This window comes from Sphingobacterium faecale, from assembly GCF_016746095.1.
GTDB classification, from domain to species: domain Bacteria; phylum Bacteroidota; class Bacteroidia; order Sphingobacteriales; family Sphingobacteriaceae; genus Sphingobacterium; species Sphingobacterium faecale.
The window spans coordinates 57,672-288,357 of sequence record NZ_JAERTY010000010.1 but is presented as its reverse complement, the minus strand read 5'-3'; the positions used below and the strand labels follow the sequence as shown (position 1 = coordinate 288,357).

The window sequence follows — 230,686 nt, the reverse complement described above, 5'->3', positions numbered from 1 at the left end:
TGTAAAGACGATTTGCCATCGGGTATAGACTCAAGTGATAAACTTACTGTGTTAAAGTCAATACAGATTGTTAATGCCGGAATAAATGGAAACATTACTTTGGATGGTGTGGTTGACGAGAAAAGCAAAAGTGTGTCGTTCCCCCGAATAGATCCTGAAACTGATTTTGATAATTTGCGTTTTGAAGCAGTAATGTCTGATGGGGCTAAGTTGGATAAAGATTCCTATCAGGTTCAATTTGAAGAAGGAAAGACGGAACGTGCTATCACAATAAAAGTAACTAATCAACCTCGATTTCGAGAATATTATGTGAATCTGAGATTAAAGCTGCCTGTATTTGGAGCAGATTTTTCTAAAGCAGTGGTTCATAGTTTTGCAGGGTACCCTGCTTTTGCCGGACAAATGACCAGAGGAAGCGGGTTTGATGGCGAATATGTTCTGGTTGTTCAAAGAACGGCGTCTCCACCTAGTACTCCCCATTTATTAAGAATGAGTGACTTAAAAAATAACATTACTAATAATAAAATATACTTGAATATGACAGGTGTGACCGGTGGCTTATATGATGTTAATTGTGGTGCCCAAGTTAATGGTCATACCTATATCGGTACGCTTTCAACATCGCAGACTAGTCCTATAAAAGTGTACCATTGGGCTGATCCGACACAAGCTCCGGAAGCAATTATCAATGTAACAGGTCAAAACATTCCTGGTGCTGGGGTAAGACACGGAGATAATATGTCAGTCAGTTTAGATGAGAACGGTAATGGCTTTATTCATTTTATCAGTAATGATAACCCGTCAAAAATTCTTGGCTTTAAGGTGAGTAATTATAAAAATGTGACAGAGTCTTTTGTCCTTAACAGTAATGTGAACTATGGGCAATGGTCTTCCTTTTTACGGGTTGAAAATACAGATAGTTATTTACTGACAGGTTATAAAAATCCTATTGCTGTTGTAAATGGTCAGGGAACTGTGTCTTATACGATGGGAAATCTTTCGATTCCGTTTGAAGGAACTGATGCAAGGGTCTTTACTTTTAATCAAAAACGTTATATGATTATGGCAACGGTACCAAGAACAGGAGCGGAGACAGGCAGGTTGTATGCCTATGATATAACAAAAGGTGATAATATGGTGGAGGCACTGACATACTTCGAGGCAGGTAGTAAAGCGTTTGCTTATGAATATGTGTTTGCAGGAGTGACTAATACGGCCCCTTCTACACAGACAGGCTGGTATATAGAAAAGGATCAAGCAGGTAATGACAAGAAATTGTATCTTTTCTGTGCCTCAACAGATATTGGGTTTTCTTTTATAGAGGTGCCTTTGGCTATCGCAGAGGATTAAGTCCCTAGTTTCAATCGGTGACTCATGGTTGCCGATTGACTTTAGCCTACACTGGGTACTTAAGTAAAACGATAATTGAGATGTTGATATTTTTAGGAAAATTTAAAGAAATCAAGGAATGAATAAGATATATAGTTTTTTTGTTTTATTAATAGCTACTTCTCTTTTCTTAGAAAGCTGTAAGAAAGGTGGTGGTGGAATTGATGAAGTCGGACCTGGGCCAGATGGAGGGCAGAAGGAATTGATTCTTCCTCAAAAGGAAATGCGTGGGGCTTGGATAGCAACAGTTTGGGCTTTAGATTGGCCACGTACTGCGGACTTTCAAGATGTAACATATGATGTGACAATTCAGAAAGAAAGCTATAAAGCTATGTTAGATATGTTAAAGTCCAAAGGTTTTAATACGGTGTTTGTTCAAGTTCGCGGAATGGGGGATGCTTTTTATAATTCCTCGTATGAGCCATGGAGTGCTAGCATTTCTGGTGTTAGAGGAAAAGATCCAGGGTATGATGCACTTCAGTTTATGATAGATGAAGCGCATTCTCGTGGACTCGAGTTCCATGCTTGGATCAATCCATATCGGATTTCAACTAGAGCATCTGCAGCAAGTGTATATCCAGCTCTACATTCTTCTGTAGATCCTTCTTGGGTAGTGGATCACGAAAAAATCAGGATATATAACCCTGCATTACCGGCTGTTCGTCAACGGTTAGCCGATATTGTCAAGGATATTGTTACTAAATATAATGTCGACGGGTTGCATATGGATGATTACTTTTATCCTGATCCAGCTTCTGCGGGAGTAATGAAAGCTGATGATACAGATTTTCAACAGTATAAAGGTAGTTTTACGGATATTAAGGCTTGGCGACGAGATAATGTTGATAAAGCCATACAGTTAATATTCAATACAATAAAAGATAATAAACCACAGGTTGTGTTCTCAATTTCTCCAGCAGCAAGTAAAGATTATAATTATAATACATTATATGCGGACTTGGGGAAATGGTGTAAAGAGGGTTGGGTGGACATATTAATTCCTCAGCTTTACCAAGAGATAGGCAACTCAGCTAATGATTATAAGCTTAATCTTGCTATATGGTCGCAGTATTCCTATAATGCTCGTTTAGTGATTGGGCATGCTTTATATAAATTTGGTGTTCAAGAAAGTCCTCAGGCTTTTCAATCCACACAGGAATTAGTTAATCAGTTTGAGTTAAGTAAAAAGAATGCCAAGGCCGTGGGAAGTGTGATGTATAGCGCACGGGATGTTTATTACAATAGAAAAGGCATTACAGATCAGTTGTCTCAGTTGTACAGTCATAAAGCAATAATTCCCTTTGCTGGAAGACAAGTGGCAGCGCCAAGTACTACACCGGCTAATGTGGTTCTATCAGGCAATGAGCTGAGTTGGGCTACTCAGTCTGGGAGCAATATACGTTATGCGATATATTATTTCGCAGATTTGGAAAAGGAAGGTACATTGATCGATGTAGTTACATCAAATAAAGTGAATGTTGCCGAAAATGGATATTATAGCGTCACTTCTTTAAATGTCGATCATTTGGAGAGCAAGCCATCAAGTCCAATACGGAAACAATAGGACTGTTTTTTTCTGTTAAAGATAGTGTGTGAGTGATTGTATGGGATGATATAAAATTGGGGAAGTTATAGCGTTATAACTTCCCTTTTTATCAATTAATAACCATAATTATGAATTGTTTTAAACTGGGAGTGTTTGTTGTTTGCTGGTTTACAGTGTTAGCGGCAATCGCTCAAACTCCGTTCAAATTTGCGCAAGTGACCGACACACATGTGGGTGGAGCTACTGGAGCTGACGACCTGAGGCGCACCGTAGCTGATTTGAACAATCAAAAAGGGATAGATTTTGTGATCTTATCCGGTGATGTGACTGAATTTGGCTCGGATGAGGAGTTGGCTCTCGCTAAACAGATACTGGATAGCCTTAGGCTCCCATTGTATGTAATCCCCGGTAACCATGATAGCAACTGGTCTGAAAGTGGTGCCAATTCTTTTCGTAAGGTGTTTGGTGGAGAAACTTTTTTCTTCGAGCATAAGGGTTATCAGTTTATGGGGACGACATCTGGGCCTAATATGCGGATGAGTCCGGGACAGATACCCCGTGAAAATCTGGTATGGGTGGATTCGGTTTTTAAAGCGAATCCAGATCGGAGTAAACCGTTGATCTCGATCAATCACTATCCCTTGGATTCCTCTTTGAATAACTGGTTTGAGCTGGTGGATCGCTTACAGCAACGCAATGTGCAATTGGCGCTTTGCGGACATGGCCATATCAATAAGCTTTACAGCTGGGATGATATCCCTGGAGTGATGGCGCGTTCCAATCTTCGTGCTAAGGATGAGGTCGGTGGGTATAATATTGTTACGGTTACGGGCGACTCTGTGTTCTTTCAGGTGCGTAAACCCGATGTCGTTACGGAAGATTATTGGTTGAAACTTCCTCTTCAGCGCGCGGATTTTAAAAGTAATTATCCAAGGCCGTCTTACACGGTAAATAAAACAACGAAAGCGAAGGTCATATGGGAATACCAGGATCATGGCGATATCGGAGCTGGTATCAGTTCGGATGGGCAACGGTTGTTTACCGCAAATACAGTAGGCGAAGTCTATGCGATTGATCTGAGTACGGGTAAGCGGATATGGTCTTTTAAAACTGATGGTAAGGTGTATAGTACACCTGAAGTTTATAAGGGTATTGTGGTTGTTGGCTCTTCTGATCGTCATGTTTATGGTATTGATGCTAAAACAGGTCATAATAAGTGGAAACTTGAAACGGGTAAGGCTGTTTTGGGAACGGCGGTTCTGGAAGGTGGCAATGCCTTTATCGGTGGCTCGGACGGTGTCTTCCGTTGTATACGTATAGCTGATGGTACCTTGCTGTGGACCTTTGATGAAGTAAAGGGCTATGTCTCTACGAAGCCGGCTATTGCTGATGGTAAGGTGATCTTTGGAAGCTGGCAGAATGGATTTTATGCGCTAGATGCAAAAACAGGAAGGAAGGTCTGGGAATGGAACAGTGGTGCTACCAACCGTATGTTTTCTGCGGCGGCTTGTTATCCTGTAGTAGCCAATAGCCGCGTATTTATTGTGGCACCAGACCGGTTTATGACGGCATTAGATCTAAAGACCGGAGAGCAGCTGTGGCGTGAGAAGAAAGGTAATCTAAAGGTGCGGGAATCGATGGGGCTCTCGCCGGATCGGAAGTTTGTCTATGCGAAGACTATGGATGGTGAGTTGATCGGTGTTTCTGTGAGCAAGGATAGTATGTCTGTGGATTGGAAATCTAAATTACAGCTACCCTATGAGTTGACGCCTACTGCAATATATAGCAGTAAGGACGTCATCTTTGTGCCAAGCCATTCCGGATTGTTATCTGCCGTAGAACCGAAAACCGGAGAGGTCTTATGGCAGTATAAGATTTCAAACGGCATGATCAATCCTCCATTGGTACTAAAAGATAAAATTGTAGCCAGTACGATGGATGGAAAAATTGTCATGTTAAAATATTAACAGTTGATTGTTGAAGGTATGAAGCAAGTGCTATTATTTCTCTTGATGCTGTTGACTGTATCTACTCTTTTCGCTCAAGAGCATAGCTGGATAAGAGTAAATCAGCTGGGGTACCCGCCTGAGGGCAAGAAGGTCGCTGTCTGGGTGACAAAAGCTGATATTGGCGATATCCGTACCTTTGAAGTTTTGAACGCAAAGGACGGTACATCGGTTTGGAAAGGGAAGTTTAAATCTGCCTTTGGGGCTTACGGCCCTTTCTCAAGAGGCTATCGCCTTGATTTTTCAAATCTGAAGACCGAAGGTGAGTATTACTTGAAATCGGATGATGGGACGGAATCTGCTCGCTTTAGAATAGCACAGGATGTGTATCAAGGGGCTGCGGATTTTGTGCTGCGTTATATGCGTCAACAGCGAACCTTGTTTAACCCCTATCTAAAAGACAGCTGTCATACCCACGACGGTTTTACGATGTATGCCTCTTCTGTCGGGATGCCGGATAGTACGTGGGTGGATGTCGCCGGAGGCTGGCACGATGCATCGGACTATTTGCAATATGCGACCACTTCGGCTAATGCTACTTATCATTTGTTGGCTGCATATCGGGATTTTCCAGAGGTGTTTGGCGATGAAAAGCAAGCTAATGGATTGGACGGTAAAAATGGGGTCGCAGATGTACTTGACGAAGCGAAATGGGGATTAGATTGGCTCGTTAAAATGCATCCTGAACCACATATCATGTTCAACCAGATCGCGGATGATAGGGATCATGTTTCATTAAGACTACCCGGGCAGGATTCGCTCTATGGAAGGGGGCACGAGCGCCCCGTTTATTTTATTGATGGTAAGCCACAGCAAAGGGGTAAGTTTTTGAATAATACTACTGGAACAAGTTCTACAGCGGCAAAGTTTGTAAGTGCTTTTGGACTTGGATACGATCTACTGAAAGAAAGCCATATGGATTATGCTTCGGTACTAAAAGCAAAGGCTAAGACAGCTTATAGCTATGCTAACCTTATACCCGGAGTAACACAGACTGTATCGGTGAAATCCCCATATATCTACGCTGAAGATAATTGGGTAGATGACATGGAGCTGGCTGAAGCCTGGATGTACAGATTGAACGGCAATACGGAGCATTTGCAAAATGGACTATATTACGCAAAGCAGGAAGCAGTCACCCCTTGGATGATCCGGGATACGGCCAATCATTATCAATATTATCCATTTATAAATCTAGGGCACTACGAATTGGCTAAGGTTGGTGATAAAAGAGTTAGAACGGAGCTGATTAAATATTATCGTCAAGGAATCGATGAGGTATGGAATAGGGCAAAACAAAATATGTTCTATAGAGGGGTGCCTTTTATCTGGTGTAGCAATAACTTGACGACGTCTTTTGCGATTCAGTGCCTATGGTACAGGGAGCTGACAGGAGACCGTAGGTATGAAGAGCTGGAGCAGGCCAATTTCGATTGGTTATTTGGGGTCAATCCTTGGGGAACGAGTATGGTGTATGGTTTGCCAGCCCACGGTGATACGCCGATGGATCCTCACTCGGCTTTCACTTATTTGCATCAGTTTCCTATTGATGGAGGCTTGGTCGACGGACCTGTGTATACCAATACCTATAAGAACCTGATCGGTATAAAACTGACAAAACCGGATTCTTATGCCGAATTCCAAAGTGATCTGGCCGTATACCATGATGATTTTGGAGATTACAGTACGAATGAACCAACGATGGATGGTACGGCTTCGTTGGTTTATCTCATGTCGGCAAAGGAGGCGTTTTCAAAAAAAGGAAGTAAGCAGCAGAAAGGTAGAATGGAGAAAGATTCGTTTGGAGCGGTAATAAGAGGGGATAGTACGCTGCGGCAGGTAAGTTTAGTTTTTACAGGGGATGAGTTTCGAGATGGAATGCCTGTTGTTGCCAAGGTGCTAGAGGAAAAGCAGATAAAAGGATCATTTTTTGTTACAGGGGAATTTCTGAAAGATAAGGAAACTGCGAAGCAGGTGCGGAATTTGATTGTCAAGGGCCATTATGTGGGGCCTCATTCGGATCGACATCTGTTATATATGCCTTGGGAAGATAGAGATAGATTATTAGTGACACAAGGCGAGTTCAAAAGGGATATTAAAAAAAATATAAGACGATTGGAGAGATTAGGAGCTAAAGATATTCGTAAGTTTATCCCTCCTTATGAATGGTACAATTCAACGATAGTGAATTGGGCTAATGCGCTTGGTTTAGAGGTTTATAATTATACGCCTGGAGTGAGAACTCCCACAGACTATACATTTCCAGAGATGGAGGATAGATACTGGTCTTCGGATAGAATTATCAAGCAATTGTTGGCATATGAACAGCGGAGTAATCTGAATGGCTATATCATTTTAGTGCATCTAGGTACAGATCCTAGAAGAGCAGATAAATTATATAATAGACTCGGAGAATTAATTGAGGAGATTCAATCAAAAAACTATAAATTCGTGACATTGGAAAAATTATAACTGCGTTTTTTTGCATGTTTTTCAAAAAAGTAGCATATTTACGAAATGTTACCAAGTGATACTATATTTTCGGAACCGATGATAAATACAACAGAGAAAGATTCTAATTACCAAGACCTGGACAAAATGTCGGTTCTTGAGTTGCTTAATAACATTAATAAAGAAGATAAAACGGTTCCGATGGCCGTTGAGAAAGCTATACCTCAGATCGAAGCGTTAGTGAAAGTTGCTGTCGACCGTATGAAAAATGGAGGACGTCTATTTTACATCGGAGCCGGAACAAGTGGTCGCTTAGGGATATTGGATGCTTCGGAGTGTCCGCCGACGTATGGTGTTCCATTTGATTGGGTAATCGGTCTTATCGCCGGAGGGGATATCGCTATACGTAAAGCGGTAGAATTTGCGGAGGACGATATGGAACAGGCATGGATAGATCTGGAAGAGTATGCTATCAATGCAAATGATGTGGTAATCGGTATCGCGGCATCGGGGACTACGCCGTATGTAATCGGAGGGTTGGAAAAAGCGAATGAAAATGGGATTGCTACAGGTTGTATCGTCTGTAATGGAAATTCACCGGTTGCCAAATGTGCGCAATACCCTGTGGAAGTAATTGTTGGACCTGAGTTTGTTACTGGATCGACACGGATGAAAGCTGGTACTGCACAAAAATTGGTGCTGAATATGGTGAGTACTTCGGTTATGATACAGCTGGGCAGAGTCAAAGGGAATAAGATGGTCGATATGCAGCTTTCTAACCACAAATTAGTGGCAAGAGGTGTGCGTATGGTGATGGCTGAAACTGGGGCTGGAGAAGAAATAGCAACGATGTTACTGGAAGAGTTTGGTAATGTACGTAAAGCAATCGAGGCCTTTAAAGTGAAACAGCAGATATAAATTTTTACCGTATGTCACCTATTATTTTATTATCTTTTTTAATTGTTTACTTCGGTGTGTTGTTGGCTGTAGCACATTTCACTTCGAAAGGATCTGCTGATAACTCTACTTTTTTTGTTGCGAACCGCAACTCGAAGTGGTATATGGTCGCTTTTGGAATGATCGGTACAGCATTGTCGGGAGTAACTTTTATCTCCGTGCCAGGTGCTGTAGGAGCTTCGAATTTTAGCTATTTTCAGTTTGTTCTGGGGAATGCGGTAGGTTTTGTCATCATTGCTTATGTATTGCTGCCGCTCTATTATAGAATGAATCTGACTTCGATTTACACCTATCTGGAGGAACGGTTTGGACACATGACCTACAAGACAGGTGCTGCTATTTTCTTGGTGTCAAGAACAATAGGGTCGGCTTTCCGTTTGTATTTGGTGGCTATCGTATTGCAGCATTTTATTTTCGATGCTTGGAATGTTCCTTTTGCTATAACCGTGGTTATCTGTTTGGTCCTTATTTGGTTATATACAAATAAAGGTGGATTGAAGACTATTATTGTCACGGATACACTTCAGACTACATTTTTGATAACTGCTGTTATTCTTTCTATCTATTTTATGGCCAAAGGGCTTGATTTTGGTATAGTGGATACGTTTGAGGCTGTTAAAGAGAGTTCTTATTCCAAGATATTCTTTTGGGAGGATTTCGTTGGTAGTAAAGCTAATTTTTGGAAACAGTTTCTAGGAGGAATATTTGTTACGATCGCTATGACGGGGCTTGATCAGGATTTGATGCAGAAAAACCTTTCTATGGGGACCATCAAGGAAGCACAAAAGAATATGATTACTTTTACAAGTGTATTTGTGGTTATCAACATCTTTTTTCTAGCGGTGGGAGCTTTGTTGTATATTTATGCGGAAAAGAATGGTATTGATATTTCCTCTCTCGCTACACGAGATTACCTGTACCCTGAAATTGCATTAAATCATCTCGCAATATTGCCAGCGATTATATTTATGATGGGATTGACTGCTGCTACGTTTGCGACAACAGACTCGGCATTGACGGCATTGACAACGTCGTATTGTGTTGATTTCTTAAACTTTAATAAGAAAGAAAATCCAAATGACCCTGCATTGGTGAGAAAAAGAAATTATGTGCATTTTGGTTTTTCGGTGCTCATGCTGTTGGTCATTCTGGTCTTTAAGCTAATAAACAATGATTCAGTTGTGAACGCGATATTTACTGCAGCAAGTTATACGTATGGACCTTTATTGGGTTTGTTTACATTTGGTATGCTGACCAAAAGGGCGGTAAATGATAGATTGGTGCCGTATATCTGTATTATTTCACCTGTACTATTGTTCTTGCTGAATACCTATGTTATTTCTGTGTATACACCGTATGTCATAGGCTTAGATCTGATCATCCATAACGGGTTGATTACATTTTTATTATTGTGGGTGACATCACCTGGCCAGGCGACAGAGAAAGCTTTGTCACATAAATAGCTTTCCATTTTTCGAGTTGGATAGACCTTCAAAAGGTGGCTGTTATAGGTCTTCTTTTGAAGGTCTTTTTGTAGGTGATAAAACCGGACGGCCTATAACCTATTTTTAACCTTAAATAACAAGGGAACTTCGATATAAGTTAAGTATCTTTATTCTATATTAACTGTTATTTTGTACGATATGTATCACTTGATTGACGACACTGTCTCTGCGATCCGCCGAAAAATTGGAGACTTTGATCCGGAGTTTGGAATTATATTGGGTACTGGGCTAGGTGGCTTAGTGGAAGAAATAGAGATTACTCATCAGATAATGTATGCCAATATTCCTAACTTTCCGATATCAACAGTAGAATTCCATACGGGTAAGCTCATATTTGGTACACTCAATGGGAGGAATGTGGTCGCTATGCAGGGAAGATTGCATTATTATGAAGGATATACTATGCAGGAGGTTACATTTCCAGTGCGGGTAATGAAAGCGCTAGGTATTCAAAAGCTGTTTGTGTCGAATGCCTCAGGATCCCTGAACCCTGACATTAGGAGAGGAGATATAGGGATTATTGAAGACCATATCAATCTTCTGCCGGACAATCCACTACGGGGCGGGAATGATGCTAGTTTTGGGCCTCGTTTTCCAGATATGAGCGCCCCTTACGACAAAAAGATGGTAGCACAGGGAGTACAGATTGGTGGCAAGTCAGGGGTGAGGGTACATAAGGTGGTATATGTTTCGACCATGGGACCAAATCTAGAAACAAAAGCCGAATACCGGTATATGCGTATCATCGGAGGGGATATCGTGGGGATGAGTACGGTGCCGGAGGTGATTGTCGCTAATCATATGAACTTGCCGGTATTTGCGATATCTGTGATAACCGATGAAGGATTTCATTCGGATTTAAAGCCGGTGTCGCTCCAGGATATTGTCCGGGTAGCTGCTGAAGCTGAACCGAAAATGACTTCTATTTTAAAAGAATTAATAGCCATGCAGTAAAATATAATTTATCCGTTATTTTTGCAGGAATATCTCCTCTATCAAAAAAGTAAGAAAGAGGAAAGATTGTTTAAGAAAAGATTCATGAATAGTAGTCTACGTATTTTTTTTATTGTCCTGATGTTTCTAGTCTGTGGTTTCAATGGGTTTACACAGCAGGAAGAGGGGTTTAGTAGTGCTTTGGATTCAGCACGTGCATTGGAAGACAATAAGAAGGACTCTGTCGTTTTTTCTGCAAAGTATGTGCGTTATGCAACGCTGGATATGCTGAAGTATGCGACATATACCAGACAAATAGATACGACACACCATAATTTTCAATATTTTAATAAGCAGAATCTTCCTTGGGATCCAAGTATTAATCTTGGTTCGTATGGCTTGGCTACGCGTGATCTTCTGTTTACACCGGATAAGCGAATTGGTTTTCAGCCGGGCTTTCATGGGCTAGAGCGGTATCTGATTACTTCGGATTCTGTGAATTATTATCGTGCGCGTGCGCGCTATTCGGAACTCTATGCTGTAGGTTTTTTTTTCGATGACCAAATCTTTAGAGCAAAGTTGGCACAAAATATTAATCCTCAATGGAACATAGGTGCTGAGTATCATGCAGCGAATACCGAAGGATATTATCTGAATCAAAATTATGCTGATCGCAAAGGCGCTGTCTTTTCTTGGTATGAATCGCCAACTAAGCGTTATAATATGATCACGAACTTTACATTCAATAAGTTGGACGCTACGGAAAATGGATCTGTAACGAATGATAGTTTGTTTCGGGATCCGAAAGTGGGAGCATTGTACAGTGTGCCGGTACGGCTTACAGGGCAGCAGAAAAATCGGCCTTATAATAAATGGAATGATTATGGGCTTTTTCTACGACAATCATACTTTATAGGAAGATTGGATACGTTACATAAAGGACAGCCTGAAATGGAAATACATCCGACAAACTCTATTGCGCATAACTCTTCATTTAGGCAGCGTAAGTACACTTTTTTTAAGAATGAAGCAGATAGGTCGGAAGCATTCCCTTTTGGGAACGCGGAGCTGGTAAGGGACACGACGAGTGTAACGACGATAAGCAATGAATTTACCTATTCATTTTATCTACGGAATAAATCGTTGTTGAAAAATGAAGCAAAGTTAAATCTTGGTTTTCAAAATGATCTAATCTGGTATAAGGATAGTCTCACAAATGACTTTTTTCAAAATAGTACCGTTAAAGGGGAATTGACTTACCAATTCAGCGATCGTATCAATGTGAGAGTCTCAGGAGACCAAATTGTAGTTGGGCGAAACTTCGGTGATTTTTTGTATGAGGCGAATGCTGATATTGCGATAGGGGGTAAGATCGGGAAGATTTCGCTAGGAGCTTATACACAGAATAAGTCACCGGAAATGGTATTTGATAGGATGAATTATACGTACCACCAATGGTCTAATAGTTTTGATAAGACGAAAACTCAGAATCTTTCTTTTATGTACAGTAACCAGACTTTGGGCTTTAGTGGTAAAGCTGAATATTTTCTTATCAATAAGTACTTATATTTTAAGGAGATCGATAATCCAGATAACGATGAACGTTTAGACCGCGTTATCGAGCCTACGCAGACTGGGGCACTAAATTTACTGAAAATTACCGCTGCTCAGAAGCTTACGTTTGGAAGTTTTACCTTTGATAATAAAGTGGTGTATCAGAAGTCTGATGCTATGGCTGTATTGATGACTCCAGAGTTGTATACTTGGCATAGTCTTTATTACAGTGGCTTTTGGTATAATGTTCTAGATTTCAGGATCGGTACCGATGTTAGGTTCAATACACCGTTTAGAAGTCCTTCTTATGCTATAAACGCAGGTCAGTTCTATCAAGATAACGTAGGTATTGAGTTTTCGACATATCCTATTGTTGATTTTTGGATTACGGCAAATATTCAACGTGTAAATCTGTTTGTGAGTAACAATTTTACAAATCAATATGTAGCACCAAAAGGTTATTACACGGTACGGAGATACCCCATGAACCCTGCTAATTTTAGGTTTGGTGTTTCTTGGAAGTTTTATGATTAAATTTATCTAATTGTATTATAGTATATTGTGTTTTAGTGGTTGAAAAATGTTTGTTAAATATTTTGAAAATAGAAATTTAGACCTATATTTGCACACGCAATCAACGAAAGGGATTGTGTAGTTCTTAAAAGAGAAATAATATAATGGAGAATTAGCTCAGCTGGTTCAGAGCACCTGCCTTACAAGCAGGGGGTCACTGGTTCGAACCCAGTATTCTCCACCAAAGCCTCGGAGGATTAGCTCAGCTGGTTCAGAGCACCTGCCTTACAAGCAGGGGGTCACTGGTTCGAACCCAGTATCCTCCACACAGAGCATCAAGTAATTGATGCTTTTTTTTTACCGGGAGTTTAGCTCAGTTGGTTTAGAGCACTACCTCGACAAGGTAGGGGTCACTGGTTCGAGCCCAGTAATTCCCACGATTTTTAAAGCATCAGTTTACTGATGCTTTTTTGCTATAGACCAATTTTGAGTTTTTATGTTTATCGTCTACATTCTTTATTCCGCAAAGCAGGTCATTCCACTCGTAATAACAAACACTCTACATTTCTACGGTAATAATTTATAATAAGGTTCGGGAAAGCTGTTGTTGGGCAACTTATAAGTAAACAGTTAATTTATACTCAGTCTAATTTAGGACTATTAGTTTGCTACATGAGGCTTTATTTTTTATTTATTTTATTCTTTATCTGTTCTTCGAGACTAACGGCTCAGATTTCTTTATCAGGAAAGGTCTATTCTCTTCAGGGAAAGGCTTTGGACCAAGTGAATGTACAATTATTGTCTTTGCCAGACTCGTCTATTTTTATGGAACGCAAGACTACAGAAGATGGCGCCTTCTCTTTTAACTTGAATAAGGCTGGAGACTACACACTACGTTATTCGCATATTGGTTATGAGACCTTATTGAGTAAGAATTATAGGTTGCTTTCGGGGGATAAGGCCACAGCTATTCCCGCTATGCTTATACATCAGTCTGTAGAACTAGAGGCTATTTCTGTAAGAGGAAAGGCTCCAGCTGTTCGGCAGTATATAGACAAGATGGTTGTTGATGTGGCGGAAAGTGTAGTCAGTGAAGGTAACAATGTGTTAGAGCTTCTTGAAAAGACTCCAGGTATTGTTTCTGATGGTAAAGGCAATTTTTCCATTCAGGGGAGGACTGGTGCGAAAGTGAAAATAGATGGAAGAGATATCTACCTTTCTGGCGCGCAGCTTGCCGCCCTATTACGCGGTATGCAGGCTTCTGATATTGCTAAATTGGAACTGATGGCGAATCCTTCATCAAAAGAGGATGCTTCTGGTACAGCTGGTTCAATTAATATTGTAACCAAGAGAAATCGCAGGTTAGGTTTTGGCGGTGATGTTTTTGCCCGTGCAGGACAGGCACGTAAGCCAGAGGGAAGTATGGGTGGTGGGTTTCACTTTAAAAACGATAGGCTTAATACCTTTGTCAATGCATCGGTAGGGAGAGAGGAGTCTAAGCAGCATAGCGTCACCGAGAATAGGTTTTATAGTAATGGTGAGTTGGCTCGAGTCCAAACCCAGAAAGAAGAAACGAGGCTAGACCCTGGTCGGTATCATAGTTTGCGTACCGGAGCTACCTTCGAAATTGATACGAATACTACCCTAGAAGCAAGCATTAATTGGATTAAGGGAACATTTATTTCAAACTCAGTTGTCGACACACGAACTGAGACCGTTGGTGTAACTACTGATGCACGAACTTCAAATACATTCGATGAGGGGTATAATAATCTTACGTTTAACGTTAATTACAATAAGAAATACGCTGGAGATGAACATTTCCTAAAGGTAAATCTGGATTATGCACCGCATACGAATAAATATGACAATATGTACCGTACGCAATTTTTAGATGGGACAGGAGCGGTAGAAAGAATATCGGCGAGGAAGAATGTTCAGGACTTAAGTAATACGACCTACACTGCCCGGATGGACTATAGTAAGCCTTATACTAATTCTAAGTTAGAATTGGGTTATAAGTTCACCCATTTTTTTATCGATAATAGTGTCCAGAATGATACCCTTGTCCACGATAAGTGGGCGCTGGATAATAATAGCTCAAATAATTTTCAATATACACAGCATGTACAGGCTGCTTATTTTATCTATTCCGGAAAAAGTGGCAAGTTTGAATATCAAGCGGGGCTGCGTGGTGAATATGCTTATATAGAGACTGTGCAGAAAACTTTAGGGAAGAAAAACCGGAATAATTATATGGATTTATTTCCTAACGCCTTTGCATTATATAATTTCAATTCCAATAATTTTCTACGGACCTCTTTTGGAAGTCGTATTGAACGACCAGGTGATCACGATGTAAATGTCTTTCGGGTCTATGAAAATGCTTTTTCCTATTATGAAGGAAATGCTGATTTAGAATCGGAACGGAGCTATACCGTCGAAGTTGGACATGGATTCAAAAACAAGTTGTTTACAACATTATCGAGCAGTTATGGCAAGAATGTGATCACATGGATTACTAGGGCCGCAAAGGATGAAAATGTCACATTCAGTACACCAGAGAATATAGGGCGTTTTATTAACTATAGTGCAAGTGTGATGTACAATAGTTCATTTGTCTCATGGTGGTCGGGAAGTCATTATGTTAATGTATTTCATAATGAGTATATAGGTGAGGTGGATGCTATCGACTTAGATTCGAAGGGCTCGAGTTGGTCTTTCAACTCAAAGCATACGCTGCAGTTGAAATGGGGGATAAGATCCGAAGTATTGGGCTACTATAACTCAGGGGTGACGACAGGAGTGCAGAGAAAGGAAGCTACATATGGAGTAGATTTTGGTGTCGAAAAGAAGCTACTAGGAGATCGGACCATGATAAAGTTAGCGGTTAATGGTCTCATCCGGAACGGGAATCCTCGATTAACAAGTAGGTATGACAATCTGGTATTGAGCCACTCGAGCTATCCAGATAATAGAAAGGTTTTGTTGTCCCTTAGCTATCGCTTTGGAGCGTAATATATAAGGATGAAAATTCGGTAGATTATGAGTAAAACAGAAAAAGCAGTGATCGCATTGTTGCAAGAGAAAGACATCTTTATGGATGTAGAGGAGATTTTTTTATTGCTGAATCCAGCAAGTAAATGTTATAGCTATGCAGCAGTATATCATAGCGTGCGGACCTTGAAAAAAAAGGGAGTAATTGTAAGTGAAGAGCGACCATCTGAGCGAAGAAGATATTTCAAGATCAGCAGGGGATGGGGCGATAACGAGATCGAATCGTAAATATTATTTATAATAAATCTAAATAAATGTATATTTGCGATGATTTGGAATCCCCTCATAGCAATACAAGTATATCAATCAATGCAGAGACATTTGAACTTCTTTTTCAGCAATACTGGAAAAGGTTGTATGTATTTGCATTAAAAACCATGGAAGATGAGGATGAAGCGAAAGAGATTGTTCAGGATGTTTTTAAATCGTTGTGGGAACGAAAAGAGACGCTAAACATAAAGGATGTTGAAAGGTACCTGTTAAGATCTGTTAAATTGAAGTCGTTGGAGCATATTAGGAATAAATGTACGCGGCAACGTCACCATGATGTGATACAGACTCAATCTCAGGTTATGTATGAAGATGAACAGCTGCAGGTTAAGGAATTGGCGTCTAAATTGAATACCATCGTTGAGGGCTTGCCTAAGCAATGCAAAAATGTGTTTAAAATGAGCAGAGAGCAAGGGTTAACGAATAAGGAAATAGCGCAGACGCTTCTTATTTCTGAACGTGCTGTAGAATATCATATCAGTAAAGCTTTGTTTGTATTGCGAACTAACCTTGTAGATCAGGATTGATAGCTCAATAGATAATTAACAGGATAGTTTTATATTTTGTATTTTTGCATATAAGGTAAAAATGGATATCAGTAAGTCTCTTTTAGAAAAACATGAACTTGGTCAGTGTAATGACGAAGAGCTTGCTACTGTCCAAGCTTGGTTAAATGCTGAGGATTGGGGGGATTTAGATCTAAAGAAGGATGTTGACGAAACTATAAAGGATGGAATGTGGGCAGATATTTCTTCAGCTGTCGCTACTCCATCAATAGTTCAGACGCTGATATCGCCCCCTCGTATATCTACTATAAAGAGATATTGGTGGACTGCAGCTGCAGCCTGCTTCATTATGATAATAGGAGGCTATCACTGTTTTTACCAGCCTAGGAAAGACTTTACTGTATTTCAGGCGGCCAATGCTGAACCAAGTGTGATTTCTTTTTCTAAAGATCATTTTGATGTTATGCTGAGCCCTAATAGTGAAGCCAATATTGACTTTGAGTCAGGAAATATCTCTTTGACAGGAAATATTATGCTAAGGCCTAAGCGTGATTTTGTTCTGCAGGATGGACGGAGTAATCGGTCTTTTAATTTTAAACAGGGAGAAGTTTATTTCGTTTCGGAGCGTGAGGAAGAAAAAAAGCTCATTATTTTGTCAAAACGAGAAATGATCTTTTTGCCACCGGTTATGCAACGTAGAATTAAGCAACAATTTCATATTTCCTAACTATTCATGAAGCTTTTTTTTACTTCTTTATATATCGGTTTGTTATCTGTTTTAGGATTGCTTTTTTCTTGTACATCTCCAGATACTTCAACAAGCTTTTTCCCTGAATATGCTTTATACCTTTTGAATGAAGATGGATCAAACACTTTCGTGCTGTTGGATAGCTTACAGCGTACGGGTGAAAGCGTCGAGATTGAAGTGCCTTCTAAAGAGTTTACACGAGAATATATACAAAAAAAGGGAGCCTTTTATCATTTTAAAGAGAAAAATGATTATTTCATCCGTTATCAGCTTGACAGCAATCATCAGATGATCGCTACTGATTCTATTTTATTCAAGGATGGGTATCTAGAAAATTACCTTTGGAAGAACGATACGGATACCCTGTTACTTTTTACAGTAGAGAAGAAAACTACAGCTCATGCTCGCATGTATGTGGTAGATACCAAGAATTTTACCCTCATACGGGAGGAGGCCCTGCCACTCCCCTCATCGGTAGCAGATTTTAACCTTTTGAGTATTGGGGTAGTTGACTTTGTCGATGATAAGCTATGGGTAGCCTATTGTTATTCGAAGTTTCTGACTGCAGACGATTACACTACATCAGATACGATGTATTATGCAACGCTTGATTTCTCTTCATTAGCTGTCTTGAATTTACAAAAGGATACCCGATCCTCTTATCCTGGTGGTGTGAATACGGTACAAAGCTACAGCGCCCGTGATGATCAGGGAGATTTTTATTTCATGAGTTGTCCCGGCGTAGCGTTAGGTAATAGCCTATCAAAACCAACTGCAATATTCCGTAGGAAAGCAGGCTCACAGCAGGTTGATACTTCTTATATGTTAGATGTTTCTAAGACTATTCTTAACCATGCATACGGTTTTTGGTATGTAGGTGGGCAAAAAGCAATCATAAGAAGTGAACAACATGAACTATATACTGACTTTTCAAACCACCACTCTGTCTTTCAGTTTGAGTATTATCTCGTAGATCTCGCTACGAAAAAGCTAGAGAAGATTAATATACCTTTGGACAAAGGCACCCGTAAGGAAAATGTTTTGGTCCAAGGTGATTATGTCTACTTTGGTATTGACAATGAAAGTAATAAACATGAAATATGGCGCTATACTCCTGCTCATGGAAAAACGGAGAATGTTTTTTCTGCTTCATCGACAGCAGATTACATACTTCGCCTCGATTTTCTCAAATAGAATACACTTTTTTTTATTTCTCAGCTTCGGTTTAAGGATACATAGGCTACATACCTATGTATAATTAATCTAAATAAAGAGATTTTGAAGTCAACATGTGTTTTTGTACTATTTACTTTTTTATTAGTAACAAGTTTAGATGCTCAAATTAATGGGCGTGTGTCGGGGTATATCAGGGACGTGTTTGGTAAACCTGTACAGGGAGCAAATGTCAGTTTGAAAAATCAATCTAAGGTATCTTTTTCCGAGATAGATGGTTTCTATAGATTAGAAGGTATACAAGGATCTACTGCTGAAGTAGTGGTTTCAGCAGTAGGCTTTATAAGTCGGACGCATACATTAGTATTACAGGCGGATCGAGAATCTAAGTTAGATATTGAACTACATGTAAGAAAAGGCGAGATAGAAGAGGTGCAGGTCCTGGGTCAATCCTCCAACCAGAGAAAGATTACGGAGATTAAGCAATCGGGTTTTGCCGTAAATGTCATCGATATGAATGAGCATAGCGGCAAGGTTGCTGATCTTAATCAAGTTTTAAAGCGTGCACCTGGGGTCACGATCCGGGAAAATGGCGGGCTTGGATCGTCGTTTGCCTTCAAAATAAATGGTCTTGACGCAAAAATATTTATTGACGGTATCCCTATGGAAAATTTTGGAAGTTCAATGACCTTAAATAACATTCCGGTTAATTTAGTGGATCGTGTCGAAGTTTATAAAGGTGTTGTACCTGCTTATCTGACAACAGATGTATTGGGAGGCGCTGTAAATATTATTACAAAACGGCGTAATCGTCAGTTCTTTGATTTTAGTTATGGTTATGGATCTTTTAATACACATCAAGCTTCTGTTATAGCGACGACAAGAGATGTGAAAACTGGTCTTATGATTAAAGGCGATGCATTTTTTAATCATTCGGATAATAACTATCTAATGTATAGCAACCCTAAATATGGTGTTGATCTGGAAGGAGGAATGAAAATCTTTACAGACGAAGAAACGGGAATGATACAACGGAAACTCGTTAAGACAGAGCGGGCCCGTCGATTTTACGATGCCTATACATCAGGGATGGCAAAAGTAGAAGGAGGCTTTGAAAATGTCAAGTGGGCAGATAGGTTATTTTTGGGTGTTACCTATGCCAAGAATAAAAATCAATTACAGCTTGGATCTGGTATCAATGATGTTTATGGCGGACGTTGGTCTGAAAATAATTATATTATGCCTACTCTCCAGTATCGAAAGTCAAGTCTGTTTACTCCTAATCTTTACGTTGATGCATTCGCAAGCTATTCGTATAGTCAAACCGACCTTAGGGATACAGCTCGATATACTTATTATTGGCAGGGTACACCTTATCTACCGAGTGATGGGCCAAGAGAGGAAAGCTATTCGCGTGTAAATAATAAAAGCTATATCGCAAAGACTGACTGGGTCTACCATCTAAACGATAGTAAAACTCAGATTGTGAGTTTGAACTATAATTTTTCTACCAACAGTCAGAAGAGTAAGGATATGCTTAACGAAATAGATCAACAACAGGTGGATTTGTTGAAGAGCGTAAACAAGCATATCGCAAACCTGACTTGGCAGGGACAGTGGCTTGATGAAAGACTAAGTTCCGTTTTGTTCCTAAAATACTATGGCCTAGATATCGTCAATACAGTAGATCAAAGAGTGTTTGATGATTCTGGTAATTATATCAGCGGAGACATTGTCAGACAGACAGGATACAAAGATTATCCGAGCTATGGACTTACTCTACGTTATCTTTTGAAAAAGGATGCAGGCATAAAAGCATCATACGAGAAAGCATATCGATTACCTTCGATTTCAAATATTTTTGGAGATGGAGTGGATTTGTTGCCAAACCAGTCCATTAAGCCGGAGCAGAGTAATAATTACAACCTGGGTGTGTTTTACAATACCTTTATTTATGATGTGCATTTTGTCAATGTCGATGTTACGGGTTTTTTGAGGAATGCTGACAATTACTTTATGCAGCAACCCGTGGGGAATAAGTTTCAGTATCAGAATATAAAGGGAGCAAAGCTTTACGGTGCTGAGATTGATGCCAAATATGGCTATAAGGATTTTCTTCGTATGAGCTTCAACGTTAGTTATGATAAAGCAATAGTTAGCAATCGATATACTGACGATACGGAACAGGTTGAATCATCGATATACAAACAGCAGCTTCCGAACAGACCTTGGGTTTATGGTAATCTAGATTTTTCATTGGGTAAGAATAATCTGTTTGCGAAAGGAACTAGAGCGGAGTTTACTTATACCAATCAATATACCCACTGGTTTTATTTGAGTTGGGCAAATATGGGTTCAGTAGGTACCAAGAATTATGTGCCAACACAATATGTACATTCGGCCATGTTAAGTTACTCTTGGGGGCACAATAAATATGGACTAACATTAGAAGCCCGAAATTTTACCAACGAGTTGGTTTATGATAATTTCAGGTTACAGAAACCTGGACGGGCATTTTACACCAAACTGCGTATGTCTATTTTGTAAGAATTTAAATAATCAAATTTTATACTATGTATTTTTTTAATAAATTAAAAGCCACCTTTTTGGTGTCGGTATTGGCCTTGGCTGTGGTTTCTTGTAAGGATGATCCAACTGTCGATAAGCCAGATGAGAATATTGTAAGCAATAAAAAATATGGTATTGGTGTAAGGGTCGAAGCAGCGGGCCAAAGCTATAACTATATATTGCCCGTTGAAAATCTTATGAAGGAGGGAGTCGTATCACCTGTAGGCTATGGTATAGATGTAACCGGAAAAATAGATCCGACATACGGTATACAAAATGGACATGATATCTATGTCTCAGAAGCTACCGCAATAAAAAAATATTCTATAGCCAGTGGAGATGTTAAGGAGTTAGATAATGTGGTGATAGATTATTCTCAGACATACTCTTCTTTTATGGCTAAGACAGCCTTTATGAATAATACACTAAATGTATTGAGTTATGCAAGTTATTATGATCCTACGACTGAAACGCGTAACAGAAGAGTGTTTATTATCGATACAGCCAAAATGATCTTAAAGGCTGATAATCCCGTACAGTTTCCGGTTCCTCTTATCAAAGATCCTAATAATCCGGAACAATACCTGGATAAGTCTTCTATCAGTGTGACACCTACTAGTTTTGGGATATCAAAAGGGAAACTATTTGTTGGCTATAAGAATAACAAGCAAACTGACATTGCTTATGTTTTAATTGCCGACTATCCAAGTCTCACCAACCAAAAAGTTGCTTCAGTTTCGGGGTACGGAACAGTAAGTGGCTCAAGGTACCAAACTAGGTCAAGTTTCTTTGATGAAGAGGGTAACTTCTATTTTACTACAATGGCGGATAGTAAATTTTATACGTTATTGCGTATCAAAGCCGGTACTACAGCAGTAGATCCTGATTACATTTTTGATTTGAGCAACTACCAGGTTTACGAAGAAGGATATGGTGGCACCAACCAAGATGATCAGCATACCTACATCAAAGAGGGTAAGGCTCTTATAGGAGGGTACGTGTTTGACATACGCAACAAAAAGTTGGTTAAGAATCTAAATGATTCTGGATATGGTAAGGTACAGACAACATCGGGCGATGGAATACACGTAGACGGTGCTAATATTTATGTATTTGTTAAGAGTGCTGATTCCAAATATTACGTTGTGAGATACAATTTAGATACAAATGAAGTCAAAAGAGGGTTAGAAATTGGCGGGGGAATTAATTATGCTATGGGGATAGTTCAGTATTAAAAGACAGAGAATACAGGCAGTATGGACGACAGTTTGTGCTGCCTGTTTTTTGTGTTACGTGTGAAAAATATTCTTAATAAAATGGCTTCTAGCAAAAAAAGCAATCTTTTTAGTTCTATTAATGCTTGGTTACACCTTTGGTTAGGGTTGATATCGGGGATTATCGTTTTTATCTTGTCGATTACGGGCTGTGTTCTGGTATTTGAACATGATATCAAGGATTTAGTGTTTAATTATATCTCGGTGGAGGCGCACGCAGCAGACTCACAATTGCCTCCGAGCCTAATTCATCAAAAGATAAAGGAGTCACATCCCAATGTCGAGGTATCAAGTCTCTGGTATTATGGAATAGATAAGTCGATAAAGGTGAGCCTTGACCATAGTGACACCTTACTGTATGTTAATCCCTATACGGGACAAGTCCTGGCAGAGGTAGATCATGAGGATATTTTTCATTTTATGGATGAGGGACACAGGCATTTGTGGATCGAAGGTAAACTAGGGAGACAAATTGTGGGTTGGGGAACTTTTGTGTTTTTCTTGGTTACGCTTTCTGGGGTGATTCTTTGGTGGCCTAAAAGATGGACAAAACGCGCCGTAAAACAGAGTTTTACGATTAATTGGAAGGCTAAGCTAAAGCGGATCAATTATGATCTGCATAATGTGCTTGGTTTTTATTCCTTGCTGTTAGCATTGTTGATGGCACTGACAGGCCTTATTATGGCTTTTCCATGGATGCGTAAATCGGTGATGTGGCTTAGTGGGGGTATGCCTCCAAGACCAAAGGTGGAAAAGGTGGAGCCTGCATTGACGGATCCGGTACTTCAGGATGCGCTCATGGTGGCTGACAAGATCTGGTATAAAGTACGTAAAGAAATAGCTTCGCTGAATAAAGAAGCTGTTATCATTCATATTCCGGAAGAAAATGAGAAAAGGATATATGCTTGTACAGACATGCATTCCGGAAGATGGAGAGATTTACGATTTGATAGAAATACAATTGAGTTGTTACCTAATTCGCAGAAACCTGTACGTGAAGCAGGTGCTGCAGAGTGGATATCCCGATCAAACTATGCATTGCATACCGGATTTATCGGTGGTATGACAACCAAGATTATGTATTTCTTGGCTAGTTTGATTTGTGCTTCATTACCGATGACAGGCTTTTACGTATGGTGGGGAAAGAAAAGGAAGAGTAAAAAGAAACGTAATACTCATAGCGCAAAAGTGACTATGGAGCCAATTTAATCCTGCTATAATTAAAATTTTCTTAACTATCTGAAAATGATAAGTTAATCTTCATTCTTTTTATTTGTATTAATCAACTATGAAGAGAGAAGTAGACTTGGTCGTTTTATCCGACCTCCATTTAGGAACGTATGGGTGTAGAGCCAAAGAGGTGCTACATTATTTGTATTCGATAAAGCCCTCCAAATTGATTCTGAATGGGGATATTATCGATATATGGCAATTTAAGAAAAGCTATTTTCCAGATCAGCACCTCCGCGTTATCAAGTATCTGTTTGATATGGCCTATCAGGGAACAGAACTGATCTACATTACCGGAAACCATGATGAGATGTTACGCAAGTTTTCCGACATCAGTTTTGGTAATATTAAATTGGTTGATAAGTTGGTTTTACATCTTGGAGATAAAAAGGCTTGGGTGTTTCATGGGGATGTTTTCGATGCATCAGTACAGCACTCGAAGTGGTTAGCCAAATTGGGTGGATGGGGGTATGATATGTTGATACGGGTCAATAATTTAGTTAATTGGGGATTGAATAGAATAGGAAGAGAAAAGTACTCCCTGTCTAAAAGGATAAAAAACTCGGTAAAGAAAGCTGTTAAGTTTATCGGTGATTTTGAACAGACAGCTTCTGAGTTAGCTATAGAGAGTCACTATGATTATGTGATCTGTGGGCATATCCACCAGCCCCAGATTCGGACAGTCGAAACAAAGAAAGGTAAATGTGTCTACATGAACTCTGGCGACTGGATAGAAAACTTATCTGCTCTGGAATATAATAATCAGGAGTGGACCATGTTCCATTATGAAGAACATAAGGATAAACTCGGTAAGTATCCCCTGCATGAATCCCCTCTATCGTATACTTTAGAGAGTATCCTAGACCGTATTAAGGTCGGACGATAATCGTTTAGAAACGAATGATTTCCTCAATTTGCTCTTGTACGAATTTATAGGTAGCGTCTTCTTGGAGGTTGCCTTCACTGTTTAATTCGCTCTGTATAGTCGGGATGTGGATTTTTAAGGGCATGACATGCATGCGCATATAGTTGCATACTCCTGTGAAGTGGTCTACTCCCCGTATGTTGCCGTATTTGCCTGTTGAAACACCTACGAGAGCAGCTTTTTTATGGTAGAAAGATACGGGGTAGGCACAGGCGTCGATAAATGTCTTGAGTACACCTGGGTAACTTCCGTTGTACTCAGGGATGACGAATACAAATTTTTCGGCTTTAGCAACCAATTCCTGAATAGGCGCAAAGCTGGAAGAACGCTTGCCGTATAAGTCCGTGAATAGGATGTCATGTGGTAGATCGGTCAATGATAGTACTTGCCATTCTTCTCCTTTTTTACACAATTCTTTTTTATAATATTCTGCGACTTTTAATGAGTTACTACCCAGTCGATTTGTTCCTGCTATAATTAAATTCATTGTTATGTTGCTACTTATAATAATCAATCCACGAGTTTGTCAAATCGTAAACCAATTTTTTGTATCTTAGCATCCTGAGTGATAGCATCAGGAAGTTCTCAAATTTAGTAATTTTAACATCATTTAAACATTTCCTTAGTAATGGAAATGTATTTTTGAGTGGAGAACATGCTAATAAACAAAAATTGTAAAAGGTTCGGTATCTCATGGGAAAAATAATTGCAATTGCAAATCAAAAGGGTGGCGTAGGAAAAACAACGACTTCTATCAACCTAGCAGCAAGTTTAGCCGTTTTGGAGTATAAGACGCTTCTGGTGGATGCTGATCCACAGGCGAATTCTACATCTGGAATTGGTTTCGATCCGCGTAATATCAAAGCGAGCGTTTACGAATGCTTGGTTAATGATTTGCCTCCACGGGAGGCAATCCAAGCGACAGAGACTCCTTTTTTGGATCTTTTACCCGCACATATTGACTTGGTGGGAGCTGAGATTGAAATGATCAACCTTAACGAACGCGAGTACAAAATGAAAAAAATGTTGGATGAAATCAAAGATGATTACGATTTCATCATCATCGATTGTTCTCCTTCGTTGGGGCTCATTACGATCAATGCGCTTACGGGGTCTGACTCTGTCATCATTCCAGTGCAGTGTGAGTACTTTGCATTGGAAGGACTAGGGAAACTATTGAATACTATAAAGATTGTTCAAAACAGACTAAATACCAATTTAGAAATTGAAGGGATTCTTTTGACGATGTATGATGTGCGCCTGCGTCTATCCAATCAAGTGGTAGAGGAGGTGCGCACACACTTTACGGAGCTTGTTTTCGAGACTATTATCCAACGGAATACACGTTTGAGTGAAGCCCCTAGTTTTGGTATATCTGTAATCATGCATGATGCGTCATGTAAAGGAGCGGTCAACTACTTGAACTTAGCTCGTGAGATTCTACAGAAGAATGGTTTGGTTGAACAGAATAAAGAAAAAGCGATCGTATAAAAATGGCAGCATTACAACGTAAAACAGGGCTAGGAAAAGGTTTAGGTGCTCTGTTGCAAGATGAAATGAGTGTTTCATCAGGGTCGTCACAAAAAGATAAGGGCGATTTAGGTGGGGCTGCGGCAGGGAGTATCAATTTTATTAAAGTTGAACATATTGCTGTAAACCCTTTCCAACCGCGTACAGATTTTGATGAGGAAGCACTACAGGAGCTTTCTGATTCTATTAAACTTCAGGGGTTGATCCAGCCTATCACTGTACGTCAGGTTAGCAAAAATCAATATCAGCTGATCAGTGGTGAGCGTCGGTTACGTGCCTCTAAACTCGCAGGTGTTACTGATATTCCGGCCTATGTACGTACAGCGAATGACCAACAGATGTTGGAGATGGCGCTTATCGAAAACATACAGCGGGAGAATCTGAATGCTATAGAGGTGGCATTGAGTTTTCAGCGTATGATCGAAGAGTGTAACCTTAAGCAGGAAGAGCTTGGAGACCGTGTTTCTAAAAACCGTTCGACAGTAACCAACTATCTTCGTTTGTTAAAATTGCCACCGGTAATTCAGGCGGGTATTCGAGATGGTCAAATTTCTATGGGGCATGCGCGTGCACTCATCAATGTTGGTGAGGTAGATAAACAATTATATGTATTCCAGGAAATCATAGATAAAGGGCTTTCGGTACGTATGGCGGAAATCCTTGTGCGTAATATACAAGAGCAGCTGAAACCTAAGAAAAATCAGAATGTAGGCAAGCAGTTGGATTTTCAATATCAGAAGATAGAGGATGATTTGGCCTCTCGCTTTTCTACCCGAGTACGCCTGAACTTAAAAAATGCACGTGGTAAGGGTGCTATCGAGATACCGTTTGATTCCGAAGATGATTTAAGTCGTATATTAGAACTTCTTGATTGGTAATGCCTAGACTTTTAGTCGTTATATTTTTCCTGTTGTTGGCATCAGGTACTTATGCCCAGATAGATTCATTGCAACAGCTTCGCGATTCAACAAAGTTGGATTTAGATACAGTTGCAGTTCAAGACTCTGTTAAAAAAGAAACCAGGAAGGAACGTAAAGAAAGAGAAAAGGCAGAGAAAGAACGAGCGAAGTATTATTATAAAGATATACTTAAAGACTCGGCACGTCTAGCTATAGAGCACGTCTCCCGTGTCGCTTGGCGGCGTTCGGCGATAGCGCCTGGATGGGGACAAATAACTAATGGAGGACGTTGGGTCTGGGTCAAATTGCCCATTATATACGGCGGTTTCATTACGGCCTATTTCGTTTTTGATTATTGGAACTATTATTATCAAATGTTTGCCAAAGAGGCAGCTTATCGTGTCGACAACTCTGGCGGTACCAGCAATGTTGATTTGGAGCGGATGAGTACCGAAGGGATTATTCGGCAAAAGGATAATTTTAGAAGGAACAGGGATATGACTGTTCTTGTTACAGCGGTGTGGTGGACTGCTAATGTTATTGAAGCTTATACCGATTCGATGTTGCGTAATCGTTATAATATAGGGGACGATCTAGGACTTAAGATAGCACCTACTTTTATGCCAGTGCAAACCATGGCTTACCAACCTAATTTTGCAAACTATTTTGCGCCAGGAGTGAAGTTGACATTTACATTTCGATAATTAATGTTAATTTGGCGATTATTTAAACCATAAGATATGAAGATTGTTTTACTCGGATATGGAAAAATGGGACAGCTGATTGAGAAATTTGCGCTCAAACGAGGACATGAGGTAGTTCTTATCGTCGATGCCCATAATAGAGAGAGTATTACTATAGATGATTTAGAGGGAGCCGATGTTGCTATTGATTTTAGTACACCAGATGCCGCTTTATCCAATATAAGTCTGTGTTTTGAATCTGACCTTCCTATCGTGGTAGGGACGACTGGTTGGTATGAACATATGCAGGAGGTCAGGGATACCTGTATCGAAGCGGAACAGTCGTTGTTATATGGTTCCAATTTCAGTATCGGTGTAAATATTTTTTTCCACATCAACAGACTTCTTGCTCAAGCAGTAGATCCCTATAAGCAGTATGATGTACAGGTCGAGGAGATACATCACGTTCATAAATTGGATGCGCCTAGTGGTACGGCTATAACCATCGCTGAAGGGATTATTGAAAATAGTTCGTCTAAATCGTCGTGGGTAAATGAAGTGGTAGGTGAAGAAAGTGATGTTATTAATAAACCTGATGAATTACTGATTGAAAGTCTTCGTATAGAGGAAGTTCCTGGAACCCATACCGTTTTATATAGTTCTGAGGTAGACCAGATCGAGTTCAAGCACACTGCACATAACAGAGATGGTTTCGCATTAGGGGCAGTTGTGGCAGCAGAGTGGCTCAACGGACGTAAAGGCTTTTTTCAAGTCACGGATATTTTTGATTTTAATAAATAACTAATAATACTGTAACATATAAATTGATCGGTCGACATATAAAAAGTCATGATAATAACTTTTGGCTTTGGTCGGGTTTTTAATTTCTGACTTTTAATTTTTACTATTATGTGGTATATCATTTTTGGGTTATTGGCTGTCATTTCGCTTTATGGATTGTGGCTATTGTTTAGAAAGGCCGGAAAACAAGGATGGGAGGCTATTGTGCCTTTTTATAGAGAATATGTGATGGCGCAGTTGGTCGGTAGACCAACGTGGTGGATCGTGTGGTTATTTGTACCCATCGTAAATATTTTCATTTTTTACGGATTTTATCTTGATTTGATTAAATCCTTTGGCAAACGCCGTTTTTGGGAAAACGCTGCTGCGGTTTTAGTGCCTTTCATAGTATTGCCTATGTGGGGAAAGGATGAGACGGTAAAATATCTTGGGCAACCCAATACCGAAGATTTTAAGAAGAAGTATCCTTATAAAAAAACAGTAGCACGCGAGTGGGCAGATGCTATTATATTTGCGACGGTAGCGGCCTCACTGATTCGAGGTTTTTTGATTGAGGCTTATATGATTCCGACCGGATCTATGGAACGTAGCCTTTTGGTAGGCGATTTTCTTTTTGTGAGTAAATTGAATTATGGCCCACGTATACCTAATACACCTTTGGCATTTCCTTTCGCACATCACACTATGCCATTGACAGGCGGCAAGGCATATTCTGAGTTAATTAAGATCCCTTATAAGAGATTGCCGGGTTTTGAGACTATCGAGCGTAATGATGTCGTAGTTTTTAATTATCCTATGGAAGCTGACGCACCTTATAATAGACCGGTAGATAAAAGGGAAAATTATATCAAACGTGCTGTAGGAGTACCGGGGGATGTCGTTGAGATGAAGGGTGGAAACTTAACGGTTAATGGAAAACCTGGTTTTGGCTCTGAGGATGTACAGTCAGCCTATATCGTATATACCGATGAGCGTGGATTGAACCCTGATATTTTAGTTGACAAGCGTTTTGAGTATATGGAACTCCCTGATGAAAGTGGTCGTATCGTCGCTTATTTATTGCATGTTACGAAGGAAGAGATTGAACAAGTAAAGGGATGGTCAACAGTAACGGAGGTGGTGCCCTATAATAATGATAGCCCTGCTTTTCCAAGAGATGCTCAGTATAATTGGAACTTCCACAATTTTGGCCCTCTCACAGTACCAAAGAAAGGAGATGTTGTTCAGTTAAATGATTTGACATTACCTTTGTATCAACGACTTATTACTATTTACGAGGGGAATACGTTGGAGAAGCGTGGCGATGGTATATATGTCAACGGTGCAAAAGCAGATACTTACACCATAAAAATGAACTATTACTGGATGATGGGGGATAATCGCGATAACTCGTTAGACTCCCGTGAATTTGGATTTGTGCCTGAAGATCACGTTGTAGGTAAAGCTTTGTTCACTTGGCTGAGCTGGGATAAAGACGGTACTTTCTTTAGTAAGATTCGCTGGAGCAGAATATTTAGAGGAATAAAATAGCTCTTGTATTAAAATATAAAACCGTAAAGATTCCTTTACGGTTTTTTTATTGGATTAAATAGTTGATTGATAGTTCTTTGTTTATGCTTTTAAAGCGGCTAAGTATCTTTTTATCGTCTCTTCTAATCCAAGATATAAAGCATCTGAAATTAAAGCGTGGCCTATGCTGACTTCTAGTAAGTCAGGAATATGTTGATTGAAATACGCAAGGTTATTTAAATCTAGATCATGACCTGCATTCAACCCTAAGCCTAGTTCTCTGGCCTTTACGGCAGCTTTATAATAAGGTGAAATCGCTTTTTCTTTGTCAAAGCCAAATTCAGAAGCATAGGACTCTGTATATAATTCGACTCGGTCGGTACCTGTTTCAGCTGCTCCTTCAATCATCTCTAGGACTGGATCAACAAAAATAGAGACACGTATTCCTTCGCCCTGGAAAAGACTGACCATTTTTTTGAGATAATCCTTGTGTGTAATCGTGTCCCAACCGTGATTTGAGGTCAATTGTCCCGTAGCATCGGGTACTAAAGTGACCTGTGTTGGTGTATTGGCCAGTACCAAATCTATAAACTTTTGTTCCTGACAATTTCCTTCAATATTGAATTCGGTCTGGATTTCCGCCTCGAGATCGTATACATCTTGATATCGGATATGACGTTCATCAGGACGGGGGTGTACCGTGATTCCTTCTGCTCCAAAACGTTCGCAGGCTAGAGCTGCAGCGAGTACATTGGGGGTATTGCCTCCCCGGGAATTACGCAGAGTGGCTATTTTATTTATATTTACAGATAGTTTTGTCATGTCTACAATATATGTTAAGCACAAAGATAATTAAAAATCGAAGTATTAAATTAACGTATTTATACTGGTCAGGATAAGGCCTTCTTTATTCCTTGGGTCCAAGGCTTTGGCGCATAAAAATCCCTCTTTCGAAACTTTAATTCCTAAAATTTTGGTGGGATCGAAGATATATCACTACAAAATCTATTTAGAGGTAAGAAATCCTGGTATTAATTTTTTAAATTGCATAACAAATGGATAGACTAAGTTTTGATCTTCTGGAAGGATTTCGCTTATTGGATGTCATTGACATCTTTTTGGTAGCTGTAATTGTATATTACATTTATAGTCTGATAAAAGGTACTATTGCTGTCAATATCCTATTGGGAGTTGGTTTATTCTATGGTATATATCTCGTCGTAAAGCAATTGGAAATGCGTCTCTTGACAGAGATATTCGGAGGCTTTATTTCTGTAGGTTCGATTGCGTTGATTGTTGTGTTTCAACAGGAGATAAGGCGTTTCTTGCTCCATATAGGAAAGAATATATCTATGCGTCGAAAGAAGTTCTTTTGGACATTTTTGGGTGCGAAGAAAACAGCGCAGCAGGATCACTCTGAGAAGATAAAACCTATAGTAGACGCGTGTCGGAGTATGTCACGGTCGCGTACGGGAGCGTTGTTGGTGTTTTCAAAGTATTTCGACGAGGAGTACTATCAGTCTAGTGGAGAGTATATTGACGCTCCTGTTTCGAAGCGGTTATTGGAGAGTATTTTTTTTAAAAATAGTCCCTTACATGACGGAGCCGTTGTTATTGTTGATTTTCGTGTGATGACGGCCAGCTCAGTTCTGCCATTGTCTGATAGCGAGGACCTTCCTCCTCAGTTTGGATTGAGACATCGTGCTGCTATCGGTGTTACGGAAGTCTCTGAAGCTATCGCTGTAATCGTTTCGGAAGAGACCGGCGAAATTTCTTTTGCCAAAGATGGAAATGTAAATATGAATCTTAGTCCTGAGGAACTAGAAGAATTGTTGAAGGAAGAGTTGTAGTGTTCTGTAGAATATCTTATTCTAAGAATATTTTTCTAACAGATATGTCTTTTGCTGATTTTTATTCTACAAAAACTTTGTTTTGCTGATTTATTAGAATCTATTTACTAAATTTACTGTAGTATAAACTTTAAATTTTGGTCATATGCATTTTGATGAAAATAAGCCGTTGGATATCGTATTGAATGATCTGTTTGATCATTATAGAGCTAATGTCTCCGATGTCAATAAAATCACCCAAGCATTACTTGATAAAGGCGTGATTGGATCTCAGGAAGACATTGTAAATGATCATATCGCTTTTCGTACGCTGGGTGTACCGCATTTAGGTATTAAGTCATTTGAGAAGATCTTTTTAGCATTTGGATATAAAAAGAGAGATTATTACCACTTTGAAGGCAAAAAATTAGATGCATATTGGTTCTCTCCGCCTCAAGAGGGGTATCCACGTATATTTGTTTCTGAATTGCGTGTTAAAGATTTAAGTGTCAAAGCACAGGAGGTGATACATAAATATACAGCACATATTACTGCAGATCCTGTGGACGATATTGATTTAGAGAATGGACAAGAAGTTGCAGATTTTCTTCAACGACCTTTGTGGGATTTACCGACTGCTGTAGATTATCAGCTATTATTGGACGAAAGTGAATACGCAGCATGGGTTATCTACAACAGATACTATTTAAACCATTACACGATCAGTATTCATGAGTTGAAAGACGGGTATAACAGCTTAGAAGAATTTAATTCGTTTCTAAGCAGTATAGGTGTCAAATTGAATAATTCAGGAGGAGTCATCAAGACCAGTGATGATGGCCTTTTGAGACAAAGCAGTACCGTTTCAGCGTTATACGAAGCTACATTTTCGGATGATAAAACTTTGGAAATTGCTGGTAGTTATGTTGAATTTGCAGAACGTAGTGTTTTACCCGAATTCAAGAATTTAGCAAAGGGTGACGTCCGTGGTATACATCGGAGGGATGGTTTTGAAACCAATAATGCGGATAAGATTTTTGAAAGTACATATACAACCCAGATCAAAGGTTCTTAAAAAAGTTTGCTTGTGGAAGACAGGTTGCAGCAATTAGCAAGTGTGATGGAGGGTGAACTGTACAGCGACCAGCTGATGCGTACACTCTATGCGACAGATGCTTCGGCATACCGAGAAATGCCGCTTGCAGTGGCATTGCCCCGAAATGAAGCAGATATCCAGAAGCTTATACAATTTGCGAGAGAAAATAAGACATCGCTTATCCCTAGGACAGCCGGTACTTCTCTCGCTGGCCAAGTCGTTGGTGGAGGAATAGTTGTAGATGTATCCAAGTATTTTACCGGTATTCTCGAAGTGAACGCTGTTGAGCAATGGGTCCGTGTACAGCCAGGTGTTATCCGTGATGAGTTAAATATCTTTTTAAAACCTTTGGGTTTATATTTTGGCCCAGAAACATCTACCGCCAATAGAGCGATGATCGGGGGGATGGTTGGAAATAATTCTTGCGGTTCAAATTCGCTGATCTATCGTAGTACCCGCGAACATACACTGGAAGTTCATGGATTTCTTTCAGATGGTACAAAGACTAGTTTTAAAGCTTTGTCTTTTGATGATTTTATTGCCAAATGTGATCTGGAATCTTTGGAAGGGGAGGTTTATCGACAGATCAGAAGTATTTTGGGAGAATATGGTAATCAAGAGGAGATACGTAGACAGTTTCCAAAATCAAGTATAGATAGACGGAATACGGGTTATGCTATTGATCTTTTACTCGAAAGCGATCCGTTTACAGCGGGAGGAGAAGAATTCAATTTTTGTAAACTGATATGCGGTTCCGAAGGGACACTGTTTTTCATGACAGAGATTAAATTGCATGTTGACCGATTACGGACAAAGCCTACAGGTCTATTGTGTATCCATTTTAACTCCCTGGACGATGCTCTACGAGCCAATTTAATAGCTTTGGAGCATAAGCCCCTAGTTAGTGAATTAATGGACCACTATATCCTAGAATGCACAGCTAGCAATCTGGAGCAACGGCACAATCGTTTTTTTGTCGAAGGTGCACCTGAGGCTATTTTAATCGTAGAGTACGAAGGTGATAATGAAGAAGATATCCGTAGCAAGGCAGGGCAGGTAGAAACGGCGATGCGTGCAGCTGGTCTAGGGTATTATTTTCCGGTTATCTTTGGAGCTGATAGAAAGCGTGTGTGGGACTTACGCAAAGCGGGATTAGGTTTGCTGAGCAATATGCCAGGGGATGAAAAACCTGTGGCGGTGATTGAAGATACTGCGGTAGCTGTCGAAGATCTTCCTGCTTATATTGCGGAGTTTAATATCGTCCTGGAAAAATATGGTTTATATTCTGTTCATTATGCGCATGCAGCTACTGGTGAATTACATTTACGCCCTATTCTGAATCTGAAGACGGAGGATGGGAACAGATTGTTTCGGGAGATCGCTTTTGAAATAGCAAAATTAGTAAAGAAATACAAAGGTTCGTTGAGTGGAGAGCATGGGGACGGACGTCTTCGCGGTGAATTTATCCCGTATATGATTGGAGATCGCAACTATCAATTGTTGAAAGATATAAAGCAGCAATGGGATCCTGCGTGTATTTTTAATCCGGGTAAGATTGTAGACTCTCCTGCGATGAATACTTTTTTGCGCTATGAACCGGGCGGGAAACGCAAAGCTATAAAAACAGTGTTCCGATATGCAGGGCAAGATATTTTGGGGCATGCCGAGCAATGTAATGGTTCCGGAGACTGTCGGAAGTCAGAGTTGTCCGGAGGTACGATGTGTCCCTCTTATATGGCAAGCCGTAATGAAAAGGATACTACACGTGCACGCGCTAACGTCTTAAGAGAGTTTTTGACCCACTCAACAAAGGATAATCCTTTTGATCATCCTGAGATAAAAGAAGTACTGGATCTGTGCCTGAGCTGCAAAGGTTGCAAGATTGAATGTCCGTCTAGTGTAGATATGGCCAAAATGAAAGCTGATTTTTTACAGCGATACTATGATACACATGGTGTACCACTACGTAGTCGGATGATAGGTAATGTGGATAAGCTAATGGGGTGGATGGCTTATGTGCCAAGTTTTTACAATTGGTCTGTACAGAGCCCTATTGTAGGAAAGCTGGCCAAGCGAATAATTGGTTTTGCCGATGATAGGAGTCTCCCGTTATTGGGTAAAATGCCACTACGGAAGTGGTTTGTGAGCAAGGATAAACCTCTCCGTAAGGATGGAAAGAAAAAAGGAACCGTATATTTTTTCTGCGATGAATTTACCAATTATAATGATTTAGAGATTGGTCAGAAATCTATTTTGCTCTTAGAAAAATTAGGATACGAAGTATTGATGGTTGACCATGGGCCTAGTGGAAGAGCTTTGCTTTCAAAAGGGCTTCTGCGGGATGCAAGGAAATTGGCCGATAAGAATGTCAAGGTATTTGCATCTCGATTGTCGGCAGATACGCCATTGCTCGCTGTAGAGCCTTCTGCTATATTAACTTTTAGAGATGAATATGTGGATTTGGTGTCTCCTGAATTAGAGGCGGATGCAAGACATATTGCTCCGCACGCTATGCTTATTGAAGAATTTCTGGTTAGAGAATATGAAAAAGGGAATATTTATCCCGAAATGTTTGATGGAATTGAGCGGCAGATTTTGCTCCATACGCACTGCCAGCAAAAAGCCTGGAAATTACAAGGGTATACGGAAAATGCACTGAAAATTATGAAAGGGGCTAAGGTGAAAGTGATACCATCCGGATGTTGTGGCATGGCGGGGTCTTTTGGCTATGAACGCGAGCACTATAAGCTATCGATGCAGGTCGGAGGGTTAGTTTTGTTTCCTGCAATTAATAGGAGGTCTGAAGAAGATATCGTGATTGCTCCGGGTACCAGCTGTCGACATCAGATTAAAGATGGGACAGGGGTAAAAGCGATGCACCCTATTGAGGTGCTCTATCAGGCCTTGGTATAATTTTTGGATACACCTTAAAAAAAACAACGTCATCTCGAATATATTAGAGATGACGTTGTTATAGATTGTACGTTCCAGCTAAGCAGATACTATTTAATTGCCTTTAGAGCTTCCGTGTTCATTTTGATATATTCCGGATTATTTAGTTTTGTAGCCATTTCGATTCCTTCTTTTGCCGCCTGTCTTGCGCCAGCCTTGTCTCCTGCTTTATCGAGGATTTTAGCTTTCCAATATTTTAAATGCGGAGCAGAGGTATTGCCTTCATCTCCTTTTTTGATCCATTCAACCGCTTTTTTAAGATCTAAGTCATTGTTAAGGTAATATTGTGCGGCGTGGAGGTAGGGTTTGTTTTCCCCAAGCATCGCTTGGTCGATGTTGGCAAGGATTTCTTTGGATTGATCTGTTGTTACCGTAAAACCTACCTTAGTTTTTTCCCATGCAAGTGTGATCTTTGTTGATTTAGTAGTTACATCCTCAAAAGAAATTGTAAATGTTTCTACATTATCTGTTAACGCGTGTGGCTTGACATTGAAGCGAAGCAGATCTTCGGCTTTATTATATTGATAAGCCCCCCATTGTTTTACGTTTTTACTTAATATAATGGTCCATTCATTTTTGTTGGGAATGGTAAATAAACCATAAGTTCCCGCTGGCACTTTGTTACCTTCAATGGATACCTCTTCGGCAAACGTTATACTCGGTATATTATTGGCTCCTGTACGCCATACTTCTCCGTAAGGGACAAGATTTCCGAAAATAGTACGGTTGTTTTTGTTGGGTCGTTGATAAGTCAATATGATATCCTTGATACCTAGGCCTTGTGTAATAGTTTGACTACTGCTTGTGGGAGGCAGTTTCACCTGTGCATTACTCATTTCCGTTCCTAGAAAAAGCAATGTAGCTGTTGCTATCGAAAGTATTATCTTGTTCATGTGTATATGTTTTTTGATGTAATTTACGAAAAAACTCTTAAATCAGTTTCTGATTATTTGACCATCTGTTCCTCCTGTGCGAGACGATGAGGTACCTCAAAGAGAAAGCCCCTACTATTTGTACAGTATACGGAATTTGATGGTATGATCGATCTGCTTTAACTTTTTTAGTAGCCCTTTATCATAGTTGGTGTCTATATCAGTGACAGCATAGCCAATATCTCCACGTGTCATTAAAAACTGTGCGAGTATGTTAATTTCGTTTTCAGCATAGACATTGTTAAGTTGTGCCATGATACCGGGTACGTTTTTGTGAATATGAAGCAGACGATGACCTTTTATTTTTTTTGGAAGTATCAAATTGGGAAAATTACGACTCTGATCGGTATCGCCATTGTTTATGAATTCGGCCATACGTCTGGGGATAAATTCGGCGTTATGTTTCTTGTTCTTTTTGTCGTCAAATACCACAATCCCTTTTTGACTACAGATAGATCTGCTCATATGTCCCTTGACGTCACCTAAATATCCTATTGTTTTAAGTTTTGCAGCGCGTTCTAATTGCTCATCAGAAACATCTACTCCAGGACCTAAAAGGAGCATGCCGACATCTTTTGTGTATTTTTCTTCGAAGGTCTCTTTCACACGGATAGAGAAACCGTCTCTTTTTAGGATGTGGCTGGATATTTCAGGTACGTCGCCTACAATGAGACATAAGATTCTGTTTTTCGGATAGGATATAGCACGAGGAAGATCATTGACATATAGAAATTCATCAAAACTAGGAGTGACATGATCGGCTCGATCCGTAACGCTCTGTCTAGATATGTTTTCTGTAAAAGCAAAGAATTTCTCTATCAATCCAGATTCTTTTAGCTGAAAATCAGAGTAACCATCTCCGATTCCGAAGAGGCGACCTTGTATATTCAGTTCTTTTAATAATTTTACTTTTCCGCCTTCGTCAGATAAGGGGTTGTTGGCATCATATCCCGTAATATTTCCTTCGTCATCGAAGAGGAAGGTATTAGCATAAATATTTTCTGTTTTTATCCCATAAGGCGATACTACGGGAGTAATAAACTCTTTGAATCCTCCGGAGACAATCCAAGCTGTATCGGAATTGCTTTTTAAAAATTCTCTGTTACGGTCAAATGATTTTGAAACCTTCTTTTTAAGATGGCTTATTAGTTTGTCTAGGTGACTTTTGTTTGCTTTCAATAGTGCTATCCTACCGGCTAAACTTTCGCGGAACGAAATTTTTCCCTCCATGGCTAGGTTGGTATAACGTTCGATTTCCTGATATACTTTTTCCTGCTCAGGATCACCTTCGAGTGATATGCGAGCGAGTTCGTCCAGTGCTTCAACCTGTGTGAAAGTGCTGTCAAAATCAATGATGTAATAATTTTTCATTGCAATAAAGCGGTTTTTAGTGATGAAATGTATAAGAGATTTAGAACAAGACCTCTTATACATTTCATCTCGGGTTTAGATTGTTGTTTGTGTGTTATGAATATGTGTTTGCTATTTCTTGGAGTGTTTGATGGATAGGTTTAAAGTGGTACCCTAGTTCACTGACGATTTTGGTATTAGAATAGGATAGCTTTGCAGCAGCTGCATAGGCTGATTCCTTTGTCAGAGAGGGACGTTTGCCTTTAATCTTAGCAATCAATTTAGCTATCCGCCATGCTAACTGTAGCATGAAAGGCTTTGCTGCAATGGTTGGTGCTTTTTTGCCTAATAGTGAAGCGATGTCGGATAGCAGTTGTTTGTTAGAGATGTTGTCACTGTTCAATACATATCGTTGTGCCGTAATATCATTTCTTTCCATTAATAGGATCATGATTTCAGCGACATCCTCTACATCGACAAGACCCACGGATCCTGGAGGATAGATTTTGATACCTTTCTGGACGATATCAAAGATGACAGCGGAACCTGATTTGGCAGAATTGACTCCCATAATGACAGAAGGGTTGACGATAACGGCCTCTAGTCCTTCCGTGATGCCGCGCCATACCTCGAGTTCACTTTTATATTTTGATAGGGAATAGTTAGACATATTGATATCGTACTCCCACTTGTCTATTTCGTCAACCGGCTTTCCCAGTTTGTTACTTCCTAATGCGGCTATGGAGCTGACGTGCAATAGACGGACACCATGTTCGAGAGAGAGGTTGACAATATGTTGTGTACCTTCTACATTGACGCGGAACATCTGCTCGGCATCTTCTTTTTGGTAGGAGATTTTTGCTGCACAATGATAGACCTGTGTCACACGATCGAAAACATCTGATAGTGCGAAATAATCTGTAATATCGGCATCAATCCATTCGATCAATGATGATGCTCTAAGGCTTTCCGGAATGGTTGAGTTGTTTCGCTTTAGTGCTATTACTGCATTTCCTTTTTCAACGAGGCGCTTGATCACCGCTGAGCCTAAAAAACCTGTTCCTCCTGTTACTAATATCACTTGTTAATTTATTGTTGAAAAACTTGATCCTCTCAAAGATAACCCATTGCTAATTCCTATGCAAATTATTGGTAAAGGAGTGAAGGAGTTTATGAAAGTTATAAAATGATGAAGACCCACAATATTTTCACTTTTTACTTTTTAATTTTTACTTTTGGTTTTATGTCGTTAGCAGATTTCTTTTCTCCATTGACTATCACTGATTTTTCAGCAAATGATGGTTATTTCAACTCTCAATTTGGACATGTTATCCAAGCCTATGTCGATGAGTTTCCGATTTTAGATAATCCTGAAAATAAACCCCATTTAGCTATAATAGGAGTCGAAGAGGATAGGGGAGCTGTGGGAAATAAAGGAGCAGCGAAGGCACCTAATGCCGTTAGAAAGCATCTGTATGGACTGTATCAAGGAGATTATAATGTGAATCTTGTTGATTTAGGCAATATTAAGCCAGGTAGCCGTATTGAGGATACTTATGCAGCACTTCGGCTGGTGGTTGAAGAATTAGTCAAGGCCGATATTTTACCAGTCATTATCGGAGGAGGGCAAGATCTGACCTATGCGCAATACAGAGGATATGAAGACTTGGAACAGCGGATCGAGGTGGTTATTATCGATGCTAAGTTTGATTTAGATCAGGCCAGCGCACAGGAAACTCCACTGAATTCACATACCTATCTAAATCATATCATCTTACATCAACCAGATTATCTGTTCAATTTGAACAATGTAGCCTATCAAACCTATTTGGTGAGTAAAGAGTCTATAAATATGTATGACAAGCTCTTTTTTAATGCACAGAGGGTTGGGATGATTGCCGGTAAATTAGATCAGGCAGAGCCGATTATCCGGGCTGCTGACCTCGTGAGTTTTGACATTGGAGCGATCCGGGCTTCCGAAGCTCCAGGTAATGCCAATGCTGTTCCAAATGGTCTTTTTGGAGATGAGGCATGTCAACTCGCAAGATATGCAGGCATGTCAGATAAATGTAGCTCCGTTGGTTTTTATGAGTTCAACCCTACTTTCGATCCTATGGAGCAAACAGCAATGTTAGTCTCGCAGATGATCTGGTGCTTTATCGATGGCTATTATAACCGAAAAAACGACGCCCCGTTAATTCCAAAGTCAGCTTATATTATCTACCGTACACAGTTAGAGAATGAAGATCATGAATTAGTCTTTGTGAAAAGTAAAAAATCAGATCGTTGGTGGATGCAGGTGCCTTATTTTGGAACCAAATCAATCAATGAAAGATATTATCTGGTGCCTTGCCGCTATGAGGATTATCAACTTGCTGTAACTGGGGAAATGCCTGATCTCTGGTGGCGGACTCATCAAAAGTTACAATAAATTATCAGAGGAATGGAGTATGTTTTATACCTCATTTTAATTGTCCTTATTGTGGCATGTGCCTACCTGATGTGGCGCAATGGGCGTTCAGTGTCTCAAACAACCTATCGTAATGCGTTGGCAGAGAGGCAACAGTTTGAGATTACGGCTTCAACGGCCAGTCATCATGTGTCTTTGTTGGATCAAGAATTGAAGGATGTAAAGACAATGTTGGATAAGGAGCGGTTAGAACGACAGGCTGTAGAGAGAACGTTGGAAGGGACTAATGCGTATCTACAGGCGCAACAGGAAAAGTATACCGAGCAAAAGGAAGAAATAGCGGAGATTAAAGCGAAGTTTAATGCCGATTTTCAGGTATTAGCTAACCGGATTCTAGAAGAGAAAACCCAGAAGTTTTCGGCTTATAATCAGGAACAGTTGGGCAAACTATTGGACCCCCTAAAAGAACGGATAAGGAGCTTTGAGGACCGTGTGGAGAAAACGTATAATCAAGAAGCTGCAGAACGCAACGTGCTGAAGGGTGTCGTAGAACAGTTGATGCAGCAGAGCTTGGAAATTAAAAATGAGGCAAGTAATCTTGCGCGGGCTTTGAAAGGAGATACGAAAAAGCAGGGAAATTGGGGAGAGGTGGTATTAGAACGTGTGTTAGAGCGTTCGGGACTCAACCGTGGTCAAGAGTACCGGATACAAGTCGCCCTTAGCGATGAACAAGGAAGACGTTTGCAGCCAGATGCAATTATTGATCTACCTGATGATAAACAGCTCGTGGTAGACGCTAAGGTATCTTTGGTTTCGTATGAGCGATTTGTAAACGCATTGTCGGATGAAGAGCGTGCTTTATGTCTGAAAACCCATGTCCAATCTATCGAGAATCATGTGCGCGAGCTTTCGATGAAAAACTACCACAGCCTTTATGGGATACATTCCCCCGATTTTGTATTGTTATTTATGCCTATAGAGTCCGCTTTGAGTGTTGCGGTGATGCATAAGCCAGAATTGTTTTCTGATGCTTGGGACAGACGGGTCGTGATTGTAAGTCCCTCTACGCTATTAGCGACTTTGCGTACGATTGCAGCGATCTGGAAACAAGAACGTCAGAATCGGAATGTATTAGAGATTGCCCGTGAGGCAGGCTTGCTGTATGATAAATTTGTAGGCTTTCTAAATGACATGGATCAGATACAGAGTCATTTGGATAAGGCCTCCGAAAAACATACGGAGGCCATGCGTAAGCTCTCTTCCGGAACGGGCAATATAGTCCGAAAGGTCGAAAACTTAAAAGTGTTAGGAGCTAAAGCGAATAAACAGATTGACGATCGTTTTTTGGATGAGAGATAGATTAGTATCCCATAGCTTTATCGTCTCCACGAGGGTCGGCTCCGGTTTGCAAACGGCCGTCGGGTAGCACAACGATGTTTTCTACACGTCCTATAGGCCCACGTTTATTGATCTTATATCCATCCTTTTCGAGGTTAGCCCTTGTTTTCGCATCGATTGCTTTCTCTTCAACATCGATTTGATCAGGTTTCCATTGATGGTGGAAACGTGCTGCATTAACGGATTCCTGTGCGCTCATGTCGAACTCCAGAACATTTAAAATGGTCTGTAATACGGAAGTAATTATCGTCGAGCCACCAGGGGTACCCACTACCATTTTTAGCTTCCCGTCTTTCTCGACGATAGTCGGTGTCATGGCAGATAGCATACGTTTGCCCGCTTCTATAGCATTGGCTTTTCCTCCCAGTAGACCGTACATATTCGGCGAGCCGGGTTTTACAGAAAAATCGTCCATCTCATTGTTCAGTAAGAAGCCTGCGCCACCCACCCATACACAAGAACCATACGACCCATTGATCGTCGTGGTCAGCGAAACAGCGTTGCCGTCTTTGTCTACGATGCTGAAATGTGTCGTTTCTTCGGATTCATAGCCTGCAAACTTGCTAGCTTTCACTTCTTCGCTATCTGTAGCTTTGGCCAGCGAAACTTTTGCCATACGGCTCTGATTAAACTCGGCATTCGTGAGTTCCGTAACGGGGACTTTGTAATAGTCCGGGTCTCCAAGGTGTGTTGCCCTATCAGCATATACCCTGCGTTCAGCTTCTACAATGGCACGTACTGTACTATCCGCTTGGAATCCCCATTGTCTTAAAGGATAGTTTTCGACCGATTGCAATAGTGCCAGTAGTGCTATTCCACCACTAGAAGGAGGGGGCATCGAAATAATCTTGTTACTCTTATAATAGCCAACGATTGGTGTACGCCATATGGCTTGATATTCTTCAAGATCTTGATGAGATATGATACCATTGCCCCGTTTCATCTCTGCTACAATATAGTCGGCAGTCTGACCTTTATAAAAACCATCTCGTCCGTGCTGAGCAATGCGTTCCATGGTTTCTGCAAGTTCATTTTGGACAAAGATGTCACCCTCTTTCCAAGCGATATCTTTGATAATCGCTGCTCCTTGTTTATTGTGTTGCTGGAATTTTTCTTTGTAGCTGTTAAATTCGCTAGCTTGCTGAGCGGTAATGGGGAAACCTTGTTTCGCAAGCTGGATTGCAGGAGCCAATAGATCTTTCCAAGGGAGACTTCCGTATTTTTTATGCGCTTCGTCCATCCCTGCTACAGCACCGGGCACTCCAGCTGCAAGTTGACCATATAAACTTAAGTCGGTAATCGGATTGTTGTCTTTATCCAGATACATATCGCGGGTTGCACCTAAAGGAGCTTTTTCCCGGAAATCTAAAGCAGCTACTTCGCCGTCTTTACTACGGTAGACCAAGAAGCCGCCACCACCGATATTTCCGGCATTAGGGTATACTACGGCCAAGGCAAATTGAACGGCAATAGCGGCGTCAGTAGCATTACCTCCTTTTTGTAAAATATCTACTCCGACGGTAGAGGCAAGGGGATGTGCGGTAACAACTGCCCCATTTTTAAAGGTTTGCGCGTCGTGGGAATGTTTTGATGTCGTACAACTTGCAGTGATGTAGCATACGACTGCAAATAACCAAAGGTGTTTCATCATAATGTGTTTATTTGTGTTTGTTTTTTTAATAACTTAGAATAGGTATACCTTTTTATATTATTTACTGAATAACATTGGCGTAAAAAAATAGTCGGTTCCCCGGTTTGAAATTAGTTTAGTGTTTCCAACTAAAGATAGTTATATTCACAGAAATTATCGAATTATGCGCTACTTTGTTTCTTTTCTCCTACTTTTAGTGAATTTCGTTCTTTCCGCACAAACGGTTAAGATATTGACATATAATATTCATCATGGAAATCCACCATCAAAACCAGGAGTAATAGATTTAGAAGCGATCGCTGATGTTATCAACAGTGTAGATGCAGATATTATAGGTATTCAAGAGGTGGATGTCAACATCTCCCGCTCAGAATATGTTGATCAGGCTAGGCGATTAGCTGAATTAACTCATACCAATTACTTTTTCTCCAAAGGTATCGATCTGGAGAAAGGGGAGTACGGTGTACTGATATTGACAAAGCATAAAATTCAGGAGAAACGCAGGTATGATTTGCCAATGCCTGTAAAGAGTGAAAATCGTTCTTTAGCGATTGTTGATGTTAAGTTAGCTAATGGACAGATCATTTCTCTGGCTAACACCCATTTGGATCTTAAGGAGGAGAACAGGTTGGCACAGACCACTTTTATAAATGAAGTGGCTGATCAGTTTAAACACCCTTTGATACTCGTAGGAGACCTTAATGCAGCCCCTGTTTCCGAAGCTATTCAACAGCTCGAACAGCGTTTTGTACGTAATAAAAGCGATAACAAACCTACTTTTCCCAATATAGGAGCAAAACAGGAAATCGATTATATCTTAATTTCCAATCCGACAAAATTTCAATGGAAAAGCTATAAGGTCATCGATGCTTCCTATCCATCGGATCACTTGCCTTTGTATGCAGAAATAGAGTTAATCTAGGGAGCTTTTCTATTTTAACTTTTCATTGTTTTTGTGGCGTTCAGCATCACGCATATTCTTTTTGTCCAGGTTCTTTTCGAGTGCTTTGGTTAGATCTATACCTGTCTGATTGGCCAGACATATCAATACAAAAAGTACATCAGCCATTTCATCCGCAAGATTTACTTCCTTGTCGGATTTTTTGAAGGATTGTTCTCCATATTGTCGAGCCATGATACGAGCGACTTCACCGACTTCTTCCATAAGCATAGCGGTATTGGTCAGTTCGTTAAAATAACGTACACCTGTCGTATTAATCCATTTGTCGACTATTTCCTGTGCTTCTTTAATTGTCATCTGTTTTCAATTGTTAAGTGTTAATGATCAATGGGTAATGTCATTAATAACTAATCATTAACCATTAGTAGTTGTCCTTGTCTTTGGTGTTCATGATGATGGTTACTGGTCCATCATTCCGGAGGTCGATCTTCATGTCTGCTCCAAATATGCCTAACTGTACTTCTTTATTTAATAGCTCAGAAAGGCGTTTGGCCATCTCTAGATACATGGGTTCTGCTTTACTGGGTTTCGCTGCGCGTATAAAGGAAGGTCGATTCCCTTTTTTTGTCTGTGCGAATAGTGTGAATTGCGAAATGAATAAGATATTGCCATTAATGTCCTGGATTGATTTATTCATTAATCCTTGTCCGTCACTGAAGATCCGAAGATTGGTCAGCTTTTGAGAAAGCCATTCGATATCCTGTTGTCCATCCTCTTCTTCTATACCAACCAAGACTAATAAGCCATTTTCTATCGATCCCGTTACTTGTCCTTCTACCGTGCAGGATGCTTCCGTTACCCTTTGTATTACTGCTCGCATTTTTCAAAGTCAAAAACCAAAAGTAAAAAGTAAAAGCCGGAAAGTCAAAAAGGAAGAAGGAACAAAACAAGAACCGAGCAGATTTATAGACTGCTCGGTTATCCCTCCTTGATTATTGGATTAATTTTTCAATAATATTTAACATCGCTTCCCCTCGGAGATTATCGACCATTATTTTTCCCTGAGGATCTATTAGTATAATTCTTGGTACGCCTTGTACATAGTAATCGTTTGCCGTTGGGCTATTCCACCCCTGTAGATCACTGATGCTAATCCACGGATACTGTTGCTGTCTTAAGTCTTTAATCCAGAGATCTTTTTTTGTATCCATAGCGATATTAATTACGGTTAGCTTGTCTTTGTGTTTTTGATAAGCCTGTAAGACAAACGGTTCTTCTTTTTTACACCAATAACACCAGGATGCGCCAAAGTCGAGAAGTACATACCGGCCTCGATAATCGGTTAGGTTGTGTGTGTGGCCAGCGGTGTCTACCAAAGAAAATTGAGGAGCCTCCTTGCCTGGTGCGATACGTAACCTTTTTTGGTAATCTGTCAGCATACTCTTGTAATAGGTACTGGAATGAAGTTCTGTTGAAAATTGTTCCAAAAATGCACCTTTATCTGCTAGAGGTATGTATTTGTAGAAGCCATAGAATACGGATAAACCAGGGATAGAATTAAAAAATGAGTTGATCTCATTCACATCAATCTTTACTTTCTCCCTAGCGAGCCTCGCTTGTTTTTCTGCAGTTTCTATTGTAGCGCCATCATTTTGTAGTATAGCTTGTTCTTTCTGACCTAAGGCATGAGTCCACTGCCGAAATGCTGCACCGGGTTTGGTGATCATTTGTGACAGTAACCTGTTCTCATCATCTTCTATATACCATTCTTTCTGTTTGAGATCAAGTTTTATATCTATTTTTGGGGTGTTTGGACTAATAAATACCGAATGACTAAGCGTTCCTATTTTGATATTGAGCACTTGCGCTTCGATAAGTTTCCCCTTTAATTCGAATGCTCCGTGTTGTACCACGGTAGAATCTATAAGCTCATATTTCCCGATTTCGTTATAACTGAGTATGACTATTTCCTTATCTCCGTTGGTCACAGTCCCTTTTATAGAGAATGAAAAATTTTGTTGAGCATTCGTAGCTAGACCACCAAAAATCAGAGATAATAGTACTATAATTTTATACATTATTTGGCTTTTATAAGTTCTTGTTCCAGTTTGATATGAAGGTTTTCGCCCTTTAAATCTTTAGCTAAGATAATTCCATTGGGATCGAGTAGCAGCGAAAAGGGAACACCTCTAACATTGTATTGCTTTACTACTGGAGACTGCCACCCTATTAAATCTCCCCAATGATGCCATGGTAAACCATCTAGTTCTATTGCTTTTTTCCACGCCGGGAGCTTATCGTCCAGTGATACCGCAATAACAGTAAACCCTTTGTCTTTGAATCGCTCGTAGGCTTTTACTACATTTGGATTTTCTTTTCTACATGGAGTACACCAGCTTGCCCAAAAGTCGAGTAGGACATATTGACCTCTATATTTGCTCAATTGTTGAGGGGTACCATTGATATCAGGTAAAACAAAATCTGGTGCTTCTGAACCTACCGCAATACCCTGATAAAAGCCCACCCGGTCCTGTAATGTTTGGAGGTATATGCTGTTAGCGCCTTTTGCAGCACTGATAAAACTTTCAATCTCTTTTAGGTCTCCTTCTTCACCATAATGAGTAGCATAGATAAATTGTGCTGCAGCATTGTCTGCATGTTGGAATAGCAATTTTTTGAATTCGTTGGTTTGTTTATTCCGAAATCGCTTTAATTCATCTAAAACGGGCTGACTCGCTTTTGGATCTCTGGCGTACGCTTCGTTAAAGATCTTTGTTTCTATTTCATCTGCACGCCTGTTTTTATCTTGTTCGGCAGTCAGAAGCTGATAAAGATCATTGCTTCTAGAGCCCGCAATTTGTCCTTTGGCTAAATTGGACTTAGGCTCTACAAGGATAAACTCTCCGGGTTCTAAGAAATAATGTCTACTAATTCCCTTTCCTAATCTAAAGAGTACGTATTCTGGACTTTCACAGGTGCCCTCTAGTCTGAAATTTCCATTTTGAACCATTGTAGAGTCGGTAACTATCTGCTTGCCATCTCTGAATCGGATCAGATATAACATATCATCAGTAGAACTTTGAAGGTTTCCTTTGAAAACAAAGGAATTGGCCTCTTGAGCATATGATTTGAAGCACAATACATTATTTGTTACTAAGAATATTATGCAGGCTATGAAGAGTTTGATGCCTCTTTTTTCTATTGTTAATACCATCTTTCTCTATACGTAATGTCTATTATTTTGGGGAAGTTGTCATATTGTTTTTTTAATATGAGGTCTCTATTGATCGTAGGCACCTCATATAATATTAATGAAGCCGATGCTTCTTGGCTTTTTGAGGGATCGTTTACTCCAACAATCAGTTGTAGTTCTAATTCCTTATAAATCGGTTTGTAGTACTTGCCTGACGAGGTAAATGCATTGAATTTTAATAAGGTTACTTCTTTGTTCCCATAGTCAGCCATTTTTTTAGCTGTGCGCAGATTCATGTCATATTCATAAAGCTTACCATCTTTTATAAAAAAGATATAGCCTAGAGTGGGGTGGACTGCAAAGTGAGATGCCCCCTGAATTTCCTCACTATGGATAATGTCAAAATAAGTTTGTGTGATGCTTGAATAGCCGATGTTAAATCGATAGAGGTAATATTTGCTATTGTTGTCTTTCATGATCGCAAAATTGTCAGCGTTATTGAATGCACTGTTACTCATATGCAAAAGTTCCTTATTTGTGCTATAGGAAAATAACGGACCATCTGGTATGGATAGACACTTTGCCGATTTATAAGGTAATTTTAGAAAACGTTTAGCATCTGTATCAAATACTATCGCGTCTACAGAATAGGTGTTCGTACCATATGCAACAAAAGGTGCCGCCTTAAACGTATTTCCTTGTTCGTCCCTATTTCTAGGCGCGGTAAATGCATCACCATCCAGCGGATCTTTAAAGTATAGGTTTCCCTGTTCAGTAATTAAAAATTCGCTAAAAAAGTCGACCGTAACTATTTTCAGCGGATTATTGTTGGGCGTATTGTCCAACATTTCGTATTTAAAATCTTTATCTGGGCTCCAGGTAAAGAATGCGGGGTTGACTCTATGGGTAGTCTGTCCACCAATGATTGCTATATTTTCCCAGGCCCCCATGCTGTTGCAGTATTTAACACTGCGTGGAGAGCTGATTTCTCCCATTTCAGTTTGTGCCAAGGCATTTGGTATTATAGTGTGTGTACTACCATTTCCCCCAAGAGAGACCATGCCTAATCGAGCAATATTGTTTAGTTCACTTAGTACCATCCATCCCTCGTAGGCAGCCGTGCTTACTTTTAATTCTATTTTTTCATCATAACTTACATTATTTATATTGTTGGTAACCTTGAAATAAAGGTCATAGGTTCCCGGTAGCAGATCTACATGGAATAGCAGATCTTTTTCGCTCCCTAGTATTTTTTTTCCAGAACCTATACCTGAGTTTCTCGGTAGGGATGCCCATTCGTAACTTAGGTTCTTACTGTCTATCTTGTCGGCCGAGAAAGATAATACAGGCGATATTTTTAAGGTATCTACCAAATATTCCGATTCGTAGTAGGACGGTACGTTTTCTATTTGGATATCATTTAAAACGGTGTATTGATAGTTGCCCTGATCCTTGCTGCAAGAGAAGGTCAAACCTAATATACCGGATACAACGAATAGTATTATATTTATTTTTTTCATCTCTTTTGTATTAAATAATATAGCGACCCATAACCATAAGTGAATCATCCTCATCTTTCACAGGAGTCTTTTTTCTGATCATATCATCTAGATATTCTTTTGTTATGGCACCTACGTAACGCATTTGTGCAACACTCATGTAGCCCGTTAATTGAGATAGACTAAAGCCTGTCAGTTCATTCATTAGATTGAGTTTTTTGCGTGAAAATGGACCCCAATAGTAGAATTTTGTATTCCAGGTCGGAGGCTCACTGATGATGTCGTTGAATACTATACAATGCTGTGTATAGCTTACTTTTTCTTTTGCATTATTCAATGTATTAAGCATTCCCAGTGAAAAAAACTTATTTTCTTCAAGTTTGATTACGAGTGTCAATTCCTTTTCTTGAAGTGTTTTTGAACGCTTCAGGTGTATAGGAATGTCAATTTCTATCTTACCAGGCTCGATAGTATAGTTTTCTTTTAGAGATTCAAAGTCAATGCCTTCCTCCGCAGTGCTCTTTTCTTTGTCAAATCGAGCGGTAATGTATCTCACCTCAGGAGAGGGGATTCCTGTGATTTTGGTTTTTAATTGTATGGTACTATCCCTTATATCTTCACTTGCAAAAGCAAATGATAACTGTGTTGTATCAATTAGTTCTTTAATACCAAGTCTAGGGCTGAATATTTCAAAATAGACAGAGGGACTACCTGAAAAAACAGGAATATCTTTTTGGCAGCTTCCAATGAAAATAGGAAGTGCGAATATAATAATCAGATATATTTTATTTTTTTTCATTTTATTAAGGTTAATTACGATGTCTGGTCTCACTTTCAGGAAGAGGAACAATGTATTTGCTAGGGGTCATATTAATATTGTTCACGCTTTTTCCGTCAGGGATCGTAGCTTTCCCTATTCGCTTAAAAAAGAAGAACAATTGACCTTCTCCATAGAATTCTTTAATATATTCTTTCTCTATCTCGGACTTCCATTGTTCTGGGGCGAGTTCACTTAATGATACTAATCCTCTTGCATTACGGATTGTATTTAGAAAGGTAAGCCCTTCGTTTGGATTTTCAGCTGATTCAGCCGCTATATAATACATTTCACTCAACCTTATTAATGGTATTCTATTGTTATAATTGAGTCTTGAATCTTCTATGTTATTATACTTGGAGAATACGCGATAGTTTTTTCCACTGGCCTCTCCAGAAGCCCATAAAGGGGTGTAACGGAAATCGTTCTGATTATTTTCGAAAGATTGGTCGAGACGGCTCGATAGAGGAGCCAGTATGTTCTTGCCGTCAAGATCAGGTGCGAAGTATGCAAGGTATGTCTGTTGTCTTTGTGGAGCTTGTAGAGAAAAAAGTATTTCTGTTGAGAATATCCGATCTGGATTTTTACTGGACCCCATGATATTTTCGGTCTTGATAAAAGGAAACCATGTTGAGGCTTGTGTGATGACAGTAGCAGCATGCTGGAAGGCACTTGGCTTGTTCCCTGCGTATAGTTGCACGCGAGCTAGTAAACCTAGGGTCGCAAAATAATTTAGTCTCAAAGTACGATATCTACGTTGATAATCACCACCTAGTTGACTATCACTATACAGCGGCCCTTTAGAAATGATAGGGTCCTCTTTCAATAACTCTATAGCATTTTCTAAATCCGTAATAGCCTTAGATAACACTTGATTAAGCGACAGAATTGGAGCCGTCTTACGATTGTTTTCTATATAGTACGGGATTGCAGCGTTATCACCCCCTTGCGCAGGCATAGGTCCAAAGAGGCGTACAAGATCAAAATGGATCATTGCACGCAGAGCTAGTGCCTCGCCTTTGATTAGTGCATAATCAACAGGGCTTGTGAATATTTCTCTCCTTTTTTCTATTTGCTCTAATATATTGTTCGCACTTGCAATTTGAAAATACGCTTTGTTCCATATACTTTCCATCGTCCGTTTTGCTGTTTCTTCTTGAAAACCATAATTAGCGAGCGTGTAAGAGGTATGTTCTTGATTGACGTTGTAACGTTGGGCTAATATTTCCAATGTTGTCATGGTCCAGGCTGCTCCATACGAATATGGATTTGTAAAGTCTGTATAAATGCCATTCAGTGCTATGTAAAACCCGTTAACTGAGCTGAAAAGTTGATCTTCCGTACTGCGGTCTTCCGGTTCTACGGTAAGCCACTTTTGACAAGAAGAGACAGTTAAGAATAAGCTTATTAGTATGATGTTTTTAAGTATCTTCATAATGGATTCGGTTTTAGAATGTTAGGTTTAATGAAAAAGATACCGAGCGGGCAAATGGATAGTCAATACCTCTTTCTGTCTTAATATTCGACTGACGGAAGAAGTCATTAAAATAAAGCCTCATATTGAGGTTGTCAATATTGACTTTTTGGATCCAACCCTGGTGCACTGTATATCCTAAAGAAAAGGATTCTCCCATAATACTGTTGTCATCTTGCACAAATCGTGAAGACATAGGGGTGTTTTCTGTCAAAGTTATACCTCTAAAAGATGCAATATCGCCGGGTTGCTTCCATCGGTCATAAAAAGCACGTTTATCTTGATTGCTTTTCAAACCTTCTATACTAATGTTCTCTACTTTATCATATATTGCTTGATTAAATTGTTGTCCGCCGACCCTATACCGTATATATACGGCTATATTAAAATCTTTGTAATAGAATGTGTTACCTAGTACTCCTTCCCATTTAGGCATGGTGTTACCTACGATTATTTCGTCCTCATAGTTATGTGTAAATGTTTGTTCTCCATTCTTTTTAACAAATAGCTCGCGACCTGAGCTGGGATCGATTCCTAATGAAGGTACTGCCCATATGGAAGTCGGACTGCCTCCATCGTAGTACCGGGTTAGGTTTATGCCTTTATTTTCATCATTCATACTCTTGAGTGCTTGTTCAAGATTGCTGAATTTTGCTTTTTCGCTTCTTCCGTTCAAGCTGACTGTCCAGTTTATTCTCTCGTCCGGTCTATAGATAGGAGAATAGCTTACCATTCCATTGATGCCTTGATTGATCTGTGCACCAAAATTTGTGGTGAGGATAGGAAAGCCCATGGAAGCAGGAGTGTTTATTATCGCCAAAAGAGGATCTGTTTTTTTGTTGTAAACATCTAAATTCACGCGTAGTTTATTGTTGAGCGTTACGGCATCCAGACCGATATTTTTATCTAAAGTTTTCTGCCATTTTAGATCTGGATTACCTAAAGCTTCCATCATCGCTCCTACTCCAAAATTATTGATTACGTTGGTATTATAGGTGTATGTTGTAAACGATTGATATGAATTGAAGTTTTGGTTTCCTGGATTTCCGATAGATCCTCTTAATTTAAGGATATCAAAGATCTTTGTATCGGCTAACCATTTCTCATGATGTAAATTCCAAGCGAGTCCTAGTGACCATGTCTGGGTAAAGAGATGATTCGAACCAAAAATAGATGAACCATCTGCCCGGTAGCTAAAGTCCATTAAGTAACGGTTGCGGTATGCATAGCCCATGTTTGAAAAGAAACTAGTAGCACGTGAAAGCCCCGCTATATAGGCTGGTCTGCTATTCTGTGGGTAAGTGTTCGCAAATGCCGGCGATCCGGGTACACCCTCTGGAAAGCCTACCGCTGCAAAAGATTTGTTTGTCTTATGGGCTTCTCTGAAATTCCACCCGGCAACGACATTCAACAGATGACGATTGTTGAAAAGTTTGCCGTATGTGGCAACAAGTTCTCCTTCATATGACCAGGTATCTGTTCTTCCATTTTCGTATCGGCCTTTTAGATTATTGGGAGTTAGGTCAAAACGGCTATCTTGCGGAGATATAAGTATCTCATTTTCTAGCGTTCCTTTATTTAAGCCTACACGTGCACGTAACTGTAGTGATTCGTCGTATTGCCATTCGGCTTTTAGGTTGTTTCGGAAGCCGGTAAAGTTCTGATTATCCAGGTTGCCCAATAAGGCATTCCACATCGGGTTCGTAACGGTATAATCCCAACCTTGATGGTCGCGGGACACCTCTAGATAGCGATCTATGCTGCCATCTTCGTTTGATTTCCTGTAATATGGATTCGCCCGTGAAAAGGAAGAGAAAGAGCCATAAGGGGATTCTGTGGATTTGTAGTATTCAATAGCTGTCTTATTGGAAAAGTTTAATCTCCCTTTGCGGTATGTCAGATCAATATTTCCTTCCGTGGTGTTCCTTCCTGACCCTTTCATAACGCCATTTAGATCTTTGTGGCTTAGGCCAAGACCAAAACGGAAAATATCACTTCCCCCTTCAGCATAAAGATTGTGGCCATGAGTAAAAGCATTTCTGACAGGCTCGTTTAGCCAGTAAGTGTTGACACCACGAGCCACTTCCTTGTTTCGCTCATTGTACAAGCTGTCTAAATATCGTTGTCCCTGCGGATTTACTTCCGCTGCTATATAATTATATCGACCGGCCAACCTTTCAAATTCTAGTTTTTCTGTAGCATTCATTAAATTATAACTAGAGAAATCCGAAGCCGCAAAATTTATATCCGAAGAATACGTTAATCTTAATTCACCCGGTAGAGGAGCTTTTGTTTCGATAACGACTACACCGTTTGCAGCTCTAGAACCATAAATCGCTGTGGAAGCCGCATCTTTTAAAATATTTATGCTCTCTACCCTATTCATATTGAGATCCATGATGGTACGGAGCGGAACTTCAAAGCCATCCAATATAAAGAGCGGTTGGTTGGGGTCTGTTCCGAACTGCTCTTTCAGCCCGACAATACTGCTTTTTCCTCTTATTTCTAAATTAGGTAACCTGTTTGGATCAGATCCGAACAAATTGTTTTCGACCATATTGAAGGTGGGGTCTAGTGTTTTTAAACTTTGTATGATATTCGAATTTCCTACCTGTTTTAACTCTTTACCACTGTATCTACTAGCAGAACCTGTGAAACTGTCTTTGTTTCTGGAATAAATTCCTGTCACAACAACATCTTGTACTTGTTCTGTCGACTCTGTAAGGATTATCTTTATCGGTGACGAATTGGGTTGGAGTGCTATTGTTTGTTTTTTATAGCCTAAATAGCTGACCGTTATAGAGTCATGTGTTATCTGCTGTATAATTTGAAAGCTTCCATCTTTTTGTGTACGAGTGCTTGTACCTTCTTTTATCAATCGTACTGAAGCCCCTGATACAGGTCTGCCAGATTTGTCCATGACTAGGCCTTTGAGTATGGGTTCTTGTTGCTGAGTTTTGAGTGTTATAGTGCCTGTACTCTTGGGAATAATGGTGATAATACGGTTATGTAGACTGTAGGTAAAGGGTTGATCCTGAAATATCTCATCCAAGAGATGTTTCAACGAAACATTATTGACGTTTAAAGTTACAGGCTTGGCTTTATTGATTAGTTGATCGTTCAATACAAAATTGTAGCCGGTTTGTTTCCTTATCTCTTTTAAGACGTCTGTAATTTTTGCTTCCTTTTTGTTTAAAGTTATATTCTGTGCATGGACATGGAGGACCAACAGCATTAACAATAGGACAGCGACAAGGCTCCTATGAAGGAACAACTGATTTTTGGTTTTAATTTCTACTTTTTTCATTGCAACATGCTTACATGTTTAATTTGGAATTGGTTAGCGTAATGATCTTTTACAGGTTAATTGTAAAAGAAAATGTGTTATTGGTTAGTTGTTTTTTACATATATAGTGGATTTATGGTTTTGATTTTACTATCAGTTTCTTATTATTTAACTCGAAGCTTACATGTGAGGATTCCTGTATACTGGATAGGAAATCCTTCAGTGGAGTATCCTGGAAGAGTTGACCCGAAAAAGTAATTGATTTAACTAGATTCTCGTCCATTTGTACATCAATGTCGTACCACCTTGATATTTTACCGAGGAGAATGTTCAACGGTTCCTTGACAAATCGTAACTCTCCTTTTGTCCAGGATATATAGTCTTCGCTATCTACATTTTTCATTGTTAATATTTCGTCATCGTTGATGGCTTGTTGACCGGGTTTCAGTATAATCGTTTTATTATTGGCGCCTGATATCTTAACGGAGCCTTCGACCAAGGTCGTTTGTGTGGGTTCATTCTGATAAGCTCCAATGTTGAACCGGGTCCCCAGTACTTCTACAGATTGTTTCTCTGTTTTAACGGTGAATTTTCTACTAGGGTCGTGGACCACATCAAAGTAGGCTTCACCAGACAACTGTACAGCTCTATTAGATTGAAAGGAGGATGAAAAAGATATTTTACTGGAAGCATGTAAATGAACTTTACTTCCGTCAGGTAAATTGACTATGAAATATGCGCCCCGCGGTGTACTTATAGCGACTTCTTTGTTTGTAAGGTTGCCCTGTAAGGCTTCTTCTCCGTTTACCAGAAGCTTATCTTCTTTTAGGGAAATCTGAGGTATTGTATCGCTGTCCAAGTGAATATATCGGCCATCATTTAGTGTTAGTGTGGCCTGTTGGGTGGCTGGATTATATGTAATAGGAGGGTTTGTCCCAAGCATTTGATCATACTGTGTTTGCGGGATAAACATATAGTACATCAAGAAGAATATAACGCATGCAGCTGCTACTGCGCTGACTATTTTGAGACTATATAAGCGACGTGTATTTTGCTTTTTGCAAGCTTTTGTAAGTGATTTTTCGATACGCTCCCTATTTAACCTTACGATACCTTCAATAACAGTATTTTTATTTGGCATCTCCGAAAGATCCTTTTCTATATGCGCTTGTATTGCCGGCTCAATCCCATGGTTTATAAGGTCAGGATTTTCGGATAGGATCTGCCAAAGTTCATAGAACTCCTGTTCATTACAGGATCCATTCAAGTATTTCTTTAGTATATAGTCGAAACGTTCCAATGTGAAATTAGATTTAATGATTATAAGACGGAGGAGAGAGAGAATCTCTCGGCTCTAATAAAAAAAAATTATCGGAATAATATTTTTATGCTGATAAGTGCAGTGATAAGCAGGTGATTAGAACTGAGTTGTGTTTTTACGAGTTTCATAGCTTTTGCCATATGATCTTTTACGGTGCTTAAGGAGACTCCGTAATAGTCCGCTACTTCCTGATAAGATTTGCCTTCCATTTTGATCTGCAAAAAAACCTGTTTGCGTTGGGGGGGGAGTAGATTTAATATCTGCTGCAAGATTTCATTGTTCTCTTGCGCTTGGATTAAGGCGTCTACATGTTCGTAGGTCACGGTAAGGTGTTGGAAGATTTCATTTTGTAGCTTTCTATCTTTCGCTACTTTTCTGAAGAAGTCGATAGATAGGTTTTTTGCAATAGTGAAGGTATATGCTCTAAGATTAGTGTCTTTGGGGATTTGGCGCCTTAGGGCCCAAAGTTTTAAAAAAGTCTCTTGATGAAGGTCTTCTACGATGGAGGGATCTTTAACAATCTGCAATAGCTTAGAGGCTATTATGGGACCTATATCATCATAGATAGCATAGAAAGCCGCATAGCTGTCTGCCTGAAGATCTCTTAACAAATCGGCCTGTCTTTGATTGTCCATGACTTTACGCGTAGCAGTGTGCTACTTAGGTTAGGGCAAATATACAAAACCCGAGTATAGTTCCTATAAATAAAAACTTTAGCGGAAGGGCGTCGATTGGATTTGTATAAAGCAAGTGAAGCTGTCGATTTTAAACCGACAGCTTCACTGACCAAATTTTTGTTTATCGCTTTAATATCTTAAAAGCGTATGTTTAATCCCAACATAAAGTTTGTAGTCGCCTGCGGGTAATAGAAGTTATAGTGTTCTATGGAGCCTTTGGATTCGAACATTTGCCTCCAGGTATAACCATGCGATTCATACTTTGTGTTTAGTATATTATTTACCGCTAAACTCAGGTCGACACGTTGTAACCCTAGGGCTTGAAAACTATATTGCGCTACCAGGTTATTTACAAAAGATGGGTCTATGGATCGGTTTTTGTTTGAAGTATTATCCAGATACAAACGAGACACATATTTGCTCAATAGACTGAAAGAAAGTGCTTCTACAGGCGAATAGGTGACGTTGTTGGATAAAATCGTAGAAGCAGATTTAAGAATATTCGTGTTACCATGTTCGATAACTTCTTCTCTGATTTTGACCCAGTCATCGTCGTATACAGGAACGTACTCTATGAAGTTTTTGATTTTGTTGTCACTCAAAGCCAAAGTCGCAGCCCATGAGAACTGTTTGCTAATCTTCCAGGTTCCATCCAATTCGAGGCCTATACGATGGCTCTTAGGAATATTCATACGCAATGCACCGCCCGTGTCGTTGATAGATCCGGTAGGTATTAACTGATCTTTGTAAAGCATAGCGTATACATTTGCCCCTAAATTAAAGGTATTATTAGTGAAGCGGTATCCTGCTTCTATATCCTGCATTTTCTCGGCTTTTGGAAACTCATTGCGTGGGTTCTCCACGTAATCCTTACGGACTGGTTCTTTGTTTGCATAGGCATAAGAGGCATATAGGTTTGCATGAGAGCTGAGGAAATAAGTAATGCCTGCTTTCGGATTAACGAAATTCAGGTTGTTGTCAAAATCCATGTCTTTGACCTTATCATCATTTCCCTGTACCTGATAATAGATGTTCCGATATTGCACATCTAGGTTCAATAGCCACTTGTCGATTCTATAGTCCGCTTTCGCAAATATATTAAAGTCATTTTTCTGTGCATCGTTTAGGTAATACTTGTCTCCGAGTTCACTGTTTGATGCATATCTTGCCCAAATAACCTGTCCATAATGATCTCCTTTGTATTGGTTGTAGGCGCCGCCCAACGTCATGTTAACTGCACTCGTTGGTTTATAATTCAGGGCATAGGTTAGACCATAGAAATGGTTGTCTAGCCATCTTCTACGGATAAGATCCGATTTCTTGATTTTTTCTCCGCCTAGTGTGACGTCCTCCATGTTATATTTAGCGAGTTTGTCACCCAATCGATATTCTTCGTAGTATCCTGCGCCACGTGTGTAGTGTAGCGCTGTATTCAGGTCTAACTTGTCATTGATTCGGTTGGTATACTGCAGGTGGGCATGTGTTTGTGTATAGTTGTCCGTCTGATTATCATAAGTGTACACATTGTAGCGGCGGTCTGCCTGCAATATCCGATCTAGCTCCGGTCCGTCATATATCCCTAATCCTGTGCCTGCGTAATCAGTAAGTAAGGAACGATCTCCTTTAATCAGCGGCTCCGGTACACCTGTCCAAGCCTGATAGGTCTTTTGTTTTCCAGAAAATAAAGTGGCTTTAAGTGTGTGCTTCTCTGTATATAGGCCTCCATCGACATAAAATGATTTCATATCAGAAGTCGCTCTCTCCATATAACCATCAGAGGAAATACGTGATAGACGGGCATTGAAAGCATACTTGTCGTTGATCAACCCAGAACCTACCTTTAGTGTGTTTTTCCAGGAGTTGTATGAACCAAAGGAATTATTGAATTCAGCATAAGGATTGTTTTCCAAGGCGTCTGTCTGTATGTTTAAGGAAGCTCCGAAGGCACCGGCTCCATTGGTAGACGTGCCGATTCCACGCTGTATCTGAATGCTTTCCATACTTGATGCAAAGTCAGGGAGATTGACAAAAAACGATCCCATGCTCTCCGCATCGTTAAGCGGGATGCCATTTAAGGTTACGTTGATACGTTCATTGTCTGATCCACGTATTGTAATATTGGTGTATCCGATACCTGCACCAGCATCAGATCCGACTACTACGCTTGGTGTCTGGTTGATAAGGTAGGGGATGTCCTGTCCTAAATTTGATTTTCTGATTTCTTCCTTATTAATATTTTTGAAGGTAGTGGCCGAATTTTCTTTCGCACGTGTCGCGTAGACGAACGCTTCTCCCGTCTGCAGGTGTAAAGGTTGTAGGCTTACTTCAATGTGCGTTTTTTCTTTTTCAATGGCTGCCGTGAGCGTTCTATAGCCCAGGTGCTGCACTTTCATCGTTCTACTTGCTTCGTGTCCAATTAAGAAATCCGATAGCCCCTTTTCATTGGTCTGCTTTGATTTTCCATCGATTGTGATGGTAGCCCCATGGATAGGGAGCATCTGTTGATCCGTTATGCGGATGGTCAGTTTTTGTTGTGCTAGAGCGCTTACTGTAATACATAGCGTCAATAACCAAGTAGCAAAAAATTGCCTAATCATAAGATGTAAAAATTATTTTGAGTTAAACCAAACTACTGTAAGGGGTCACAGTAGCGTTACAATTTAACCGCCCTTCCCTACGCTGGCATTATCCAGATCAGGTGTTCCCGATTTATAGTCGGGATGGGTATAATCTCAGCCTTTTTTATGTTCTTAATGAACAAGGCACCCCTTTTCGATGCCGCAAACATAGGTTATTTTTTTTGTAAAAAAAACATCCATCAACTTTCTGTAAAAAAAATTACTTAATTTGTCAAGACTATTGGTTTAAAGCAATATTTTGTAGTAGATTTACATTTTCTAGGGGTTAAGTATTTTCCTTTAGAAAACATACACACACACACTAACTATTGGTATATAAATGGTTCATTATTATTCAGCTGATTATGTGATGCCAGTCACGTCCAGCCCTATAAAAAATGGGGTCATTGCAATGGACGAAAATGGTACTGTCCTAGGGATATATGATAATGATTCGGTGCCTAAAAATGTGGAAATTGAACGCTTCAAAGGAGTTCTGATTCCTGGGTTTATTAATGCGCACTGTCATTTAGAATTGTCTCATCTATTGGGCAAGATTCCTCAGAAGCAGGGTTTAGTCAAGTTTATCACCGAAGTGATGTCTAATCGGGGTGCTGACGAAGACATTGTCTATGAAGCTATGGTTGCTGCGGATAAGGTTATGTATGCCAATGGTATACAGGCAGTCGGTGATCATGTTAACTCTACGGTGTCTGCTAAGGTAAAGGAAGCGAGTAAGATTGCCTATCATACGTTTGTAGAGATATTGGGATTGCGGGAGGAAGAGGCCATAGAGAAGATTGATGAAGCGCGGGAGATAGAGTTTAGTTTTGATTCCGAGCACGCTTCGATTACACTTCATGCTCCTTATTCTTGTTCTAAGGTTCTTTTTAAAGCTTTTAAGAAATCTATTTCGGACGATAATATTATTTCCATCCATAATCAGGAAAGTGAAGAAGAGAATAAACTTTTTCGTTATAAGACCGGAGAGTTCCTTGACTTTTACAGTCAGATCGGTTTTCCTGCGGATGATTTTAAAGCACAGGCAAGAAACTCCATTCAGACCTATATGTCGTACCTTCCTGCTCGGAATAGGGTGATTCTTGTACATAATACGTACACTTCATTAAAGGATCTGGATTTTATCCGCAGGATGGGGAGAGATGTGTTTCTATGTCTCTGTCCCAAAGCTAATTTGTATATCGAGGATGCGCTTCCAAAAGTTAGTATTTTTGAACAAAATGCAAGCAATATAGCGATAGGAACAGACAGCTTAGCTTCTAACGATACCCTAAGTATACTTGATGAGTTGAAGGTGTTGCATCGCCATTTTCCAGAATTGGATTTTAACAAAACATTGAAATGGGCCACTATAAACGGGGCGAAAGCATTGTCGTTGGATGAAGGTTTGGGTTCTTTGGAAGTTGGGAAGACTCCAGGCTTGCTGTTACTTAAAAATATGAATCATTTTAAGATTACGGACAAGGTAGAGATGGAGCGTATTGCTTAAATAAATTGTTTACTTTTGCAGTAATAAATCCGATGTAATAAAAGGGGAGGCTCTTAATAGCATTTTTTCTTATGATGGATTTACATCAATAAAGAGAACGATTTTGATGAAACATTATAATATTACTGTAAAAGGGAAGGTTCAGGGCGTTTATTTTAGACTTACGACAAAAGCTGTTGCCGATCAGCTGGGAATAAAGGGGTTCATTATTAATCAGGCAGACGGATCGGTCTATATCGAGGCTGAAGGAGATGATTTCGGTTTAGAATCTTTGTTGGAGTACTGTGAGGAAGGACCTGATAGAGCCGAGGTGGAAGAAGTAATTTGTGATGAGGGGGGAGAGATCAGGGGCTTTACGAATTTTGAAGTTCTCAAACACCGTAAATAACCGCCTGTGTCGTCTATTAAGAAGTTTTTAAGCGATACGGTGATTTATGGTTTTACGACCATTGTTTCCCGGATGATCAGTTTCCTGATGACTCCCGTCTACCTACGGAAGTTTAAGGATGCTGCGGTTTATGGCGTGTATTCTAATTTTTATGCCTGGGTCTCTATGTTAAATGCCATTTTGGCATTTGGTATGGAAACTACCTATTTTAGGTACCTCCAGAAACAGAAAAAAGAAGACAGGGATAAAATTTATAACAATAGCTTTATTGTTACCCTGTTAACATCTGCGCTATTGCTCTTTGCTGTCTTTCTATATACTAAGCCGATTGCTTCTTGGTTTGCCGATGGGGGAGATGTGGACATATATGTTCAATATATCAAGTATTTTGCTTTTATCTTGGTGGCTGATGCTCTGGCTGTTGTGCCTTTTGCTAGGCTTAGAGCTGAAGGACGCCCCATTCGGTACAGCTACCTCAAATTCGTAAATATATTTGTCACTGTAGGTCTCAATTTATTTTTTATCGTTTACCTTCCGGCTTGGAAGCAGGGCTCCCTATTTTGGTCCAATTTTGCAGGCGATTGGTTTGTCGAGGGGTGGCTCGGCTATGTTTTCCTGTCCAATCTAGGGGCAAGTGTAGTTACGCTTCTATTACTCTTTCCAGAGATCTCCAAAGTGCGCTTGAGGATAGATAAGCCGATTATGAGAAGTATGCTGACCTATAGTCTTCCTATTCTAGTGGCTAATATTTCGTTTATTATCAACGAAAATCTCGATAAGATGTTTTTTCCCAAGCTTATTCCTGGAGAAATTGGAAAGATAGAGTTGGGGATATATAATGCAGTGACTAAGATCGCGGTATTTCTGAGCCTTTTTGTCACGGCCTTTAGATTAGGAGCAGAACCTTTTTTCTTTTCGCATGCCAAGAGTGAAAACGCGCAGCGAACTTATGCAATCATCATGAAATATTTTGTGATATTGATGGTGATGGTCATGGTGGGGATAACGGCAAATATCAGTTGGCTGAAAATGTTTATCAAAGGAAATGAATTACAACCTGAGGTCTATTGGCAAGGTCTGAAGATTGTCCCTATTTTACTTTTTAATTATGTCTTGTTGGGGATCTATATGAATCTTTCGGTATGGTATAAGTTAACGGATAAGACAAAATATGCCATTTATATTTCAGGGGTAGGTGCTTTGGTGACCATTGTTTTGAATGTTATATTGATCCCCCAATACTCTTATGTCGGAGCGGTACTGTCCACCACCATTGTTTATGGTATAATGATTATGTTATCGCTGGTGTGGGGACAAAAATACTATCCGATACCGTACGCTTTTGGTACCATTAGTCTATATCTGATAGTTGGATTTTTAATTTCTTTAACCAGCTGTTTCGTTTTCGACAGTAATGTTTGGATAGGAAATCTCTTATTGATTGTTTTTTGTATTGCTACTGTGTTTTTGGAGAAGAATAAAGTCATGCAGATACTAAGAAAGGCTGGTTAAACAGCCTCTCCTACAAAATTTTCTTTGATATCTTCAAGCACTTCTTGGATCTCGTCATGGGAGGAGAGGCCGACCAGCTTCATACGATATTCCTTGAAATTAGGAATGCCTTTAAAATAGTTGGCATAATGCCTGCGCATTTCGAAGATACCAAGCTTATCACCTTTCCATTCGATGGATTTCGTCAGGTGCGTACGGCACACTTCTACGCGTTCGGCAATAGTAGGTCCCTCAAGTCGCTCACCGGTTTTGAAAAAATGTTTTATTTCCCGAAATATCCAAGGATAACCAATAGATGCGCGGCCGATCATAATGCCATCGACTTCATATTCTTGCCTCCACGATGCTGCCTTTTCAACAGAGTCTACATCTCCGTTTCCAAAGATTGGGATCTTTATTCGAGGGTTGCGCTTGATGTCACGTATCATAGCCCAATCGGCTTGCCCTTTGTAAAGTTGAGCTCGTGTGCGACCGTGTATTGCTAACGCTTGTATACCGACATCCTGTAGGCGCTCGGCTACTTCATATACATTTTTGGTGTTATCGTCCCAGCCCAACCTGGTCTTGACCGTTACAGGCAGATGCGTCGCTTCGACTACAGCCTTGGTCATAGCGACCATTTTGTCGATATCTTGCAGTAAGGATGAACCAGCCCCTTTGCATACGACTTTTTTTACTGGACAGCCGTAGTTAATGTCGATAAGGTTGGGGTTGGCTTTAGTACATATTTCTGCTGACTGACGCATCGACTCGATGTCACCTCCAAATATCTGTATACCGATGGGACGTTCGTATTCAAATATGTCCAGTTTTTGCACGGATTTGGCTGCATCCCGAATTAGTCCTTCTGAAGATATAAATTCCGTATACATCATATCTACGCCATTCTGTTTGCATACGTAACGGAACGGAGGATCACTGACATCCTCCATAGGAGCCAATAAGAGAGGGAATTCTCCCAAATCTATGTTTTCGCCAATTTTTACAGACATGGTGCAAAATTAGGTTTTTTTATGCGAATCTACGAATCAGCAAATCAACATACCACTTCACCGACAAAATTTTTCATGGCTTCTCCTGGATCGATTGTCTTCATAAAGTTCTCGCCTATCAAAAAGGATTGAAAACCTCTTTTTTTGAGATCCCGTATGGTATGTGGGTCGGAAATTCCACTTTCGGAAACTTTGATAAAGCGATTCGGTATTTTGTTGACCAGATCGTAAGAGTGATCCAACGATACCGAAAAGTCTTTCAAATTTCTATTGTTGACACCTATAGCATCGATGCTGTTAAAAATACTGCGTTGAAGTTCTTCCTCATTGTGGACCTCCAACAATACGTTCAGTCCAATACTCTTGGCATAAATGGATAAGGATTCAACTTCGGCCGGCGTGAGACAGGCAGCGATTAGTAGGATGATATCAGCACCAAAAGCTTTTGCCTCTGCGATTTGGTACTTGTCTATTATAAACTCTTTGCGGAGTAAGGGCAGCTGAAGTACTTCGCGAGCCGCGGTGAGGTCGGCTAGACTGCCTTGGAAAAAATCCTGGTCAGTGAGTACGGATATTGCTGACGCACCAGCGGCCTGATACCCTTGTACCACTTCTTGTACGGTCGACCTGCCATTGATGATCCCCTTAGATGGGGAAGCTCTTTTGTATTCAGCAATGATACCTGTGCGCTGTGGGTGTTCGATAGATTCTTTTAAAGAGTAGCAAATTCTGGAAAACAACGGATACTTTTCCAATTGTTGTATAGTGACCTTGGCTTTGGCCTCAGCTACTTCTGTTTTTTTTCTTGCTACGATTTTATCTAGTATAGTCATTTTTGTATAGTTATCGAGTTATCTTGTGATCCAGTTATCATGCACTCTAGTTAACATGATAACATGTTAACTTGTTAATCTTTTATTTCAACCAATTCTCGATTAATTTTTTTCCATTCTCGGTCAATATAGATTCTGGGTGAAATTGCATTCCACGGACATCATATTGTTTGTGCCTTAGGGCCATGATCACCCCATTTTCGTCAACTGCCGTTACCTGGAGCGAGTCCGGTAAATCTTCCGTATTAACAGCCCACGAATGGTAACGGCCTATTTTAGAGTCTTCAGGGAAGTCCTGAAATAATTTCTCGTCTTTATCTGTAATAATGATGGACGAAGCGACCCCGTGTAACGGTTTGGGCATATTATATAGTGTGCCGCCGAATACTTCTGCAATTGCTTGCTGTCCAAGGCATATGCCTAAGATACGTTTGCTTGCCGCATAGGTACGGATCACATCGAGAAGTAATCCTGCTTCTTCTGGGATTCCTGGACCTGGAGATAGTAAGATACATTCAAACTGCTCGACGTAGTCTATTTGAAATTTGTCGTTGCGTACGACTTCATAGCTTTCTCCTAGTTCTTGTAATAGGTGGACAAGATTGTATGTAAATGAATCGTAGTTGTCGATAACGAGAATTCTATTTTTGTTCATTTTGTAATGAATGATTGGTTTGTACTAATTGTTGGATTTCCTCATTAACCTCCGGTAAATTTACCAAATCTGTTTCTTCTTCGCCTAGTATTCGTTGTTTTTGGGCAAGATACTGCTCTCTAAGGTGGAGTAATTCCATTATTCTAGCGTCTATGGTATCAATACTAGAAGCTATGTGTGCGGTATTTTCGCAGTATTCGAGTGGACGTATCATATCGTTTGTGCTATTTCAAGTGCTCTGCGTAGTGCAGCTATTTTATTATTAACTTCTTGTAGTTCTTTTTCGGGGTCAGAATCCAGTACAATACCCGCGCCTGCCTGGTAATGGAGGACATTCTTTTTACTTAAGAATGATCGTATCATAATAGCGTGATTGAAATCTCCATTGAATCCCATAAAACCTATGGCTCCGGAATAAAAGGAGCGTTGCAGCCCTTCATAACGATCGATTAGAGTTAGTGCCATATGTTTTGGAGCACCTGATAGTGTGCCGGCAGGATAGGTGTCGCCAACAATGTCGAATGGATTTGTTGTCGGTTTTAGCTTGCCGGCTACCTTAGATACCAAGTGGATGATATGAGAATAATACTGTGCTTCTTTATAGGATCTGACCTGCACATGTGTACAGTGACGGCTTAAGTCATTACGAGCCAAGTCGACCAGCATGACGTGCTCAGCAGATTCCTTGGGGTCATTTTTTAGGTCCTCGGCAATCTTTTCATCTTTCTCGATGTCGCCCGTACGTTTGAAAGTTCCTGCTATAGGATAAATGGTGGCTTCTCCTTTCTTAATGGTAAGCTGTGCCTCCGGCGAAGAACCAAAGAGTTTAAAATCACCGTAGTCAAAGTAAAAGAGATAGGGGGAAGGATTAACCGATCGCAATGCACGGTATACGTTGAACTCATCACCCGAGAAAGCTGTTGAGAATGCACGTGAAGGGACGATCTGAAACACATCACCTCTACGGATATGAGACTTCATCTTCTCGACAAGCTGCCTGAATTGCTCATCATCCATGTTGGACATCTCTTTGTCCGTTGTTTGGAAAGAATATTCTGGAAAATTTTTATTCTGGATAAGGTATTCAATTCGCTCCAACTCGCTTTCCTCGTCTTCGAGGAGATGTTCGAACATATAAAGCTGATTCCGGAAATGATCGATCGCAATGACATATTTGTAAATATGATATTGTAAAAATGGGATTTTGCGGGATTCTTCCAATTTGGCCGTTAATGTGATATCCTCAAAGTGTGCCACTGTATCAAAAGAAAAATAACCAAACAAGCCATTTGAAATAACGTTTATGTCGTCGATCACATTTTCGTTGAAAGACTGGCGAAATGCAGAGATTTCATTTCTAAGGTTGATTTGAGCTGCTTCCTTCTTTACGTTTTCCTGTTGTGGATAGTGGATAGTCAGGTTCTCTTCATTCAGTATAAGACCAGCCACAGGTTGACAGCATATATAGCTGATATTATTGTCTCTACTTTGGTACTCCGAACTTTCTAACAGTATACTATTTGGAAAAATATCTCGGAGACGGAGATAGATACTGACTGGAGTCGTTGTGTCTGCCAGTATTTTTTTATGGTTTGTCTTGAATGTGTATATCATGTTTATCTATGTTTTGTATATCTAGTATCGTTTTGTTTTTTTAAGACTCTTTATTGCACAAAAAAAGCCCGACGAAATACGCCGGGCTTTTTGATTTATGGTTTTGGTTGATTAAAAAATCCTTATTCTGAAAACCAAAAGAGGTGCCTCCCGACGCTATTTGCTCCGGGCCACCACCAAAATTGATATGTGCTTTGTGTTATCATTGAATCACAAATTTAGAATAATTTTTAAATAATCAAATTATTTTTGTTAAAAAAATAAAAAAAGTTACAAATGCTTACTTAATTATCAACGGTTTTATAAGCTTTAAGCAGATTTTATTCGTCATGTAACAAATCCGGTCTTCTTTCCTGTGTACGTTGTAGTTGCTGTTCATCGCGCCAGGCATTTATTTTTGCTTCGTTACCACTTAGTAGGATGTCGGGGACTTTATGTCCGCGCCATTCGGCAGGTCTAGTGTATATCGGTGCATCGAGTAGACCATCTTGAAAAGAGTCCGATAGCGCAGAAGTTTCATCTGAAAGTACGCCAGGGATTAGACGTACGATGGCATCAACGAGGATTGCTGCAGGAAGCTCGCCTCCGGATAGTACGTAGTCACCGATAGAAATCTCTCGGGTCACAAAAACATCCCGTATACGTTGATCTATCCCTTTATAGTGTCCACATAGGATAATTATATTTCCCTTTGTCGAGAGATCATTGGCTATCGATTGGTTGAGCGTAATTCCGTCAGGCGTCATATAGATGATTTCATCATACTCGTGTTCGCTTTTTAACTTCTCAATACAAGCTGCAAATGGCTCAATCTGCATGACCATTCCCGATCCTCCGCCATATGGATAGTCATCGACAGACTTATGTTTATTAGTGGCGTAGTCCCGAAGATTGTGTACGTGTATCTCACTCAGACCCTTTTTTTGCGCACGTTGTAATATAGAATGCGCAAAAGGGCTATCCAATAGAGAAGGAAGCACGGTAATGATATCAAATCTCATGTTACAAAGGTAATATTTAGTATTGAGAATTGAATGTCCGGTATGAAGTAATGAGATTGATGGTTCGAGATTATTCGGGATTTAGTGTTTTTTAGGTTTTCAGTGAAATATTATTCTTAAAAGATATGTTAATTCAGAATTATATATCAAAACTTATTGGTTTCTTAAGAGCGTGTTAAAGCTATACGGGGTTTTGAAGGTTTGTTAAATAGGGGCTGTTTTGCTTGCTTCATTTGTAACAAAAGATATTTTATATTAAAAAGCTTGCAATAACAACTTTGTGACATTATATTTGTTTCCCCGATTCTACTGAATTGGCGCACACTAACTTTTTTATACTTCTTTATTTTATGAAAAGCGATTCTTTTCGCTTTTTGTAGTCTACGCAAATCGTGTGTGTTTGTGTTTACAATTTGGTTGCATTGATTACTATAGCAAAAGATTTAATAGTGTAATTATTTTAACTAAACACATAAACACATGAAACAAAAATTACTCAGTTTTATTTGTGTATTTGTACTCCTTGTAGGGGGAGCTTATGCACAAAATCGCCAGGTGAGTGGAAAGGTGACCTCCGCTTCGGATGGAGCAGCTTTGGCGGGTGTATCTGTATCCGTGGTAGGAGGTACTACCCGTACACAGACAGACGGCAATGGACGCTTCGTATTGGAGGTCTCCTCGAATGGGACGTTAAACTTTAGCTACATAGGTCATGTCTCAAAACGTGTAGCTGTTGGCAACCAGTCTGTCATCAATGTCGATCTGGTCACTGACCAAGAGGAATTGGAAGAAGTTGTTGTTCAGGTTCCTTATGGAACGATTAAGAAGACTGCTTTTACTGGATCGGAATCGACTATTTCATCTAAGACTTTTGAAAAGCAGCAAGTAGCCTCTTTTACAAAGGCTTTAGAGGGGACTGTAGCCGGTATCCAAGCTAGTAACGGCGGAGGGGCACCGGGTACAAGTTCGGATATCCGCATCCGTGGTATCGGCTCTGTGAATGCAAGTTCGTCTCCGTTATATGTTATCGATGGCGTACCTTATTCAGGTTCCAACGTTTCTATTTCTACAGATGATATTGAAAGTACGACGGTATTAAAAGATGCAGCAGCTACAGCATTGTACGGTTCGCGTGCTGCCAACGGTGTTGTGATGATCACCACAAAGAAAGGTCGGGCGAATACCCCCCGTATGAATTTTACTGCGCGTTTGGGTTTTTTGAACCGTGCTATACCTGAATATGACCGTGTGAGTATCCCCCAGTATTATGAGGGTATGTGGCAGGCTACCCGTAATGGTCTTGTTCTTGGCGATCCGTCTAAGATCACTGATGCTGTTAATCAGAATGCTTCCAACTCTCTGATGGATGGATTGGTGTATAATGTAACGGATCAGGCAGACAATGAGGTTGTTTTGGCAAATGGCAAATTCAACCCCAATGCGAAAATTTTATATGCGGACGATTGGCAAGATGCACTTTTCCGTACTCCGTTCAGACAAGATTACAATTTGAATTACTCCGGAGGATCCGATAAGTCGACCCACTTTGTATCTCTAGGTTACCTGAATGAACCAGGCTTTGTTAAGCATTCAGGATATGAGCGTTTTAACGGACGCGTCAATGTGGATAGTAAAGTGAAAGAATGGTTGTCTGCAGGTCTTAACTTGGATGGTGCATTGGCTTATCAGGATAATGTACAGTCAATAGGAGGTACAACCACTATAAATCCTTTTTACTATACGCGTATGATGGGCCCTATTTATCCGGTATGGCAACGCGATGATCAAGGAGGTTTTGTAATCGATCCATTGACCGGAGAGAAATCGTTGGACTGGGGATTGAACTCTCAGATGGGAGCAAGACCCTACGCAGGTAACTCCAATCTTTTAGGTTCGTTGGCTCTAGACGAGCGAACCGGTAAAATAGGAAATGTGAACTTTAACACTTATTTAGAGGCACGTTTCTTAAAAGATTTTACATTTAGGACTACTGTGGGTGGAAATTATTACAATAGGTACACCACTACTTTCCAAAACCCTGAATATGGCGATGCTGCGAATGTGAGAGGTAGATCTACTAAAATCCAGAACAGACAGCTTTCATTTACCTTCAATCAGGTATTGACGTATGACAAGACATTTGGAGATCACAATTTGAATGTAATGGTAGGACATGAGAATTACCGCTTGGAGCGCAATTTTCTGTCAGCAACACGTTCGGGCTTCCCTTTTCCAGGAAATTCGGAACTAGCGCCAGGAGCTACCCTTGAGGATGCGACTTCCTACGAAAACTACCATAGAATCGAAGGTTATTTCAGCCGTGTCAACTATACCTATCTCGATAAATACCTAGTGTCAGCAAGTCTACGTCGAGATGGTACTTCTCGTTTTTACCCTGGTAAGGATGGAAAAGGAAATAACCAATGGGGTAACTTCTACTCTGTCGGGGCTGGGTGGAGAATCAGCCAGGAAGATTTCCTGAAGGATGTGAGCTGGATTAATGAGTTGAAGTTGAGAGCGAGTTACGGAGAGCAAGGTAATGAGGGAGTGGTACAAGCTCGAGCATCCTCTGAGACTGATCAGGAAGATCCTACCAATACGAATATTGATAATTTCTATGGCTGGCAAAGTCTTTACGGTTACGGCTGGAACAATGTGAGCATGCCAGGAGCAATCATCACTTCACTACCCAATGAGGGATTAGGTTGGGAGAAAAACAGAGCGGTAAATGTCGGGTTGGATTTTACACTTTTTGATAGAAAGATCGATGGTACTATCGAATGGTATAATAGAGAATCTTCCAATTTATTATTCCGTGTTCCACTACCAATGTCTACTGGTATTACATCGATCTGGCGTAATGTAGGTACTATGTATAATCGTGGTATTGATCTTCAGATTGGTTACAATGCAATCCGTCATACCGATTTTGACTGGAGAATTGATCTTAACCTTAGCCATTACAAAAACAAGATCACGAAATTACCTGAAGAAAATAGAGATGCAGGTATTATCAGTGGCACAAAGAGATTGATGGAAGGACAGGATGTTTATCAATTCTGGTTAAGAGACTATGCTGGGGTGGATCCTACTAACGGGGATGCTTTGTGGTATATGGACGAGCTGGATGCAGACGATAATGTGATTGGTCGTACGACTACTAATAACGTAAACTCTGCTACATATTACTATCATGGTTCTGCAATTCCTGATTTTGTCGGTGGTATTACTAACTCTTTCCGTTACAAACAGTTTGATCTGTCGGTTCTTTTGACTTATCAGATCGGAGGCAAATTTTATGATGGGAACTATGCTTCCTTGATGCATATGGGGAATTACGGAACACATTGGCATTCTGATATTTTGAATGCATGGACAGAGCCGGGGCAAGTGACCGATGTACCTCGTCTTCAGAATGGTATCGGAGCGGCAAATGCTGGGAACTCTACGTCGTCCAGATTCCTGTTTGATGCGTCCTACTTAAATGTTAAAAACATTACGTTGGGATACAATTTTGATAAACTGCTGAGTTCTAGGATGGGATTGTCCGGGCTTCGCGTCTTTGCAAACGTAGATAATGCGGCGATTTTCACGAAAAGAAAAGGTATGGATCCGCAACGCTCTTTTACTGGAACTGCAGATTATACATATCCTACTATGCGGAACTTCACTTTTGGTGTAACAATAGGTTTATAAGATAGAACAACATGAAAAGATTATATAAAGGAATGACTGCGGTAGCTTTGGCTTGCACCATTATGGCTACCAGTTGTAAGAAAGAATATTTAGAAACGAACCCGACAGATTTAGTGAGTGCAGATATTGTATTTAAGACTACTGAAGGGGCGATGGTCGCCTTGAATGGTACTATACGTACCATGTACAGTTCGTTGACCAACCATGGGAATTTTGGACAAAAGGCCTATGACCTGACCTCTGATATGATGGGGGAAGATGTTATCCTTCATGCCCAAGGCTATAGATATTACACGAGTGAATATAATTACTCTGGTTTAAGTAGTGCCAGTACTAATCAAAGAGCAGACCGTACCTGGTATTATTATTATCGGATCATTAATAATGCGAACCGGATCATATCCTTATTGCCGGCAGCAACAGGGACACAGGAGGAAAAAGACTTGATTATGGGACAGGCATTAGCTTTGCGTGCACACTCGTATTATTATCTCGTCAATTTCTTCTCGAAGTATGGGCCGGACAATCCGGGGGTGCCGCTTTATACAGTCCCTACAACCGAAGGTAAGGGAAGAGGTACGGTGAAAGACGTGTACGATCAGATCTACCTGGATTTGACGGAGTCTATTAAATTGTTAGAAGGGAAATCCCGCGCTCACCTTTCGCATGTAAACAAAGCTACCGCAGAGGGAATATTTGCACGAGTGGCTCTTCAAAGGGGAGATTTTCCGAAAGCATTGGAAATGGCCGATAAAGCGATCAAGTCGAGTGGTAAACAATTGTTTACGGCTGCTCAGTACACTTCAGCAGCGTTCAATACCCTGAGTGCAGCTGAGTGGATCTGGGGTGGAGAGGTCAATGTAGAGCAATCTACGGCTTTTGCTTCGTTTTATTCGCATATGGATAATAGAGCTGCCGTAGGCGGTTATGCAGCACTAGGTGGTCAGAAAAAGATCACAAAGGATCTTTACGACAAGATCCAAGCCGGTGATGTGCGTAAAGATTTGTTTCAGGGTGTAATTAGTGCTGATATGCCTATTTATGCACAAAAGAAATTCCAGTTGCGTCAATTAGGTAATTGGGCTTCAGATTATTTATTTATGAGATTGTCCGAGCTATATCTTATTAAGGCGGAAGCGCAGGCTCGTCTTACGGAGGACGTGGCAGCTGCACAGACGCTTACGGATCTAGTGATAACAAGATACAGCGGATATACAGCTGCAGGTCTCGCAGGGGAGGCCTTGTTAAATGAAATTCTGTTACAGCGTAAAATTGAGTTGTGGGGAGAAGGTTTTAGTCTTCTGGATATCAAACGCCTTGGAAAGGGGCTTAATCGTCCTACTGGCGCTGGTAACCACGGTGGAGCGCAGTTAAATGGAGGTAATGGTAATAATTTTGCTCCAGGCGTGACGACACTACCGGCTAATAGTAATAGATGGTTGTTTGCAATACCTCAAGATGAGATTAACGCTAACAAGCAATTGTCGGTAGCTGACCAAAACCCGTTGAAGGATTGATGCTTTTCCGATTACCATGACCAGTAGAAGAAATACGTAGATTTCGTAAGTCTTCAGTGGATAGAACGGGGTGATGTTGAAAAATATCACCCCGTTTTTATGTAATATATAATGGAAGCAACCCTGATTATTGATAAAAGATAAAGATGTCACAGGGCTTTGTAATGGTAATACTGCACTCATTTTATTTTAGTTGTTTGGCGAAATAACTAGTTCTTTGTTACAATTAAAGTCTGGTTTCTGTCTTTTTTACGGTTTTGGTTATTGTTTTCGATAAAAAATATGTTAAAAAATGTGAAACTTTAATTTTTTTTATATGTTTGCATAGTAATATCGTTGTTACGATAAAGCGGCTACTAACACACAAGCAATTTTAAAAACTAAACACACACAAATGAAACAAAGATTACACCTTTTATCCTTTAGTCTCCTGCTATAGACTTTTCTTTTAGGAGCGGTTTGATTAAGCATCAGATCATATTAATAGTTATTCTCAAGGATGACCTAATGCCATAATTCAGTATGGTTATTTTTCAATTTAACTAATTGGTAAATTGAGTTGTGATGCTATCTTATTTGATGGTGAAATATGGCTTTTGTGGTAGATTTTTAGAATATAATATTATTTAAGCACACAATTTTTAACTAAACACATAAACACATGAAACAAAAATTACTCAGTTTATTTTTTGTGCTGACCTGCTTGATAGGCGTGTCGATGGCGCAAAACCGGCAAGTGAGTGGTAAGGTTACCTCTGCAACCGATGGGGCTCCACTATCTGGAGTGTCGGTGTCCGTGGTGGGTACTTCTACGGCCACGCAGACCGATGGAAGTGGAAATTATTCGATTTCCGTGAATCAGGGGGCAGCTCTGAATTTTTCTTTTATTGGATATAATGCACAACGAGTGACGGTTGGTAGTCAGAGTTCAATTAATATACAGTTAGTATCAGAAGACAATGCTTTGGAGGAGGTTGTTGTAACAGCTCTTGGTGTTAAAAAAGAGAAGAAAGCTGTAGGATATTCAGTTCAGGAAGTTAAGTCTGAGGATATTCTGAGTTCTAGAGAACCGAATGTTATTAATGCTCTAGCTGGAAAGGTCGCAGGTTTACAGATTTCCAGTTCTGGCGGTCAAGCGGGGTCTTCCGCAATGATCCAATTACGAGGGAACACTTCTATTACTGGCAGTGGTGAGCCTCTTTTTGTAATTGACGGTATCCCCGTTGATAATGGCAATAGCCAAGGAGATGAAACAGTCGATCCTCTTTTTACTGGTACGGGTAGTAGTAGGTTGGCTGATTTAGACCCCAATATAATAGAGAGTGTCTCTGTGTTAAAAGGTGCAGGAGCGAGTGCCCTATATGGATCTCGTGGTATGTTTGGTGTCATCATGATCACAACAAAAAAGGGGGCCTCTGAAGAATCCAGAAAGATTCCTAGAATTTCAGTGTCTTCCAGCGTTTCTCTTGATAATGCTATCACAGCAGGGTTTCAAAACACTTATTTGCAAGGATTGAATGGTCTTTATAGGAATGGATTACCTTTAGCTTATGGAGGCTATGCAGAGCAAGCTGGTGCTGCACCTCAAACTTCCGCTGTTTGGGGACCCCATAAAGATTCCGTAAGTCAGGCTGTAATTAACGCAATTGGCATGCCTAAAGTCCTAGACCCGAGAAAGCAGTTTTATCAAACCGGTGTTAACTGGAATAATTCTGTCTCGATGAGCGGAGGAGGAGGTAATACTTCATATATCTTAACATACTCAAACACAAATCAAGAGGGTATCGTACCAAATAATACCTTCAAGAGAAATAGTTTTACGGGAGGGTTTACAACAAAGTTGAGCGAATTAGTAACTTCATCTACTTCGGTAACCTACAGTAATACCAAGAATAATAGAATGATTGAGGGGAATGGCGGACAATCCTTTTTATTTGGATTAAATTTTGCCCCAGCGAGTTTTGATATGAAAGAGGCCTACGAAAAATATGGTAATCTTTCATGGCAATCTGATGTAACAGCGACAGGTGGGTTTAATAATCCTTTTTGGATAGTTAACAATAATTCTCGCCCAAGTAATGTAAATCGTTTTGTTGTTTCGAATGAAACAACGGTAGATCTCTTACCTTGGTTGAAATTGATCAATAGAGCTGGTTTGGATACCTATTCGGATCTATCAGAGGAGAAAGTAGATGTGGGTACTAAGGGAATACCTAATGGGCGTTATTTTTCTGGATTGATTAATTATAAGCAATGGAATAATGATTTAATTTTGTCTGCAAACTATGAGATTAATGATGACTGGTCTATTTCTGGTTTGATAGGTACTAACTATAATCAACAATCATTCAACAGAAGAACTATTCGTGGCGTAGGTCTTGATATACCTGGTTTCTTTGATATTAGCGGTATGACTTCCCAACAAGCATATCAGAAGGATTGGATGAAACGTCTAGTAGGTATTTATGCTTCTGCAAATATTGATTATAAGAATTACTTGTATTTAAATTTAACGGCACGTAATGACTGGTCATCTACGCTTCCTACAGGTAACAATTCTTTCTTCTATCCATCGGCCTCTGCATCATTTATTTTTACGGAAGCATTTGATTTGGCAAATGATGTTTTTTCATTTGGAAAGGTGAGAGCCTCTGTGGCTCAGGCAGGTAATGATGCTCCACCGTATTATACAACTCAAGCTTATGTTCAAGCGACACCTGGTGACGGCACACGGGGAGAGATTACATTTCCATATAATGGTGTTAACGGCTTCAAATCGAGTAGTGTGTTGGCAAGTATTGACTTGAAACCAGAGATTGTAACTGAATATGAGGTTGGTACAGAGCTGAGGTTTTTCAGAAATAGAATAGGTTTAGAATTTTCTTATTATAATAAGAAAAGTGAGAATCAAATTCTTCAGCAACCAATGGCTCCAACATCAGGATATGCGTATCTAGTTGCTAATGCAGGTAAATTATCAAATTCTGGTGTAGAAGTAATGTTAGATCTCGTACCAGTGAAGACAAATGATTTTACATGGAATATTGTTACAAATTTTTCTAAAAATAAATATAAGTTGGAATCGTTGGCTGAAGGCGTGGATAATATCTACCTAGGGGGATTTGATAATCCTCAAGTACGTATAGATGCTAATTATGGTTTTGTAATCGATCCATTGACCGGAGAGAAATCGTTGGACTGGGGATTGAACTCTCAGATGGGAGCAAGACCCTACGCAGGTAACTCCAATCTTTTAGGTTCGTTGGCTCTAGACGAGCGAACCGGTAAAATAGGAAATGTGAACTTTAACACTTATTTAGAGGCACGTTTCTTAAAAGATTTTACATTTAGGACTACTGTGGGTGGAAATTATTACAATAGGTACACCACTACTTTCCAAAACCCTGAATATGGCGATGCTGCGAATGTGAGAGGTAGATCTACTAAAATCCAGAACAGACAGCTTTCATTTACCTTCAATCAGGTATTGACGTATGACAAGACATTTGGAGATCACAATTTGAATGTAATGGTAGGACATGAGAATTACCGCTTGGAGCGCAATTTTCTGTCAGCAACACGTTCGGGCTTCCCTTTTCCAGGAAATTCGGAACTAGCGCCAGGAGCTACCCTTGAGGATGCGACTTCCTACGAAAACTACCATAGAATCGAAGGTTATTTCAGCCGTGTCAACTATACCTATCTCGATAAATACCTAGTGTCAGCAAGTCTACGTCGAGATGGTACTTCTCGTTTTTACCCTGGTAAGGATGGAAAAGGAAATAACCAATGGGGTAACTTCTACTCTGTCGGGGCTGGGTGGAGAATCAGCCAGGAAGATTTCCTGAAGGATGTGAGCTGGATTAATGAGTTGAAGTTGAGAGCGAGTTACGGAGAGCAAGGTAATGAGGGAGTGGTACAAGCTCGAGCATCCTCTGAGACTGATCAGGAAGATCCTACCAATACGAATATTGATAATTTCTATGGCTGGCAAAGTCTTTACGGTTACGGCTGGAACAATGTGAGCATGCCAGGAGCAATCATCACTTCACTACCCAATGAGGGATTAGGTTGGGAGAAAAACAGAGCGGTAAATGTCGGGTTGGATTTTACACTTTTTGATAGAAAGATCGATGGTACTATCGAATGGTATAATAGAGAATCTTCCAATTTATTATTCCGTGTTCCACTACCAATGTCTACTGGTATTACATCGATCTGGCGTAATGTAGGTACTATGTATAATCGTGGTATTGATCTTCAGATTGGTTACAATGCAATCCGTCATACCGATTTTGACTGGAGAATTGATCTTAACCTTAGCCATTACAAAAACAAGATCACGAAATTACCTGAAGAAAATAGAGATGCAGGTATTATCAGTGGCACAAAGAGATTGATGGAAGGACAGGATGTTTATCAATTCTGGTTAAGAGACTATGCTGGGGTGGATCCTACTAACGGGGATGCTTTGTGGTATATGGACGAGCTGGATGCAGACGATAATGTGATTGGTCGTACGACTACTAATAACGTAAACTCTGCTACATATTACTATCATGGTTCTGCAATTCCTGATTTTGTCGGTGGTATTACTAACTCTTTCCGTTACAAACAGTTTGATCTGTCGGTTCTTTTGACTTATCAGATCGGAGGCAAATTTTATGATGGGAACTATGCTTCCTTGATGCATATGGGGAATTACGGAACACATTGGCATTCTGATATTTTGAATGCATGGACAGAGCCGGGGCAAGTGACCGATGTACCTCGTCTTCAGAATGGTATCGGAGCGGCAAATGCTGGGAACTCTACGTCGTCCAGATTCCTGTTTGATGCGTCCTACTTAAATGTTAAAAACATTACGTTGGGATACAATTTTGATAAACTGCTGAGTTCTAGGATGGGATTGTCCGGGCTTCGCGTCTTTGCAAACGTAGATAATGCGGCGATTTTCACGAAAAGAAAAGGTATGGATCCGCAACGCTCTTTTACTGGAACTGCAGATTATACATATCCTACTATGCGGAACTTCACTTTTGGTGTAACAATAGGTTTATAAGATAGAACAACATGAAAAGATTATATAAAGGAATGACTGCGGTAGCTTTGGCTTGCACCATTATGGCTACCAGTTGTAAGAAAGAATATTTAGAAACGAACCCGACAGATTTAGTGAGTGCAGATATTGTATTTAAGACTACTGAAGGGGCGATGGTCGCCTTGAATGGTACTATACGTACCATGTACAGTTCGTTGACCAACCATGGGAATTTTGGACAAAAGGCCTATGACCTGACCTCTGATATGATGGGGGAAGATGTTATCCTTCATGCCCAAGGCTATAGATATTACACGAGTGAATATAATTACTCTGGTTTAAGTAGTGCCAGTACTAATCAAAGAGCAGACCGTACCTGGTATTATTATTATCGGATCATTAATAATGCGAACCGGATCATATCCTTATTGCCGGCAGCAACAGGGACACAGGAGGAAAAAGACTTGATTATGGGACAGGCATTAGCTTTGCGTGCACACTCGTATTATTATCTCGTCAATTTCTTCTCGAAGTATGGGCCGGACAATCCGGGGGTGCCGCTTTATACAGTCCCTACAACCGAAGGTAAGGGAAGAGGTACGGTGAAAGACGTGTACGATCAGATCTACCTGGATTTGACGGAGTCTATTAAATTGTTAGAAGGGAAATCCCGCGCTCACCTTTCGCATGTAAACAAAGCTACCGCAGAGGGAATATTTGCACGAGTGGCTCTTCAAAGGGGAGATTTTCCGAAAGCATTGGAAATGGCCGATAAAGCGATCAAGTCGAGTGGTAAACAATTGTTTACGGCTGCTCAGTACACTTCAGCAGCGTTCAATACCCTGAGTGCAGCTGAGTGGATCTGGGGTGGAGAGGTCAATGTAGAGCAATCTACGGCTTTTGCTTCGTTTTATTCGCATATGGATAATAGAGCTGCCGTAGGCGGTTATGCAGCACTAGGTGGTCAGAAAAAGATCACAAAGGATCTTTACGACAAGATCCAAGCCGGTGATGTGCGTAAAGATTTGTTTCAGGGTGTAATTAGTGCTGATATGCCTATTTATGCACAAAAGAAATTCCAGTTGCGTCAATTAGGTAATTGGGCTTCAGATTATTTATTTATGAGATTGTCCGAGCTATATCTTATTAAGGCGGAAGCGCAGGCTCGTCTTACGGAGGACGTGGCAGCTGCACAGACGCTTACGGATCTAGTGATAACAAGATACAGCGGATATACAGCTGCAGGTCTCGCAGGGGAGGCCTTGTTAAATGAAATTCTGTTACAGCGTAAAATTGAGTTGTGGGGAGAAGGTTTTAGTCTTCTGGATATCAAACGCCTTGGAAAGGGGCTTAATCGTCCTACTGGCGCTGGTAACCACGGTGGAGCGCAGTTAAATGGAGGTAATGGTAATAATTTTGCTCCAGGCGTGACGACACTACCGGCTAATAGTAATAGATGGTTGTTTGCAATACCTCAAGATGAGATTAACGCTAACAAGCAATTGTCGGTAGCTGACCAAAACCCGTTGAAGGATTGATGCTTTTCCGATTACCATGACCAGTAGAAGAAATACGTAGATTTCGTAAGTCTTCAGTGGATAGAACGGGGTGATGTTGAAAAATATCACCCCGTTTTTATGTAATATATAATGGAAGCAACCCTGATTATTGATAAAAGATAAAGATGTCACAGGGCTTTGTAATGGTAATACTGCACTCATTTTATTTTAGTTGTTTGGCGAAATAACTAGTTCTTTGTTACAATTAAAGTCTGGTTTCTGTCTTTTTTACGGTTTTGGTTATTGTTTTCGATAAAAAATATGTTAAAAAATGTGAAACTTTAATTTTTTTTATATGTTTGCATAGTAATATCGTTGTTACGATAAAGCGGCTACTAACACACAAGCAATTTTAAAAACTAAACACACACAAATGAAACAAAGATTACACCTTTTATCCTTTAGTCTCCTGCTATAGACTTTTCTTTTAGGAGCGGTTTGATTAAGCATCAGATCATATTAATAGTTATTCTCAAGGATGACCTAATGCCATAATTCAGTATGGTTATTTTTCAATTTAACTAATTGGTAAATTGAGTTGTGATGCTATCTTATTTGATGGTGAAATATGGCTTTTGTGGTAGATTTTTAGAATATAATATTATTTAAGCACACAATTTTTAACTAAACACATAAACACATGAAACAAAAATTACTCAGTTTATTTTTTGTGCTGACCTGCTTGATAGGCGTGTCGATGGCGCAAAACCGGCAAGTGAGTGGTAAGGTTACCTCTGCAACCGATGGGGCTCCACTATCTGGAGTGTCGGTGTCCGTGGTGGGTACTTCTACGGCCACGCAGACCGATGGAAGTGGAAATTATTCGATTTCCGTGAATCAGGGGGCAGCTCTGAATTTTTCTTTTATTGGATATAATGCACAACGAGTGACGGTTGGTAGTCAGAGTTCAATTAATATACAGTTAGTATCAGAAGACAATGCTTTGGAGGAGGTTGTTGTAACAGCTCTTGGTGTTAAAAAAGAGAAGAAAGCTGTAGGATATTCAGTTCAGGAAGTTAAGTCTGAGGATATTCTGAGTTCTAGAGAACCGAATGTTATTAATGCTCTAGCTGGAAAGGTCGCAGGTTTACAGATTTCCAGTTCTGGCGGTCAAGCGGGGTCTTCCGCAATGATCCAATTACGAGGGAACACTTCTATTACTGGCAGTGGTGAGCCTCTTTTTGTAATTGACGGTATCCCCGTTGATAATGGCAATAGCCAAGGAGATGAAACAGTCGATCCTCTTTTTACTGGTACGGGTAGTAGTAGGTTGGCTGATTTAGACCCCAATATAATAGAGAGTGTCTCTGTGTTAAAAGGTGCAGGAGCGAGTGCCCTATATGGATCTCGTGGTATGTTTGGTGTCATCATGATCACAACAAAAAAGGGGGCCTCTGAAGAATCCAGAAAGATTCCTAGAATTTCAGTGTCTTCCAGCGTTTCTCTTGATAATGCTATCACAGCAGGGTTTCAAAACACTTATTTGCAAGGATTGAATGGTCTTTATAGGAATGGATTACCTTTAGCTTATGGAGGCTATGCAGAGCAAGCTGGTGCTGCACCTCAAACTTCCGCTGTTTGGGGACCCCATAAAGATTCCGTAAGTCAGGCTGTAATTAACGCAATTGGCATGCCTAAAGTCCTAGACCCGAGAAAGCAGTTTTATCAAACCGGTGTTAACTGGAATAATTCTGTCTCGATGAGCGGAGGAGGAGGTAATACTTCATATATCTTAACATACTCAAACACAAATCAAGAGGGTATCGTACCAAATAATACCTTCAAGAGAAATAGTTTTACGGGAGGGTTTACAACAAAGTTGAGCGAATTAGTAACTTCATCTACTTCGGTAACCTACAGTAATACCAAGAATAATAGAATGATTGAGGGGAATGGCGGACAATCCTTTTTATTTGGATTAAATTTTGCCCCAGCGAGTTTTGATATGAAAGAGGCCTACGAAAAATATGGTAATCTTTCATGGCAATCTGATGTAACAGCGACAGGTGGGTTTAATAATCCTTTTTGGATAGTTAACAATAATTCTCGCCCAAGTAATGTAAATCGTTTTGTTGTTTCGAATGAAACAACGGTAGATCTCTTACCTTGGTTGAAATTGATCAATAGAGCTGGTTTGGATACCTATTCGGATCTATCAGAGGAGAAAGTAGATGTGGGTACTAAGGGAATACCTAATGGGCGTTATTTTTCTGGATTGATTAATTATAAGCAATGGAATAATGATTTAATTTTGTCTGCAAACTATGAGATTAATGATGACTGGTCTATTTCTGGTTTGATAGGTACTAACTATAATCAACAATCATTCAACAGAAGAACTATTCGTGGCGTAGGTCTTGATATACCTGGTTTCTTTGATATTAGCGGTATGACTTCCCAACAAGCATATCAGAAGGATTGGATGAAACGTCTAGTAGGTATTTATGCTTCTGCAAATATTGATTATAAGAATTACTTGTATTTAAATTTAACGGCACGTAATGACTGGTCATCTACGCTTCCTACAGGTAACAATTCTTTCTTCTATCCATCGGCCTCTGCATCATTTATTTTTACGGAAGCATTTGATTTGGCAAATGATGTTTTTTCATTTGGAAAGGTGAGAGCCTCTGTGGCTCAGGCAGGTAATGATGCTCCACCGTATTATACAACTCAAGCTTATGTTCAAGCGACACCTGGTGACGGCACACGGGGAGAGATTACATTTCCATATAATGGTGTTAACGGCTTCAAATCGAGTAGTGTGTTGGCAAGTATTGACTTGAAACCAGAGATTGTAACTGAATATGAGGTTGGTACAGAGCTGAGGTTTTTCAGAAATAGAATAGGTTTAGAATTTTCTTATTATAATAAGAAAAGTGAGAATCAAATTCTTCAGCAACCAATGGCTCCAACATCAGGATATGCGTATCTAGTTGCTAATGCAGGTAAATTATCAAATTCTGGTGTAGAAGTAATGTTAGATCTCGTACCAGTGAAGACAAATGATTTTACATGGAATATTGTTACAAATTTTTCTAAAAATAAATATAAGTTGGAATCGTTGGCTGAAGGCGTGGATAATATCTACCTAGGGGGATTTGATAATCCTCAAGTACGTATAGATGCTAATTATGGTTATGTAATCTGGGGGAAGGGCTTCCAGAAAAATGAAAAAGGAGAAACCTTAATTGATGACGAAGGATTGCCATTGGAATCTGACTTAGGGCCTATTGGCAATGTTTTGCCAGATTGGAACATGGGAATAAGAAATAGTATTCGCTATAAGAATCTTGCACTATCTGGTTTGTTAGATGTCAGAACCGGTGGTAAACTTCTTAATCTAGATTTGACTTATACGACTTATTATGGATCTTCTGTTCTTACTGAAGATAGAGGGTCAACTATTAAACATGAGGGTGTAAGGGAAGATGGCTCCGAAAACGACATAGTAGTAACTAAAGATCAAAACTACTATCAAAATTGGTTCTCTAACATTGACCAAAATTTTATTGAGGATGCTGGTTATATTAAATTGAGAGAGGTTACTTTAAGTTATACTTTGCCGAAAACTTGGTTGCAAAAAGCTAAAATCGGTGAAGTAACATTCTCAGCTACAGGACGCAATTTGTGGATCAAGTCTGATTTTTCTTATAAAGATCCAGAAGGAAGTTTAATTGGTAACCAAGTGCAAGGTTTGTATCACTCCGTTACGCCTGGTTCAAAAGGGTTTACATTTGGTGTGAACGTAAAATTTTAAGATTATGAAGATGAAAAATAGTATATTTCAAATATTTATTGTTTTATTTCTTTCGACATCCTTATTTACTTCTTGTAATAAGAATTTGGATATAAATCAAGATCCCAATAACCCCACCTCAGTCCCAGAGAACCTGATGTTATCAGCGTTATTGGCCAATTTTTCTTACGAAATAAATGCAGGAGAACCTACAAGGTTTACAGCGTTGTGGACCAAGCATATCGCTGCCGCTGTAGCAGGAGTACATACAGGAAACTATCAGCTGAATAGTGGCGATGTGAATAATTTATGGAATGCCTATTCGTATGTAGATGTAATGAATAATGCTTTTTTATTGAAAGAACAAGCTACAGCTAATGGTAACCCACATTACAGTGCGATAGCAAAAATTATTCTAGCATGGAACTTATCTATTGTAACCGATTTGTTTGGGGATGTACCTTATTCTGACGCTTTCAAAGGAAGCCAAGGTGTCTATCGTGCTAAATATGATAGCCAAGAAGATGTATATAAGTCTATTCAAAGTTTACTTGATCAAGCTATTACAGAAGCTGGAAACTCGGAAAATAAACTCAAGCCGACTAGTGATGATTTTATTTATGGAGGAAAAATGGAAAATTGGATTGCATTGGCACATACGCTAAAGGCAAGATTTCATTTAAGGCTAACTAATGCACCGGGATATACAGCGGCAGCTCAAGCTGAATTAGCTATAAGTGAGTTGAATAAAGGGGCAATTACAGCAGCTAATCAGCCTAAATTTAAATATGCTGATGCTTTGGGGTCTGAAAATCCATGGTACCAATTCGCTATTGATGGAAAATGGGCGACTACCACGCGCCCGTCTCAATATTATGTAAACAAATTGCTGGCTAGTAAAGATCCACGTATCGCATTTCAAGTTGCGAAAGTTGTAGCGGGGGATAATGTAGCACCTGAAAATGTAGGTGAATATATTGGTATAACAAATGAGCCTCCGAAGAATGTAATAGGAAACTATTCTGCCCTTGGATCATTTTACAGTGCAGCTGACGCACCTCTGTATTGGTTAGTATATCCTGAAGTTGAATTTATCCGTGCTGAAGCGGAATTTTTAAAAGCAAATAAAGTACCTAATCAAACGGTAATTTCTGCATACGAGAAGGCAGTCCAAGCTTCTATGGATTTTTATGGTATTGACGCTGTGCTTGCAGACAAATATTTAGATGAAAACCAATTGAGTTCTTCTTCTGATGTTGCTTACAGTCAAATAATTACAGAGAAGTATGTGGCTAACTTTTTAATGGCTGAGCCATATAATGATTATCGCAGAACGGGATATCCTAATCTCCCTATTAATAACGAGATGTATAGTGGGCAAACAAAATTAGATCAGGAACCTAGACTTAATCAGATTCCTGTAAGATTCCCGTATCCATCGTCTGAAAGATTATATAATGGTGAGAATATTCCTAGTAATATTCCTAGTGAAGCGCTTAAAGCAATGGTGATCCCTGTATGGTGGAACTCTAAGTGAGCTGATAGTTAAGACTTTTAAAGGGCTGCTTGTTGAAAAAAGGCAGCCCTTTATTTTCTAGAAGAAAAAGGTATCCGCTTTGCTCTGGCCTATTTGATATTCCTCTCTATATATCCTATATTTACTACTAATACAAAAAATATAATTACACCATATTCCTAGAGGAGACCGGGATGAATTTCGAGGATCGCATTGAGTTCAATAAGCATTACAAAGTGTTATGTTATTTTGCCTGGGAGATGGTGAAGGATACGGAGGTGGCTGAGGACCTAGTTCAGGATGCTTTTATCGCTTATCTGGATAACAAACACAAGGTATCCATCCAACCTGCGGCTGTTCGTTCGTTCCTCTATAGTACAATTCGAAATGCGGTATACAATCAAAGCCGTAAAAGTAAAACTATACAGAAATATTTGGATCGACAATATGCTACGGAGGCTGATGATACAGATTATGAGCACAAGATCATTCGTGCCGAATTTATGTCCGAGATTGCACGTGTTATGGAGGGGTTGCCAGACTCTTGTCAGCATATATTTAAGCTGAGCTATTTGGATGGTTTCTCTAACCAAGAAATAGCCGAAAAGTTAGAAATATCGATTAATACTATAAAAACCCAAAAGCAACGGGCGCTCCGTGTACTGCGTCAAAAGATTCATCCCGAATTTTTCTTTCTTTTAGTCTTGTGGGCGCTTGAATTTTAAGCAGTCGGTTATAGCAGATAAGCTAATTCGCTCGGACGCAAATCTACATGTTAAAAAAAAGTTAAATTCTTGTCACCCCTTTATTCACTTTTCGTTTCTTATATATAAACCTACATAAATTCGCTCTTAAGTGCCATAGGATTGTGTGATGATGATATATAAGTGAATTTTGTAGTTACCCTCATCCATTTAGATTTTTTATAGAGGAAATAAATTATGAGAACCGACCCTTTATATATTGCCCAACTAATACGTCGTAAATTCAATGGTGAATTGACGGAAGCAGAAATTGATGCCCTGCAGGTATGGTCAGAGCACGATTCTCGCAATGTCCAGTTGATTCAACAGTTGGAAGAAGAAATGAAGAGTGGTGCAGATATGCGTATCTTCAACTCATTTGATGAGGAGGTAGGATGGTCTATACTAAGAAAGAAACGGCGTAAGCAATCCTTGTGGTATTGGGGGCGTATTGCCGCGGCTTTACTCGTCCTGATAGGGACGGTTTCTTTTTTCCTTTTAAGAACCAATGAAGATGTAGAATCCTCGCGTATTGTAGAAAGCAAAGATGAACGTTATAAAAATGATATTCTTCCAGCCATAAAAGGTGCCAAGATTGTTTTGGAAGACGGCACAGAAGTTAAAGTAAATGATAATGTGACTTTATTAGCGGATGGTAGTATATCGACTGATGAGAAAACAATCGTTGCGGATGCACCGTCGACGACAATCAATAAGTTAGTGGTACCGGCAGCCCATTTTCTCCATATGACTCTCTCCGACGGCACCAAGGTATGGATCAATGCCAGTAGTGAACTCGTGTTTCCATCGCAATTTACAAAAGACAGAAGACAGGTTAAATTGAAAGGAGAGGCCTATTTTCAAGTGGCTAAAGATCAAGATCGGCCTTTTGTGATAGAGACTGTTGGTGGCAATGTGAAAGTGCTAGGAACTCATTTTAATATCTCGGCGTATACCGATAGACCGGTCACCACTTTAGAGGAGGGAAAGGTCATGGTATATAAAGATCATCTACAAGAAATCCTTTATCCAGGGATGAAAGGCGAGATCGTTGGAAGTAGAATTGACCTACGTAAAGCTGATTTGCAGAAAGAGCTGGCTTGGAAAAACAATTTGTTTTACTTCAAAGGAGATAATATTGTGAGTATCGCAAAGGAGTTACAGAACTGGTATGACCTAGAGGTTTCTTTTTCCAAGGGAGTCTCACTTTCTCAGACTTATACCGGCGAAATTAGCCGTTCGGCAAATCTGACAGAAGTTTTGAAGATGTTAGAGTTTGTAAGTGATTTAGATTTTAAAATAGACAACAACAAATTAGTAATTCTAAAAAAGAAAAGAATATGACGTAAATAGTGTACTAAAAATGAAAACAGAGGTGTTGCAGCACCCCTGTAAGGTTCATTAAGCTAAGTAGAATTTTAACCATTAACATTAACTCAATTACTCAAATGTATGAATAACTTATCATTTGGCAAAGGGATTATTGTCCCCAAAGGAGCGCCCTTTCCAATAATTTTCCGGATTATGAAAATAGCAACAGCCTTAATGTTAGTTTTTATGACCTGTGCTTATGGAAGCGGGAAGGCGCAAAAAGTATCGCTTTCACTGCTTAATGCCAAGTTGGAAGATGCTTTTAAGGAAATAACTAAACAAACAAATTTCAAGTTTCTTTACAATGATGCAATTATTAAAGATGCGAAAAGAATCAATTTAAAGATTGACGATGCGGGGCTGAATGAAGCGATGTCTAAGTTGTTAGCCAATAACAATATGGCATTTAAGATAATCGATAAAACCATTACAATTAGTCCTATTGAAGATAAAAATTTAAAACCTGTTGTTGTTTCTGGCTATGCTCAGCAAAACCAGGTTAAAGGTACCGTTCATAATACCGAAGGTCAGCCTTTAGCTGGTGCTTCCGTTTCCGTAAAAGGAGGAAATGGCGCCGTTTCAACTAATGCTCAAGGGGAATTTACCATCAATGCGCCTGCAAACTCGACTTTAGTCATTCGTTTTATAGGTTATGATGGGACTGAAGTAGCTATAGAAGGTAGAAAGCTTGTTAACATTAGGCTTAAAGCTCAGGATAATACACTAGAGGCAGTCAATGTGGTAGCTACCGGATATCAGAATATTGACAGGAAATTTTTTACGGGAGCAAGTTCGAAAGTTAATGCTAAAGATGCGGAGCGATCGGGTGTCCCTGATGTATCTCGCATGTTGGAGGGGCAGGTTGCTGGGGTATCTGTTCAAAATGTTTCTGGAACATTTGGCGCAGCTCCTAAAGTGCGTGTTCGCGGAGCTACCTCTTTGTCAGGCGATAATAAGCCGCTGTGGGTAATAGACGGAATTATCATGGAGGACATGGTCAACATTTCAAATGAAGCACTGTCTACAGGAGATGCAAATACCCTGTTAGGCTCTTCGGTGGCAGGTTTGAATCCTGATGACATCGAGTCCTTTAATATTTTGAAAGATGCTGCTGCTACAGCAATGTATGGTGCCAGAGCTATGAATGGTGTGATTGTCGTTACGACAAAGAAAGGTAGAAATACAGATGGTAAAGCGAATATAAATTATTCCGGTACGATGACGACCTATCTAAAGCCGAATTATAACCAATTTGATATCATGAATTCTGCAGAACAGATGTCTGTACTAATGGAGCTTGAAAATAAGGGATATTATTCTCATTCTTCGATGGCAAATGTGAGACATGGAGGAATCTTTGCTAAGATGTACGATCAAATGTATATGTATGATCCTGCCTCTGATTCATTTAAGCTAAAGAATACCAAAGAGGAGCAGCTGAACTTCTTATCAAGGTACGCTAAGTCAAACACCGATTGGTTTGATGTGTTGTTCAAAAACTCGTTGCTTCAAGAGCACTCTTTAAGTGTAATGACAGGGACAGATCGGGCACAAAATTATTTTTCGACTAGTATGACGCATGATAATGGGCAGACTATTGCAGATAAGGTAAAGCGTTTTACAGGAAATATTCGATCGAATATAAAAATTAGTGATAAGTTAAGTGCTGAGTTGTTGGCAGCAACATCTATACGTGATCAGAATGCTCCCGGTACTTTAACGCGGGATTCTGACCCTGTATTTGGAACTTACACACGTAACTTTGATATTAACCCTTATTCATATGCTTTAAATACCTCGCGCTTAATCACTCCTTATAATGAGGATGGTTCGCTAGAGTATTTTACACGCAATTATGCTCCTTTTAATATTATTAATGAGCTGAACACGAATTATCTTAGCTTACGTATGTTAGACTTGAAACTACAGGGCGGTCTAAAATATAAGATTTTGTCTAACTTAACGTACTCATTAGATGGGGCTTATCGCTATGCTAATTCCACTCGTAAGCATTACATATTGGATAAATCTAATATGGCTGAGGCTTTTAGAGCAAATGGCAATGCAATCGTGAATGCTAATAATATTTTCCTTTACGAAGATCCGGACTATCCAAACAATCCGAAGGTAGTGATATTGAATGAAGGAGGATTTTTTAATCCATCAAGCAATGAAATTAAGAACTATTATTTCAGGCAAAATCTAGAATATGATCTTGCAATTACCGAGTTGCATCGATTTAATTTATTCGGATCTATGGAGATGCGTTATACCGATAGAGATAACTATGAGTTTGATGGTGTGGGTTATCAGTATAATAGTAGCGGATTGGTTAATCCCAATTACCTCTATTTCAAAAAGATGATCGAAGCTGCAGATCCTTATTTTGGCATGGGGTATGGTAAAGAGCGCAATGTAGCATTTATGTTTCGTGGAGCATATAATTTTAATGATAAGTATTCTTTTAACGGAACAGTAAGATACGATGGCTCAAATAGGATGGGGGCAGTGACTTCCGCACGTTGGTTACCGACTTGGAATGTTTCCGGCGCATGGAATGTCGATCAAGAGTCTTTTTATCCAAAAAATGATGTGCTTTCATCTGTTCGAGTTCGCGGTACTTATGGTCTAGTAGCCAATATGGGTAATGCTAACAATACTTCGACATTATACTATAATCGAATCACATATAGACCTAAGCCAGAAGATAAGGAAACTCAGGTTTATATTTCCAGTTTAGCTAATTCAGAATTAACGTGGGAAAAGTTGTATGAATTTAACGTTGGTGGTGACCTAGGCTGGTTTAACGATAAAGTTAATGTAACGGTTGATTTTTACAAGAGAAATATCTTTGACTTATTAGGTCTAAGACCAGTTTCTGGAGTAGGTGGACAGAGTCAAAAACTGGCAAACTATGGTAAAATTAAAGCTAGCGGTTTTGAATTCACTATCGCTGGTAACCCTATTCAGAAGGATAACGGCTTTAAATGGAGAACGCAATTTAACTTTGGTTTAAACAAGAATGAAGTTACGGAGTTGGATGTCAATCCAAACATATGGACATTAGTAAGGGCTGAAGGAGCACCAATGAAGGGATATTCCCAACGTGGTCTGTTTTCCGTTACATTTGATGGTCTAGATCCGAATTATGGATACCCAACGTATATAGGCACAGATGGCAAGAGAAATGAACCTTATATTTATCTTCAAAATACAACAGATGTTGCGAATCTTACCTACCATGGTCCAGTAGACCCAACATTTACTGGAGGGTTCTATAATCAGGTATCACATAAAGGGATTACTTTGTCGGCCCTGTTGACATTTGCCACAGGAAATTACGTACGTTTGCAACCTATTTATTCGGCTAGTTATTCCGACTTTAGTTCCATAAGTAAAGATTTTATCAATCGCTGGGTAATGCCAGGTGATGAGAAGTATACCAATATTCCATCCTTATTGGATGCATTTGATCGCGCAAATAATATCGTGCGTCCCAATGGTAATACGACCAATTCACAGTATCCTTATAATGTATATAGTTATTCTGATCAACGTGTTGCAAAAGGCGATTTTATTCGGTTGAAGAATGTTTCATTAGCATACCAATTGCCAAAAGAGTGGGTGTCGAAGTTAAGATTTAGTACAGCGCAGTTAGCATTGGTGGGTAATAATATTGCGTTATTATATTCCGACAAGAAATTGAATGGGGCTGATCCCGAGTTTTTCAATAATGGTGGAGTAGCAATGCCGATTCCAAAGCAATACACGCTGTCGGTAAAACTTGGATTTTAATTGAAACTATTATGAAACTACAAAAAATTAAAAGCATAGGTATTGTACTTTTCATAGTGACAATACTATCTTCTGGATGTGAAAAGTATTTGGGTGTCGATCCTGATATGCGTACGGAAATCCAGAATCTTGATAAGCTATCTCAATTATTGGTGAGTGGGTATCCTGATCGTCATTATTTTACATTTGCAGAAGTTGCTTCCGATAATGCAGAAGATAAAGGAGCACAGTACGCAGGTAGTAATAATGAGCCTTATATAGGATTGTATCATTGGAATGAGGTTTTAGAAAGAGGGAATGGTACGCCAGCTGAATATTGGTTTGCCTGTTACCGAGCAGTAGCAACTGCCAATCAAGCATTGGAATCTATTGCTAACAATGATTTTTCCGGGCAGAAGACATTACAAGGTTCTAACGTGAATCAATTTAAAGGCGAGGCATTGATCGCACGGGCATACAGTATATTTATGCTTTCCATATTTTTTAGTGAACCCTATGAAATAGGAGGAGCGAATTCAGGATTAGGGATCCCATATCCTTTAATCCCCGAAACTACGGTAAATCCTTCTTATGAGCGAGGTACCTTAGCGGATACCTATGCACAGATCGAAAAGGATTTGACAGAAGGATTGGCGTTGCTTCAAGGTATCAATCACGAGGTTCCCAAATTTCATTTTACGGAGCAGGCTGCACACGCCTTTGCTGCACGCTTTTATTTATTTAAGGGTGAATGGGACAAAGTAATTGAACATGCAACAGCCATGTATCCAACGAGTACGTTTCGATCTAATGTTAGGCAGTATGTACAAAAATTAAGCCCACTATCTTACGATGAGTATAGGGCAGCATATACAAGTTCACAAAATACGTGGAATGTACTTTTAGCAAGTACGTACTCTTTTGAACAACGTTACGACTATAATGGTGGTGCGAGATACAGCTTTGGAGAAACGGTGAAAAATATCTATACAGGTACCACCTCTTTTGGAGCTCCATTTTTGCAGAAATTTGGATCTTGGACGGCCCCCAATTATACCACTAATAAATTTAATGAAACATTCTTTTATACTAATATCCAAGCAGGGATTGGTGTGGCTTATATTATGTCGCCCATTTTGACTGCTGATGAAGCCTTGTTAAATCGTGCTGAGGCCTATATTCAGAACGAAGACTTTGCAAATGCGATAAAAGACTTAAATGATTTTGCCAGTACAAGAATTTCGGGATACAGCCCATCAACACATGGTATGACGGCTGCAAAAGCAAAGACCTATTTCAATGTCACGGATGATAAAGAAGCGTTACTTATGGTTGTACTAGAAGCCAAAAGGAAAGAGTTTATGCAGGAAGGCATTCGATGGATGGATATTCTTCGTCATAAATTAACGGTAAAGCATAACCATATCGCTTCAGATGGGACAGAAACATTTCAGGAATTGCCGGCAGGTGATAAGCGACGTGTCTTTCAGATCCCTCAGGACGCAATTAATAATGGAATAATACGTAACCCAAGATAACATCAATTAACTGTAATATGAAAAAGATAGTAATAATATGTATGATACTTCAAGTATTATTGTTCTTGGGATGTTCTAGGGATAATGATACCGTAGACGTAGATATGTCTATTTATAGTGAGTCAGATTTGACTAATAGCGCGCTCGATAAGTGGTTGCTGACTAATCTAGTTGATCCATACAATATAGAAGTGGTGTATCGCTTTGATCGAAATAATACAGAGGTAAGTCGTGATGTATCCCCCGTGAAACTAGAACGGGTACAACCCATGATGGAAGCTGTTTTGAATTGCTATATCAGACCTTATGAGAAGATAGCAGGTAAAACATTTATAAAAACATTTGTCCCTAAACAGTATGCACTTTTTGGTTCTGTTCTCTACAATACAAATGGATCTGTCGTGTTGGGAACTGCAGATGCAGGACGCAAGGTAACTCTTTATGATGTGAATAATTTTTCGGAAAGTGTTGTGGAAGGTGATGCTGGGGTTCGAAGAAAACTAAGAACCATCCATCATGAGTTTGTGCATATCATGAATCAAAACGTGATTATTCCACCGTCTTTTGCTGAAATTACCAAAGCCGACTATTATGAAGACTGGACTAACTCTTCCAATACGGAGACTTTGGCAAAATCATTAGGGTTTGTCAGCCGTTATGCGAGGGGAAAGTATACTGAAGATTTTGCAGAAATGGCTGCTCATTTGTTGGTAATGGGGCAGGTTTGGTTTGATAATTACGTTCTTACGGCTCCACGGTCGGCTCAGCTTAAACTGAGAGCAAAAGAGCAGGAAGTTGTAGATTACTATAAGGCAGCCTTTGGTTTAGATTTTCGCGCTTTGCAAAATGAGACGCAACTGGCTTTTAAGACAATTTATAATGCGAAGGATCCGACTGATATAACCCAAACCCTCCCTATTTGGCTGGGAACAAATAAAGTGAAATCTATACTTTATACTCCAGGGGCATCTCATTATACCAGCTATGGAATATCTACAGCCTTTACGACTGTTTATAACAACTTTGTAAATGCTGTAGCGACGCAGTCTACTGTTACTGAACGGAGGTTTGTTAAAAACATGGCGTTAAACTTTTCAAGCGATTCCACGGTAACCGTTAGCTTTGGCTATGCTTCAACCGCCACCGGAGCTATAGGATTTTATGCGGATTATGATTTTGGTTTTAAAATCAACGTAGCTACATCGGAAATAGTCTTTACCAAAAAGGTTCCTGAAGGAACTACAGGTAGTAACAATAATGGAGCATTATCTAGGTTTAAGCCTTATTTTGAGCAGTACATATTACCTTATATGACCAATCGCGTGTTTGTATTGAACTGGTTACCTACGGCAATTACACCAACAGATCCTTTGTATCGTACTTTTGGTGGATTTTATGAAAAGGATAATAGTACGAATTATTTTTATGGGCCAATAGAATTGAAATAATATGAGAACAAGTTTGATTTTTGGAATTTTGGTTATTGTCTCCCTATTATCTTGTCAAAAGGTGGAAGTAGAGCAATTAATGCAGGCTGCGCCTGAACAGCGTATTAAAGATTCTGTCGATTTTATTAAGAAATCCTTACAAAGTGCACCCTATGGTTGGCATGGGGGGATTGGTACTTCGGCTCGTGGTGGGTATGGTTTTTATATTAAATTTGATGCGGATAATACACTGCAAATGTTAAGTGATTATTCAGTCGTATCGGGCAATACGGTACAAAGTTCAACCTATCGTGTCGCAGCTACGTCTGTGCCAAGCTTACTTTTTGATACCTATAATTATATTTCTTTAATGCAAGATCCTGTGCCTGGTGTGGCAGGCGGAACAGCTAGTAGTGGATATAAAAGTGATGTGGAGTATATGTATAGAATGACTGCCGGAGATACGCTAGTATTTGAAGGACGTAAATACAAGAACCCATTGATGTTGGTGAAAAATACGCAGGCGCAGCAGGAGTTGTTTCTAAATAAAGGTTTTAATACTTATAAGAATACCTTTAGCCAGCTTTATGATGGATACAAATTCACTTATATCGAGAACGAGACGCAAGTTTTAGCCATTGAACTTGATTTGGCAGCTAAGCTTGCGCGGTTTTCGTTAATAGATAAGTCGAATAAAAGTCTTTCGTCGTCCGTGAATAGTGCATTTTATTTTAGTGAACATAATGCGAATCTGGTGATACCTATTGTATTTGGTAAGAAGAGAATAATCGGGCTTTCCATTAAAGATAATAAGCTTTCTATAAATTACTCGGATGGGACAGTAGATGAGGTCAGGCAACAAGATACACCTACGTATTCAATCGAGTCAGTTTTTGATTATAATAAAACATTTAAGCGTATATTATCTACTGTAGTGCCAGGCGTGTCTGCAAATCAACACATTTTTTCTGCCGTTCGTACAGCTTTCTCAGGTACAGGACGTACTATCTCATCGATGTATTTCGCATTTACAAGTAGTACCAATCTGAATTTTTACATTGGATATAGTAATGCAACAACTTCATTTAATGCGCAGGCAAACTATACGTATAGGCGAGAAGGTAATAAGATATTTATAAAACGAGCAAATACTAACGGTAACTGGGATTCTCGGGTTGCCGAACTAACGGCTGTTAATAATTTCTTTGGTACAGGTGAAGAGAGAGAGTTTACTTTGGAATGGGTGTCCAGTACGGATGCGTCTGTCAAATATCCTATTGCTGCTATCCGATCAGCGACAAACAACATGAATATGTTATATGGTAAATTAGGAGAATAGTGTGAAAGAGGTTGTGACAAAAAGACAACCTCCTTCACCTTCATATCGTACGTTTAAGAATGTTTTTTAATAATCACTGGCGCATCGAGTTCAGGCGCTAGGGGCTATTCTTTGTGTTCTGGCGTTAGATAAACTTATTCGCTATCTAGGGACTGCTTGACTTTATCAGCAGACCCTATTTAAACGTTTATATGAGTAAGTAAAGCATACCGCTCGGAAAAACTTTAGAGAGTTGAACTCTAAATGTTTAGTTTACCGGACCAAAAAACGAACTTCTGTAGACCAATCGCTTACTCCATTTTTGTTGCGAGCTCTGACTCTAAAGTAAATGTAGATTCCTGCTGTAAACCCATCCTGATAGGTTTTGAAGGATCTAGTGCTAAATAAGGATTCGCCCCATACCAGCTCTTTTTTACTTAAGTCTTCTACGGCAAAGCTATATTCATACTGCATGTCTCTACCTACTGGAGTAAATCGGAATGCGACTTCACCGGTCCGTCTGCCGTCTTCCAGTATTATTCCTGACGGGGTATCTGGTATTACGCCTGTCCGCTTGCCGGTCAACACCGGAAAACCGGAGCTGTATAGCAGGGATAGCTGTCCGTCTGCTACCATATTGACGTAATAGACAAGTTGTTGAAATAAATCTGCCAGTACGCGCTTCCGTTCACGCTTCAAGGCTTGCGTCTCCCTACTTCGACTAGCCGCGGGTACTACCGCTTCATAGTAGGATGCGTAAGCTTCTTCCAATTGTACTATGGTAGGAGTGGGATCGGTAAAGACCTCTGATGTCTTCATGCACTCTATAATGCGGGCTCCCAAGACAATTAACTTCTCATCGGCCAATCGGAAAAAGTTTGCTTTTGCACGGATGTACTTCATAATTAAAACAAAAAAGGTCAAGTAGTTTATAAATGCTTACCATTAATAGGCAGACTCAATATACTAAAACTTAAATGAACTCACAATTAAGAAGTTATGGTTTGAGTCTTTGCGAATGCTCCGAGGCATGTCTTTGGAGAGGACCTACTTCCATATTTTGGGTGTTAAGTAATCGGCAATGGTATACGAGTTGTTCTTGATCTGGTATAAGTAGTAAATAGTGGTGTACAACTATATGAGAAAGTCTTCGCAGTCTATGCTATCGCTACGTAACATGCGTTTAAAGAAACAATATTTTGCTCTGAATGATGGTTGGTGTTCTTCATGGTTAATTATGAGTGCGGTAGACTGTTGTGAGTTTCTCGCAGTCTCGTATAGGTAAGTCATAAAGTAAGAACAGTTAGGGATAGAATCATCATTATGGTTCCAATTGCTACGTAGCAACTGTAGAAAGTGATCTAAATATAGCAGGTACCGATATGAGTATGTCACATATGTAGCCCAGACTCTTAATTACTGCTGCTGGTTTCTAATCCTTTTGGTTCAGTATCTCATCTACTTCTACAAGAATGTATCCATGTTACGTAGCGATAGGGCGCTCTTTTATATTGATTTTTAGCGTAGAGGCATGGTTTTAGCAGTTTTATATCGGTATATAGAGCATTCTGCATGTGATTTATCAATAATATACAATTATCAGTCAAAGTCCGCTCAAGTCCCTTTAAGTCGGCTCAAGTCCGTTATAGCTTCGACTATGCTCCGTACCATCCTCGGGATTCCTTCGGGACTGCTTCGCCTGTCCTTTGACAATTCGTCGATAATGCTTGGTCTTCAAGGCAAACGATGGTCGAAGAATAGGCGAACAATAGGCGAGTATCCCCCAAGTCAGTCTCGAACATGTCTCCTACCTCTCTTGAAGGGAGATGCAATAACTACCGAATGCTATGGATTTAAACTGTACAGTGTATACCTGAAGAGCGCCGTGTCAATGCGTCGGTCTGTCACAGACTTACAGAGAAAGAAACCCTCCCAGTAATCCGTCAGGATTGTACTAAAAGGGTCAAAAAAATGAGTTGTTGAGCTTTTGTCGGAAGATACCGATACGAAGCTGGCGAAGAAACCTGAATGTGACAAGAAGAGGTTTCAATCATCGTGATTGAAACCTCTTCTATTTTAAGCAAACAAGAGTTGCTTAAAATGATCTATAGTCGCCCTGTAAATATTGATTTGCTTTTTCCTCTTTAAATTTTGCCTTTTTGGCATCCCAATGTAGGGTTTCGCCAGGGAAGCGTCCGGCAATAGTACCTAGTAAAATAGTTTCTGTGAGCCGGGAGGCATAGTCAAAGGGCGCGGAGCACTCTGCTTTTCCTAGGCAGGCATCTACAAACTCGTGGTAATGCTTAGCTCCTTCCTTATCATAGTCGCGGATGGGTTTGCCTAGATTATACGTAGCCGATACTTTGTCTATTTCATCGGTGATATCGACATATTGGCCATTGACTATTTTCCGAGGCAGCTGCATAAAGTGTGGAAGCAACAAACGTCCTTTGGTACCGACAAACATAGCACCCTGCTCTGGCAGCTGTCCATCGCCTGCTATCTTGGGATCTAAGGACAATACACCTGGATCATCCTGTTTCCTTTCTGCTGTTTTAGCCCCCTGCATGTTGGGCAACATCAGGTCTTCCTGTATTGCTGGTGCGCCGGGACCATCGTACCATATCCATTTTAAAGATTTGGTGGTATATTCGGTTCCCGGAAATTCATAGGTCACTTTGTTGTGCTCCGGAAATCCAAAGCCATTAGTGGGACGGCATTCATTAATAATCGTACGTGGTACGTCAAGCTTTAGTGCATTATAGGGTGTGTCAAAAATGTGTACCCCCATATCGCCCAGGGTGCCACAGCCGTAATCCATTATTTGTCTCCAACGGGCTGGATGATATACATCTTTTTTGTAGGGCCTTTTTGGCGACGTGCCGGCCCATAGGTTCCAGTCTAGCGTTTCTGGGATCGGATCTTCTCCGGATGGAGGGGGGCCGTCATAACCGTGGTTTTTTGGCGACCATGCGTGTACGGTGTGTACCTTTCCGATAATGCCGGATTGAATCAACAGTGTGGCTAACTTGTAGTCGTAAAAGGAGTGCACTTGAATGCCCATCTGGGTGACCAGCTTTTTTTCAGCCGCCATTTTTTTCATTTCACGCGATTCTGACACGTAATGTGTTAAGGGCTTCTGGCAATAGACGGGTTTATTCATCTGCATGGCCAATAGGGAAGCAGGAGCATGGGTATGATCGGGGGTGGATACGATGACGGCATCAATCTGATTACCGAGTTCGGCCAGCATCTTTCGATAATCCGAAAATATATGGGCGCGAGGGTGCAGTTTGTGTGCTTCAGCTAGGTTTACAGCATCCACATCGCATAGCGCGAAGACATCTACATTCGTATGGGAAGAGATCGCATCTAGGTCCGCCCGACCCATTCCACCAACACCGATATGTGCCGTGCGTAAGCGACGGTCTGCTGGAATAGCTTTAAGAATAGAGGGGGATAGAAGCAGTCCTAGAGCGCCTAATGTACTGCGTTTTAAAAATTCCCGTTTGTTCATAATCTAGTGATGTTTAAGTATACTCGAAAATAATATTATTCCAGGTTTATTCCAAGTATATAACACACTTTGCTTTCTGATTTGGATCGATACTATAGCAATAAAAGATTAAGAGCAGGCTTAGCCTGCTCTTAATCTTTTATTTATTCGCTAATATACTGACCTCCTGGGCGACTCTGCCCGCTATGTCTTTATAGGCCTGAGCGATGGTTTCACTGTCGTCCATGACAACTGGGAAACCATTATCTCCGGCATCGCTGATCGCTTTGATCAATGGAATCTCGCCTAGGAACGGTACCTTATTGTCTTCTGCCAATCGCCTACCACCATCTTTACCAAAGATATAGTATTTGTTGTCGGGCAGTTCGGCAGGTGTAAAGTAGGCCATATTCTCTACGATCCCAATAATCGGGACATTGATGCCCTCCATCCGGTACATGGCTATTCCTTTAATTGCATCGGCAAGTGCTACCTGTTGTGGAGTAGTCACGATGACTGCCCCCGAAATAGGGTAGGTCTGTGATACGGTGATATGAATGTCGCCCGTACCCGGTGGCATATCTACGATCAGATAATCCAATTCGCCCCAATCCGCATCATTGAAGAGCTGCTTGATAGCCGATGTCGCCATCGGTCCGCGCCATGGAATCGGTTGATTCGGATCAGTGAAAAAACCAATGGAAAGAAGTTTCAATCCAAACTTCTCTATGGGTTCGATTTTCGTCTTACCATCGGGCATCTGCGTAGCCATCGGTTTGGCTCCTTCAAGGCCGAACATGATTGGGAGGGACGGACCGTAAATGTCAGCATCCAATAATCCGGTCGTGGCGCCTGATTCAGCAAGAGCCAATGCGAGGTTGCTGGATACGGTAGATTTGCCTACGCCACCTTTTCCGGAGGATACGAGTATGATATTCTTGATGCCCTTGAGTTGAGAGGTATCCACACTAGTGACATTGGAGGTCATATTGATGTCGACCTCGATATCTTTATCGACAAATAGGGCAATCGCATTACGACAGGCGTGTTCGATATGCCCTTTCATCGGACAGGCAGGTGTGGTGAGTACCACATCAAATTTTAACTTGTTGGGATATATCTCTATGTTTTGAATCATATGCAGGGTCACCAGATCTTTTTTTAAATCCGGGTCTTCTACATGGCTCAATGCGTGTAATATCTGCTCTTTTGTAATCATAACTTCGTAATTCTATTACAAAGCTACACATTGCGGCAGACAAACGTGTCATGCTTGCCTCAAATCCATAATCTTTTCGAATACCTTGTCGATAAATAATACCGTATCTAGATTTCGGTCAAACTTACGTTGTTCGAATACCAGATCGTAGGCATTGTCAAATTTCATAGCGACTAATTCGAACTTTTGTAGCTCTAGCCAAGATGGCGTGTTTTCTTTGTCAGGAACGCTACATGTGATGGTCTTGAGATCCCCCTCATTAGATACTTTGTAGTTGACACTTACAGGCCTTGAACTGGCCTTAGGATAATGTATTAAAATGTTATTGCTCATATGCTTAGTGATTTTTTTGAATGTGAAATAAAGACGTAATAGAGTATAGCTGTACTCCTGCCATATCTGCTCTTAAATCGAAAGAAAATCCGCCCAAAAAGTCGAAGTGTTTTACGCCCGAATTTTGTAATATAATGAAAATAAGTTATATATGCAAGTTTTGCTCTTTGTGGTTTACATATGAGCCATCCGTGTAACGGAAGTATGGGTTCCAAATGTACATTTGGCCTTCTGTATTATTATAAGTAGTTTAGCATCAGAATATTTTTATAAACCTTGATTGTTTGATAAACAATTTTTTAAAACTTTTTGTTATGAAGAAAGCGATTGTTTTTGTGTGTGTATTTCTGTCTGTCTGTATCGGTTCAAGAGCTGTTGCGCAGATTAGTGAGTCCAAACATGAACTGCGATTTCAGATCAGTGATGGAATACCGCTAGCAGTTGTCAATGGTATCACCATGTCTTTAACAGATGCTTTTAGCAGCTCTTTTAGTGATTACAAAATAAAGCGTACAGGCGAAAGTCCAATGCCATTGGTATATGGGCTAGACTATAGGTATCATGTTACCCCTCGGTTTAATGTTGGACTGGACCTCGGCTATATGCAATTCAAAGCAGATTACGAATTGAAGAAGGGGGGGGATGTACAAGAGGGAACTCGAAAAACAAACTTTGTGTTGATATTGCCTTCTGCAGAGTACGCTTATATGAATAAAAGGAAAGTACGGTTGTACGGAAATGCTTCCGCAGGAGTGACTACTTTCTCCGGTAAATCCAGTGTGGGAGCAACGGCTAATAATGATAACGATTATAGCTCAACAGTATTTGCCTTTCAGATCAATCCTATAGGAGTTAGGTATGGAGAGCGTTTTGCTGGGTTTGCTGAGTTAGGATTTGGGTTCAAAGGATTTCTATCTTTGGGATTCAGTGCTAGATTATAGTTTTTCCAGCTCACACGGTAATTAAATCGAGATATCTTTGATGCTGTAATCGAGATGTCTCGATTTTTTTTTTGATGCATCTTCGGGATTTTCAAGCTTTTTATCTAAGTTTAACGTCGAAATTAGGTCGATTTTGATATGCGTTTTTCATCGTCACGGAAAAAGTGGCTTATAATAGCCCTAGGAGCTTTTGTTGTATTGCTTGGAGTAGCATTTGCTTTTGCGATGTCCAAACGACAGGGATACTTGGATATGGCTGTGCGTAAAGCACAAACAAAGCTTAAAAAAGACTATCAGCTTGATTTTAATGTGGCTAGTTATCGCTTTGATGGGCTGACGACTATTGTTTTTGATCGGGTTACTTTAATCCCTATGGGTCGAGATACGCTGGCTAAGATGGATCATCTGGGGGTCGGTATTCGGATATGGCCTTTATTGTTTGGTGAAGTTAAAATTGGACACTTTGATCTGGATAAGGGCAAAATGTCCTTTGTGAAAAAAGACACACTCAGTAATTACGACTTTTTGTTCCGTAAGAAGGAAAGGGACTCCACCTCCGTAGAAGAGCCCAATGAGCGCAACTTTGCAGAATGGGCACAGCGCCTTGCCAGGCAAATCTTTTCTAAGGTGCCCAATAATATGCGGATGAATGATTTTGAAATTTCTTACCAGGATAGTCTGTTGCATCAACGTATACGTGTGCCTAAAGCTATTATTGATGATGGCGATTTCGAAACAAGTCTTTTTCTGAATGATCATGATGCCGAGTGGCACCTGAAAGGTTACGTGAATGGTGATCAACAAAAACTGAGGGTCGAAGTGTCGTCGAAAGAGAAGAATACAGAACTGCCTTTTTTACGCGGCAAATATGGTTTGGGCATTAGCTTTGATAAATTGGTTTTTGACCTTGCGGGTATCCGGAAAGTGGAAAAGGATCTGTTGCATCTGACTGGAGCGGTCGAATATGATAATCTGGTCGTTAAGCATAGGCAGCTTTCGGACGAACCTGTGATATTGCCACATGGGGAGGCAACGGGGGGCTTGGCCATAGCTAATGATTATATTGCGTTAACGGATAAGTCAAAAATAATAGTTAAAGAGTTTTCTGTGTCTCCAAAGGCTAAGTTTACGATCAAGCCGGCTAAGAAGATTGAGCTTTCCGTACGTACAGGGCCGTTTACGGCACAGAATTTTTTCGATGCTATTCCTACCGGTTTATTTGAAAGTCTTCAAGGAGTGGAAGTGACTGGACAAGTGGATTATGATCTTGATTTTGCGGTGGAACTGGATAATCCAGATCATATCGTGTTCAAGTCATCAATCGATGATACCGATCTGAAGGTGTTGCATTGGGGGAAAGCTAAGGTGGACTCGCTGAATTTTCCTTTTGAGTATGACGCGTATGATGATACGACCTTTGTAAGGCACATCGTGGTAGGCCCGGACAATCCTAATTTTACACCGCTGGCACAGATACCTTATGTACTGAAGACTACCGTGCGTAATACAGAAGATCCTTTTTTCTATACACATAATGGGTTTGAAGAAGAAGCCTTTAAATTGTCCATCCGGACCAATATTAAAGAGCGGAAGTTTAAAAGAGGAGCGAGTACCTTGTCTATGCAGTTGGTAAAGAACGTTTTTCTAAACCGCAAGAAGACGATGACGCGTAAATTTGAAGAGATTTTATTGGTGTGGCTGATGGAAGCATCGGGGCAAGTGAGTAAAGATAGGCTCTTTGAAGTCTATCTGAATGTGATCGAATGGGGGAAAGATGTATACGGTATTGCGGAGGCATCGCAGTATTATTTTAAGAAGCGGCCTCAGGAGCTCAATCTTGGGGAGAGTTTATTCCTCTCTAGCATTGTACCTAGACCAAAGACAGGATTGTCTTCCTTTGATTATACGGGACATCTTAAGCCTTGGGTACAACGCCATTTCAATACCTATGGCTATATCATGACGAAGGTAGGTGATCTGAAAGATGTAAATGTGCCCGCTAGCTACGGCTTTTATGAGGTGGTGCTACAATCTGATCTGCGGCCGCCAGCGCCACTTGTAAGGGATACAGTATCGCTAGATGTAGTCGAGGAACATGAGCTTCTGATGGAGGAAATGGAAAGAGAAGAGGCGGCAAAGAAGTCTATATTGGACAAGCTGATAAATAAAGAACAAAAGAACTAGATAATGCGCAAGATAGAGATCGATAACTTAAGATTCGAACCTTTCATTGAATATGATGAGATAAAAAAGAGAATTAGACTGATTGGTATAGATATCAATGTGCAGTATGCTGATAAGCACCCCGTGTTTATTGGTGTGCTGAATGGTTGTTTTATGTTTATGGCTGATTTAATGAAGCAGGTGCATGTTCCTTGTGAAATGTCTTTTGTTAAATTGGCATCTTACGAAGGTACAGCGCAAGGAAGTATACACGAGCTTATAGGGGTTGGTATGGATTTGAAAGGTCGCGACATTGTTATTGTTGAAGATGTTGTCGATTCTGGGAACTCGTTGAAGCACACGATGGAGGCGCTGGAGATATTGCAGGTGGCGAGTATTGCCGTATGTACTTTATTGATAAAACCTGACAGTCTTCAATACGACTTTGATAATATTATGTATGTAGGGTTTGAAATCGATCCTGAATTTGTCGTAGGCTATGGGTTGGATTATAATGGGCAGTGCCGCAACCTCCCTGATATTTACAGAGAGGTTACAGGAGCCGGTTAGTTTTTAAAGTCGCAGTCGTTGAGATGGTCATCTACCATGCCTACTGCTTGCATAAAGGCATAACATATTGTTGTGCCAAAAAATTTGATTCCTCTTTTTTTCAGATCTTTTGATAACGCGTCAGATTGAGCCGTGCGGGTAGGTGCGTCTTTCAGCGTAGCTAGATTATTTCGGAGAGGCCGCTGGTCTGGCATGAATGAATACAGATAGTTGTAAAAAGAGCCAAACTCTTTTTGTATTGCAAGAAAAATCTGTGCATTGCTGACAGCAGAAGCCACTTTTCCGCGGTGTCTTATGATCGCTGGATCCTGTACAATACTATCCATCTGTTCGTTTGTAAATAACGCGACTTTTTGTGGATCAAATTCTGCAAATAGCCGACGGTATCCTTCGCGCTTCCGTAGAATTGTAATCCAGCTTAGGCCTGCCTGCGCCGATTCCAGGATCAGGAATTCGAATAAAATCCGGTCGTCAGTAACCTGTTTTCCCCATTCGGTATCGTGGTATTTGACATATAGTGGGTCGTTTCCGCACCATGGACATCTATTGGTTGTATCACTCATAGAAGCGTTTAGTTTTTAAGGACAAAAATCCTACCTTTGAATACACATGAAAACAAAGAGTAGGCTGTCGCAAATTAGGAAAAAAATTGAATATCTTTTGATGCTATTGGTGGCAGTATTAGTGTTTGCCAATCTGAATGCACAGGTTGCCCCATCTGCAGTACAGTTGGATTCTTTGCAGCGGGGCACGCAGGATTCTTTGCGCGCTGTACAGATGAAAAGAGATTCTTTGGCTAGGATGTACATCTTTGTCGATAGTAATAGGCCAAATCATTATATGGATAGTTTGCGTCAAGAATTAATTGTGAGTGATAATGATTTTATCTCTTGGATGGCGTTTACGAAAAGTCTTGCTGCTCACGAGCAAGTGCCTACCATGCAGGCTATGCAGAAAGTGGACCGGCCGTTGTGGATCATAGGTGTGTTGATTTTGCTATTTCTGGGGATAGGCTTGGTCAGGCTGTTTTTTTATTCTAATTTTCAGAATATCATATACGGATTCTTTAATGATAGGGTATTAGCTCAGATCAGTAAAGAAGATAGCGTGGTGACATCATGGCCCTATATATTCTTATATATAATATTTAGTTTTTCTTTGGGACTATTTATTCTTATCTATCGTTCTGGCTATAGCCCGATGAGTGAGGTTACTGTTGTTAACTTTCTACAGATCTCTATTCTCGTAGCTGTATTATTCGTCGCCAAGATTGTAATGGTGCGTCTTATTGCAGTGATTTTTGAGGTCGAAAGACTAGTTAGGGAGTATGTCGCAGTGTTATATTTAGTATACTTCAATAGTATGTTAATATTAATGCCTCTATTACTTTTTGTTACCTTTTTTCCTGTCGCTTACTTTAAGATAATATTAATTTTTTTTCTCGTTGTAGTGTCTATCTTGTTCTTATACCGCTTTTTACGGACAGCTTACAATCTTGTTGGAAATCTTAGGTTTTCAATCTTTTATTTAATTCTGTATCTTTGCGGTTTAGAAATTGCACCGATTTTAATATTAGTGAAAACACTAAACAATTAAAGATAGAATTTTATGCAGATCGACGTTGCGAGAGCAAAAAAAGTAAAAAGCGTATTGGTTACCTTACCAAAGCCTGAAAATGATAAGTCGCCTTATTTTACGTTAGCGGAAAAGTATAATCTAAAATTGGATTTTCGTGGTTTTATTCATGTGGAGGGGGTTCCTGCGAGGGAAATTAGAAAAGATCGTATTAATTTTTCCGACTTTTCTGCCGTAATATTTACAAGTAAAAACGCTGTAGACCATTTCTTTAGAGTTTGTGAAGAAATGCGTTTTGAGGTTTCTGCAGAGCTAAAGTATTTTTGTATTTCAGAAGCTATTGCACTTTACCTGCAGAAATACATACAGTATAGAAAGCGTAAGATATTCTTTGGTAAGCAAACCGCCAAAGATTTGGAAGAAGTATTGAAGAAACACAGCAAAGAGAAGTTTTTGTTCCCATGTTCTGACGTTGCAAATGAAGAAACGCAAAAGTGGCTCCAGGATAATGGATACGATTTTACGCCTGCTGTTTTGTTTAAAACGGTAATCAGTGATATAGCTGATCTAAAGGACGTTTTTTACGATGTTATCGTCTTCTTCAGCCCTTCTAGTGTGCAGTCTCTTTATGAGAATTTTCCGGATTTCGTACAAAACGACACACGTATCGCGGCATTTGGAACAAGTACACAGCAGGCTTTATTGGAGAAAGGATTGCTATTGGATATTCCTGCGCCTACACCCAGCGCACCGAGTATGACTATGGCGGTGGAACAATATATAAAGCAAGTGAATAAATAAGTGCATTTTATCAAACCTAAGGATGGTGTTAAAAAGTGTTAAATAAGAAGGATGTGGCTTCTTTTTATTCTTTTTTTTGAAATTTCTTGGTTGAATAAGGTAATTAACACTTATTTTTAGATGCATCTTTTGCTTATTGAAAAGTTTGAGGTGTTTTTTCTTGAGGTTTCTATTATATAGGATATCAGAATTAGCTTTTTTTGGTTGACTTTTTGATGGAGGATAGAAATAACTTGAAGAGTAGAGTTTTAGCTTAGATTATTAGTTTATGAAATTTAATCGTTACAGATTGTCTTATGTTTTTCTATGTGCGCTGATAGCGGTAGTTGCTTTGGGCTGTAAAGGTCCAAGTAATACAGGGGAGCTGGTAGGTGTGCGCTTGGATAAGCTGAAAGCAAATAAGACACCGTACGGAATGGTACTTATCCCTGGTGGTACGTTTATCATGGGGCAATCGGACGAAGACATTGGGTTTTCGCAGACTGCACAAAATAGACAAGTAACTATTGCGCCTTTCTATATGGACGACACGGAGATATCGAATAGTGAATATCGACAGTTTGTTAACTGGGTCCGCGACTCTATTCTTATTCACAATTTTTTAGGTGACGATTCTTATTTCCTGCCGACCCAAGGCGGCGGCGGTGAGCGATATATTGACTGGGATAAAGTGAGTAAGCTGTCTCCTTGGAGGGAAAAAGATCCAACTAAGCGAGAACGTCTTAACAGTATGTTTTATCAGGGAGAAGATCGTGTTTTTGGTCGAAATGAATTGGACGTGCGTCTTTTGAAGTATCACTTTGAGTGGTATGATCAACAAGCTGCGGTACGCGGAAGAAACGACCCTTCTAAAAGACGCTCTGATTTTATTATGCGTGATACGATGCTGATTTATCCGGATACGACTGTATGGCTTGCTGATTTTAGTTACGCGGCAAACGAACCTATGGTCAATGGGTATTTTTCGCACCCTTCTTTTGATGACTATCCTGTGGTAGGAGTTACCTGGCGTCAAGCGCAAGCATTTAATTCGTGGCGTACACAATTGTTTAACAACGCGGCAGTTAAAAATCGCGTACAACCTCGATTCGATTATCAGTTGCCTTCGGAGGCGGAGTGGGAATATGCAGCTAGAGGAGGTAAGACAGGTACACAATATCCTTGGGGCGGACCTACAGCGCGCAACGCAAGGGGCTGTCTCATGGCTAACTTCAAACCTGGGCGGGGTAATTATATAGATGATGGTGTAGCTTACACTGCACCTGTATATTCTTATTTGCCAAATGATTTTGGTCTTTATAATATGGCGGGTAATGTGGCCGAATGGACACAGTCAAGTTACAATGAATCTGCCTATTCTTTTGTTCATGATATGAACCCTACGTATAGTTACAATGCAAAAGCTTCGGATCACGAAACGTTGAAGCGTAAAGTAATCCGAGGAGGATCATGGAAGGATGTTGGGTTCTTTCTGCAGAATGGAACTCGACAATATGAGTATCAAGATACCGCCAAGTCATATATTGGCTTTCGGTCGGTTACACGTTACCCTGGGGTAGCATATTAGAATATAAGAGCAATAATATTAATAACGTACTAGTAAATTAGCATTAGTCATATGGCACGCAAAAAGAAATTTGGTTTTGGAATCAACACGCTTATCAACTGGGGAGCGACTGTAGTTATTATCGGTTTGATGTTTAAAATTCTTCACTTCAAAGGGGGGGAATGGATGATCGGTATCGGACTGGCGGTGGAAGCTTTATTGTTTTTCATTATGGGATTCATGGCTGCAGAAAAGGATGTCGATTGGACTAGAGTGTATCCAGAACTGGATGAGGATTTCAATGGAGAACTTCCTAAACGTAGTGCCGTAGCGCCCGTAGCACAATCTGTAGCGGTAGGCAATACAGCAGCCTTGGACAAATTGCTTCAAGATGCTAAAATCGATGAAAATCTGATTGGTAATTTAGGAGACGGTTTACGTACATTCGGAGATAAAGTCGCTGCAATTTCTAAGGTTGCCGATACGGCCACAGCTACGAATCAGTTTGCTGACAAGCTGAATGCTGCTTCGACCGGTGCATCACAGTTAAGTCATGCTTTTGAGCGTGCAGCAGCGGATCTGCAGACCTTTAACGAGGCTTCTGGAGATATGCAGCAGTTTAAAGAACAAGTGAGTACTTTTAATAAAAATTTGACGTCATTGAATGCCATATATGGTAATATGCTGTCAGCTATGAATACGAATCGTTCCTAAGTGTAACTTTAATTGGAAACAGATCTAAGGAAAATTAAAGACTATGGCAGGACATAAGGAAACACCTAGGCAGCGGATGATTGGTATCCTATACCTAGTGCTATTGGGATTGGTAGCGCTCAATGTATCGGATTCTATTCTCGACGCTTTTAGAAATCTAGGTAATAGTTTAAATACCTCGACGCAAAATACGCAGGCTGGTATCGATAATATGTTTTTAGCATTTCGGGAAACCAAAATGAAGGAAAATCCCGAGCGTGCGCAACCTTTGTTGACTAAGGCCGAAGAAGCGCAGAAGCTAATCGCACAATTAACATCTAAGTTAACGGAATATAACCAGACATTGTCGGGAGAAGGGGGAGGAATGGATGAGGAGACCGGAGATGTTAAATTTCGTAGCAGTACGGATATTTCAGCTCGTTTAATGATCAACGAAGGAAGAGGAAAACAACTTCGTGAGCTAATAAATAGTACCGCAGATCAATTAAAAAAACTGACTAACAACGAAGTTAGCTTTGCATTATCGGCCGAGGATCCTGCTCCCAGGGGCGGTGTGAAAAAAACTTGGGAAGAAGTAAACTTTGGAGACGGTATTCCATTGACAGCGGCAATTACGGCGTTGGATAAGATTAATGCAGATGCTAAGAATGCGGAATCCGCTGTTGTAAAACATATTTTTGGTAAGATGGATCAGGCCGTTGTCAATTTGGATAAATTTGCAGCTGTGGCTGTTGCTCCCACATCTTATTTGATAGCTGGACAACCTTATACAGCCAAAGTCTTCCTTACTGCCTATGATTCTAAATCAAGTCCACAGATATCTGTTAACGGTTCTTCCATACCAGTGGTAGATGGGCAGGGAACTTATTCTTTGACTCCAGGTGTGGGTACACATACATGGCGGGGATCTATCCGTGTTCAGCAGACGGACGGTACGATCAAAACATACGAAACTGAACCCATGACGTTTCAGGTTTCAAAACCATCTGCAGTAGTCTCGCCTGACGCGATGAACGTATTGTATATTGGCGTAGACAATCCTATTTCTATCTCGGCTCCAGGTGTCCCGGTAGAAAGTTTGAAAGTTTCTGGACCAGGTGTGAGTTTGACTCCAAGGGGAGATGCGAAGTATATTGCGAAAGTATCTTCTCCGGGAGATGTATCTCTAGCTGTGACAGCCACTATTGATGGAAAGACCCAAAATCTGGGTACTTCGAAGTTTCGTGTGAAACGTATTCCGAAACCTACTGCGCGTGTGGGAGGAAAGACCGGAGGACGTATTTCGGCAGCACAACTAAGAGGGCAGACTGTAGTGTCGGCTTCTTTGGATAATTTTGATTTTGATGCTAAATTTAGAGTTACTAAATTCAGTATGTATATCGCTATACCTCGGGTAGATCCTATCGGACCTTATTCTTCTTCTGGTAATGATTTTAGTGCGCAGATGAAGTCAGGACTTAGTGGAGTTAAAGCTGGCTCGGTTGTAATGATCTACGATATTGTAGGGGTAGGGCCTGATGGTGTAGCACAGAACTTGGAACCTATTACGTTCCAGGTTACAAATTAGTAGCATAATAAGTATTATTATGAAGAAGATAGTTTTATCAATTGCTTGTACGGTATTGGCCTTGGCCACGGTAGCGCAGGATGCTAATCTCACCAATAGCACAAAGCCCGCTCGTACGCCAGTAGACGAACCTCCTGTCGATGGCTATTATAAAAATACGGATATCGAGAACCGGAAAGTGATTCCTTATTCCCCGATCAGGCAAACAGACGTTTTTTATAGGAAGAGGGTGTGGAGAGAGATAGATCTTAGGGAGAAGATGAATCAGATTTTCGCTTCGCCTAAGGCTCGATTAATGGATATTATTGTCCATGCTATAGAAGCTGGCGAATTGACGGCCTATGACCCGACTCCGACAGCAGATAATCCTACCGGAGATAACTTTGAGAAGATGCAGATACTACCGATCGGGCAGGTGATGGCTCGCTTGGGGGGGGATAGTGTGTTGGTCGAACAGTTTAATGAGAATAATGAAGTAATTAGTTCTAAATATGAAAGCCGCACGTTTAGTGGTGAGAATGTAATCAAATTTAGAATTAAAGAAGATTGGATCTTTGATAAACAGCGTGCTGTGTTTGAGCCACGTATTGTCGGAATAGCGCCTCTTATCACACCTCAGATTCCAGGGATGGAAAATGCTGTTCAGCATAGTGCTGCTGTAAACGATGGAGATAGCTATGACCCATTTGATCCTTTTGCTGTGAAGCCAGAGCGTACAGCTAGTGACAATTCTACTACACCCGAAAATACTCCTGCTTTACCGACTGCGGATGCATTTGGTCCCACAGTGGATGCGACACCGGCATTCTGGATTTATTTTCCAGAAGCAAGACATGTACTTGTTAATAAAGAGGCAATGAATAGGCACAATGCCGCTACGGGGCTGAGCTATGATGATATCTTTATTAAACGTCTATTTTCAAGTTACATTATCAAGCAGGACAATCCAGAAGATCTTCGAATAAAAGACTATATTCAGGATGATGTCGAGCGATTATTCGAATCCGAACGCATCAAGAAGGTAATCATGGATTGGGAACAGGATTTATGGTCATATTAATTGAAATAAGTGACGATAGTCACTTGTTTTTTCATAATATTTTCCCAACTTAGTATTTAGAATTTTTCTAAATAAAAGATAGCAGTTTGCACAAAGCAACTGTTTATGAATTGAGTTTGTATGGATTTGTTTAAATATACTGCATATAAAGGGAATAAAATAAAAAGCTTGTGAAACTACAACCTGTCGAGAAAATCTCCGGAATCGCTCCCAATGACTTTGTGAGAGATTACCTAAATAAGGGACAACCTGTAATCATTAAGGACTTTATAAGCCCAGATAGTGCCTGTTGGACCAAATGGAGTTACGACTATTTCAAGGAAATAGCCGGTAGTGAAGTGGTAAATATCTACGGAAAAGAAGAAGAGAGCCAGAATTATGCAGCTAGCCCACCTGTAGGGAAAATGACTTTTGGGGAATATTTAGATAAGATTAGTGCCGAGCCAACGGAACTGCGTCTTTTTCTATTTAACCTTCTTAAATTGAGACCTGAGCTCAAAAAGGACGTTGTCTATAATGATGTGACCGGAGGCAAAGTGTTGCAAGGACTGCCTTTCATGTTTTTTGGAGGGGAAGGCTCTTCGACGCGTAATCATTTTGATATTGATATGTCTCATGTGTTTATTTCCCAATTTCAGGGATATAAGCGTATCTGGTTGTTTCCAAATAACCAGTCGGATCTGATGTATAAACTTCCTTACAACTTTCATAGTATTGCTAATCTGAAGACTAGTAGCACGGATGTGTATCCTGCGCTGAAACTTTTGGATGGCTATGAAGCTGTAATAGGTCCGGGAGAGACATGTTATATGCCTGCAGGTTGGTGGCACTATATACAATACGAGACAGAAGGGTATTCAATTTCTGTGCGTGCGCTTGCCAACTCTTTTGCCGAGAAACTCAAAGGGGCCCGAAATCTGTTTGTAACGCGTCATTTTGATGATACGATGCGGAAAATTTTCAAAAATAGATGGCTCGATTATAAAGTAGAAGTCGCTACAAAACGAGCGAATAAAGCAATAAAACGGAATCAAAAATAAATGAAAGCGAGCTACATTAGCTCGCTTTTTTTATCAGTCACTTCTTCATCTGTGCTAACTGCATTTCTATAGAATAAGGTATAAGGATCCGAGGGATAGATGTGCGCATCGGGATTATGCCTGAATGGAATTTCTGTGTTAAAGATCTCTTCCAGTGTTGTTCGTAGAAATTCGACAAAGTGCTCTTTCTGCTCAGCGAGAAACTGGCCTTCCATCAGGGCGCAGTAGCTGCCATAAAATAAAGTTCCTTCTTCACGCATTTTACGTGCTACGTAGAGATGTGGTTCAAGATCACGATGCCCTGTAACCTGTTCAAACACATAGGCATAAAATAAGGTTTGTACCAATGCTTTATTTTCTGTACCTGGAGCGAAGACTTTTTCCATGGTTGAAAATTTTACGGTATCAGCCCCTGTTTTGTAATCGACGATTCGCGTTTTTACCTCGCCGAGGTCTGTAACCACCTGATCAACTCTATCTATAATCCCATAGAGGGTAACGGTCTCCGTCTTATTATTGATCTGAATCGGAAAATCTATCGTGTAATCTTCGTCATTTTCTAACTCAACTATACGAAAGGACTGGTAATTGTCGATATCATATTGTATATACATCTTGACATATTCACTTGCAATCTTGTGCATGATATGTTGCAAGCTATTGAAGTCTTCTAACGATTGGCTATCTATATGGTATAATGATGCTATCTCCTGCTGTACCAATATATTGACAGAGCTTATTTTCTCTTGAAGTACAACTGTGGGGGTAAAGTCTTCTATTTCTTTATAAGGCTGAAATATTTTTTCCATTACCTCATGGATAACCGTGCCTAAACGGTTCATCTCAAACTCCTGCGAAATGGAAGGTGGTTCCTTGATTTCGGCGATGTGTTTTAGGAAAAACTGAAGGGGAGAGGCTAGGTAGGTGGTGAGTGCCGTAGCAGATATCCTACGACCTCCTTCTATAAAAGTACGGTACATTTTGTCCCATATTGCATCCGTTTTTGGAATGATAAGTTCGGTAGCTGCTGGTGGGAACTGTATAGGCTGTTGTTGATGATGTTTGGCAAACTGGATCTGACTTTCAAACTCCAGCTGGCGTATAAAGCGGCTTTCTTCACCGGTACTGCTTTCATCGACTATCCCATTGTAGAAGATGTGAATATCCGCGCTGAATTGAAAATGTCGGTAGAATAGATAGGCAGTCAACGCATCTTGGTTCTCCAGAATAGGGAGACCATACGCGCGTCTCAGATTGTTTGGTAAAAACGTAATCCCACTGGAAACTTTGGGCAATATCCCTTCGTTTGCCCCAAGGATATATACTTGGTCAAAGTTGAGACAGCGACTTTCTAATAAACCCATGATCTGTACGCCATCTAACGGATCTCCTTCGATAGCTGAGTTGACAGCGATAATGGCTTTCCGTATCAGTCCTATCTGAAATAGAACACTCAGTTGTGGTATTTTTGAAAAACCAAGCTGAAGTTGATTAAGTACCTTCTTTGTTTCGATCAGAAGGTTGGCATCTATCTGTTTTATTTGCGTGTCCTGCGCTAATGAAGTCAATATGTTGTCCAAGATAGCGATCAAGATCGGGACGACTTGCTTGTTGTCGGACAATGGCTTGAAAAAGTCGGGAAGAATACTGCTGTTGATCGCTATGTCTTGGAGGCTAATCTCGAATAGCTGCTTTTCGTTTATAAAGTCTTGATTGGCCTTCTTTTCCGTCGAGGAAACCCGTGTCATTGGATTATTGAAGAAGGTCTCTAGGTATTGATAGGGCAACTTTGCCCTCTTCAAATGAGATATTGCTTCATGTACGTCCATCCAAAGGTTGAGGATACCGAAAATAGGCGATTGTGTCAAAGGAAATCCTGTTGTGATATTCACTTTTAGTTCGGGAAGACTCTGCAAGAGTGGAACGAGCAGTGTTTCGTCTGCCAGCAATATACCTATGCTTTTGCCCTCTTTTTCCTGCTGATTCAAGACTTGGTGGAGCAGTTTTGTTTGGCTGACTTTCCCTGTAGAGGCGTAGAGATGCACGGTGTCTTGGCGCTGGCCTATTATATCCTGTGGATCTCCTAATGCATTAGCTAGTTTGGTCTGTAAAATATTACGACGGATGAAAAGCCCCGCTTCCTGTTGCTGGTCATTCAGGTAATAGGTGTCTGCGTCAAAGTAAAATAAAGCACGCCCTTCTTCTTGCCAACGTTGAAAAAGTTGGGCTTCGGCTTTGTTAAGTGCGTTGAACCCTACAAATAATATCTTTTTATAAGCATCGAGGAAATTGGGATTATCGACCTTCCCATCGACGAGGTCGCGATATACAGTGGGAAAATTGGTCTGGCCTTGTTTTTTTAGTTTTGCTTTGAAGTTTCTATAGAGCACCGGCAGACGTTTCCATAGTTTTAGGAATCGCTGTTGGACTCCTGTGTGTCCTGCCATGTGGAATGATTGCCAGAATTGTCGTATGAACTCCTGTTGCTCTGTTGTTAAGTGCTGAAATTCGACGTCTATACGGCTAGTATCATATAGTTCCATATAGATATGGTCAATGTCGACAAGGTCGTAATCTAATTGACCGAAGTCGCTTAATACGATTTCGGCAATAGGGTAAAACTCCTCTAGAGATTCTGGGGCTAGTCCTTCATTGGCAAGTAATTCATTGTGAAGGTCAAAGAGATAAAAAAACTGAGTCAAAGGACTAACTTGTTCTTTGTTGGAGGAAAGACCAAAGAACTCTTGTATGGTGAAAAATTGAGGAGACCATATGGCTTGAGCATAGGTATCTGCCAGATGTTTCTTTAGATACGTAATGGGGCGTTTATTATTGAAAACAATGGCAATATCAGACAGGTCATTGCCAAATCGGTATTGTATATCCTGAGCGACTAATTTTAAAAAAGGAACCATTTTTTTAGTATTTGATATTTGCTGATTCGGGAATTTGCGTATCTGAGAATCAACAGATTTTTAAGTTTTACTTGACTTCGACCAATTCATTTGCTTTAGCATAATACAGATAACCTTTAACCTGCTGATAACCGAGGTCATGTAATGCTTTCATATATTGATCGACCTGTGTTTTATGCTCAATATAATTCTCACTAGTAAATTTGAAGTCTAATACAATAGTTTCTTTTTCATTCGTGAATACTTTGTCAGGTCTTAAGGTTCTCCCATCCGCAGTGATTATAGCAGACTCGTTCCATATTTTATGTTGTCCGATCAACCAGGGGTGTATCTGTGGGTGATGCCAGATCTGGTGTATTTCATGTTCTAATATCTCTTTGTTTTCGATAGCAAGTATACCTTCATCGATGTAGCGGGCTATAATCCTTGCGATATCACTTTCTTTAGCGGCTTCGGACATAATCTCATGTGCTAGAATTCCATATTGAGATGCTTTTTCCATCATTAATATGGTATTGATGCCACGGTGGCTTGATTTATTCAGGGCACTTTCCATTGCTTTTGATGTAGGATAATAGGGCAACGCTATAGTTGTTCCATTTTTATCGTTTGATAGTAACTCGGGCGATCGGGGAATAATCTGATCGATCTGTAGCTGGCCTTCCGCTAGTGGGAAAGGAGAATTGGGATCTACTAATACCTGATAGATGGAATCCGATATCAGTTCGTTTTTAATATCGAACCCTGTGATTTCTCCTGTTTTTTTATCTACTACTTCCTTAAATGAAGGAGCGGTGATGTAAAGGTGCTCGATAGCGCGTGTAGTGGCAACATACAATGTATTAAGTGAATCCATGTAGTTGAATAACATTTCTTCGTAATACTGTTTATAAAAGATAGAACGCGCTACATTGCTATTGTATTTGATCGGTATCTTTCCTAGTTGTGCAAAAGGTGAATGGTCGGTATCGATCCAAAAATCACCATTTAACATACCGTCTATGCTCCAGGAGCAAAAGGGTATCATGACCACATCGTAGGCCAGGCCTTTAGATTTGTGAATTGTCGTTACCTCTATGGCATTGATTTTGCCGTTGTTGGATGGCAGAGCGGCTTTATTTCCATCTTGTTCCCAGAATTCGAGAAATTGTGTGATCCCACGTTCGCCATTTGCAGTAAAATTGCCGACGATATCTTTGAACGTCAGGATATAAGGGAGATGTAGGTTCCCCAGAGAGGTGAATCCATAAATCTCGATCAATTTTTCTATGAGATGAATCAGTGGTAGCTTTTGCCAGAGCTCCCAGTTGGTAATTAATTCATCTGGTAGAATCTCGCTATAAGCTTGTATTTCATTGGCTTTAAACTGCAACCATAGGACGGCGTCGAAACTTGTATTGCTTTGGATCAACTGGTATAGATAGGCCATCCGGGCATGGTATATGACGTGTTGATCAGAAGTCTGAACAATTGCTTTTAATGTTTCGATCAGTAGGTTGACGGCGTCATTGGAGGCCAGTGCCAAGGCGTCACCCGAAATAACATCAAACGCTAGATTATTAGCATTTTTATAGGCCATTAACTTTTGGATGATAAGCATGGCTTGGGCATTGCTGCGGACCAGGATTCCAATCTGCCGGGCTTCGTATCTTCCGGTTGATATCCAGTGTCCTATTTTTTGACATAGATGAGCTGTCGAATCATCTATGACTTGATTTGCTCGGAAACGCCCGTCCTTGACTTGGAAGTAAGCTATTTCAATAGAGCCTTGTTCTGCCGTATTGTCAATTTTCTGTGGAGGTATGGATTGACTGCTGTTTTCATAGGCTTGTACCAACATAGTGTTGTTTCCTTCGTTTTGCCACCATTGTAATCCTTCCTCAGACAGCTCTTCGGATACTTTTTTGTTCAGCACTTGTTGAAGATGGAACGGGATCTGTTGGTAGAGGTAATTGTTAAAACGTATTATGTTAGGCAGACTTCTGAAGTTGGTTTCCAAAATGCCATTTTCTATAAAGTCTTTTTGAGTGCCAGGTGTTAGGTGAAAGGTGTTGGCCACTTGTTTTTCGACCTGTTGGAGTAAGATGCGCCAATCTCCATTCCGCCACCGGTATATACTTTGTTTGACATCCCCCACGATGAGATGTTCGTTACGGCCTCCAGTTGTGTTGCCGAGTGCATTTAATAACAAGGGGCTGTAGTTTTTCCATTGGATTCGGGAGGTATCCTGAAATTCGTCAAATAAAAAATAATTGTATCGGTTGCCTATCTTTTCCCATATAAAGGTGGGATCATTGTTGTTGTCAAGTCCCAGCTTATTGAGTAATATCTGTGAGTCAGAAATAAGTTGCGCAGCATTTTCTTTACGCCATGTGCCTAATAGATCGCTCATTTCTTTTAATAGGCGCAGGTAGTACAGGTTTCCTTGCACGGCCTGGTACGCTATATATATAGGTGTCAGTTTTTGGAGCTCTACAAACTGTTGCAATATGGGCTGAAAGGCCTGTACGTAGTCGTGTCTTATGTTTTTTGCGGTATCCGTAAAATCATCTTCGTTGTCAATAAGTAAGAGAAACCGATCCATAACCTTTTCGAGGTCCGAAAGCGATAGTTTGTGCACGTTGCTAGATACCTTGTTGGCAGAAACCAGTTTGTTACGGGATTTGCCTTTCAATTGATCAGCTTGGACTCCTAGTGTACGGTAGGTGTCCTGAAAGGAGCTAATTGTCAGGCTAAAGGCGTCTAAGTAGGATTGTGTTTTCTCGATGACTTCGGTGTTGAGCATATTGAATATTTCATCCGTATTTGCTGTCGTTAACGCCGCATCGAACTCTTGAAAGTTTTCGGAGAATATAAGGCCAGCGAGCTGAGCAAGCTGGTTTCTATAGTTCCAGTTTTCATTATTGCTTATTTTTTTTTCCGCATAGCCAATGATCCAGTTGAGCAGATCGGGCCGCTCATCGAGTAATTGGTTAAGCATGAGGGTAAGGTCTGTCTTGACCTTATTAGTATTCATTTCAATCTTATACGCTGCATCGAGATTGAGCTCATAGGTGAATGCACGGATTACTTTCTGAGAAAATCCGTCAATAGTACTTATGGTGAAATGACTGTAGTCGTGCAGGATCCTACGATAGGCTCGGTGTGCTTTTTGTTGAATGATGGTGGCAGCCCATGCCGGGTTTTGTTTCAATAGTAATTCCCGGAAGCTTTCTATTTTAGGGCTGCTGTCGTCGACAGCGAGACCTTGGAGTACAGAAAGAATTCGCTCTCTCATCTCTGCTGTAGCCTTATTGGTGAAGGTGACGGCCAAGATCTCCCGATAATTGTTTTCATTATCTAGTAATAGGGAGAGGTAATGGAGGGTAAGGCTGAAGGTCTTGCCCGAGCCTGCAGAAGCTTTCAGAATTTTGAGGGGAGCTACTTTGTTCATTTTACAAAGTAAAAATTAAAAAGCACAATTTAAAAAGTTATTTGTTACTTTACCTCCTACAATTATATAAACTAAAAAAGGGTTTTATGAAGTATTTCGTTGTATTTCTTCTTTTATGCACCGGCTTGAATTATTCCTGTAAAAAAGATACGGAGGGTTCCCTGTCTATTCCGATTTTTTCTAAAATCGATCGTTTGGAATTTCATTATTCAGCGCCGTCGTTTGGACCTACACTGATCGATGACATTGTATACGATGAGAAAGGGCGGATCATTCGGTTTCAAGGAGAGTCATACCAATACAATAATGCAGGTAAGGTGACGAAGATAGACGTAAAAATAGACCCTTCTGAATTTGTTAATTCTGCAGAACATTATTGGTTTGATCTGACTTATGATCATTTGGGGCGTTTCAAGTCTATATCGGAGACTCGGTTTGAAGAACTTCCGTCTTCGCCTGAGGGCGGGACGTATACTCGCCCTGGCATCGAATCCAGGAGTTATTCCCTTGGTTATGGAGATAACTCTTCGCTGCCGTCGACCATTGATTGTCCTCACGCAGTATATACGTCTGGAGTACAGTTTCCAAGTGGATTCGAAAGAGGAACATCTGTGGGAGTGTTTGAACACAAGAATGGTAATGTCGTGGCTGAAAAGACGACTGTCAAAGGAAAAGTGAATGGAAGATGGAATCCTGAGGCTGAAGAAATTGAAATTAAAAGCAGCCGTTTATTTTCGTATGATTCCAGTTACAATGTGTATATGTTTTTGTTTGGGTCGCTTGGCTTTGTTCCTAAGGAAGTAGAAAAGGCGTTATCTTTAGAACCTTTTGGAATATATAATAAGAATAATATGGTAAATGTGGAGGTCGAGGGAAAGTCCATGAATATCGATTATATGTATGATGAGCAGAGACGGATCAAAGAAATCAAGCGAGGCCACACTACGCTAAAGATTTTCTATAAAATATAGAGATCATCTCCTTACTGTTTTTAATTTTTAATTTTTAATTTTCCCTTTTTAATTTTTATCTTTGCGTCCCCTCTTACATGCAGTACGGGGGATATGTTGAATACATAACAAATAAACAAACATGGCAACTAAAATCAGATTGCAAAGACACGGTAAAAAAGGAAAACCTTTTTACCACGTAGTAGTAGCAGATTCACGTGCTCCACGTGATGGTAAATTTATCGAGCGTTTAGGTTCTTACAACCCAAACACTAATCCAGCGACTATCGTTTTAGATTTCGATAAAGCATTAGATTGGATGAACAAAGGTGCTCAACCTACGGATACTGCACGCGCTATCCTTTCTTACAAAGGGGTGTTGTACAAAAAACACTTGCAGGGTGGTGTGAAAAAAGGTGCTTTTGACGAAGCTAAAGCTGAAGAGCTTTTCGCTAACTGGAATGACGGTAAAGCAGCTAAAATCGAAGGCAAAAAATCTGGCTTAGCAAATGCTAAAGAAGAAGCTAAAAAAGTAGCTTTAGCATCTGAAGCTAAGAAAAGAGAAGAAATTGCGGCTGCAATAGCTGCTAAAAATGCGCCAGTAGAAGAAGCTCCTGTTGAGGAAGCAGAAGTTGAAGCTCCAGAAGCAGCGGAAGGTGCTGAAAACACAGAAGAAACTGAAGGTTAATCTTTCATAAAGTATTCAAAAGAAAGTCGGTTCATCATTTGAACCGACTTTTTTGTTTTTGGAGTTTTCCGAAGTATTGTATATCATCTGTTGAGTGTAGGGATAACCATAGCTATTTACAATTATTATAATCGGAAAAGTTTTTATTATCTTTAGAGATACCAATTGTTATGAGAAGAGTCTTGATATGTCTTCTGTTTAGTCTTTTTTCTTTGCAGGTTAGTGCGATGTCGGATACGCTGTGCGTCTATGGGGCTAATGATATCCCTATTGTAGGTTATTTAAAGGAATATACAGACTGTAGTCATCAGTTAGAGTTTGATGATATTTTACAGAGGTGGGAACTGGGAGAATTTGCAAGAACCAAAGCTGGAGCAGTAATAAATAAAGGTATAGCGGATTGCACTTATTGGTATTCTCTATGGATTAAAAATGAATACCGCTATCATCAAGACTATCTGTGGAATTTTTATAACGATGGTATAAGGTTTACACTGTACCAGCTCGATTCTGTGGGTAATGTCGAAAATATAGATTCAATCTCTCACCAGACGGCAGTTTCTGTTCGAGAGGTGCCTCTTCGTTCACTGTCTTTCCTGATTTCTATGGATCCCCAGGAATTAAAGCATCTTTTTCTAAAGGTCGAACCCTTAACGAGAAAAAACATTTATTTTCCAACAGATATCAGCACTTACCGTGATATACTGGGCTACGAACTCCAATTTTCTTTTTTGCTAGGGCGGTATTATGGCTTTTTCTTTTTCGCGGTTATATTTAATCTGTTTTTATTTTTGGTTCTCAAGCGTCGTTTTTACGCTGTCATGTTGGGGTATGTAGTGAGTTTGTTAGCCTTTAATATGGTTGAGTATCTCCACGATGTATATATTATCCCAGAATCAGTTTATCCTATTTGGTCGAAGATCCCTAAGCAGGTTTTCTTAGCTTTCACATTGTACTTTAATGTATTGGTTTTTCAGGATTTCGTGAGTTTGCGTAAGTGTTTTCCGCAATTGGATAAGCTTTTGATTGGAATGAACAGGTTGGTCTTAGTATTGACTCTTCTTTTTTTATGCCATCAAATGCTGTTTTCAAATGCTTTTCATATACTGATGTACGCCGAACATATCTTCGTCGGTATATTATTGATACAGTCTTGTTTACTAATCGTTGTTATTTTTATATGTGTGTCACGCTCCGTGCGCTATATATATCATTATTTGGCAGGAGTTAGTTTGCTGTTGGTGTCAATGTTCCTTTATCTGCTGAACACGTTTGACATGTTGTATTTGCCTCAGTTTGTCTTACCGGGTAATATCATATTTGCTTTCGCTTTTGAGGTTGTCTATCTCACGATTGTATTTTCTGTAATTTACAAACGTGAGTTTGACCGTTTTTCTAAGGAATTATTGGAGCTTTACAGAACGAATAAGACGCTTGCGAAAGAGGTGATATCGGTGCAAGAGAAGGAGCGTATGCGTATTGGGCAAGATATCCATGATGGCTTGGGTGGAGCGATTCATGGATTAAGGTTGTTGTTAGCTTCAGAGCGTATTCAACAAAAGGAAAAATTAGAATATTTTCTAACGGAGATAGGTGCTGATTTTAGGCACTTGGTTCATAAATTGTATCCGACGCAGTTGAAGGTATCGGGATTATTTGAATGCATGAAACAAGATACAGTACGCTATAAAGGGATAAAGATTAACCTGAATTGTTTAGGTAATGACAAGGCTATTTCCATGGATCTGCAGATATCGGTATATAGGATGTATCAAGAATTGTTGACTAATGCTATCAAACATGCGGAGGGCTGTTCAATAATAGATGTTTCATTGGCGATAGAAGATAAGGAGCTGCGTTTGATGGTTGAAGATAATGGCTCAAAGAGATGGCAGTCGGAGAAGGATTTTAGGCAGGAAGGGGTAGGGCTGGTTAGCTTGCAAACCCGTGTTGATTATCATAATGGTCGCATGGATGTCCATAGTTCGAATAAAGGAACCTCAGTTGTTATTACCATACCATTAATATCAAATATATGATAAGATTAGTGTCTATTGATGATCACCGTCTATTTTACGAAGGGTTGAAAGCTCTTTTGGACAAGGCTGATGATATGCTATTGGTCAATAGTTATGATAATGGTCTAAAGATATCAAACGTATTATTGTGTGATAGGCCTGATATCGTATTATTGGATATTCATCTCCCCGTAAAATCGGGGATAAGTATTGCACGTGAGATTAAAAGCTTTGCTCCAGAAGTCAAGATTATTATGCTGTCTCTAGAGGTGAATTATGCTTTTGCCCATGATCTGAAGGCGATTGGGGTGGAAGCTTACGTCTCCAAGGAGATTGATGCAGAGGGGTTGTTGAAACTGATCAGAGAAGTATGGAAGGGAGAGGTATATGATTTTTATACGCATACTGCCCCGATAGCAGACAAAGTGCATATATTGAGTGAAGAATTTAGTCTGACCGATCGGGAAATAGAGGTATATGAATATATTAAGCGTGGTTTTACGAATCAGTACATCGCTGATGTGATGAATAGGAGTGTGCTGACCATAATGACGCACCGTAAAAATATTAAACAAAAACTTAGGATCGTTCAGGGAAATAAGTTGCCTTTTGATGATATCTTATAAACTTTAAAGTATCAATAACTTCCATGTCTGTTAAAGAATCAAAAGAATCATGGAAGTTTTGTTTTATAATCTTTATTTTTGCGCTTTACTTGACAATATGACAATCGACGAAAGTTTTTATATCGGCTATGTAAGCAAGACTAGAGGGCTCAAAGGTGAAGTTCAGTTGTTTTTCGAATTTGAGGACTATGAAGAGTTGGAGTTAGAGATTATTTTTTTAGAGGTCAACAAAAAATTGGTGCCTTATTTTGTTGATCAGATCAAGCTTCATAACAATAGTACTGCTTATGCTAATTTTGAGGATGTAGACCATATTGACAAAGCCAAGGTGCTGGTCCGGAAGAAGATGTACCTGCCGAATGACAAGATGCCGGAAAGAGATCCAGATGATTTTCGTTACACAGATTTAATAGGCTACCTTGTAATTGATGAGGAATATGGTGAACTTGGTGAGATTATCAATGTACAGGAGATGCCGCAGCAGTTTATAGCTACTGTGGATATGGATGGCAAAGAACTGATGTTTCCATTGTCCGAAGATCTGATATTAGGTATTGATGCTGAAGAAGAGCTTCTTGAAGTAGAGCTTCCTGAAGGCTTGGTAGATCTGTATAAAGAATAATTTTTTTCTTTCTATTTTTTCTTTTCGTTTTTTAAACCGATATTAGCTATTGCTTATAGAGAAAGGCCGAGGGAATAGACCCGCTGAAGCCTTAGCAACCTGACACTGTTCAAGGTGCTACATTCTACCCTCCAGTTGGCGGGAAAGATAAGCCGAACTCACAATGCCTTTGTGTGCTTTCTCTTGGCCTTAATATATTTGTATGAAGATTATCGACCATATTAAACGGGCTGACGGAAAGACCTTGTTCTCCTTTGAACTTCTTCCACCTGCCAAGGGTAAAGGAATCCAGAGTATTTTTAATACGATGGATAAATTGATGGAGTTCAACCCTCCTTTTATCGACGTTACGTACCACCGCGAGGACTACCTTTATAAAGAGCATGCTGGTGGGCTATTGGAGCGGGTTGCTTATCGCAAGCGTCCAGGAACTGTGGCTATCTGTGCTGCCATCATGAATAAATACAAGGTGGATGCTGTGCCGCACCTTATCTGTGGAGGCTTTACTAAGGAGGAGACGGAGAATGCACTGATCGATCTTAATTTCTTAGGCATTGACAATGTTTTGCTTTTGCGTGGCGATGCGCGTAAAGGGGATGCTGATTTCATACCGACTCCTGGTGGACATGCCTATGCGACGGAATTACTACAACAGGTGCTTAGTATGAATGCGGGACATTATCTACATGAGGATATGGAAAGCTCGGAGCAGACGGATTTTTGTATTGGGGTAGCAGGGTATCCTGAAAAGCATTTTGAATCGCCCAATTTCAATACGGATTTTAAGTGGTTGAAGAAGAAAGTGGAGATGGGAGCGGACTTTATCGTGACACAAATGTTTTATAATATTGATAAATATAAAGAGTTTGTCATCAAATGTCGGGATAATGATATTCATGTGCCAATTATTCCAGGACTTAAACCGTTAACTTCTAAAAAACAGCTGATCGCGCTGCCTAAGATATTTCATTTGGATATTCCGGAAGAGCTTAGTGATGCGGTCGATGCTTGTAAAACAAACGCGGATGTGCATCTCGTAAGTCAGGAGTGGATGGTCAATATGTGTAAGGAGCTGATTGATTTTGGTGCGCCGGTTTTACATTTTTACACCATGAGTAATCCTGGTCCTACGCAAAAGATTGTGGAGCAGTTGGCGTAAAGGTATAAGGGTTAATGAATCGAAAATAGTTTCTTTTTTCGTCATCTCGACCTTGTGGAGAGGTCTATGAATTTTATAGGGTTAATATATAGTCTCTAGATATTGCTTCGCAGAGCCCTTCGGGGTTCTCCACTTCGGTCGGAAGGACGGTATAGTTTACAACCTGTCATCAATTGGTATGAAGCAACCAAAAAGTGTTCCTTGGTTGCTTTTCCCTTTGTCGCTTGAACCATCTTTTATTCAACTTTAGAGTTGCCCTCTTCGACGGTGATTTGCTCTTTGCTCAATAGGTCGTAATAGATGATGTATATGGCTTCGATGATTTTGTTGATCTCGATAAATTTATTGTGCCTGTCCTCAAGCTTTCTATCGGGGTCGAGTGCATATTCCTCCCAAGTGTCTAAGGTATAATTCGTATTGCTAATACTCCATAGCTCTTTTTTTATGACTTTGTAAGGTTTCTTTTGCTGTTTTTGAGATAGATACTCAAAGATTATCGGCTCAATTGTTGGACGAATATAAGTTGAGTATCGTTGCCATTTTTCAGGTTTCAACCATTCTTCCAGAATATAAGGAGTTTGCGTGACGAGGTAGGCTGTCTCCATTAGGGCTTTAATATAGCCTGCAATGTTAATGAGATCGAGGGCTGATTTTTCTCTATTGGATGTATTTTTTGTTGCATAGTCATATAGGAGTTGGACGTCTGCCTTTATTTTCAATATTGGGGTGTCAAAAACGAGGCATTCTAGGTATTCAAATGGGTTGATTACCGTGGCAACATCGCTATGTATTATTGGATTATCACTGTGGTAGTATTCGGTAGGTGTATTGGGATGACTTCCAAGTCCGGCTTCTATGATGACGTAATGAGCTTCTAATATCTGATGGAAGTAAAAGAATGTCCAGGCAGGCTTATATATATAACTCTCTTGCATGCTACGACTATCTTTCTGCATTTCGGTTTTCCAGTCACTGATTAGGTCTAGCCAGTCCAGAATGCCATTGGCTTCAAATAGACGGTCTAAGAAAAGATAGATGTTGAATATCTCTTCATAGCGTAGATGATGGATTTTGTTATCCATGAGCTCGTAACTCATTTTAGTGAGTTCATCCATTGATTTTTCTTCTTTGCAATAGGGATTGAGGGTGATTTGTTTCGAAAAGGCACGAACATAGAAGCTTTCTTCTTTCGCGGCCCGATGTAATCGGTATAAGTCTTTTACATGGCGCTCTAATGTGTTAAGGATTTCATCAGCATCTGCTTTTTGTTCGGGAGTGGTGCGTGTATAATCCTGTAAATGGACAAAACAGGTGTTTAAAAGACGAACTTGCTTCTCTAATAATGTATTTCCACGATAGGATGCTGTGCTGAATAGAAGACTTTCTAGTTTTTCTTCTTCTTCTTGATAGGTATACTTTTTAGTTGTTGTCATAATTGTTTGTGGTTTATTTTTAATTTTCCCTCCCTTTTTTATAATATTTGATTACCCCTCCATCTTTAAATATCTTTGACAGAGCATTTGGAAGTTGGGTTAATAGTGTATGCGTAGCAATATAGCTACTGTTGAAATGTTTAGCGAGTTCTTGTTCGTCTGTGAGGTCTCTGATTAGAAGAAGGTTATCTACATAATCTAGCCATTCTTTCATGTTCATATAGCCACAAAAGTTACTTAAGACGGTAATCGGTAGCCTAATTTGAAGGTCAAGTTCTGCGCGAAATAATTCTTTCGTGAAATGTTGAAATACACGGTCTCGAGTTGGTGGTGGATAATTATCATGGGATATTATAATAAAGGCGATTTCTATCATTTGCTTCATGCCTGTAAATAAGGCACCAAGGCCCTCGTAGTAGGGACTGCGCATTTGTGGATAAAAAGTACTACATAGGAAATGATTGATATGGGACTCCCAATTTCGTTTCCCGTTGACGATGACTTCCTTAATAAAGCTATCGGGATCCTTAATATGGATTTTAGATAGGTAGCGAAAATGCTTGGTCTTTAGTTTCTTTTTTGTAGCTTATCATGATAATAAAGTGTTTATAATAGGGTTTTTGGATAATATTATCTCTGATTAAAACAAAAGTAAGATAATTAAATATCTAATCATAATTTTTAGATAAAAAAATGTCTAATATCAAAGAGCGTGTATTGTTGATAGCGGAGTATAAGGGAGTGAGTAAGACCGATTTTTTTAAAGATTTAGGGCTTTCTTATGCTAATTTTAAAGGTATTCAGAAGATGACGGCGTTGAATTCGGATGCGGTAGCAAGTATTTTATCTAGATATGCGGATATCGAACCGGAATGGCTGGTCACAGGTCATGGACCGATGCTCCGACAGGGTGGTACCGTGGTTCGTGATGATACGGCCTTTTATCAGGAACCTGTGGTGGTGAATGAAATTGAGCCGACGCTTATTGATGCGCTTAAGCAGGTTATTGCTTCGCAGGAAAAGACTATTTTAGCATTAGAGGAGCAGATTATAATTCTAAAAGAGCAACGGAAAAGTCAATAGGTTGATATTAGTAAAACGAGCGCTCAATTTATATAAACTGAGCGCTCGTTTTATGGGAATTGAGCGTTCAATTTCTAGAAGTTGCCTAAGTCTTTTTTTTATTTGGTTCAGTTTGTTATTTATTCTTTACGAAGACTATTTTATCAAGTTCTTTTTTAACCGACTTCCCAGCATTAAAGATTAATCGCCTTTTTATTATATTCTGTTCAGATACTTGATCTGCACTGTGACTGCCAGAGCTATTGATGCTCATTCTGAAAGACCCCAGGTTGCCCAATCTTACAATGTAGCCGTCGGCTATTGCTCGGGGGATTTCTCGTACCAAACTTTGAAGGACAGCATATACATCTGCTTCTGTCAGGGAGGAGGAATGGGCTATGTCAGCAGCGAGCTCATCCAGGTTTTTTTCACCGGAACTTATGGGACGTAGATAGAATTTATTTGGTGCTTCAGGGTTCATCCCGTTAACGATTTCATGGATATTGAATTTCATTGCCATAATACAAAAAGTTTTAGAAGATGATTGTAAGCGTATAATTGTGGTTTTATCTTCTAATATAATGGCTTTTCGGGGGAGTTCCTAATCGAGGTTTTCTGGGAGAGGCAAGCTCTCAGTGATTATATAACACAAAAGGAAGCTTAAAGCTTCCTTTTGTGTTATTATCCTTTTTTGACCTCTTTGGCCCATGAGTCTTTTAGCGTGACCGTACGGTTGAATACCAAGTGCTCTGGAGTAGATTTGGTATCGAGGGTGAAATATCCCATTCGGATAAATTGATATCCTTTGCCCGGCTCTGCGTCTGCGAGATCCGGTTCGATATAGGCATTTTGAATAATATGTAAGCTATCCGGGTTGATACTAGCCTTGAAATCTTCTTCGGCAGCCGGATTTTCCACCTGAAACAGACGGTCATACAATCTTACCTCAGCTTTCTTGGCGTGTGCTACCGATACCCAGTGTATGGTTCCCTTAACCTTTAATCCAGAGGTATCCTCGCCGGACTTAGAATCTGGTGCATAGGTACAGTATATCTCTGTCACATTTCCATTGTCATCTTTTTTGAAATCATGACATTCGACAATATAGCCATGCTTTAAGCGGACGGATAACCCAGGACCCAGACGGAAGAATTTTTTTGGAGGTTCTTCCATGAAATCTTCGCGTTCGATCCATAGTTCTTTGGAGAAAGGGATTGCTCTACTGCCTTCGCCTCCCTCTACCTCAGGATTGTTCTCACCAACCAATTCTTCGATCTGTCCATCCGGATAGTTTGTAATGATTAATTTGATGGGATCGAGTATGGCCATACGACGCCAAGCAGTTTTATTCAGATCTTCACGGATACAGAATTCTAGAAGACTGAAGTCAATCATGTTTTCCCGCTTCTGTACGCCGATACGTTCGCAGAAATTGCGTATACTGGCAGGTGTATATCCTCTTCTGCGGAAGGCTGAAATGGTAGGCATCCGGGGGTCGTCCCAGCTCTCGACGTGTCCTTCGTTGACCAATTGTAGTAACTTGCGTTTGCTCATGACCGTGTAGGTCATATTCAGGCGTGCAAATTCGTACTGATGTGAAGGGAATATTTCTAGTTTTTCAATCAGCCAATCATATAGTGGACGGTGGGGAATAAATTCCAACGTACATACGGAATGGGTGATCTTTTCGATAGAGTCGGACTGTCCGTGAGCAAAATCGTACATCGGGTAGATGCACCACTTGTCACCGGTACGGTGGTGGTGAACATGCTTGATACGGTACAGAAGAGGATCGCGCAAATGCATATTAGGATTTGCCAGGTCAATCTTTGCACGTAGTACCTTTTCTCCATCTTTATATTTTCCGTCTCGCATTTCTTGGAAGAGGGTTAAATTCTCTTCGATAGACCTGCTACGGTAGGGGGTGGGTACGCCTGGTTCCGTCGGTGTACCTTTGGCTGCCGCAATTTCTTCTGCTGTGCTGTCATCTACATAAGCTAAGTCATGTTGGATTAATTTAACCGCATATTGATAAAGGGTTTCGAAATAATCGGAAGTATATAGTTCTTCGGCCCATTGAAATCCCAACCACTGTATATCTTTTTTAATACTTTCTACATATTCGGTGTCCTCCGTAACGGGATTAGTGTCATCAAACCGTAAGTTTGTCGTTCCGTTGTACTTCTGTGCCAATCCAAAGTTTAAGCAGATGGATTTGGCGTGTCCGATGTGCAGGTAGCCATTGGGTTCAGGAGGGAAGCGTGTCAGTACACGTCCATCATGTGTTCCATTGCGAAGATCCTCTTCGACAATTTCTTCAATAAAATTAAGTGATTTCTCGTCCTCTATCATACCACAAAGTTACTCAATAAAGCTTTATGGTTACATAAGTTGGACGTAAAAAGTTAGAAGTATATTAAGCGCAAACCCGGAGAATTTGTGTATTTTGTGATATGATAAGATTAAAAGCTATAATCATAAATGTACTTATGCTGGTTTTGGGCGTAATGCAGTTAGAAGCGAAAGAAATAAAACCTACGTTATTGGTTTATGGCGATGGGATAGAGGCGTTTGCTGCTGCCTTGCAAGCAGTGCGTTCTAACGTGCCTACTGTCTGGGTTTTTAATAAGCAGACCTATTTAGAAGAAATTACAAGTAGACGTCTTTCGGTTAGATCTAATGTTAGTTTATTGGGTGGAATTTGGAAAGATGTCCTGATAGAAACCGGACAGCTTAAAGGGAAAGACGATTCGTTACTTGTTGCATTGCAGCGTGACCTGAACCCTCAATTGCTTAGAAATGCTGTAGAGCGTATGTTGGCAAAAGAACGTAATCTTACCCTTGTCGGCGCTGCCCGTATTACCAAGATGGTAGATGGGAAGAAGGATGTGACGGTGACATTGTCGGATAAACGCAAATTTAAAGTGCGGGCTATGGTCGATGCTACTACGGAGGGGGATACGAGAAAATATGTGGTATCGACGGATCTGTTTGCAAAACCTGGGCGTATATTGCCCATTACTGAGATTGGAGTCAACAAGCGACGTACTTTGGTATCTATTGGTGAGTATGCGGATGTCGTATACGGGTATACGTGGTCAGATCTGTTTGCACGTCGTGTGTCTAACATTTTCTATACTTCCGGTTTGGTGCAAGTGGGGCTGGATGATAATAGTCTGCCTTTACGATCTAATCTGGGGCAGGCATTGGGTGCTGCCGCGGGGTATTGTTCTTTTTTTAAAACTACCGCAGAAAAGGTTGATATGCGTAAACTTCAAACGGAGCTGTTGACTTTTGACGCCCGTCTTTTACCTTGGTTGGATGTAAGCTCTTCCGATGTTCATTTTAAGTCTATTCAAAAGATATATTTAGTATCCTTGCTGCCTGCTGATGGAGAACAAAAGCTACTAGCTTTTAATGGGGAAGCCTCTGTTGATATAAATAGTGTGAAAGAGGTGTTCAACAGCCTTTATTCCAGAAGTCAGCTTTGGTTCGTTGATGAAAAGGTGGGGGTATTTGAATTGAAAGAGCTCTTAGCGCTGATTAAGCAGGTTTCCTTTAGAGGGGATGAATTAGATAGAGAGGTGGAGAAGGAATGGTCAAGAAAATTGAAGTTTAAAGGGAATTATGATCCTGCACATGTCGTAAGCCGATACGAGTTTGCCGTGTTAGTGGACCGTTATGCGGATCCCTATGTGAAAGCAGTGGATACGGATGGTAAAATATTGCGATAGCTTTGCTGGCTGCTATCGCAATTCTTTAAAGTTGTCACCGCAGTATATGGCTATTCGGTGATCTCCAAAAGTCGGTCTCTTAAAAGTAGACAAGCGCCCATGGCCGCAAATTTTTGTCCATTGCTGGACATCGCGATTTTCGTGTCCTTATTTACAATAGATAGGGAATATTTATTAATAGCATTTTTTAGGGGAAGACTGAGGTATTCGTCAGAGGTCGCTAAGATTCCGCCTATTATGATCAGCTCAGGGTTGAATATATTGATTAATGTCGCTAGCCCTCTGCCTAGTTTTTCTCCTATTTTATTAATAGCTTCGATACACAAGGTGTCATCTTTCTTTGCGGCTTGGATAATGTCCTGTAGACGGATATCTTCTATTTCTTGAAATTTTTTTGTTAGTGTACTGGTTTCTCCTTGTTGCAATTGATGAATCACGCTGCGGCGTAGTGCATATCCCGAGGCTTCAGTTTCTAAACATCCTTTTTTTCCGCATTTGCAGATAATGTCATTGTCGAAAATAGGGATGTGACCAAACTCTCCGGAAAATCCAGATTTTCCGTAGTACAATTGATTGTTGATAAGGATCCCTAATCCTATTCCATTGTCTACGTTGATAAACAAGGCATCCTTTTCGTTACTGAGAATACCACTGGAGAATTCACCGTAAGCTAGGGCTTTGGTGTCATTTTCTAAATAAGTGCGTATACCTAGCTCCTGTTCGAAGAAATTGGACAAGGGATCTTCATAAAAATTAAAGTAACTGTACGAGTATCCTGTCCTGTAATTAATCCTTCCGGATAGATTGATACCTATGCCTAATATCTTTTCTTTCTTAATGCTTAGCTTGCTGACAAAGTCTTTGATCTCTTTGCAGATGTCTAGTAGAGACTGCTCATTGTTTTCCAAGGTATACGGGATGTCGTGTTTGCTTGCAATGAGTTCCTTTTTCATGTTAATCATGGCGATGCTTAGAAAGTCATGACTGACCTGTACACCTATAAAAAATGCAGAGTTAGCTTCTAAGCCATAGTTGTTTGGCTTTCGCCCGACATTGGAGGTTTGCTTCCCGTAATCTTTCACGAGCTTTTCTTCAATAAGCTCGTTTATCGACTCATTGATTTTGGGGATACTGATGTTGAATTCTTTACTGAGTTCGGCAATAGTGCCCAATTCATTGGACGCAAAATAAGCTAGTATTTTCTTTTTAAGTTTTATGTTCTTAAATGCTACTCCGGAGATGTTTGCATTATGTAAGTCTGTGAGAAAACTGGAAGCCATTTATATTTCAAGTTATGATGTGACGATGCATGGCAATATAGTAAAAAAATACGGGGACAGGGTTTGTGTTGTTGAAAATTATCTATATAAAAACCCTTTTGTTAAAATATTTTATAAACGTTGTTTTTGTGGGTCTTGAGTTGTTAAATATATGCATATATACAGCTGCTTATATTTATAAATATTTGATATTTCAATATAATATTAAAAATATTTTAAATATTGTGTTGTTTTAGTGAATATTATTTTTTAATTTAGTTTTGTTGATTAACCGATATGACAGTATTCTGTTTGTGCTATGATAAATTATGTGTTTCGGTTGATTTGTGATATCTCGATTTTTTAAATTTTTAAACTGAATTATGATTAAGAAAGAATATGTATCCATCTATAAGGATTATTTGTTAGATCGTGTAGTGCCCTTTTGGTTGGAACACTCGTTAGATCTGGAATTTGGAGGATATTTCACTTGTCTCCAAAGGGATGGGAGTGTATTCGATACCGATAAATTTGTATGGTTGCAATGTAGAGAGGTTTGGACATTCGCTATGCTGTATAATAATGTAGAACAACGGAAGGAATGGTTGGATGCTGCTTTGATGGGAGCAGATTTTTTGTTGAGACATGGCAGGGATAATCAAGGAAGCTGGTATTTTTCTTTGGATCGGAAAGGTTTGCCTCTTATGGAGGCACATAGTATTTTTTCGGATTGTTTTGCAGCTATGGCTTTTGCCCAGCTGTATAAGGCTACACAGGATCGAAAATATTCCGAAGTGGCAAAAAATACTTTTGAAATAATTCTTCAGCGTAAAGAAACTCCTAAAGGCAGGTTTTCTAAAACGTATCCAGGAACCCGTGATATTAAAGGTTTTTCGCTGCCGATGATTCTATGTAACCTGGTTTTGGAGATAGAACATCTATTGGATGAGAGTTTGGTTGAAAGTGTGTTGCGGGAAGGTGTTCATGAGGTAATGGATATTTTTTATAAGCCAGATTTAGGTGTTATTTTAGAGAATGTAGCGCTAAATGGAAGTATCGTAGATAGTTTTGAAGGAAGGTTGGTGAATCCTGGGCATGGACTGGAATCGATGTGGTTTGTTATGGACATAGCAAGAAGATGGGAAGATACGGAATTGGTTTCCCGATGTACCGAGATTGTTCTGCAATTGTTGGAGTTTGGTTGGGATGCTAAGTATGGAGGTATCTTTTATTTTAGAGATATCAAAGGTTTTCCTCCACAGCAATTAGAATGGGACCAAAAACTTTGGTGGGTTCATCTGGAAGCGTTGATTGCTGTGGTCAAAGGTTATGAAATGACGGGAGATACGCGGCTAGAGGTGTGGATAGCCCGTCTGCACGAATATATATGGAATCACTTTGTGGATCCGGAGCATGGTGAAATGTTTGGATATCTGAAGCGCGATGGGGCTCTTTTGGTAGATTCTAAAGGAGGTAAATGGAAGGGTTTCTTTCATGTCCCGCGAGCATTGTTCCAGCTATGGAAGCTAATGGAGAAAATTGTTGAAAAGCAAGAATTCGTGTTGGATGAAACTAAACCAAATCGATGATAATAGTTAATATATCCAACGACCAATTTTAAACTAGATATGTTATGAAAAGTATTTTGATACTGATAATTTCTTTTTTTTGTATGCATCAACTATTGGCTGACGATTATTTGGGGCTTACATTAATCCCTCCGGATCAAATCACGAATAAAGTTGATTTAGATGTGCGTGCGGGAATCATTAATAAAGATGTTGAAGATGCATCGTATGAGATCTCTCTGTACTTAAATAAAGAATCAAAGAAATATCTGCTCCAATATTCTAACTTGTTGATAAAGGCCAAAAAGACGATAGAACTAAAGCATCGATTGGTTACTGCAGGTCTAATGGGGCATCAGAAGATTATCATGGTTGTCCGCGGCAAGGGTGGGGTCAGTAGAATAGTTAAGGAATTTAAGGTTGTTAATTCAGAAACCCGCTCTACTAAACAGATTGATGGTGCTTGGATGGGGCTCTATCATTGGAGCGAAACTGAAGGTAAGCATTGGAATGCTGATATAAAAAAAATGAGCGATGAACAGTGGGCTGAGATGGTTCGTTCGATGCATAAAATTCAAATGAATACTATCGTTATTCAAGAGGTGTTTCGTAATGAGGAATATGTGGGTAAGCACCAAACAAATGTGGAGAATTATAAAGGGGCTGCTTTTTATCCTTCGAAGCTTTACGTTGATCGGATGGCGATAGCCGCTAAAGACCCGATTGAAGCAATACTCCAGCAGGCGGATCAGCTAAATATGAATGTTTTTTTAGGAGTTGGAATGTTTGCTTGGTTTGATTTTACAAAAGAGTCCTTAGAATGGCATAAAAAAGTTGCTAAGGAGCTGTGGGATCAATATGGACATCATCCATCATTTTACGGTTTTTATGTCTCAGAGGAAAGCGGAGGGAGTTTGGATAACTGGGAAAAAACGGCAGAAAGTAGGTTGATTAGAAAGAAGGAAATAGTTGATTTTTGTCAAGAGTTTAATCTATACTGTCATAGCTTGGCACCTGATAAACCGATTATGTTAGCTACAAATAGTATGGGGGTGCCGGATGGTGTTGATACTTATCCAGCGCTATTACAAAACTTGGATATTTTATGCCCGTTCGGGTTCGCCCGGATGCCTGAGGGAGATCTGACAGGTAAGCAAGCTGCCGATCTGTTGCAGGGTCTATGTGATCGTTATGGCGCACACTTGTGGTTTGATTTAGAGACATTTTTGTTTAACGCTGATCAATCTTTATATCCAAGACCTATGGAGGAAATCATTAGGGACCTCACTATGTTAGATAATTTTGAGAAAATTTTGTGTTACCAATTTCCAGGCGTTTTCTCTGATCCAGGAGCTAGTATAAAAGTAGGAGAGGAACGTACTATTCAATTATTTAAAGATTATCAGCGCTATCTAAACGAATTAGCAAAAGCTAGAAAGAAAAACTAAATTTATGAACCGTATACACCAAATATTGCTATTTGCCGTGGCTTTGAGTTTTACAAAGTATGTCGTCGGACAGACAAAGCCAGTTTGTGGGACATGGGTAAACTTGCCTTATCAAGATGTTAGAAACAAGTATATGAATCCCCTCTATATAGACCATAATACGGCTAAATTTTGGGAAACTAAAATCCAGGAACAAGCTGATCTTGGAATCAAATATATTGTTATCATGGCGGTAGCCAATGAAGGTAAATCGTACTATCCCTCATCTTATATGGAAGCGGCTTATGATGCTACTAACAAAAGCCCTGTTGATGCTATTTTAGAGACGGCATCTAAGAACGGAATGAAGGTTTTTATGAGCAGTGGATGGGCTGTGGATCAGGATGATAATTTGAAAGACCCGAAAATAAGAGCGATGCAAATAAAAATTATGGAAGAAATTGCCAGTCTGTATACGTATCACGCTGCATTTTATGGTTGGTACTTGCCGGTGGAGGATTCCATGGAACCTATACTTTCTGATCATGCTGTGGATGCTGTCAATTTCTTGACACAAAAAGCAAGAAGCCTGACGCCTGATAAGGTAATTATGATCTCTCCTTATGGTATCTGTAACGCAGAATTAGATAATCCGGCATTTGCCAGACAGATTAAGCGGCTGAATGTTGATATCATAGCCTATCAGGATGAGGTCGGATGTGTACGTGAGCCACAACCATTGCCTCGAATGAAGGAGAATTTTAAAAAATTGGGTGAGATACATAAGGGAACAAATATTCAGTTTTGGGCAAATGTCGAAAGCTTTACTTGGGAAGAGGGGGATAATTCAAGAGAGTCAGCTCTAATTCCTGCGGCTTTTCCTAGATATCTAGCACAAATGACTGCTGCTACAGAAGCAGGAGCTGCTGAAATCATAAGCTTTTCTACTTATGGTATATATGAAAAAGCAAACTCACTATTTCCTATTGGTCAACCAACCTATTCAAATCTGGTAACGGATCAGTACAACGATTGGAGGTCAGGACACGACAAATGGAAGCTTCTGGAATCTACATTTAGGAATGCGAAATTATCAACTAGCAAAATTAGCACTGTGGTATCCAGCGGTAAGCAATATGCAAGCTTGTATAATGGTGTTTTTGCAGAAGAAAATAGCAAGGATGATAGATGGGTAAGGTTGGGGAATAATCAAGTACGATTAACGATTAGCTTGAGTGGTAAACAAAAAGTAAATAGTGTTGCACTTCGTTTCCTGAATTATAAGCCAGACCATATCGCTCTTCCTCAATTTGTCCATTTAAGTGTCATCAATGACAAAGGGGTGACTACAAGGATAAAAACCATACAGTTGGATCAATTTCCAAATAACCGTTTTGATGCTTGGATTGATTTAGCGTTGTTTAATGATCTGAAGCTTGAGACTGATAAAGTCCAGGTTGATATCGATGCGTACGAGGGGCAACAAATATGTTGTGATGAAATATTAATTAACCCAAAATATTAAATGAAATGAAATTTATTTATACCCTTACACTGTTTTTGGTGTTGAGCACCATTTTTTTGTCCTGCAAAGCAAACAGTGATACTCCAACAAAAGAGGAGGAGTCAACAATTTGGAAGAATATTGATGGAAATAGTATTCAGATAGACCCTTTGGCCTTTTACAACTCGGGTATTTCCTATGATCAGTTAATCAAAGACCTGAAGAAAGCAAATATAAAATCTGTGCATTTGTTTTTGGTTAATTTTTGGGATGGTAAGCGGGATAACAATTTATTAAAGCCCGAATTATTAAAAGTTTTAAAGGACAATGGTTTTCCTATTTGGTTAATGGTTTTAGGAAATTGCTTTTATGAAAAGCCAGACCTTCCGGATACTTGGCAAATGGGACTTATGACCCCCTATCCAGGTGTTTACTTTTACTCTTTTCATCATCCAGACTTTGTAAAATGGCAGGCTAATCGTGTTAAAAACATAATTAAAAACTATCCAGAGTTCGTCGGAATCGAATTTGCGGAATCTTACTTTCCCGAATGGAAGACATTGGCAAATAATGGGTTTTATGGAGATGTAAGTGCTTATGCATTGAATAAATTCAACAAGATTTACCTTGCCGGATCCCAGGTGTATACATTTGATGAGATAAGAAAAAGTACTGAACTGTATAAAAAATGGATCGAGTTTAGATCAGATGCTATCGTTAATTTCAATAAGGAAATAAAGCAAGCAATTAAGAGTTCTAACCCCGATGTTCTATTTGCGTCTTGGGGAATGGGAGTGCGTGGAGGTACTATGGCAGAAATAAAGGAACACTTTGGCCTAGATATGGAGCGTATTGTCAAAGAAGTTAAACCTGATATTTACTATGTACAGACTGCTGCACAAGACTGGGGAGACGCTACGCTTCAACCTGATTATTTTAAATCATATGACTATGTGTTTAATGCACTTAAGAAAGCTGATTCAAATGTTAAAATTGGAATTCAGGCGGACATTGCGTCACTATCTTATCATAATCCAAATGTGCAAAAAAGAAGTGGTGCATGGTGGAGTGCTTTTATGGATGGTGTGATACAGCATGGTTACTATACGAATACGGCGTACGAGTATACTTTCTATAAGAAGCAAGGGTTGTGGGTTAATTAGTTCATCTCTAAAGAAATCACCTTTTAACCAATTACTGATTTATGAACAGCTCAAAAACACAATATTTACATCAAGCTTTATATGTAAGTTTTTTTTTACTATCCATGTTTTGCATCAGACTTACTGTTCAGGCGCAAGAAAAAGTGGTGCTGTCTGAGTCGACCCTAAGAGATAAAATAAAAGGAGGATGGGTTGGACAGACGATAGGTGTCACTTATGGTGGGCCTACCGAATTCTTGTACGTAGGACGGATAATACCTGATTCGGTTGATATCCCATGGTATCATGGCTATTTAGCTAAAACTATGAAAGGAGTACCTGGATTGTATGATGATATCTATGTTGATTTAACTTTTTTGGATAAGTTTTATCAGCATGGGTTGAATGTGCCTATGGATACCTTAGCGGCTAGTTTGGCCAATGCTCCTTTTCCATTAGACCAAGCAAATCAAGTGGCGCGATATAACTATTTGCAAGGGTTGCGGTGGCCCGAAACAGGTTACTGGAAGAATAATCCTCATGCAGATGATATCGATTTTCAGATAGAGGCCGACTTTATTGGTTTATTTACACCCGGTATGCCACATGTTGCTACGGCCTTGGCAAATAATGTAGGGCAGATCATGTGCTATGGAGATGGGGTATACGGCGGGGTTTACATTGCCAATATGTATGCTTTAGCATTTGTCGAAGATAATATTGATGCTATAGTCAACAAAGGTTTAACTGGAATACCATACCATAGTGGATTCGGAGAGTGTATACGCGACGTTATACGTTGGCATCGTGCTTATCCTGATGACTGGAAAAAGACATGGCACTTGTTAGAAAATAAGTGGAATAATGATTTATGTCCAAATGGAGCGCATCGTGACTTTAATATAGATGCTAAAATGAATTCGGCATATGTGGTTATAGGACTTTTGTACGGTCAACAGGATATGGGTAAGACTATGGATATTTCAACACGCTGTGGACAAGATTCTGATTGTAACCCGTCTAGTGCTGCTGGTATTTTGGGTACGATGTTAGGGTACTCAAATATTCCTGCTAAGTGGATATCTGAAGTTGATGAGATTGAAGATACACCATTTATGTACACCTCGATATCTATTAAAAAGGCATGTGAAATGTCATTTGAATTAGCAAAACAAAATATTGTAAGAAATGCCGGGAAGCTTCAAGAAGATAAATATACTATTCAGGTAAGAGTTCCGAAAGAGCTTAAATTGAATCGTTCCTTTCCAAATATGTCTGTTCACAAGATGCAAGAACTGTGGCATGAATTTACAGATACGTTTGATTTAAAATTCAATGGAGAGGGGCTTGTCATAGTGGGAGAAGTTAAAGCCCTTAATGGAAATGTTGATTCAGACTATGTCATGGAGGTTGAGGCTTTTTTGGATGATAAGTTCGTTGAAACAATACGAATGCCGGCTAAGAATTTGACTCGTAGAAAGGATGTCTATTGGAACTATGATCTGTATAAAAAGGATCAAAAGTTAACATTGAAGATAAAGAATCCAGCAGACGGATACGCATTGCATTTAATAAGTTATGCTGTTTACGATAAGTTATAGTCTGTAGACTTTAAGGATGGATTTGTGCGGTATAATCTATGTATAATCTCTTTTAATACCAAAATTATGATTAAACCAAATTATTTATTAAAATCTCAAAATGTGCAGGATATTTGCAGATTTTTAGAGAAGAACAAGTCTATGCTTGTTCTCTACGAACTGAAGAAAGCAGCTCTCGTGTTAGCTTTTTTGGTTCTTTTTGTTTCCGGTTTTTCACAGGAAGCTATATCTGTGAAAGGAGTAGTCCAAGATAGCTTGGGTAATGCCTTGTCTGGAGTGACTATCAAATTCCAGAATGCTAGTTTGACTACGAAAACAGATATTAAGGGGAGTTTTACTATGACTAATGTCCCCAATAACGCTGTGTTGATTTTTACGAGCAGAGGTTATGTAGGTCAGGAGGTGTTGGTAGGTAATCAGAGTTTTTTGCAGGTTATCCTGAAGGAGGCCGTCAGTGACATAGATGAGGTGGTGGTCGTTGCTTTTGGAACGCAAAAAAAGTCTGAAGTAGTAGGGGCCGCCAGTACAATCAAGCCATCCAACTTGCGTATTCCTTCCTCTAATCTTACAACGGCATTGGCTGGTCAGGCAGCAGGTATTATTGCGTATCAACGAAGTGGTGAGCCAGGGCAAGATAATGCTGATTTTTTTATCAGAGGTGTTACTTCTTTTGGTACAGGAAAGGTGGATCCGTTGATATTAATTGATGGGATGGAGCTTAGTACTACGGAATTAGCTCGTTTGAGGCCAGATGATATTGAGAGTTTTACCATTATGAAGGACGCTTCTGCGACGTCGTTGTACGGAGCGAGAGGTGCAAATGGGGTAATCTATGTAGTTACCAAGCAAGGTAAAGAGGGTGCTGCTAGTATTTCTTTTAGAGCAGAAAGCTCACTGTCAGCACCTACAAAAAATGTGGAATTTGCAGATCCTGTCCGTTATATGGAGCTTTATAATGAAGCACAGTATGCTAGGAATCCATTTGAAGTACCACTGTATAGTAGAGAGAAAATTGACATGACCCGTGAAGGGGTAGACCCTATCATTTTTCCTTCGGTGGACTGGAGGGGGTATCTGTTTAAGGAAAATACAATAAATCACCGTTATAACTTGAATGTGAATGGAGGTGGGAAAGTTGCCCGATATTATGTGGCAGGTTCATATGCTAAAGATAATGGTGTTTTACGTGTAAATGGAATCAATAATTTTAACAATAATATCAATTTACAGAGTTATACGTTACGCGCCAACGTGAACATTAATTTGACAAAAAGTACAGAGCTAATCGTTCGATTGAATGGCAACTTTGACGATTACACAGGACCATTGCAAGGGGGTGCAGAGGTTTACAAAACTGTAATTCGGTCTAATCCAGTTGATTTTCTTCCTTTTTATCCTATCGATGAAGATCACAAACACGTGCAGCACATACTTTTTGGTGGAGTAAAGGGACGGTCTTACTTAAATCCTTATGCGGATATGGTGAAGGGATACAAGGATTATACTCGTTCTTTAATGATGGCGCAGTTAGAATTAAAGCAGGATTTAGATTTCTTGGTGGAAGGATTGAAATTTAGAACGATGTTTAATACCAATCGCGTATCTCGTTATGATATTGAACGGGCCTATAAACCCTTCTTTTATGCACTAACTTCCTATGATAAAAGAACTTTGCAATATTCATTAGAGGCACTGAACGAAGCTTCCGGTGAGGAATTCTTGAGCTTCACATTAAATCCCGATTTACGGCAGCAAAACTCCGTTTTTTATATGGAAAGTGCACTGAATTATAACAAAGTATTCGGTGATAAGCATAGTATTTCTGCCATGTTGGTCTCTATATTGCGATCCGGTACAGATGCTAGAGCGGGTAGTCTACAGCTGTCATTGCCATCTCGTAACATGGGTATTTCGGGTCGGGGGACCTATTCGTATGATAACAGATATTTTGCGGAGTTCAATTTTGGATATAACGGCTCGGAACGGTTTTATGAAGATAAAAGATTTGGTTTTTTTCCATCATTTGGTTTAGCCTGGAACGTAACGAATGAGCAGTTCTGGTCAACCCTTAAACCTATATTTACAAACTTCAAGCTTAGGGGAACTTATGGTTTGGTGGGTAATGATGCCATCGGTTTAGCTGATGATCGTTTCTTCTATTTATCTAATGTGGATATGAATAATGCAGCAAGGGCCGCATATTTTGGTAGAGAGTATGGTCGTGGTTTAAATGGTATTAACGTAACTCGATATTCTAATACCGACATTACGTGGGAAAAATCTTACAAAACCAACGTGGCGCTGGAATTAGGCCTCTTAAATAAGATGAATTTTATTGTCGATTACTTTAAAGAGAAACGTACGAATATCCTTATGGATCGTGCAGATATCCCAAGCACTATGGGATTAACTGCGCCAGTTAGGGCCAATGTTGGTGAAGTGAAAGGTAGTGGTGTGGAGTTTTCCTTGGATTATAGCGACACCTATGATAATGGCATATGGATACAAGCACGTGGAAACTTTACTTATGCTTCCAATAAAGTTAGCGTTTTTGAAGAGCCGACTTATGAAAAGGAATGGTGGAGATCCCGTGTCGGATATTCTATTAGCCAGCCATGGGGATATATTGCAGAAAGATTATTCGTGGACGATAATGAAGTGGCCAATTCACCAATACAAAATTTTGGGGTAAAAAATATTGCGGGTGATATAAAATATAAAGATGTCAATGGTGATGGACAGATCTCAGAATTAGATTTGGTGCCTATTGGCTTGCCATTAACACCAGAGATAATTTATGGAGGGGGAATTTCATTAGGGTACAAAGGTTTTGATATTTCTGCATTTTTACAGGGATCCGCACAATCTTCTTTTTGGTTAGGAGGTTTTACTGATACAGGTGCAGGTGCAGTAAACCTAGAGCCGTTTGTAGGTGGCAAGCAAATATTAAAAGCTTTTGCGGATAGTCATTATTCGATGGATAATCCTGATTTATATGCTTTATGGCCAAGACTAAGTACGGAGAGTCAGACCAACAATGTGCAATCCAGTACAAAATGGTTAAGAAATGGCGCTTTTCTAAGGTTGAAACAAGCCGAATTAGGCTATAGTTTACCAGAAAGAATAACCAGTAGAATTAAAGCTAAAACCGCACGCTTCTATGTTTCAGGATCCAATTTATTACTGTTTAGTGGATTCAAGTTATGGGATATTGAGATGGGTGGTAATGGATTAGGTTATCCTCTTCAGCGTGTCTTTAATTTGGGTATAAATATGACTTTTTAAATCGCAGAAGATGAAAAGATTAAAATTATTTCTATTAGTTGGTCTTATTGTTGGTTCCAGCTCATGTCAAAAATATTTAGATATTGTCCCTGATAATATTGCAACTATAGATTATGCATTTAGGATGCGTAGCACGGCGGAAAAATATTTATTTACCTGCTATTCATTTTTGCCCAGATCTGGAAATATGTACGCAGACCCAGGTCTGTTTGGCGGAGATGAATTATGGTTGTCGACGGACAAATCATGGTGGGCAAATTGGCAGGTAGCTTTAGGAACGCAGAATATCAATAATCCATTGCTTGACTATTGGAATGGATATAACAACTCAACAGCTTTGTGGCAGGCTATTAGTCAGTGTAACATTTTCTTGGAAAATTTGGACAAAGTTCCAGATATCGATTTTATGGAAAGGGAACAATGGCGCTCTGAGGTTAAATTTTTAAAAGCCTACTACCACTTCTATCTTTTACGCATGTATGGGCCAATTCCTATTGTAGACAAAAATCTACCCATTTCAGCTTCTGGAGAAGCAGTAAGAGTCTTTAGAAAACCCGTTCAAGAAGTTTTTGATTATGTGGTGTCTACAATGGACGGGGCTGCGCAGGATCTTCCTTTGGAAGTACGTGATGAAAATGCTGAGTTGGGTAGAATAACTAGACCGATTGCATTGACGATGAAAGCTAAAGTCCTGATGTATGCTGCGAGTCCTTTGTTCAATAATAATACCGAGTATAGTAGTTTTAAGAATAAAGATGGGCAGGCTTTATTCGATCTAGATGGACAGAATCAAACGAAATGGGAGTCGGCAGTTAAGGCTTGTGAAGATGCGATTGCCCTATGTAGGGAAGCTGGATATGATTTGTTTGAATTTGAATTGACCCAACAAACTAGAAATATTTCGGAGGAAACACGTATTCAGTTAAATAATAGGGGTACCCTTACTGAACGTTGGAATAAGGAAATAATATGGGCTAATACGTTAAGCAATACCAGAGAGTTGCAGGTCTGGTCTGCTCCACGGGTTTTGGAACGTAGTAATATGGGGAATTCAGAACCTAATGGAAGTATTGGGGTAACGATGAAAATCGCAGAACTTTTTTATACGAAAAATGGTGTTCCAATAGACGAAGATATTACCTATCCTTATACTGATCGGTTTTCTATAAGAACCGCAGAGTCCCAGGATCGTTTTAAAATCAAAGAAGGTTATACGACTGCCGTATTAAATTTCGATAGAGAGTCAAGGTTTTATGGTTCTTTAGGGTTTGATGGAGGGATCTGGTATGGGAATGGCCGCTACGACGATACAAATCCTCATTATTTACAAATCAAGAGTGAGCAGATAGGTGGGAAAGAAGGTGTGGGCTGGCATTCTGTTACTGGTTATTATGCTAAAAAGTATATAAATATCAGCAATACATCTCAGAATACCAGTACCTATACCTCTATCAATTGGCCTTGGGTTATGTTGCGGTTATCTGATCTTTATTTATTATATGCAGAGGCTTTAAATGAAGTTTCAGGCCCCAACGATAAGTCGTTCGAGTATATTGATTTGGTCCGTAGCAAAGCTGGTTTAAAAGGGGTAAAGGCTGCTTGGACAGATTTTTCAAAAAATCCGAATAAGTTTAACTCCAAAGAAGGGTTGCGTTCTATTATTCAGCGGGAAAGGATGATTGAAATGGCATTAGAAGGTGAGCGTTTCTGGGATTTGAGAAGATGGAAGCTTGCCCCTGAAATTCTGAATTCTCCCATATATGGTTGGGATGTTGATCAATCTTCTTCAGCATCATATTACCGAAGAAAACTACTGTTCTCTCAAAAATTTGGGTTGAAGGATTATTTCTGGCCAATAAGAGAGAGCGATATCGTTGTGAATAAGAATTTAGTTCAAAACCCCGGCTGGTAGCAATTTATATTATGAAAAATATTTTAAGATTTATGGGATTTATACTTTTAATAAGTATAGGTTTCTCTTGCTCAGCTGATAAGCAAGAACCATTAGAGAACAATGGGGCAATTCCCCAACAGATAAAAGTTGTTAATGTTGAAAATTTACCTGGTGCAGCTAAAGTATACTACAGTCTGCCTGATGATCCAAATATATTGTACATAAGAGGTGAATATATACTTTCTAACGGACAGAAAAAATCGGTAAAAGCTTCAACATACACTAATTATATTGAAATTGAGGGTTTTGGTAGATCGGAGCAGCACCATGTCCAGCTGTATTCGGTATCGCGTTCAGAAGTTAGTTCTGCCCCTGTAGAGGTTGATATTCACCCTTTATCTGCTTTAATTCATGATGTCTTCGAAACGTTAAACGTTAGCGAGACTTTTGGTGGGGTACATGCTGTGTTTTCTAATACTGACAAAGCGGAGTTGATTTTACATACGATGATAAAGGATAATGAAGGTAACTGGATTAATTATGATAGATTGTATTCTAATGCTCCAGAGAAACGATACTCCATTCGGGGACTGGAAAATGTATCTACGGAGTTTGCGTTTTATTTTTCGGATAAGTGGAATAACTCATCCGATACGCTGAAACGAACAATGACACCATTGTATGAACGGATTATTGACAAATCCGATTGGAAAAATGCGAAGTTGTTTAATGATACCTATATTCCCGAATTTGACTCTTGGGCATTAGAAAATTTATGGGACAATACGACCTCAAAGATTTTTTGGGGACATCCATCTAAGCCTGAAAATTTAGCTCTGCCTAACTGGTTTACGATAGATCTTGGCAAAAAGTATATTTTTAGCCGCATTCGCGTGAATCAGTTAAATCACGATAAGTCGTTCATGTATACGGGAGGTACACCTTTAACATTTGAGATCTGGGGCAGTAATAATCCTTCTCAGAATGGCGAATGGGACTCTTGGACCAAGTTGGGTGACTATACGTCAGTAAAACCTTCTGGTCTGCCAACGGGAAGTTTGAGCGATGAAGATATTCGCGTAGCCATAGCGGGAGAAGACTATGATTTTCCTGTTAATTTACCAGCTTATCGCTATATACGATTCAAAACCACTCGAACATATGGGGCAAGGGTAAATATCGCATTGTCGGAGTTAACATTATGGGGACAACAAGTTGATTAAAATATGATAGCCATGATACATTCTAAATTATATATACCGGTAGTTTTGCTGTTTGTTTTTACAGTGATCGGTTGTAAAAAAATGGATTCAACTTACGCTGAATTTTTGGAAGGAGGGGAAAAAATATACATCAGCAAAGCCGATTCTTTAAAAGCTTTTGTAGGCAGAGATCGTATTCAGCTGCAATGGTTGCTAATATCGGATCCTAAAGTAAGAAAATACAAAGTGTACTGGAACAATAGAGCAGATTCTGTTGAAGGCGAGTTGAATAAGACAGAGAATATAGATACTGTAAAGGTGATGGTTAGCAACCTCCCAGAAGGTTCTTATAATTTTGAAGTGCTCCAGTATGACAATAAGGGAAATACTTCCATACGCACTGAAGTGGTGGGACGGTCATATGGGGCATTGTACGCAGGGTCGTTATATAATAGATCCTATAAGCTGATAAATAGAGAAGGGAGTGATGTTGAGGTTCTTTGGGGACCTGCTGATGAAACTTTGGAGAGCGTGGAAGTACAATATATAGATAATAAGAATATGACGAGAACATTAGTTTTTCCTGCTTCGGACGAGTTGTCAATTATTCCCGATTTTCCGCAAGGGGGCCAGTTTACCTATAAGTCATATTATGTACCCGATACGCTGTTTGTGGATAAGTTTTCGTCACCGGCCGAACAATTTGAAGAAGTACTGTCTGAAAAGGAGTCAGATAAAGCAAAATTCAAACACTATCCTTTGCCTACGGATACCTATCAACCGCTTTTTGATTCGTGGGGAATCAAAAACCTTTGGGACGGAATATCAAATCATGTTGATCATATCTTTTATGTAAGTGAAAATGCGCCTAATTTGAAACTTCCGAATTGGTTTACCATAAACTTGGGAGAGAAAAAGACGTTGAGCAAGGTTCGGGTCAATCAACTTTCTCATGCGGACGCTTGGCTATTTTCATCAGGGGCGCCAAAAACTTATGAGATTTATGGATCTAATGATCCTAATAGTGATGGTAGTTTTGATGGATGGCATTTGTTGGGAAGCTACGAGTCCGTAAAGCCTTCAAATTCAGCGGGACTGACAGCAGAAGATATAGCCGTCGGTCGAGTTGGAGAGTACCAGACATTTGTGGGGAATATCGATCAATATCAGTACATAAGGTTTAAAGTGAACTCAACTTGGGGGGGAGTTATGAACGTAATGCTATCTGAACTCACCTTTTATGAGATTGGAAGTACTTTCAAAAAGATTATAAAATAAATAGTAACACTATGGCATTTAACGTAATACAAGAAGTGAATACGGTTGATACAATTTCAAATCAAAAAGCACAATCCAACTATGTTGTTGGGTTGTGTATCCTTGCAGTGTTGTATTTTTTAATAGGTTTCGTAACGGTACTTAATGATACTTTAGTTCCTTTTTTCAAACAAGGTTTCTCGTTGAGTTATGCGGAATCATCTTTAGTTCAGTTCTATTTTTTTCTGACCTATGGATTGATTTCAATTCCTGCAGGGCGGATAGTGGAAAAGTTGAGTTATAAAACGAGTATGGTGTTGGGGTTTGCAATAGCAGGAGTCGGAGCATTGTTGTTTTTTCCAGCTTCACGCTTCCATGAGTACGCATTGTTTTTATTAGCGTTATTTATTGTGGCTATTGGTATTGTACTGCTGCAAGTTGCTGCTAACCCATATATAACGGTAATGGGAAAGCCAGAAACAGCAGCCTCTCGTCTTACTTTGATTCAAGGGGTCGGTTCAATAGGAACCACATTGGCACCAATTTTTGGGGCACATTTTGTACTGTCTAAGATGGATAATTCAATACAATCCAGCGAAATTTTAGTCAAACCTTATGTGCTTCTAGGGATCGTTCTTTTTTTTATTAGTTTGATTGTCTTTTTTCTCAAAATGCCGAAAATTGAAACACCCAAAAAAGTTGGAGAAGTTAATTCAGAGAAAAAAGATAAAGCCTTATCCTTTACCTTATTCAAACATAGAAACTTAAAATTTGGAGTCATAGCGTTGTTTTTGTATGTGGGAGCTGAGGTTTCGATCGGCACATTTTTGACAAATTATATTGCCGATCGATTGAGTATATCTGATCATAATGCTAATTTTTATCTGTCTCTTTATTGGGGAGGAATGTTAGTAGGGCGGTTTGTAGGGGCATACTTTTTAAAATATTTTGCATCAAATAGAATATTAACTGTTATTTCTATTGTTGCTATGTTTTTGATTATTATGTCTTTATCTACTGGGGGGTACATTTCGGTGTGGATGATGGTCTGTGTTGGGCTTTGTAATAGTATTATGTTTGCAACTATCTTTTCATTGGCCGTTAATGGTCTCGGAAGTATGACTACAAGAGCTTCTGGACTATTATCCACCGCTATTGTGGGCGGCGCGTTTATTCCATACTTGCAAGGTTTAGTGCTTGATCGTTTTACTTGGGAGATTGCTTTTATTATCCCTGTGTTTTGTTTTGCTTTTATAGCCTATTATGGTTGGAATGGTTATAGGGAATCATGTTAAGGGCTTTCTGGTCAGATTGTCTGTGTATGCCGTCGATGATTAATTAATAGTTATAATAATATGTTGTGTCGTCAATTTAATCTAAAAGTGCTAAAGTGCTTGATTTTAGTGGCTTTTATAGGCTTATCCTCGAGTTTGATTCAGGCTCAAGATAGATACAAGTCCCGTGTTGGGTCAGCTTCAGAAAAAGTATATAGTACTAATGCTAGAAATCTTAAGAAAATTAAGGGAAATTCTATTCAGATTGACCCAAGCGTATTATATTCATGCAATATTAGTCCAGATAGTCTGATTAGGGATTTAAAGAAAGCTAAGATAACCTCTGTTCATCTACTTGTGGTTAACAGTTGGGATGGACAAAAAGATGATAACTTATTCAGACCCGCTTATCTAGATGCATTGAAACGAAATGATATCGCTATTTGGCTGATGTTACCCGGCAACTGTATGTATGACCAATTACCGAAGGAGTGGGAAATGGAGTTTATAACGCCTTTTGCTGAACAAAATCTAAGGTTTTATTCTTTTCATCAGGAAGCATATATTCAATGGCAGGAAAGGCGTATAGAACGTATTTTTAAAAATTATGATTTTGAAGGGATAGGCTTTGCAGAGTCTTATTTTCCGGAATGGAATACAATCCATACCAATGGGCACTACGGAGATATTAGTTTATTTGCGAGAACAAAATTCACAAGGGATTTTTTAAATAGCCCCGATGAGATTTTGACTTTTGATGCTATTTACAATAATCCGGAGTTGTTTTCTAAGTGGCAGGACTTCCGGGTTGATGCTATACTGGAGTTTAATCGTCGTGTCAAAGATGTGGTCCGTAGAGTAAGTCCTACAACGGTTTTTGCATCTTGGGTTATTGCAGTATTGGGGGGATCTGTTTCTGAAATAAGACAACATTATGGGCTGGATTTAGCAAGAATAGCGAAGGAGGTGAAGCCCGATGTCATGTTTGTACAGACCTCCTATCAGGAATGGGGAAACCCCACATTGCCTATCGATTATATTAAAGGATATAAATATGCTAAAGAAGCTATCGAACAGGCCAATCCGCAAGTAAAAGTGGGGGTCCAAGCTGATATTACCTCTTTATCTTATCATAACCCAGGGATCGGTGTACGTGTGCCGGCATGGTGGCTGAAGTTTATGGAGTATTCCAAAGAGTTGGGTTACTATACGAATACCTCTTATGAATATGCTTTTAGTAAAAAGCAGGGGCTTTGGCCCAATTGAAAACTTAAACCAAAATATCCAGATGAAGAAAAAGAAATTGTCAAGACGTATTTTTTTAGAGAAGATGTTGGCTACTACTGCTATAGTTAGTAGTGTGGGATCGGTGGTTAATCCACAAAGATCCTTTTCGATGGAACATAAAGTCAGTAGAAAATCCTTTCATAAAATCGGAATTATAGGATTAGATACCTCCCATAGCGAAGTGTTTTCGAAAATTATTAACGAAGGGGAGTTGAAAAGCCGTGGTTTTAAGGTCGTAGCAGCTTATCCACATGGTAGTAAAGACATTGCATCAGCGTTAGATATGAAACAAGGTGTAATCGATGCTGTCAGAAGACTGGGGGTCGAAATTGTGGACAGTATTGAACAATTGCTGGCGAATGTTGATTTTGTTTTATTGGAATCCAACGATGGTAAAGTACACTTGGAGCAGGCAAAGCTTGTTTTTTCTGAAAAGAAACCTGTATTTATCGACAAACCATTAGCAGGTAGTTTGAAGGATGTTAAAGAGATCATTGCATTGTCAAAACATCACCAAACTCCATTTTTTTCATCATCGGCCTTACGTTACGATACTAATGTTGTCAAAGTCAAGAATGGTGCAATAGGCCCAGTGACGGGAGCAGATGTCTACACCCCAGCTGAGATTGATCCAGGACATCTTGATATGGCATGGTATGGTATTCATGGTGTAGAGATGCTCTTTACAGTCATGGGGCCAGGATGTCAATCGGTGAGACGTGTACACACAGAGGGTACAGATATGCTGGTAGGAATGTGGACTGACGGTCGAGTCGGCACAGTTCGTGGTATACGCAAAGGGGCTGCTAGTATTTCTGGTGTGGCCTTTGGAGAAAAAGGAATTTCACCATTGGGTCCTTTTACTACATATGTGCCTTTAGTAGATAAAATATTAACCTTCTTTGAGACAAGGATTCCACCTTTTTATATCGAAGAAACTTTAGAAATATTCCAGTTCATGCATGCTGCAGATGTTAGTAAAGCCAAGAATGGCAAGGAAATCAAGCTTAAATAATATGTAAACTTAAATTATGGAAACATCAAGAAGAAAATTTATCAAAAACGCCTCTGTGATTACCGGTTTTAGTATTGTCTCAAGTAATGTTTTGGGAAAAACTCTAGGACATATTGCGCCCAGTGACAAACTCCATATCGCAGGTGTGGGGGTAGGGGGTATGGGACGTAGAAATCTGGCCAATATGAATACAGAAAATATCGTGGCACTTTGCGATGTTGACTGGAAATATGCTGATAAGACGTTCAAGGACTATCCGAAAGCAAGAAGATATAAGGATTGGAGATCAATGTTTGATGAATTTGGCAAATCTATAGATGCTATAATGGTAGCTACTCCAGATCATACACACGCGGCTGTAACAGCTCATGCTATCACTATGGGCAAGCATTGTTATACACAGAAACCTTTGACCCATGCTGTGTACGAATCTCGGTTGCTTACGGAGCTTGCAAAACACTATCAGGTAGCCACCCAAATGGGTAATCAAGGTAATTCATGGGATTGGTGTAGAGATATCGCTGAATGGATTCAATCCGATGCCATTGGGGAAGTATACGAAGTACATTGTTGGACGAATCGTCCTATCTGGCCACAAGGTTTGATGAAACCGAAGGATTCCATGCCAATTCCTTCTACTTTGGACTGGGATCTATTTCTTGCGCATCGTGACAATATGGATTATAATAGCGTATATACTCCATGGAACTGGAGAGGTTGGTATGAATTTGGAACAGGGGCTCTTGGGGATATGGCATGTCATATTATGGACCCTGTATATTGGGCTTTAGACTTAAAGTATCCAATCAAAGTCAATGGGAGTTCAACTTTAAGCAATCTCTATTCACCGCCACATGCCGAGAAAGTAAAATATACTTTCCCTGCACGAGGTAGGAAGGGAAATGTGAATATGCCGGAAGTCAATGTGTATTGGTATGACGGAGGGTTGCTGCCTGATAGACCAGCAGAATTACCGGATGGGGTCATGATGGGGGATCCAAACGGAGGAATAATATTCGTAGGCAAGAAGGGTAAAATCATGACAGGGTGTTATGGAGAAAATGCGACCTTATTACCTTTAACTGCGATGGAGAGCTTTCAGAAACCAAAGCCGTGGATAACTCGTATAAAGGGCGGTAATGGTAGTATTTGGAATTCTAATGCCCATGAGCGAGATTGGATACGCGCTTCAAAAGAATCCAAATCGAATCGGAAGGAATCCAGTTCTCACTTTGGCTTTTCAGGGCCATTTAATGAGATGGTAGTCATGGGGATGTTAGCAGTGCGCCTGCAAGGTTTGAATAGGGATTTATTGTGGGATGGTCAGAAGATGGAATTTACGAATATTTCTCCGACAGAAGAAATTAGTGTAGTTTCTGTGGATGAGTTTAATGTGATTGATGGGGATCCCGTATTCAATAGAAAGCAGATATCGTTGAACGCCTTGGACGCTGCGAAAAGATGGATTAGACCCGAATATAAAAATGGGTTTAAACTACCGGATATGCCAAAGAATACTTAAATTTAAATAGGACGTTAGTACACTATAAAGGGTCATACAACACATGTTGTATGACCCTTTATGCTGGTTTTAGAGGCTTATTTATAAGCAAACACGTCTCCTAAGTCGTCATTGCTGGTAAATGTGCAACCAAGATCTGTTAGTTCGCCAGTACCGATGTTGATAACCATTCCGTGGACCGCTAGATCATTTCGCTGTTTCCACGCATTTTGGATGATCGATGTTGTACAAAGATTGAAAACCTGTTCTTTAACATTGAGTTCGATCAAGCGATCGACTTTTTTGTCATGATCTTCAATAGCATCTATTTCGGCAGCATGGATACGGTATACATCTTTAATATGACAGAGCCAGTTGTCGATAATGCCAAATTGTTGACGGCTTAAAGCTGCTGCAACGCCCCCACAACCATAGTGTCCTGCGATGATAACTTGTTTTATTTTCAAAACATTTACAGCATAATCCAGAACAGATAACATGCTCATGTCGGCATGAATCACCATATTGGCTATATTACGATGCACAAAGACTTCGCCTGGTTTTGTCCCAGTAATTTCATTGGCAGGAACCCGGCTATCGGCGCAGCCGATCCATAGGATCTCTGGGTTCTGCCCTTTGGCCAATTGCTGGAACCTGCCAGTCGTATCTTTACTTACGAAATCAACCCAGTCTTTGTTGCCTTGTTTTATTCTTTGAAAACCTAATTCCAGTTCTTTATTTTCCATGTTCTTGTTTTAATTTATGAACCGTTTAAACGAGTCCAAGTTACAGTATTTTGAATTTAATTCTATTATGTATCACCTTGTATTTTCTCACATTGGTGATGTTTTTTTGTTTATACTTTTGTATTTCAGTTGTTTGTGGTCGTCTTTTAAAACTGCTCCTGTGGCTGCTTTTTGTATGTAATGTCTACGAGTGCTATTTCCATACCCTTGCTGAGCGCATTCTGCTCATAGTCCTTGATGACCTCAATTACATCCTTGTCAAGGAACTTGCTGTTTCGGCCGTCTATAGTGACCGATTTTACAGCCTTAGGTAAGTCGTATAGCTGTTTTTGTATAGCCGCTTTATTGAGAAAAGTCACTTCTTCGGCAAGGGTAATGACTACTTTTGTGGTCCCAGTTTTATCCGCTTCGGAATCTTTCGTGAAGTTGAAAATAAATGCATTCTGTATGTTGGCTCTAAAAATATAGAACATAGCTACGAGGATACCTATTCCCACACCTTTTAGTAAGTCAGTAGCGACGATGGCAACAACGGTGATAATAAAGGGGATAAATTGATCTAGCCCCTTGTTGTACATGGCCTTGAACAGTGCTGGTTTAGCTAGTTTGTATCCGGTGTGCAACAGGATGGCTGCTAAACAGGCCAGTGGTATTAAATTGATGACAAATGGAATAGCTAAAACTGCCAATAATAGCCAAATACCATGTAAGATAGCGGATTGACGCGTACGTCCTCCGGAATTTGCATTGGCAGATGACCGTACGATAACGGAGGTTAAAGGAATACCTCCCAGAAAGCCTGAAGTCATGTTGCCCACACCTTGGGCTACAAGTTCTCTATTCGTTGGGGATACTCTTTTCAAAGGGTCTAATTTGTCGACGGCTTCGATACTGAGCAGAGTCTCTAAGCTTGCTACTATTGCGATAGTGATAGCTACTGTCCATACCTCTGCATTCACAATCTGTGTGAAGTCCGGAAAAATGAATAACCCTGTAAACTCCTCAAAAGAGGAGACTGTAGGGATCGCTACAAAGTGTGTGGATCCGTTGATGAGTGCAAAGGAAGTTCCTTGGAAAGCATAGCCCAAGCCTAGGCCCAGTATCACCACTACAAGTGGAGCCGGAAGCTTGTTGAGTCCTCTTAAAGTTGGCCAATATATCAATATAGCTAGTGAGAGTAGACAGATAATCGTAGCTCCTATATTGACCGTGGAAAAGACTGTATCTGTAAATGCGCCTATGCCACCTCCGTTTTCAACCTCAAAGGCGTGCGATTCTGTCATACCTAAAGCCAATGGCAATTGTTTTAATATAATGGTAATACCAATAGCGGTCAGCATTCCTAAGATGACAGCCGAAGGGAAAAAATTGCCAATCATTCCAGCTTTTATTATCCCTAAAAACAACTGAACTATACCAGCAATGACAACGGCGAGGAGGAAGGTTTCATAAGCGCCTAATTGTTGTATCGCACCATATACAATGGTGGTGAGACCTGCGGCAGGGCCGCTTACACTGAGCTGTGATCCTGAAATTGAGGCGACTACAATGCCACCGATTATCCCAGTTAATACACCTGCAAATAAGGGGGCTCCAGAAGCCATAGCGATGCCTAGGCATAGCGGTAAGGCCACAAGGAATACCACAATACTTGCAGAAAAATCATATTTTAAGTCCCTTTTCGATAATTTGAGAAAAGCGGACATACGTGTTCCTAACATAAAAAATCAATAATGTTTACTGTGTTGTGTTAAATCGAATGTACACTATATACCCACGCTCAATATTGTAAAATATGAAGCAAATAGGTTTTAAGTTCTTTAAAGTTGATTTTAACAGTTAGGGGGAGGAGTCGGTACAGAAGGATGATAACTGCAGATGCTCTTTTCGTTACGGAGATAGTTACGCTGTTTTCCGTTGTTTTCGATGGAAGGGTTGAATGCAAGATAATCTATGGCATCCGGTTTGAAAACCTTAACTCCATGTTCATGTAGGTCTTCATTATTGCTATTGGATCCCTTTGTGGTTTGCTCTACTTCGAGCTGCATGACGACCTGTAATATTGTTCCTTTGTCTAGTACATCTATAAACATAGGGGTAGCAGAAATAAGCATCTTCGTAAAGAAGACAAAAAAGCATAGCTTGGCAGCTAAGATTCGCTTTGCTTTATTAAACATATGTATGTTTTCTACCCAACTCATTTTGACAAAAATAAAATAAAAAATGGTAATTGGGTTGTTTTTTGAAATTTTATTATATAAATTTTACAAAAGTTGTTAATAAAAGCTGTTTTGTAGCGCTTGTGGTAAAGTGTTGCTATTGCAGGAATAATTTTATTAAGATTATTGATCTATTATTTATAAATTAGGTAACACAAATACTAATTTGTTGATACGATGAAACAACAGTTTATTGATAAGATCTTAGCTTCTTACAATCCTAAAGGAGCCTTTATTCAACTGGGATCGGGCTTATTGGATGGTGAGGTTGTGACAGATGCAAGGGTTAATCTGGCTTTGAAGATGATGAATCGTCATGGTCTAATAGCCGGAGCGACGGGAACCGGAAAGACACGTACGTTGCAACTGATGGCCGAGCAGCTGTCAGACGCAGGAGTACCTGTTTTTATGTTGGATGTCAAAGGCGATCTTTCAGGGTTGGCTGAAGCTGGTAAGACGAATGATGCACTGCTCGAACGTGGGCTCGCTGTAGGGATACCTTTTGAGCCGTCTGAATTTCCAATAGAGCTGTTTTCGTTGAGTGGAAAGCTGGGAGCGCCTATGCGGGTGACCGTGGAGGATTTTGGGCCAGTGCTGTTGTCAAGGATTTTGGATTTAAACGATACGCAATCTGGGGTGCTGAGTGCTATTTTTAAGTATGCGGAAGACACGCAGTTGCCTGTGGTTGACTTTACCGATTTGAAGAGGCTGTTGAGTTATCTTTCTGATGGACCAGGAGCTGATGAAATCAAAGAAGATTATGGTCGGATCAGTACCGCTAGTTCGGGGGCTATATTGCGAAAGATCGTAGCGATTGAACAACAAGGTGTATCGCATATTTTTGGTGAGAAGGAATTTGATATCAATGACCTATTTAGCAAGGTAGATGGCAAGGGCGTTATTTCGCTATTGAATATTTCTGACATCCAAGACCAGCCCTTACTTTTTTCGACTTTTTTACTGAGTTTATTAGCACAGTTGTTCAAAAGAATGCCAGAAGTGGGGGATTTGGATAAACCCAAACTAGTCTTTTTCTTTGATGAAGCACATTTGTTGTTCAATGGTGCCTCTAAGGCTTTTTTAACACAGATTGAACAGATTGTTCGTTTGATCCGTTCAAAAGGAGTAGGGGTATTCTTCTGTACGCAGGCGGCTACGGATATTCCCGAGAGTGTGTTGGGGCAATTGGGTAATCGTATACAACATGCACTGCGAGCTTTTACGCCCAATGATGCGGACAATCTGAGGAAGACGGTGAAGACGTATCCGACTTCGGAATTTTATCAGATCGATAAAATATTGACATCTCTGGGTACAGGTCAGGCACTGGTAACCGTGTTGAATGATAAGGGGATTCCCACGGAGGTCGTAGCTACACATTTAGTTCCTGCTCGGGCTATTATGGGACCCTGTTCTGCTCCACATTATGAAGAATTGGTCACGACTTCCTCTTTTTTTTCCAAATATCAGGAACGCGTAGAGCGGCGTACAGCCTCCGAAATATTAGAGGAACGGCTATTGACAGCTAACCGAGTGAAGGAGGAAGAAAAGAGTCGTCAGCAGGCGGAAAAACAGGCTAATCGACCAATAGCTACACGTTCTAGGAGACAGACTCCATTGGAGGCTGCTCAAACCCAGGCTAGTAGAACATTGGCCCGAGAAGGTGTGAAACTGATTGGAAAGTTAGCCAATGGTTTATTAAATGCCTTTTTTAAGAAGAAGTAGGTATAAACTTAGCTCTTTTGTTTAAAAGTTTCGGTCACAGGGTAAAATCTCATAAATTCATTGATATGAGACAATTATATTGCACATGAAAATGAATTTATGTAGGTTTGTGCTCAGTAAAAAAAGCATATAACTTATTATATATTATGGGAAAACCTACTTTGTTAGTTTTAGCAGCTGGGATGGCAAGTCGTTATGGATCTTTAAAACAGGTAGATAGTTTTGGACCTCATGGTGAGACTATTATCGATTATTCTATATATGACGCTATAAGAGCTGGGTTCGGAAAAGTAATCTTTATTATCCGTAAAGAGTTTGAAAATATCATGCGGGAAAAATTCGACACTAAATTCAGCGGATTGATTGATGTTGAATACGCTTTTCAAGACTTTGATTTGACAAAATTTGGTATTGATCGTATTATTGAACGTACGAAGCCTTGGGGAACAGCTCATGCCGTACTAAGCGCAAAGGATCTTGTAAATGAACCTTTCTGTGTAATTAATGCAGATGATTTTTACGGTACAGATTCTTTTGTGAAAATGGCTGACTTCTTAAATAATGAAGTGTCTGATACTCATATGTCATTGATGGGATTCGAGGTCGGAAATACGATGTCGGACTATGGCTATGTTTCTAGAGGCGTATGTGAAGTTTCAACTGATGGTCATATGGATAGCGTCACGGAGCGTACTAATATTTATTATAAAGCCGATAGCACTGTTGATAAAAAGATTGTGTATGAAGAGGGAGGGGTTGAAACGGAACTTGCACCTGATACGCGTGTTTCTATGAATTTCTGGGGATTTACTCCGAAGGTATTCGAGGTGGCATTATCTATGTTTCCTAAATTTGTGGAAGAAAATGCTGACAATCTTAAAGCCGAATTTTTTATTCCATCTGTGCCTGATTATATGGTAAGACATGGCTTGGCTGATTTTAAGGTGATTCCAACTTCTTCTAAATGGTTTGGTGTGACTTATTCGGAAGATAAGCCTATTGTAAAGGAGAGCATCTCTAAGCTTGTGGCTGAAGGGGCTTATCCTGAAAAGCTTTTTTAAACAATGTTTTTCAATAAAAAAAGCGCTAAGTGATTAGCGCTTTTTTTATTGAAATTTTAAAGTTTATTTTACTTCTTCAAAGTCTACATCCTGAACATCATCAGCACCGCTTTGGTTATTTCCAGCCTGTCCAGCTTGTTCTCCACCTTGAGGTTGGCCTTGTTGCGAAGCAGCGTACATTTCTTCAGAAGCTGCATTCCATGCGTTTTGTAGTTCTTCGGAAGCCGTGTCTATATCCGTGAAATTTCTTGCCGCATGTGCCGCTTTCAATTTCTCTAAGCCTGCTTCAATAGGAGCTTTCTTGTCGGCAGAAATTTTGTCCCCATATTCTTTCAATTGTTTTTCTGTAGAGAATACTAAGGCATCTGCAGCATTGATTTTATCTGCTTCTTCTTTTATCTTTTTGTCTGCTTCAGCATTAGCTTCTGCTTCTTGTTTCATTTTTTGGATCTCTTCGTCTGAAAGACCCGAAGAAGCCTCAATACGGATGTTTTGCTCTTTTCCGGTTGCTTTATCTTTAGCAGATACTTTGATGATACCATTGGCATCAATGTCAAAGATTACCTCAATCTGAGGAATACCACGTGGAGCAGGAGGAATATCAGCTAGCTGGAAGCGTCCTAACGTGCGGTTTTGTGAAGCCATAGGTCGCTCACCCTGCAATACGTGGATTTCTACAGAAGGCTGATTGTCTGAAGCTGTAGAGAACACTTCTGATTTTTTAGTTGGGATAGTGGTATTTGCTTCGATTAATTTAGTCATTACACCGCCCATAGTTTCAATACCCAATGAAAGAGGAGTAACGTCTAACAGTAATACATCTTTTACTTCACCTGTCAATACACCGCCCTGAATTGCTGCTCCTAATGCAACAACTTCATCAGGATTTACACCTTTAGAAGGCTCTTTCCCAAAGAATTCTTTTACTGCATCTACAATAGCAGGTATACGTGTAGAACCTCCCACAAGGATAATTTCGTCGATGTCGGATGTGCTGAAACCAGCGTTTTTCAATGCTGTACGGCAAGGTTCGATGGTACGTTTAACTAGGTCTGCTACCAAACTTTCAAATTTAGCACGTGACAATGTGCGCACTAAGTGCTTAGGACCTGTAGCATCAGCAGTGATGTAAGGTAAGTTGATTTCCGTAGATGAAGTGCTCGAAAGTTCAATTTTTGCTTTCTCAGCAGCTTCTTTCAAACGTTGCAACGCCATAGCGTCTTTTTTCAGATCGAAACCATTGTTTTCTGCTTTGAACTCGTCATTCAGCCAGTTGATGATTGCATTGTCAAAATCGTCACCACCAAGGTGAGTGTCACCATCGGTAGCTTTAACTTCGAATACACCGTCACCCAATTCAAGAACAGAAACGTCATGTGTACCACCACCACAGTCGAATACAACGATTTTCATGTCCTTATTTGCTTTATCAAGACCATAAGCCAAAGCTGCAGCAGTAGGTTCGTTAATAATACGTTCTACTTTTAGACCCGCGATTTCACCGGCTTCTTTGGTCGCTTGACGTTGTGCGTCATTAAAATAAGCAGGTACAGTAATTACAGCACGGCTCACCTCTTGACCTAAGTAGTCTTCAGCAGTTTTCTTCATTTTCTGAAGTGTCATTGCCGAGATTTCTTGTGGTGTGTATTTACGGTCGTCTATCTCTACACGAGGCGTATTATTATCACCTTTTACTATTTTATAAGGTACGTGTGAAAGCTCTTTGGAAGCTTCATCATATGAAGTACCCATAAAGCGTTTGATAGAGTATATAGTTTTGTGGGGGTTTGTGATCGCTTGACGTTTAGCAGGATCTCCTACCTTACGCTCACCACCATCTACAAATGCCACAATAGAAGGAGTTGTACGTTTACCTTCATTGTTTGCAATTACTACTGGCTCATTACCTTCCATAACGGCTACACATGAGTTCGTAGTTCCTAAGTCGATTCCTATAATTTTAGACATATTCTTATGTATTGTTTTTACAAGTTATTTGTTTTGATTGTAATACAACAACCCTTATGCCAACAAAATGTTTGCCTAAAAAAAGTGAAAAAGAACTACAAAATGTCTGTAATGTGACATAGTAAAATGACAAAATGTCTTTTTTAATAGATTATTTGTTCTAAAATTCTCTTTTTAGCGGATCCACTGTCATCTCCGCGTTGAAAGAATCTGCCAATAGAGTTGGAGAAATCATCCAATGTCATTGCTTTAGATTTTTTATCTCTCCAATCTGTGGGGACAGTGTCATTATGATAATCCACCTTTGTAGCCCAGTATTGGATATGCATTTCGGGAATGGCCAGTCCTAGAATCATGCCTGGCAAACCATGACTCAATGCCGGCCCCGCGGATACGGGGATTTGATCGGTATAAAAAGCTACTAGGTACAAGGAGTCTGCGGTTGCCCCATTTACCCTGCGGCATTCAAATCCTGCAATATTACGATACTCATCTGTAAAACGCCAGGTAACCTCTGTTAAGGAGTCCTTAAGGATATATTTGTCATCTAGTTCAACCTGTACTTCTGCTGTATTTGATTTTAAATTTTGATAGAGCACTTTAGAAGAGCCTCCTCTGGTACGGGCGCTTCGCATTGCCATCGCACCACCGCCACCTCGCATGGTGACTGCTCCCATGGAACCTCCACCTCTACCGGCTCTACCTCCACTTATTCGAGGTTGATTACGTGAGTCTTTGTTTTCTTCATCGTTTATTTCTGGTACTAATAAACTACCGTACTCGTCAAAATGCATGGTCATACGTTCGGTCCGGGAGTCGGGCATCGTATTGATATCGCCTCCCCAAAAGTGCCGGCCTCCTCCCATTCCATTAGTGGACATATCATCAAATTTTTTCATCATCTCTCTCGTCTGTGCTCTGGTATAGACCACTTTGTCGAACGAAATTGTTCCTCTATTGCCGAAGTAAGCATACTGGGCTTGGGCAGATATGCAAAGTAAGAGGCTTGTGATAGTTAATACTACTATTTTGTTCATGATAAATTCCTTTTCTACTGTTACTATCCTTCTTTTTTCTTACCCAAGTTCTTATTGAAGTCCCATTTTAGGCCTACCAATATATAACGTGTTAGTATTTGCTGGGTAGATTCATTGAAACCGGTTTCTGATGAAGACCTATTGATGTTGTTATAGGTATTAAATATATCAAATCCCTTTATGCTAGCTGTAAGACTTTCATTACTCAATAGTTTTTTGCTGATTTCGGCATTGACATAGAATTGATGCAAGCTTTTATTATAGAATTTGGTAGGTCCTTCCAGTGAATAGTTCACATTGCTACTGACGTTAAATTTTTTAGGTAAGAAATATTTGAAATATCCAGAACCGGCCATATTAAAACTCGTGTAGTTATAGCTCTTTTGTAAACTATTTCTTTGATTGTCCGCACTGATTCTCCAATTGAAATCATAATCTAAACCTTTAGAATCTTGTTCATTAAGACCGATGCCTGTGGAGAGACTAGTGGTCTGCTCATTGTTAAGCTGATATTGTTGTGTTTTAATGTCATCTCCATATTTAATATAGCTGAAGCCATTGTTGTAGTTGAGCCCACTAAAAATATTGAATTGTGTTTTTTTGTCAAATACAGGCTTATTAAAGTTGCTGTTCATTCCTGCGCGCCAACTTGATTTTCCCGTAACATTAATGTACGAACTAGTGGTCACACCTGTTAAAGTGTCTATTACTCTTTGGTTTACGATAGGGTCTGTAGTAAACGAAATATCCGCGTTTAGGTTCCAGCTAGTCCCTTTTAATAGGCTCATAGTGTGGTAGTTTAGTCGGAAAGAGTTATTGTTTGATCGTTTTAAATCTGGGTTTCCTTCTTGTTTGAATAAAGGGTTGGTTTGAGGCTGTAGTCGTTGTAACTGCGCAAACGTAGGGATATTGAAGTTGTTTTGATAAGATACTCCAATATTCTTTCTATTTGAAACCCTGTAGTTTGCATTCATGTTAACATCGTTATCCCAAAATGTACGGTCTAGATTAATATTTCTATAACCATCGGTTAAGGATTGATCCCTAAAATTTGTACGGTTAGAGAGGCTGACCGAAAGCTTTTCTGAAAAGTAGTTAAGATTGGCAACCGCTCCATGGCTGGTATTAATCGTTCTTTGATCCTGGGAATATAAGGAATCTAAAATCGGAGCAGTGTTGTTACCCTGTTCGAATGCATTTAATAGCGTTTCATTAGTAGAATTGCTAATATTATAGCCAAGTGAATAGTTGAGCTTATTCGAAATACGATCTGAATACTGAATCTGCCCAGAGATGTTGTTCCCGTTATTATTATTGTGCCTATTTTGGTTTATATAAGTAGTGTCTCCTTTTACATGATACATCGCGATCTGGTTGACGATACTCTCGGAATTACTTTTGTTATAACTGTTATTGAAATGTAGATTTAATGAGCTTCCTTTTTTGTTTAACCGTTTTCTATAGTTGATTCGTATATCGTTAGAATGAGTCTGGCCGTTTGTTGTCGTTGTGTCTCCCATTCTACTGAAAGCTTCTCCGTTTTGGGTCGTATAGTTGTTGGATTCGCTACTGCTATAGTTATTGGTAAAGTTGGCACCTAGGTTGATCTCCATATTAGATGTTGAGTCTATTCTATATCTTATTTCAGATCGTACACCATGAGCATCCGACGAGTTCGCAGTCTTAGATTTACTCTCTGATTCTTCAATTACATTTTCGGCTAATAGCTGTTTGTTAAAGGATTGACGTTCATTGCTATTGCTGTTCGTGTTGAAGTTGTAATTTCCATTAAAATTGACTTTACGCTGAAAGAACTGGTTCTCATAGTTAGCTCCTACGGATGTGCTAAGTGGATTTCCAGTGATCTGGCTGTTCGTTCGCAAGCCCCCCTCACGTCCCATTCCACCCCCCATATTGTTGGTGTTAGCGGTTACTCCTATGCGCTCCGTTTTATTGAATTTTGCAGCGAATAGACTGGCAGTGTACAGTTCATTGCTTCCTGCAAGGACTTCGGCATTGCCAAAAATACCTTTGCGGGCTTCTTCTTTTAATACCGCATTGACAGTGACCTCACGTACACCATCATCTATTCCTGTTAATTCGGCTTCTTTAGATTTTTTCTCGTATACCTGTACTTTGTCGACAGCATCCGCGCGGATATTGCGGATAGCGATTTTTGGATCATAACCAAAGAACTCTTCTCCATCGATTAATACTTTGGAGACTGACTTTCCATTTGCTGTTATTTTCCCGTCACCAGAAACGGATAAACCAGGGAGGCGTCTTAATAAGTCTTCTAGTTTCGCATTTTTTTCTGTTTCAAAACTATTAGCATCGTATTCCAATGTATCGCCCTTGATACGGATGGGTAGGCGTTGTTGGATAACCACTTCCTCAATCAAATTAGCCTGTGAGCTCAAAGCGATGGGTGCAAGTGTTGAGTTGGAGCCTCCTACTTTTATTTTTTTAGAGATCAGTTCAAATTTTGGGTAGGATACAATAAGCAGATAAGAGGAGTCTCTCAAGCTCTTGAATGAAAATTTTCCATCTTCATCTGCCCTTGTGAACTGTTGCATGATAGAGTCCTGATCAAGTAATACGATAGATGCATTGGTGAGCGGCCTGCTATCGGCTTTGTCTATAACTCTGCCAGATAATGCGTGTTGCCCATAAACTAAGTTGGAAGCAACCAATATAAGAATACTGAATATAAATCTTTTCATTCAATCGGTTTAAAGATTGACCAAAGATAGAGCGAACAATTATTAAATAATGTTAAATGGATTGCAACATTTTGATGACTATTTTGTTGAGGTATTATACCTATTTTTGTGATGTATATGACTACCATTACTCTAAAATTAATAATATACACATATGACTTTCGAAGCTTATTTGAACTATTTTGAAGATGTATTGACTAATCCATCAAACTATCCTACTTATAGCGATCCTGAATATCTTAATTATGCAAAGCTCAATTGGTCCAGAATGAACCGTTGGTTGAAGAAGTTTGAAGTTAGTGAAGAGGCTCGGGCTTTTTTCTCTGCATCTACCCAAAAGCAGACTTGGATTTTGATAACAGAGCCCTGGTGCGGTGATGCGGCACATAGTGTTCCTCAAATTCATACTTTGATCAAGGATAATCCTAATATCGTCTTGGATATCCAATTGCGGGATTCCGAACCTTTTCTGATCGAGAATTACTTGACAAACGGGGGGAAGTCTATTCCTAAATTAATTATTAGAAATGAGCTGGGAGAAGATATGGCGATCTGGGGACCTAGGCCTGCAGCGCTCCAACAAATCTTTGATGAAATGAAAGCTGAAGGCAAAGAGTTTGAAGATATCAAGACTTATTTTCAAACATGGTACAATTCTGACAAAGGGGTAGAGCTGCAGCAAGAGCTGGTCGCATTATTGAGCGTAGTGGAGAAAAATTAACATTTAATAAGTTCAAAAATGCATATCGAAGAACTGCGGGAATATTGTTTAAACCAAAAGGCCGTTTACGAAGAGGCTCCCTTTGGGCCGGATACACTGGTGTTTAAAGTCGCAGGCAAAGTTTTTTTGTTGGTCGGATTGGATCAGGTGGATCAATTAAGCTTTAATGTGAAATGTGATCCAGAATATGCGGTAGAGCTTAGAGAAGGCTATGACAACACGGTATTTCCTGGATACCATATGAACAAGAAGCATTGGAACACGGTATATGCCAATCGGGAATTGTCTGATACCGTATTGTTTGAATTGGTCGACCACAGTTATCAGCTTGTCTTTGATAGTTTGCCCAAAAAGGTACGCGAAGAAATTAAGAGCGTCATCTGATATTATCATACATTAAACAAGGTAATGTAAAGATTTAATAACAATCGTGGTTTTATTGATGCTCAGGATTTGGATTATTATACCTTTGTGCGTTTAGCAAATGGCTATGGTGACTCTACTGCTGGAGCAAATAAGAATGGAAGAAAAGCAAGATAAATTGGGATATTTAGCTTTTTTTGAACACCTGAAACCAGTAGGAATGTAAGCTCAGCCTATAGTTAATTAACAAACTCAATAAGTATGAAGTATAGAATTATAGTATTATTAACTGCCGTAACTACCCTTTTTATGAGTGGTTGTATTAAAGATGAAGCACTTAACACGGAAGCGGATATTGAAACTGCTTCAATTCCTCACGGTGATCAGATTTTGCAGGTAAAGCCCTCTATTGGGGATGATAGAGTTATCTTTAGACTTAAGCGGTTTTCTGGAAGCTACTTGCAGGCACCGGAATTTACGCTGACGGGAGGGGCCACTATTGAACCGGCCAGTGGAACTGAGCAAGATTTTTTTGCACCTAAGCAATATAAGGTTACTTCGCAAGATGGGGTTTGGAGTAAAACTTATACAGTTTCTTTTATTATCGATGACGTAGCTGATTTTTATTCAACATTTGAGAATGCCGAGGTCGTGGAAGCTAAAAATCCAAAGGGATTTTATCACCAGTTTTTTGAATTAACAACAACTAATCAAAAAAAATATGACTGGGCTACGGCTAATCAGGGATATAATATGTTGGCTGCAACTCTTTTAGAGCCTGGAGAAAAACTTGAACCAAGCATTTATCCGACAGCCCAAACGACAGATGGGTATATAGGAAAAGGTGTTAAGATGATTACAAAGAGTACAGGTCCTTTAGGAGGACTCTTTGGGTCACCATTGGCTGCGGGTAATCTGTTTGTTGGCGAATTTAGGTTAGCGAGCCCTACAATCGAATCGACACGATTTGGTCTTCCTTATAATGCTAAAAAAGCACCGGTGGCTTTAAAGGGCTTTTTTAAATACAAAGCGGGAGAAAAATTTGCTGTTAATACTCCACCATCCACACTAATGAAAGATACTTGGGATGCCTATGCTATTTTATTCGAGAAATCGATTGATGGTAAAGATTATCTGACAGGTTCACACGGATTTAAAGACGCTAGAATGGTTAGTGTAGCTCGTATAGGCAATAAAGAACAAATCGAAACCAACGAATGGACTTTTTTTGAGATACCTTTTTCTTTTGTCAATGGAAAATCTTTTGACCCAGCTAAAGAGTATTTATATACCATTGTATTCAGTTCTAGTAAAGAGGGAGACTTGTTCAATGGTGCTGTTGGTAGTACGTTGTATATTGATGAAGTAGAGTTAGTTGTAGATCAAACGAAATAATCATAAACGCAGTAAAAGGATTCTCAATGAATAGAATATTATATATAGTAACAGTTTTCTTGACAATTGCTACTAGTGCACAGGCACAGGAACGTGTAGAAGATAAAAATTCAAATTTTTTTAATACGAATATGGATTATGGGGTGCAGGCTCATTTTAGTATTGGAGGTAGTTCTCCTTTGGGTTTCCCCAATACAATCCGTAAAATAGATAGTTTTAATCCTGGTTTTAAATTTGGATTGGAGGCTAATGCTACGAAGTGGGTGGACGAAAAGTGGGGCGTGCGTGTGGGGCTTCGGTTTGAAGAAAAGGGCATGAAGACAAAGGCAAAGGTGAAGAATTATCTTACTGAAATTGTCAAAGATAATTCAAAGGTTAGGGGATACTATACAGGTAGTGTGGAGACGAATGTCAGTAATACTTACCTTACTGTTCCTGTATTAGCTGTTTACAAATTGACAGACGATTGGAATCTTTATGGAGGTCTCTATTTTTCATCTTTGTTGGATAATACATTTGACGGATACGTGTCTGACGGGTATTTGAGACAGGATACGCCAACAGGGACAAAAGTCACGTTTGAAGATGGAAGTCAGGCCGCTTATGATTTTTCTGAAAATGTGCGTAAGTTTCAATGGGGTACGCAGTTAGGCGCTGAGTGGAAAATGAACAAACATTTTAAACTATTAAGTGATGTTACTTACGGTTTCAATAATATTTTTGAAAAAGATTTTTCATCTATTGATTTTAGTATGCACAATATATATCTTAATGTTGGATTTGGTTATAGGTTTTAAAATATAGCTGTCTTGAAATAAAAAGGTCTGTTGTAATAAAACAACAGACCTTTTTTATTTATAGGGATTACATCTTCAAACCAATTTCGCGCAGACGTTCGTCTAGGTATTGTCCGGCCGTATAATCCTCATATACTTTAGGATGGGCTTCGTCTATACAAGAACCTAAGGATGCCAGGCTCATTTGAGCTTTAGGATGCAAAAAGAAAGGTACGGAATAACGGGACGTCTTCATCAATTCTAAGGGGGGATTTACGACACGGTGGGTTGTGGATTTCAACTTGTTGTTGGTCAGTCTCTGTAGCATGTCGCCCACGTTGACTACAATGTCCTCTCCCTTGGCCTTTATTGGAAACCATTCTCCATCTTTTGTCAGTACTTCTAATCCATCTGCGGATGCTCCTATCAGTAGAGTGATAAGATTGATGTCCTCATGTGCACCGGCACGTACGGCATCGGGTACTAATGATTCCGGATTTTCGATGGGAAAGTAGTGGATTGCCCTCAGTATAGAGTTGCCATTGATAACATGCTTTTCAAAATAATCTTCGTCAAGATCGAGATAAGTTGCGATGGCTTTCAATAGATTACGGCCGGCATTCTCTAGTTTTTTGTAGATCTCAGCAGTAACAGTTTCAAATCTAGGCAGCTCTTCTACGAGTGGATTATCAGGAAAGTCCTTTTTGGAATACTCTTCTCCAACAATAGTCTGTCCGCGTTGCCAAAACTCTTTTAGATCTGGCGTTTTGGAATCCTTGGCTTTTTCTCTACCTTTTGTTGTGTAGCCTCGCTGTCCGGCAAGTTCTGGGAATTCATATTTGTCCTTGGTCTCCTGAGGAAGGTCAAAGAATGCCTTTACTGTTTGATATAATTCGGATATTAATTCCTCACTTAATCCATGATTTGCAATGGTAACGAAGCCTGTTTCGTTAAATGCTTTGCCAATATCCTGAACAAACTGTTTGCGTTGGTCGACATTGCCCAGGGTATAGTGCTGCAAGTCTAGACGTGGAATGTTTACGAGTGCCATATTATTTTTTTTAAACCTGATACAAACCTAAATAAAAGTTTTATGATTCCATTTATACCCTATTATAAATGATGGCTATTGGCTGCATCTAATTAAGTGTTGTCTTCTGGGAAATACTTTTTTTGCTTGGTTCGTTAAGAATAAGAGGTTTTAAGACAGGTTGTTATACTGCCTTGTGCGGATGTTATATTTTTTTATAAGTATTTGGAATATACAAGTTAAACTATTAGATTTGTTATGCTTGCATAATAAAATGCAGGTAGGTCACAAAAATCAACAATGAACCAAGATAATACAATTGATTATTTTTTAAAAGCTGCATGGCAGACCGTTGCGAACAAATATAATAATATTGCTTCACAACATGGTTTTACGCAGGCTGCTGGATATATATTGATTAATATCCATAAAGATGGTACTCCTGTTTCTCAAATAGCAAATTCTACAGGAGTGAAAACCACTTCCCTGTCTCGGGTGTTAAATAACCTAGAGGCGCTTGGTTTTATCTATAGGGAAACAAGTACGACAGATAAGCGGTCTGTAAAGGTTTACTTAACCCCACTTGGTGTAGAGAAGCGCAGGGTAGCGAAGAGTGTTGTACGTGGCTTCAATGAATACTTGGAGGCTCAGCTCACGGAGAAGGAGCGGGTACAGTTGATCAAGATGCTTGCTAAGGTGAATGATCTAGCTGGTGATTATGAGGCTGAACCGATGAATGTGTTGGAACTGAAATAAGGTGTTGAGATAAGCGATTTTACAAAGATAGATGTGGGACATTTCTAGGTAGAGTGGCTTAAAGTTATAAACGGAAAAATGTATTTACATATGAACAGAAACATTAAAAAGGTAGCCGTATTGGGGTCCGGAGTGATGGGGTCTCGTATTGCCTGTCATTTTGCCAATATAGGCGTGGAAGTATTGTTGTTGGATATTCCACCGAAAGAATTAATTTCTATAGAAGAAGCAAAAGGACTTCAGTTGACGGATTCGGCGGTACGTAACCGTATCGTAAACGTATCACTTGATACGGCGATCAAGTCCAATCCCGCGCCCTTGTTTAGCAAGTCTTTTGCTAAACGGATAAGTACCGGAAATTTTGAAGATGATATGTCCAAGATTGCTGATGTAGACTGGATTATAGAAGTTGTGGTCGAGCGATTGGATATTAAGAAGTCCGTTTTTGATAAGGTCGAACAGTTCCGTAAGCCAAGGACATTGATTACTTCTAATACTTCTGGTATCCCCATTCATTTGATGACAGAAGGCCGGTCAGATGATTTTATTGCTCATTTTTGTGGGACGCACTTCTTCAATCCACCTCGCTATCTACAGCTTTTGGAGATTATACCCACCCCTCATACTAAGCGGGATGTCGTTGACTTTCTAGTGCACTATGGTGATAAAATGTTGGGTAAAACCGTCGTGCTGTGTAAGGATACGCCTGCATTTATAGGCAATCGTATTGGTGTCTACTCTATGTTAGCGTTGACTCATCTTGTGGACCAATTGGGATTGACTGTAGAAGAAGTGGATAAATATACAGGTCCAGCGATGGGGCACCCTAAATCTGCAACTTTCCGTACTGCTGATGTCGTCGGGTTGGACACATTGGTTAATGTGGCTAACGGTCTTGATCAGAATGCACCTGACGACGAAGCTAAAGGCGTGTTTACTTTGCCTGGTTTCATTACACAGATGGTGTCTAATAAGTGGTTGGGTGAAAAGACGAAAAAAGGATTTTATGAAAAAGTAAAAGGAGCAGATGGAACCTCTGAAATATTATCTCTGAATCTTAAAACGCTGGAATATGGTTCTCAGTCAAAGGTGAAGTCTGCTACATTGGAAGCAACCAAACAGGTCGAAGATATTCGTAAGCGGATGAAGGTATATGAGCAGGGAACGGATAAGGCTGGAGAGTTGTTCCGAGCTATGCATTATCCTTTGTTTGAATATGTTTCTAATAGAGTGCCTGAGATTACGGATGATTTTTTCCGTATCGATGATGCGATGCGCGCTGGATTTGGTTGGGAAATCGGTCCGTTCGAAGTATGGGATGCTCTAGGCGTAAGGGAGACATTAGAGAAGATTAAAAAAGAAGAAAAGCGGCTTCCAGGGCAGCGTGGTGAAGTAGCGCAGTGGGTACACGATATGCTAGCTGCGGGATGTGAGTCTTTCTATAAAATAGAAAATGGCGTCCGTCAGTATTATGATATAAATTCCAAGTCTTATAAAGCGATACCAGGGACCGAGGATCTTATCGTGCTGGATCATATCCGGGAGACAAAGACCATCTGGAAGAACTCTGGTGTATCCATTATAGATCTTGGCGATGGTATTATCAACTGTGAGTTCCATACAAAGATGAATACTGTCGGGGGGGATGTGATTCAGGGTATCAATAAGGCGATAGATATTGCAGAGAAGGATTATCGTGGTCTGGTGATTTCTAATGATGGAAAGAACTTCTCGGCAGGAGCCAATATCGGAATGATTTTTATGATGGCTGTAGAACAGGATTATGATGAGTTAAATATGGCCGTACGTATGTTCCAAAACACATCTATGCGTATACGCTACTCTGCTATCCCTGTTGTTGTGGCACCGTTCCAATTGGCACTGGGTGGTGGATGTGAGTTTTCTATGCATGCCGATTTTGTACAGTTACATGCGGAGACCTATATGGGGTTAGTGGAGTTTGGTGTTGGAGTGATCCCCGGTGGAGGTGGCTCTAAAGAGTTTGCGTTACGTGCTTCGGACGAATTTAAAGAGGATCAGATTACGCAAAATACATTAAAAGATAAGTTTCTGACGATAGGGCAGGCAAAAGTTTCTACGTCCGCTGTGGAGGCTTATGAGCTTGGTTATTTGCAAGAAGGTAAGTATGCCATTACGATGAATCGGACTCGATTATTAGCTGATGCCAAAGCGAAAGCTATCGAATTGGCAGATGCTGGTTATGTACAGCCTGCACCGCGCCACGATATTAAAGTTTTGGGCAATCAGGGCTTAGGTATTGTCTATGTTGGTGCTTCTTCGATGAGAGCTGGCAATTATATTTCTGATCATGACAAGAAAATATCGGAAAAGCTGGGATGGGTGATGTGTGGAGGTGATCTTTCAGCTCCTACTGAAGTATCTGAACAGTATTTGTTGGACTTGGAACGTAAAGCATTTTTGGAGCTCTGTGCCGAACGAAAGACCTTAGAGCGGATTCAGCATATGTTGACGAAAGGAAAGGCGTTGCGGAATTAGATTAGAAGTATTTAGTACTTCGTATTTAGACAATTTCTAGCGATAGCGCATGTGTCTATATATGAGGTCAAAATACAGTTAATCCTATCAAAAAACTTAGGTTATTTATTAGATGATAATTTAGAAGCGATGTTAGATAAGATTGCGGAATTGCAGAAAATGAATTACGTTTTTCAGCAGAAGCTGAAATCTCAATACTAATATCTAACTACTTAATACTAAAAAAATATGGAAGCATACATTGTAGCAGGATATCGTACAGCCGTAGGCAAAGCGCCTAGAGGTGGTTTTCGCTTTATGCGGGCAGATGATCTAGCCGCCGAGGTTATCAAGCACTTGGTAGGTTCGATTCCTCATTTAAATAAAGAAGAAATTGATGATGTCATCGTAGGGAATGCGATGCCAGAAGCAGAACAAGGGATGAACATGGGACGTTTTATCTCGTTAATGGGATTGGACACGGACAAGGTGCCTGGGGTAACGGTCAACCGTTATTGTGCTTCTGGATTGGATACGATTGCAACCGCCACATCTAGGATCAAAGCGGGAATGGCTGATATTATTATTGCCGGAGGGGCTGAAGTGATGTCTGGTATGCCCTTTGGTGGTTGGAAGATCGTGCCTAACCCGAAAGTTGCAAAAGACCATGCAGACTGGTATTGGGGCATGGGCCTGACAGCAGAGGCCGTGGCTCAGGAGTATAAGGTATCGCGTGCTGATCAAGATGCATTTGCTTTGAAGTCTCACCAAAAAGCTATTGAAGCCATTAAAAATGGACATCTTAAAGACGGAGTGGTGCCGATTACAATCAAAGAGAACTATGTTAAAGATGGTAAGATGGCTACACGTGAATATGTCGTTGATACGGATGAGGGACCTCGTGGAGATACGACAATAGAAGCGTTGAGCAAATTGAGACCGGTGTTTGCGGCAGATGGCATGGTGACAGCGGGTAACTCTTCACAGACATCCGATGGGGCGGCTTTTGTGATGGTAATGTCTGAGCGTAAAATGAAGGAACTTGGTTTGAAGCCAATTGCTAAGTTGATTTCTTATGCTGTAGCAGGTGTACCTCCACGTATCATGGGAATAGGTCCTATTGAGGCTATTCCAAAGGCATTAGCACAGGCTGGGTTGAAAAAAGAAGACATTGATCTTATTGAGTTGAACGAGGCATTTGCATCGCAGTCGTTGGCTGTTATCCGGACACTGGGATTGGATGAAGAGAAGGTCAATGTAAATGGTGGTGCTATTGCGCTAGGGCATCCGTTAGGATGTACAGGTGCAAAACTGACAGTGCAGGTTCTCAATGAGTTGAAGCGTCGTGGTAAAAAGTACGGTATGGTAACGATGTGTGTGGGTACCGGTCAGGGTGCTGCAGGGATATTTGAAATGATGGACTAGGAGCAAAGAGAAAAGAACAGAGAGTAAGGAATAAAGAACAACATTTTTAAAAACCATAGAAGCAAAGTAAAAGAGAACTAAAAGAGTCTTTATTCTTTGCTCCTTAATCTTACATAAAATGACAAATAAAATAGCAATCAAAGGTGGAGAGTTTGTAATCAAGGAAACACCCTATAACGAAGTATTCATTCCAGAAGAATTTGATGAAGAAGCGAAGATGATTCGTCAGACCTGTCTCGATTTCCTGGATACCGAGGTCTTGAATAAACTCGATAGAATAGATGCTCAGGAAGAAGGTCTGATGCAACAATTGATGGATAAGGCTGGCGAATTGGGGATGCTGGGGGTGTCTATCCCTGAGGAATACGGAGGTTTTGGTAAAGACTTTAACACGTCTATGCTGGTCGCTGATGCGGTAGGTGGAGGTTTTTCTTTCGCGGTAGCGTTATCTGCTCATACGGGAATTGGTACATTGCCTATTTTATATTATGGAAATGCCGAACAAAAGGCTAAATATATACCGAAATTGGCGACTGGTGAGTGGAAGGCTGCTTATTGTTTGACAGAACCGAATTCAGGTTCGGATGCCAATTCAGGACGTACTTCTGCCAAATTAAATGCAGATGGCACCCATTATTTGATCAATGGTCAAAAGATGTGGATTACCAATGGAGGTTTTGCAGATATCTATATTGTGTTTGCCAAAATTGGAGATGACAAAAACTTGACGGCATTTATCGTAGAGAAAGATTTTGGTGGTATTACCATGAATCCTGAAGAACACAAATTAGGGATAAAAGGATCTTCTACACGGCAGATTTTCTTTAATGATTGTGCTGTGCCTGTTGAAAATATGCTTTCGGAGCGCGAGAATGGATTCAAGATCGCCGTGAATATATTGAATATTGGACGTATCAAGCTAGGGGCTGCTACGATTGGTTCTGCTCGTGCTGTAATTTCGACAGCAGTCAATTATGCGAATGAACGTGTGCAATTCAATCTGCCTATCTCTAAGTTTGGAGCAATCCGCTACAAACTGGCGGAATCTGCTATTCGTTTGTTTGCAACGGAATCGGCAGCTTATCGGGCTGGACAGAATATTGATGATGCTTATGAAGCATTGATAGCTGGAGGTATGGATGAGGCCAAAGCAAAATTAAAATCTGTAGAACAGTTTGCGATAGAGTGTGCTATCATCAAAGTGTGGTGTTCAGAGATGCTGGATTATGTTGTCGATGAGGGCGTGCAGATTTACGGTGGTATGGGGTATTCGGCCGAGGCCCCTATGGAACGTGCGTATCGGGATTCTCGTATCAATCGTATTTTTGAAGGTACGAATGAGGTTAATCGCCTGTTAGTTGTCGATATGTTGTTAAAGCGTGCCATGAAAGGAGAGCTGGATTTAATGGGGCCTGCTCAGGCTGTCGTGGGCGAATTGATGGCTATTCCTGATTTTGCAGATGAGGATACAGCGCCTTTTGCGGCGGAGAAGAAAATTATCGCTAATCTGAAGAAAGCGGGATTAATGGTAGCAGGGGCGGCTGTGCAGAAGTTGATGATGTCACTTTCTAAAGAGCAGGAGATACTGATGAATATAGCAGATATTATAGGTTATGTATATGTAGCGGAGTCTGTCTTATTAAGAACTGAAAAATTGTACTATACATTGGGTGAAGAGGCAACAAGTCTACAAACGGATATGGCTCGTGTATACCTGTATTCGGCTATAGAAAAAGTAAATGTTGCAGGTAAAGAGGCGCTTTACTCTTTTGGAGAAGGGGATGAGTTGAATATGATGTTGGTTGGTTTGCGACGTTTTACAAAAGCACAACCTTTCAATGTGAAGGAAGCTCGCCAGCGTATTGCACGCAAGCTGATCGAAGAGAATAAATATTGCTTCTAAGCGAAACTTATTTTATTGAAAAGAAGGCCCGTACGATTGCACGGGCCTTCTTTTTATTTTTCTAAATAAAATCTACTTGATTAGTAGACTTTTTGTTTTTTGTTTTTATATTTGTGTTATATCGTACTCAATTGGCGTTGGCAACGGTAGAAATACTTTTTAAATAACTTATCTTCCACTACGATGAAACAGGTCTACATGCAGAGATTAGAAATCTCAAAAACAAGAAACCGCTTTTCTGGTTACAGCACTCCGTTATGTCGCATGCGAATGTGTGTTTAAATTTCTCTCCCTATATATTAACAAATTGGGGAAGCAATGCTTCCCCTCTTATTTACTAATGAAACAAGTTTTCAATTGGCGTTGGCACTTGTCGTTTTCACTACTAAACAATTAAAAATATGAAAAAAATAGGGTTCCACCCAATTTACTTTTTCCTTTTAGTACTTATTACAGTTTCTAAAGATGGGTATGCACAGCAGGAAACTAAACCGATCATAAATGCCTCACTCTTGGGCACCGTTGTAGATGCATTGACAAAAATGCCTATCACTGGAGTTACAGTTCAGTTGGAAGCGGTGACACATCAAGTTAAAACAGATAGGGATGGCCGTTTTCAATTTGTGACTGGGCAACGGCTTCCCCTCACGATTATAGTCTCTTATATCGGTTATCAAACACGTAGAGTAATTGTAGAGAATTCTCCGATAGTGGTCGAATTGTTTCCTACCTACACTACACTGGAGCAGGTTTTGGTAACATCGCGAAGACGTACTGAACGGATACAGGATATTCCTCTTCCGATTTCTGTTGTCCGGTCAGGCGCTATTGAAGATGCTGGCGCATTTAATGTGAACCGAATCAAAGAAATAGTCCCGACAGTACAGTTGTATTCTTCTAACGCAAGAAATACGACGCTGAATATCAGGGGGCTGGGTTCTACTTATGGCCTTACCAATGATGGTATAGATCCGGGAGTCGGATTCTATTTGGATGGTGTGTACCTAGCACGTCCTGCCGCTACCTGGCTAGACTTTATTGATATTGAACAGGTAGAAGTATTGCGTGGACCGCAGGGAACGCTTTTTGGAAAAAATACAACTTCAGGAGCATTCAACATTACTTCCCGTTTGCCAGAGTTTGCAGCTGGTGCAAATTTTGAATTGAGTTATGGTAACCATGGGTACATACAGGCTAGGTCTTCTTTGACAGGACCACTGATTAAGGATAGACTCGCTGCACGGATATCCTTTTCTGGAACCCAACGCGACGGAATTTTTTATAATGTTGCGTCCGATAAAAAGATCAATGATCAAAATAATCTAGGAGTCCGGGGGCAATTACTATTTACGCCAACGAATAACTTAAAGATATCTCTTGCTGGAGATGTTAGTAGGCAACGACCTGATGGGTATGGATGGGGGGTAGCAGGGGTTGTTGAGAATGAGCGCTCGGCATATAGGCAGTTCAATAAAATAATAGAGGATCTGGATTACAGAATTCCTTATAACAGCGCCTTTGAACGGAAAGTTGATTTAGACACGAGATCTCGTGCAGACAATGAGTTGGGCGGGAGCTCTCTGAATGTAGAATATAAAATTGGCAATGGTACACTTACGTCGACTTCTGCATGGCGTTATTGGAATTGGGTGCCATTGAATGACAGAGATTATTTAGGAATTCCGGTTTACACGATTTCTTCTGGTAATTCGATACACGATCAATGGTCACAGGAGTTTAGATATGCAGGACAGCTTAATGATAAGGTAAGTGGTGTCATAGGGTTATTTGGTCTTTGGCAAGACTTACGAACGGATCCTGTACATACCGAGGAGGCTGGGGATGCGCTATGGCGTTTTCAACAAGGTAATGAGGGGCAAACTCAATGGGCACCGGGATTAATCGATAGGGTAGGGATAAGGACAAGGTACGGAATAAAAAGCAAGAGCCTGGCTGTGTTTTCTCAAATAGATTGGGCAATAACGCCAAAGTTGCACATCTTGCCTGGATTACGGTACAACTATGATAAAAAGGTCGCAGATTATGATCGAAAGAAGTATATAGAGAATACCATTGACTATACTCCTCAGCAATTAAGTGCCATCAATAGTATATATTCTGATCAACAGTTTGATATCGATACGGACGCCGCTAATCTATCCGGTCAGCTGTCTTTGCAGTATAAATTTAATCCTAGTTATAATAGCTATGTGATCTACTCGAGAAGCTACAAACCTATTGGAGTTAACGTAGGTGGTTTGCCTGTTGTCGATGGTCAGGTTGCTACAGAACTGGCCGAAGTAAAACCTGAATCGGTCAATCATTTGGAGTTTGGAATGAAAACAAGCCCTGCTAAAAATTCCTTTCTGAATATTACGCTGTATAAGACCCAAATCAAGGATTATCAGACCCTGGTGCAAACACCTGATCCGGGCGTGAATAGAGGCTATTTGGCGAATGCTGAGAAGGTACGCGTACAGGGATTGGAATTAGAGGGTAGTATTAGGCCCTGGAGCTTTTTACGGTTAAACGGATCTCTTGCCTATACGGATGGTAAGTATATTTCCTTTAAAAATGCACCTGTTCCTCTAGAAGAAGTGGGCGGGGCAGAAGCATTTAAGGATATCTCAGGAGGAGTGCTCCCAGGGATTTCAAAATGGTCTTGGTTCTTTGGAGCTGAAGTAACGACCAAAGGGGATTTAATCGGCCTACAAGGGAATTATTTTATAGGTACAGAGCTTTTTCATCGCTCTCAGTTTTCTTCTAGCCCTTCGCCTTCTGCATATCTGAATATTGATGCCTATAGTCTGTTAAATGCACGTGTAGGGTTTCGATCCGTTAACGGAATAACCGCAATTATCTGGAGCCGCAATTTAACAGACAAGGATTACTATGAGCAATTGTTGGCGGCTCCTGGTAATTTTGGACAATACGCAGGCATAGTAGGAGATCCGCTGACCTATGGCGTTACACTGCGCTATAATTTAAAGTAACTGACCATCTCTCTATATCGAGTAGTTCGGGAGAAATCTCCATCTCCCGAATACTCATTTTTTATGTAAGTTGTAACTATATGTGCTGTTCGGGTGGTCTTTGCGTTAAAGTAAGTAACTTAGCTGTACTTTATATTTTAGTATGACTACATACGATGCAATAGTAATTGGTTCTGGTCCGAATGGTTTTGCTGCGGCAATTACTTTGCAACAGCAAGGTTTAAGTACGCTGATTATGGAGGGTGCTGACACTATTGGCGGCGGAATGCGTACAAAGGAATTGACGTTACCGGGTTACCGACATGACGTCTGTTCTGCGATACATCCTATGGCGATGGCCTCTCCCTTTTTGCGTTCTTTGCCGTTGGAAGAGCACGGATTGCACTTTGTTCAGGCTCCATATGCGGCAGCGCATCCGTTGAAAAATGGAGAGGTAGCACGCCTATGTAAATCTGTGGATGAAACTGCCGCCCTTCTTGGTACTGACGGCAAAAAATATAAAGATCTTATTGAGCCTGTTGTGGAGCAATGGGAAACTTTGTCGTTGGATATCATGGGGCCTTTGCGTTTTCCGGAGCATCCTGGTCAGATGATGGGTTTTGGGCTGGATGGTCTTATGCCTGCCGATTGGTTGGTACATCGTTTTAAGACGATAACAGGGAGAGCTCTATTCGGAGGAATGGCTGCACACGGTATACAGCCGCTGTCCAATTGGGGGACATCGGCGATCGGCATGGTATTGATGGCGGTTGGAAATCGCTATGGCTGGCCAATTCCGGTGGGAGGGTCTCAATCTATAGCAGATGCTTTAAACAGTTATTATCTTTCTCTCGGCGGTACAATACAGTGTGATTGTTGGGTAGAAGATGTACGTGATATACCCCACCATAGGGTTTTATTGTTGGATCTCACGCCACAACAATTGCTGGGATTGAAAGGAATAGAATGGGCAAAGACCTATAAAAGACAGTTGGAAAAGTATAGACAAGGTATGGGAGTGTTTAAAATAGATTGGGCTCTTTCTGATCCTACGCCGTTTATAAATAGTGAATGTAATCAAGCTGCAACGGTACACCTCGGAAATACCTACGAAGAGATAGCACATTATGAAAAGATGACACATCGCGGCAAGCTATTGACAGATCCTTTTGTTTTATTTGCACAGCAGAGTTCTTTTGATCGCACGCGAGCTCCTGAGGGTAAGCATACCGGATGGGCATATTGTCACGTTCCTAATGGGGTAGAGGTCGATAGAACAGAGGTTATTGAGGCGCAGATCGAGCGTTTTGCGCCAGGATTTAAAGACACAGTTATAGCTCGTTCTTCGATGAATGCTATGGATATGGAACGCTATAACCCTAATTATGTTGGAGGAGATATTAATGGAGGATTAATGGATATAAGACAGTTGTATACGCGTCCGATCCGCTCATTGACACCCTATAGGACCTCTGATCCATCCACCTATATCTGTTCATCGGCTACGCCTCCTGGTGGTGGAGTACATGGAATGTGTGGTTATGCGGCAGCAAAGATTGCATTAAAAGATCATTACGGAATCAAAGAGCAAGATTTGAAACTTAATTTTTTAAGAGGAGGAAATGCATGAAAAAAGTAGTGTTGGCAGGAGGCAGTGGCCACCTGGGAAGGTTGTTGGCTGAGCTATTTATAAAAGCTGGGATGAAAGTTGTAGTCTTTTCCCGGAGTAAAGTGGATAAGGCAATGGAAAAGGTTGACTATGTTTATTGGGATGGAGAGACGCTCGGTGATTGGGTGGGAGAATTAGAGGACACAGATACACTGATTAACCTTTGTGGAAAAAGTATACAATGTCGTTTTACAAAAGAGAATCAACAGGCTTTGACCAATTCCAGGGTCGTCCCGACCAAGCTTTTGGGTGAAGCCCTTCGATCTCTAAAGCGACCTCCTCGGTTATGGATCAATTTCTCTGGTATTTCAATTTTCGGTGGGAAAGAGACTTTGCATGCAGAGGATAGCACAGATTATGGAATCGATTTTCTAAGTGTTTTGGCGCAAGAATGGGAGGCTGCTTTTGTAGATATTCCATTACAGAATACGCGAAAGGTGATATTGCGCATCAGTCCCGTTTTAAGCAAGGGTTCAGGAATGTTCGCCGAATTGTATCCTTTGGTGAAGATGGGATTGGGCGGAAAAGTAGGGGACGGAAAGCAGATGGTCAGTTGGATTCATGAACATGATTTTGTTCAAATGGTAAAGTGGGTTGCAGAGTTGGAAGAGCCTGCGCCAGTATACCATGCTTGTAGCTCGGATACTAGGAGCAATAAGGATTTTATGCGGGTATTTAGAGAAGAGGCTAAGATTTCCTTGGGACTGCCCGTGCCTGTTTTTATGGCCTATGTAGGTTCTTTTTTGAAAGGTGTTGATGTGAGTCTACTGTTGCAAACGGTTCCCGCTACGACAAAACAGACAATAGAAGATGGTTTTAAATTCAAATATAACTATCTTCACAGCGCCTTGGCGCAACTTATAAAATCAACTTAAACTATGTTGTCAAAAAAAATTACATTTACAGAAGACTGGGTCGTGGTTATACTTGGCTTAGCTATTACATTTTTAGCTCTATCTGGACTGATTGTTCCTGTGCCTAGTTTTACGTGGACCAATTTCGGAGAACTAGAAAGTAAAGTTTTCTCTTCTGAAAATGTATTTGCTGTGCTCTGTCAGTTTACTATGGTGTATAGCGTCGCTATAATCGGAGCTTGGCTGCTGAAGAAAGACGTTAAAGCCTTGCTGTTTGTGTTTCCGACAGTTTATTTTTTAACAATTATTGCTGTTGTTCTTGCTGGCAACTCTTTTGTTAAAGATTATAATTTAGAGGCCGTTATCTTCAGTTTGGGGATAGGTCTTGTTATCAGCAATTTTTTTAATCTTCCGGAGTGGTTTAAAAATGCTCTAAGTACCGAATTATATGTTAAGATTGGTCTTATCCTTTTAGGGACAACCGTTATATTTGGTGATATATTGGAGGCTGGATCCCGTGGACTTATCCAAGCGCTTGTTGTCGTTGTTTCTGTCTGGTACTTCGCCTTCTGGGTATGTAAGAAACTGAAAATCGACAAGGAAATGTCGTTGATGTTGTCCAGTGCCGTATCGATTTGTGGTGTGTCAGCGGCTATTGCAACCTCTGGGGCAATCAAAGGAGATAACAAGAAATTGTCTTATGTGATTTCTTTGGTGCTTATCACAGCTATACCTATGATGATATTTATGCCTTATCTCGCTGATAAGATGGGGCTTTCTCAGGCAGTTACTGGAGCTTGGTTGGGCGGTTCTATAGATACTTCTGGTGCTGTCGCCGCTTCTGGGACTTTAGTCGGCGACGAAGCGTTAAAAGTAAGTACTATTGTGAAATTCTCACAAAATGTCTTGTTGGGGATCGCGGCATTTTTTATTAGTATTTATTGGACCTATTCGAAATCGGTAGACGAGGAGACAATGCGGGAGAAGCCTACTTTAAAGGTGATATGGGAACGCTTTCCAAAGTTTGTTCTTGGATTTGTTTTTGCTTCGCTGCTTTTTTCGTTTGTTGTATCAAGTGAGACCAATGAAATGATTAAAGGCAGTTTAAAAAGCCTTCAGGGACTGTGGTTTGCATTAGCATTTACCTCCATTGGTTTAGAAACCAACTTTAAAGATCTATTCAAGCAGGAGAACAAAAAACCACTGTATGCATTTCTTATTGCGCAGACTTTTAACGTCCTCGTAACATTGGTGATTGCCCTGTTGTTGTTCCGATAAATTGGGGACACTTTAATATAGAGATCTTTTTGCTTTGATATTTTGTTTATGGAATTATGTGCCTTAAAGCATCTTTAGTATAGTAAACAACGAAGAATGAATGAAAAGGAGTTGCTTCAGGAGTATAAGACTTCCGGAAACTTAGATGTTCTGGGGAGACTGTATACGCCTTATATGTCTCTTCTTTATGGGGTTTGTTTCAAGTATCTACAAGACGCCGACCGTAGCCAGGATGCTGTAATGCATATTTTTGAAGAACTGATCGCTAAGCTTCGATTACACGAAGTCGATAATTTCAAAAGTTGGTTACATGTATATGCCAGAAATTTTTGTCTTATGCAATTGAGGAAAGATAAGCGGGCTATACATTTAGATATCGACGACAATCTTTTTGAGAGCGAACAGAGATTGGTGCAGAAGGAAGAATTTAGGTGGGAAGATGACGATTTTGACAAATTGGATTCCTGTTTACAAAAATTGAATGTTGAACAAAGAGAGTGCGTACGCTTATTCTATTTGGAGCAGATGTGTTATAAAGACATCGCTGATGGGACAGGGTATGATTTGAATAAGGTCAAGAGTGCTATTCAGAATGGCAAACGCAATCTGAAGATCTGTATGGAAAGTAAAGGAAATGGAAAATAAGTATCAATTATCGCGAATTCATAACTACGTAAATGGTTTAATGAGCCGTGACGAAATGTATGTACTAGAGCGGGAGGCGCTGGATGATCCATTTCTACAGGATGCTATTGACGGCTATAAGTTGCAGGAAGGCGTGGACGCTAAACAATTGAGCTTACTGCAACAGCGGTTGACTACACGGATAGCAGAACAATCTATTGGCAAGAATAGACGATTTTATAGTTGGCAGCGTCTGGCAATAGGTGCTACGGCTGCGGTTATGTTTGTAGCTGTCTGTACACTTTTCTTGTTACGCTATTTTCCACAGCCCAAGTCAAACTTAGCCGAGGTCGAAGTAATGCAAGATCAAGTGTTCTCCATTACAGTGGGCAATACGGGACAATTTGATGGAGAGCCAATGATTGGATGGAGCAAGTACGAACTTTATTTGTCCCATGATTATAGGGGGGTATCTCATCGAGAAGGCGAGGTTTTAGTTCGTTTTAAAATTGATGAAAAGGGAAGACCATATCAGTTATCCATTGACGGCAACAAAGATTTAAAACCCTATGCTGAACTGGTGGATTTGTTGGAGAATGGACCGAAATGGCGAGGAGGGGAAGTAGAGATCCGTATCGACTTACACCGATTGAAGATGTAATAAAAGAGCAAAGACGGATAGTCTTTGCTCTTTTTCTTTTTATTCTTCCCAACGGATTTTGTCTTCGATCGGTGTTCGTACAGGCTCACGTGTTTCTGCCTGATGATGTCCTAAGTAGAAGATGCCAATACATTTTTGGTTCTCTTCCAGATTTAGGAATCCGCCAAGATGATTGATTAACCCTGGAGTTGCCCAGTATCCTCCAATATTTAAAGAGTGAGCGGCTAACCACAGGTTTTCTACAGAGCATGCTGTAGCGGCGAGCTCTTCCCATTCTGGGACGTCTCCCGTATAGTTTACAACAATAGCTATGGCGACATTAGACATAGTAGCCTTTTTTGCCATGTTTTGCTCCGTTATCTCGGTATATTTCTCCGTAGGTGTAATGGACTTATAAATTCGTGCCAGTTCAGTGCCTAACCGTTGTAGTCCTTCTTTTCTGAATATTACATATCGCCATGGTTGGGTACGTTTGTGAGTTGGAGCTGCATTTGCTGCTTCCAATATAGTCAGAATGTCTTCTCTACTTACTTCTTCCGATGTAAAACTATTTTGATTTACTGTTCTTCTAAAGTGGATTGCATCTAAGACATCGTTTGTTTTCTTCATGATATTTATTAGTTAACGTTTTATAAACGAGATAATTTTAAATTAATTTGATTTCTCTTCCCACAATGCTGCGATATGTAAGATAGTTTTGACTGCTTTTTCCATGTCTTGTATACTGACCCATTCCATTTTTCCGTGGAAAGCATGCCCTCCAGCGAATACATTTGGACAAGGTAATCCCATAAAAGATAGTCTAGAACCATCTGTACCACCTCGTATACTGCGTTTTTCTGCCTTCATGCCGGCACGTCCTATTGCTTCTAGACCGATTTCCATGATTTGTGGGTACTGATCTAAAATTTCTTTCATGTTTCTGTACTGTTCTTTGGTGTCAAAAGTGTAGGTACAACCGGGGTATTGGGAGACTACTTCTTGTACGATCTTTTCTAGTTCTGCTTCATGCTGTTGAAGATTGCTGGTGAGGTGATCTCTCACGATAAAATCTATCGTTGCTTTCTCTACTGTACCTGATACATTGGTAGGGTGTACGAATCCTTGTTTGCCAGAAGTGCTTTCCGGGGACAGTCGGTCAGCAGGTAAGGTTTCAATGATCTTGGCTGCAATCTTAATCGCACTCTGCATTTTGTTTTTTGCAAATCCAGGATGTACGGATACACCATGTATCGTCACTTTTGCTGCGTCAGCAGAGAAGGTCTCATCTTCTATAGTACCAGCTTTCTCGCCGTCCATCGTATAGGCAAACTGTGCGCCTAGGTGTTTTAAATTAACAAAATCAACTCCACGACCGATTTCTTCGTCTGGTGTAAAGAGAATTTTGATATCTCCGTGTTTGATCTGCGGATTCGCTATTAACAATCTTGCGGCTTCCATAATCTCGGCGACACCGGCTTTATCGTCTGCTCCTAAAAGAGTAGTTCCTGATGCCGTGATGATATCATTACCTATTTGTTCGGCCAAATCTTTGTGTTCGTTATACCTGATAACGACACTATTATCATCTGGTAAGACAAGATCTTGACCTTGATAGTTATGATGTATTACCGGTTTAACGTCTTGGCCAGAACAATCAGGAGAAGTATCTACGTGCGAACAAAAACAGATCACAGGAACATTTTTGTCGGTGTTTGAAGGGATGGTACCGTATACATAGCCATTCTCATCCAGCTGGGCATCCTTTATTCCGATAGCTAAGAGCTCTTCGACCAAGAGCTTGCTTAAGTTAAGTTGTTTGGAAGTGGAAGGAAAAGTAGCGGAGCTCGCGTCGGACTGCGTGTCTATCTGTACGTAACGTATAAAGTGGTCTGCAACTTTGAAGTTTTTTATTGTGTTTATAGTTGAATGATCCATATATTAATGTTTGATATCTATCTATTTTTGCTTGTCTACCCACCCAAATACATCATTTAAAATATTTGAGTTTCTTGATCCTACCATATTTTGTCTGATTTTGATTTCTTCGGAGGCAATCTGTACAAACAAACCTTCTATAGCCCTTTGGGTTACATATGCATTAAGATCGGTATCGACTTTTTCACGGGAGAGAGGTAGATTATTGTAAGCCGATGTTAGTTGTGTCCAGTAGCCACTGACGTTGTTTTTGCCTAGAGCCGATTCGACAATAGGGCTGAACTTTGCGGTAAGCGCTGCTGAAGTTGTACGCTTGAAAAATGAAGTCGCTGCATCTTGTTCGGATCCTAGTAGGATATTAAATGCGTCGGTGACTGTCATTTGGGATAAAGCATTGACAAATACCGGGGCAGCCTCTTTCACCGCCGACTCGGCAGCTCTGTTCAAACTAACTACAAATTTGTCGCAAAGACTGCCCATGCCTAGGGAGCGTAATGTTTTTTCTATTTGTTGTGCTTCCTTTGGCATTAAAACCTTTACAGCTGCATTTCCTAGAAAACCGTCTTTGACCGAGAGGGTATTTATACTATTCGTAAGACCGTTGCTTAATGCTTGTTTTATTCCAGTAATCGCTTCAGTCTGCGTTATAGTGTTGGTCGTGTTTGACTGTTTGGTGGTGGAGGCAGACTTGGTACCCAAAATGCGCCCTAGTGAAGATAGTGGTTTTTTCGTTTGCCCCGAGGCTTCTATCCCCCAAAAAAGAGGGATAGAAATCAAGCTCAAGGCTAGCATATTTCTCGTTTTCATGTACATCGTATTAAGATCCAAAAATACGAAAGTATATGCTAGAAACCTACCACTTCAATACGCTAAGTATAGGGAAATGATCCGATGGGAACTTATTCATATAGGTATCTGTAAGTATACCGTACTTTAACACCTTGAACGGCTTAGTAATAAAGATATGGTCGATTCTTCCACTAGCTCTTAGACTCTTCCCCCACCCATTGAAAGTAGAGTTTGGGGCGTATTTTAACTTGGCGAGCGTGTAGGCGTCCTGAACTAATCCGCTCTCGGCTAGGGTGAGATACGCATCGTCCTTTTCGTCTACATTAAAATCGCCAGTTAGTATAAGAGGAAGATCTCGAGCAAATTCTTTTGCTTTAGCCAAGATCTGTTTCGCACTTTCTCGTCTCGCTACTTTACCGATATGGTCAAAATGCGTATTCATAAAGATAAACTTTTTCCCATTCTTTTTATCTTGAAAGATACCCCATGTACATATTCTTGGAAGGGCAGCATCCCATCCTTTGTTGGGCCGTTCAGTATCTTTGTCAGATAACCAAAAGGTGCCGCTTTTTAGCATTTTAAAACGTTTATTATTGTAGAAAATTGCAGAATGTTCGCCTTTCTCAGCACCATCATCTCGGCCTACCCCAATATAGGAATAGTCAATAAGATGTTCCTGCATATCTTTAATTTGTTCCATGAAACCTTCCTGTATACCAAATATTTCAAATTCGTGAAACTGTATCAGATTACATAAAGCATTTTTACGATCATCCCATAGGTTGCCTGTATCAACATTGGTTTTTAGCCTAATGTTATAACTTGCAATACGGATTTCTTGCGCAACAAGCTGGAATAAAAAACTACAAAAAAACAGAATAGCTATGGTTTTCTTCATATTATTTTCTAGATAATAGAGTCTTCAATAATTCCGGTTCATCTGTAGTAATGTAATCTGTCTTTTGACGGATGAAGTATTCCATGTCCTCTTGTTTATTGACCGTCCAGACATTGGTTTTCAAGCCTATAGTCTGAGCGTTAGAAATCCATTCCGGCTTCTTTTTTAATACATTTATATTGTAATCAAAACCAGATATTTTAGCGTCTTTTAGCTCTTGCGGAGTTTTGTCCCCATTTAAATAATGGATTTTTATCTTTTTATCCATGGATCGTAATTTTAAACAGGCATCCCAACTGAATGCTATCACTTCGACTTTATTCTTCGCATTTAACTTATTAATTAAGGCAAGGGAAAATTCGACAGATTTTAAAGTTTCTTCAAGACCAAGACGGTTGGTTTTGAGTTCGTAAATAAGCTTAGTTTTTTTCTGCTTAATACCTTCTTTTAAGTATTCCTCAGCAGTAGGAATCTTTTCCCCATTAGGGTGCTCTTTAGTCAGAAGCTCTTCGTAAGTAGAAGTCGCTATATCAATACCATAGAAATCATTGTCATGGTTTACTACAAGAACGCCATCTTTGGTGAGGTGTACATCAAATTCACTACCCCATACGTTTTGTTTAATTGCTTCTTGGAGAGCAGCAATACTGTTTTGGGGTGCGTTTGTGTTTTTCCAAGCACCGCGGTGTGCTATAATTTTACTCTCTTGTGCGTTTACTAAGTTGATAAACAAGATAGATAAAAATAATGCGGTTAGATTTTTCATGTATTTTTGATTTAGGGTTGATTATTTCTTTGAAAAAATATAGATGATATTCGCAACAGAGCGTTCTCCCAAATGGTCGAATTGTTTATTGTCGCTTGGATAATTAACGATACCTTCGTCGGGTTGGCCTTTAATATACATCGTTGTACTTCCTCCACCGTCTAGGTTCATAGCATCATGACAGCCATACCACCGAAGAATTTTGCTTAATTCCTCCAGATTAAGACCTTGGGAGTTTGCGTTTCGCCCGTCTACAGTACAGAGGATGAGTTTATTGCCTTTGAGTGCGATAGCAGTTCTCGGATGCCTGTTGTCATTAAAAGCATTTTTTGCAAGTTGCTGTTGCCTACTGTCTTTTACTAGAAGAGGGCCTGATAATAGAACATTGGGATAGGGAGAAGTTTGACTAGAATCTGTAGTAATTATCGTTTTTCTAGAATTGAAAGCAAAATAGGCGTTGGCTCTCAGTGATGGGCTTGCTGTAGTATTGACTATAGTGTCCTCAACTTTAATAAAATCAACAGCCCCTCCATTTTTCATATTGAAAAAGCCACCATTGATAGCTACAATTGCATGGTGCTGCTGAGCGAGAGTAGATGTTTTTTTTAAACTGTTTGCCAGCGCTGCTAAACGGAGTGATTTGTTGTGTTTTTTTAAATCGATTTCTATAATATTCACCTCCTGGCGACTGTTGAAGAGATCAATGATATTCGCTTGTTTCCAATAGATCCCTTTATCTACGGCCGAGGTGCGCCATTTCGTGTTACAAAAGTTGACCGAATCGATATCTTGTCCATAACTGATATTGTGGAGGACTGTAGATAGTAGTGTTAATAAAAATAAAAAGGCAGTATGTTTAGATTTCATACTGCCTAATTTAAGAATCTTTTGTTAATAAATGATTAACTTACTTTAAACCATTCCATTCGCTATGAAATTGTTGCAAAAAGCCCTCCATGTATTTATGGCGTTCTTCTGCTATCCGTTTTGCAGTAGAGGTATTCATTTTATCTTTTAATAAGAGCAACTTTTCATAAAAGTGGTTTATTGTGGGAGCGGTTGTGTTTTTGTAGGATTCCTTGTCCAATTTCGTTTGAATTGGAATGTGAGGATTATGGATTTCCCTATTCTTAAATCCGCCATAGGTAAACGCTCTGGCTATTCCTATTGCGCCTATCGCATCCAGACGGTCTGCATCTTGAACGATTTCCATTTCTTTAGAGTGAAAGTTTATAGTACCCAAGGATGCTTTAAAGGACATGTTTAGCATAATATTTTTCACATGTTCAATCACACTTTGCTCTACAGCTATAGATGTTAGGAAATCACCAGCAATCTGAGGCCCCAACTGCTCATCGCCATGATGGAACTTGCTGTCTGCGATGTCATGCAAGAGCGCAGTTAGTTCGCACACCAGCTGATCTGCTTTTTCTGTCTCCAATATCAGTTTTGTATTGTTCCATACACGTTGTATGTGCCACCAATCGTGGCCTGCTTCGGCATTTTTCAGTGTTTCCTGTACGAATACAATCGTCTGATTAATTACATTTTGCATGGTTTTAGTTTTCTTTGCTTCCATCATAGAGTTCATATTGCAGTAACCTACAATCTAACTTACCATTAAAGAATTCAAATCTTCTAGATGCCTTTAATCCAATTTTCTTTGCTAGATCAGGATTCCCCGTAAATACATAGCCGCGATAACCCTTACATTCCTGTTTCATGAAATCTCCTATTCTTTTGTAGGTGATCTCCAATTTGGTGTGCGTACCTAGTCGTTCGCCATATTCTGGATTGAACATAATAACTCCAGGTCCGTCTGGTACGGTGGTATCCGCAAAATCACCAACTTGGAAGGTGATTAAATGTTCTACTCCTGCAGTTTTCGCATTTATTTTTGCGATTTCTACGGCTTGTTCAGAAATGTCGGAGGCTATGATAGGAGGCGTTTGTGATTTGTCAGCCTTTTCTTTCAGGAGCTTCCTTTCATTAAAGAAGACGCTTTCGTCATACCCGATGAAATGCATAAAAGAGTAGTTCATACGCTGAAGCCCTGGCATTCTATTTTGTGCAAGCAAGGCCGCTTCAATGGCTAGAGTCCCCGAGCCGCACATGGGATTGACGAAAGGAGATTTTCCATCCCATTTGGTTGCCAATATGGTTGATGTAGCTAGAGCTTCAAGCATGGGCGCTTTTCCTGGGTGTTTCCTATAGCCATGTTTTGCTAATGTTTCGCCAGAAGTATCTAAAAATATCTCCGCACGGTCTTCCATCCAATGTAAGTGTACAACAGACTTGAAAAGATCTGGGCCGGAGTTAGGACGTACCCCTTTTTTTTCTTTTATACGGTCTACGATAGCATCTTTCACTTTGACATTAGCGAATAATGGGGTTGTGATCGTATCGTTATGAACATTGGATGTCACCGAGAAATATCCGTCAAACGGGATCATATTTTCCCATTCTATTTTTAATAGACCTTCATATAATTCTTGGGGATTATCAGCGCGAAAAGATCCTATCTGATAGAGAACCTGGCTCGCAGTACGCAGGTTTAAATTAAGTCTGATGCAGTCATTTATAGACGCATGGAGTTCAACTCCGGTATTGAATGCTCGCTTAATATCGAAACCTAAAGCCACTACTTCTTCTTGCAGGTAAGGTGATAGTCTTTTGTTGCATGTGATGATCACCTTTTCGGGGGTGTTGAAAACTTCCTTCATATTTGTGCAAAGTTAGTTAATCTAGAACGCAAAAAATGTGTAATTTTATGGTTTAATAATTTTGAATATGGAAATCAGAGGAAAAGTACATGAAGTTGGTGCTTTGCAGCAGGTTACAGAGTCTTTTAAGAAAAGAGATCTTATTGTTGCATACGCCGAGAACCCACAGTTTGTAGAATATATTCGCTTTGAAGCGACGCAAGATAGAGTGAATATCTTTGACAACTTGGCGGTTGGAGAAGAGGTTGAAGTGTCATTTAACCTTCGTGGACGTCCGTGGACGAATAAAGAAGGAGTTACTACATATTTCAACTCTTTAGTAGCTTGGCGTGTTACTAAACTCGCTAATACAGGTAGTGGAGCATCTACTCCTGGTTATGCAGATATGCCTGCACCAGTCGATATTAGCTCCTCAGGCGCTGATGATGACGATTTGCCATTTTAATCCATACGATTAATATAATTTTAAAAAGCTATTCCATATGGAATAGCTTTTTTGTTTATCTATTTTTTAAAGAATTAGACTGCATTATGACTCAACTTTTTAATAAACTTTCATTTTTAAGGTAATATTTATTATTATTTATTTTAAGTTGTATATTAGGAGCAATCGTTGATACATGTAAGATGTCAACTTTTATTAGAAACCTGTTTTATGAGTATTTTAGAGAGCCTTTTGTCAAGTTTGTCGGATCCAAAGCATATTCGTGCTATGCAACGAAAAAATAGACTACTGCGGGCAGTGTATGATAAAGATGCTATTTCTGTCAATGATTTAATGAAGGTTTTAGGAATTAGTTTTCCCACTTTGAATGCTTTGATTGTCGAATTAATAGATCAAAAGCTATTGATTCAAAATGAAAGAGGAGAGTCAATAGGTGGACGTAAGCCAAATCTTTATCAATTGAGCGATGGTATTTTTAAAGTTTTATGTGTCGAGGTAAACCGATTTTCCGTTAAGATTTCTTTTGTAGATAATAATAGTAAGATTCTTGCTCCTTCGCGGGTATATAGTAGTGATTTGTCTACTGATCTGGAAAGCTTATCACAATTTGAACGGACCATAAAAAATTATGTAGTTGAGTATAATTTGAACTGGGCGGATATCTCGGGTCTAGCTATTTCTATGCCTGGTTTGATTGATAAATCTAAAGGAAAAAATTATTCTTTTTTCTTTGACGCGGAATCTGACTTTGATTTGAAAAGTTATTTGGAAACATCCTTCTCAAAGAAGGTTTATATTGTTAATGATGTTAAACTGACGACTTATGCCGAACAGAATTTTGGTGCACTAAAGCAGGTCGAAAATGGTTTGACTATTTTGATGGATTGGGGAATGGCCCTCGGTATCGTTGCTCAAGGTGAGATTTATATGGGTAAGAATGGTTTTTCGGGAGAGATGGGGCATATGAATTTTATTGAAGACGGCGAGCTTTGTTATTGTGGGAAAAGAGGCTGTTTGGAGACTGTTGCTTCAGGCATATCGCTGGTTAAAAGAGCAAGTCAGGATATTAAAAACAATGTCCCAACATTATTAGCAAAAAAGTTCAATAGCGAAAATATATTGCCTCAACATATTATAAATGCGGCTTTAGAAGGGGACCAGTATGCTATCGAGCTGATTACCGAGTTGGGTAAGAACTTAGGTAAGGCAATTGCATTATTTGTACAGATTTTTAATCCAGAGAGAGTTGTTCTAGGAGGTAATTTTGCTAAAGCAGCCACATTGATAACTAATCCTATTCAGCAACAAATACAGACTTATGCGATGGGGAGAATCTTAAGTAACTGTGAGGTCGTGCTTTCTAAGTTGAGTGAAAATGATATAACATTTGGATTAGCCCGTTATTTCATTCTTAATTGTTTTGATAATGATTTGCTCCCGGTTAATTAGGTTTATCCACTAATATACCTTCCGTAAGGTAGTTTACGGAGTATAAAAGTTAAAAATACAGAAACTACTATAGTGCTGATACTTGCTAAGGGGATAACCCATACCGTGTCTGCATGGCGCGAAAAAAAAGGATGTAAGAAATTGAGGGGAATGATGTGGCTTAGATAGATGCCAAAACTGTATTTATCCACGATTGTAATCCATCTCGGTATTGTACTGACTTTTAGGCAATATGGTTGGAGCGATAGAAATAAAAACACTGCCGCTATTGCGGTGTTTGGAAATACATAGTTGTAAAGGAGGGTGTTGAGTGAAGTTGCTTTTTCATTCAAGATACAAGTGCCCATTGCCGTCACTGTTGTTATTATTATGTAGCCTAATGGGGCGATTAATTTGTTCCAATGAAAGCTTTTTATGGTGAGATAGTGACCAAGTACTAAATATCCAATGTATCCGGAAAAGAAAGTTAAGTCAAATTTTGGCATAATCGAATAAAATGCTCTATTGGATACAAACATGCTTAAGAGCCACAATAGCAAGAACCACTCGATTTCCTTAATACTGCATTGAACCAATATCTTTCTTAGGAAAGGGATGGTCAGGTATAGCCCGATAATCATATATAAATACCACAAATGGGCGTTGGCTCCGTGTAATAATTTATCTTGGGTTATGGCCCATATTTTTTCAGATGAGAGGTTCTCGAAGTTGGTGTATCGATAGAAATAATAAATAAGATAAACTATTGTCCAGAATAGAAAGGGGAATAACAGTTTTGGTAGACGTTTTTTATAAAAGTCCCATATGTTTTCATCCTTCTGTAGTAACAATGCGCCTGATATGACGACAAATAGGGGGACAGAACACCTAGTCGCCGCATTGATCCAATTGGCATAGTTCCAATCAAATGAATTTGTGTCCACACGGTAAAGAAACCCTGTTGAAGCATGGATTAAGACTACGAAGACTGTCGCAATGACACGTAGGTAAATAATGTGACGGTTTTTTTCTGCCATGATGTAAAAATATATATAATTGGAACAAGAATTGGATACTCTGTTGATATTGATGTTTGGTATAATTGAATTATTAATGTTTACCAAAAAAAATAATTAAATTGCATTATGGGTTGGGCCACAAAAAAGAGTAAACGCTGGGAGTTGGGACAATTAAAGTGGACATTTCTGTCTATTTTGATGTTTGCCCCCCCTATTCATCCATTTGTAATGATGTCTCAGGCATCTAAGAGCAAAGTAAGGTCATGGTACTTATTATCTTGGCTATTGCTTTTTGTACAGTTTGGTCTTTTTTATTCTTTCTATATCTTTGCAGGAGCGATGTCGCAAGGCATGTTGTTAACAGTCTGTGGATATATCTCTTCTTATATTATTGGGAATGGACTGTTGTTAAACCAATCGAAATCCTATTTACAAAGACTGGAACTAGGCGAGGTCCGCTCATTGACATGGATTAATACCTTGGCGGATCAACGTCGTTTGGAGCTGGCTCAAGCACAGATAGAGACACCACAATCATTTGTTACTAAACTACTTTATTTTCAAAAGGAAGTTGATAATAGAAATATACAGCAATATGTCGATAAGATTGTCCGGCTTTTTCATTTACTGGAGCAGAGAGACGTGCAGGAAGCGGAGAAATTTCTGGTAAGACACGGTACTGTAGTCAACGTTCTTCGAGAGTATGATGATCTCGAAAACACAAGATTAAATAATCAGGTGACGCTAGAGTCAAAAAATAAATTGGAAGCAGTGCTTGCCCAAGCAGCCAATGCAATAGAACTGGATGTTACCAATTTGATCAAAGCGAGATTGTTAGATGTTTCAGCGGAGTCCGACGTGTACTTACAAACTTTAAAAAATAAGAACCTTTTAAAAGATTAAATATAATATGGCTACTATAGACTTGACCAATTACGAGGAGGAAAATAATACAGATAAAAGTAAGGAAATGCAGGTGAGTTTTTCGCCGGAAGAAAAAGCATTAGTTCAACAATATAAAGACAAGATAAATCTTAACTCTACAACGGATATCATCCAATTTGGTGTTGCAAGCCAGACGAAGGTGAGTAATTTTTCTAATGAAATATTAAAGCAAGTCCGAACTAAAGATATGGGCGGGGCAGAGGAAATTCTTTTGAATCTCCGTTCGGACATCAAATCTTTTGATGAGAATTTAAATAAGAAGCCCCTCATTCCTTTTTTTGATACCGTTAAGAAAAAAATCCAACGTATGCGTACCGAGTATGCTTCCGTTGAGAAGAATATTCATCAGATCGAATTGAAGTTAGAGGGGCATTACAAGAACCTTCTGAAAGATGTCAATATTTTTGATAAACTATTTGTCGAAAATCAAAATTACTTTAAAGAGTTGTCTTTACACATTGCTGCAGGGGAGGAAAAGTTGGAAGAAGTACACCGTGTTACGCTACCAGAGTTAAAAAAGGAGGCGGAGGAGTCTGGCGATCAGCATAAAATACAGGCGTACAAAGATATGGAGCAACATGTCGTACGGTTTGAACGGAAAATCCATGATCTTAAATTGACACGTATGGTTGTTCTGCAGACTGCGCCTCAGATTCGTATGATACAGAGTAATAGTAGTTCTTTGATGGAAAAAATACAGTCCAGTATTGTCAATACACTACCATTATGGAAGAATCAGATGGTGCTTACCTTGGGGATCGCTCATGCACAACGTGCTCTGGAGGCTCAAAAGGCGGTGACCGATGCAACAAATGAACTGCTGCGGAAAAATTCTGAAATGCTTAAGGAATCAACAATTAATGTTGCACGAGAGACCGAGCGCGGGATCGTTGATATCGAAACGATCAAAAAGGCAAACTCCGATATTATAAACACTATTGAACAGGTACTACAGATACAGCGCGATGGCCGCGAAAAACGTAAAGTCGTAGAACAAGAGTTGTTGCAGTCTGAAAATGAATTAAAGACAAATCTTCTCAAGTCTTCTGATGATTCTAAGCTAATAAATTAAACAAAAGAGCCGCAAATAGTTGTGGCTCTTTTGTGTTTCTACATTTCCCAGCGTTTTTTAGGGACACAGGTGATGTCTTTGGTCTTCCGTAGTATGATTGGTCGAGAATCAAATTTGTTCTCTAATACGACGGAGTCCTCATTATGGTATACTAATTTGAACCGGGGTAGATATTGTCCACTTTTGTAACATCCGGATATTTTCTGTTTTCCATTTTCTTTAGTGTATATTCCTTCTGCGATAATGCTATCTCCTCTTAGTACATATACCGCTTTAGCATATTCTGTCCATGATCCGTTGTTAAAACAGCTGTCAGGTATTGTTTTTGTCTTGGCATGCACATGCATTTTGGTGTACAAGGAATCGCAGGTAAAGGTGAATTCATGTAGCGTAAAATTGAGCATTTGCTGTTGTTGAGGGATACTGTCTTGAACCCATACACCTTGAAGGAAAGAAACACCTTCTGTCTGCATTTCAGAATGTCGCTGACATCCTGTAGACACTACAAGCATACCTAAGAAAAATCCTAGGTATGCAATTTGTTTAGTATGTTTTTTTAGATATGTCTGCACAGGTTATTTTAAGCTACCGACCATTTCTTCAGGTTTTACCCACTCATCAAACTGCTCTGCAGTAACATAACCTAATGCAATAGCAGTCTCTTTCAATGTAGAATTGTTCTTGTGCGCCGTTTGTGCGATTTCTGCTGCCTTATAATAGCCTATTTTAGTATTTAATGCGGTAACCAGCATTAATGAATTGTCGACAAGCTCTTTAATACGTGCGTAATTTGGTTCAATACCTGCGGCACAGTGTGCTTCAAATGATATACATGCGTCACCGATTAATCGGGCCGACTGCAAAAAGTTAGCTGCCATTACGGGTTTGAATACATTGAGTTCGTAGTGCCCCTGTGTGCCACCGATTGTGATCGCAACGTCATTGCCCATCACCTGTGCAGCGACCATTGTCAAAGCTTCACATTGTGTTGGGTTAACTTTTCCAGGCATGATAGATGATCCCGGCTCGTTTTCAGGAATCAATATTTCGCCAATACCGGAGCGAGGACCAGAAGCTAGCATTCGGATATCATTTGCTATTTTATTTAACGCAACAGCAAGTTGTTTAAGCGCGCCATGTGTTTCTACAATGGCATCATGAGAAGCGAGAGCTTCAAATTTATTCTCTGCAGTAATGAATGGGTGGCCTGTAAACTGGGCGATATACTTCGCAACGAGTACATCGTAACCTTGCGGAGTATTTAGACCTGTTCCTACTGCAGTACCTCCAAGGGCGACTTCGGAAAGATGTGCTAAAGTATTTTTTACAGCTTTAATTCCGTAGTTTAACTGTGCTACATAACCTGATAATTCTTGACCTAGCGTTAAAGGGGTGGCATCCATTAGATGTGTGCGACCGATCTTGACTACATTCATAAATTCTTCAGACTTACTTTTTAGCGTATCGCGCAGTTTTTCGACACCTGGGATTGTAACCTCTACGACCGCTTTATAAGCGGCAATGTGCATTCCCGTAGGAAATGTATCATTGGATGACTGTGATTTATTGACGTCATCGTTTGCCTTTAGAACAGGCTCTCCTTCACCGATAGTGCCACCGGCTAATACCTGAGCACGGTTTGCAATAACTTCATTCACGTTCATATTGGACTGCGTGCCCGAACCAGTTTGCCAAATTACTAAAGGGAACTGATCATCCAATTTACCTGCGAGTATCTCATCACAAACAGTAGCGATAGCATCTCGTTTTTCAACCGGAAGTACTCCCAGTTCATGGTTTGCGTAAGCTGCAGCTTTTTTTAGATAGGCGAACCCCTCTACAATTTCATGCGGCATAGAAGCTGCTGGTCCGATTTTGAAGTTGTTGCGTGAACGTTCTGTTTGGGCTCCCCAGTATTTGTCTGCAGGTACCTGAACTTCACCCATAGTATCTTTTTCTATTCTGAATGACATAGTATTAAAGTGAAAATTAAAAATTAAAATTCCCGAATCTCTTTCTTTAGATAGCAATCCTACCGACAAAGTTACTTAATGCTTATCTATTCTCCCAATCTTCTTTGTAGGTGTTCACGGATATGGTAGTAGAGTTGCTTTGGGTTTAGTGTGCGCCAAGGTATTTCGTTCAGGATGCCTCCAAAATTAACGTAATAGTCAATGTTACTATTTTGGAATTCTTGTATGACGTGCTCTCTAAAATGTAACCCAGCTATCCATCCGTCATCAATGTCTTGAAACCATTCCTCATAGTAGGCGTCATCCGATGCATGAAAGTTTAATATGTTTTCACCAATAAGGATGTATTTGTTAATCCCCTCCTGTATTAAAATATCGATTACTTCACGTTTTAACAACATAATATCATTGTAGATCGCATCGTTCCATTCGCCGATCAATTCGATAATCGCGTAACCATGGTCATAATCGGCATATAATATTTTCAAGTAGAGGGTCTGCGAACCAAAATCGTCCCATTGCGGATGAAGAAGAAAGTTATAGACTTGTTTGTCAAATTCAAATTCATTATATATTGTGCCATAAAATGGAGATTTTTCATCCTCCGACGAAATGTAATCATGGCGCCATTTGTAATATGGTTCGATCTCGTGCATATACTTTTTTTCAAACGTAAATAAAAAGATTTGGATATTTCATATGTGTATAATTTTTTCTTAAATGGTCATATGGAATACTCATGGGTGTTTTTGCTTTGTTAAACATGAGTATTTCATATGTCTATAATCTGTTTTTTATCTGTCATATGGAATATCCAAACTATAGTCATTCGTGTTTGTGCAGTCTGTGCTTCATGGATATTTCATAATTATTTGTTGATATTAAATAGTTTGGCAGTTATTTTGGTATCTTTGAACAATGTGTTTCTTCGGGCAAATTATCATCACTGTAACACATACATCCTAGTTGAGATGCATACGGATTAATTAAATGCAAAAAGGTACTGGACGGAATATTTTTGTAGCTGCAACTTATGCGGCAACGCTATTTTTAGGATTGATTCTTGGACAAAACTACGTAGACCAACAAAGTAATAACCCAGGGAGCTCTTTAATCCCTATTGGCCTGTCTGATAATTCGTATAAGATCCAACAAGTACTCGATCTCTTATCGAATAGTTATGTCGACAGTTTAAATGTGGATTCTTTGCAGAATGGGGCTATTAACCATATTGTAGCTCACCTTGACCCCTATTCTTCTTACTTATTACCTAATGAATCTAAAGCACAGTCTGAGGCTTTAGAAGGGACATTTGAAGGGATCGGTTTAGAGTTCTTTAATCTCCATGATACGCTGTTGGTTGTTGGGGTTATAAGTAATGGACCTGCTGAAAAGGCGGGATTAAAGGTGGGAGATCGTATATTACGGATAGATTCTACTTATGTTTCGGGGAGAAAGGTAGCGCAATCCGTAGTAGACAGGATGGTGAGGGGTAAAAAAGGGTCTAGCGTAGCTATTTATGTTGCTAGGGATAATGATGTTAGAAGCGAGCCTTTTAAAGTTATCCGGGATCAGGTTAATGTAAGTTCTATAGATGTCTCTTACATGGTAAAGCCAACTATTGGTTACGTCAGAATAAGGCGATTTGGGTTAAAAACTGCTGAGGATTTTAAAACTACTATAAAGGAACTGAAGAAGCAAGGTGCTCAAAATCTTATTTTAGACCTGCGTGACAATGGAGGGGGGTATTTTCATATCGCTATTCGTCTGGCTAGTGAGTTTTTCAAAGATCGAAAGATGTTGGTCTATACCGAGGGCGCTCATGAGAATAAGCGTGAGTATTATTCTGAAGGTGAAGGCGAGTATACGGATGGGAAGTTGATCGTTCTGATTAACGAAGGTACCGCCTCAGCGTCGGAGATTGTAGCAGGAGCTGTTCAAGACTGGGACAGAGCTACGATAGTGGGGCGTAGGTCTTATGGGAAAGGTATTGTCCAAGAACAGTTTGATTTTTTAGATGGTTCAAGAATAAATCTTAGTATTTCAAGATATTATACCCCATTGGGGCGTAGTATACAAAAAAAATATACAGCAAATTGGTCAAATATGATCGACTATGCGAGTATGTACAGAGGATTATGGGTACTCGATACTACTTTTGCGAATGCCCAGATGTATAAAACACTAGCAGGTCGGGAGTTGTTTAGTGGGGGCGGAATAAGTCCTGATGTCAAAATATCAATTGATTCTAATGCGTTGAGCTTGCTTTACCAGGAAATTATAAAGTCTAACTATCTCGAGCAGTTTGTCTACGAGCGATTCACCAAGCAATTGCCAGCTTATTCGATAGAGAATTTTATTCAGGGATATCATCTGCCGCAGGCTGAGTATAATCAATTTATGCTTTATTTGAAAGATCGGGATATTGTGGTAAATGAGCAGCGAAGTAAAGACCTTTTGAAATTGATACAGTCTGATATTGAGGCGATAGTGGGACGTTATTATTTTGGTAGAGAAGCCTATTTTAAAGTCAAGAATAGGAGAGACGAATATGTAAGGCGTGCTATCGAGTTATTGCTGCCTGAAACTGTCAAAGATATTGCAGCAGGTTAATGAATGAGATCCGCCCAGATCGGATAGTGATCTGATAACCGCTCTTTAATAATACCATAATTGTCTACTGTGATTGCCTTATCGCATAATATATAGTCGATTTGAAATAAAGGTAGCATTCCAAAATGAGTAACTCCCCAACCAAACCCCTTTTCTTCGAATGCATTATACATGTCTCTTCCTACGATATTCACACTGTAGGACATGGGGGTGTCGTTGAAGTCACCCATGACGATATAAGGATACGGGCATGACTCAATGTGTCTTCGTAGGGATTTAGCTTGTTCACTGCGATTAGTAAAAGCTCTTTTGAGTTTACGGCCCACTTGTTTTGTTTTCTGTTCATCTTTAACTTGGGCTGCAGCAGACAGCTGTATGAACTCTTTGTCTTCTTCTTGTAGTGCAAATGAACGGAGATGCACATTATAAACCCGTAAGGTATCTGCTTCTCGTTTGATGTCTGCAAAGATAATCCGGTTTATACCATATCCATTTTTGAATATAGTTCCATGGTCTATTATGGGGAATTTTGAAAATATGGCTTGACCATATCCCTCATAGTCATTTTTAGAGACGGGTTCAAAATAATAATCTTCAAACTTTCCTTCTGCTTTGAGTAGTTTTGTAAATTGTTTTGATCCTCGGATACGACTGTAAAACTCTTGAAAACAGATAATGTCGGGGTTCACTGTATTTACTAATTCTGCCGTTTCTTCTCTGAAATTGTCTTTTGGACTATTGTACTTTTCAAAGAGATGAACGTTAAAGCTCATAACGCGTAGTGTTGTATCAGCTTTGACAACAATTTTATCTGTATTATTCTTAAAGTTGATATGCTTTCCCAAGAGGCTCCATCCTATTAGGATTGCAACCAAACTTAGTAAAGCGTATCGTTTCTTTCTTAAAAACCAATAGACAATAAATCCGATATTGATAACTAGAATGGGGAGGAACCCGAGCCCAAAGAATGCTATAGGCCAAAATTGTTGAGGATCAATAAAGGAAGCAGAATAGCTTAATAATAGGGCAACTATAGCAAAGATGTTTGCAATAAACACTGTTCTGCTAAAATAGCCAAGCTTTTTCTGTAAAAAAGATCTTTTTCTCATTACTCATCCTGCTTACTCGCCTTGAATAGAACTTCCTTCTCGTGCGAATTTAGACTTTCATAACCACTTGCCGAAATTTTGTCCAATATTTGATCCACGAGATCTTGGTTAGGTAGATCCGTAGGGTGCTTTCGTTTTGTATTGATAAGGTCATGAATACTCTTTCCTTCTACAACCCGCAGATGTTTAGCTCGTCTATTTTTTTTGAAAAGCCCGCTCCAATCGTTTCCGTTTTGAAGTTGCCATATAAAGCACCCACCTAAGCAAGCTATAGGAAGATAAGCAACACCTGCAGCAGGAATTTCTATGATTAGAAATATAAATTGTAGACCTATATAAATAATAGCGATTGTTTTTAGCCGGATATTTCCAAAAAAGAACATTCTGATTTCTAAGTTTGGAACAAGTGTCATTACGCTACTCATTAATGCTGCTAATCCGAATGTGGTTGTATTCCAGTATCTTGTCGGATTGGAAAAGTATGGGAAAGAACCGATTGCTATGTATAGTAATCCGCCGATAAACAATCCCCCTAGAAACACAGTCAATAGCTGTCTGTTGTTCAGGAAATTTAAAAATATATTACCGATCCAATACAGCCAGAGACAATCAAAAAGGAGGTTGAATATCCCTTTATAGATAAATGGGTGTGTAAATAAAGACCAAGGCTGTTGAATAAATACCTTGATCGAATTCGATAGACTGAGATGCTGGTAAGTCCATTGGAATAGATCAACGGCTATAATCTCATCAAAGGATAAGAGTTCAAAAACGTGTATCAATACAAACATGAGGACCTGTCCTGTAATGATGTACGGAATAGAAGATGTATTTTTATAGGTATCCCTAACAAACGATTTTAAGACATTTTCCCTCATGTCATTTCTAGATTAAATATTTTATATGCTTTAATCTTTAGTTGTACACACTAATGGTACCCTTTTTTTATTTTCCAGGTTTTTATCAAAAGGTACCCAAATAAAGCTCCGCCTACATGGGCCAGATGCGCAATTGAAGATCCTGAATTGTTAAAGCCTAGGTACACTTCAATCAAAATATAGGCACCCACAAAATACTTTGCTTTGATGGGGACAGGGATAAACATGAAATATAAAGGCATGTTTGGAAACAGATAAGCAAAGGCTAGCAATAAACCAAATATTGCACCAGATGCACCTACCATAGGCGTTCCGTATATTGATATTAGCGTGTTAAATTGTTCCTTTGAAAGTTGTAAAGATGTGGAGACACGATCCTGTGCAAAATCAAAGTTTAGAAAAGTACTTGCTCGAATACTACCTGTTATCTGCTTTACTTCTATGGCTTGCACTCCATATTGTAAAACTAGTGCTCCAAGAGCACAGATGAGGTAATAGTTTAAAAACCGTTTAGAACCAAACATACGCTCAATAATCGGTCCGAACATAACAAGGGCAAACATGTTGAAAAATATGTGACCTATGGAACTCGTACTATGCATAAACATATAGGTAATAGGCTGCCATATCTTGAAAAATGGTGAATCCGGATAATATACTCCAAACCATCTGCCCGCTGGCTCGAAAATAACAGCACCAATGAAACATATAATATTTATGATCAGTAGGTTTTTAACGACAGGTGAAAGATTGCTAAATATATTGTTCATGTATACTCTTCTAGTTTTTATTAAATTTTTCCATCAGTTCCTGTAACGTGATGGTGATGATTGTCGGCTTGCCATGTATCGAAATATTAGGGCTTTCACAGGCAAATAATGCATCAATTAAGTCCGATATGGATTCATTGTCCAAGGCTGTCCCCGGTTTAATCGCTGCATTTTTAGCTAAACTCCTGGCCAAATTTTCCCTTTTGGTAAGCGTGAGGTCTGAAGCATTATGTTTGTAGTCTTCTAACAGTTGGTCGACTACTTTTGCTTCATTAATATTCGTCCCGAGATCAGCAGGAATTCCATCTACAATATAAGTAGTTTTTCCGAAAGGACGAAGTTGAAACCCTAAAGTCTGTAGTTCAGGAAGGAGTTCCCCCATCAGGGCGAAATCTGACGCGGATAGCTCCAGTGTACTTGGGAATAGACTTTGTTGACTGGATCCTTTATTGTTTTCTAGGTGTTCCTTGTACTGTTCAAATAAAATACGTTCATGTGCTGCCTGTTGATCAATGAGCATGAAGCCAGAATGTATCTGAGAGATGATATATCTGTTATGAATTTGAAAGAAATGTTTCTTGTTCTCGCTCTTGGGTTGAAAGATGTCGTCTGTTTCTACTTCCTCTGGATGAAGCGATAGTTGAGTACGCTCTTCTTGTTCTGTAATCTGATACAATGTATCCCAATTTTGAGGGATACCTATCTTCTTTTCTAGACCTTTCGAATAACTTTCTGCTCTGGAAACTTTTGAGGATGTAGGAATATCGCTTCCCTCTTCAAAAGGGTTGAAATTTGGATTGAAAGAAATTGTAGGCGCTTGTATCTCATCCAAGGGCTTGGTTGAGATCAGATTACTGAAGCTCGTCTCTTGGTTGAAGTCTAAAGAAGGCGTAATATTATACCGTCCTAATGATCTTTTAACTGCGGATCTTAAAATAGCGTATATTGCTTTTTCATCTTCGTATTTAATCTCTGTCTTCGTTGGATGGACATTGATGTCTATTTTTGCAGGATCAATTTCTATAAATAACACATATAAAGGAAAACTGTCTGCCGATAAAACCTCTTCATATGCGTTCATGATCGCATGATTTAAATAGGGGTCTTTGACGAATCGCTTGTTGACGAAGAAAAACTGTTCCCCTCTGGTTTTTTTTGCATATTCAGGTTTGCCAATAAAACCTTCAATATTGATGATACTGGTTTCCTCTTCGACAGGTACTAGTTTTTGATTATAATTATTCCCGAAAAGGTGAACTATCCGTTGTTTTAAACTTCCAGGTGATAGATGAAACAATTCGTTATTATCGCTGTGCAAACTGAAAAAAATATCAGGATGAGCTAACGAGATGCGTTGAAATTCGTCAATAATATGACGCATTTCAACTGAATTGCTCTTTAAAAAGTTGCGTCTGGCCGGAATATTGTAGAATAGATTCTTTACGGCTATACTTGTGCCAGCCGGTAATGCTTCTGGGTGTTGGTCAATTACTTTGGAACCCTCTATCTCTATAATAGTGCCTAATTCATCTTCTACACGCTTGCTCTTGAGCTCTACGTGCGCTATTGCAGCAATAGAGGCCATGGCTTCTCCACGGAATCCCATAGTGCGGATGGCAAATAAATCTGCTGCTTTTCTAATCTTGCTAGTGGCATGGCGTTCAAAACATAGACGTGCATCGGTAACACTCATACCACAGCCATTGTCTATGACTTGAATCAAGGTCTTGCCAGCGTCTTTCACAATCAACTTGATACGGTCTGCCCCGGCATCTATAGCGTTCTCTATAAGTTCTTTCACGGCAGAGGAGGGTCTTTGGACCACTTCACCTGCGGCGATCTGATTGGCAACGGAATCTGGGAGTAATTGTATAATATCAGACATACGATGCGAAGTTACGAAAAAACCTTTACCTGTGATACCCATTGTGGCTTTTAGCGTACGGTTGTATGCTATTTACTTATGGCAGATTACAGTCTGCCATAAGTAAGACATTATTACAATGTGATTTGTCTTTTTATACTCTCTTCTAACGAGATAATGGTTTCCGTACGTTGAATTCCTTTTAAGCCCTGGATATCTTCATTTAGAACTTTACGTAAGTGTGCGGTGTCTTTACATATGATTTTGGCAAACATACTGTATTGACCGGTACAGTAATGCAGTTCAACGACTTCTTTTACTTGCCTCAGTTGCTCTACAGCATCAGCATATTGAGATCCCTTTTCTAGATATATACCAAGAAATGCGGTGATATCAAAGCCAACTTTCTGCGGGTTAATGATAAGATTGGAACCATGTATGATACCGAGTTCTTCCATTTTTTTCATACGTACATGTATAGTTCCCCCAGAGACAATTAATTTCTTTGCTATTTCTGTATATGGAATGGATGCGTCTTCCATTAAAATGGATAAAATCTGGACGTCAAGATTATCTAAATCGTAATTTGAATAGTTTTTTTCCATAGAACCTAAAATTATACTGTTTCTTTATTGTGTTTGTCTTTTTTAATATTAAATGTCCTCCCTGATCGCAAACCATGTTTTAATGGATTGTAGATTGAAAAGGTGATCTTAATTGTTGTTTAATATTTTTCAAAATTAATAACAAAAAATCATATTGTATTTTTATTTTTTGAAAAAAATGAATTGTATTTTGTGATATTTTAATAATACCTCTGTTTTTATAGACTGTTGCTTTTCTTTATCTTTATAAAAATTAAAGAATTAAGTAGCAGATTATGGATATTGATGATGTCAAAATTTCAAGGAAGAAGCCCATATTTTCTGTTGGAGCTGGTTTATTGAAATACCTCAAAATGTATCAACGCGAAGCCAAGTTACCTATATCTTATTACGATTTACTGCATTTTCAAGAAACGGTGCCCGTAATGGACAAATATGGTAATGATACGTTTTGGGAAACTCCCTTATACCCTCCACATTTACAGGATCAATTATATGAGGGGCTCAAGGTTGTATATGCCGTTCTCAAGGCATCGGGAAATACAAGGATTGTGCAGCATAAGATCATAGATAGGATTGAATATTGTGCGTTTGGTAATACCAAGCCGTTTCGGATTCGGATCGTAAATCGTTTGAATGATGTCTACGATTATTTTTATATTAAACAAGCGGACGCCTCTCGTATTTATGGACTCGAATTAGAAGAGATTCTCTCTCCGAATCAAGTGAACTATGTATACGATCGAGATACCTTGGTAGAAGAGCATATTGTTGGCATTCCCGGCGATGTTTTTAGTAAAGGGCGAATCGAAAACCCTGATTATAACCAGACAAGAATTGCTAAAGAGTTTGTTAAGTTTAACGAACGGTGTATCATATCTTTGCTAGGGGATATGCGGGCTTACAACTTTGTGATGCAAATCACACCGGACTTTGATGATTTTCAGTTTAGAATTCGTGCTATCGATTTTGACCAACAGTTTTATGAAGGTAATCCGAAAGTGTATATGCCTCAGTTTTTTAAGGAGAATTTTCCCTATGTGAAACTTTGTATGGAACACTTGAATGATAGAACAGTCTTGCAATACCAACAGGAAGAGCGATCTTCTATTGTACACCGTGTACGGAGCGAACGTCATCGTATAAAAGATCTGAGAGATGCTTCTCAAACGCAACAATTGTCAACTGCTGAAAATATCATGCAGCTTCGAGAAGGCTATGGGGGATATTATAATAATGACAATTATTATCGATGTAAAAGTATGACAGATATTGTGGAGCTAAATGTTAAAAACGTGATCAGACAGGTGCAGCTCTAGCGGATCCGGTCTTGATTGTCTTTGATGAAGGCCGACCAGTTGGAGTAGCTTTTCCCGCCTGTGGTCGTATTCTGTTGAAAAGCGTGGCAGACTGCCACGGCCAGACCGTCTGTAGCATCTAGAAACTCCGGAGTTTCTTTAAAACCCAACAAGCTTTGGAGCATCGCCGCCACCTGTTCTTTACTGGCATTTCCATTGCCGGTTACCGACTGTTTGATCTTCCGTGGAGCATATTCAAAAATAGGAATATCTTGGCTTAAAGCCGCAGCCATGGCTACTCCTTGTGCCCGACCCAATTTTAACATGACCTGAATGTTTTTGCCGTAAAATGGTGCTTCCAAAGCGACGCAATCGGGTTTGTATTCTTCAATTAGGGCTAAGGTTTTTTTGAATATACGTTGTAGTTTGAGCCCATGGTCGTCCAGATGTCCCATTTTTACAACGCCCAATGTCTCCAAAGTCATTTTTTTGCCCACTTCTTTTATGACACCATATCCTAAAACAATGGTGCCTGGGTCAATTCCTAAAATGATCCTTTCTTTAGCCTTCTCCTTTTGCATGGTACAAAACTAAGTAATTATTTGTTGCTTTTACATGCATGTAATTTGGATTTACAAGGAGTTGATTTGCTTTTACATGCATGTAATTTGGATTTACATGTAGTTGGTTTGCTTTTACATGCATGTAATTTGGATTTACAAGGAGTTGATTTGCTTTTACATGCATGTAATTTGGATTTACAAGGAGTTGATTTGCTTTTACATGCATGTAATTTGGGTTTACATGTAGTTGGTTTACTTTTACATGCATGTAATTTGGGTTTACATGTAGTTGGTTTGCTTTTACATGCATGTAATTTGGATTTACATGTAGTTGGTTTGCTTTTACATGCATGTAATTTGGATTTACAAGGAGTTGATTTGCTTTTACATGCATGTAATTTGGATTTACATGTAGTTGGTTTGCTTTTACATGCATGTAATTTGGATTTACAAGGAGTTGATTTGCTTTTACATGCATGTAATTTGGGTTTACATGTAGTTGGTTTGCTTTTACATGCATGTAATTTGGATTTACATGTAGTTGGTTTGCTTTTACATGCATGTAATTTGGGTTTACATGTAGTTGGTTTACTTTTACATGCATGTAATTTGGATTTACATGTAGTTTGGATTTGCAAGGAGTTGGATTGGGGATGCCTGCCATTAAATGCAGTATCCCATAAAGTGTGTAAATCTTTAATTAGGCTTCTAGATTCTGTCTTCAAATTTTAAACTGGCTTTAAACTAGGGGTACTGAAAAAATATGCTTAAAATTGTGCTTTCAAAATTTTGGAATTGACAAAGACACAGAAAAAATATCTTAATTACGGCATTAAGTTCGGTATTGTAGGGTTGGCGGTTTGGTTTATAATAACCAAAGTCAATAATCAGCAAAATCTGGTGGCATTTACTTCATTAATGAAGAGCATTCCATCATCAACAATGTATGTGACGCTGAGTGTTGTTGTCGTTTTAATGTTGTGTAATTGGTTTTTGGAGGTCGTCAAATGGAAATATTTAAGTCGAAGTCTAGAGTCTCTGAGCTATTGGAAAGCTATACAATCTGTTTTCTGCGGTTTGACTTGGGCCATATTCACGCCCAATAGAATCGGAGAGTATGGGGGACGTGTACTGCTTCTACAACCAAGGAATCGAGCGAGAGGAGCTGTATTGATGGGAGTAGGGCTGTTTGCTCAACTGGTATTAACTAGTTTTTTTGGTGCACTAAGTATCGCTTGGTTTGTTACCGTGTTTATAGACGCGCCTACTTCGGTTGTTTTAGCCATTTGGATGATTGCCATAATCTATGCCTTCGCGTTTTTATTGTTATATTTTAATGTCCATTGGATAGATCATCTTGTTGGAAAATTGAGTTGGCTAAGTAAAGCGAAACCTTTTTTTGCGGTTTTAAAAGATGTACGTTCCAGGGAACTTCTCCATGTCCTTCTTCTTTCTTTGGCTAGGTTTGTGATTTTTACATCACAATATGTGATATTGATGGTGGTTATTTTGCCTGAAATACCGTTGATATCTATGATATTAATGATTTTTATTCTTTTCTTTGTGCAAGCTGCCGTACCTTCATTGGATATATTTGACTTTAGTGTACGTAGCTTTGTCGCTAGCAATCTATATAGTTATGTGACCGCACAGGAGATAGCTGTCATGGCTATTGTCTCCTGTATATGGTTTGTTAATTTGATTCTGCCGGCTATTATTGGTTCTTTTTTTGTATTGAATGTTAATTATCTAAGTGATAGTAATTCTTAATTTTTCCTTAATTTCTTGTGCCGCAATATATGTGTTTTTAGTCTTTTACATGCGTAAGGGATGGATGAATATACCTTATTTTAAATCAGCCGATTCTATATCCGAAACTGTTTCGGTGCTCATCGCGGCGCGTAATGAAGAGGATAATATTGCACGTACAATCGAGTGTATATTACGTCAAAATTTTCCTAAAGAGAAGCTGGAACTTATTATTGTTGACGACCACTCGACCGATAAAACTGCGGATATCGTACGGTCGTATGCCGATAAAGGAGTGAAGTTGCTACAGCTATCGGTAGGTGATAAACTCAATTCTTATAAAAAATATGCGATTACTAAAGCCATTGAAATGGCTAGTGGGAGTATTATAGTAACTACGGATGCGGACTGCAGGATGGGAGAGAATTGGCTCCAGACAATAATGCAGTATTTCGAAGCTAACGATAGCTATTTAGTTTCTTCTCCGGTATTGTATTCGGAAGAAAAAAGTCATTTCGAAGAGTTGCAGACGTTAGAGTTTATGTATCTCATTGGCTTGGGGGCTGCTGGGATCGGCCTTCGTTCTCCTACGACCTGTAACGGAGCGAATCTAGCTTATCGAAAATCTGTTTTTTTTGAAATGGGGGGATTTAGAGGTATTGATAATCTAGCATCAGGTGATGATGAACTTTTCCTGCATAAAGTAGCAGAGAAACATGCTAATAAAATTGGTTTCTGCAAGTCAAAGGAGGCTATCGTGTATACCGATGCTAAGCCTGATCTGAAATCGTTTATCAGCCAGCGCAAACGATGGGCCTCTAAGAGTACGAAGTATAAGAATAAGAAGGTAGTCGCTCTGGGCGTGAGTATTTGGCTATTTAATCTGGCTCTTTTGGTTTCTCTGCTTGCATTTTTTATTCGCATGCCCGAGTTTAACTGGCTTCTTTTGACTGCTTTTGGATTAAAGATAATAGTAGAATTCTTTTTTATGGTACCGATTGCTTCCTTTATGGGCAGGAAAGAGTTATTAAAATATGTACCGATTCTATCTGTGGTTCATAGCTTTTATATGGTGTATATCGGTATAGCTGGGAATACAGGTAAATATGATTGGAAGGGCAGACAGGTCAATTAATGTTCTACTTTTGATCTGATCAGGTCTTCTGCTTGATTTACGATCTCTTCGACGCTTAGTCCTTGCTTGTTTATGGGGGGGAGTACCTCCCAGGTCATTTTAGTGAAAGGTCTCAGAGGGAACATGCCATGTCGCACCATTTGATAAGAACCGTTTATAGCTATAGGGACGACGAGGGCATTTGGGTTTTTCTTTAATAGGGTTGCAATACCGCCAACCGAGAAACTTTTCATTTTCCCGGTTTTAGTTCGTGTTCCCTCCGGAAATATGACAGCAGACCAATTTTTTTGTTTCATATTATTGGCCAATGTTAATATCTCCGCTATAGATTGTTTAGGATCTTTGCGATCGATATTAGCAGCCCCTCCATGTAGCAAATTAAAGGATATACTTGGAATTCCAGCATGAGCAAGCTCTATCTTTGAAATGAACTTAGCATGATGTTTCCTTAGATGGTATATTATAGCAGGGATATCAAACATACTTTGATGATTGGCTACAAATATAATCGGAACCCCAATAGGTAGTTGCTCATGTCCGGTAAACTGTACCGAATTGAATAGTGTGTAATTACAAGAAGTGAGAAAGAAGTTAAGGATATCTACACTCCGCTTATGAGCTGTATAGCCGCCCAATTTTAGGCATAACCATTGAATCGGGTGGAAAACTAAAAGTGCAACTGCAAAACAGATATAAAAAATAGGAGTCAGAAGGTATCCAAAAAATCTTCTCATACAAAAAAATAATGCAGCAAACTTAGAGAAATTACCGCGTATATGCAATACAATTGAACAATCTTGAGCTTATAATCATTTGTTTATTTTTGTTAATAAATTTATTGTTTTGTTTAATAATGTTTATATTGTATTTAATAATATTTATATATTAGCTATTAATGTTTAGGATTTTATTTGATTTGTTGATATGAAATTACCTGTGAGGTGTCCCAGTTGTGACGAAAAATTACAAGTAGCCAAGCTTAATTGTGGTAACTGTGGTACAGAGGTTTCGGGAGTGTATCGGTTGCCTGTGTATATGCAGCTTAATCTCGAGGAACAAGAATTTGTGTTAGAATTTTTATTGAGTTCGGGAAGTATTAAAGATATGGCTTCTAAGCTCGGGAAAAGTTATCCGACAGTCCGCAATAGATTAGATGATTTAATCGCTAAAGTAAATGATTTACAACATGAAAAATAATTCTAATATTTACTTGGAGAAGCAGGGTTTTGCAAAGATATGGATTATAGCTCTGTTGTCTTTGTTTTTGTTGATTCCTGTGATAGATGTTTATCGTGGACATAAGGAAATAGGCGGCCTAACCTTTGATTTTGGTTTGTTGATAATCTTGGTGTTAATCATTTATTTTTCCTTTGCAAAGTTATGGACGACTGTAGATGCCGAGGGGATCGAAATTACATTTTTACCCTTTGCGTGGCGAAAGCGTTGGGCTTGGAAAGACGTTCAAGAAGTATATATCCGTAAATACTCGCTGTACGAATTCGGTGGATGGGGGTATCGACTTGGAAGTGGTGGGACAGCGTATACCAGCAAAGGTAAACATGGGGTGCAGCTTGAATTTAAAAATGGAAAGAAGATCCTCGTAGGCACACAACATCCCGAGGAAATTAAACAGTTTATTACTAAAATAAGAGAAAATGGCTAATGTGACATTCAACCCCTTTGTAGATAGTTCCGAAAAGAAATTGCTCCTGATCGGATTCATAGGTTTTGCCTTTGCAGTTGTGTTGACCAACTATAGTGATACATTGATGCTAGGGTCCTTGAAACTGGTACATGTGAAGCCTAAAGAATGGTATTCTTCCTTGTATAACTTAGGGTTTACCATAATAGCTAATACGCTATTGTTGTATTTTTTTGCACTTATACGGTTTAGTCGGACGCGATTTGTCGATGTGCTGAACACGGTACTGATTGCCCACTTCGGTATGTATGTATTGCTATTGGTAAGTAGTATACCTGTCGTAGCTGATTTTTTGAAATCAATCGAATTTATGGTATTAGATCACATCGATGATCCTAGTAAGATTCCGCTGGATAAGATCATTTTAATGCTCATTTTTGGTTTCTTTTCGATTGGTTGTCTGATTGTTTTCTTTATTCTTTTGACAATGGGAATGAAAATTGCAATGAATAGTAAGAAAGGAGGAGATACGGTTATAATCGTTCTTTTGGTCCTCTTATTAAACACGCTATTACAGTTTCTTAATTTATATATCTAATTGATGCGTATTTGTATTTTATTATTCTTTATCATGATACAATCCTGCCTATGTTTTTCACAAGACTATGAAGGCAGGTGGCAAGGAAATTTAAGTTATGGAAGCGCAAGCCTACCTTTTGTCTTGAAGTTGAAACTAACTCAAGGGCAATGGATGGTCGAGGCGGACAGCCCAAAGCAAGGCGTTCATGGTATACCAGGGAAAGTGGGTTTTCGTGCAGATTCTATTTTTGTTCAGTTGCAAGGTGGGATACGAATATCTGGTGTTTTATTTGGTGATAGTACGATAAAGGCTACATTTATGCAGGCCGGCGTAAAACTTCCCCTACTTTTGGCTCGACGGACAGGAACTGATATGGATCTGAAGCCTTTAATTAGACCGCAGACCCCGCAGCCCCCTTATGGTTATGATACGATAGATGTTAGTTTTAGGAATGATTATGATAAGATTACTTTGGCTGGTACAATGTCTTACCCTAGGAAGTCTGGTCGTTATCCTGCCGTCATTTTATTAACGGGATCTGGTGCGCAGAATAGAAATGAGGAGCTTTTTGGGCACCAGGTTTTTAAGGTGCTGTCCGATTATTTGACGAACCAAGGTATTGTGGTTTTGCGTTATGATGACCGAGGGGTGGGATTGAGTGGCGGAGTATTTGAAACGAGTACAATTGAAGATTTCAGTAAAGATGCTATGGCAGCATTGGAGTTCCTAAAGAAACAAAAGCAGGTGGATCCACAGAAGCTGGGAATTATTGGTCATAGCGAGGGCGGATTGATAGCAGAGTTATTGGCAGGTCAGGGACTGTCCGATTTGTCTTTTATTGTCTCTTTGGCGGGGCCTGCTATTTCAATTGATAGACTGATGGTGGAACAACTGTACGCTATCGGTAAAAGCGGTGGCATGAGTGAGGCTAATCTTGAGATTGCGAAGCGGATTAATAGCAAGAATTTTGCGATTATAAAAAGTGACCTAACTACGGCTGAGGCCTATAGGGCATTGATGGAGAACGTTGGAGGTGTGATTGAAAATAATGGGAGTACGGAATTACAGACTGAATTGATGACGATGTTGGCCCCTGCCTACCGTTATTTTGTTCGTATCGAACCAGAGCAGTATCTTCCAAAGATCACAGTGCCGGTTTTTGCCGCATTTGGCTCATTGGATGTTCAGGTGCCGGCTGATGTCAATCTGAAAAGTCTATTTGATCTCTTGCCTAAGAACAGGAAGAATGTATTGAAAAAGTACGAAGGGTTGAATCACTTGTTTCAACAGGCTAAAACCGGGCAGGTCGCAGAGTATGCTCAGATAGAAGAGACGATAAGCACTCTGCTTTTGAAGGATATTGCAGGCTGGATAAAAGGATTGTAAAAAATAAAGAGCAGGAATGCTCTTTATTTTTATGGAGTTGTATTAGCTACAGGCAATACTTTTCCGTTATAGTATTTAGCACCATTTTGAGCAAATTCGGCAATGTATCGTCCCATCTCGAATGCTAGTGTGCCTGCTTGCATTCCTGGGAAAGCTGACTCGAACATTTCGGTTTGAGAAGAGCCAAGTGCTAGGCAATTGACTTTTATGCCTCTATCTTTGAATTCTTCAGCAAGACACTCGGTTAAAACTGCAAGGGCACCTTTACTGCAGGAATATGCACTTAAGCCGGGGAACTTGGACGATCCTTGAAACCCTCCCATGCTACTGATATTGACGATATGGCCGCCTTCTGTCATTAAAGGTACTATGTGTTTGATTATGTTGACATGTCCTAACAGGTTGCTTTGTAGCATTTGTGCAAAGTCTTCAGTTGAGGTTTCTAAAAAAGGTTTGTTGATTAATGCGCCGGCATTATTTATCAAGATATCCACCTTGTCAAATTTAGAAGTAATGAAGGGGACTAGGGATTCTGTATAGTTATCATACACAATGTCAAATTGGGCAGGATAGAGTTTGCCACCGTCATGGTTTAATGAAGATGCTATTTCATGTAGTTTTCGCAACTTGTCTGCTGATCTAGCCAGTGCAATTACATTGTTTTCTTTATTGGCGGTGAGATCCAGTACCGCTTCAAAGCCGATACCGCTACTTGCCCCTGTAATAATAATATTTGCCATTATAAATTGTTTTCGTCTAAAGTTTCTTTATCGATTTCTTTTTCAACCTCTGCCACGGATGGTAAACGGTCAGCCCCTAATCGTTGTGGTCTAAATATGTAGTATATACCAGAGCATGCCACTAAAAGAGAAATTATATAAAAAAACAGGCTGACCAGAACTGCGGTATGTTCGTCAATCTGGAAATAATTTGCACCATATATCATCACTAGCTCCCGCAATCCTACGCCTCCTCCGATCGAAGGAACGATGGCAACCAAGGAGGATACGAGAAAGATGAGCAGGTAAGGGGAGAATTTTTCGTCGAAGTTGAGCGAGTATAAAATCAGTATTGCGGTGATAACCTGAAAACTCTGCACGGCTAAGGCCTTGATATGTGTGCTGATGAATTTCTTGGAAAAGCTACGGAACAAAAGATGTAAAAAGAAATAATAGGAGGCTGTGCCGATAACGGCCACTGAAATTGGAAGTGTATTAGGAATGGCCAATCTCGGCATGAATATAACGAGTGCACATATAATAATAGCGAGTGCCCACAATCCACTAAGTCGGTCAAAGAAAACGGCGCTTAGAATCTTTCTACCTGATACGTTGTGGTTTTTTTTTAAGAAGTATATCTTATAACCATCGCCGCCGATACCACCAGGGAGAAAGAAGTTGTACAGTAATCCCAATTGGTATAGCCTTAGGTTGTAGCGCTCGCTGAGCTTTAGCTGGATAGCTTTGAAAAAAGAGTTTAATCTGGAAGAAGCAATCAGTATTGATAACGTATAGGTACATAGAGCTAAAAAGAGAAAACCCCAATTGCAGTCAACCAGTGCGTTTTTTAGATCTTTAAAATCGATTTTATGTGCAACCCAGTATAGTGCGCCAAATGTGACAATTACTTTGAAAATATTTTTTACAACATTTAGTGTTGTTTTGTTCTTCATGCTAATCTTACTTTTCGTAGCCTACAAAATTACATTATCAAATCCATTATATTAGGGGGTAAATCCTAGAATATAGTAGAATAAGATAAACTATGAAGAAAATACAAGAAAGAGAGAAGAGCCAATTAATATCCGAGTGAATAAACTTGTGCTTTAAGCTTAAGAACATCAGTGTAAACACAATTAAGAACAAGACTATAGGGAAAACCAAAGACCAGATGTTTTCAAAATGTATTGTTGAGGCTAATTGATCTCCTTTTGCAAAATATAAATAAATGGAAAAGGCTAAAATAATAACAAGCAAACGTATTAAAGTTTTTGCTACAATTCTACTTATGGTATGATTTTTGGATGCCATCGCTAATTAAGATATCAATGTTTTATATCTTTGCAAATATACATCATAGATTATTTAATAATTATATTATGCGTAAACGTATTCTTTCCCTACTGTCACTTTTTACAGTGATAATGTTGGTAACATCCTGTGGAGCTCAAAAAAAAGGAGCGTCCGGTACCAATAGTGGTTCCTCCTCAACATCAGTAACAGGTCCTTCTGCTTCACAATGGCGTGCGGGTGTAAAAGGAACGTGGGTGTTAAATTCTGTGACCCGTCAAGATATACCTGAATCCTATACGATCAAGAATATTTTTGATGAAGCTCCGGTGGAGTGTTTTATAGGTAGCGTATGGAATTTGCCTGCTGGAAGTTTTAGAAATCAGACGGGAAGTATCACATTTAATTCATCAGGTAAGCTGTGTGCGAATGGTGCTGTGCGTACTATTGTTTGGTCTATCTATGATCCAGGAAAAATGGGTGGTGAGCCCGAGTTTCAGTTTAAAAAACTATATGCAGGAGATAAAGCCGCAAATGTAAAGAATGGTTATGCATTGGGGTTGTCTTTCGCAGATCAACAGTCTTTGGTATTAAAAATGCCTATTCCTTTGGATAATGGTGCCAGAGGACACCTTGTTTTTAACTTTTCAAAACAAGCTGACTAAACATATTTAAAATGTAGGAAGAGGGACACTATACAGATGGATGGTGTTCCTCTTCCTATTTTGTCACTTCTAGTGCCTGTAAAATATCTTCAAGGATATCTTCGAGATCTTCTAATCCAACAGAAAGCCTTATAGTACCTGGTCTAATACCTAGGCTCGCTTTCTCATCGTTCGTTAATTTGGAGTGCGTTGTGGATCCAGGGTGCGTTGCAATAGTCCTGGAATCACCCAAATTAGATGTGTAAAGAATCATTTTTAAGGCATCGATAAACTGGAACGCACGTTCTTGTCCTCCTCTTACTTCCAATGTCACAATACCTCCCCCTGCTTTCATTTGCTTTTTCGCCAATTTATATTGAGGGTGAGAGGGAAGATGGGGGTAGCGTACACTGATTATTTCTGGATGCTTTTCCAACGCTTTTGCAATGGCCAACGCATTCGAGCAATGTCGATCCATTCGCAGGCCAAGAGTCTCTAAGCTTTTGGAAAGTGTCCAAGCGTTGAAAGGTGACATCGCAGGACCGGTATGACGGATAAAGAACATGAGCTTGGTCATCAATGATTTATTACCTGCAATGACGCCGCCTAAAACGCGACCTTGGCCGTCCATGTATTTTGTGGCGGAATGTATAGATAAGTCAAAGCCATATGGTAGAGGTTTCTGAAGATAGGGCGTGGCAAAGCAGTTGTCAATAGAAAAGATAATATTAGGATACTTTTTCTTTAATTGACCAAGCTTTTCGAGATCATATAATTCGAGTCCAGGATTGGAGGGAGATTCTAGAAAAATAATTTTTGTGTTGTCTTGTATGGCATTCTCCCATTCTGATATCTTTGCGCTATTGACATAGGTGGTGGTTACTCCCCAGCGAGGAAGTAGCTGGGTTAAGAGCTGGTGTGTAGAACCAAAAATGGCTCGGCTAGACACGATATGATCTCCATTTTCAACAAAAGCTGCAAAGGATGCAAATACAGCAGCCATACCCGAAGAAAAAGCTAATCCCGCTTCAGCAGATTCTAATGCACACACCCTGTTTATAAATTCAGAGGTATTGGGGTTAGCATAACGCGAATAGATCATCCCTTCTTCTTCATCAGCAAAAATAGCTCGTCCCTGTTCTGCGTTATCAAAAATAAAGCTAGAGGTCAGGTACAATGGTACCGAGTGCTCTCTTGTCGCAGAACGTGGTGCTTGTTCTCTGATTATTCGGGACTGATCTTTTTTCATATGTGTACTACTTGTTTTTTTACGGTCGTTGCTTTTTTTTATAAAAATAAAACCTATTTGCTGCTTATGCAAAAAAAAGCTACCAATTTGGTAGCTTTTTTTTTGTTGATCTTTATTTCGGCATATATTCGCTTAGCTTATCCATAGAAAAACCTAAGCCTTTGGCTACGCCCATGCCTAAGTTCATATCGGCTCTAAACCAGTGGCACAATTGTCGCATGACTATCTCATCACGCTTGGGACCTTCTATTCCGGACATTGCACCAACTATATTAGCAATGAGATGATTTTTTTGTTCTTGGTCCAACAAACGATATAGATCACCTGGTTGGGTATAATGGTCATCGTCATTCGCATTTCTGTCATAGTGATCAGCGATGGCACTGTCTAGGTGTAGGGCGGGTTCGGCATATTCCCGGGCTTCGCGGTTATCGTCAAAAGAGTTTGGGAAATAATTCGGTGTAGAACCACCATTTCCATCTACCCGCATGTAACCATCTCTTTGGTAATTGTTGACCATAAACGGACATCTATTCACAGGGATTTGCTCGAAATTTGCGCCTAGGCGATAACGGTGTGCATCCGGATAAGATAAGATGCGTCCCTGTAACATCTTGTCCGGTGAAAAAGAGATGCCATCCACCACATGAGCCGGTGCAAATGCGGCTTGTTCGACATGAGCGAAATAATTGTCAGGGTTTTCATTAAGCTCTAAAACACCGACTTCGATCAGAGGGTATTCTTTTTGCGACCATACCTTTGTGAGGTCGAAAGGATTCCATTTGAATGTTTTTGTTTGTTCGTCGGTCATGACCTGGATATAGAGTTTCCATTTTGGAAAATCTCCATTTTCAATAGACGTATAAAGATCGCGTTGTGCATAATCCATGTCTTTTGCTCGCATTTGATCGGCTTCCTCGGCCGTGAGGTTCTTGATACCCTGTTGCGTTCGGAAATGAAATTTTACAAATACTTTTTCGTTATTGGCATTGATCATCGAAAATGTGTGTGAACCGTATCCATGCATATGACGGAAGCCGTAAGGTGTTCCTCTATCTGACATGAGTATGGTGACCTGATGCAGCGATTCGGGGTTCAATGACCAGAAGTCCCACATCATAGTAGCCGATTTACAATTGGTGTAGGGATCTCTTTTTTGTGTATGGATAAAATCAGGGAATTTGCGGGGATCTTTGATAAAGAACACGGGGGTATTGTTGCCGACTAAATCATAATTGCCATCTTCTGTATAGAATTTTAGCGCAAAACCTCTAGGGTCTCTTTCTGAATCTGCAGAACCTCGTTCACCGCCTACGGTCGAAAATCTTAAAAAGACACGGGTTTCTTTACCTAGTTGATTTAAGAATTTTGCTTTAGTGTATTTCGAAATATCATGTGTCACTGTGAAAGTGCCATAGGCGCCCGAACCTTTGGCATGAACGATGCGTTCTGGGATTCGCTCTCTGTTGAAGTGAGCTAATTTCTCATGTAGAAAGAAGTCCTGTAACAAAATTGGACCTCTTGGACCAGCAGTCATCGAATCCTGATAAAATGGCACCGGATTGCCTGACGCGGTAGTAATTTTTTTCTTGTTCTCTTCCATAGCTGTTAGTGTTATATATAATAAATGTTTTATAGCTGATTTTGTTTTCCAAAAATATACCAAAATATTAGTGTATTCTTATTGTAAAAAGCTATACACTATAGTTTGGATTTATATCATGCCACTGTATTGTTTTTATTGGGATCAGATTGCAATAAAATGCCGATAAAGTTTATCTTTAAAAAAGATAGCTGAATTGTATATTATGATCTTGAGAAGTATAATAAATGATCAGTAAGGGCGATAGTAATTTATTACTACGGTCAGATTAGGGAGCTACGGCACGTTGGCATGCCTTTTATGAGATGATTCGCGTAAATGGCTAATCTTTATGTAGCTTAGTTAACACTTTAAAAGATTACAGAATTTAATTTATTCATTAGCAATGAAGAGGATTTGTATCATTATGGCAATATTTTGCGTCATGTCTATAGTGCATGGACAAGAGCTAAGGATGTGGTATGACATGCCTGCGACCAAGTGGGAGGAAACCCTGCCTTTGGGAAATGGTCGGATAGGAATGATGCCGTATGGGGGTGTTAAAGAGGAGCAAATCGTCCTTAATGAAATATCCATGTGGTCTGGTTCGGAACAGGATCCGAATAATTACAATGCTTACAAAAGTGTTGGACGTATCCAACAGCTACTTTTTGAAGGTAAGAATGACGAGGCTGAGAAACTTGTCAATCAAAACTTCGTCTGTAGTGGTAAAGGTTCGGGCTTAGGCAATGGAGCTACTGTTCCCTATGGATGCTTTCAGAACTTTGGTTTCCTGAACTTTATTCATTTTATAGAAGGAGACTTTTCTAATTATAGACGAAGTTTAGATTTGCGTACTGCAAAAGCAGAAACGAGCTTTGAAGCCAATGGGGTTCATTATTTACGGGAGTATTTCACCTCGCAGGATCAGAATGTCGGTGTCGTGAGACTATCAGCAAATAAGAAAAAGTCTATAGGTTTTGCGCTCCACTTTTATCGTGACCAAGATGTAAAGGACTATGAGCTGCGTAAAGATGAAATTACTATAACAGGCCGACTACCGAATGGCATAGGAGGAGACGGGCTGGAGTTTGTCGGTAAGATTAAGGTGGTGGCCAAGGGTGGGAAGCAACAGTTGTATGATAACCAGATTATCATCAAAGAGGCAGACGAGGTGTTGGTGTATTTTACAGCGTCGACTAGTTATTACAGTAAATCACCTGATACCGATGTGTCAATTAACCTGGAGAAAGTTGGACAGTGGAGCTATAATAAGTTGTTTGCTACGCATCTACGGGAGTATCAGCGTACTTTTGGGCGAGTAGAACTAAGTCTGAAGGATCAGGTTTCTAAAACAAATCTCCCCACGGATCAACGGATCCAAAGCTTTTTCGAACATCCTGAGGAAGATAATGCGATGGCGGCACTCTATTATCAATTTGGACGATACCTGATGATTTCCAGTGCTGCACCCAAATACGAAAAGGCACTTCCTCCTAACTTGCAGGGGTTGTGGGCACATCAGATTCAGACGCCCTGGAATGGTGATTATCATTTGAACATTAACGCACAAATGAATCACTGGGGTGTAGAAGTCGGTAATCTTCCGGAATATCATAAACCATTTATCGAGCTGATCAAAAGAATTGCTAAGGAAGGAGAAAAGACAGCAAAGGCTTATTACAATGCCCCTGGATGGGTGGTGTATATGATGACCAATATTTGGGGATATTCTGCTCCTGGAGAGAATGCTTCCTGGGGAGCGAGTACGGCCTCTGGGTGGCTTTGTAATCATTTGTGGGAGCATTATCTTTTTAGCGGAGATGAAGCTTATCTAAGAGAAATATATCCCTTGTTGTCTGGAGCGGCAAAATTCTATCAAGCGACTTTGGTCAAAGACCCGAAAACCGGATGGTTGGTTACATCACCGTCGGTCTCTCCTGAGAATGCTTTTAGATTGGCCAATCGTAAGACGGCTTCTGTTGTAATGGGGCCTACCATCGATAATCAGATCGTAAGAGAGCTCTATGGAGCGGTGATTAGTGCAGATTCAGTATTGGGCCTTAAAGATAATTTTGCTGATACGTTGCGTGCTGATCTTAAGCTTATTCCTCCTGCTGTACGTGTCAGTTCGTCAGGGCGTATAATGGAGTGGTTGGAAGACTATGAGGAAATAGAGCCTAAGCATAGGCATGTGTCTCATCTATATGGATTGTACCCAGCAGCATTTATTTCGCCTAATACAACACCAGAATGGGCAGAGGCAGCGAGGAAGACCCTAGCTGTACGAGGCGACGAGGGAACAGGATGGTCTAGAGCTTGGAAGATTTTGTTTTGGGCTAGGCTTCATGATGGGGATCATGCTTTGGAGATCTTGCGGCAGTTGTTGAAGCCTGCTTTTTTGCCGGATGGTAAAGTAACCGCAGGGACTTATCCGAATCTATTCTGTGCACACCCTCCCTTTCAGATCGATGGAAACTTTGGCGGTGCGGCGGGGATTGCAGAAATGTTGTTACAGAGCCAAGATGGTTATATCCATTTGTTGCCTGCTTTACCTCAAGCATGGCAGGAGGGCAAAGTAAAAGGTCTTCGGGCTAGAGGCAATAGAACAGTAGATATTACTTGGAAAAATGGCAAAGTACAGTCCTATAGAATTAAAGGCAAAAAGGGTGATCAGGTTCGCGTTCGTATGCATGGTAGGGAAGAAGTCTATATTGTGAGGGGTAATTTGTTGATTTAAAATGTTTTATGTATATTAGGGCAAAAGCGGGATTATCCCCCGATATTTTTATGAACTAATTCTATAAATTATGAGTAGTCTATTTGTCAAAAAAGATAGGCTTTCGTTTTATTTCATCATTTTATTAGCCGTTGCTGCCTGTAAGAAAGAAGGATCCGTAGATGACCAAAATGAAAACCTACAAGCTGTCCAGTTTAAAATCTCTGGTTTTACCAGTGAATCCATTGTATTGAAGAGTTCGTCCCCTCCAATTGGGACTCAAAGTGCCAATCCGGTGTCGAATTATGTAGAAGGCTATCTTTATTTTTGGTCGTTCAATGATAGCAGTCTAGTACCTGATATTGCTTATCAGGATGAAAATGTGCCGAGTATAACCTATTTGAAAGGAACTGGGACAGATGAGAAGACACCTAATAGTGTTGGGTCTGGAGCTAAATATCTAGATTATGCTGCAGGACGTGCGATTTCATGTGATGGCCCAAGTGAGATTCTAGTTAAAATTCCGATCCAAGGTGCAGATCAAATTACGGAATTTGGTTTTCATGCAGGGAGTTCGACTACTGGTCCAAAGGATTTTGAACTGTACTATTCTGTCGATGAGGGAGAGACTTATGAGATTTTACAAGTAGAAAATCAGTTTGGCGAGACTAAATCTACAGCTTGGAATGATTATAATTATCAACTTTCTGATAAAAACATTACTGGCTCCTACCTATGGTTTAAGTTTTTACCTAAAGAGGGCATCCGTGGAGAAGGAAGTGCATACAATTCTACCTCAGGTACACTCCGTTTTGACAATATACGTTTAGTTGGTATGTCTTCTTCGTCAGGCGGTGGCGGGGCGATAAATAAGCTTCATTATTATCTATTCCATAAAACCAAGCCCGAAGTTGTGGTGACAGGGACAATCGACTATGAAGAGGCATCTAGTTTGAAGCTTAATGTGCCTGAAGGCAAGTATTCGATTTGTTTTGTGTCGAATACATCCAATAGGGATTTGATTCTTCCTTCTAATCCGACACTTTCCAACTTTTATGTAGGGAATTATTTTTCCAATGCAAACGCTGATATCTTTGGCTATTATGGCGAGCTGGAGGTAAATGGAGAGACTGATCACGAGGTGAAATTGAGGAGGTTGTTCAGTCAGATCAAATTAGAGTTTACAGATGCGTCAGATTTGTCGGTAATAAGCAAAATACGTATCAGCCAACAGCATGAGTCGTTTTTCTTTGCACCTTTCCTTTCCAATATGACCAATCCTATTTTAGACCAAAGCGATGTGGAGGTTGTCGGAGATTTTCAGCAGAATAAGCAATTGGTTTTTAATCAATTTATGGGAGAGCAGACTTTAGCGGTGCCAATTAAATACAGTATTTCTCTGTTGGGTACCAATGGAGTGCTACGTACGTTTCAATTGCAGAGTACGTTGAAACAGAATATGCAGCTTGTTTTTAGAGGGAATCTTTTGGTCGATGTAGATCCTATTGGAACTTTTCAAATACGACGGGATATGGATTGGGATGGGGATCAGGAAGCTACCTTCTAAGAAAAAACATTCTTCAAAATCAAGGTTTGTTACTTACTTTTAGACAACAAACTTTGATTTTGAATGTTTAGAAGATTATCCGCTAGTGTAGGTATACTTGTTTTTTTATCTTTCTTTTCTGTTTTTGCACAATATACTGTACAGACTGTGCCTAACCCAAAAGCACAGGGGCAGCGTTATTTCGTGAGTGATCCTGATCAGATATTGGGCTATTACTCCGTAGCTGAACTGAATGAAATCTCAGCGCGTATCGATAGCCTGACTCAAGCCGAGTATGCGATTGTACTGGTTAACGACTATGAAGGTGATAGCGATTTTGAGTTTGCGCTTGATCTTTTTAATAAATGGGGTATAGGAAAGAAGGAAGCAAATAATGGCTTGTTATTGTTTATTTCTAAAGACAGACATGAATATCGGTTTATATCGGGGTACGGCATGGAAGCTATCTTTCCAGATGCTTATTTAAAGCGGGTTGGTGAGACTTATTTAGTTCCTAACTTTCGAAATGAAGATTATGACCAAGGTGTACTGGAAGCCTCTCGTTTTATTGAGAAGATATTGAAATCCCCTGATTCGGTTGCCGAGTTGGAGCGTTTGATGCCTGAGGCGGCTCCGTTTTGGAGCACACGTAACCCTGTTCTGGTCAATACACTTTGGATGTTAGTTTTGTTTACGGGCTTGTATCTATATGTGCATTATATTTCTGGACGTATATTGAAAGGAACGAAGAATAAGCCCAAGCTGATAGCACCTATATTCTGGGGGATGGGATGTATGCTGCTCCTTATGTTTTTGACACTTTTCATTTTCGTTTTTATTTTCAATAATCTGGAAGAAATTTATCAACGCAAGAACCTGCCTTATTTTGCATTTGTTCTTTTGGTATTGATACTTGCCATGAAAATTACGAATGGTAAAACTAAGATCGTAGAAAGCTTCAAAGATGAAGAGGATATACAGAAGGGATTGAAGAAATACGTGTCGTATTTATTGATCCCGATGTTGCTTACTCCATTAGCTTGGTTTGATCTGGGAGGAATATTAAATCGTTTTCGACGTAATGCAGGTCGTTTTACTCCTCCTGATAGCAGTGGTAACTGGATTCGGATCAATCGCGGAGATACGAAAGCAAAGGCGCAGCAGTATCTCGATGCCGGTCAGAAAAAAGAGGAGTCTATCAAGAGCCTGCGCTACGAGATCTGGACGAATACGGCCAGCAAAGAGATACGTTTACTACCTTGGGATAGAAGTTCGCATTATAGCGATTGTCCGCAATGCCATTACTTTACTTTGGAAGTCAAAAAAACGCGGACTATCCGTTCAGCTACTTACTCGTCCTCGGGGGAGGGGGAGCAGTTTGACGCTTGTCAAAACTGTAAATATTTTAAACACATTAAATTTTTTACGATCCCGATGAAAACCAGAGAATCTAGCAGTAGCTCTTCGGGAGGGGGAAGCTCTTCAAGAGGCGGCGGGGGAGGAAGCTTTGGAGGAGGATCCTCAGGAGGTGGAGGAGCAGGAGGAAGATGGTAATCATCCTCCCATTGTTCCACTTAATTTAAATCGTTGAGTAGGTTGTGCTCAAATTTTTTGAATTCAGCCTTCTTGTTCTTAAGCAATTCATGGATGCTTTTGAATGTTGTTTTTTTCTTTATCTTCCCGTTTTCAATACCTTCAATAAGAATGCTGCCATCAGATTGAATACTTGGGCGTATTCCATAGACAATTGCTCCATTTTGATCAAATTCGACGGTTGTTAGTATATCTTCCATTTTAAAAGGGAAATTTTCACCGATACCATACTCAAATGTTTCCTCTAGATCCCCTGTTTCAAATTTGTTGAGGAATTTGTTAAGCAAGGTCTGTATGTCTGTTGTATTATTCATAGGAAACATAGGGTACAGCTTCATGACTAGATCATTGTGGTCGATGTCTTCGTCCATGAAAGGGAGGATGGAGGATGCGAATGTTTTGATTTGCCCATCTTTGATATAATAAAATGTTATCGAGTTTGGACTGCCTTCTTTTATTTGTGTGCTTTCCTGTCCTTTTCTGAAGATTTGATCGTCCTTATAGAGGTCAGCAATAATACTTTGATTTGCCTGATAGGCCTTTATTGCTATAGGAGAGTTACCTCCGGATATGGATAAAATGTCATTGTCGAGTTGGAAGGATATACGGGCAAAAAAGTGCATGCCAAATAAATTTACATCAAAGCGATTTACCTTTCCATCTGCGTAATCAATTTGCAGTAGACGTTCTCTTCCAACAGTTTTGTAGCAGGGGCCAGATAATGGATTTCCGTCTTTATACGTCGTTTTTACGGTGTAGAGATAGTGCTCGTAATTTTCTAACTGTTCTATAAAATCAAATGAATATTTGTATTTAAGAATTCCATTTTCGTAATAATCTACTAGAGAGATATCATCAATTAGGGTATCTAGCTTAAAGAATCCGTTGAAAGGTTTCTGATTTTTGAAATATCCTGTGTAGGATGCTTTCGGTTGTTCTTTGATTGTAAAATCGAAATAGGTGACAGACTGTAGCACGTTGTTATCAAATTCTTCGATAGACAGTAGTCTGTTTTCGTCTCGGCTATGGTAGATACTTCGGGTCTTAACTTGCCCATTTACATAAGTAAGTTTTAGATTATCCTCTCGCACTGTTCCAGAGATAATTTGATTGTTTCTATATACGCTTTCTCCAATAAGACTATCGGCATCATAAGTTTTTCCGTATCCTTCACGAACACCATTTTTCATCTCATACTCTTCAATGATGTGCTCAAAGTATAAGTTGCTAAATGCCCGCTGTATTCCTTCCTGAACGCCATTTTTGTACTGTAGGATTTCGAATAAGTTTCCTTCATTAAAGAAAGTCCCATCCCAAGGTTGCCCATTTTGATAGACACCCTCTGCTATTATTTTTTGACTGTCTTGCTCTTTTAGGAACTCTTTGTCTATTTTCACACCCTTATGTAACCTGAACTCCTTGATAACGTCCCCCATCTCATCTGTAAAAATACCATCATAAGGTTTGTTCTCGCGGTATGTGTTCTTCTGAATGGACTTATTGTTTTGATAGATATTGAGTTCTTGGAGTTCATCCTGTGTAAAAATGGATCGATACAGTGTGTCCCCATTATTACTATAGACTATCGATACACCATACCTTTCTCCATTTTTGTAGGGTGTTGTTTCTCGGAGCTGCGTAGCGATATAGTTTTTAGTGTAGTATTCTTCTTCTGTATATGATGCACGAGGGGTCTCGTTATTATATTTCCTCTCTGAAATTAATTTACCTTCCTTATTCCAGGTCTTTTTATAGACTTCGGCCGTTCCTCCATACGGTTTATAGGCTACTTTGGTTTCACTGGCTTTGTTCTCATTCTCCCAATATACCGTAATGAAATAAAAGCGCTGTTCTTTCGTTTTAGTGACGGGGTCTGTGGGGACAGCAATTGTTTTCTCTAACATTACTCCTTCATCAGAAGGGCTGTATTCATAATATGATAGGGGCTGAGCATAACTGAAATTACCAGAGAGTTCTTCCAAAGGAGATATATACCCTGTCGCGATTACTTTGTTATGGAGATAGGTTGTGATTTTTTCCTTTTTTCCGTTTGTCCCATAGTTTACCGTTTGCCATAAGCTGCCATCAGGGTAGTAGTAGTTCAGTTCTTTGACCGAGCTGTTATTTTTGTATTGACGGAAGCCGGTATCAAAGCCTTTCTCATCGTACCAATAGGCATCCCCTACATAAACTTCAGGGTTGTCGGCCATGATATATCCCTGCATCTGTAATTGACCACCCTTGTAGTAGTCTATTAGTAAAAGTAGTTCTCCTTCCTTTTTTAGTGGAAGAGGACGATAATATACATGTTTATCCTTGGTAGTTTCCTGCCAGTCTTTATCAAAGTATAAAGCGCTCTGCGCTTGAGCAATATGTGCTGTCAAGATGGTTAAGAGGATGAAAGAGATTGTCTTGTACATGTTAATAAATATTTATCCAAACCTACATAAATTCGCCTTTATACCCCATACAAATGTGTTGCGATATAAAAGCGAATTTTGTAGATTTCCTCGTCCATTTAGATTTTTTTCTATAGAGGAAATATCGCGATAAAGCCATTAAGATAACAGCATAATTTACAATGCGTAAGAGATCCTTTTAAATCTGAAGCGCAGGCAGCCTAAAATCTATTTGTGTTGGCCATTGATCGCTTTGATAATGCCTTCTAGATTATCATTAAAATCCAGTAGCTGAGCATAGAGTTTTTCGTCTTTTGCTAAGCCTCCGTGTTTATTGTTTTTGCGAAAAATGACTTTGATTTCTTCCCAACGTTTCAGTTCGTCTTCAGAACTGAGTGAAGCTAGTTCTTTTAGTTTTAGTAGATTACTTTCCGTATCGGCTGTCAGTGTTTGAGATTCGCTTTCATAATGTGCTTGGATAATCTCCTTAATCTCTTTTTCGTTCATAAGGGGGATCACTTGGCTTACTAATTTGCTCATGTTGCGGTACGATCCTTGCATTTTGAATGGCGGTTCTGTCCGATAGGAATCTTGCATGGCAGCACTTTGTATGTAATTTTTGTTGACTTTAATGACTACATCGCGTATCGTTAAAATATGCCTCAGAGTTGCCGTAAAATCATCTATTTCTTGCTTTAAGTAATTGCCTTCTAGATCGGGAAGTTCTTCACCTCCTGCTTCGACATGTTCTATCAGTGTGTAAAAGTCAGAAAATGATTTGCTGGCAATCTTTTCAAGGTAAGGGTTTTCAATTGCAGCATTCTCAATAAGGCTAAGATTGAACAGATGCTCCGTGTCACCGATTACATCACCCAAATTATAGACATCAGCACGATTGGCTAACATGTCTGGTATTTGGAATTTTGATCCACTTTCTGTGTATGGATTTCCTGCCATAACGATACAGAAACGTTTACCTCTCAAGTCATAGGTTTTACTCTCTCCATTGAAAATACCGTCTATTTTGCGTTGTCCATCGGCCAAGGAAATGAATTTTTGTAGAAATTCGGCGTTTAGATGTTGTATATCATCGAGATATAACATAACATTATCAGCCATTTCGAAAGCTATATTCACTTTTTTTAATTCTTCTCGTTCGCCTGATGTTTTAGCTTCAATGGGGTCTATCGATGTGATCGTATGTCCAATCGTAGGACCATTTATTTTCACAAAATGCAATCCCATTGTTTTGGCTAGATACTCCATCAATGTGGTTTTACCATACCCTGGAGGAGATATCAATAGTAGCATACCCATGCGTGCAGTACGTTTATTATCTCCAGAGGTCCCCAATTGTTTCGCTAGGTTATTACCTATTAGCGGAAAGTATACCTCATTGATGAGCTTGTTCCGAACGAATGATGTTAAGACTTTTGGTTCAAATTCGCTAATCTTCAATTCCTTTTCGTATGTTTTGCAGATTTCTTCTTTCTGCTCCACAAAAGATTGGAAATGGGGGACATCAACTTTTGTAAATTGATCGAGTTGTGCAATGAACTGATGGTAGTTTAGGCTCAACGTCCCATCTGCTAATGAAGGGTGGTTGCCTTTCAGTCCCTCAATAAGGACGGTATCCTTACCAAAAAGCAATTGATAATCGTCTTTTGGAAAAAGTAAGGAAACAGCGGTCTCCATTGCATAGTTGCGGAGTGGTTCTAGATCTGGCACCTCATCGATGAATGCATGAAGCCAGTTTAACGTCAGGTATATGCGGTCCGTCCAGGAAAAATTAGCATTTTCTATATCCATTTGAAAATCCTGGATCGATTTTTTTTCTTCGAGTAATCGGATAAAAGATTGCTTTAACTCGTCAGCTGCAGAGCTGAGTACAAATTTGTTATATTTGGTTAAGGTCTTGAATAGGTAGTTCGCGACATCCCATTCCGAAATGTTAGATCTGTCGAGGCTTGTGTTCCATTGTTCGAAGTGATTCGCAATCTCTTCAAGGACTGATTGATATCTGTTTGAGTTCGGGAATGCTTTTAACATTCCCGAAGTAGATTGTATCATCGTTATTATTCTGTTCTGATGTTCCTCATCTAAGTGTTGCCAGAATAATTGTGTTAATGCCCTAAGGTTACTATTATAGCGGAGTAAGTCTAGTTTTTCATCCAATGCCGCTAGGGTATTATATATCGCTTGAGCATCAACATTGTGTACGCCTTTGACGTAGTTTTCGGAATAATTTTGCTCGACAGCTCGAGTAATAAATTCTTCTGCATTGAAAGCTATTGTCTTTTTGGATGATAGAAATGTTTTGTAAGCAAGATAAGCTGCGCGATAGGTGTTTTTATTTTCAGAAATAATTTCCTGATCCCATATATCTTGGTAGATTAGTAGGTCTTTGTTCTCTACCTTTTGATAAAAGCTTGTACCCGTCAGGTGGAAGAATATTTCTTCCTGTTTGCGTACTAATGTCAGTTTCAATGGTTGTTGGTTGACTGCAAACTTATGCTTTCCTAAGACGATCACGTTTTCTCCATCGACAAATAGCTCTGTTTTATCGCGTAGTATGCGTAGTGCATCTTCCTGTGATTTTTTGAGAAGGTTCTCTAGATTTTCTGCTTTTGAAACGTCTTGGAGGCTTTTTAAATCAGAGGCCAACTGACGTATTTTGTCCACCATTAAATCTGAAGCATAGAAGCTGAGGATTTCTTCTCGGGATAGAAAGGATTTCGATTTATTCTCAATGTTCTTTAGTACGCGTAAGCCGATTTGTTCGAGTGAAGTACTACGTTTGTTAATTTGTTCGACTAGTTGTTCTCTTCTAGCATTAAACGCTTTAATAATTTCATCTCGCTTGTCTGCGATTTTTAACGCAAACTCATCGAATTCAGAAAACTTGCTCTCTAATTCCTCCAATTGGACGATTACCTTGGTGTAGTAGTCATCGACTTTTTCTGTTGTAGTAGAAAGTTCCAGATAGTTGGTTACAGATTGCTCCAAAAGGGTAAGCTGTGCAGAGAATTCAGCTATGGCTTCTTGACTTTTTAATGAACTTAGCTTTCGGGTGAGTGATGCCCTAACCTCATTTAATGTAGAAAAGATGAGCGATATTTTTTCTATGATTTTGGTTGTATGGGTGACATCATCAATCTTTAGACTGTTCAGAATATCAATCAGAAGTTCTAGATCTGTCGATATGTTGGTGATCGCTTGCTCAATAGGTTTGGCGTCAAAAGCTTTGTTGATGTTCTCAATATGTAGCTTTTGTTCGTTTACACTTTTTTCATAGGGTAGGAGGGCCTCTTCCTTTAGCAAAAAGTCTATCGTCTGTTGAGATAAGCTTTCTGAGATAGCAGTGAGTTTATCCAGTAGTGCCTCTACGTGAGCGACATTAATGTATCTGACGTTTTTGAGGTCAATAATGATTCCCTGAAGCTTTCGCGCATCAGCTAATTGGCTGACGAGCTGATCCAGTTGTTCGATAGTGGTGCTATTGAGCTTAAACTCTAGATCTTCTAATTTTTGATCGGCTAAGGATAGTTGTTCATTAGCGTGTTTACGTTGAGTTTGAACTTTTACAAACTCGTCAATAGCGGTGTTTGCTATTTCTTGAATCTGAGAAAGTGGCGTACCTAAGTTTTTGAGTGCCTTATCATGTATCCAAAAGTAGTTGTTTAGTATAGCTCCTGATTTTTTCTGGATATCTTCATAAAGTCCTTCATAACTATCTTCTTTACTAACGAGCTGTATAACTTCTTGTGTTTCGGCCATAGCCTGCACAATCTGTTTGTTGCCTACCTTATACAGTGGATCTTCTTTGCGGTCTTGATTTTCCTTTAAGACTCGCATATAGGGCGTTTCCCAGATTTGTACTTGATGGTGTCTAGTTGCTTCAGCCTCCGTGCGAAAGTAAATAAGCGAACCATCCTGAAAGACCGTGAAACCATTACATATTATGGGCGTTTCGACAGTCTGTTGGATGATGTTGTAGGACATCAGTACGTAGGTGTTACTCGCTGCATGGGAAAAGATGTAAAGATGATCTTCTCCGTTTGGTGAGGTTATTTTACGTAGGAATGAAAAATTGTCAAACTGATTGTCAAATACCTTGTGGCTCCCATTTTGTAAGTAATAGCCGTTGGAAAATATGATCCCCTGATTATCTGGGAGTAGTATAGCCGATTGATTAAGGGATTTGAGATTGGTGACTTCCTTGGTGCGCAGGTTAAAAATATAAGCTCGAAACTCTTCTTGATAAGGTTTTATACGAATCGCTATAAGATTGCCTAAATCCGCGTAATAGTATTCAGCATC

The 230,686-nt window shown here is 39.8% G+C and carries 174 protein-coding genes, 3 tRNA genes, 1 pseudogene and 1 riboswitch (2 of these 179 only partly in view); of the genes and pseudogenes, 110 read left to right on the top strand and 68 right to left on the bottom strand.

Translation table 11 applies throughout. The features are described 5' to 3' along the window. The 20 genes from JKG61_RS18605 to JKG61_RS18510 all read left to right on the top strand — a co-directional run. Positions 1 to 1,350 carry the 3' portion of a DUF4623 domain-containing protein gene (locus tag JKG61_RS18605; RefSeq protein WP_202104463.1) on the top strand. The gene continues 72 nt to the left of window position 1, outside the view, so the window shows 1,350 of its 1,422 coding nt (coding positions 73-1,422); its start codon lies off the left edge, out of view; it ends in the stop codon at positions 1,348 to 1,350. A gap of 118 nt (positions 1,351 to 1,468) precedes the next feature. Then, complete coding sequence (locus tag JKG61_RS18600; protein ID WP_202104462.1) at positions 1,469 to 2,953, top strand: glycoside hydrolase family 10 protein; 1,485 nt, start codon at positions 1,469 to 1,471, stop codon at positions 2,951 to 2,953. 110 nt (positions 2,954 to 3,063) lie between these two features. Next, positions 3,064 to 4,902, top strand: coding sequence for an outer membrane protein assembly factor BamB family protein (locus JKG61_RS18595; RefSeq protein WP_202104461.1), 1,839 nt, complete (start codon positions 3,064 to 3,066; stop codon positions 4,900 to 4,902). Between the two features lie 18 nt (positions 4,903 to 4,920). Then, positions 4,921 to 7,413: a glycoside hydrolase family 9 protein gene (locus tag JKG61_RS18590; protein WP_202104460.1), complete on the top strand. Its 2,493-nt coding sequence runs from the start codon at positions 4,921 to 4,923 to the stop codon at positions 7,411 to 7,413. A gap of 78 nt (positions 7,414 to 7,491) precedes the next feature. Further along, complete coding sequence (murQ, locus tag JKG61_RS18585; RefSeq protein ID WP_202104459.1) at positions 7,492 to 8,310, top strand: N-acetylmuramic acid 6-phosphate etherase; 819 nt, start codon at positions 7,492 to 7,494, stop codon at positions 8,308 to 8,310. A gap of 11 nt (positions 8,311 to 8,321) precedes the next feature. After that, positions 8,322 to 9,812 (top strand): sodium:solute symporter, encoded by a 1,491-nt coding sequence (locus JKG61_RS18580; RefSeq protein ID WP_202104458.1) that lies wholly within the window; start codon positions 8,322 to 8,324, stop codon positions 9,810 to 9,812. 180 nt (positions 9,813 to 9,992) lie between these two features. Continuing rightward, on the top strand, positions 9,993 to 10,808 hold the full coding sequence (locus tag JKG61_RS18575; RefSeq protein WP_202104457.1) for a purine-nucleoside phosphorylase: 816 nt from the start codon (positions 9,993 to 9,995) through the stop codon (positions 10,806 to 10,808). Between the two features lie 84 nt (positions 10,809 to 10,892). Next, entirely contained in the window at positions 10,893 to 12,875 is a 1,983-nt protein-coding gene (locus JKG61_RS18570) for a putative porin (protein WP_202104456.1), read from the top strand. Between the two features lie 145 nt (positions 12,876 to 13,020). After that, positions 13,021 to 13,098, top strand: a tRNA-Val gene (locus JKG61_RS18565). Between the two features lie 7 nt (positions 13,099 to 13,105). After that, positions 13,106 to 13,180 (top strand) — tRNA-Val (locus JKG61_RS18560). A 36-nt stretch (positions 13,181 to 13,216) separates the two neighbouring features. Next, positions 13,217 to 13,291, top strand: a tRNA-Val gene (locus JKG61_RS18555). Between the two features lie 235 nt (positions 13,292 to 13,526). After that, positions 13,527 to 15,872 carry an outer membrane beta-barrel family protein gene (locus JKG61_RS18550; RefSeq protein ID WP_202104455.1) on the top strand — a complete coding sequence of 782 codons (2,346 nt, stop codon included), beginning with the start codon at positions 13,527 to 13,529 and terminating at the stop codon, positions 15,870 to 15,872. A 27-nt stretch (positions 15,873 to 15,899) separates the two neighbouring features. Next, positions 15,900 to 16,139, top strand: coding sequence for a transcriptional repressor (locus JKG61_RS18545; protein ID WP_202104454.1), 240 nt, complete (start codon positions 15,900 to 15,902; stop codon positions 16,137 to 16,139). A 26-nt stretch (positions 16,140 to 16,165) separates the two neighbouring features. Beyond that, positions 16,166 to 16,708, top strand: a complete 543-nt coding sequence (locus JKG61_RS18540) for an RNA polymerase sigma-70 factor (RefSeq protein WP_202104453.1) — start codon at positions 16,166 to 16,168, stop codon at positions 16,706 to 16,708. Between the two features lie 61 nt (positions 16,709 to 16,769). Next, complete coding sequence (locus JKG61_RS18535; protein WP_202104452.1) at positions 16,770 to 17,414, top strand: hypothetical protein; 645 nt, start codon at positions 16,770 to 16,772, stop codon at positions 17,412 to 17,414. A 6-nt stretch (positions 17,415 to 17,420) separates the two neighbouring features. Beyond that, a complete protein-coding gene (locus JKG61_RS18530; RefSeq protein ID WP_202104451.1) occupies positions 17,421 to 18,629 on the top strand; it encodes a hypothetical protein in 1,209 nt (402 codons plus the stop codon). A gap of 84 nt (positions 18,630 to 18,713) precedes the next feature. After that, positions 18,714 to 21,155, top strand: coding sequence for a TonB-dependent receptor (locus tag JKG61_RS18525; protein WP_202104450.1), 2,442 nt, complete (start codon positions 18,714 to 18,716; stop codon positions 21,153 to 21,155). A gap of 26 nt (positions 21,156 to 21,181) precedes the next feature. After that, the gene (locus JKG61_RS18520) at positions 21,182 to 22,411 is read left to right on the top strand and encodes a hypothetical protein (RefSeq protein ID WP_202104449.1); all 1,230 of its coding nucleotides are present in this window, start codon (positions 21,182 to 21,184) and stop codon (positions 22,409 to 22,411) included. 81 nt (positions 22,412 to 22,492) lie between these two features. Continuing rightward, positions 22,493 to 23,659 (top strand): PepSY-associated TM helix domain-containing protein, encoded by a 1,167-nt coding sequence (locus tag JKG61_RS18515; RefSeq protein ID WP_202104448.1) that lies wholly within the window; start codon positions 22,493 to 22,495, stop codon positions 23,657 to 23,659. Between the two features lie 79 nt (positions 23,660 to 23,738). Beyond that, a complete protein-coding gene (locus JKG61_RS18510; RefSeq protein WP_202104447.1) occupies positions 23,739 to 24,566 on the top strand; it encodes a UDP-2,3-diacylglucosamine diphosphatase in 828 nt (275 codons plus the stop codon). Positions 24,567 to 24,570: 4 nt separating this feature from the next. Here JKG61_RS18510 and JKG61_RS18505 read toward each other — a convergent pair whose 3' ends face one another. Further along, positions 24,571 to 25,092 (bottom strand): NADPH-dependent FMN reductase, encoded by a 522-nt coding sequence (locus JKG61_RS18505; RefSeq protein ID WP_202104446.1) that lies wholly within the window; start codon positions 25,090 to 25,092, stop codon positions 24,571 to 24,573. Between the two features lie 206 nt (positions 25,093 to 25,298). Between JKG61_RS18505 and JKG61_RS18500 the strand changes: the two genes are divergently transcribed. The 5 genes from JKG61_RS18500 to lepB all read left to right on the top strand — a co-directional run bounded on the left by JKG61_RS18500 (position 25,299) and on the right by lepB (position 30,048). Next, positions 25,299 to 26,096, top strand: coding sequence for a ParA family protein (locus JKG61_RS18500; protein ID WP_133586115.1), 798 nt, complete (start codon positions 25,299 to 25,301; stop codon positions 26,094 to 26,096). A gap of 2 nt (positions 26,097 to 26,098) precedes the next feature. Continuing rightward, a complete protein-coding gene (locus tag JKG61_RS18495) occupies positions 26,099 to 27,013 on the top strand; it encodes a ParB/RepB/Spo0J family partition protein (protein WP_202104445.1) in 915 nt (304 codons plus the stop codon). Next, positions 27,013 to 27,738 carry a DUF5683 domain-containing protein gene (locus tag JKG61_RS18490; protein WP_202104444.1) on the top strand — a complete coding sequence of 242 codons (726 nt, stop codon included), beginning with the start codon at positions 27,013 to 27,015 and terminating at the stop codon, positions 27,736 to 27,738. The genes JKG61_RS18495 and JKG61_RS18490 overlap by 1 nt, the downstream gene beginning before the upstream one ends. A 36-nt stretch (positions 27,739 to 27,774) precedes the next feature. Further along, positions 27,775 to 28,518: a 4-hydroxy-tetrahydrodipicolinate reductase gene (gene dapB, locus JKG61_RS18485; protein ID WP_202104443.1), complete on the top strand. Its 744-nt coding sequence runs from the start codon at positions 27,775 to 27,777 to the stop codon at positions 28,516 to 28,518. 108 nt (positions 28,519 to 28,626) lie between these two features. Next, complete coding sequence (lepB, locus tag JKG61_RS18480) at positions 28,627 to 30,048, top strand: signal peptidase I (protein ID WP_202104442.1); 1,422 nt, start codon at positions 28,627 to 28,629, stop codon at positions 30,046 to 30,048. 81 nt (positions 30,049 to 30,129) lie between these two features. On the opposite strand, the gene JKG61_RS18475 is transcribed toward lepB, so the two are convergent. Continuing rightward, positions 30,130 to 30,849 carry a pyridoxine 5'-phosphate synthase gene (locus tag JKG61_RS18475; RefSeq protein ID WP_202104441.1) on the bottom strand — a complete coding sequence of 240 codons (720 nt, stop codon included), beginning with the start codon at positions 30,847 to 30,849 and terminating at the stop codon, positions 30,130 to 30,132. Positions 30,850 to 31,082: 233 nt separating this feature from the next. Between JKG61_RS18475 and cdaA the strand changes: the two genes are divergently transcribed. From cdaA to JKG61_RS18460, 3 genes are all read left to right on the top strand, one after another. Continuing rightward, positions 31,083 to 31,877: a diadenylate cyclase CdaA gene (cdaA, locus tag JKG61_RS18470; protein WP_202104440.1), complete on the top strand. Its 795-nt coding sequence runs from the start codon at positions 31,083 to 31,085 to the stop codon at positions 31,875 to 31,877. A 145-nt stretch (positions 31,878 to 32,022) separates the two neighbouring features. After that, complete coding sequence (locus JKG61_RS18465; RefSeq protein ID WP_202104439.1) at positions 32,023 to 32,931, top strand: DUF1338 domain-containing protein; 909 nt, start codon at positions 32,023 to 32,025, stop codon at positions 32,929 to 32,931. A gap of 12 nt (positions 32,932 to 32,943) precedes the next feature. Continuing rightward, the gene (locus JKG61_RS18460) at positions 32,944 to 35,865 is read left to right on the top strand and encodes an FAD-binding and (Fe-S)-binding domain-containing protein (RefSeq protein ID WP_202104438.1); all 2,922 of its coding nucleotides are present in this window, start codon (positions 32,944 to 32,946) and stop codon (positions 35,863 to 35,865) included. A gap of 89 nt (positions 35,866 to 35,954) precedes the next feature. On the opposite strand, the gene JKG61_RS18455 is transcribed toward JKG61_RS18460, so the two are convergent. From JKG61_RS18455 to JKG61_RS18445, 3 genes are all read right to left on the bottom strand, one after another. Then, positions 35,955 to 36,797 (bottom strand): DUF2911 domain-containing protein, encoded by an 843-nt coding sequence (locus JKG61_RS18455; protein WP_202104437.1) that lies wholly within the window; start codon positions 36,795 to 36,797, stop codon positions 35,955 to 35,957. Positions 36,798 to 36,911: 114 nt separating this feature from the next. Further along, positions 36,912 to 38,207: an HAD-IB family phosphatase gene (locus JKG61_RS18450; protein ID WP_202104436.1), complete on the bottom strand. Its 1,296-nt coding sequence runs from the start codon at positions 38,205 to 38,207 to the stop codon at positions 36,912 to 36,914. 94 nt (positions 38,208 to 38,301) lie between these two features. Further along, positions 38,302 to 39,267, bottom strand: coding sequence for an SDR family NAD(P)-dependent oxidoreductase (locus JKG61_RS18445; protein WP_202104435.1), 966 nt, complete (start codon positions 39,265 to 39,267; stop codon positions 38,302 to 38,304). A gap of 162 nt (positions 39,268 to 39,429) precedes the next feature. On the opposite strand from JKG61_RS18445, the gene JKG61_RS18440 reads away from it, so the two are divergent. Together JKG61_RS18440 and JKG61_RS18435 are read left to right on the top strand one after the other, a co-directional pair. Continuing rightward, positions 39,430 to 40,617: a formimidoylglutamase gene (locus JKG61_RS18440; RefSeq protein ID WP_202104434.1), complete on the top strand. Its 1,188-nt coding sequence runs from the start codon at positions 39,430 to 39,432 to the stop codon at positions 40,615 to 40,617. Positions 40,618 to 40,629: 12 nt separating this feature from the next. Then, on the top strand, positions 40,630 to 41,955 hold the full coding sequence (locus JKG61_RS18435) for a DNA recombination protein RmuC (RefSeq protein ID WP_202104433.1): 1,326 nt from the start codon (positions 40,630 to 40,632) through the stop codon (positions 41,953 to 41,955). 1 nt (position 41,956) lies between these two features. Here the strand turns inward: JKG61_RS18435 and ggt are convergent, their stop codons facing one another. Continuing rightward, positions 41,957 to 43,645 carry a gamma-glutamyltransferase gene (gene ggt / locus JKG61_RS18430; protein WP_202104432.1) on the bottom strand — a complete coding sequence of 563 codons (1,689 nt, stop codon included), beginning with the start codon at positions 43,643 to 43,645 and terminating at the stop codon, positions 41,957 to 41,959. Positions 43,646 to 43,808: 163 nt separating this feature from the next. Between ggt and JKG61_RS18425 the strand changes: the two genes are divergently transcribed. Further along, the gene (locus JKG61_RS18425; RefSeq protein WP_202104431.1) at positions 43,809 to 44,567 is read left to right on the top strand and encodes an endonuclease/exonuclease/phosphatase family protein; all 759 of its coding nucleotides are present in this window, start codon (positions 43,809 to 43,811) and stop codon (positions 44,565 to 44,567) included. 9 nt (positions 44,568 to 44,576) lie between these two features. Here JKG61_RS18425 and JKG61_RS18420 read toward each other — a convergent pair whose 3' ends face one another. From JKG61_RS18420 to JKG61_RS18370, 11 genes are all read right to left on the bottom strand, one after another. Then, a complete protein-coding gene (locus JKG61_RS18420; protein ID WP_202104430.1) occupies positions 44,577 to 44,903 on the bottom strand; it encodes a nucleotide pyrophosphohydrolase in 327 nt (108 codons plus the stop codon). Positions 44,904 to 44,967: 64 nt separating this feature from the next. Next, positions 44,968 to 45,426, bottom strand: coding sequence for a D-aminoacyl-tRNA deacylase (gene dtd, locus JKG61_RS18415; RefSeq protein WP_202104429.1), 459 nt, complete (start codon positions 45,424 to 45,426; stop codon positions 44,968 to 44,970). A gap of 112 nt (positions 45,427 to 45,538) precedes the next feature. Then, a complete protein-coding gene (locus tag JKG61_RS18410; RefSeq protein ID WP_202104428.1) occupies positions 45,539 to 46,624 on the bottom strand; it encodes a TlpA disulfide reductase family protein in 1,086 nt (361 codons plus the stop codon). Continuing rightward, complete coding sequence (locus JKG61_RS18405) at positions 46,624 to 47,760, bottom strand: TlpA disulfide reductase family protein (RefSeq protein WP_202104427.1); 1,137 nt, start codon at positions 47,758 to 47,760, stop codon at positions 46,624 to 46,626. Before JKG61_RS18405 ends, JKG61_RS18410 begins: the two co-directional genes overlap by 1 nt. Continuing rightward, positions 47,751 to 49,259, bottom strand: a complete 1,509-nt coding sequence (locus tag JKG61_RS18400) for a PKD-like family lipoprotein (RefSeq protein ID WP_202104426.1) — start codon at positions 49,257 to 49,259, stop codon at positions 47,751 to 47,753. The genes JKG61_RS18405 and JKG61_RS18400 overlap by 10 nt, the downstream gene beginning before the upstream one ends. A 10-nt stretch (positions 49,260 to 49,269) precedes the next feature. Then, the gene (locus JKG61_RS18395) at positions 49,270 to 50,037 is read right to left on the bottom strand and encodes a DUF4843 domain-containing protein (RefSeq protein WP_202104425.1); all 768 of its coding nucleotides are present in this window, start codon (positions 50,035 to 50,037) and stop codon (positions 49,270 to 49,272) included. Positions 50,038 to 50,047: 10 nt separating this feature from the next. After that, a complete protein-coding gene (locus JKG61_RS18390) occupies positions 50,048 to 51,490 on the bottom strand; it encodes a RagB/SusD family nutrient uptake outer membrane protein (protein ID WP_202104424.1) in 1,443 nt (480 codons plus the stop codon). Between the two features lie 13 nt (positions 51,491 to 51,503). Next, positions 51,504 to 54,836 carry a SusC/RagA family TonB-linked outer membrane protein gene (locus JKG61_RS18385; RefSeq protein WP_202104423.1) on the bottom strand — a complete coding sequence of 1,111 codons (3,333 nt, stop codon included), beginning with the start codon at positions 54,834 to 54,836 and terminating at the stop codon, positions 51,504 to 51,506. A gap of 112 nt (positions 54,837 to 54,948) precedes the next feature. Then, complete coding sequence (locus JKG61_RS18380) at positions 54,949 to 56,115, bottom strand: FecR family protein (RefSeq protein ID WP_202104422.1); 1,167 nt, start codon at positions 56,113 to 56,115, stop codon at positions 54,949 to 54,951. Positions 56,116 to 56,183: 68 nt separating this feature from the next. Next, positions 56,184 to 56,771 carry an RNA polymerase sigma factor gene (locus JKG61_RS18375; RefSeq protein ID WP_202104421.1) on the bottom strand — a complete coding sequence of 196 codons (588 nt, stop codon included), beginning with the start codon at positions 56,769 to 56,771 and terminating at the stop codon, positions 56,184 to 56,186. A 179-nt stretch (positions 56,772 to 56,950) separates the two neighbouring features. Continuing rightward, the gene (locus JKG61_RS18370; RefSeq protein WP_202104420.1) at positions 56,951 to 59,410 is read right to left on the bottom strand and encodes a TonB-dependent receptor; all 2,460 of its coding nucleotides are present in this window, start codon (positions 59,408 to 59,410) and stop codon (positions 56,951 to 56,953) included. 361 nt (positions 59,411 to 59,771) lie between these two features. On the opposite strand from JKG61_RS18370, the gene JKG61_RS18365 reads away from it, so the two are divergent. The 3 genes from JKG61_RS18365 to JKG61_RS18355 all read left to right on the top strand — a co-directional run bounded on the left by JKG61_RS18365 (position 59,772) and on the right by JKG61_RS18355 (position 62,841). Next, complete coding sequence (locus JKG61_RS18365) at positions 59,772 to 60,941, top strand: amidohydrolase family protein (RefSeq protein ID WP_202104419.1); 1,170 nt, start codon at positions 59,772 to 59,774, stop codon at positions 60,939 to 60,941. A 106-nt stretch (positions 60,942 to 61,047) separates the two neighbouring features. Further along, entirely contained in the window at positions 61,048 to 61,329 is a 282-nt protein-coding gene (locus JKG61_RS18360) for an acylphosphatase (RefSeq protein WP_202104418.1), read from the top strand. Positions 61,330 to 61,335: 6 nt separating this feature from the next. After that, on the top strand, positions 61,336 to 62,841 hold the full coding sequence (locus JKG61_RS18355; protein WP_317192422.1) for a lipopolysaccharide biosynthesis protein: 1,506 nt from the start codon (positions 61,336 to 61,338) through the stop codon (positions 62,839 to 62,841). Here the strand turns inward: JKG61_RS18355 and dusB are convergent. From dusB to trmD, 6 genes are all read right to left on the bottom strand, one after another. Then, the gene (gene dusB / locus JKG61_RS18350; protein WP_202104417.1) at positions 62,838 to 63,833 is read right to left on the bottom strand and encodes a tRNA dihydrouridine synthase DusB; all 996 of its coding nucleotides are present in this window, start codon (positions 63,831 to 63,833) and stop codon (positions 62,838 to 62,840) included. The genes JKG61_RS18355 and dusB overlap by 4 nt on opposite strands. Positions 63,834 to 63,877: 44 nt before the next feature. After that, complete coding sequence (gene trpC / locus JKG61_RS18345; RefSeq protein WP_202104416.1) at positions 63,878 to 64,666, bottom strand: indole-3-glycerol phosphate synthase TrpC; 789 nt, start codon at positions 64,664 to 64,666, stop codon at positions 63,878 to 63,880. An 82-nt stretch (positions 64,667 to 64,748) separates the two neighbouring features. After that, positions 64,749 to 65,321 (bottom strand): anthranilate synthase component II, encoded by a 573-nt coding sequence (locus tag JKG61_RS18340; RefSeq protein ID WP_202104415.1) that lies wholly within the window; start codon positions 65,319 to 65,321, stop codon positions 64,749 to 64,751. Then, a complete protein-coding gene (locus tag JKG61_RS18335; protein WP_237249536.1) occupies positions 65,308 to 65,460 on the bottom strand; it encodes a hypothetical protein in 153 nt (50 codons plus the stop codon). Before JKG61_RS18335 ends, JKG61_RS18340 begins: the two co-directional genes overlap by 14 nt. A 71-nt stretch (positions 65,461 to 65,531) precedes the next feature. Next, positions 65,532 to 66,935: an anthranilate synthase component I family protein gene (locus tag JKG61_RS18330; RefSeq protein ID WP_202104413.1), complete on the bottom strand. Its 1,404-nt coding sequence runs from the start codon at positions 66,933 to 66,935 to the stop codon at positions 65,532 to 65,534. A 320-nt stretch (positions 66,936 to 67,255) separates the two neighbouring features. Then, positions 67,256 to 67,936: a tRNA (guanosine(37)-N1)-methyltransferase TrmD gene (gene trmD, locus JKG61_RS18325; RefSeq protein ID WP_202104412.1), complete on the bottom strand. Its 681-nt coding sequence runs from the start codon at positions 67,934 to 67,936 to the stop codon at positions 67,256 to 67,258. Positions 67,937 to 68,416: 480 nt separating this feature from the next. Here trmD and JKG61_RS18320 point away from each other — a divergent pair, with 480 nt between their 5' ends. The 12 genes from JKG61_RS18320 (at position 68,417) to JKG61_RS18265 (ending at position 95,196) form a co-directional block, all read left to right on the top strand. Next, positions 68,417 to 71,632 (top strand): SusC/RagA family TonB-linked outer membrane protein, encoded by a 3,216-nt coding sequence (locus JKG61_RS18320; protein ID WP_202104411.1) that lies wholly within the window; start codon positions 68,417 to 68,419, stop codon positions 71,630 to 71,632. Positions 71,633 to 71,643: 11 nt separating this feature from the next. After that, positions 71,644 to 73,149 carry a RagB/SusD family nutrient uptake outer membrane protein gene (locus tag JKG61_RS18315; RefSeq protein WP_202104409.1) on the top strand — a complete coding sequence of 502 codons (1,506 nt, stop codon included), beginning with the start codon at positions 71,644 to 71,646 and terminating at the stop codon, positions 73,147 to 73,149. 661 nt (positions 73,150 to 73,810) lie between these two features. Next, on the top strand, positions 73,811 to 78,211 hold the full coding sequence (locus JKG61_RS18310) for a SusC/RagA family TonB-linked outer membrane protein (RefSeq protein WP_202104410.1): 4,401 nt from the start codon (positions 73,811 to 73,813) through the stop codon (positions 78,209 to 78,211). 11 nt (positions 78,212 to 78,222) lie between these two features. Further along, positions 78,223 to 79,728, top strand: a complete 1,506-nt coding sequence (locus JKG61_RS18305; RefSeq protein WP_202104409.1) for a RagB/SusD family nutrient uptake outer membrane protein — start codon at positions 78,223 to 78,225, stop codon at positions 79,726 to 79,728. 661 nt (positions 79,729 to 80,389) lie between these two features. Next, on the top strand, positions 80,390 to 83,509 hold the full coding sequence (locus JKG61_RS18300; RefSeq protein ID WP_202104408.1) for a SusC/RagA family TonB-linked outer membrane protein: 3,120 nt from the start codon (positions 80,390 to 80,392) through the stop codon (positions 83,507 to 83,509). A 10-nt stretch (positions 83,510 to 83,519) separates the two neighbouring features. Next, the gene (locus tag JKG61_RS18295; RefSeq protein WP_202104407.1) at positions 83,520 to 85,025 is read left to right on the top strand and encodes a SusD/RagB family nutrient-binding outer membrane lipoprotein; all 1,506 of its coding nucleotides are present in this window, start codon (positions 83,520 to 83,522) and stop codon (positions 85,023 to 85,025) included. 173 nt (positions 85,026 to 85,198) lie between these two features. Beyond that, positions 85,199 to 85,729: an RNA polymerase sigma-70 factor gene (locus tag JKG61_RS18290; RefSeq protein WP_202104406.1), complete on the top strand. Its 531-nt coding sequence runs from the start codon at positions 85,199 to 85,201 to the stop codon at positions 85,727 to 85,729. Positions 85,730 to 85,945: 216 nt separating this feature from the next. Then, positions 85,946 to 87,091, top strand: a complete 1,146-nt coding sequence (locus tag JKG61_RS18285; protein ID WP_202104405.1) for a FecR family protein — start codon at positions 85,946 to 85,948, stop codon at positions 87,089 to 87,091. 108 nt (positions 87,092 to 87,199) lie between these two features. Beyond that, the gene (locus JKG61_RS18280; protein ID WP_202104404.1) at positions 87,200 to 90,913 is read left to right on the top strand and encodes a SusC/RagA family TonB-linked outer membrane protein; all 3,714 of its coding nucleotides are present in this window, start codon (positions 87,200 to 87,202) and stop codon (positions 90,911 to 90,913) included. Positions 90,914 to 90,924: 11 nt separating this feature from the next. Further along, positions 90,925 to 92,430 (top strand): RagB/SusD family nutrient uptake outer membrane protein, encoded by a 1,506-nt coding sequence (locus JKG61_RS18275; protein WP_202104403.1) that lies wholly within the window; start codon positions 90,925 to 90,927, stop codon positions 92,428 to 92,430. A gap of 17 nt (positions 92,431 to 92,447) precedes the next feature. Next, positions 92,448 to 93,878, top strand: a complete 1,431-nt coding sequence (locus tag JKG61_RS18270) for a substrate import-associated zinc metallohydrolase lipoprotein (RefSeq protein ID WP_202104402.1) — start codon at positions 92,448 to 92,450, stop codon at positions 93,876 to 93,878. 1 nt (position 93,879) lies between these two features. Next, positions 93,880 to 95,196: a DUF4302 domain-containing protein gene (locus JKG61_RS18265; RefSeq protein ID WP_202104401.1), complete on the top strand. Its 1,317-nt coding sequence runs from the start codon at positions 93,880 to 93,882 to the stop codon at positions 95,194 to 95,196. A gap of 252 nt (positions 95,197 to 95,448) precedes the next feature. On the opposite strand, the gene JKG61_RS18260 is transcribed toward JKG61_RS18265, so the two are convergent. From JKG61_RS18260 to JKG61_RS18245, 4 genes are all read right to left on the bottom strand, one after another. Next, on the bottom strand, positions 95,449 to 96,078 hold the full coding sequence (locus tag JKG61_RS18260) for a hypothetical protein (RefSeq protein ID WP_202104400.1): 630 nt from the start codon (positions 96,076 to 96,078) through the stop codon (positions 95,449 to 95,451). A gap of 1,192 nt (positions 96,079 to 97,270) precedes the next feature. Then, positions 97,271 to 98,692, bottom strand: coding sequence for a Gfo/Idh/MocA family protein (locus JKG61_RS18255; RefSeq protein ID WP_202104399.1), 1,422 nt, complete (start codon positions 98,690 to 98,692; stop codon positions 97,271 to 97,273). Positions 98,693 to 98,831: 139 nt separating this feature from the next. After that, entirely contained in the window at positions 98,832 to 99,890 is a 1,059-nt protein-coding gene (locus tag JKG61_RS18250) for an Mrp/NBP35 family ATP-binding protein (protein ID WP_202104398.1), read from the bottom strand. Between the two features lie 48 nt (positions 99,891 to 99,938). After that, the gene (locus tag JKG61_RS18245; RefSeq protein WP_202104397.1) at positions 99,939 to 100,223 is read right to left on the bottom strand and encodes a hypothetical protein; all 285 of its coding nucleotides are present in this window, start codon (positions 100,221 to 100,223) and stop codon (positions 99,939 to 99,941) included. Positions 100,224 to 100,537: 314 nt separating this feature from the next. On the opposite strand from JKG61_RS18245, the gene JKG61_RS18240 reads away from it, so the two are divergent. The 3 genes from JKG61_RS18240 (at position 100,538) to hpt (ending at position 103,897) form a co-directional block, all read left to right on the top strand. Next, entirely contained in the window at positions 100,538 to 101,164 is a 627-nt protein-coding gene (locus JKG61_RS18240) for an outer membrane beta-barrel protein (protein WP_202104396.1), read from the top strand. A 138-nt stretch (positions 101,165 to 101,302) separates the two neighbouring features. Next, positions 101,303 to 103,348, top strand: coding sequence for a transglycosylase domain-containing protein (locus JKG61_RS18235; RefSeq protein ID WP_202104395.1), 2,046 nt, complete (start codon positions 101,303 to 101,305; stop codon positions 103,346 to 103,348). Between the two features lie 3 nt (positions 103,349 to 103,351). Next, positions 103,352 to 103,897, top strand: a complete 546-nt coding sequence (gene hpt / locus JKG61_RS18230) for a hypoxanthine phosphoribosyltransferase (RefSeq protein ID WP_202104394.1) — start codon at positions 103,352 to 103,354, stop codon at positions 103,895 to 103,897. On the opposite strand, the gene JKG61_RS18225 is transcribed toward hpt, so the two are convergent. Continuing rightward, a complete protein-coding gene (locus tag JKG61_RS18225; protein ID WP_202104393.1) occupies positions 103,894 to 104,460 on the bottom strand; it encodes a DNA-3-methyladenine glycosylase I in 567 nt (188 codons plus the stop codon). The genes hpt and JKG61_RS18225 overlap by 4 nt on opposite strands. A 46-nt stretch (positions 104,461 to 104,506) precedes the next feature. Here JKG61_RS18225 and JKG61_RS18220 point away from each other — a divergent pair, with 46 nt between their 5' ends. The 7 genes from JKG61_RS18220 (at position 104,507) to JKG61_RS18190 (ending at position 112,200) form a co-directional block, all read left to right on the top strand. Then, positions 104,507 to 105,493: a DUF4271 domain-containing protein gene (locus JKG61_RS18220; protein WP_202104392.1), complete on the top strand. Its 987-nt coding sequence runs from the start codon at positions 104,507 to 104,509 to the stop codon at positions 105,491 to 105,493. 12 nt (positions 105,494 to 105,505) lie between these two features. Beyond that, positions 105,506 to 106,273 (top strand): uroporphyrinogen-III synthase, encoded by a 768-nt coding sequence (locus JKG61_RS18215; protein ID WP_202104391.1) that lies wholly within the window; start codon positions 105,506 to 105,508, stop codon positions 106,271 to 106,273. Between the two features lie 268 nt (positions 106,274 to 106,541). Beyond that, positions 106,542 to 107,840: a T9SS ring complex lipoprotein PorK/GldK gene (porK, locus tag JKG61_RS18210; RefSeq protein ID WP_202104390.1), complete on the top strand. Its 1,299-nt coding sequence runs from the start codon at positions 106,542 to 106,544 to the stop codon at positions 107,838 to 107,840. A gap of 51 nt (positions 107,841 to 107,891) precedes the next feature. Then, on the top strand, positions 107,892 to 108,533 hold the full coding sequence (gene porL / locus JKG61_RS18205) for a type IX secretion system motor protein PorL/GldL (RefSeq protein ID WP_202104389.1): 642 nt from the start codon (positions 107,892 to 107,894) through the stop codon (positions 108,531 to 108,533). A gap of 43 nt (positions 108,534 to 108,576) precedes the next feature. After that, a complete protein-coding gene (porM, locus tag JKG61_RS18200; protein ID WP_202104388.1) occupies positions 108,577 to 110,100 on the top strand; it encodes a type IX secretion system motor protein PorM/GldM in 1,524 nt (507 codons plus the stop codon). Positions 110,101 to 110,119: 19 nt separating this feature from the next. Continuing rightward, a complete protein-coding gene (porN, locus tag JKG61_RS18195; protein WP_202104387.1) occupies positions 110,120 to 111,160 on the top strand; it encodes a type IX secretion system ring subunit PorN/GldN in 1,041 nt (346 codons plus the stop codon). 170 nt (positions 111,161 to 111,330) lie between these two features. Next, positions 111,331 to 112,200: a cupin-like domain-containing protein gene (locus JKG61_RS18190; protein ID WP_202104386.1), complete on the top strand. Its 870-nt coding sequence runs from the start codon at positions 111,331 to 111,333 to the stop codon at positions 112,198 to 112,200. An 11-nt stretch (positions 112,201 to 112,211) separates the two neighbouring features. On the opposite strand, the gene JKG61_RS18185 is transcribed toward JKG61_RS18190, so the two are convergent. Together JKG61_RS18185 and JKG61_RS18180 are read right to left on the bottom strand one after the other, a co-directional pair. Further along, complete coding sequence (locus JKG61_RS18185) at positions 112,212 to 115,115, bottom strand: PD-(D/E)XK nuclease family protein (protein ID WP_202104385.1); 2,904 nt, start codon at positions 115,113 to 115,115, stop codon at positions 112,212 to 112,214. A gap of 67 nt (positions 115,116 to 115,182) precedes the next feature. Beyond that, entirely contained in the window at positions 115,183 to 118,548 is a 3,366-nt protein-coding gene (locus tag JKG61_RS18180) for a UvrD-helicase domain-containing protein (protein ID WP_202104384.1), read from the bottom strand. A gap of 86 nt (positions 118,549 to 118,634) precedes the next feature. On the opposite strand from JKG61_RS18180, the gene JKG61_RS18175 reads away from it, so the two are divergent. The 6 genes from JKG61_RS18175 (at position 118,635) to JKG61_RS18150 (ending at position 124,611) form a co-directional block, all read left to right on the top strand. Further along, entirely contained in the window at positions 118,635 to 119,519 is an 885-nt protein-coding gene (locus JKG61_RS18175) for a hypothetical protein (RefSeq protein ID WP_202104383.1), read from the top strand. Between the two features lie 121 nt (positions 119,520 to 119,640). Continuing rightward, entirely contained in the window at positions 119,641 to 120,186 is a 546-nt protein-coding gene (locus JKG61_RS18170; protein ID WP_202104382.1) for a 30S ribosomal protein S16, read from the top strand. A gap of 170 nt (positions 120,187 to 120,356) precedes the next feature. Then, positions 120,357 to 122,225: a sensor histidine kinase gene (locus tag JKG61_RS18165; protein WP_202104381.1), complete on the top strand. Its 1,869-nt coding sequence runs from the start codon at positions 120,357 to 120,359 to the stop codon at positions 122,223 to 122,225. Further along, a complete protein-coding gene (locus tag JKG61_RS18160; RefSeq protein ID WP_202104380.1) occupies positions 122,222 to 122,830 on the top strand; it encodes a response regulator in 609 nt (202 codons plus the stop codon). The genes JKG61_RS18165 and JKG61_RS18160 overlap by 4 nt, the downstream gene beginning before the upstream one ends. 97 nt (positions 122,831 to 122,927) lie before the next feature. Then, the gene (gene rimM / locus JKG61_RS18155; protein ID WP_202104379.1) at positions 122,928 to 123,452 is read left to right on the top strand and encodes a ribosome maturation factor RimM; all 525 of its coding nucleotides are present in this window, start codon (positions 122,928 to 122,930) and stop codon (positions 123,450 to 123,452) included. 50 nt (positions 123,453 to 123,502) lie between these two features. Beyond that, a riboswitch (SAM riboswitch) is annotated at positions 123,503 to 123,606 on the top strand. 48 nt (positions 123,607 to 123,654) lie between these two features. After that, positions 123,655 to 124,611, top strand: a complete 957-nt coding sequence (locus tag JKG61_RS18150) for a methylenetetrahydrofolate reductase (RefSeq protein WP_202104378.1) — start codon at positions 123,655 to 123,657, stop codon at positions 124,609 to 124,611. 236 nt (positions 124,612 to 124,847) lie between these two features. Here JKG61_RS18150 and JKG61_RS18145 read toward each other — a convergent pair whose 3' ends face one another. Further along, entirely contained in the window at positions 124,848 to 126,044 is a 1,197-nt protein-coding gene (locus JKG61_RS18145; RefSeq protein ID WP_202104377.1) for a hypothetical protein, read from the bottom strand. Between the two features lie 19 nt (positions 126,045 to 126,063). Next, positions 126,064 to 126,474 carry a hypothetical protein gene (locus JKG61_RS18140; protein WP_202104376.1) on the bottom strand — a complete coding sequence of 137 codons (411 nt, stop codon included), beginning with the start codon at positions 126,472 to 126,474 and terminating at the stop codon, positions 126,064 to 126,066. Positions 126,475 to 126,737: 263 nt separating this feature from the next. On the opposite strand from JKG61_RS18140, the gene JKG61_RS18135 reads away from it, so the two are divergent. Then, positions 126,738 to 127,127: a hypothetical protein gene (locus JKG61_RS18135; RefSeq protein WP_202104375.1), complete on the top strand. Its 390-nt coding sequence runs from the start codon at positions 126,738 to 126,740 to the stop codon at positions 127,125 to 127,127. Positions 127,128 to 127,242: 115 nt separating this feature from the next. On the opposite strand, the gene JKG61_RS18130 is transcribed toward JKG61_RS18135, so the two are convergent. Both JKG61_RS18130 and JKG61_RS18125 read right to left on the bottom strand, forming a co-directional pair. Further along, complete coding sequence (locus JKG61_RS18130) at positions 127,243 to 127,626, bottom strand: HU family DNA-binding protein (RefSeq protein ID WP_202104374.1); 384 nt, start codon at positions 127,624 to 127,626, stop codon at positions 127,243 to 127,245. Between the two features lie 161 nt (positions 127,627 to 127,787). Then, positions 127,788 to 129,458, bottom strand: a complete 1,671-nt coding sequence (locus tag JKG61_RS18125; protein WP_202104373.1) for a glutamine--tRNA ligase/YqeY domain fusion protein — start codon at positions 129,456 to 129,458, stop codon at positions 127,788 to 127,790. A 101-nt stretch (positions 129,459 to 129,559) separates the two neighbouring features. On the opposite strand from JKG61_RS18125, the gene JKG61_RS18120 reads away from it, so the two are divergent. Next, the gene (locus tag JKG61_RS18120) at positions 129,560 to 130,840 is read left to right on the top strand and encodes an FAD-dependent oxidoreductase (RefSeq protein ID WP_202104372.1); all 1,281 of its coding nucleotides are present in this window, start codon (positions 129,560 to 129,562) and stop codon (positions 130,838 to 130,840) included. A gap of 50 nt (positions 130,841 to 130,890) precedes the next feature. On the opposite strand, the gene JKG61_RS18115 is transcribed toward JKG61_RS18120, so the two are convergent. Next, positions 130,891 to 132,120, bottom strand: a complete 1,230-nt coding sequence (locus tag JKG61_RS18115) for an ROK family protein (RefSeq protein WP_202104371.1) — start codon at positions 132,118 to 132,120, stop codon at positions 130,891 to 130,893. A 362-nt stretch (positions 132,121 to 132,482) separates the two neighbouring features. On the opposite strand from JKG61_RS18115, the gene JKG61_RS18110 reads away from it, so the two are divergent. The 13 genes from JKG61_RS18110 to JKG61_RS18050 all read left to right on the top strand — a co-directional run bounded on the left by JKG61_RS18110 (position 132,483) and on the right by JKG61_RS18050 (position 152,077). Continuing rightward, positions 132,483 to 133,688 (top strand): AGE family epimerase/isomerase, encoded by a 1,206-nt coding sequence (locus JKG61_RS18110; protein ID WP_202104370.1) that lies wholly within the window; start codon positions 132,483 to 132,485, stop codon positions 133,686 to 133,688. Between the two features lie 44 nt (positions 133,689 to 133,732). Next, positions 133,733 to 135,115, top strand: coding sequence for a DUF4434 domain-containing protein (locus tag JKG61_RS18105; RefSeq protein WP_202104369.1), 1,383 nt, complete (start codon positions 133,733 to 133,735; stop codon positions 135,113 to 135,115). A gap of 4 nt (positions 135,116 to 135,119) precedes the next feature. Continuing rightward, positions 135,120 to 136,619, top strand: a complete 1,500-nt coding sequence (locus tag JKG61_RS18100) for a DUF4434 domain-containing protein (protein WP_202104368.1) — start codon at positions 135,120 to 135,122, stop codon at positions 136,617 to 136,619. Between the two features lie 5 nt (positions 136,620 to 136,624). Further along, positions 136,625 to 137,761 carry a glycoside hydrolase family 10 protein gene (locus tag JKG61_RS18095; protein WP_202104367.1) on the top strand — a complete coding sequence of 379 codons (1,137 nt, stop codon included), beginning with the start codon at positions 136,625 to 136,627 and terminating at the stop codon, positions 137,759 to 137,761. Positions 137,762 to 137,865: 104 nt separating this feature from the next. Beyond that, a complete protein-coding gene (locus JKG61_RS18090; protein ID WP_202104366.1) occupies positions 137,866 to 139,341 on the top strand; it encodes an ADP-ribosylglycohydrolase family protein in 1,476 nt (491 codons plus the stop codon). A 66-nt stretch (positions 139,342 to 139,407) separates the two neighbouring features. Continuing rightward, on the top strand, positions 139,408 to 142,626 hold the full coding sequence (locus tag JKG61_RS18085; protein WP_202104365.1) for a SusC/RagA family TonB-linked outer membrane protein: 3,219 nt from the start codon (positions 139,408 to 139,410) through the stop codon (positions 142,624 to 142,626). Positions 142,627 to 142,636: 10 nt separating this feature from the next. Then, positions 142,637 to 144,538: a RagB/SusD family nutrient uptake outer membrane protein gene (locus JKG61_RS18080; RefSeq protein WP_202104364.1), complete on the top strand. Its 1,902-nt coding sequence runs from the start codon at positions 142,637 to 142,639 to the stop codon at positions 144,536 to 144,538. A gap of 32 nt (positions 144,539 to 144,570) precedes the next feature. After that, entirely contained in the window at positions 144,571 to 145,743 is a 1,173-nt protein-coding gene (locus JKG61_RS18075) for a DUF5000 domain-containing lipoprotein (RefSeq protein WP_202104363.1), read from the top strand. A gap of 81 nt (positions 145,744 to 145,824) precedes the next feature. Continuing rightward, the gene (locus JKG61_RS18070; protein ID WP_202104362.1) at positions 145,825 to 147,000 is read left to right on the top strand and encodes a DUF4998 domain-containing protein; all 1,176 of its coding nucleotides are present in this window, start codon (positions 145,825 to 145,827) and stop codon (positions 146,998 to 147,000) included. An 11-nt stretch (positions 147,001 to 147,011) separates the two neighbouring features. Next, positions 147,012 to 148,274, top strand: coding sequence for a sugar MFS transporter (locus JKG61_RS18065; RefSeq protein ID WP_202104361.1), 1,263 nt, complete (start codon positions 147,012 to 147,014; stop codon positions 148,272 to 148,274). An 87-nt stretch (positions 148,275 to 148,361) separates the two neighbouring features. Then, entirely contained in the window at positions 148,362 to 149,519 is a 1,158-nt protein-coding gene (locus tag JKG61_RS18060) for a hypothetical protein (protein ID WP_202104360.1), read from the top strand. A gap of 22 nt (positions 149,520 to 149,541) precedes the next feature. Continuing rightward, positions 149,542 to 150,555 (top strand): Gfo/Idh/MocA family protein, encoded by a 1,014-nt coding sequence (locus JKG61_RS18055; RefSeq protein WP_202104359.1) that lies wholly within the window; start codon positions 149,542 to 149,544, stop codon positions 150,553 to 150,555. 16 nt (positions 150,556 to 150,571) lie between these two features. Next, positions 150,572 to 152,077: a Gfo/Idh/MocA family protein gene (locus JKG61_RS18050; protein WP_202104358.1), complete on the top strand. Its 1,506-nt coding sequence runs from the start codon at positions 150,572 to 150,574 to the stop codon at positions 152,075 to 152,077. Between the two features lie 77 nt (positions 152,078 to 152,154). Here the strand turns inward: JKG61_RS18050 and JKG61_RS18045 are convergent, their stop codons facing one another. The 3 genes from JKG61_RS18045 to JKG61_RS18035 form a co-directional block, all read right to left on the bottom strand. Further along, complete coding sequence (locus tag JKG61_RS18045) at positions 152,155 to 152,802, bottom strand: carbonic anhydrase (protein WP_202104357.1); 648 nt, start codon at positions 152,800 to 152,802, stop codon at positions 152,155 to 152,157. A 146-nt stretch (positions 152,803 to 152,948) separates the two neighbouring features. Beyond that, positions 152,949 to 154,523, bottom strand: coding sequence for a SulP family inorganic anion transporter (locus JKG61_RS18040; protein WP_202104356.1), 1,575 nt, complete (start codon positions 154,521 to 154,523; stop codon positions 152,949 to 152,951). A gap of 111 nt (positions 154,524 to 154,634) precedes the next feature. After that, positions 154,635 to 155,003, bottom strand: a complete 369-nt coding sequence (locus JKG61_RS18035) for a hypothetical protein (RefSeq protein WP_237249535.1) — start codon at positions 155,001 to 155,003, stop codon at positions 154,635 to 154,637. Between the two features lie 195 nt (positions 155,004 to 155,198). Here JKG61_RS18035 and JKG61_RS18030 point away from each other — a divergent pair, with 195 nt between their 5' ends. Next, entirely contained in the window at positions 155,199 to 156,746 is a 1,548-nt protein-coding gene (locus JKG61_RS18030) for a helicase HerA-like domain-containing protein (protein WP_202104355.1), read from the top strand. Positions 156,747 to 156,892: 146 nt separating this feature from the next. Beyond that, entirely contained in the window at positions 156,893 to 157,807 is a 915-nt protein-coding gene (locus JKG61_RS18025; protein WP_202104354.1) for a sugar phosphate nucleotidyltransferase, read from the top strand. 63 nt (positions 157,808 to 157,870) lie between these two features. On the opposite strand, the gene dnaK is transcribed toward JKG61_RS18025, so the two are convergent. The 3 genes from dnaK to JKG61_RS18010 all read right to left on the bottom strand — a co-directional run bounded on the left by dnaK (position 157,871) and on the right by JKG61_RS18010 (position 163,535). Then, complete coding sequence (gene dnaK, locus JKG61_RS18020; protein WP_202104353.1) at positions 157,871 to 159,775, bottom strand: molecular chaperone DnaK; 1,905 nt, start codon at positions 159,773 to 159,775, stop codon at positions 157,871 to 157,873. Between the two features lie 143 nt (positions 159,776 to 159,918). Next, positions 159,919 to 160,812 (bottom strand): GLPGLI family protein, encoded by an 894-nt coding sequence (locus JKG61_RS18015; RefSeq protein ID WP_202104352.1) that lies wholly within the window; start codon positions 160,810 to 160,812, stop codon positions 159,919 to 159,921. A 23-nt stretch (positions 160,813 to 160,835) separates the two neighbouring features. Beyond that, a complete protein-coding gene (locus tag JKG61_RS18010; RefSeq protein WP_202104351.1) occupies positions 160,836 to 163,535 on the bottom strand; it encodes an outer membrane beta-barrel protein in 2,700 nt (899 codons plus the stop codon). A 154-nt stretch (positions 163,536 to 163,689) separates the two neighbouring features. Between JKG61_RS18010 and JKG61_RS18005 the strand changes: the two genes are divergently transcribed. From JKG61_RS18005 to JKG61_RS17990, 4 genes are all read left to right on the top strand, one after another. After that, positions 163,690 to 164,256 carry a thioredoxin family protein gene (locus JKG61_RS18005; protein WP_202104350.1) on the top strand — a complete coding sequence of 189 codons (567 nt, stop codon included), beginning with the start codon at positions 163,690 to 163,692 and terminating at the stop codon, positions 164,254 to 164,256. An 18-nt stretch (positions 164,257 to 164,274) separates the two neighbouring features. After that, on the top strand, positions 164,275 to 164,640 hold the full coding sequence (locus tag JKG61_RS18000; protein ID WP_202104349.1) for an MmcQ/YjbR family DNA-binding protein: 366 nt from the start codon (positions 164,275 to 164,277) through the stop codon (positions 164,638 to 164,640). A 240-nt stretch (positions 164,641 to 164,880) separates the two neighbouring features. Beyond that, positions 164,881 to 166,014, top strand: a complete 1,134-nt coding sequence (locus JKG61_RS17995; protein ID WP_202104348.1) for a PCMD domain-containing protein — start codon at positions 164,881 to 164,883, stop codon at positions 166,012 to 166,014. A 26-nt stretch (positions 166,015 to 166,040) separates the two neighbouring features. Then, entirely contained in the window at positions 166,041 to 166,811 is a 771-nt protein-coding gene (locus JKG61_RS17990) for a porin family protein (protein ID WP_202104347.1), read from the top strand. Positions 166,812 to 166,878: 67 nt separating this feature from the next. Here the strand turns inward: JKG61_RS17990 and JKG61_RS17985 are convergent, their stop codons facing one another. Beyond that, entirely contained in the window at positions 166,879 to 167,841 is a 963-nt protein-coding gene (locus tag JKG61_RS17985; protein WP_202104346.1) for an isopenicillin N synthase family dioxygenase, read from the bottom strand. 279 nt (positions 167,842 to 168,120) lie between these two features. On the opposite strand from JKG61_RS17985, the gene JKG61_RS17980 reads away from it, so the two are divergent. The 11 genes and pseudogenes from JKG61_RS17980 to JKG61_RS17930 all read left to right on the top strand — a co-directional run bounded on the left by JKG61_RS17980 (position 168,121) and on the right by JKG61_RS17930 (position 182,458). Further along, positions 168,121 to 168,576, top strand: coding sequence for a MarR family winged helix-turn-helix transcriptional regulator (locus JKG61_RS17980; RefSeq protein WP_202104345.1), 456 nt, complete (start codon positions 168,121 to 168,123; stop codon positions 168,574 to 168,576). Positions 168,577 to 168,666: 90 nt separating this feature from the next. Further along, positions 168,667 to 171,093 (top strand): 3-hydroxyacyl-CoA dehydrogenase/enoyl-CoA hydratase family protein, encoded by a 2,427-nt coding sequence (locus JKG61_RS17975; RefSeq protein ID WP_202104344.1) that lies wholly within the window; start codon positions 168,667 to 168,669, stop codon positions 171,091 to 171,093. Between the two features lie 36 nt (positions 171,094 to 171,129). Next, positions 171,130 to 171,294: pseudogene (locus JKG61_RS23355) on the top strand (four helix bundle protein); the annotation flags it as partial. Positions 171,295 to 171,321: 27 nt separating this feature from the next. Then, positions 171,322 to 172,497, top strand: a complete 1,176-nt coding sequence (locus JKG61_RS17965; protein WP_202104342.1) for an acetyl-CoA C-acyltransferase — start codon at positions 171,322 to 171,324, stop codon at positions 172,495 to 172,497. Positions 172,498 to 172,615: 118 nt separating this feature from the next. Then, the gene (locus JKG61_RS17960) at positions 172,616 to 174,400 is read left to right on the top strand and encodes an acyl-CoA dehydrogenase family protein (protein WP_202104341.1); all 1,785 of its coding nucleotides are present in this window, start codon (positions 172,616 to 172,618) and stop codon (positions 174,398 to 174,400) included. 401 nt (positions 174,401 to 174,801) lie between these two features. Then, the gene (locus tag JKG61_RS17955) at positions 174,802 to 177,393 is read left to right on the top strand and encodes a TonB-dependent receptor (protein ID WP_202104340.1); all 2,592 of its coding nucleotides are present in this window, start codon (positions 174,802 to 174,804) and stop codon (positions 177,391 to 177,393) included. Between the two features lie 142 nt (positions 177,394 to 177,535). Next, positions 177,536 to 179,002 carry a phytoene desaturase family protein gene (locus JKG61_RS17950; protein ID WP_202104339.1) on the top strand — a complete coding sequence of 489 codons (1,467 nt, stop codon included), beginning with the start codon at positions 177,536 to 177,538 and terminating at the stop codon, positions 179,000 to 179,002. After that, a complete protein-coding gene (locus tag JKG61_RS17945; RefSeq protein WP_202104338.1) occupies positions 178,999 to 179,916 on the top strand; it encodes an epimerase in 918 nt (305 codons plus the stop codon). The genes JKG61_RS17950 and JKG61_RS17945 overlap by 4 nt, the downstream gene beginning before the upstream one ends. 3 nt (positions 179,917 to 179,919) lie before the next feature. After that, positions 179,920 to 181,173, top strand: coding sequence for a YeiH family protein (locus JKG61_RS17940; protein WP_202104337.1), 1,254 nt, complete (start codon positions 179,920 to 179,922; stop codon positions 181,171 to 181,173). A 96-nt stretch (positions 181,174 to 181,269) separates the two neighbouring features. Then, positions 181,270 to 181,818, top strand: coding sequence for an RNA polymerase sigma factor (locus JKG61_RS17935; protein WP_202104336.1), 549 nt, complete (start codon positions 181,270 to 181,272; stop codon positions 181,816 to 181,818). Next, positions 181,808 to 182,458: a hypothetical protein gene (locus JKG61_RS17930; protein ID WP_202104335.1), complete on the top strand. Its 651-nt coding sequence runs from the start codon at positions 181,808 to 181,810 to the stop codon at positions 182,456 to 182,458. The genes JKG61_RS17935 and JKG61_RS17930 overlap by 11 nt, the downstream gene beginning before the upstream one ends. Positions 182,459 to 182,497: 39 nt before the next feature. Here JKG61_RS17930 and JKG61_RS17925 read toward each other — a convergent pair whose 3' ends face one another. The 8 genes from JKG61_RS17925 to JKG61_RS17890 are packed head-to-tail and all read right to left on the bottom strand — an operon-like array spanning position 182,498 to position 189,551. Continuing rightward, complete coding sequence (locus tag JKG61_RS17925) at positions 182,498 to 183,067, bottom strand: nitroreductase family protein (protein WP_202104334.1); 570 nt, start codon at positions 183,065 to 183,067, stop codon at positions 182,498 to 182,500. Between the two features lie 42 nt (positions 183,068 to 183,109). Continuing rightward, positions 183,110 to 184,375 carry a peptidase T gene (gene pepT, locus JKG61_RS17920; protein WP_202104333.1) on the bottom strand — a complete coding sequence of 422 codons (1,266 nt, stop codon included), beginning with the start codon at positions 184,373 to 184,375 and terminating at the stop codon, positions 183,110 to 183,112. Between the two features lie 21 nt (positions 184,376 to 184,396). Next, on the bottom strand, positions 184,397 to 185,182 hold the full coding sequence (locus tag JKG61_RS17915) for a DUF4197 domain-containing protein (protein ID WP_202104332.1): 786 nt from the start codon (positions 185,180 to 185,182) through the stop codon (positions 184,397 to 184,399). Between the two features lie 46 nt (positions 185,183 to 185,228). Then, complete coding sequence (locus JKG61_RS17910) at positions 185,229 to 186,062, bottom strand: endonuclease/exonuclease/phosphatase family protein (protein WP_202104331.1); 834 nt, start codon at positions 186,060 to 186,062, stop codon at positions 185,229 to 185,231. A 1-nt stretch (position 186,063) separates the two neighbouring features. Next, positions 186,064 to 186,828, bottom strand: a complete 765-nt coding sequence (locus JKG61_RS17905) for a glycerophosphodiester phosphodiesterase family protein (protein WP_202104330.1) — start codon at positions 186,826 to 186,828, stop codon at positions 186,064 to 186,066. A 21-nt stretch (positions 186,829 to 186,849) separates the two neighbouring features. Beyond that, complete coding sequence (locus JKG61_RS17900; protein ID WP_202104329.1) at positions 186,850 to 187,695, bottom strand: phosphodiester glycosidase family protein; 846 nt, start codon at positions 187,693 to 187,695, stop codon at positions 186,850 to 186,852. Between the two features lie 40 nt (positions 187,696 to 187,735). Continuing rightward, a complete protein-coding gene (locus JKG61_RS17895) occupies positions 187,736 to 188,383 on the bottom strand; it encodes an HD domain-containing protein (RefSeq protein WP_202104328.1) in 648 nt (215 codons plus the stop codon). 4 nt (positions 188,384 to 188,387) lie between these two features. Continuing rightward, positions 188,388 to 189,551 (bottom strand): THUMP domain-containing class I SAM-dependent RNA methyltransferase, encoded by a 1,164-nt coding sequence (locus JKG61_RS17890; protein ID WP_202104327.1) that lies wholly within the window; start codon positions 189,549 to 189,551, stop codon positions 188,388 to 188,390. Between the two features lie 67 nt (positions 189,552 to 189,618). Between JKG61_RS17890 and JKG61_RS17885 the strand changes: the two genes are divergently transcribed. Together JKG61_RS17885 and JKG61_RS17880 are read left to right on the top strand one after the other, a co-directional pair. Continuing rightward, the gene (locus tag JKG61_RS17885) at positions 189,619 to 189,996 is read left to right on the top strand and encodes a DUF3127 domain-containing protein (RefSeq protein WP_202104326.1); all 378 of its coding nucleotides are present in this window, start codon (positions 189,619 to 189,621) and stop codon (positions 189,994 to 189,996) included. Positions 189,997 to 190,206: 210 nt separating this feature from the next. After that, entirely contained in the window at positions 190,207 to 191,445 is a 1,239-nt protein-coding gene (locus JKG61_RS17880; RefSeq protein WP_202104325.1) for an ROK family transcriptional regulator, read from the top strand. A 2-nt stretch (positions 191,446 to 191,447) separates the two neighbouring features. Here JKG61_RS17880 and JKG61_RS17875 read toward each other — a convergent pair whose 3' ends face one another. Next, positions 191,448 to 192,461, bottom strand: a complete 1,014-nt coding sequence (locus tag JKG61_RS17875) for an acyltransferase (protein WP_202104324.1) — start codon at positions 192,459 to 192,461, stop codon at positions 191,448 to 191,450. Between the two features lie 108 nt (positions 192,462 to 192,569). Between JKG61_RS17875 and JKG61_RS17870 the strand changes: the two genes are divergently transcribed. Together JKG61_RS17870 and JKG61_RS17865 are read left to right on the top strand one after the other, a co-directional pair. After that, positions 192,570 to 193,346 (top strand): hypothetical protein, encoded by a 777-nt coding sequence (locus tag JKG61_RS17870; RefSeq protein WP_202104323.1) that lies wholly within the window; start codon positions 192,570 to 192,572, stop codon positions 193,344 to 193,346. Positions 193,347 to 193,353: 7 nt separating this feature from the next. Further along, positions 193,354 to 194,460: a toxic anion resistance protein gene (locus tag JKG61_RS17865; RefSeq protein WP_202104322.1), complete on the top strand. Its 1,107-nt coding sequence runs from the start codon at positions 193,354 to 193,356 to the stop codon at positions 194,458 to 194,460. A gap of 38 nt (positions 194,461 to 194,498) precedes the next feature. On the opposite strand, the gene JKG61_RS17860 is transcribed toward JKG61_RS17865, so the two are convergent. The 3 genes from JKG61_RS17860 to JKG61_RS17850 form a co-directional block, all read right to left on the bottom strand. Beyond that, entirely contained in the window at positions 194,499 to 195,032 is a 534-nt protein-coding gene (locus JKG61_RS17860) for a fumarate hydratase (RefSeq protein WP_202104321.1), read from the bottom strand. Positions 195,033 to 195,035: 3 nt separating this feature from the next. Beyond that, a complete protein-coding gene (fumC, locus tag JKG61_RS17855; protein WP_202104320.1) occupies positions 195,036 to 196,433 on the bottom strand; it encodes a class II fumarate hydratase in 1,398 nt (465 codons plus the stop codon). 86 nt (positions 196,434 to 196,519) lie between these two features. Then, on the bottom strand, positions 196,520 to 197,089 hold the full coding sequence (locus tag JKG61_RS17850) for a hypothetical protein (RefSeq protein WP_202104319.1): 570 nt from the start codon (positions 197,087 to 197,089) through the stop codon (positions 196,520 to 196,522). A 334-nt stretch (positions 197,090 to 197,423) separates the two neighbouring features. Here JKG61_RS17850 and JKG61_RS17845 point away from each other — a divergent pair, with 334 nt between their 5' ends. After that, positions 197,424 to 199,046 carry a S41 family peptidase gene (locus JKG61_RS17845; RefSeq protein WP_202104318.1) on the top strand — a complete coding sequence of 541 codons (1,623 nt, stop codon included), beginning with the start codon at positions 197,424 to 197,426 and terminating at the stop codon, positions 199,044 to 199,046. Here the strand turns inward: JKG61_RS17845 and JKG61_RS17840 are convergent. The 5 genes from JKG61_RS17840 to JKG61_RS17820 all read right to left on the bottom strand — a co-directional run bounded on the left by JKG61_RS17840 (position 199,043) and on the right by JKG61_RS17820 (position 204,272). After that, the gene (locus JKG61_RS17840) at positions 199,043 to 200,155 is read right to left on the bottom strand and encodes an endonuclease/exonuclease/phosphatase family protein (RefSeq protein ID WP_202104317.1); all 1,113 of its coding nucleotides are present in this window, start codon (positions 200,153 to 200,155) and stop codon (positions 199,043 to 199,045) included. The two genes, JKG61_RS17845 and JKG61_RS17840, sit on opposite strands and share 4 nt — an antisense overlap. After that, positions 200,155 to 201,033 carry a rhomboid family intramembrane serine protease gene (locus JKG61_RS17835; protein WP_202104316.1) on the bottom strand — a complete coding sequence of 293 codons (879 nt, stop codon included), beginning with the start codon at positions 201,031 to 201,033 and terminating at the stop codon, positions 200,155 to 200,157. The genes JKG61_RS17840 and JKG61_RS17835 overlap by 1 nt, the downstream gene beginning before the upstream one ends. A gap of 50 nt (positions 201,034 to 201,083) precedes the next feature. Continuing rightward, on the bottom strand, positions 201,084 to 201,803 hold the full coding sequence (locus tag JKG61_RS17830) for a rhomboid family intramembrane serine protease (protein ID WP_202104315.1): 720 nt from the start codon (positions 201,801 to 201,803) through the stop codon (positions 201,084 to 201,086). A 10-nt stretch (positions 201,804 to 201,813) separates the two neighbouring features. After that, on the bottom strand, positions 201,814 to 203,688 hold the full coding sequence (mutL, locus tag JKG61_RS17825; protein WP_202104314.1) for a DNA mismatch repair endonuclease MutL: 1,875 nt from the start codon (positions 203,686 to 203,688) through the stop codon (positions 201,814 to 201,816). Positions 203,689 to 203,801: 113 nt separating this feature from the next. After that, positions 203,802 to 204,272 (bottom strand): Lrp/AsnC ligand binding domain-containing protein, encoded by a 471-nt coding sequence (locus JKG61_RS17820; RefSeq protein ID WP_021068517.1) that lies wholly within the window; start codon positions 204,270 to 204,272, stop codon positions 203,802 to 203,804. A gap of 275 nt (positions 204,273 to 204,547) precedes the next feature. On the opposite strand from JKG61_RS17820, the gene JKG61_RS17815 reads away from it, so the two are divergent. Continuing rightward, entirely contained in the window at positions 204,548 to 205,591 is a 1,044-nt protein-coding gene (locus JKG61_RS17815; protein ID WP_202104313.1) for a hypothetical protein, read from the top strand. On the opposite strand, the gene ruvC is transcribed toward JKG61_RS17815, so the two are convergent. Together ruvC and JKG61_RS17805 are read right to left on the bottom strand one after the other, a co-directional pair. Continuing rightward, positions 205,588 to 206,151, bottom strand: a complete 564-nt coding sequence (gene ruvC, locus JKG61_RS17810) for a crossover junction endodeoxyribonuclease RuvC (protein ID WP_202104312.1) — start codon at positions 206,149 to 206,151, stop codon at positions 205,588 to 205,590. The genes JKG61_RS17815 and ruvC overlap by 4 nt on opposite strands. Further along, positions 206,132 to 206,737: a hypothetical protein gene (locus tag JKG61_RS17805; RefSeq protein ID WP_202104311.1), complete on the bottom strand. Its 606-nt coding sequence runs from the start codon at positions 206,735 to 206,737 to the stop codon at positions 206,132 to 206,134. Before JKG61_RS17805 ends, ruvC begins: the two co-directional genes overlap by 20 nt. 191 nt (positions 206,738 to 206,928) lie before the next feature. Between JKG61_RS17805 and JKG61_RS17800 the strand changes: the two genes are divergently transcribed. Together JKG61_RS17800 and JKG61_RS17795 are read left to right on the top strand one after the other, a co-directional pair. After that, positions 206,929 to 207,903, top strand: coding sequence for a lysylphosphatidylglycerol synthase domain-containing protein (locus JKG61_RS17800; RefSeq protein WP_202104310.1), 975 nt, complete (start codon positions 206,929 to 206,931; stop codon positions 207,901 to 207,903). A 49-nt stretch (positions 207,904 to 207,952) separates the two neighbouring features. Next, positions 207,953 to 209,017: a glycosyltransferase family 2 protein gene (locus JKG61_RS17795; protein WP_202104309.1), complete on the top strand. Its 1,065-nt coding sequence runs from the start codon at positions 207,953 to 207,955 to the stop codon at positions 209,015 to 209,017. On the opposite strand, the gene JKG61_RS17790 is transcribed toward JKG61_RS17795, so the two are convergent. Continuing rightward, positions 209,014 to 209,751: a lysophospholipid acyltransferase family protein gene (locus JKG61_RS17790; protein ID WP_202104308.1), complete on the bottom strand. Its 738-nt coding sequence runs from the start codon at positions 209,749 to 209,751 to the stop codon at positions 209,014 to 209,016. The two genes, JKG61_RS17795 and JKG61_RS17790, sit on opposite strands and share 4 nt — an antisense overlap. A 190-nt stretch (positions 209,752 to 209,941) precedes the next feature. Between JKG61_RS17790 and JKG61_RS17785 the strand changes: the two genes are divergently transcribed. From JKG61_RS17785 to JKG61_RS17770, 4 genes are read left to right on the top strand one after another with little or no spacing between them, the layout of a single operon-like run. After that, a complete protein-coding gene (locus tag JKG61_RS17785) occupies positions 209,942 to 210,214 on the top strand; it encodes a DUF2089 family protein (protein ID WP_202104307.1) in 273 nt (90 codons plus the stop codon). Beyond that, positions 210,204 to 210,680, top strand: coding sequence for a hypothetical protein (locus JKG61_RS17780; RefSeq protein WP_202104306.1), 477 nt, complete (start codon positions 210,204 to 210,206; stop codon positions 210,678 to 210,680). The genes JKG61_RS17785 and JKG61_RS17780 overlap by 11 nt, the downstream gene beginning before the upstream one ends. Further along, entirely contained in the window at positions 210,673 to 211,257 is a 585-nt protein-coding gene (locus tag JKG61_RS17775) for a hypothetical protein (RefSeq protein WP_202104305.1), read from the top strand. The genes JKG61_RS17780 and JKG61_RS17775 overlap by 8 nt, the downstream gene beginning before the upstream one ends. A gap of 33 nt (positions 211,258 to 211,290) precedes the next feature. After that, complete coding sequence (locus JKG61_RS17770; RefSeq protein WP_202104304.1) at positions 211,291 to 212,625, top strand: alpha/beta hydrolase family protein; 1,335 nt, start codon at positions 211,291 to 211,293, stop codon at positions 212,623 to 212,625. Positions 212,626 to 212,654: 29 nt separating this feature from the next. On the opposite strand, the gene JKG61_RS17765 is transcribed toward JKG61_RS17770, so the two are convergent. Both JKG61_RS17765 and JKG61_RS17760 read right to left on the bottom strand, forming a co-directional pair. Beyond that, positions 212,655 to 213,365 (bottom strand): SDR family NAD(P)-dependent oxidoreductase, encoded by a 711-nt coding sequence (locus tag JKG61_RS17765; protein WP_202104303.1) that lies wholly within the window; start codon positions 213,363 to 213,365, stop codon positions 212,655 to 212,657. Next, a complete protein-coding gene (locus JKG61_RS17760) occupies positions 213,365 to 214,297 on the bottom strand; it encodes a lysylphosphatidylglycerol synthase transmembrane domain-containing protein (RefSeq protein WP_202104302.1) in 933 nt (310 codons plus the stop codon). The genes JKG61_RS17765 and JKG61_RS17760 overlap by 1 nt, the downstream gene beginning before the upstream one ends. 426 nt (positions 214,298 to 214,723) lie before the next feature. On the opposite strand from JKG61_RS17760, the gene JKG61_RS17755 reads away from it, so the two are divergent. After that, positions 214,724 to 215,299, top strand: coding sequence for a hypothetical protein (locus JKG61_RS17755; protein WP_202104301.1), 576 nt, complete (start codon positions 214,724 to 214,726; stop codon positions 215,297 to 215,299). Positions 215,300 to 215,354: 55 nt separating this feature from the next. Here JKG61_RS17755 and JKG61_RS17750 read toward each other — a convergent pair whose 3' ends face one another. Together JKG61_RS17750 and JKG61_RS17745 are read right to left on the bottom strand one after the other, a co-directional pair. Next, positions 215,355 to 216,527 carry a trans-sulfuration enzyme family protein gene (locus tag JKG61_RS17750; RefSeq protein ID WP_202104300.1) on the bottom strand — a complete coding sequence of 391 codons (1,173 nt, stop codon included), beginning with the start codon at positions 216,525 to 216,527 and terminating at the stop codon, positions 215,355 to 215,357. 112 nt (positions 216,528 to 216,639) lie between these two features. Further along, entirely contained in the window at positions 216,640 to 218,130 is a 1,491-nt protein-coding gene (locus JKG61_RS17745; protein WP_202104299.1) for a catalase, read from the bottom strand. Positions 218,131 to 218,515: 385 nt separating this feature from the next. Between JKG61_RS17745 and JKG61_RS17740 the strand changes: the two genes are divergently transcribed. From JKG61_RS17740 to JKG61_RS17730, 3 genes are all read left to right on the top strand, one after another. Then, positions 218,516 to 220,849 carry a glycoside hydrolase family 95 protein gene (locus JKG61_RS17740; protein WP_202104298.1) on the top strand — a complete coding sequence of 778 codons (2,334 nt, stop codon included), beginning with the start codon at positions 218,516 to 218,518 and terminating at the stop codon, positions 220,847 to 220,849. A gap of 70 nt (positions 220,850 to 220,919) precedes the next feature. Next, complete coding sequence (locus tag JKG61_RS17735; RefSeq protein WP_202104297.1) at positions 220,920 to 222,395, top strand: hypothetical protein; 1,476 nt, start codon at positions 220,920 to 220,922, stop codon at positions 222,393 to 222,395. A 63-nt stretch (positions 222,396 to 222,458) separates the two neighbouring features. Next, the gene (locus JKG61_RS17730) at positions 222,459 to 223,928 is read left to right on the top strand and encodes a TPM domain-containing protein (protein ID WP_202104296.1); all 1,470 of its coding nucleotides are present in this window, start codon (positions 222,459 to 222,461) and stop codon (positions 223,926 to 223,928) included. Between the two features lie 20 nt (positions 223,929 to 223,948). Here JKG61_RS17730 and JKG61_RS17725 read toward each other — a convergent pair whose 3' ends face one another. Both JKG61_RS17725 and JKG61_RS17720 read right to left on the bottom strand, forming a co-directional pair. Continuing rightward, positions 223,949 to 226,387, bottom strand: a complete 2,439-nt coding sequence (locus JKG61_RS17725) for a toxin-antitoxin system YwqK family antitoxin (protein ID WP_202104295.1) — start codon at positions 226,385 to 226,387, stop codon at positions 223,949 to 223,951. Positions 226,388 to 226,594: 207 nt separating this feature from the next. Then, positions 226,595 to 230,686: the 3' portion of a DNA repair ATPase gene (locus tag JKG61_RS17720; protein ID WP_202104294.1), read on the bottom strand. 750 nt of this gene lie beyond the right edge of the window; the window shows 4,092 of its 4,842 coding nt (coding positions 751-4,842); the start codon falls outside the window, past its right edge; it ends in the stop codon at positions 226,595 to 226,597.

Excerpts from the sequence above, each read along its gene's own strand:
- JKG61_RS18600 (WP_202104462.1), top strand. The coding sequence starts at position 1,469 with ATGAATAAGATATATAGTTTTTTTGTTTTATTAATAGCTACTTCTCTT.
- JKG61_RS18595 (WP_202104461.1), top strand. The coding sequence starts at position 3,064 with ATGAATTGTTTTAAACTGGGAGTGTTTGTTGTTTGCTGGTTTACAGTG.
- JKG61_RS18590 (WP_202104460.1), top strand. The coding sequence starts at position 4,921 with ATGAAGCAAGTGCTATTATTTCTCTTGATGCTGTTGACTGTATCTACT.
- murQ (WP_202104459.1), top strand. The coding sequence starts at position 7,492 with ATGATAAATACAACAGAGAAAGATTCTAATTACCAAGACCTGGACAAA.
- JKG61_RS18580 (WP_202104458.1), top strand. The coding sequence starts at position 8,322 with ATGTCACCTATTATTTTATTATCTTTTTTAATTGTTTACTTCGGTGTG.
- JKG61_RS18575 (WP_202104457.1), top strand. The coding sequence starts at position 9,993 with ATGTATCACTTGATTGACGACACTGTCTCTGCGATCCGCCGAAAAATT.
- JKG61_RS18570 (WP_202104456.1), top strand. The coding sequence starts at position 10,893 with ATGAATAGTAGTCTACGTATTTTTTTTATTGTCCTGATGTTTCTAGTC.
- JKG61_RS18550 (WP_202104455.1), top strand. The coding sequence starts at position 13,527 with ATGAGGCTTTATTTTTTATTTATTTTATTCTTTATCTGTTCTTCGAGA.
- JKG61_RS18545 (WP_202104454.1), top strand. The coding sequence starts at position 15,900 with ATGAGTAAAACAGAAAAAGCAGTGATCGCATTGTTGCAAGAGAAAGAC.
- JKG61_RS18540 (WP_202104453.1), top strand. The coding sequence starts at position 16,166 with ATGTATATTTGCGATGATTTGGAATCCCCTCATAGCAATACAAGTATA.
- JKG61_RS18535 (WP_202104452.1), top strand. The coding sequence starts at position 16,770 with ATGGATATCAGTAAGTCTCTTTTAGAAAAACATGAACTTGGTCAGTGT.
- JKG61_RS18530 (WP_202104451.1), top strand. The coding sequence starts at position 17,421 with ATGAAGCTTTTTTTTACTTCTTTATATATCGGTTTGTTATCTGTTTTA.
- JKG61_RS18520 (WP_202104449.1), top strand. The coding sequence starts at position 21,182 with ATGTATTTTTTTAATAAATTAAAAGCCACCTTTTTGGTGTCGGTATTG.
- JKG61_RS18515 (WP_202104448.1), top strand. The coding sequence starts at position 22,493 with ATGGCTTCTAGCAAAAAAAGCAATCTTTTTAGTTCTATTAATGCTTGG.
- JKG61_RS18510 (WP_202104447.1), top strand. The coding sequence starts at position 23,739 with ATGAAGAGAGAAGTAGACTTGGTCGTTTTATCCGACCTCCATTTAGGA.
- JKG61_RS18505 (WP_202104446.1), bottom strand. The coding sequence starts at position 25,092 with ATGAATTTAATTATAGCAGGAACAAATCGACTGGGTAGTAACTCATTA.
- JKG61_RS18500 (WP_133586115.1), top strand. The coding sequence starts at position 25,299 with ATGGGAAAAATAATTGCAATTGCAAATCAAAAGGGTGGCGTAGGAAAA.
- JKG61_RS18495 (WP_202104445.1), top strand. The coding sequence starts at position 26,099 with ATGGCAGCATTACAACGTAAAACAGGGCTAGGAAAAGGTTTAGGTGCT.
- JKG61_RS18490 (WP_202104444.1), top strand. The coding sequence starts at position 27,013 with ATGCCTAGACTTTTAGTCGTTATATTTTTCCTGTTGTTGGCATCAGGT.
- dapB (WP_202104443.1), top strand. The coding sequence starts at position 27,775 with ATGAAGATTGTTTTACTCGGATATGGAAAAATGGGACAGCTGATTGAG.
- lepB (WP_202104442.1), top strand. The coding sequence starts at position 28,627 with ATGTGGTATATCATTTTTGGGTTATTGGCTGTCATTTCGCTTTATGGA.
- JKG61_RS18475 (WP_202104441.1), bottom strand. The coding sequence starts at position 30,849 with ATGACAAAACTATCTGTAAATATAAATAAAATAGCCACTCTGCGTAAT.
- cdaA (WP_202104440.1), top strand. The coding sequence starts at position 31,083 with ATGGATAGACTAAGTTTTGATCTTCTGGAAGGATTTCGCTTATTGGAT.
- JKG61_RS18465 (WP_202104439.1), top strand. The coding sequence starts at position 32,023 with ATGCATTTTGATGAAAATAAGCCGTTGGATATCGTATTGAATGATCTG.
- JKG61_RS18455 (WP_202104437.1), bottom strand. The coding sequence starts at position 36,797 with ATGAACAAGATAATACTTTCGATAGCAACAGCTACATTGCTTTTTCTA.
- JKG61_RS18450 (WP_202104436.1), bottom strand. The coding sequence starts at position 38,207 with ATGAAAAATTATTACATCATTGATTTTGACAGCACTTTCACACAGGTT.
- JKG61_RS18440 (WP_202104434.1), top strand. The coding sequence starts at position 39,430 with ATGTCGTTAGCAGATTTCTTTTCTCCATTGACTATCACTGATTTTTCA.
- JKG61_RS18435 (WP_202104433.1), top strand. The coding sequence starts at position 40,630 with ATGGAGTATGTTTTATACCTCATTTTAATTGTCCTTATTGTGGCATGT.
- ggt (WP_202104432.1), bottom strand. The coding sequence starts at position 43,645 with ATGATGAAACACCTTTGGTTATTTGCAGTCGTATGCTACATCACTGCA.
- JKG61_RS18425 (WP_202104431.1), top strand. The coding sequence starts at position 43,809 with ATGCGCTACTTTGTTTCTTTTCTCCTACTTTTAGTGAATTTCGTTCTT.
- JKG61_RS18420 (WP_202104430.1), bottom strand. The coding sequence starts at position 44,903 with ATGACAATTAAAGAAGCACAGGAAATAGTCGACAAATGGATTAATACG.
- dtd (WP_202104429.1), bottom strand. The coding sequence starts at position 45,426 with ATGCGAGCAGTAATACAAAGGGTAACGGAAGCATCCTGCACGGTAGAA.
- JKG61_RS18410 (WP_202104428.1), bottom strand. The coding sequence starts at position 46,624 with ATGTATAAAATTATAGTACTATTATCTCTGATTTTTGGTGGTCTAGCT.
- JKG61_RS18405 (WP_202104427.1), bottom strand. The coding sequence starts at position 47,760 with ATGGTATTAACAATAGAAAAAAGAGGCATCAAACTCTTCATAGCCTGC.
- JKG61_RS18400 (WP_202104426.1), bottom strand. The coding sequence starts at position 49,259 with ATGAAAAAAATAAATATAATACTATTCGTTGTATCCGGTATATTAGGT.
- JKG61_RS18395 (WP_202104425.1), bottom strand. The coding sequence starts at position 50,037 with ATGAAAAAAAATAAAATATATCTGATTATTATATTCGCACTTCCTATT.
- JKG61_RS18390 (WP_202104424.1), bottom strand. The coding sequence starts at position 51,490 with ATGAAGATACTTAAAAACATCATACTAATAAGCTTATTCTTAACTGTC.
- JKG61_RS18385 (WP_202104423.1), bottom strand. The coding sequence starts at position 54,836 with ATGAAAAAAGTAGAAATTAAAACCAAAAATCAGTTGTTCCTTCATAGG.
- JKG61_RS18375 (WP_202104421.1), bottom strand. The coding sequence starts at position 56,771 with ATGGACAATCAAAGACAGGCCGATTTGTTAAGAGATCTTCAGGCAGAC.
- JKG61_RS18370 (WP_202104420.1), bottom strand. The coding sequence starts at position 59,410 with ATGATTAGGCAATTTTTTGCTACTTGGTTATTGACGCTATGTATTACA.
- JKG61_RS18365 (WP_202104419.1), top strand. The coding sequence starts at position 59,772 with ATGGTTCATTATTATTCAGCTGATTATGTGATGCCAGTCACGTCCAGC.
- JKG61_RS18360 (WP_202104418.1), top strand. The coding sequence starts at position 61,048 with ATGAAACATTATAATATTACTGTAAAAGGGAAGGTTCAGGGCGTTTAT.
- dusB (WP_202104417.1), bottom strand. The coding sequence starts at position 63,833 with ATGTCTGTAAAAATTGGCGAAAACATAGATTTGGGAGAATTCCCTCTC.
- trpC (WP_202104416.1), bottom strand. The coding sequence starts at position 64,666 with ATGACTATACTAGATAAAATCGTAGCAAGAAAAAAAACAGAAGTAGCT.
- JKG61_RS18340 (WP_202104415.1), bottom strand. The coding sequence starts at position 65,321 with ATGAACAAAAATAGAATTCTCGTTATCGACAACTACGATTCATTTACA.
- JKG61_RS18335 (WP_237249536.1), bottom strand. The coding sequence starts at position 65,460 with ATGGAATTACTCCACCTTAGAGAGCAGTATCTTGCCCAAAAACAACGA.
- JKG61_RS18330 (WP_202104413.1), bottom strand. The coding sequence starts at position 66,935 with ATGATATACACATTCAAGACAAACCATAAAAAAATACTGGCAGACACA.
- trmD (WP_202104412.1), bottom strand. The coding sequence starts at position 67,936 with ATGAGATTTGATATCATTACCGTGCTTCCTTCTCTATTGGATAGCCCT.
- JKG61_RS18320 (WP_202104411.1), top strand. The coding sequence starts at position 68,417 with ATGAAACAAAAATTACTCAGTTTTATTTGTGTATTTGTACTCCTTGTA.
- JKG61_RS18315 (WP_202104409.1), top strand. The coding sequence starts at position 71,644 with ATGAAAAGATTATATAAAGGAATGACTGCGGTAGCTTTGGCTTGCACC.
- JKG61_RS18310 (WP_202104410.1), top strand. The coding sequence starts at position 73,811 with ATGAAACAAAAATTACTCAGTTTATTTTTTGTGCTGACCTGCTTGATA.
- JKG61_RS18305 (WP_202104409.1), top strand. The coding sequence starts at position 78,223 with ATGAAAAGATTATATAAAGGAATGACTGCGGTAGCTTTGGCTTGCACC.
- JKG61_RS18300 (WP_202104408.1), top strand. The coding sequence starts at position 80,390 with ATGAAACAAAAATTACTCAGTTTATTTTTTGTGCTGACCTGCTTGATA.
- JKG61_RS18295 (WP_202104407.1), top strand. The coding sequence starts at position 83,520 with ATGAAAAATAGTATATTTCAAATATTTATTGTTTTATTTCTTTCGACA.
- JKG61_RS18290 (WP_202104406.1), top strand. The coding sequence starts at position 85,199 with ATGAATTTCGAGGATCGCATTGAGTTCAATAAGCATTACAAAGTGTTA.
- JKG61_RS18285 (WP_202104405.1), top strand. The coding sequence starts at position 85,946 with ATGAGAACCGACCCTTTATATATTGCCCAACTAATACGTCGTAAATTC.
- JKG61_RS18280 (WP_202104404.1), top strand. The coding sequence starts at position 87,200 with ATGAATAACTTATCATTTGGCAAAGGGATTATTGTCCCCAAAGGAGCG.
- JKG61_RS18275 (WP_202104403.1), top strand. The coding sequence starts at position 90,925 with ATGAAACTACAAAAAATTAAAAGCATAGGTATTGTACTTTTCATAGTG.
- JKG61_RS18270 (WP_202104402.1), top strand. The coding sequence starts at position 92,448 with ATGAAAAAGATAGTAATAATATGTATGATACTTCAAGTATTATTGTTC.
- JKG61_RS18265 (WP_202104401.1), top strand. The coding sequence starts at position 93,880 with ATGAGAACAAGTTTGATTTTTGGAATTTTGGTTATTGTCTCCCTATTA.
- JKG61_RS18260 (WP_202104400.1), bottom strand. The coding sequence starts at position 96,078 with ATGAAGTACATCCGTGCAAAAGCAAACTTTTTCCGATTGGCCGATGAG.
- JKG61_RS18255 (WP_202104399.1), bottom strand. The coding sequence starts at position 98,692 with ATGAACAAACGGGAATTTTTAAAACGCAGTACATTAGGCGCTCTAGGA.
- JKG61_RS18250 (WP_202104398.1), bottom strand. The coding sequence starts at position 99,890 with ATGATTACAAAAGAGCAGATATTACACGCATTGAGCCATGTAGAAGAC.
- JKG61_RS18245 (WP_202104397.1), bottom strand. The coding sequence starts at position 100,223 with ATGAGCAATAACATTTTAATACATTATCCTAAGGCCAGTTCAAGGCCT.
- JKG61_RS18240 (WP_202104396.1), top strand. The coding sequence starts at position 100,538 with ATGAAGAAAGCGATTGTTTTTGTGTGTGTATTTCTGTCTGTCTGTATC.
- JKG61_RS18235 (WP_202104395.1), top strand. The coding sequence starts at position 101,303 with ATGCGTTTTTCATCGTCACGGAAAAAGTGGCTTATAATAGCCCTAGGA.
- hpt (WP_202104394.1), top strand. The coding sequence starts at position 103,352 with ATGCGCAAGATAGAGATCGATAACTTAAGATTCGAACCTTTCATTGAA.
- JKG61_RS18225 (WP_202104393.1), bottom strand. The coding sequence starts at position 104,460 with ATGAGTGATACAACCAATAGATGTCCATGGTGCGGAAACGACCCACTA.
- JKG61_RS18220 (WP_202104392.1), top strand. The coding sequence starts at position 104,507 with ATGAAAACAAAGAGTAGGCTGTCGCAAATTAGGAAAAAAATTGAATAT.
- JKG61_RS18215 (WP_202104391.1), top strand. The coding sequence starts at position 105,506 with ATGCAGATCGACGTTGCGAGAGCAAAAAAAGTAAAAAGCGTATTGGTT.
- porK (WP_202104390.1), top strand. The coding sequence starts at position 106,542 with ATGAAATTTAATCGTTACAGATTGTCTTATGTTTTTCTATGTGCGCTG.
- porL (WP_202104389.1), top strand. The coding sequence starts at position 107,892 with ATGGCACGCAAAAAGAAATTTGGTTTTGGAATCAACACGCTTATCAAC.
- porM (WP_202104388.1), top strand. The coding sequence starts at position 108,577 with ATGGCAGGACATAAGGAAACACCTAGGCAGCGGATGATTGGTATCCTA.
- porN (WP_202104387.1), top strand. The coding sequence starts at position 110,120 with ATGAAGAAGATAGTTTTATCAATTGCTTGTACGGTATTGGCCTTGGCC.
- JKG61_RS18185 (WP_202104385.1), bottom strand. The coding sequence starts at position 115,115 with ATGGTTCCTTTTTTAAAATTAGTCGCTCAGGATATACAATACCGATTT.
- JKG61_RS18180 (WP_202104384.1), bottom strand. The coding sequence starts at position 118,548 with ATGAACAAAGTAGCTCCCCTCAAAATTCTGAAAGCTTCTGCAGGCTCG.
- JKG61_RS18175 (WP_202104383.1), top strand. The coding sequence starts at position 118,635 with ATGAAGTATTTCGTTGTATTTCTTCTTTTATGCACCGGCTTGAATTAT.
- JKG61_RS18170 (WP_202104382.1), top strand. The coding sequence starts at position 119,641 with ATGGCAACTAAAATCAGATTGCAAAGACACGGTAAAAAAGGAAAACCT.
- JKG61_RS18165 (WP_202104381.1), top strand. The coding sequence starts at position 120,357 with ATGAGAAGAGTCTTGATATGTCTTCTGTTTAGTCTTTTTTCTTTGCAG.
- JKG61_RS18160 (WP_202104380.1), top strand. The coding sequence starts at position 122,222 with ATGATAAGATTAGTGTCTATTGATGATCACCGTCTATTTTACGAAGGG.
- rimM (WP_202104379.1), top strand. The coding sequence starts at position 122,928 with ATGACAATCGACGAAAGTTTTTATATCGGCTATGTAAGCAAGACTAGA.
- JKG61_RS18150 (WP_202104378.1), top strand. The coding sequence starts at position 123,655 with ATGAAGATTATCGACCATATTAAACGGGCTGACGGAAAGACCTTGTTC.
- JKG61_RS18145 (WP_202104377.1), bottom strand. The coding sequence starts at position 126,044 with ATGACAACAACTAAAAAGTATACCTATCAAGAAGAAGAAGAAAAACTA.
- JKG61_RS18140 (WP_202104376.1), bottom strand. The coding sequence starts at position 126,474 with ATGCGCAGTCCCTACTACGAGGGCCTTGGTGCCTTATTTACAGGCATG.
- JKG61_RS18135 (WP_202104375.1), top strand. The coding sequence starts at position 126,738 with ATGTCTAATATCAAAGAGCGTGTATTGTTGATAGCGGAGTATAAGGGA.
- JKG61_RS18130 (WP_202104374.1), bottom strand. The coding sequence starts at position 127,626 with ATGGCAATGAAATTCAATATCCATGAAATCGTTAACGGGATGAACCCT.
- JKG61_RS18125 (WP_202104373.1), bottom strand. The coding sequence starts at position 129,458 with ATGATAGAGGACGAGAAATCACTTAATTTTATTGAAGAAATTGTCGAA.
- JKG61_RS18120 (WP_202104372.1), top strand. The coding sequence starts at position 129,560 with ATGATAAGATTAAAAGCTATAATCATAAATGTACTTATGCTGGTTTTG.
- JKG61_RS18115 (WP_202104371.1), bottom strand. The coding sequence starts at position 132,120 with ATGGCTTCCAGTTTTCTCACAGACTTACATAATGCAAACATCTCCGGA.
- JKG61_RS18110 (WP_202104370.1), top strand. The coding sequence starts at position 132,483 with ATGATTAAGAAAGAATATGTATCCATCTATAAGGATTATTTGTTAGAT.
- JKG61_RS18105 (WP_202104369.1), top strand. The coding sequence starts at position 133,733 with ATGAAAAGTATTTTGATACTGATAATTTCTTTTTTTTGTATGCATCAA.
- JKG61_RS18100 (WP_202104368.1), top strand. The coding sequence starts at position 135,120 with ATGAACCGTATACACCAAATATTGCTATTTGCCGTGGCTTTGAGTTTT.
- JKG61_RS18095 (WP_202104367.1), top strand. The coding sequence starts at position 136,625 with ATGAAATTTATTTATACCCTTACACTGTTTTTGGTGTTGAGCACCATT.
- JKG61_RS18090 (WP_202104366.1), top strand. The coding sequence starts at position 137,866 with ATGTTTTGCATCAGACTTACTGTTCAGGCGCAAGAAAAAGTGGTGCTG.
- JKG61_RS18085 (WP_202104365.1), top strand. The coding sequence starts at position 139,408 with ATGATTAAACCAAATTATTTATTAAAATCTCAAAATGTGCAGGATATT.
- JKG61_RS18080 (WP_202104364.1), top strand. The coding sequence starts at position 142,637 with ATGAAAAGATTAAAATTATTTCTATTAGTTGGTCTTATTGTTGGTTCC.
- JKG61_RS18075 (WP_202104363.1), top strand. The coding sequence starts at position 144,571 with ATGGGATTTATACTTTTAATAAGTATAGGTTTCTCTTGCTCAGCTGAT.
- JKG61_RS18070 (WP_202104362.1), top strand. The coding sequence starts at position 145,825 with ATGGATTCAACTTACGCTGAATTTTTGGAAGGAGGGGAAAAAATATAC.
- JKG61_RS18065 (WP_202104361.1), top strand. The coding sequence starts at position 147,012 with ATGGCATTTAACGTAATACAAGAAGTGAATACGGTTGATACAATTTCA.
- JKG61_RS18055 (WP_202104359.1), top strand. The coding sequence starts at position 149,542 with ATGAAGAAAAAGAAATTGTCAAGACGTATTTTTTTAGAGAAGATGTTG.
- JKG61_RS18050 (WP_202104358.1), top strand. The coding sequence starts at position 150,572 with ATGGAAACATCAAGAAGAAAATTTATCAAAAACGCCTCTGTGATTACC.
- JKG61_RS18045 (WP_202104357.1), bottom strand. The coding sequence starts at position 152,802 with ATGGAAAATAAAGAACTGGAATTAGGTTTTCAAAGAATAAAACAAGGC.
- JKG61_RS18040 (WP_202104356.1), bottom strand. The coding sequence starts at position 154,523 with ATGTTAGGAACACGTATGTCCGCTTTTCTCAAATTATCGAAAAGGGAC.
- JKG61_RS18035 (WP_237249535.1), bottom strand. The coding sequence starts at position 155,003 with ATGAGTTGGGTAGAAAACATACATATGTTTAATAAAGCAAAGCGAATC.
- JKG61_RS18030 (WP_202104355.1), top strand. The coding sequence starts at position 155,199 with ATGAAACAACAGTTTATTGATAAGATCTTAGCTTCTTACAATCCTAAA.
- JKG61_RS18025 (WP_202104354.1), top strand. The coding sequence starts at position 156,893 with ATGGGAAAACCTACTTTGTTAGTTTTAGCAGCTGGGATGGCAAGTCGT.
- dnaK (WP_202104353.1), bottom strand. The coding sequence starts at position 159,775 with ATGTCTAAAATTATAGGAATCGACTTAGGAACTACGAACTCATGTGTA.
- JKG61_RS18015 (WP_202104352.1), bottom strand. The coding sequence starts at position 160,812 with ATGAACAAAATAGTAGTATTAACTATCACAAGCCTCTTACTTTGCATA.
- JKG61_RS18010 (WP_202104351.1), bottom strand. The coding sequence starts at position 163,535 with ATGAAAAGATTTATATTCAGTATTCTTATATTGGTTGCTTCCAACTTA.
- JKG61_RS18005 (WP_202104350.1), top strand. The coding sequence starts at position 163,690 with ATGACTTTCGAAGCTTATTTGAACTATTTTGAAGATGTATTGACTAAT.
- JKG61_RS18000 (WP_202104349.1), top strand. The coding sequence starts at position 164,275 with ATGCATATCGAAGAACTGCGGGAATATTGTTTAAACCAAAAGGCCGTT.
- JKG61_RS17995 (WP_202104348.1), top strand. The coding sequence starts at position 164,881 with ATGAAGTATAGAATTATAGTATTATTAACTGCCGTAACTACCCTTTTT.
- JKG61_RS17990 (WP_202104347.1), top strand. The coding sequence starts at position 166,041 with ATGAATAGAATATTATATATAGTAACAGTTTTCTTGACAATTGCTACT.
- JKG61_RS17985 (WP_202104346.1), bottom strand. The coding sequence starts at position 167,841 with ATGGCACTCGTAAACATTCCACGTCTAGACTTGCAGCACTATACCCTG.
- JKG61_RS17980 (WP_202104345.1), top strand. The coding sequence starts at position 168,121 with ATGAACCAAGATAATACAATTGATTATTTTTTAAAAGCTGCATGGCAG.
- JKG61_RS17975 (WP_202104344.1), top strand. The coding sequence starts at position 168,667 with ATGAACAGAAACATTAAAAAGGTAGCCGTATTGGGGTCCGGAGTGATG.
- JKG61_RS17965 (WP_202104342.1), top strand. The coding sequence starts at position 171,322 with ATGGAAGCATACATTGTAGCAGGATATCGTACAGCCGTAGGCAAAGCG.
- JKG61_RS17960 (WP_202104341.1), top strand. The coding sequence starts at position 172,616 with ATGACAAATAAAATAGCAATCAAAGGTGGAGAGTTTGTAATCAAGGAA.
- JKG61_RS17955 (WP_202104340.1), top strand. The coding sequence starts at position 174,802 with ATGAAAAAAATAGGGTTCCACCCAATTTACTTTTTCCTTTTAGTACTT.
- JKG61_RS17950 (WP_202104339.1), top strand. The coding sequence starts at position 177,536 with ATGACTACATACGATGCAATAGTAATTGGTTCTGGTCCGAATGGTTTT.
- JKG61_RS17945 (WP_202104338.1), top strand. The coding sequence starts at position 178,999 with ATGAAAAAAGTAGTGTTGGCAGGAGGCAGTGGCCACCTGGGAAGGTTG.
- JKG61_RS17940 (WP_202104337.1), top strand. The coding sequence starts at position 179,920 with ATGTTGTCAAAAAAAATTACATTTACAGAAGACTGGGTCGTGGTTATA.
- JKG61_RS17935 (WP_202104336.1), top strand. The coding sequence starts at position 181,270 with ATGAATGAAAAGGAGTTGCTTCAGGAGTATAAGACTTCCGGAAACTTA.
- JKG61_RS17930 (WP_202104335.1), top strand. The coding sequence starts at position 181,808 with ATGGAAAATAAGTATCAATTATCGCGAATTCATAACTACGTAAATGGT.
- JKG61_RS17925 (WP_202104334.1), bottom strand. The coding sequence starts at position 183,067 with ATGAAGAAAACAAACGATGTCTTAGATGCAATCCACTTTAGAAGAACA.
- pepT (WP_202104333.1), bottom strand. The coding sequence starts at position 184,375 with ATGGATCATTCAACTATAAACACAATAAAAAACTTCAAAGTTGCAGAC.
- JKG61_RS17915 (WP_202104332.1), bottom strand. The coding sequence starts at position 185,182 with ATGAAAACGAGAAATATGCTAGCCTTGAGCTTGATTTCTATCCCTCTT.
- JKG61_RS17910 (WP_202104331.1), bottom strand. The coding sequence starts at position 186,062 with ATGAAGAAAACCATAGCTATTCTGTTTTTTTGTAGTTTTTTATTCCAG.
- JKG61_RS17905 (WP_202104330.1), bottom strand. The coding sequence starts at position 186,828 with ATGAAAAATCTAACCGCATTATTTTTATCTATCTTGTTTATCAACTTA.
- JKG61_RS17900 (WP_202104329.1), bottom strand. The coding sequence starts at position 187,695 with ATGAAATCTAAACATACTGCCTTTTTATTTTTATTAACACTACTATCT.
- JKG61_RS17895 (WP_202104328.1), bottom strand. The coding sequence starts at position 188,383 with ATGCAAAATGTAATTAATCAGACGATTGTATTCGTACAGGAAACACTG.
- JKG61_RS17890 (WP_202104327.1), bottom strand. The coding sequence starts at position 189,551 with ATGAAGGAAGTTTTCAACACCCCCGAAAAGGTGATCATCACATGCAAC.
- JKG61_RS17885 (WP_202104326.1), top strand. The coding sequence starts at position 189,619 with ATGGAAATCAGAGGAAAAGTACATGAAGTTGGTGCTTTGCAGCAGGTT.
- JKG61_RS17880 (WP_202104325.1), top strand. The coding sequence starts at position 190,207 with ATGAGTATTTTAGAGAGCCTTTTGTCAAGTTTGTCGGATCCAAAGCAT.
- JKG61_RS17875 (WP_202104324.1), bottom strand. The coding sequence starts at position 192,461 with ATGGCAGAAAAAAACCGTCACATTATTTACCTACGTGTCATTGCGACA.
- JKG61_RS17870 (WP_202104323.1), top strand. The coding sequence starts at position 192,570 with ATGGGTTGGGCCACAAAAAAGAGTAAACGCTGGGAGTTGGGACAATTA.
- JKG61_RS17865 (WP_202104322.1), top strand. The coding sequence starts at position 193,354 with ATGGCTACTATAGACTTGACCAATTACGAGGAGGAAAATAATACAGAT.
- fumC (WP_202104320.1), bottom strand. The coding sequence starts at position 196,433 with ATGTCATTCAGAATAGAAAAAGATACTATGGGTGAAGTTCAGGTACCT.
- JKG61_RS17850 (WP_202104319.1), bottom strand. The coding sequence starts at position 197,089 with ATGCACGAGATCGAACCATATTACAAATGGCGCCATGATTACATTTCG.
- JKG61_RS17845 (WP_202104318.1), top strand. The coding sequence starts at position 197,424 with ATGCAAAAAGGTACTGGACGGAATATTTTTGTAGCTGCAACTTATGCG.
- JKG61_RS17840 (WP_202104317.1), bottom strand. The coding sequence starts at position 200,155 with ATGAGAAAAAGATCTTTTTTACAGAAAAAGCTTGGCTATTTTAGCAGA.
- JKG61_RS17835 (WP_202104316.1), bottom strand. The coding sequence starts at position 201,033 with ATGAGGGAAAATGTCTTAAAATCGTTTGTTAGGGATACCTATAAAAAT.
- JKG61_RS17830 (WP_202104315.1), bottom strand. The coding sequence starts at position 201,803 with ATGAACAATATATTTAGCAATCTTTCACCTGTCGTTAAAAACCTACTG.
- mutL (WP_202104314.1), bottom strand. The coding sequence starts at position 203,688 with ATGTCTGATATTATACAATTACTCCCAGATTCCGTTGCCAATCAGATC.
- JKG61_RS17820 (WP_021068517.1), bottom strand. The coding sequence starts at position 204,272 with ATGGAAAAAAACTATTCAAATTACGATTTAGATAATCTTGACGTCCAG.
- JKG61_RS17815 (WP_202104313.1), top strand. The coding sequence starts at position 204,548 with ATGGATATTGATGATGTCAAAATTTCAAGGAAGAAGCCCATATTTTCT.
- ruvC (WP_202104312.1), bottom strand. The coding sequence starts at position 206,151 with ATGCAAAAGGAGAAGGCTAAAGAAAGGATCATTTTAGGAATTGACCCA.
- JKG61_RS17805 (WP_202104311.1), bottom strand. The coding sequence starts at position 206,737 with ATGCATGTAAAAGTAAACCAACTACATGTAAACCCAAATTACATGCAT.
- JKG61_RS17795 (WP_202104309.1), top strand. The coding sequence starts at position 207,953 with ATGCGTAAGGGATGGATGAATATACCTTATTTTAAATCAGCCGATTCT.
- JKG61_RS17790 (WP_202104308.1), bottom strand. The coding sequence starts at position 209,751 with ATGAGAAGATTTTTTGGATACCTTCTGACTCCTATTTTTTATATCTGT.
- JKG61_RS17785 (WP_202104307.1), top strand. The coding sequence starts at position 209,942 with ATGAAATTACCTGTGAGGTGTCCCAGTTGTGACGAAAAATTACAAGTA.
- JKG61_RS17780 (WP_202104306.1), top strand. The coding sequence starts at position 210,204 with ATGAAAAATAATTCTAATATTTACTTGGAGAAGCAGGGTTTTGCAAAG.
- JKG61_RS17775 (WP_202104305.1), top strand. The coding sequence starts at position 210,673 with ATGGCTAATGTGACATTCAACCCCTTTGTAGATAGTTCCGAAAAGAAA.
- JKG61_RS17770 (WP_202104304.1), top strand. The coding sequence starts at position 211,291 with ATGATACAATCCTGCCTATGTTTTTCACAAGACTATGAAGGCAGGTGG.
- JKG61_RS17765 (WP_202104303.1), bottom strand. The coding sequence starts at position 213,365 with ATGGCAAATATTATTATTACAGGGGCAAGTAGCGGTATCGGCTTTGAA.
- JKG61_RS17760 (WP_202104302.1), bottom strand. The coding sequence starts at position 214,297 with ATGAAGAACAAAACAACACTAAATGTTGTAAAAAATATTTTCAAAGTA.
- JKG61_RS17755 (WP_202104301.1), top strand. The coding sequence starts at position 214,724 with ATGCGTAAACGTATTCTTTCCCTACTGTCACTTTTTACAGTGATAATG.
- JKG61_RS17750 (WP_202104300.1), bottom strand. The coding sequence starts at position 216,527 with ATGAAAAAAGATCAGTCCCGAATAATCAGAGAACAAGCACCACGTTCT.
- JKG61_RS17745 (WP_202104299.1), bottom strand. The coding sequence starts at position 218,130 with ATGGAAGAGAACAAGAAAAAAATTACTACCGCGTCAGGCAATCCGGTG.
- JKG61_RS17740 (WP_202104298.1), top strand. The coding sequence starts at position 218,516 with ATGAAGAGGATTTGTATCATTATGGCAATATTTTGCGTCATGTCTATA.
- JKG61_RS17735 (WP_202104297.1), top strand. The coding sequence starts at position 220,920 with ATGAGTAGTCTATTTGTCAAAAAAGATAGGCTTTCGTTTTATTTCATC.
- JKG61_RS17730 (WP_202104296.1), top strand. The coding sequence starts at position 222,459 with ATGTTTAGAAGATTATCCGCTAGTGTAGGTATACTTGTTTTTTTATCT.
- JKG61_RS17725 (WP_202104295.1), bottom strand. The coding sequence starts at position 226,387 with ATGTACAAGACAATCTCTTTCATCCTCTTAACCATCTTGACAGCACAT.